The sequence below is a fragment of the Pseudalkalibacillus berkeleyi genome (genome assembly GCF_021608225.1).
GTDB classification, from domain to species: Bacteria; Bacillota; Bacilli; order Bacillales; family Fictibacillaceae; genus Pseudalkalibacillus; species Pseudalkalibacillus berkeleyi.
On record NZ_JAKIJS010000001.1, the window covers coordinates 403,700 to 634,385 of the forward strand.

A 230,686-nucleotide genomic window follows, 5' to 3' on the forward strand; every position below is an offset into this window, starting at 1 on the left:
TCAAACACAGAAAAAGCGCATTTGTATGCAATTAAAGAATTGCTTGAAAAAAACGCATTATTCTCTTTCTGGTACGGTTTGAAAGGAAGGCGTATCAATCGTGGTGTTTCGTTTGAGTTAACAAGCAAACTTGAAAAGATGGGCTATGAATTAAGCTATTATGTAGTCGACATTTTTGCCCCTTTATTAGTCGTCATTTTAATTGGGTATAACCCTCACCATTATACCCAATTGAAATATGTATTCGGCGTCGGTTCGGGCATCAATTTAGAAGAGGCAATAATCAAGGCAACAACTGAAGCGTATATGCTTCGTCTTTATTATAACGTTCTTTATTTCAGGGGAGAGCACCATTCAAATGCAGTTTCTTATGACAACGAAGTCATACAAGAGCCAATCGGAGAAGATGTCGAAACGCACATTGAGCGCTTTCGAAATTTGCCAACCTATAAAGGTACGGGTATATGTGAAACTGGTGAGACTGTCAGACGGATCATTGATGGTTTACCGGAATGGGTAACACAGCTTTACATAACCGTTTTGCCTCAAACGCTTAAGAAAGAGCTAATTGTTGTCAAAGCCTTTTCACCGGACCTCGTTAATCATATCCCTAAGAAAAGTTTCGTAGAGTCCAATACGCCAATCGTTTCAAAATACTTAAGGTTGAGCGAGACAAAATTAAATGGCTTACCTGAATGTCCGATCATTTAAGGAGAGAATAACCATGGAAATTGAATTTCAAAATGAATCGAGCTGCTCGTCCTCTCTTCTTTCCAGGGTTTCCATCAGGAGACCTATATTTTCAAATGAGATCAAAAGCTGTAAACTCACTCCTAATTTACATGAAGGCACGTCGGGACGATCTGTAGGATACAGCATTGATAAGGTGATCAAAGCATCATTCGGAGAGCACTTGGAAAGGTTAAGCCTCTTTAAATCAAAACTGAAGCCCGATGGGTTTGATCAGAAACAGTTCGATGCCTTCAACCTGATTACCGGAGAGACCATTAAGGTTCCAGCAGCTGAAGTTTTATTAGAATATAACCTACCGATCTTTAAAGATTATGAAAAAATCGAGACGCTTTATAGTGATACGTGCGGGGTGGCTGCCCATCTCAACAGTAAGGATGCGATGCTTAACGGATTCATGGAATTCGTAGAACGACAGTCGTTGATTCAAACTTGGCTGACCAAACGAATTGGCGAAAGAGTCACTACTGAGGTCATTACTGATCAGAAGATACATAAGTCACTCCAACATTTAAACAAGTATGTAGACGAGATTCAAATGTTCAACATTTCGATTTCGAAAAACATTTACGTCATACTGACCTTAGGTTTTCATAAGGAATCCTTTTCAATCGGAATTGACGCAGATACGGATCTTGAAAAAGCAGTGAGAGGTTCGATTAATGAATTCGCAATGATTCTAGAGGGAAGTATTCTCATCCGTCAACAATCAGCTGAAGAACAATCGTTTCATGACAGCCAGCTTTATACTGAAATATTCTATCAGCTTTCAGGTGAAGCGTTCCGTAACAAGTTCGATTTTTTGTTCGACTCACCACATCTGGTGAAGCAGTCTGAGACCAAGGAGCAAACCTTCAACTCACTTGTCGAGTGTGTAAGTAAAGAATTTAAGATTCCAATTTACTGTACATTTATTCCTAGTTTTATAGAATCGGGATCGGAAAAAGTCGTTAAAATATTTTCCTCAGATGGATATCCGCATATGAATACAGAGCTATTTGAACCAGAGGATTATAAAATTTCGCAATCATTTCCTCATAATGGTTTTCCGAACAAAGGGATTCATATTCCATTTCCATAAATAAGAAAAGTAGATGAATAGAGGTGACAACATGGTAAAGACATATGAATTTTTTGTTTTCTTCAATCGAGTTGTTTGGAAGGAAAGTAAGCTCGCAATCATCTGGCCGATGATGCTTCCGCTGATTACCTTTTTCCTGATTAACTATCGATGGTTTTATGATAAACCGGATTTTGATACGATGATTTCCTATTTTGCGGGGTTTTGGGCATTCATAATTGTGACCATTTTCTTAAATGGTGTTGGATTGCGTCTGTCAATATTCAGGGAGACCGGATTCCTGAAAAGTTTCACTTATATGGCAGGCTCGAAAAATCCAATCGTTTTCGGATTGTTGATGAACCAAATGGCCTTAGGGTTTGTCTCACTAATTGTTTTCACAGTTGTAAATGGTGCACTTTTCCAACTTCCTATATTTACGTTGCTTTATTTGGTCATATCCATTTATATACTCGTGGCGTTACCGATTTTCCTACTGATGATGTGGCTTCCATCCATTTCTGTCAGATCGATGACGATATACTCGATTAGTAATATGTTGATCTTTCCGGCAACCTTTATTGCGGTTTATCGGGATGTAATCAACTTTCCGATTTTGAACTTCGTGTTCAGTCTGAATCCGGTCGAATACGTGTATAGGATGTCCATTTTGCTCAGCAATACATTCGAATTGACGGACATCGCAACCTATAACAACTGGATTATCGTTGCAATTTCCTCTCTTTATATAGTTATAGGAATCTTATGTTGGAGAAAATTGAAACTCGTATCGACGATCGTCCGAACATAACTGGAGGTATGAAGCATGATTTCAATGAAAGGTATCAATTATCGCTACCCTAAATCGAAAAACAATGTCCTAAAAGATATTTCCATGTCTTTTGACGAAGACAAGGTAAACGTCATTGCTGGTTTAAACGGGGCAGGGAAGACGACATTATTCGATTTGATTACAGGTGTCTATCCAAAACAGGCTGGTGAGTTCCACAACATCCCTACGATGGACGAAATTCTTTATCAAATTCAAGGAGCATTCTTGTCACTGATGATCTTAGGTAAGGATTATGCGAGACTCGTTTATAAGATATCAGGTAAGAAATTTAAGAAAGGGTCCCCATCCTCTTTCATTGACCTAGGAGACCAAAGAGAAAATGAGTTACTTGAAAAATTATGGTGGCGTGAAATCGGACAAATGTCTGTTGGTGAACGGCGTTGGTTGTATGTAACCCTCTTGTCTCAATTGGACCGGAAGATGTACTTGTTTGATGAACCGACGAGTGCCATTGATCCATCTTCCAGGTTGAAGATTTGTAAAAGGTTGGAGAGACTCACGAAAGAACCCGGTAAAACCGTCATCATGTCGAGTCACCATCTACATGAATTGGAATTCATAGCGTGCAAACTATTTGTCATGAATAATGGAAGGATTACATTCCAAGGTTCTTATCATGAATTCTTAGCAACCTATGACACAACCAATCCAGATATCGCATTTGACCATTGTATAAATTTATAAAAAGAGCGCAATTCGATTATGAATTGCGTTTTCTTATTACCAATAAAGTATCACCTTAATTTAAAGGAATTTATAGATTCCAGAAGAAGATTAATAGTAATACGAGGAGGGAACATGATGTCTTCGATTATTTTGGATCAATTCAATAAGGTAAGAGGTTGGACGATTAAGATTGCTGAGAATCTATCAGAAGAAATCGTTAACATTCAACCGGAAGGCTTTAACAATACGATCAAGTGGCACATCGGTCATGTGATTACGGAAACAGAGTACTTTATGTTTGAACTATCCAACGAACGCTCAAATATTCCTGAACAATACAATGACTATTTTGCCCCAGGTACGAAACCTTCCAATTGGAAAGGACAAGCACCATCCTTGTCCGAACTGATTACTGAATTGAAAAATCAGCAAAGGCGAGTAAATGAAATACAAGCTGAAACTTTCAATCGAGCTTTAGATCAACCTGTACATGGCTTTACGACCACTTTGGATGCTGCTTCATTTTCCGCAATACATGAATCGCTTCATCTAGGGCAAATAGAGGCGATGCAGCGAATACGAATGGTTTCTGCAAAGTAATAAACCAAATGAAGAATGTAGAAAGTGTTTTAGGGGGATAAAATGAAGTCGAAGAAATACATAAAGGTGATTGCCATACTTTTGGTCGTCATCGCCTTTCTATTCATTAGTGACCGATTTATGAAAGAAGAAAAAACGTCTTTTAAAGTGGATCCTGAACAATTTGAGATCGCTCAGTCGAAAGAGGAACTAAACCATCTCTTAATTAACCATGTACGATATAACAAAGATCAATTATTTAAGATTACTAGATATGATTTGATGACTGATATTGAAGATGTCGAAATCCCTTTAATAGATGAACAGCGCGATTTAAGGATAGAATCCATATGGAATAATCATCTTGAATTGATTATTACATATAGTTTCAATATGCTGCCGTCAGATCGTAGTCCAGAATCCATTCCGTACCTGAGGGTAAACGGGGGATCTCTCCATCCTGATGGAAAGGATCCAATTACACTGGATTTTCAAAATCATGTTCAACCAGGAGGGAAGTTTTGGCCAAACGATGGCGTCGTACTTGAGAATCGAATGTATCGTAGAGCATTGCTAGTACCAAGTATAGATAATGAGGTATTTGAGAAAATGTCGGAATGGATAGGGGAAAGTAAGTCACATGAAAAAATCTATGAAGCATTGGATCTCATACATCAAGTTGATCTGAAGGGTGTTGAATTAGTAACCAAACAAGAGGGTGGGGAACAATCCAAATCAGTCCAAGATATCCCGATCGAATATAGGTTTATGAGTCATGATGCTATTCTAGAAACAATTGAACTGAACCAAACTGCTCAACTAGATGAACAATCCACGATTACATATACGAAGTTTGAAAAACGTTTGAAAGAAAGCCGGATCTATTTATCAATTGATTCGAATAAACCACTATCTTCTCTCAAATATAAAGTAAATGGACTAAGGGGATTTGATAGGATTTATAAGGATGAAAACGGAGAAAGCTATATAAAAGCACCACAGTTTCGATATCAAAGAGGCAATGACGGTGAATTTAAACTTTCTATTTTATCAGGTTTTTACGCATCAGAGGATGAATTGAATTTTACGATTTCTAAAGGAGATCTAGAACCTATTCAAAATGGACAAAATGAACGTGAGTTCAAACATGACCTTGGTGAAATTAACAATGTACATTTCAAGTTTGACGAAATAAGAAGGGTGAAAGGTAGATTTGGAGATATGGATATCCTTTTCTATTTTAATGTCGAAATCATGGATGGTTTTGACCGTGACTTAAACTTTAGAATCTATCGAGATGGTGAGCAACAAGTAGACCCTTATTACGAGGAACGAGAAATATATCCGTTTATCGAAGTGAAAGACGAAAACAATAATGGAGTGACCTTAGGTCTTCTACCTCCCGGAGAGGGTACTCAATTATTCGGAATGACAGAAGAGGATTTCCAAAAGGTTGAGGAACTGAACTTCAGGTTATTCAACATCCCGCAGCAGGTCGATTTTGAAGAAAATGAAGTCACTTTTACGATTCAATAATTGATTAACAAACTATAAGAGGCTGACTCAAAAGGATGTTCATAGTCCTTTCAGGGTCAGTTTTTTTGTGTAATGATGACCTTTGATCTTATCTTTTGGGTCATTCCCTTAATTTCAACTAATAATTACCACTTCAACCGCTCAGTTCCATCTATTAGAATAATAGTTAGTATTTTAATAGGGAGCTACATTGTTATGGGACGTCTTCGGCACAAGCCATTATTCATTTCACTACTATTTCTAATATTGTTTACAACCTTTACATACTTCACACTCGCATCAGAAGATGATTACAAGACAGTTGAGGAATCGAGTCACAAGCAAACCAACCTTAATTACAAAACGGTTCCACCAGATCAGAAACGTGCAGCTGAAGATCATTATTTTAAAAGAATCGGTTATTATGCGGGTTGGTCAGCTTACTCTGGTTTTAATGTGACCGATATTGATGCAAGTAAGTTGACGCATCTCAACTACGCGTTTGCTAATATTTCAGAGGACGGGAAAATAGCAGTGGGTGATCCAGCCATCGATCTTGCGAATTTCCAACAGTTACAGGAACTGAAAAAACAAAATCTTCATCTAAAAACCTTAATTTCTGTTGGCGGCTGGACATGGTCAGAGCGTTTCTCTGACGTCGCTTTGACCGAACAATCCCGTACTAAGTTTGCAGAAAGCGTGCTGGCATTTGTTCAGAAATATGGCTTCGATGGTGTCGATCTCGATTGGGAGTACCCGGTGAGCGGTGGACAGCCCGATAATATCAATCGTCCTGAAGACAAGCACAATTATACCCTTCTCTTGAAAAAGATCCGCGAAACATTCGATGCCGCTGACAAGGCGTATCTTCTGACGATCGCATCTGGGGCGAGTGCTGTTCATGCAAGTCATCTAGAGTTAGATCAGCTTCATCGATATGTCGATTACATTCAACTGATGACCTATGATATACACGGGGAGTGGGATGAACTGACTGGCATGAATGCACCGTTGTATCAAGATCCGGACAGCAGGTTCTATCATGAGTGGAGTGTACACAACGCCGTTCAAATGTTCATTGAACGAGGGGTCCCAGCTGAGCAAATCGTCATGGGGCTGCCACTTTATGGTCGGATGTTTAAACAACCGGCTGAAGAGAGCAACAGTCTTTACCAGCCTTTCACAGGTGGAGGAAAAGCGATCAGTTATGCGGCTCTAGAAAGAGATTTTATTGGCAAAAATGGATTCACGAAGCATTGGGAAGAGGATTCACAAGTCCCTTGGCTAACCGACAACTCTACCTTCATAAGCTATGATGATCCCAAATCCATTGGACTAAAAACGGACTATATCAAAGCGAAACAACTAGGCGGAGCGATGATGTGGGAGCTCAGTCAGGATCCGGATGAAGTACTGGTGAAGAAAGTGTATAAGGAATTAAAAGAGTAGAATTACGAGATGAACGAGTATGAAGAGTTTTTGACCGTCAACAATGCACTTTAACAAAAATGATAATCTGTTAACCAAGCTTTTAGATAGCCTAAATAGTAGCTTCATAGTCTTTGCTTATCCTTTGTATTGCACTACATAATAGAAGGGATGAAATGAACTATGAAGAAACTTTTAAAAAATAGCCTTATGGCTGCTGCGATTATAGGGATGGGTACGAGTGTTATTGCTCCAGCAGCTGCGGACGCTCAATCAGCTGATCCAGGTTTAAATCCGAATCAAATTTTGAACGTTGCCCATCGAGGAGCTTCAGGATATGCGCCTGAACATACGATTCCTTCATATGAATTAGGAGAAGAGATGAAGGGAGATTATATAGAAATCGATATCCAGATGACAAAAGATGGTGAACTAATTGCGATGCATGATGAAACCTTGGATCGAACAACTGATGGTACAGGATTGGTGAAGGATCATACTCTTGAGGAAATTAAACAACTCGATGCAGGTTCTTGGTTTAATGAGGAATATCCTGAACTAGCGAAAGAGGAATACGAAGGTTTGGAAGTACCGACATTAGATGAAGTACTTGATCAATTCGGTAAAAGCGCAAACTATTACATCGAAACGAAATCACCAGAAGTCTACCCAGGTATGGAAGAAAAGCTTCTGGAAACGCTTAATGAACATGGCCTTCTTGGTAAGAACAGTCCATCAAGCAAAGTGCTCATTCAATCGTTCAGTCCTGAAAGCTTGCAGAAGATCCATAAAATCGATTCGACAATCCCCCTCATCCAACTGCTCTGGTATACAAGTTCTGCTACTCTTACAGATACAGAGTTGGAGCAATATAAGCAATATGCTGTAGGTCTCGGAATGAATCATGATCAAATTGATGAAAAATACGTACAGAAGGTAAGAGATCATGACTTATCGATCCACCCATATACCGTCAATGAAAAGGAAGATATGGAAAAGCTGCTGGACTGGGGAGTGACAGGCATGTTCACCAATTACCCAGACCGCCTGCAAGAAGTATTGAAAAGTAAATAACATAGCATTTATAACATGAACGCAAAAAAACGCTTGGATATATCATTCTCCAAGCGTTTTTCTATGTTGTCTAGATGATTGGCTTGTTTAACACAAGCAACCTTCCTCAAGCTTATACAGATCAACTTTTCACTCTAATGATTCTCAGGTCCGATTGTTCGATAACGATGTCTTTCACTTGGTTGAATTTTGCAAACCGTTCTAACGCATCACGGATTTCTCGCTTCAATTGACTGGTCTTCTTTACACCAGGTTCGAGCTGTAACAGACGAACGTGCAATGTGCTGTTTTTGCGATCAAGGCTCGGATCCATCCGACCAATCAACTGGTCTCCATATAAAATCGGCATTGCATAAGGGCCATATTTCCGTTTCGCTTTAGGTGTGTAGATCTCCCACTTGTAATCGAAATCGAACAAGTCGCTAATACGCTCACGTCGCCAAAGTAAATTATCAAGCGGTGCTAGGAAAGTAATAGGACCTTCAACAGGTGAAGTGTCTTTAAAAGATTCCAATTCATCGAGATCCTCGGCTAACATATAATATGCTCGGTCAACACCTTCCACGTCTAAAGGAATGACAGTACCCTTCTCAACTCGTCTATCGATTTGAGCCCGTCTTTCAGCAGCAGTCATCTTTTGCCAACCGAAACGCGCATCTCTCGGATCGAACACCCGATAGGCACGTAAGTACTTATCAATCATCGCCTCACGAGCATCAGCTTCATCAATTGTTTTCGCTTCCTTCACAAAATTAGCAGGAATACTCCGTTCCGTAATGTCAAAAAATCGTTCAGTTCTTTCTCGGTGAACGACCCGAATCACACCCGCATCCATGAGCAGATTCAATGCGAGTGAGCTCTCTTTCGTTTTCGGCATTTTGTTGTCCCAATAACCATGCACGCGGTTTTCAGACTTAAATGCACGAGAAGGGAGCGGACCTTCCGACGAAAGACGCTCAAGGACTGCACCCACAACAGGACCAAGCTTTTTAAGTGGTTCTTCAACTTGCGTTTGAATCCGCTCGCGAATCGGTTCGAAAATCGGGAAATCCTCAACCGGAATGATACAGGCAGCATTCGCAAAATACTCGAAAACCTTACCATCAGAAAGAAGCTGATCTAGTAGTTTCGGGTCATATCCAGGAATCCGCGCGGCGAGAGCCAAATGCTGATTCCGCTCCACAACTGATACCGGATCTAACTGGACACACTCTAGTGTGCGAAGCATCTCTAACACTGATTCCACTTCGGTCGTACCCTCTACTTTAGTTTTTAATAAACGTTGCTTATGTAAAAGAAACTGCCGAAGTGCTACTCGGTCAACAGGATAAGGGACGGTCATCTCTACAACTACCTCCGTATCATTTTTCCTAATCATATCATTATTTTTGGAAGTATTGACCATCTATACAAACCAGCTTAAGATAAAAAAATAATATCTTCATTTACTTTTGATTCAATTGAATGAGATTCTCAAAAAAAGAAATAGTCTTTCGCAGTGGCACTTAATCAAGTTACCACTGCGTTTCATATGGATTTTACTTGGATTCATCAAGTGGTTAGTAAGAATTACTGTGATTACTGATCTTTACGAGTGAGCCGATAATTTCGTCCCAGTCTTCACTATGAATTTCATGTCCAGTGCCTTCAAGTGACACCAATTCGGCATGAGGGATGGCCTTCGCCAAGGCAAGTCCGTGCTCGAATGGCAAAGCTGGATCATCCGTACCATGGATCACGACAACAGGGACGTTGATCTCTCCCATCCGGTCGTAATATTCTTCTCCGCCTTGCAGCATCGCATGATTAAATCGGCTTGGTAGCTGTTTGGCTCGATCAAACTCTCTTCCTGCCAGTCTATACATTCTTTCTTCCTCAAAGGGTTTGGTACCAGATAACGTTTTCCACCCCTCAGCCAGATAGGCGATGGCGTCTTCCCGATTCGACCAATCGATTGAGGTGCTCTGCGCATGATGGTCGAGAATTTTCTGATCCATTGGAGGGAGTTTTTCCATCTCGGTACCAAACACACTTGATGCAATCAGCGTAAGGGTCGATACACGTTCTGAGTATCTTAGAGCAAGAATCTGACCGACCATACCACCCATCGACAGCCCTACGATATGAGCCTTCTTTACCGAATAAGCATCGAGAACGCCTATAGCATCGTCCGCCAGATCCGTTATTGTATAATGGGAAGTACCTGCCTCATATGTGGTCGACCGTCCCAAGTCCCTATGGTCGTATCGAATGACGAATCTCCCCTGATCAGCAAGCCGGTGACAGAAGTTCTCATCCCACCAGTCCAAGGAAGTCATCGCACCCATGATCAAAAGGACAGCAGGGTTCTTAGAATCTCCAAAGCTCTCCGTACAAATATCCACTTGATTTATGTTCAGCACTTGTTCATTCATGCTCTTTCAAGGCCTCCTTTTTTAAATTTCTATATGTATTTCTATGAAAACAAACCACTTCCTCTTAATTCTAATTGGGTAGACAAAGTGAGGAAGAAAGCCTTACAAAAAGAAGTAGGCAATCGCTGGATTCTTTATCTCCAAAACAAACTTTCGAGCGAAGGCCAAAGAAGGAGTATCATAACAATAGGAAGAATATAGTTATTGACTGTTAACGTTATCAAAATTTGTTTAATTTGGAGGGGAATTATGGGAAGGTTAATTCATTTTGAAATTCACGTGGATGATATGGAACGTGCTAAGAAATTTTACGGAGAAGTGTTTGGATGGACCTTTGAAGACTGGAGCGAGTTTGCTGGGATGCCGTATTTCGGAGCTGTTACTGGCGACGCAAATGAACCTGGGATTAACGGTGCCTTAATGCAACGACAAGGTCCTCCACCTGAAAAGGGCCAACCAGTGAATGGCTATACGTGTACGATGGGCGTGGACGATTATGATTCAATTGAAGCAAAAATTATGGATCATGGCGGACAAGTCGCAATGCCGAAGTATGCACTACCTGGCATGGCGTGGCAAGGGTATTACCATGATACAGAAGGAAATATTATTGGCATCCACCAACCAGATGAAAACGCGAAATAAATTTGAATAAGGAATATCAGTGTCTGTCCCTTATCCATCCATATATAGGGACAGGCATTTTTCGTTTAGGTTGGTCCAATGCATTTTGCTGCTTATATCTTATCAACTGTAAAAAATTTCTTGACTGACGGACTTAAAGACGGTTACATAAAAGTTAATAAGATAACGGTAAGGGGCTGGCTGCATGGAAATAAAACAAATATCTGAGCACATTTGGAGCTTAAAGACGTGGATGATTGTACCGATTCACGTATGGATTGTGAAAGGCGAAGATGGTGTGACACTCGTCGATGCTGGTATTGGGAATATGGGGAAGGGCATTTTGAAGTTTGTTAAGGCGTTGGATGCTGGTCCACTGAATAGAATCGTACTAACACACGGACATCCTGATCACGTCGGTGCAATTAAAAAGATCCTAGCCGAAACTGATGTCTCTGTGTATGCGCATAAAATCGAAATTCCATACATGGAAGGGAAGCTCGCTTATCCTGGACGGAAGAAAGCATCCGCAAGCGTTGAAGAACACCTTGCGCAGCCGTTAGAAGAGGACGAACTCGGCACATTGAAAACGATCGGAGGATTGATTCCATACTTAACTCCAGGTCACGCACCAGGACATGTCGTCTATTATCATCCAAAAGATCAAGTGTTACTCGCCGGTGACCTGTTCACTTCAAAAAGTGACAAACTATACAGGCCAATGCCGATGTTCACCTATGACATGGAAGAAGCGGTCAGAAGTAGCCGAATCGTCGGTAAGCTGAAACCAAAACGCTTAGAAGTCTGCCACGGGAAAGCGGTACTAAACCCTGCAGAGCACTTAGATCAATACATCCAGAACACATCAAAGAAATATGCCATAAAGGAAGAGAACGTATTTAAAGGTTAAGTTGTATAAGACCAGTGATTTTCCTCTGGTCTTTTTTAAATGAAACTTTTTGCCTATCGTTTCCGTAAACTTGTAATGAAAGCAGGTGAATGGTATGAAGCGAATTATTCCAATTGTAATCTTTTTCTTCTTACTCGTGTTGTTATTTCCGAATCAAGCCTTTGCGGTGGAATATTCGATAACGGAGGCTAGGATCGATGCCTATCTTCAGGAAAACGGGGACGTTCTTGTTGAAGAGTCCTTCACCTATGGATTCGAAGGAAAGTTTAACGGCATCACTAGAGAGATAATCCCGAAAAAAGGGACAGAAATCAACAATTTCGAAGCTTCTGAAAAAGGAAAAGCGTTGAAGGTAGAGAGAGACGATTACTTTTATAAGATCCATCGAAAAGGATCGGATGAAGTCGTATTGGTAGATCTTTCCTATACCATCAAGAATGGAGTCGAAGTTTATTCTGATGTTGCTCAGTTCTATTGGGCGTTCTTCGATAGAAGCAACGAATCGACGTATGAAAACCTTATCGTTGCCATCCATCCGCCAAAGGAAACCGAGGATGTAATCGCATTCGGTTACGATCAAGCGTATGGAACAGAAGAAATTATGGAGAATGGCACAGTCTATTTTGCAATGAACCAGGTACCTGATAATACGAACGGAGATATCCGCGTCGCTTATGAGAAGGGACTGTTTCCAGCTGCTAAAGCGTCCAATCAACCTATGAAAGCTGAAATTATACAAGATAAAAAGGATCTTGATGCACAAGTCGCCGCAAAAACAGAACGTACAGCGTTTCTCGATCAAATGGCAAGCATCGTCATTCCAATTGTCGGCCTCATTATGGTTGTGCTCTATGTATCGTTGTGGAAAGGTCACGTCAATCGTAAAAGGGAAGCGGAACGCGACATGGACCTTACCCGAAATGTTCCGAAACAGCGAATGAGCTTACCCGCAACCATCTTTTACACGAATTATAAACACTTACCACCCGAAGCCATTTCCGCTGCGCTACTCGATCTCGTACGAAAGCAATATGTAAAGCGCATTGGTGAGGACCGATTCCAAGTGATTCACCGGGAGGGTGCACTGAAGCACGAACAGATCCTCATTAAATGGCTGTTTGACTTAATTGGTGAGAATAATGAATTCAGTTTTGAAGAACTGAAACAGTTTACGAAGCAAAAGAAGAATCATGGAACCTACAGAAAGTATCAAACAAGCTGGCAAAAAGCTGTAGCAGAAGAAGTAAATGAGAGACAATTATATGAAGATAAGAAGAAATATCGTATATCAATTGTGTTATCCAGCATCATTTTAATTCCATTCATCTTTATCTTTGCGTTCCATGGTCTTATATTTTGGATGGTCATGACAATCCTTCTTATAGGCACAATCACCCTTTATGGTTTCTTATACCATCCAAGGACGAAAGAAGGTACCCTGATCCATTATGAATGGAAAGCATGTAAGAAGCGGTTCAAAATCTTGAGTAAAGAGGATTGGAGAACTTGGGCGGAAGACGACAAGTTACGCGCCTATATTTACGGACTCGGTACGAAAACGCAACCGATTATTAAAAAGAACGAACAGTTCGCTAAATCGTTCTATCCTTCAAATACGAGTAACTCGGAAGTCGGAGCCTATTCCACAATGGATATCAGCACGTTCATTATATTGGGAGCTGCTGTATCAAACAATTTCGATGCAGCCCACCAATCCACTGGAGCATCAATAGGTGCAGGCGGAGCAGGTTCTGGCGCAGGAGCGGGTGGCGGCGGAGGCGGATCTGGAGCCTTTTAACAAGAAAGTTAGACAGAATTCCCATTTCCGGGAACGCCTTTGATAGTGTAAAAGTAAAGGTCGAAGCATGAGTAGTGAACCGGCAGTCTGTAGCTATCGAAAAATAGAGAATGGTATTTAATATTAAGCCCCGTTATATAGCGCAGAACGTTTATTTAAGAACATAGCTTTATAGAGTATCATGTTTAACACTCCACCATAAAACGAAGCTCAAGGCCTAGTGAATACAAAAGACAGAACCTTTGACTCCCACTCCCGAAAGGAAAAGTGAAAGTCTATCAAGAAGATACAAATGACAGCAGTCTAGAATTCAGAAGATCAAATAGATCACAAACTCATGAGAGGATTTATATTTCACATAATTCACAGTTTAAGTTTCTGATTATTTATTATGGTATTAATAATCCAGATTAATAAGGAAGGATAGAGGATATGCCAACTTACAACAAACTCGTTCGTGATCGTATTCCAGAGATTATTCAATACACAGGAAAAAGTTTTAATACTAGTATTTTGGATGTAGATCATTATGAAATGGAATTGAAAGAGAAGTTAAAAGAAGAGCTAAATGAATATCTTGAAGCAAGTGACGATGCATCAGCGATCGAAGAACTTGCAGACCTTCTAGAATTGATACATGCATTAACCTCTGTACATCATTCCTCTGTTGAGGAACTTGAGACTGTTCGAAAAGAAAAAGCTGAAAAGCGTGGAGGATTTCAAGAACGTATTTTCTTGATTGATGTTGAAGATGAGTAAAGTCGTACTAAATAATGCGAATATAGATATGCGTTATTTTGTTTAAGTTGGTGAAGAAATTAATGGACGAAAAAACTTTAAAACATAAAATAGAAAACTTGAGTATTTGGACTAAAGGTGATCAAAGAGCACCTCATAAACCACTGTTATTGTTATATGCTCTTGCAAGATATCAAAGAGATAAAATACATAATTTATCATATTTAGAGGTTAAGGATAAGTTGAAAAAGCTATTAATTGAGTTCGGACCTCAACGACGTTCCTACCATCCTGAGCAGCCTTTTGTAAGATTAACAAATGACGGAATATGGTCATTGAATAAAAGTATTGAACCGAAAAACATCAGAAATAACTACCTTATGAAGAATGACCTTGTTGGTGGCTTTAACCCTGTTGTAATTCAATTGCTAAATAGGAATCCCAAACTTTTAGAAGAATTAGCTGACAAAATACTTCATGAACATTTCCCGCAAAGTATACATGAAGATATTCTAATGGCTGTTGGACTAGAAGTAGGAGTTAAGAAACGTAAAACTAGAGATCCAATGTTCAGAGATAAAATATTAAGAGCTTACGAGTATAGTTGTGCTGTCTGTGGATTTAATGTCAGATTAGGAAATCACTTAGTTGGGATTGAAGCCGCTCATATCAAGTGGTTTCAATTAGGCGGACCAGATATTGAAGAAAACGGAATAGCATTGTGTTCCTTACACCATAAGTTGTTTGATCGTGGAGTTTTCACGCTTACTAATAAAAGACAATTAATCGTTGCAGAAGATGCACATGGTACACATGGGTTTGATGAATGGCTAATGAGGTACCATGGGAACCCCATAAGGGAACCTGTCAACCCTATATACCAACCACAAGAAACGTTTTTAAATTGGCATGTTAGAGAAGTGTTTAAAGGACCAGCAAGGTATCAAACACATTAAGAAAGTAAAATAGGTACATTCGCTATTTTAGGGTCAATGTTTTACATAATAAATTTTTAGAATTACTTAACATGAAAGCACTTGCAATTCCTCTCCACTTGTTTTCATACTTAAAGAGACTAACATAGAATGAGGTGGAGAGATGAAGTTTGGAAGTTTAACAGGAAAAGTGGTTGCTGTTGGTACAGCTGCATTGATGATTTTTGGTCATGAAGTTAGTGCGCATGGTGATGAGGCTTCAGTATATGAAGCTATTCAGGATCAGTTGGTAGGGAAACAGATCTTCTTTGGAGATCTACATAATCACACTGGTTACTCTCCGGATGGTTCGGGGACTCCGAAGATGGCGTATGAGAGTGCGAAGATGAATGGGCTTGATTTTATCGCGATTACAGAGCATTCGGAAGGGTTGAACTTGATCGCGAATGAAGAAGAGGGTGTGAATACGCCACTTCCTTATCGTACAGAGTGGGAGGACATCCAGTATCAAGCGGATCAGATTTCAGATGAGTCGTTTACAGCGATCCGTGGTTTCGAGTGGAGCGATCCGTATCAAGGACACTTCAATGTCTGGTTTTCTAAGCATTATACCGATGTGTTCCGTTCACCTGGAACGCCTTCGATGAAGCCATTCTGGAATTGGTTCCAGACAGATACGAGTCTGCTTGGTGGTAGTGATGGCATTGGTGGCTTTAACCACCCTGGACGTGAGCCGGGTAAGCTTGATGAACTCGCTTATGTCCCTGAAGTCGATAATCGGGTCATTTCTATTGAGGTGTTCAACCGGGAAGATATCTATGACTCTACATATGTGGAAGCACTTGATAACGGCTGGCATGTTGGAGCAATCGGTGTATCCGACCATCACGGGGAAATCTGGGGTGATCCGACATTTGCGCGTACGGGAATCATTGCAACGGAAAACTCTCATGAGGATGTAAGAGCTGCATTGGAAAAGCATCATGTATATGCAACGCAGGATTCCAACTATCAAATGGTTTTCACAGGGAATGGTCAGATGATGGGGGCAGAGTTGACGAATGAACAGCCTGTGGAGTTGAATGTGATGGGGCATGATCCGGATCAAGGAGAGACCATTGTAAAAGCGGAACTGGTTACGAATGGTGGAAAAGTCGTCGAAACCTATGAACCTGCTAATCCACATCAAACGTTTGAGTGGAGTACGACAACACCGGAAACTACTGAAAGTGCTTGGTACTTCGTTAGAGTGACACAAACGGATGGCGAAATGATCTACTCAAGCCCGATTTGGGTTAATAGATAAGTGTCAGAGATGAAGGTTGGATCAGTCCAACCTTCATTTTTTATGGAAGATATTGTCCTATATACACACCAATAGAACGGTCCCCTATGGTATGCTGTTGGAAGGAAATTGTAATAAAGGGGATAAAAGAGGGGGGTAAACATTGGTGAGGGAAAAACAGATCAAGATTTTTGTTGCTTTTGTAGCAGTAGCATTTGTTGTTAGTTTAATTATGAATGTCACATTTCTTTCTAAGTTAAGTGAAATGGACAATCGTCTACGTTCTCTCTCTTCTTCACAACAGAATATGATGAGTAGTGTAAACGGCCAAACGAATCATATCCAAACGGTATTGAATGATATGCAAGAGGAACAGAGATGGATGACTCCTATTGATATTACCGTCGATTCAAAGGATATGGAGGATGGCAAAGCGGAAGCGACATTCGAATGGCAAGTTAAGGAGTTGCAAGAGGATTCTGAGGTTGTATTTTATTATACATATGGCAATAATGAGAGCTACAAAGCGCTTCCTGTGGAGGAAATTCAGCAAGGGTTGTTTAAAGTGAAAGTTCCGATTGAGATGGATATGGAGCCTATGTGGCACATAAACTTAATGAGGGGTAACAAGAATACTCAAGAGTCGTCCAAAAAAAAGATGGAAGAACAAATGAAAAGCGAGACGCTCAAATACTACGTTACAGTATCCTATGGTGACATGGTGAAGAGCGGAAAGGTTCACACTGAGCATTTAGGGGAGTATGGCAATCGTCTATATGGTAGTTTACAAACGGACATCATCATGGAGGACAAAACATTTAGTATGATGCTGATGAATCATCAAACAGATACTTCTGTTTCAATAGTAAAAGCTTATCTCCTGAAATATAAAGATGAAGACTTGTTAGGTAGAGAAAAATTCGATGTAGATAAGCAATACGATCCCGCCGATCCTAGGATGAATGCTTATCATGTGAATCAAATTAAACAATTTGAAAATATGCGCCTTGTGGTACAGGTCGTTTATGACAATGGAGAAGTATTTGAAAAAGAAGTATATAAACTCGATAATTAGGAACGGATCAAACTTTAAAAAATTTATTGTGAAATTCAATTCTTTAACTTATATTTTAAAAAAATAAAGTACACTTGCATGATTTTAATTCTCTTAGTGATTGCTCGAAATGGTTAGAAAATCTTATTGGTGGTTCTTTATATCAGGGTTTAAGAGGTTTGAGAGATGGTTGGAATCCAACCGAACAATCTCAATTGTATGGCTTTGAAATTAAAACTAATGTAATTGAAAAAAACTCTACGACAACGGTCTAAGTAGCTAGACAAACACAAGGAAGATATATGTTAGAAAAAAGCAGGTTGGAATTTCCAACCTGCTTTTTTTAGCATAGCGCAAGGAAGATTTGTGGTGTGTAGAAGAAGCATAGGTTGAATGTAGGATAACAGAATGCGATGGTGATGAAGAAGTTGACGAATGCGACCCAGGCGAGGGCGATGCCAATACCGCCAAATGGTGTCTGATAGAAAATTAACGTCCATCTACCCTGGCAGCCCCAGATGCCGTTGATTCGATCATCGTAGTCTTCGTACTCCATGTCGGAACGGGGCTGACCGCCGAGCAGTGAAGTGATTTGGGTCGTGCTTTGCGGCTGTTGTCCGACTAAAGACTGGAGCTGGGTTTGTGGTAATGCCGATAAGGTCGTGAAAAGGCTGACAAGGTTTTGAGGTGGTCCGCTAGTCGGTTGTGATAATGTCGGTAAAATCTGTTGAACTTGCTGTTGTTGCTGGAGTGTCAATTGACCGGGCAAAGCGGAAGGGCCGTTGCCGGGAATACTTTGGCCTCCAGGAAAACTTGGACCACCGGGGACCCCAGGAAATCCGCCCATTCCACCTGGACCTCCTGGGAAACCAGGTATTCCACCAGGTCCTCCTGGAAATCCTCCCATCCCTGGTCCCCCAGGGAATCCACCGCCTAAGCCGGGTATTCCACCAGGTCCACCTTGGCCACCCATCCCAGGGGGGCCGAAGGGAGGAAGTTGGCGTGGATGATTTTTATTGTGATACATATCGCAATCCCCATTTCAATGGATGATGTCATGATGACACTATATGCGGACTTGGGCATTATGTGTAAGGACATTTTGTTGAAAGGTATCTGTTCATTCTCTATGCCGTTCATGGCAAAGCTGATTGAATGCTTCTGGGTTTATACAATATTTCATAAGTGTGTGAACATTCTCCATTGCAGGATTTTCCCAATTTAAGACGAATGATTATCTTAGGGATTTAATTAGAGAGGGGTTGGGTTTATGAAGGTTATAGAAGCAATTCCAGCTTTACCTGTGAGAGATTTGGATAAGAGTGCTGCTTTTTACCGGGAAACGTTAGGTTTTTCGGTACTTCATCAAGAAGGTGGACTTGTCGTGCTTGGTTTAGAGCAAATCCAGGTTCATTTGTGGCTTGCAAATGATGAACGGTGGCGTACAGAGGAGCACTGGAATCCTGTTGTATCAGGAGCGGAAACATTCATTGCAGGAACAGGGAGCTGCCGTATCGGGTTAGACGGAGTGGACGAAATGCATGAAAAATTGGCTCCAGCGGGTATTATCCATCCCAAAGCCCCAATTGAGGACAAGCCATGGGGAACAAGGGAGTTTTCAGTGGTAGATCCTGATAAGAATCTGATTACGTATTACGAGTGGAAGCGATAGATGCCTACTTATATTGCGTTGCTACGCGGTATAAATGTTGGTGGTCATAAGAAAGTAAAGATGGATCGGTTGAAGGAAATCTTCTCGTCGATCGGCTTTGAACAGGTGAGGACGTACATACAAAGCGGGAATGTCATCTTTGAAACAAGGCCGTTGGAGACGTCTGAGCTCATTCAACAAATTGAAAGTCAGTTGAAAGAAGCGCTAGAATTTGAAGTGCCTGTCATCGTGAAAACGGCTGAAGAATGGAAAACGGCAATTGGAGCGAATCCTTTTGATGTTGACTTGTTAAAAGAGGATGAAAAACTGCACGTTTCTTTTTTAGCTGAAAAGCCAAGTACTGAAGCAGTTGAGAAGCTGTTAAGTGTTGAGAGTGATATTGATGATTTTCAAATTGAAGGAAAGACAGCGTACATCGTCTGCCGGAAAGGCTACAAGAAAACCGTTTTTTCAAACACATTCATTGAGAAAAAGTTGAAGGTGGCAGCTACCACAAGAAACTGGAATTCGGTCATGAAAATTGCTGAAATGAGTAAATAAAATTGGATACAGTGAGAAAATCAGCTAATAACGATTTTCTTACTGTATTTCTTTTTGGTTACATAAACGCTAGTAGGGGAGACCTCCATGAATACACAAAAACGGAACAACTGAGAAGAATGCAATCAAATCGTCTCAGGAATGTAGTTCTTTACACATAGCATTCAAGAAGGAATTGTCCCCATTAAATAACAGGAACATATGTGAGTGGAGAAGATCTACTCCTTCGTGTTTGATTTCAAAGAAATCTAATTATATCAACACCGCTAAACATAAGTGAGTCCTTTTGTGGATTCACTTATGTTTTTTACGTTAAGAAAGCATTACTTTTTCCATGATACAGATTTGCTGCAAGGCGAAAGGGGTACGACATCTGTAAAGAACATCAGGGTTTTTACCAGCTTGTACCATTGATAGTTTTTATTGGTTTTACATTTTGTCCACTTTGTGACTGTTTTCTGATAACTGACAAAGGTTTGTCAAAAATATTTTGCAAATTAGTGACAAAGTTCATAATTTCACAAAGTCCGTCGAAAACCTTGATAGAATGGTGCCAAGAAGTAAAATATTGATGCTTTAATTATAGATCTTTCGAGAGAAAGGGGTACTCGTATGAAACTGAAGTTAGCTTTGTTTGCTGTCATGATGTTCGGTCTCACAGTGCTGACTGGTTGTGAACCATTAACCGTATTAGATCCGAAAGGACCAATGGCGGAAAGGTTAGCCAGTGACATTATGCTGACGATGTTAATGATGGCAGGAATCGTGATTGCCGTTTTCGCAATGCTGTTGTTCATGCTCGTGAAATACCGCGCATCGAACCAGCCTGCTGATTATGAACCACCTCATATTGAAGGGAATCCTTGGGTGGAAGGAATACTAGTTGGTATTCCAATCATTATTGTAGCGATTCTTTCCGTCGTGTCAGTTCAAAGTAACTATATCGTTGAATCTGCTCCGACAGGATATGAAGATAAAGAACCACTCGTCGTATATGCGTCATCCTCTGACTGGAAGTGGCATTTTAGTTATCCAGAAGAGGGAATTGAGACGGTGAACTACTTATACGTACCAACTGATCGTCCACTTGAATTTAGATTGTATTCACATGGACCGATTACGAGTTTCTGGATTCCACAGCTTGGTGGACAGAAATATGCAATGAATGCCCACGTGACGACGCTCCATCTCGCAGCTGATGTAGAAGGCGAGTATATGGGACGTAATGCGAACTTTAGTGGTGAAGGATTTGCTGAAAACAAGTTCGACGTAACAGCCATGTCTCAAGAAGAGTTTGATGAGTGGGTGGATGAGGTAAAAGATACAGCTGACCCGCTTACAGAAAAGAAATTTGAGGAATTGTTAGAGCCAGGACACCTTGGACGCATGACGTTTACGGGTACGCACTTAGAGTTTTCACCTGCTCCTGAACATCATGAAAAAGGTGATAAGTACAAAGATGGTCATGAGGATAAGAAGAAACATGACAATCACTCAGCTTCCAAAAAGGAAAGCTCAGAGAAAGAACACATGAATCATAACGAGTAAACGTACAGGTTTTACCGATTATATATATTCGAAAGGAGTCAAATCGTATGGAATTCTTTGAGCGATTTGCCATACCGCATCCTAGTATAGCAATCTATGCATCCATGGTCGCTGCCGGTCTTACTTTGATCGCTGTTCTCGCTGGACTCACCTATTTTAAAAAGTGGGGCTATCTATGGCGTGAATGGATCACGACGGTAGACCATAAAAGAATCGGGATTATGTACTTGATTTCCGCGTTATTGATGCTTTTCCGCGGTGGTGTCGATGCGATTATGATGCGTGCACAGCTTGCTGTACCGGACAATAAGCTACTCGATTCGCAGCACTATAACGAAATTTTCACAACGCACGGAGTTGTCATGATCTTATTCATGGCGATGCCGTTCATCATATTCTTTATGAACTTCGTGATTCCGTTACAAATCGGAGCACGAGATGTAGCGTTCCCACGCTTGAATGCACTTAGCTTCTGGTTATTCTTTATGGGCGCGATGCTATTTAACATTTCATTTATGGTTGGGGGTTCACCGGACGCTGGTTGGACTTCGTATTTCCCACTCGCAGACACGGATTCTGTTGGGACCAACTATTACATGATTGCGATTCAAATCGCTGGTATCGGTACACTGATGACAGGGATTAACTTTATGACAACAATTCTTAAAATGAGAGCACCAGGCATGACGTTGATGAAAATGCCGATGTTCACATGGTCTGCTTTCATTGCGAACGTCATAATCGTATTCGCGTTCCCAGTACTTACAGTTGCACTTGCGTTCGGAACGATGGACCAATTGTTTGGAACCCAGTTCTTTACGCTCGATAATGGCGGAATGGCGATGCTTTGGGCCAACCTGTTCTGGGTTTGGGGACACCCTGAAGTGTATATCTTAATTTTACCGGCATTCGGAATATACAGTGAGATTATTTCAACCTTTTCAAAACGTAACTTGTATGGCTATAAGTCGATGGTTGCTTCAATGGTGTTGATCTCGGTTCTATCATTCGTCGTTTGGGCTCACCACTTTTTCACAATGGGTCAGGGCGCGATGGCGAACAGCATTTTCTCCATTACAACGATGGCGATTGCGGTTCCGACTGGTGTGAAGATTTTCAACTGGATCCTTACGTTATGGAAAGGTAAAATCGAGTTCACGACACCGATGCTGTATTCAATCCTATTTATTCCGCTCTTTACACTTGGTGGAGTAACAGGTGTCATGCTTGCGATGTCAGCTGCGGACTATCAGTACCACAATACGATGTTCCTAGTCGCTCACTTTCATAATGTCATTATCCCTGGTGTCGTATTCGCGATGCTTGCGGGACTCACGTATTACTGGCCGAAAATGTTTGGTTTCATGTTGAATGAGCGAATCGGAAAGTGGACGGCGTGGTTACTATCGATTGGTTTCCTACTTGCGTTCATGCCGATGTATGTGACTGGACTTGATGGTCAAGCCCGACGTATGTACACGTATTCTGAGTCGACTGGATTCGGTCCGATGAATATGGTTTCCTTTGTCGGAGCTGCGATTATGGCAATTGGATTTGTGTTGATTGTGTATAACATTTACTATAGTGTTCGCTATGCTTCAAGGGACATTAGTGCAGACCCATGGGATGCACGTACGCTTGAGTGGGCGACACACACTCCAGTACCACACTATAACTTTGCGATCACACCTGAAGTCGCATCTAGTGAAGCGTATTGGGATTATAAGAAAAAGAACCATGAGTTGTATAAAGGCGATTATGAAAAAATCCATATGCCGAATAACAGTGGTATACCGTTTGTCATGAGCTGTATATTCTTTGGATGGGGCTTCTCGCTCATATTCAGCCTATGGATTCCAGCCATTATCACGACAATCGGAATCTTTGTTTGTATGACATTGCGTTCATTTGAAAAAGATCACGGTCATTACGTTTCTGTGAAAGAAATTGAAGACACAGAATCAGAATTGCGAGGTGCTTAAATTATGAAGGTTGATCACTCGCTACCATTAGAATATAGTACGGAAGAAAATCAGTTAAAGATCTTAGGATTTTGGATTTTCATTGGTGCGGAAATCATGCTGTTCGCGACGCTTTTCGCAACGTATTTTACTTTAGAAAATCGAACGGGTAATGGTCCAACAGGGGCTGAGATCTTCGAGATTGCACCAGTCATCCTTGAGACGATTTTACTTTTAACGAGTAGTTTCACGATTGGACTCGGTGTCCATGCGATGCGTCTTGGCAGAAAGAAAGCGATGATGGGATTTTTCATTGTCACACTCGTTCTTGGTCTAGGATTTCTCGGCGTAGAGATTTTTGAATTTATGACCTACGCGCATGAAGGAGCAGGCATTCAGACGAGTGCGTTTACGTCGATCTTACTCACAACACTAGGGACGCACGGTGCCCACGTAACAGTTGGACTGTTCTGGGGATTGTTTATCCTCATTCAAGTGAAGAAGCGTGGATTGACACCTGAGACAGGGAATAAGTCCTTTATCTTCTCACTATACTGGCACTTCCTAGACGTTGTTTGGATCTTCATCTTCAGCTTTATCTATTTGAAAGGACTGTTGTAAAATGAGTGAACTATTTCCTCGCAAACAGGTAATGGGATTTATTTTCTCAATGGTGCTTACGGCTGTTGCACTTGGGGTATATTTCTTTGACATGTCGTTTGCAGTAGGGATGACAGTCCTTCTCATTACGGCATTTCTCCAAGCTGGACTTCAGCTCGTCGTATTCATGCACGCAGGAGAAACCGATGACAAAGCAGCAATTTATACAAACGTCTACTACGGCCTCTTTATGGCACTGTTTACCGTATTCGGAACACTGCTGGTGTTAATTTGGGATGTAGGGTAAAAGAAAAAAGGAGTGCCTAAAGGCGCTCCTTTTTTTGTATGTAAAAAAAAAACAAAATTTGCAGCATGTCGAAGCCAGCAAATTTTAACGTTCATATATTTGTGGTATGAATTAAACCTTTCCGAGTGGTGAGGTTTCTTTTGTTCCTTTAATGCTTTTACCAAGCATTTCTTCTGTAGCTGCAAAGAACAAACCGATCAAAAAGATGAAGACTGCTCCAGTTACGGTCCCGATTCCAATAGAAGTCCAAAGTGCGAAATCGCTTACAATACCGATTAGAAACATCATCATACCTAATGCAAGGACAGATCCGCCAGCAAACTTGGTAGCGTTCAATATTTTTGTATTAGCTTTCATGTTCCTCAACTCCTTTCCTCTATTATTGTGTTTATTCACAAAGTTGTCAAATACTTTTCACGATTTGTACACAGTTATCCTTGATTCATTATATGAGGAGATGCTTGAAATGATGTAAACCCACTATGGTGAGTCCTCAAATCAAGCATTTTCAGTTTTCAGTGTTCGCGAAAGCGTCTCGCTGGTCATGAAATTAGAACTTCACAATTTTCAGGGTACACGCTTGCGAAAAGAAAGACACGGATACCTAATTTCAGTGGATTATTGGTATCTTACATCAACAATAGCAAGGCGTTAATTAGTTCTATCCTACTATCTCATTCCATCACATACGACTTTCTTTCTAGTACCTATACACCTTTTGTTGTTCTTCTTTTATACCTTTTGCAGAATAGCGCTGGAAGGCTTTTACTGGAATAATAAAAGTATTCAAACTATTCGTAACATAGGAGGCGGAATGATGAAACGGTTAACAATGTTGATGAGCGTCATGCTCGTACTTTCGACGTGGATGATGGCGCTATCTCCAACATCATCGGTCAGCGCACAGACAAATACAACGACCCTTGATGCAACACTTGTAGAAAAGATGAAAGGGACGACTGGACCACTTGAGGTCATCGTCACATTCAATACGAATGATGCTCCGACGGCTGAACACATGAATCTTTTAAAGGACGTAGGGATTGCGAAAGGGTTAACTTTCAATTCGCTTCCGATGGCAGGGGTACTTGCTACACCTGACCAAATCAATGCGCTTGCAGATCAGCCTGAAGTTCGTTCGGTTTATTTTAACGAAAAATTAGAGTATGAAAACAATACAGGTACTGCAATGACAGGTGTCGATCAGTTACGTGACGATGCTGACATGACAAAACAGAATGGCGGTATGCCAGTTTCCGGTAAAGGCATCGGGGTTGTCGTCAATGACAGTGGAGTTGATGGCACACATAACGACATCAAATTCGGTAACCATCTCGTTCAAAATGTACAAGGTGCGACGAACTTGAACGCACTTGTTGATGTACTTCCGGTTACTTACACTGAGGATGTTGCCAATACGGATACAGATTCTGGACACGGTACACACGTTGCTGGAATTGTTGGCGGTAACGGTTCAATGTCTAAAGGGAAATACGAAGGTGTAGCACCAGGAGCTGACCTTGTCGGTTATGGTTCTGGAGCAGGAATCGCAATCCTTGATACGCTTGGAGCATTCGATTATGCGCTTACAAACCAAGCGCAATACAACATTCGAGTTGTCACAAACTCTTGGGGCTCAACGAGTGACGCAGGTACAGAATTTGACCCAGAAGATCCGATCAACATCGCTACAAAAAAGATGTATGACAGAAACATCGTAGTCGTATTCTCAGCTGGTAACTCAGGACCAGGTGAATCAACGATTTCTGGTAACTATAAAAAAGCGCCATGGGTCATCACGGTAGCTGCTGGTGACAAGCTTGGTGGACTCGCTGATTTCTCTTCTCGCGGAGTGAAAGGAAAAGGCGGAACAGTTACAGTTGATGGTGAAGAATTCGTTTGGGAAGATCGTCCAACGATCACAACACCTGGTAAAGATATCATCTCGACAAAAACGGTTTCTCCTCTTACTGCACTTGGTGCACAACAAGACGCAGAAAACCTTGATCCAGCACACTTACCTTACTACACACATATGAGTGGGACGTCTATGGCAGCTCCTCATGCGGCTGGAATCGTAGCTCTTATGCTTGATGCCGATCCAACACTTACACCTAAAGAAGTGAAGGCGATTATTCAACAAACTGCGACGAACATGCCTGGATATGAATCTTGGGAAGTCGGTGCAGGTTATGCGAACGCATACGCTGCAGTCGATATGATTTTAAATGGTAACGAATACGGTGAAACACTGAACTATACGAATGAATACAATGGAAATGTAGATATGAATGTTGAGCGCGAGCCGGTTGAAGTGAATTACAACCCAGCGACAGCAGATTCTAATAAAATTGAGTTCAACGTCGAAGAAGGTTTGACAGAACTTACGGCAAAAGTGAATGCGAAAGGTTTACTAGGTGAAACAGGTAACCCGTTGAACCTTGTGCTGACAGCTCCTGATGGAACAGAATATTCTTCAGGAATCTATCTCGTGTTCACATTGTACACAGACCGTACGGTTCAAGTAACAAGCCCGATGGCTGGCACATGGACACTTAGTTTAGAAGGCTTGAATAGTGGACCAGGTTTACCGGAAACAGTGAAAGGCGAACTTGCTTATAAAAAAGCGGGCGGATTCACAGGAATCAATGATATCGAGGGACACCCTGCTGCAGACGCAATTAAGTCGGGCATAAGTGAACGCCTACTTGATAGTAATTCAAACGGCAACTACAACCCAGATGGTGCGTTGACACGTGCTGATCTTGCGAAGTATTTGACGATGGGCGCAGCAGTTAGACAAAACTTAACGAACGGCTTACAATTCTCAGATGTAAAAGCTGCTGACTCTGCTTACATCCAAGCGGTAACATCTGGTGGAGCGGCGTTAAAAGATACGGATTTAACTGACGCTGGTGTCATGTTACCGTCAGCGGATGGAAAGTTTGCTCCGAAAAAAGCAGTTACCCGTGCTGAACTTGCATACTCACTTGTTCAAGCTTTGGGACTTGAAGCTGAAGCGAAGGAGTTAAACGATGACGCTTTGACAGTGCAATACAAGGATGAGCGCGTTGCAATTCAAGACGCGGATGCAGTACCAGCTGAGCTTAAAGGTTACGTACAGCTTGCGCTTGACCTGAACATCCTTAATGCAAAGTTTGGTGTAACGCAAGGACCTTATGATACGGAGCCGACTGTTGTTGCTTCATTCAATCCGGACCAAACCGTCACTCGAGGAGATTTTGCGGTAGCAGTATCCCGTTACTACACAACTTACTTTGAGTAAAAAACTAAATCTCGTTTCCCCGAACCCGTATCAGGCCTCCCCCGCCTGGTACGGGTTTTTTTATGGAAACAACTTTCCATGCCCAAGCCGATGAAAGAGTTCGTACATACAGTAATATACAAGCTTAAAAAAGGAGCGTGGATATGATTTTCCCCTCGAGTAATGATTCATGCATTTGTAGTATTTTTAAAAACCTTCAAACAGGTACGCTGATCAATGTTCGTTTTAGCAAATCATCTAAAATAGTCGAAGTAACCTTTCTATGTTTTGATGAAAAAACGGGATGTGTAACGGGGATAAGTGATGGAAGCAGTGTTACTTTCAGTTGTCAAAATGTAACTTCTGTAAACTTTCTACCTCGGCCAGATGTGATTTGTGATGTGCTTGCTTATGTGACGAATGGCGGGGGAAATACGGTTTCAATTATTGATACATCAACAGATATGGTAATCGGCACTATTTTTGTTGGTAATTCTCCTGGTGGCATATCAGTAACACCGAATGGAAGCCGAGTGTACCTTACGAATCGTACAGATGATACTGTTTCAGTCATAGACACATCAACGAATATGGTAATTTCAACGATACCTGTCGGTGATTTCCCACGTGATGTTGAAGTAGCACCAAATGGAAACCGGGCGTATGTGACCAATCGAGATGCAGATACTGTTTCAGTTATTGATACAGCAACGAATTTAGTGATCGCAACTGTTCCTGTTGGAGATAATCCGCGTGGTGTTGCGATTACGCCAGATAGTAGTCGAGGTTATGTGACGAACTTTGTGGATTCCACTGTGTCGGTAATTAATACAGGAACCAATATGGTCATAGCGACGATTACTGTAGGGTTGTCACCTGTAGGAGTAGCGATTACACCAGATGGAAGCCGTGCCTATGTAGCCAATCGAAATGGTAATACAGTGTCAGTCATTAATACAGTAACGAATATGGTGTTGGACACTATTCCAGTGGGGAATTCACCTCGTGAGTTGGCGATTACGCCAGATAGTAGTCTAGTTTATGTTTCTAATTTTGATGATGGCACAGTCTCGGTCATAGATACAGGAACGAATATGGTTACTACAACGATTGCTGTCAGTGGGACTCCTGAAGGTTTGGCGATTACACCAGATGGAAGTCGAGCCTATGTAGCTAATCAAGCGAATGACAATGTAACTGTAATCGATATCGCAACAAACATGATAATAGGTACTGTCTCTGTTGGAGATATGCCGAATGAAATTGCGATCGGTACGATTTGCACATAATCTCATATGAAAAATTAGGCCTAGCTTGACCGTTGATCAGGTATATTAATCTACCTAATCGATTGTTGTCAGCGAGGCTTTTTGTTTGGGTGAGATAGGTTAATATACACAATTATGTATTTTAAAACAAATAAACATACTGATTTCATGTGTTTTAAAATTAAGTATTGAATAAATATTATATAGTATGTATAATAATTCACATCACATTCATGAGATAGGAGAGGTGCAACGTGGTTTACGCAATTGATACGAAACAGATGCATGGGGTAACGACATATAATTTTTCCGGTCAAGATTTCTTGGCTTTATCAGACTTTCATTCCTCGGAGATTATGTATTTACTGGAGCAGGCGGTTAAGCTGAAAAAGAAGCAGAAACAAGGTGTAACTCACAAGCCACTTGAGGGGAAAGTGCTTGCGATGAATTTCGATAAGGCATCGACCCGTACGCGCGTTTCTTTTGAAGTTGGCATCGTTCAGCTTGGAGGTCACCCAATTTTTCTCAGTACGAAAGACATCCAGCTAGGACGAGGAGAAAGCATCGAAGATACAGCAAAAGTTTTATCCAGTTATGTAGATGGAATTCTCATTCGCACATTTGAACATAAGACGGTAGAAAAGTTTGCCGCACATGCTGATGTACCGATTATCAACGGGCTGACAGATTTGCACCATCCGACACAAGTGCTGGCAGATTTACTGACGATACTTGAACATAAAGGGAAGCTCGCCGGCTTGAAGATGTGTTATATCGGTGACGGATACAATAATATGACGCATTCTTTACTAGAAGGAGCGGCAAAAGTGGGGATGGACATCAGTGTCGCGAGTCCGTTCGGCTATGAGCCAGACCATATGATTCGTGACCACGCGAAGATGATCGCCAAACAGAATGGAAGCTCTGTCGTGGTCACAAATGCACCGGACGAAGCAATTGTCGACGCAGACATAGTCGTCACAGATACGTGGACCAGCATGGGGATGGAAGAGGAAGCTGACAAGCGCAAGGAAGTATTTAAACCTTTCCAAGTGAACGCAGAACTATGCGCAAAAGCAAAGGACGATTACATTTTCATGCATTGTTTGCCGGCACATCGAGGCGAAGAGGTGACGGCAGAGATCATTGACGGACCACACTCCGTCGTATTTGATGAAGCGGAAAACCGACTCCACGCCCAAAAAGCAATCATGGAAGCTTTGATGTGGGACTAGGGGACAGGTCCCTTGTCCCACAATTAGAGCGCAACTGCCAAGTGCAGTTGCGTTTTTTGATGTTTGGTAGGTAGTAAGAAAGTGCTGATTTCCACAAGTCAGAGTGAAAGTTCCACAAGCTAGAGCAGACAATTCCCCAATCTCTTATCCGAGAGCTATTTGTAAAAATAATTACGTTTTAACGTAATTTTGTATTGCTTTTTAACGTAACTTCGCATACTATAAAACGTAACAGGAGGTGTAAATTTTGGAAATACTAGAAAATATTCGCTTGAATGTATCATTACTTCGAAAAAGAGTGCCGAATTTGACGAGTGCTGCCCGGTCGGTTGGTTTGCGTCCAGCAACGGTCTCGAATCTTTGCACTGGAAAGATTCCGGTCGGTCGAGCTGAGGTCAAAACGCTCGTCGCACTCGCATCGCTCGCGGAATGTAGTTTAGATGAACTCATTATTAGAGGGGAGAAGATCGATATGATCGAAACTGGAATCAAGGCGTTAGATTTATTTGCACCACTCGCAAAAGGCGGTACGGTAGGACTCGTTGCAAGACCAGGAATGGGACAGCTCGTCATTTTAGTTGAAACATTCGAACGCTTGAAAAAAGAGGGCTACACCACATTGCTATTAAAACCTGAAGGCGACCACAAAGAGCTCAACGACATTTTAGAATACTTCGAGCACACGACGACGAGCATTGACGAAACGTATGAAAAAATGGCTTCGCTTGGAAAAAAGGACATTTTATTCGCGGCAGATCGTTCGCATGTCTTAACGGGTGAACTCCACGACCTTCAAGAACGCCTGCAAAGCATCGGAATCGAAAATGTGACAACGTTCCTTGTGGACTTAAAAGGAGAAGCAGTTGATGAGGACCTCCCATACGGACCACTAGAAACACTCTGGCAGTTTGACATGGATCTTACGACTCGACATAAGTTCCCAGCGATCAACCCGCTTTACTCAACATCATCTGTATTAGAAGGCGCTCATTTGGATCAGCATCACCTTACCATCTCACAGCGTGCGCAGAAACTTTTACGAAGATACCGTGAGCTAAGAGCTTTCGTCAATGTAAAAGGAATTGAGAGTGTGCCAGATGCAGAGATGGCAACATATAAACGCGGAGAAAGACTCGAAGCGTACTTGACGCAGCCGTTCTATGTAGCTGAGGCTTTTACCGGCAAAAAAGGCGAAACAGTCAGCCTCAAAACCACACTCAACGACGTCCAAAAAATCCTCGACGGATCAGTAGACTCCAAGGAAGTCGATCAGCTCGACTATATTGGAAGTTTATAAGAAAGCAAGAGTCCCAATTCTTTTGGGGCTCTTTTTTATAGAAAAAAGGAGATGTTTAATGGGGAGAGAATTTACATATATAAAAGTTCTTAGGGAGGGATATGAATCAAACGAATCGTACTCGGCTTGGTGGCTTTGGCAGCTGTCTTAATGATGTATGAGGAGGGAGAATCTTCAGAAGGTGCTTTGAACATCATGAACGGTAAGTTGATGATTGAAAATACGGCTAATGAAAAGCTAGGTGAAGCAGTTCTTGTGGGGAATGAATTACAGATCAAAATACCGAAGGACCACGAAAGTAAATTGTCGCCCGTTATTCAAAAGGTTGAGATCACTAAGCTTGGCGATACATTCTTTACAGATCCTCAGAGAATCTTTCAGTTTACTCAAGACAATCCGGATAAAAGCGTAGTGAAGAAGCAACTTGAGGAAGGAAAGTACCGGGTAAATATCGTAATGACGTATGTGCCAAGAAACAGTCATGATCAAGCCCAAAGCGAGTCCTTTGGATTTCCAGTTCATATCGAAAATCAATGATCTTATGCCTGAAAGGGAGATGTTAGATGAGAAAGATTTATGACCACATTTCTATTGGTGAGAAAATAGAACTTGTTGAAAAGCTAAAAAAGGATCTTCATAAACTGGAATATGAAGTTACCCAAAACGAAGATTCTATATCTCCTTTCTTACGCGAAACGTTGCGTAGCAAAAGAGATAAATGGAGATTAGAAATTGCAGAGTTAGAAGAGGAGATAAAAGTTAAGAAATAACCTCCCCATTAACTTCTACTAAATCTTATTTTTAGCGTATAACTTAAGCTTTTCTTCATCACCTGGTAGTTTAACAATTTTTTCAAATGTCATGCCGATCTTTTCTAGGAGCTTTGATGAGGCATGGTTATCTGTAGATGTGATGGCCACAATCCTTTTAAGTTCTAATTGCTTAATTCCATATTCGAGTGTAGCTGAGGCTGCCTCGTAAGCATAGCCTTTTGCTTGATACTCAGACAGAAATCCAAATCCAATATCTGTGTCTTCAAGTCCATCTCTTTTAATTAATCCACAAAGGCCTAGCGGGATACGGTCCTCTTTTAGTTCTGTTAAATAGAGACAATAACCATATTTTGAATACATTTGAAGTGGTCCGGACACAATATAATTTTCAGCATCTTCTATCGTTCGAACACCTTTATCTCCAATGAATTTTATCCAAGTAGAATCATTCAATAGATTGAGGATAAAAGCAGCATCGTCTTTTGTTACCAATCGCAGTATTAAATTTTCTGTCTCGATAATTTTCATGGATAGACACCTCATTAATAATTTGTATTAGTAAGCTTATACTCTGAAAGAACACTAAGCAACAACAAGTGGTTTTATAATTCCTTAAAAAAATAATGTTGGAAACCTTTCGAGGTTTCCTTTCGTTTTTTATAGTAAGATCGAATTAAAATGTCCGAATGAGTGGCTGAAATGTCGAGATTATTCTGGGAAATGTCGAGATTATTCTGGGAAATGTCGAGATTATTCTGGGAAATGTCGAGATTATTCTGGGAAATGTCGAGATTACGCAGATAACCGTCCTGATCATCCTCTCAAATGGCGGTCACCCAACTTTCTGACACTTCTTTCTCAATAAAAAACAGGACTGACATATGTCAGTCCTGCATCATCCACCACTTATTCACTTAGTTTGCGCCATTTTCCAACGGCTTTATATAGCACGGGGACAAATATCAATGTTAGTAGGGTGGATGTGGTGAGTCCACCGATGACTGTGATTGCGAGTCCTTTTGAAATTAGTCCTGATGCTGAATCCGTCGATGCTAATGGGATTAGAGCAAAAATCGTTGCGAAAGCAGTCATCAAGATCGGGCGCAATCGAGTTGTCGAAGCTTCAACGATTGCTTCCGTCAATTCCATGCCATTTCGGCGGTTACTCTCTAATCGATCTAACAACACAACTGCGTTCGTTACGACGATTCCAATTAACATGAGCAACCCAATCATTGCGCTCATCGATAAGGTTGAACCGCTAATGAGCAGTCCCGTCAACGATCCGATCGGTACAAAGATCAGAGAGGATAGGATGACGATTGGAGTGAGGATACCTCCGAATGTCATGCTCAACACTAGGAAAACGAGCCCGATTGCGACGCCCATCGCAAGTCCGAGGTCTGCAAATCCTTCAGTGATCATTTCCAGTCCACCGGTAAACTCAACCTCAACGCCATCTGGTAGTGACAGTGCATCTACATCTGCTTGGATGTCTTTCGTCACTTCTGGCGTGTCATTTCCTTTGACGTTTGCGGTTACTAAGTTCGAAATGCGTCCGTCTTGGTGTTTAATCGAACTTGGTACATCAACTTCCTGAATGTCAGCAATTTCACTTAGTTTCTTCTCACCTTGAGCGGTCATAATCGTAAATGATTCGATATCTTCTTTTGTTTCGAACTGTTCATCAAACGTTAGTTGTAAGTCCCATTCTTTTCCGTTCAAATTGATTTTACCGCCATTAACCGAATCCAGGCGCTCGTTCATCGGTTGGATAATTTGATACGGGCTTACGTTCGCTTCTTTACCTTCTTCATTCAGTCCAACACGAAATTTCGTTTGGGTGTCGTCCATGTTGTTCTTAATATTTTTCACTCGGTCCTCATTTAAAAGGAGCTCTTCAACTTGAGTGGACGCTTCTTTTAACTGTTCAAGGTCATTGCTGTATAGGTTCACTTCAACCGTATTACCAGCTGGCGGACCTTCTGTTTGAATTTCCTTGGCAGCTGCTGTTGCATCCGCAGCTTGTTTTTTGGCGATATCAAGAATATCAGCCTCATACTTTTTCATGGCTTTTTCAACTGATACGTCTTCGTTTACGTTAATGAAAAAGCGTGCGACATTCTCGGGGTTGTTCTGAACAACGCCTGGCATTTGTTGCTCAGCTGAAAACCCGATCGATACTTGACTGTAGTCGATGTCATCTTCCTCGGCTAAAGCCTCTTCAACTTCACGAGCCATGTCGCTCGTTTCCTCTAGCGCCGTTTCATCTGGCATCGTCACTTCAACTTCGAATTTTGTACTCGGTTCAGTCGGTAAGAATGAGGTTCCAATGGCCGGAATCATCGCAAGTGAACCGAATAACAGTAGACCAGCTGAGACGAAAACAAGTGCTTTCTTTCTTAAAGTAAATCGTAAAATTTTCTCATATATCGTTGCCAGTCGGCTCGGCTTTGGATCATGATTTACTTTCTTGAAGAAGAATTTACCGAGAACCGGAATGAGCATAATCGCAACGAGCAGTGAGATCGTGATCGAGAAGACGACGGCCAACGCGAACGGTCTGAAGAATTCGCCTAAAATTCCACCAACGATTGCAAGCGGTAGAAAGACGATTAAGGTAGCAACTGTTGAAGACGCAACTGCACCCATTACTTCTTTCGTCGCTTTTAAAACAACCTCACGCTGTGTTAATTCAGGTCTTTCCTGACGCCATCGGTAAATGTTCTCAATGACGACGATACTATCATCCACGATTCGTCCGACAGATACGGCGAGACCTCCGAGTGTCATAATGTTCAAAGTATAACCGAACTGATCGAGTAACGTGATCGTACCGAATATCGAAATCGGTAGTGAGATGATCGCGATGATTGTCGCTCTGAAATTTCTTAAGAATACTAAAATAACTAAGATCGTAAATAATGCGCCAAGTCCTGCTTCTTTTAAAAGGGTCGAGAGGGACTTGTTGACTTCCTCACCTTGGTCGAGAAGAGGGAAGAGCTCGTAATCCTTTTCGTCAGCAGCCTTCTGCAACACGGATTTGATTTCATCTGTTACATCAACTGTGTTTGCATCTTGCCCTTTAGAGACTTCCAAAAGTAAGCTGTCTTCACCATTGAACCTTGAGATTTCGCTGCGTTCTGTGCTTTCTTTAACTTCCGCAATTTCTGATAAGGTTACTGATTGTGGTCTTGGCGTTTGCCCTTGTTGGCCAGATGGTGCACCTTGCTGATCTGGTGCTGAAGGCTTTTGTTGACCAGGGTTAGGCGCAGTTTCTTGCTGACTCAAAGGAATGTCAATTTCCTCAATCGCCTTTGTACCTTTAATGTCTCCGTATATCTCTACTGGAATCGAGTTGCCTTCTTGTTTGAGTGTTCCAGCTGGGAGTTTGTAATCGGCTTGTTTAACCGCGTCTTTAATCGCGGAGAGAGACAACCCGTATTCTGCCGCTTTTTCCTCATCAACGACAATTTCAATTTCTGTTGCTTGATTTCCAACAATATTCACACCAGAAACGCCTTCAATTTTTTCAATCATTGGTGCGATGTTGTCCTCGACGTCTTTCTGAAGCTTTGTTAAGTCTTCTGCCGAAATGGCGACCTGGTAAATCGGACGTGATGTACTGGAGATCGACCGTGTTTGAGCGTCTGCATCTTCAGGTAGTTCAATCTTATTAACTGCACTTTCCACATCCGTTTTCGCTTTGTCGATATCCTCACCGAACGGATACAAGATTGTGATGATCGACATATTTTCACGCGAGGTGCTCGTTATGGCTTCATAGCCTTCCAAGTTAAGGAGGGAGTCTTCAAGAGGTGTCGTTACATTTTCCTCAATTTCCTCTGTCGATGCACCAGGATATACCGTTTGTACGGTCAGTACCGGAAAAGTCACATCCGGGAAGGTTTCGTTTTTTATTTGAAATGAAGAAAGAACACCGCCGCCAATCACTAATGCTGTGAGAATGAGGATCGCGACAGTATTCTTTAAGCTGAGTTTTGTTAACCAGTTCATATGGAATCCCCTTTCGATTATGTTTACAAATCACACTATAAAGGGCTTATATGAACTCAGTATGAACAAAACAGTAGAATTTATTTTGGTATTGAAATCGTAAAAGTTGAGCCATTACTAGGTGAACTTTTCACGTCAATGGCGCCGTTGTGCAGGTCGATGATTTTCTTGACGATCGATAGCCCAAGTCCACTACCGTTTTTCGCCTTCGTCCGGGAGGTGTCTGCTTTATAAAATCGCTCGAAAATCCGGGCTAATTCAACTTCCTCCATACCGATTCCTTGATCCTTAAATATAACCTTCACACTTGATGCGTCTTCGGTAACTTGCACGTGGATCGTTTTATGTTCAGAAGAGTAGTGAATGGCATTACTCATTAGGTTTATCCAAACTTGTTCAAGCATTTCTCGGTCACCATGAATCGTTGTTTCATCCAAGTCGATATCGATAGTCTGTTCTTTTTGTGACCATTGCGGTTCTAGTGTCATGATCACTTCACGTAATTGTTCGGACAGGTTGTAATCCGTTAGATTTACAACTGGTGCATCTGATTCGAGAATCGTTAGCTTGAGTAGGTTTTCACTTAATGAAGAGAGCCTGCGTGCTTCTTTTTCGATAATGTTGATGTACTCTTTTCTTGTCTCGGGATTGTCCGCCATATCATCTTTCAGTGCCTTTGCAAATCCTTGGATAGACGTGAGCGGAGACTGGATCTCATGAGAAACATCGGAAACAAACTGCTGCCGCATTTCATCGAGCTGCCGTAAATCGTGGACCATCTTATTAAATGTCGTCGTTAACTGGCCGACCTCATCTTTTCGTTTTGTCGGAATATGGATGCCGAAATTACCTTTTGACAATTGTTTAGCTGAGTGAATCAATGTTTTGATAGGGTTTGTGATCCAGCGAGTTGTTGCAATGAATAGGAGACTACCGATTACAATTACACTAGAAAACAAAATCATCATCACGCGCCTGAGATCATCGATAAAAATATTGAAATCAGGTTTGATGAATATAGCATGGCGTTCACCCTCAATTTGAAAGGGTAATCCTAAGTGGCTTCTTGGAGGGGGGACGTTATCGCGCACATAAACATCACCGTCCAGCACATTTTCGATGACCTTATCGGAAAGGTCCCACTCTGCACCTTTCGAATTGTAGACTTCATTTTCTCCACGATACAAAATCAGATCATAGCTAAATGATGACATCGCATTGAGGTACCCCTCGACATCGAGGTCTGGATTATTTTTATATAATTGGATGAAGTCCTTCGTGACATTCTCCATTTGGTTATGGATGTTGTCCTCGATCTGCCCTTCAAAAATATTCGTGGATATGAAAAAAGTGACGACAATACTGATGATGAGCGCACCTAGGAAACTGAGGATGATTTGGAAATATAAGCTCTTCATGTTTCAGTAACCTCAAGCCTATAGCCTAGACCGCGGATCGTTTTGATCGCAACACCTGATTGAAGTGGCTTTAACTTCTCGCGAATCCGTTTAATATGTACGTCGACCGTTCGATCATCCCCTGTAAAATCTGCACCCCATACTTTGTCGATCAACTGATTCCTCGTAAAAATTTGATTCGGATAACTCGCGAGCAAGTAGAGGACATCAAATTCTTTAACCGGAAAATAGATCGGTTGCTTGTTGACCGTTACCTCTTTTTGTTGGAATGACAAGTCGATCTGACCGATTTGGATTCGGCTAGACGATTGGATTTGGTAGCGTCTGAGCAGCGCCTTAACTCGCATCACAACTTCCATCGGCTCAAATGGTTTCACGACGTAATCATCTGTTCCACTTTCAAAGCCTTTCAGCTTATCTTTCTTTTCACCTTTAGCCGTCAGCATTAACGTCGGAATATCGTAAAAGTTCCTAATTTCCTCACATACTTCGTATCCATCTTTCTCAGGCATCATCACATCCACTACAGCAAGGTCTACCTTTTCAGTTTCAAGGAGTTTGATCGCTTCATTACCGTTATGTGCTGGAATGACTTTATAGCCTTCTTTTTCTAAATAAACAGTGATGAGCTTCAATATGCTATCGTCATCATCTGCGACTAATATATGTACCATAATAACCCCCAAAAATTAAAACTTTGACTCTTATTATACGTCAAACCCCAAATACATTTCAGGTTGGGAACCTTTTTACATTTAAATACGTACATAGAAATAGGAAGAGGTGTAGGTCAATGGAACAAGAAAGATTACTGATATTGAGGAAAGCGCAATTATTATATTTAAACATTCATTTAATCGTCGCCATAGTGCTTATATCGTTTGTTTTCGAATCGGTAATGACACTTAATCAACTATTTGTATTCGTTGCGGTTATCAACATCGCGCAATCTATTATGATTTTCAAAACGGGTAAACCCATCGGAGCGATGTTATCAGAGAAAATGAAAGAGCTTTACGAATATGAAGCTGAGAAAATGGGGGCCGAGTGGAGAGCGCAAAAGAAACTGAATGCTTTTGCATTATTATTTGTAGGATTACTGTTCATCTTTAACGCTTGGGTCGTTGATAACGATCAACCGATCCACTCATTTGATATGTTTCCGATGATGTTTTTTGTGTTCTTCTTTTTAATTGTCCTGATGAATGTGACTAATCACTTACATAGCCGAAAAGTAGATCGTGGATTTGTGAAAAAGGGATATACGAAGAAAATGTTCTTATACAGTCTAGCAATTGGCGTCGTCACTTTTTCAATCATGAACTTGATATTGATGGTTGGCGTTAACTAGGAAGTTAGCGATATCATTAACAAAGAGCAGCACTTTGCCGCTCTTTCTATTTTTTATTTTGTTACTGGAACTAGAATTGTGAACTCAGGGTCAGTGTCGTAAGGGTCTTGTTTCATCGGGTATTGTTCAAAGTGAGTGAGCCCATCTACGTTATTTTCTTGATACCCCTCGTTTCGAATCCATTCATATAAGTTGTCGTAGGAGTGTTTAACACTTTGTCCTTTATTATGTTCCGTTTGTGCGTATGTAAGTTTAGGGACAGATAGGGAGACCATGTGGTCAGGAATCTTGTTGATGTTCGCAACTTTTACCGCTGCATAGTGGGTAAAACCTTTTCCACCTAGTTTGGCATGATACGATAATCCGAGTAAAATTTCTGGACTTACAACGGAAGGTATATCAGATAATCGTCGATGCATTCCCTCTTAAACTTTACGGATTCCTCCAGCAAATGCTTCTTCAAATGTTCCTTCCCACTTCAAACCAATTGCGTGAAATTCTTCTTTGGAAACGATCTTTACTTCATTTTTCTGTCCAACTGACATTGTCCACGCTCCTCTTCGTTTTTTACGTCTACTTCATTATACAATTTATTACAGTTTGACTCATAATATTTTGTGCTATAATGTGGTTGGCAACAGGTATTAATAGCAGGTAATATAACGGAGGTCATCATGGAAGATTTACTGAAACTAAAAGGCAAGAATATCGTCATCATGGGTGTGGCGAATAAACGCAGTCTCGCTTGGGGAGTCGCGAAATCCTTACATCAAGCTGGGGCAAACTTAATTTTCACGTATCGAAAGGATCGTTCTTACGGAAAATTACAACAACTTCTAGAAGAACACAATTTTGAAGCGAAACTTGCTGTCCAGTGTGACGTGAATGATGATGAAAGCATTCAACAAGCATTCACTCATATCGGGGAGAAGGTTGAAAAGATTCACGGCGTCGTACATTCAATCGCATTCGCAAACGCTGAGGATTTAAAAGGAAAGTTCGTTGATACTTCAAGAGAAGGATTTGCATTTGCGCAAGATACAAGTGCTTATTCCTTGATAAAAGTGGCAAAAGAAGCACGTCAGTTCATGACGGAAGGCGGATCGATTGTCGCAATGAGCTACTTAGGGGCAGAACGTGCTGTCGATGGATACAACGTAATGGGTGTTGCAAAAGCATCCCTTGAAGCAACAGTTCGTTACCTAGCATCCGATCTCGGAAAAGAGAACATTCGCGTAAACGCAATTTCGGCAGGAGCAGTCCGAACGCTCGCTGCAAAAGGTGTGCCATCATTCAATGAGATTCTTCATAAAATTGAAGAGACAGCACCGCTCAGACGAAACGTGACACAAGAAGAAGTCGGAGACATGACACTCGCAATCATCAGTAATCTCTCAAGAGGGGTAACAGGCGAGATTGTTTATGTGGATTCTGGCTACAATATTATGGGTTAAAAAATTTGATATTAACAGTAATTCCGAAACAGGAATTACTGTTTTTTTTATTTCATCCAAAATATGTTACAGGATGATATTTCTGGTATAATGGCTTTTATGATTTAATTATAGTCTGATTTAAAAATAGCTAAATTTACAGTTAGAGGAGAAGTTGTATTGGGGGAAATGGACGCACAATATCATTCTGGCTTAGTCCTATTATCTATAGCAGTTGCAGTGCTAGCATCGTATATTTCATTAGAAATTGCAGCTCGTTTAAATAATTTAAAGGGAAAAAGTCGAATCACTTGGTTACTGATGGGGAGTCTCAGTTTAGGTGGTGGGATTTGGTCCATGCATTTCGTGGCGATGCTTGCTTATGATATGGGTATGAGTGTGACGTATGAGCCAGTTTTACTGACCATCAGCATTTTGTTTTCCATATTCTCAAGTGGAATGGCATTCTACATTATCAAAAAATCAAACACGCATCTAACACAAATTGCTTCATCGATTTTAATCGGGACGGGAATTGTCTTAATGCACTATATTGGAATGGAAGCCATGCAGATGCAGGCGGTCATCCAATATGATAATCGAATTGTTGGGCTTTCTGTTGTGATTGCATTGGTTGCCTCATACGTTGCGATCAGATTGTTTCGTAAGAGTGACAAAGCTTCCAATCGAAAGAGGTGGATTTGGCTCAGTTCCATTGTAATGGGCGCTGCTATTTCAGGCATGCATTATACTGGAATGGCGTCTGCAACTTACATCCATGATTCAAGTGTACAAATGACACAAGATGACCCGACAAGCCAGGTGGGACCAACAATACTTGGATACTTGGTGGCTATAGGGATCTTAATGATTATTGGTTTTACTTTCATTTTGATTAAATACAAGACTCGAATTGAAGACAGCGACCACCGATTGGAAGTCATTGATCGAATGTATCAATCGATAATCGAATCCGCAAATGATGCATTCATCACTACGAATCATAAAGGTGTTATTTTATCTTGGAATCAAGCTGCTCAAAATATTTTTGGCTACACTTCTTCTGAAATTATTGGAAAGTCTCTTCACCAGATTGTCCCTTCAGATTTTCGAAAAGCACATGAAGAAGGTATGGAAAGGTATAATCAAACTAAAGAGAAGAGAGTCATCGGTGAAACGGTTGAATTGACTGGGTTACATAAGTCAGGAACGGTATTCCCAATCGAACTGTCGTTGTCAACGATTGAAGATGGGGAAAAGACTTATTTTACAGGTATTATTCGAAATATTACCGACAGAGTAGAGAGCCAGGAAAGAATCAAGAAACTTGTCTATCGTGATGAGTTGACTGAATTACCCAACCGAAGAATGCTGAAGGAGCATCTATCCTCCTACATAGAACAAGCGAAACTTGATCGTCAATTGATCGCCGTCCTTTTCTTAGATTTGGATAGGTTCAAACAAATCAATGATGTTTATGGCCACAGTATCGGTGATGCACTGTTAAAGGAAATTGCATCACGTATTCTTGGGTGCCTGTCTACAAAAGACTTGTTGGCGAGGCAAAGCGGAGATGAATTTGTAATTGTATTGCCGCAAACGAGCCAGTATCAAGCAGGGAACATTGCGAAAAAGATCATTGAAACAATTTCGGAACCCATCCTAATGGAAGGATTAGAGTTATACACCTCTACTTCGATTGGAATCAGCCTCTATCCAGAGGATGGTGAATCTGCTGATACGCTTATAAAGCATGCAGATACAGCGATGTATGAAGCGAAAAAAGAAGGCGGAAATCAATACTACTATTTTACAAATGAAATCAATGAAATCATCTCAAGGAAAATGCTGTTAGAGACTGGTCTTCGAAAAGCACTGGATCGGGAAGAGTTCGAAGTTTACTATCAACCCCAAGTAGAAGTCAAAACTGAAAAAATTGTAGGGTTTGAGGCTTTAATCCGATGGAACCACCCTGATTTAGGAATGGTTTCACCAGTAGATTTCATTCCATTAGCGGAAGAGACCAATCTAATTATCCCAATGGGTGAATGGATATTACGAGAAGCGTGTAAAGAATTTAAGGAATGGTTGGTTGTTAATTCCGATTTGAGACATGTTTCTGTCAATATTTCCGCACTACAATTCCGTCAACCGAAATTTTCTGAACTCGTATCTGATATATTGAGAGAAACGGGCTTGGAACCACACTATTTAGAACTTGAGTTAACAGAAAGTATAGTTCAAGAACCAGCCCGTGCAATTCCTATTATGTCCGAATTAAAATCAATGGGTGTGAAGCTTTCGTTGGACGATTTTGGAACAGGGTATTCTTCGCTCAGTTATCTGAAAGATTTTCCACTAGATACATTGAAAATTGATAAATCATTCACAAAAGAGATTCATCTGAATATGAAAGATAAAGCGGTAGTGGAAACGATCGTTCACATGGCCAACAAACTTGGGCTTAACGTCATTGCTGAAGGCATAGAAACAACCGAGCAATTGACGAGTATCTCAGAAAGTAATTGCAACGAATTTCAAGGATTCCTATGTAGTCCGCCTTTGCCATATGCTCAAATTTCAGACAAGTTCATAATACCAAAACTGTTGGAACCAAGAGTATAATATAAAGTAGAGAGCGCTCACCACTTGTTGGTGAGCGCTCTTTTTACGGAAACATCGTCTATGTGGCGATGTTATGCGGAAACCGGGGAAATCCCCAGTTTTTCTTTTTAGAGTAAGGTTTTTTGGGTGGGATTTCAGTTTATCGATCAAAACTCGGATTTTATCGTGCAAAACTCAGAATTTATCGTGCATCGGTCATTAATCCCAATTATCCACCAATGATATGCTATGTTTTTCAATCAGATCCTTGAAGGCGGGTCGTTCATTTCCGTCACGTCCTACGACATGATCAGCAGTTGCGAGCACATTCAACACAGCTTCCTCGGTCGCTTCGCCAACAGCACGGAACGCAGTGTCCATATCGTCCTCATGAATGGTCGGGATCGAATGAAGTTCAGTTGATTTTTTATGCGGAATCTTCGTTGCGGTAGAAAAGCCGATGGCGATCTCTCCGCTACCTTCCGTAATGATAGAGCCTGTTCTGGACAAACCGGCGACAGTTCGCTTAATGATCCGGTTCAACTGGCGCTCGGAAACGGGTAGGTTCGTTGCGATGACCATCATAATCGAGCCTTTATCCTTTTCCTCATATTCCTCTAAAATCGCAGCCTTCAACTCTTCGCCGATAGGTTTACCGTTCACCCTTAAATCACTCAACATTCCGAAATTCGCTAAAACCAAGACCCCAATCGTATATGTACCATGGTCTAACTCAACCAATCTTGAAGCTGTACCGATGCCTCCCTTTAAAGAGTAGCAAAGCATGCCTCTCCCAGCACCGACAGCTCCTTCTTCAAATTCATTAGATGCACTTTCTATTGCTTTAAAAATATGATGCTTCCGAATGTTCCGGGCACGTATGTCATTCAAAAACATGTCGTTACATTCACCAATAATCGGATTTACAGTGCCTGTTGTTTTTCCTATTTCAGGGGTTTTCTCGAGCATATATTCAATTAATCCATCTGCAGCTGTTCCAACACTAAGTGTATTCGTCAAGATGATCGGTGTTTCAAGTTTTCCAAGTTCCGCCATTTGGATGGTTCCCATCGTTTTGCCGAAACCGTTAATAACATGACTGGATGCCACTAATTTATCGCGAAAAATATTCCCTTGATGCGGAATAATTGCTGTTACGCCAGTCTGGATTTCTCTATCAGCTAATGTCACATGACCGACTGTCACACCTTCAACATCTGTTATTGAATTGAGCTTCCCAGGCTGTAAGCGACCGACTTGAACACCATAGTCACGGATTCTTTTTTGTTTAAGCATGTATGCCTCCTATGTAAAAAAACTTGATCTCGTTTAGGTATACGCCAATTTAGACCTGTATTCCTGTTTAGTGAAACTATTTCAATGTTCTATCGTAGTACATACATGAGTGAGCATATTAGAGGGGGTTCGTTATGTATTTAGCGATTTTTGATGAAATTGTGGATATCTTACATCATGATTATGCAGGACACATAGATAAACAAGGATGGGACAAACCTTACATATATAGAGAACGGTTAATAGAACTCATAGACCAAGGTGAATGTAACGAACAAACGTTTCTTGAATTGGTGCAGGATTATTTGCTGGATTTCAAAGACTTTCATATGGGCTTTAGGTTCCAGGGTGATCAAGGTAAAACCCAGGATGTTGGTTTTACAGTTCGAAGATACCAAGAACAACTCCATGTGGTTAGCACTTCTTATGAAGAAAAAGTAGCGATAGGAGATATCATCCATTCATTAGACGGTGTTCCCGTTAAGCAATTAGTTGGCCAGCATAAACGGATTCTTATTGAAGAAAACCCAGAGCGTGAAAACTGGGAGTCTGTACTAAAGAAGTATCGAACTGCTCAAATTGTGAAGGGTTCTGGAGAGGTCATTTATCTCGACCTACAGCTTTTTGATAAAAAATCTTTTAAACCCGAGTATTCATTCCGAAATCTTGATAAAGAAACGAATTTACTCACATGCACAGATTTCATGGACCCTGACGCCATCGCAAAGCTTTTACGTGAAAATGAGCACAAAATAACGACAACACCGAACTTGATCATTGATGTACGATTAAATCGTGGTGGCAGCGATCTCGCTTATATGGAAATCTTGCCATACTTATTTAATGGTGGATATATCGATGTTAATTCTCTTGCTCAAGAATCGATCTATACACTTTGTACCGAACGAAATGTCGACCTAAGGGTGCAGTTATTGAATGAAATACTTGAGCAAACAGATGACACCAATTTGAAACATCAAATAAGTCATTTTATAAGTGAATTGAAAAAGCATAGAGGGAAAGGCTTTGTAGAACTTGACTTAGATGAAATTGGAGATAGTCTCTCCTTCTATTGTAAAAATGGACCTCAAAACGTCATTATTCTTACGGATGTGTATTGTGGGAGTTCAGGCGACGCATTCGTGGAAACATGTAAGAAGTCATCTAAAGTTACTGTAATGGGACGATCAACAAAAGGATTGAACGATTATTCTAACATTGCGCTAAAGAGATTCGACAATACGTTCGAATTATATTATCCGACATCAAAATCCTCCAAAGTTGATGATGGAAAAGGTATGAATCTTGTTGGGATCGAACCGCATGTTTATATCCCTTGGACACCAGAACATATTACGAAAGATATTGATTTAGAGGAAGCACTTACGCACTTAAAGAAACCTCAGCCTACCACTTAGGTGTACGAAGTATGGCTCAAAAAAAGGGTCATACTTCTATTTGTTGAATTAGAGGGTTGGGAGTTATTTAAATTATGGAAAAAGGTTGATGTAAATGAACAAAAATAAACGGTACAAAGGCATCTGGAAGTTTTTAATGTGGTTTTCTCTCATTTGGGTGGTAGTTGGTTTCATACTGATTGTCCAACATTTAATAGACGGAAGAGGATTCCATTGGCAAGCAGCCTACTTAACAATTGGAATGTTACTCATGACATTTACAGCTAAACGTGAGTATAGCAAACTAAACAAAAGTTACGGGGAGTGATGACTTATTTTTGATAACGCATGGCGTATGTTGTATTTGTTGATTTTAGCGGCTGTTGCATTTTTTACTGGTGAAATTGTGACGTTAATTATGCTGTCGCTCATCTACATGACGTTGGAAAATATTCACACAACACTAAAAAAGATGTTGGCAAAGCAAAATTCTAATTAGTTCTTTATCATCGCACGAATTCTACGAACGTAATGCATGATGATATAACCGACGGCAAAGAGTAGAAAAAACAACCCACCGTAAAGGAAGAATGGCAGTAAATTTGTGTATCGTCCAGTAAAAAATGCGAGTGCAAATCCGGTCAACATAAATATAGAAATAAATCGCATGAACTTGAGGAACATCGTGAACGCCTCCAAAGGTTTAATAATTTTATTGTACACTTTTTGAAAAAATTTCTACATCAAAAGTTGTAGGTGTAGTTCAACCAGAGGAAGGTTTTACTACTAATGAAACAACGGTATCATACATGTAGAGACATGAATAGTGGGAGAGATGAAGATGAGTAAATTCGTATGTACGACATGTGGCGTCCAATATCCGGAAAGCAATCTACCGCCAGAAAGCTGTCCAATTTGTGTAGAGGAACGTCAATACGTCAACCCGAAAGGACAAGAATGGACGACGTTAGGAGAAATGCGTGAGAGTGGAAATTTTACGAATAAGATTGTAAAAGAGGAAGAGAATCTCTATAGCATTAAGACAAGTCCAGCGTTTGGCATTGCACAAACAGCCTATTTAATTACTGAGAATGGTTTCAATGTACTATGGGATTGTATTACATATTTAGATGCGCAAACGGTTGAACAAATCAATCAATTGGGTGGGATCGATGCGATTGCAATGTCTCATCCGCACTATTATTCTACGATTGCAGACTGGGCAGAAACTTTCGATGCTCCCATTTACATTCATGGCGATGATCGTCAGTGGGTAATGGAGCCAAGTAATCGTATAGAATTTTGGACGGGAGAGCAGCTTGCGTTAGAGGCAAGTATTTCATTACATAGACTGGGTGGACACTTTGCTGGAGGAGCAGTTTTACACTGGCTTGGAGGAAAGGAAGGCTTGGGTATTCTGTTGACTGGCGATATCATTCAAGTCGTTGCCGATCAGGATTGGGTAAGCTTCATGTACAGCTATCCGAATCTGATTCCATTACCTGCGAGCAAAGTAGCTGACATTGCAAGTCGAGTCGAAGGTCTTACATTTGACCGGATCTATAACGCTTTTCATAAAATCGTCTCGCAAAATGCAGGGGAAGCTGTCCAACGATCAGCCAAACGATACATCGACGCACTAGAAGGTCGGTTGTTTACAACATAACTGAACTTTTTGAGAAAGCATGAGAAAAGCGACCGAAGAGGTCGCTTTTTGTTAACTAGGTGCACAACAATAGTATCGGATGTTGATAATATAGAAGATAGATATTTTATAAGTTTTGAAATGATACTGTTTAAAGCTTCAAATAGTGTTTGATTCAACTTTTTTCTCTTCTCCAGCTGTCATTTCGTCGCTATCTCTTTTTGTGTAGAAAAACTCCCACTCGTTCCCATCCGGATCGGTTACCCAGAATTTATCTTGAATAGCGTAGCAACAATTGGTATTCATTTCTTCTCTAGCAAAGAATCCAAGTTCTTTGAGCCTTTCTTTCTGATTCAATACTTCTTCAAGGCTTTCAACTTGAATGCCGAAATGACCGACCTGATTCCCTTCGACCACATCCTTAGTATTCAATGTAAAGTTCAACGCAAGATGTTCGGGTAAAAATTTCGCATAATCCTTTTTCACTTTTACAGGTGCACTATTGAAGATTTTTGAATAAAAATCAATGGAGGCATCTAGATCTGTTACGTTAAGACCCATATGTGTTCTAATCATGAAAACCACTCCTTAATCAATTTTTTTTGATGTATAGATTAAAAAATTAACACGAATCATTCGTTCGAAACATACAACAAAGTTCTTCAGAAAGTAAGTGATTGACCTCTTGTGGATTGAGTTTATAGTAACTCCAAGTTCCCCGCGTTTCTTTCATAAGCAAGTTCGCATCCATTAAAATTTTCAAATGATACGAGAGCTTAGATTGAGGCAAATTAAGTTTGTCGGTGAGATCACAAACACATAACTCTCCAGCTTGTGTAAGTTCATACATAATGTGCAATCTTTTATGATCAGAGAGAGCCTTAAACTTCTTTTCATACGTTTTAAAAGTTTGTTCAAGTTGCTGGTCATACAAAGGAAGATCTAAAGCCAATATAGTCACCTTCTTTCATCAAAGTTTTTTGATTAATTGTAGTTTACGATAAGTTCGGATAAAAGGCAACTTATTTGATCAAATTATTTTGATTAATGATGCACTTGCGTGTACTGAAACCAGCTAATGCAGTTTTTCAGGGTCTGATTGCATATAATCGCTGCTTACCGGTGCATCATAACGAGATGTTCTACAAATAAAAAGGAGGATGCACCTGCATCCTCCTTTCATGTTGTTCCATCCATTATGCTGTTTGTGCCAAGTATTCAGTAAAAGCTTTTTTCCTTGTTGAAATTGTACCTGGGGAAACGCCGTATTTATTGGCGAGCTCTTTTTGAGTCGTTTTCGCCTGAGGGTCTTCACCTTGAAAATGGTGATGTCCAAGGTATTCGAGTGCAGCAGCATACGTTTCAGGTTTCGTGATGACTGGTTTGTGATGCTCGCAATAACCTGACCATAACGCTGTAACTTTCTGGTGAACCTGCTCTGATAAAGTTTGATTCGTAAGTTTCCGATACACTTCTAGTACAGCCTGTTCTTCACTAGTAAGTGGCTTGTCTTCATTGTCATTATTGCCTTCACTGTCTTCATAATCTTCATTATAATCTTCTTCATAAGCATATAGTAACTCATAAATATAGAAGGTTACTTCAGGATAATAGGTCTCTAACGCTTGGTTTGGAGACTGTTCATTTCGAAGGGATTCTATTTTGTTCACGACATCATCCAACAATTCAAACGTGATAAATTGGGGGAGACCACTTAGGAAAGATTGGTGTTCTCCAGGTAATAAACTATTTAATAAATAAGTGCTTCCGTCAGTGATTTCCTCAGGTAAGTCTCCCATCTTCACAATTCTTTCTTCATTTGACCAAAAGTCAGTCAAATGTGTATAACCGTTTGATTGATGTGTAATACGAAAAATAGAAGGCAATTCTGTCTTCCATTTAAGAAGCAATTCTAGCTGGTTTTTAGGTATTCTTCGTTTGGTAATGTACGATTCAAATGGTGTTTCCCCGTTACTTGCCAACGGAAGATTGAAAATGCCCCATTGAAAAATAGGCGGCATGATATATTCTAAGTATTGTTGTTCGGTGTTAATGATTTCAGGCAGACGTTCAGCCATTTTGCTTTCAAAAGAACGCTGGTAATGTTTTGCTGAATACTTAATTAAGTCTGAAAGAATAGGAGCTACAAGTTCCTCTTCTTTTTGCATTCCAATCAGTATGTTATCCTTCTTAAGACAACATTTCTTGTATTTTTTCCCACTTCCACAGTTGCATTGATCATTTCTTCCGAGTTTCATTTCTTTGGTACCTCCAAATCTGTTCTAGTAGTATCCTAGCATACATGTCAAATTTCAAGAAAACTTCACACTTATAGCGTATTGATGCCTTGTTCGTTTATGAGTTTTCTAATAGGGTTATGATAGATACTGTTTTATATTGTAAAAATGAAAAGAGGGATACATATGGCTAAATTAAAAATATTTTTGCCGCTATTTGTGTTAGTTCTCCTATTAGCTGCTTGTGGGGAAGAGAAGGATCAAGACAATCACGATGGTCATAACGAAAATAACGAACCGTCAATGGAAGCTTTAGAAGTGAAGCTTGAAGGACCTGAAGAAGTGAAGCAAGGTGAGTCTGTTACGTTCAGCGCAATGGTGACACAAGGTGAAGAGAAGGTGTCAGATGCAGATGAAGTCATGTTTGAAATCTGGAAAGAAGGCGCGAAGAAGGATAGTATGATGATGAAAGCTGAGAGTGATGGGGAAGGGAAATATTCCGTGAAAACGACTTTTGAAGAAGATGGCAATTATATTGTTCAGTCCCATGTCACAGCCCGAAGCATGCATACAATGCCGAAACAACAAGTGACTGTAACGAAATCCGAATAAACTGTCACTGCATTGTACGATTCTAGACTTGAATCAACCTCATACTCATAGGTACAATAACAATAGTGATGTTAGAGAGGTGCATTTCTTTGAAAAAAATATTTGGGACCCTCAGTCTCATAATGGTGCTCGTGTTACTATCAGCTTGTGGACAAAAGCTTGACAAGCCAGATGATTATGATTTTGAAGTGCAAAACTTTACTTATACAAACCAGGATGGCAAGTCTGTCAGTCTGAAGGATCTTGAAGGGAAGGTTTGGATTGCGGATTTTATTTTTACGAATTGTGAAACCGTTTGTCCGCCTATGACCAATCATATGTCAAGCCTCCAAGACAACATGAAAGAAGCAGGTTTAGAAAATGTTGAGATCGTTTCCTTTAGTGTTGATCCAACGGTGGACAAACCGGCTACACTCAAAAAGTTCGGCCAGAAGTTTGACGCTGATTTTTCAAATTGGCATTTCTTAACGGGATACAAGCAGTCTGAGATTGAAGAGTTTGCAAAAACGAGCTTTAAGACGATTGTTCAGAAGCCTAAGGATGATGACCAAGTCACTCACGGAACAGCCTTTTACCTTGTCGATCAAGAAGGCATTGTACGTACGCGTTATGATGGTGTAAACCGCTCAAACGATGCTGATGAAAAAGTCATCGAAGATATTAAAGCGCTACAACAGTAATTGATGTAGGGCGAAAAAAAGAAGGTGTAATTGTATGTGGGAACAAATCACAACCAACTTCAGCTTTAGCCATTTGTGGAGCCCGTTTTTCTTAGTGGGCACCCTCATTGTCATATTCCTATATATCATGTTTACAGGGCCTTGGCGTAGTAAGATAGCCAATTCTGAGCCAGTCATTTGGAAAAAGAAAGCTTCGTTTATCGCTGGAGCGATTTTCTTTTATGTTGGGTTCGGTGGACCGCTATATCTGATTTCTCACCTCATGTTCAGCATACATATGGTGCAGATGGCAGTCTGTTTCTTATTAGTGCCACCGTTGTTACTTTACGGAACGCCGGGTTGGATGCTGAAGCCACTCTTGGCACGCGGTGGATTTTGGAAGCCAGTAAAAGTACTAACGAAACCACTTGTTGCTCTCGTACTTTTCAACATGTTGTTCTCGTTTTACCATTTTCCGCTCGTATTTGATTATTTAATGACCAACTACGTTGAGCATATCGCATTCCTCGTAATTTTATTTATATCATCGCTTATCATGTGGTGGCCGATGGTTTGTCCGATCCCTGAGTGGGATACGATGTTTGGCTTGAAAAAGGTCGCATATATTTTCGGGAACGGTGTATTGCTGACCCCGGCCTGTGCCTTGATCATTTTTGCGGATTCAATGCTTTATGACACATACAGCAATCCAGCAACTTGGTCTTATGCACTCGGACTTTGCTTACAGCTCGGTGGGCCTGTTTCCCCTGAACTATACAGCCAGTTCGTACCGATGGCGCCACTTGAAGATCAAAAGCTTGGTGGAATTATCATGAAAGTGATGCAGGAAATCATTTATGGTGCTGTATTAGGCTATGTATTCTTCCAATGGGTACGTAAAGAGCGCTTGAAGGATGACGAAGAGGTTAATCGCCTGCTCTCATCAACTCGACCAGCAACACGATTAGAATAGAATCATTAATATTAAGAGGCAGATCACTTCTTCATAGAGGGGTCTGCTCTTGCTTTTGTATAGAAAGGAAGTTCATCATTGTACACAATCCGTGAAGAAATGTCTCAAGATAAACATAAAATTACTGCAGTCAATGACCTCGCTTTCGGTCAGAAGAATGAAGGAGAATTAATTGAAGCGCTGCGCAGCTCTGAGGCGTTCATTCCAGCGCTTTCTCTCGTTGCAGAAACGGAGCACCAAGATATTATCGGGCACATCTTATTTAGTCGAATTCAGATTGCGACGGAAACAGGTGATGTACCGTCACTTGCTCTAGCTCCAATGGCTGTGAGCCCTGCTAGTCAAAACAAAGGGATAGGTGCAGCACTTGTAAAAGAAGGACTACAACGCGCAAAAGGTCTAGGGTTCCAATCTGTCGTCGTACTCGGTCATCCAGAATATTATCCAATGTTCGGATTCACGCCAGCACATGAGAAGAAAATTAGAGCCCCATTTGAAGTACCACCTGAAGCATTTATGGTCCTTGAACTTGAAAATAACGCGCTCGACAACATTGAAGGAACCGTCCGATACCCAAAACCATTCATGAACGTATAAATAAACGGAATAGCACAATGCACTGGATTTCACTCAGAAATTACAGTGCATTTTTTATTGATAAAGGAGACTATTGGATATTTATGTTATTATCAAAGTGATAAAAACTAATAGAAAATGGAGAGAAGGGATTACGTTTATTGAGCTTAAAAATGAAGTGGTAAGGCATCATTTGGATATGATTGAATGGTCCCAGTCTTTAAATCATCTTTCTAGTGATCAGTGGAACCGTCCTATTAAAGAAAACAAGTGGAGTATAGCTGAGATTTTAAGTCATTTTCTGCCTTGGGATGAATTCATTATAAATCAGAGAATACCTTATCTTATCTCTAGCAAATCCTTACCTAAGCCTCCCAATAAAGAAACAATGAATGATAAAGCTGCTAAAGAGGGAAGATGTACAGAAAAATCGGTCACCATAAATAGATTCATTGATTCAAGAAGAAATCTACTAATGTGTATCGAAAGTTTAGATGAAAATTTGTGGGATAAAACATTTAAAATCGGTGAAACAGAACTGACCTTATATCAATATTTCAGTGGGCTTGCAAAGCATGATCTTCATCATAAAAAGCAAATACATGAGTCACTTTATAACACCTCAACATAAAGAGGAACCCCAATGGTTTTGGAGTTCCTTTTATTGTTGAATATCGACTATTGTATGCTTAACAAGTTTAATTGGGCTTTTCCAATGCTAACTTTATTCCAAAACCTATCATGATCAATCCTGTCGTTCCTTCAATCATAGCTTTTGTTTTTGGCTTTTTCATAAATGCTCTTATGTGATTCATAAGGGAGACATAGAGTAAAAACCAAAGAGCTGTCAAAGCGGTAAATGTAATCCCCATTATTAGAAAGGGGCCTAGTGTATCGCTCCCAGCATGAACGAATTGAGGTAAAAAGGTTAAGAAAAACACTGCCACTTTTGGGTTTAAGATATTGGTAAGAAACCCTTGTTTAAAACTAGAACGATTCTTATACTGACTACCTGTGTCTAATGCTTCTGTATTTTCTTCCTTATTCCTCAATGCCAATAATGTCTTTATGCCTAGATAAATTAAGTAGACTGCGCCTACATATTTAAAGACTGAAAACAATAGCGCTGATTTTACAATAATGGCGGACAGTCCTAGTACAGCTGCTGACGTATGGATCAGAATGGCACTACAAATCCCCAAGGCTGTTTGGAATCCTCCACTCCTACCGTTCGATAGCGTATTTTTTGTAGCGATGGCTATATCGGGACCGGGTAAAATAATGAGAAAAATACTCATTAATACAAATAAATAAAAGTTTTCCATGTCATATCCCCCTAATATAATAATGTTAATTTAATCAACTCACCGAAAAACTGAAATCATTTCAAGAAGGAATAACGATTCATTATGTATAATACAGCATTGTAACATATTGCAAAGGGATTATTTAATGAGGTTAATGTGAGGTCTTCTGGATTTATCGATTGTTGAGAGGAGGGGGACGTTGTTAAGTTGCGAATTAGATTTGCTATCGTTATTTTCTTAATCGTTTTGTGTACAGCATCTATTTTGACTAACCCTTCCACTGAATCCTACCTTCAATTTAGCGAGGAGAAATCGGGAGTCATGAAACCTGCTGAAGTTGAGGTGGAGCGGATTAACTTTTTCCTGTTTTCGACTTATGCACCTAAGGGACCGATGGATCATTATGGAATTGTACATCTCGGTTTTATGAATCGCTTTTACCAAATCTCAGAAGGGCAATATGACTATCCAGTTTGGCTGGAATTTTTCCATTAGGCATAAATTTGCGCTTTACCGTTGTGAGAAATCGCCTCTTACTGTCCGCGGTATCATCGTTTTAGCTCTACCGCGGCTAGAAAAGGCCTCTTACTGTCCGCCGTATCTCCGTTTCTGCTCTACCGCGGCTAGAAAAAGCCTCTTACTGTCCGCCGTATGTGCGTTTTTGTTCTACCGCGGCTAGAAAAGCCCCCTTTTATCCGCGCACGTTCACTTTACTTTTCAAGCGTTTAAAGGTACTCAACATAGATCCGTTGAAAAATAAAAGTTTCTTTTTCAAAGTTATGGGGAATCTTTAAGGAAGTGGTTTGAGACGTGAAGGGAGCCTTATCTGATGATGGATATAATAACAGATAAATTAAAGAACAGTAAAAGGGCAAAGGAAGCACAGAATGATGTAACACCTTGGATCAGATGGGCAGCAAGATTCGGTTATTTTTCAAAAGGGTCTGTTTATATATTAATCGGCATTCTTTCCATGATGGCTGCAGCTGGAATCGGAGGGAAGACAACAGATTCTAGTGGCGCTTTCGCATCCGTTGCGAGTAAGCCTTTTGGTGAAGTACTCCTATGGATTGTTGCGATTGGATTGATTGCATATGTGGGCTGGAGGTTGATCCAAACTTTCTGGGATCCTGAGAATAAAGGATTCAGTCCAAAGGGACTCGTCATCCGCATCGGTTATTTAATTAGTGGTGCGATTTATGGAGGGCTTGCTTTCAAAGCTTTCCAGATTGCTTCGCATGCACAAAGCTCAGGGTCTTCAAAGCAAACGTATACCGCAAAATTAATGAGCCAACCGTACGGTACTTGGGTTGTAGGTATCGTTGGAATCATCATCATCGTTTTTGGATTAAAGCAAATGTTCAATGGATATAAGGAAAAATTCGCTAAGAAATTCAAAATGAGTGAAATGAGCTCACATGAGTTTGCAGTTGGTAAAAAAATCGGAAAACTTGGGTTAATTGCACGAGGAATTACGTTTGCAATCATCGGATATTTTTTGACCCAAACAGCGATTACATCAGATTCTGATAAAGTGATTGGGTTAGATGGTGCACTTGCGAAAATTGCTCAACAGCCTTTCGGTCAATTCATGCTCGGTGCCGTTGCTATCGGACTTTTCTTATATGGAGTTTTTCAGCTTTTAAAAGGGAAGAACCGTCACATGGGTGGTTTATAATAGGGCATGTTTTACAAGAAAGCAAGGCGGGAAAAACATGAATATCTTCACTTATAGGAGGTATTTTGAATGGTAGATTTGAAAGAAGAAACCGAACAAACTACTTTACCTAGGTTAGGATCGACTGCACCAGATTTTTCTGCAAAAAGCAGTCAGGGACCGATAAAGCTTTCTGGATATCGAGGGAAGTGGGTTGTCATGTTTTCCCATCCAGCCGACTTTACACCTGTATGCACAACGGAGTTTGTCGCATTCCAAGATATTTATAGTGAACTTAAAGAAATGAATACAGAGCTAATCGGTTTAAGCGTTGATAGTGTGTCTTCACATATCGCTTGGATCCGTAATATTGAAGAGAAATTTGATACGAAGATAGAATTCCCTGTGATTGCGGACCTTGACCGGAATGTCTCGACGAAATATGGGATGATCATGCCTGATGAAAGTCAGACAGAAACAACAAGAGCTGTATTTGTCATTGACACACAACAGAAGGTTCGATCAATCATCTACTATCCACTGACAACAGGGCGAAATATGCAAGAGATTTTACGACTTGTCAAAGCACTTCAAACAACTGAAGATCAAGGCGTTCCTACCCCTGCAAACTGGAAACCGGGTGAAGATGTATTAGTTCCACCACCTAAAACACAGGAAGAAGCAGACGAACGAGAGCATAATGATGATTACGAATGTATAGATTGGTATCTTTGTAAGAAAAAAGCGTAAGTGAAGAACATGCTGCATGTAAAGGTGCAGCATGTTTTTTGATTTGTAGAATTTAGTTTATCGCGTTAATTACGAAACCCCTCAACTTTCATATGTGGGCTTCGCTTCTTTAGTTCCGATATAAAACGGTCTTGTTCTCTTGGTGATACTTTCACACTACCTAGCAATCCAGAATGATAATGGATTTCGATTGCATCCATTGATGTTAGCAAACGATATCCCGAGAGGATTTGTCTTGTCGGTGATACTTTTGTGATGTCTTCATAAGCGATGCGGCTTCTAATTGGACCAGCTTTTACAAAAAGGTGATTTTCTCTGAACACATATTGAATGGATATAAGCGTCCATAATAGCAAGCCGACAGTTAGGATGAATAGAGATAGTACAATCAGTGTGTTATAAGGTTTTCTACCACTTTCAAAAAATAGTGGGAGTAAGAAAGACACTAATATGATGATAAAAGTAATGGAAATGATTACCCTAAATGTTTTATCATATTTTGTTTTAAATTTCATATGAACACCTCCAATGATTAGCTCTTCATTCTATTATAGGGAAGTTTATCCAATAGTGAAAAGAGGAATAGTCATAACGTGAGGCTTTTCGCTTATACATATACTTGAGAAAGGTTATAAAAATTTCTAGATTAAAATTATTATAAAAAGATATTGATTTTTAAATGAGAAGTGATATCATTGGTTTTGTACTAAATAAAAACACGAGGTGATGTGTAAATGGATTCAAAAAAGAAGTTGACGACAAGCTGGGGTGCGCCAGTTGGGGACAACCAGAACTCGATTACAGCAGGTTCTCGCGGTCCGACACTTATTCAAGATGTACACCTCTTAGAGAAGCTCGCACATTTTAACCGTGAACGTGTTCCTGAGCGTGTTGTTCATGCGAAGGGTGCCGGTGCACACGGATACTTTGAAGTAACGAATGATGTTTCGAAATATACGAAAGCAGATTTCCTATCAAAAGTAGGTAAACGTACGCCAATGTTCGCCCGTTTTTCAACGGTCGCTGGTGAAAATGGATCTGCAGATTCTGTACGTGATCCTCGTGGGTTTGCTTTGAAATTTTACACAGAGGAAGGAAACTATGATCTCGTAGGAAATAATACGCCGGTATTCTTTATCCGAGATGCGATCAAGTTCCCAGATTTCATCCATACACAAAAGCGTCATCCGAAAACACACTTGAAGAACCCGAATGCAGTTTGGGATTTCTGGTCACTTTCTCCAGAATCACTTCATCAGGTGACTATCTTGATGTCTGACCGAGGTATTCCAGCTACATTCCGTCATATGCACGGTTTTGGAAGCCACACCTTCAAATGGGTGAACCAAGATGGGGACGGTGTTTGGATCAAGTATCATATCAAGACACAGCAAGGAATCAAAAACCTAACAGAAGAAGTCGGTACGAAAATTGCGGGTGAAAATCCGGATTATCATACAGAAGATCTTTTCAATGCGATTGAAAAAGGTGACTACCCTGAATGGAAGGTTTACGTACAGATTATGCCTTTAGAAGATGCGGATACATATAAGTGGGATCCGTTTGATGTTACGAAGGTCTGGTCTCAGAAGGATTATCCTTTGATTGAAGTTGGTAAAATGGTGCTTGATCGCAACCCTGAGAACTACTTTGCGGAAGTAGAGCAAGCGACGTTCTCACCAGGGGCACTCGTACCTGGTATTGATGTGTCACCAGATAAGATGCTTCAAGGTCGGTTGTTTGCTTATGCGGATGCACACCGTTACCGTGTTGGTGCAAACCATAATGCGTTACCAATCAACCGTCCGAAAAATGAAGTGAACACATATCAGCGCGATGGGCAAATGCGTTTCGACGACAATGGTGGTGGCTCTTCTTACTATGAGCCAAACAGCCTCGGGGGTCCAGAGGAAACGGAAGAAGCAAAGCAAGCTGCCTATCCGGTTTCGGGCGTCGCTGAAAGTGTAGGTTATGATCATAATGATCACTATACACAAGCAGGTGATTTGTACAGATTAATGGATGAGGGCGAGCGTGAACGTACAGTACAAAACATCGTCGGTGCGATGATGCCAGTTGAATCAGACGACATCAAGCTCCGTCAAATCCAACATTTCTATAAAGCAGACCCTGAGTTTGGTGAAAAGGTCGCTAAAGGGCTTGGACTGTCTGTACCACAAGAAGCTCGATAAATATTAGGAAGCTATATACACTCAGCGCTATGAATCCGTAGCGCTGAGTTTTTTGATTGATCGTTATTGTAGACAACGAATGAACGAGCGCTGTTATAATAACTTTAGACATGACAAAGTATGTTGATGAGTTTTCCATATGGGTCCCTTACATAGAAACGTTTGACCCCCCAGGGTTCTACGACTGGTCCATACTCTATTTGAAAACCGGCATTTTTCATTTGTTTAAATGCCTCATCTAAATCATCAACCTCAATGGATAGATCAGGAGTCGGTGTGTCAGACCCACCTTGAATGGCGAAACTGACTTGTATTTGTGATTGACCTTCTGTACCATATGTTGCAATCCACCCATGGTTCATCAGTTGGGTAAGTCCCAGTACGTCCTCATAAAAGGAATCTGCTTTTGTAATATCCTGTGTTTCAATGTTGGGGACAATCCTTAAAACTTTCATTATGACGCACTCCTTTAACTTTAATTTTGTAAAAAGAGCGATCGCTTTACGGCGAACGCCCTTTTGGTTTTACTAATCTTGAATGATTTTCATTTCTTTGAGAATTTCGTATGTGATGTTTGAGGCTGTTGTTCCAGAAGCATTGATGTTCGTGACGAAAACATAAGCTCCTTGTTTGTTTTCCACGAAACCTACAAACCAACCTAAACCAAAATCAGATAACCTAGTGCCTGTTTTCCCATAAACCACATAGTTGTCTTCATCCTTTTGGATCATCATCCGTTTTACAGTTTTCATGTTTTTCTTTGTGAAAGGTAGTTCTTCCTTATATAGCTGTTCCATGAAATCAGCTTGTTGGAACGGCGTCAGTTCAAGTGAACTATTTAACCAGAATTGATCGATTCCACCAGAGATATCCTCATTTCCATAGGAAAGATTACTTATCCAAGTTTGCATATTTTCGTTTCCGATATCTCTTGCCATTGCTTGATAATACCAGATGACTGAATACCGCATTCCTGATCCTAGCGTGTGATCTTCATTCCAAATTTCAAATTGTCTTTCGATGCCATCCCATCTCTTTACATCGTATTCGTCACGAACAGCGCCAACCTCCAGTCCAATTAGTGCATTGGGAACTTTAAAAGTAGATTCAGGAGTAAAAAGGGTATCTGCTCTTTCACTGTTATAAACATACATTTTGTTATTATTGAGCTTCTTTAATATGAAGGTTCCATCGTGATGGCTGAAAAAGTGGCTTAGATCAATCTCTTTCGTTTTTTGATCCCCGTTGGTGCTCGTTTTGGCATTCGTCTGAGGTGTTGTACTTAGAATACTGATTAGGAAAAATGTAACGATAAACCATATCATTTTTTTCATTTTACTCGCCTCCACCTACCATATTAATAAGTGGGAGTGAATATAGAAAAAGGCAAATCTCCTATTTATCTAGCTCGAAGGAAAAACACATAGACATAAAGTCACGATCGCCGATTAACATGGATAAATATTATGAGGAGAGAATAAGCATAATGAGGTGTATTCTTTATCGAAAGGAGATGATGGAGTATGCCTTTTTGGGGTTGGATCATTCTCATTATTGGTTTGTTGCTCCTGTTTGGATTCATCTACGACAAACGGTCAAAGCACAAAAGAAACATAGGCCACTACAGCATGAATGAGGATACTAAGAATAAAGCTCAACTCTATAAGGAAAAAAATCATTTTAATCATTTTTTCTAAGTAATAGAGCGATTACTTGACGAAGTAATCGCTCTTGTTGTTTGTTACACTAGGGTTTTCTGTAAATTCCACTCAAACCATCTGCCGTGTCCGTCTGTTTCCCCAATTGTATTCGTATATTCTTTCCCATCCAAATAGTAATCGAGATGAAGTTGACGATCCCACATATTGTTGTGGAGATGGAAGACGTCTCGTTCCTGTCCAATTGCCTTGATTTTTTCTTCAAGGGCACGCTTTGAATCTTCCGGAATTTGATTGGCAACGTGCGTGTGGAAGATACAGATAGGTGTATCCTTTGGAAGCGAATCAATCACCTCAGGTAGTAGTGCGATACCGTCCCCCTCAATCAGTTTGACTGGATCTTCGTTAAAGCGTTTCGCAGCATTTTCAAAAAGGTCCAAACGCTCTTGGTGCTCAGGCCATATGAGTGATTTCAGCCACAAATAATCGTCTGTATCACCTAAGTCGCTAATATGTAAGTCCAATCCGACCTTTGAGACAACTGGCGGACTTTTTTTAAGGAATGAAGGATTGTGCTCACCTTTAATTTCAGAGGTGATATGGACATCGGATTGTGTATCTCCATAAATTTCATCCGTCCCATAGGAATATTGATATTTGTCCCATAAAAGTTGGAGGCCTGCACTAGATCCTATCTCAATCATTGAAAGTGGTTTCTGGACTTGTTCATAGATATAGCAAAAAATCGGATAAAGGTATGCACAACGGCGAACTTCATTCGTCTGTACCAATCTTTGCTGTAGGATGGTAATCATCTCATCCCTATGTAATTCACAAAAATCCTTCAATTGATCAAAAGATCCTTCAAGTCCTTTCGGTTTATCCGTTACACTTGGATAATAGTCTTTAAGTGGATGATTACTTCCTTTTAACAAGAGGTAATGAACCGCACCTAAGATGAGGTTAGGAACAGGTTGACCTTCTTGAGCGTAAGAGGATAGTTCAAGCATTTCATCATCTTCGGAAATTTTAATTGAAAGATATTCATACAGTGCGCTTGATCCGCTACACTCCATGCTCGCAAAGTTCTTGAATCGTTCTGATAGTTGAGCAGTATTCATGAAAGTCCTCCTTGTAGTACCAGATATGATAAATAAAGACAGCCTCTGTATAGATTACATAGTCACGTGACGAATTCCTGCTCGTTCATTTTATTGCTGTTCATGTACTTTCAAATAAGTTTCGATTTCTTTGTTACGTAATTTTACCATTTCGTCATTTAATGTTTAACTCTAGGCATTTAGGTGAAAACGTAGGTTACGAGCGTGTACAAAAAACTAAGATGAGTGGGGACAAGCTATGTTTGAATTTGTAGTTGAGTTTATAAAAGAATATGGGGTCTGGGGCTTACTTATTAGTGTTGCATTGGAAGCTTCTTCATTACCTTTTCCAGGGGGACTCGTCACGTTGACGTTCGGCTATTTCTTGAACCCTAGTATCAGTGAACTTTTCAGTTACGGACTCTTAGCGAGCGGTGTATATACAATATTTAGTTTCATACCTTATGGGATTGGCTTTAAGCTTGAGCATAAATTAAAAGAAAAGACGAATACACGAAAAATTGAAAAGGCTCAAAACTGGTTTAAGAAATACGGCAGCTGGAGCATTGCGCTCACCCGACCAATAGGATTAGGAAACTATATTTCATACTTAGCTGGTGGTAGTCGCGTGAAGGCATGGAAATTCGGTCTATTAACATTTGTTGGGATCTTTCCATGGACGGTTACGATGCTCTGGTTAGGGAACAGTGGTAACCTTAAGGCTGTCACGAGCTTCTTAGGAGATATTCAAGTTTACTTGTTAATTGGACTTGCGGTGGTTCTAATCGGTTACTTCTTTTATCGATATAAGAAAACGCAACAGGCAAATTAATAAAGAGTGACCAGTGGAGGTCACTCTTTTCGGATTACAGAAAAAATATTTAAATCAAGATGCCGAGAAATCCGTTGAAGTAGTTCTCCACCAGCAGTGCTGTTTCCTTTCTTGTTAATTGCGGGACCAATGATTCCAATGCCAAGTCGACCTGGAACCGATCCTACAATACATCCACTTACGCCACTTTTAATGGGAAAACCGACCTCTACCGCATACTTTCCAGCTTCGTTATACATACCTGAAGTCATCATGATCGCTTCGATCGTGTTAATGTGGTCCATTGGAATGAGCTGTTCTCCAGTTTTCAAAGAACGTCCTCCATTCGCAAAGAAAGCACCAATCTTAGCAAGGTCTGCCGTCGTTACTTCAATAGAATTAATACGAAAATAGAGGTCAAGCGATTCTTCAATATCATGTGCAATGGCACCTGTACTTTTCATAAAATATGCAAGTGATCGATTTCTGTCGCCTTTCAACTTTTCTGATTCATAGACGTCCTCATTTATCTTCAATGAATTGTTATGCGTGATCTGTCTCAAACGTTTTAAAATTCGCTGGAATTTATCATCTAGATTTTTCCCTTTAATCATGGCCGATACTGCAATCGCTCCTGCGTTAACCATTGGATTAAAAGGCTTCTTCACGTCATGCGATTCGAGATGGCTAATCGAGTTATAAAAGTCACCCATCGGTTCCATGCCAACATTTTGAAACACTTCATCCTTCCCAAAATCATCAAGTGCCATCATTAAACTGACAATCTTGGATGCACTCTGAATGGTAAACCGCATGTCCGTATCTCCTGCTGAATACACGTTGTTATTCAAGTCGATCATACAAACGCCTAGCTTATTTTGATCGGCGGGACTTTGCCCTGGTATATCCTTCACAACTTCACCATCTCTAGAGTAAGGTCTGCATTCTGTTACAAGCTCCTCAAGAAATTCGTTTGTCAGTTTTTCCACAAAAACACCCTCAGTCTAATAGAATCCTTAACAAATAGGATTCCACTTTAACTGCAGTTTGAAACTATAGATTCCTATCATTGTTCCAGCGATTTATGGAATAAAAAGTAACTTCTCGATAGGAAATTGCCTTCATCTTACAGAAGTATATGAAGCGTAGAAAAAGAGGTGGAGTATGAAAAAGAACAAGATACCTGTTTGGCTCGCCATGCTAGTTACAGGAGCTGTCTATTTCGGGGATTGGTATGTGAATCGTGAGGTAGTAGATCGCACTGATTTTCAGGAGGTGGTTGAGTACCAGAGTAATAAAGCTGAGATCATTCAAATGAATGCATATGATCAATATGGTTTTGTGATTACCGAGCATAATGGAACAAAGAATCAGTCTATATTTGAGAGAACGAATGACCACTGGAATCTCAAGGCAACTGCTGAATTGAAAGATGGAATGTGGGGCATTTCAAATACAGAAGATGGCTGGCTTTATTTTGGAATGGTTTACGATTCCTCCGTTACTAAGGTGTTCGTTGGAGAAGAGAAAGCTGAACTTTTCAATGCAGCTGGTCCAACGAAATACTGGCTTTACTTAGAACCGAACAAATATAATTATCCGATAAAAGCAGTAAGAGAAATTGGTAAAGACATCATCATTAAAGATAAATAGGTGGGGATTTAAGTGAAAACAGAAACGATACATAGTACAGACGATGTGTTGAAGATGCTCGACTCCATGCTTCGAGATGAAGCAGCGTTTTGGGATTCTTTTTATGAAAACCGCGAGAAGGAAATTCCTTTCTTCGTCAACGTGCCAGATGAAAATCTCGTAGAATATTTTGAGCGAGGATTGATAAAGCCAGGGAAGGTGCTCGAACTTGGTGGTGGACCTGGTCGCAATTCAATTTACTTTGCTGAACAAGGATGCGAAGTTGACGCGGTCGATTTATCGGAAACAGCGATTAATTGGGCAAAGGAACGGGCCATAGAAAAAAAGGTGGATATCCGTTTTACGAAAGGTAGCCTTTACGATTTTGAGTTTGAAGAAGATAGCTATGATATCATTTATGATTCTGGGTGCTTCCATCATATCCCACCCCATAGAAGGATGACATTTTTAAATTTGATCGAAAAAGCGCTGAAACCTGAAGGCAAATTTGTAATTACTTGTTTTGCAGCAGGTGATATGGGTGCTGAAATTTCAGATTGGGAGGTTTACAGACAACGCAGTATGAAGGGGGGTCTCGGGTATACAGATGACCAGCTTAAGCAAATTTTCAGTAATCTAGAATTAATAGAAATGCGTAAAATGAAAGAGGTTAAACAACCAGCAGATACGTTCGGCGTTCCGTTTTTGTGGACAGGTTTGTTTAAGAAGCGTGGAGTAAAATAAATGAAGATCCGTCCTATTAAAGAGCGAGATGCAAAATCTTTTCTCAATTTAGCCAAGCAACTAGATAGCGAAACAGAATTCATGCTTTTCGATAAAGAGGAACGAAAAACGAGTGTGGAAGAACAAAGAATGAAGATAAAAGGCATTATTCATGACCCTTTTTCCACCATCTTTGTCGTTGAAAAGGATGATCGTCTCATCGGCTACCTAGGTGCAATGGGGAATACTGCAAAACGGAAGAGACATTCTGTTTATATTGCTATTGGAATTTTGCAGGATTGGGTCGGTCAAGGGATTGGGATGCAGCTCTTCCAAGAACTTGAGCGATGGGCGAATGAACAACATATGCACCGGCTTGAATTAACCGTGATGACCAGTAATGAAGCAGGTCTTGCTTTGTATAAAAAAGCTGGATTTGAAGTCGAAGGGGTTAAACGAGATTCTATGAGGGTTCGGGATCGATATGTGGATGAGTATTATATGGCAAAATTGATTGACCAGAGGTGAACATAAATGACAATCAACTACAAAATATGGACGGTTTGCATGATACAAGATGGAGATAAAATTCTATTGATGGATAGGCAAAAGGATGATTTTAAAGGATTCATTCCACCAGGCGGAAGTGTGGAATTTCCTGAATCATTCATGCAGTGTGCCATTCGAGAAGTAAAGGAAGAGACAGGACTGACTGTTCGTAATCTCGAGTTTAAAGGCCTCAACGAATATGTGAACCCGACGACAAACGATCGTTACATGATCTTCAATTACTTAACGCAGGACTTTGAAGGGGAGCTGTTAGAAAACCCGCCAGAAGGAAAGCTGTACTGGGTACCGATTAATGAGGCACAACAACTTCCTATGCAAAAGTCTTTTGAACGGAGGTTTCCGCTGTTTTTTGAAGACGGGACGTTTGAGATCCATGTGGAATGGGACCACGAGCGTGATGAGGAAGCAAGGGTGACGATTAATAAAACATAATAGGTGGGAAACAATTTGATTTACATAAACTTAATTTTATTTGTCATAGTTGCTCTTGTATTGAGGAGCTTTTACAAAAAGAGAGAAGAGGTTGAAGCGCATTTAGGGTGGAAAATCGTAGGATATTACATGCTAGGAATCTTTTCTCTTACGCTGAACGAATGGGCAATCCCTGTTGGTTTCATCGGATTCTTAATCTTCTTCAAACCAACGTTAAATAAAAAAATTAAAACGTACTCAGCCTACACTGGACTTGCCATGTTTGCTTTATCGTTCTTCATCCTCCCTTACTTGGAAGAATCCATTTACGAGTTTCCAAGAAAAGTAGAAGCGAATGGAAGCAATATTTACAGTTTTGAGTTTGAAGAAAACTGGCAGCAGATTAGGGATGAATTTGATATTAACTTCGCTGTACTTAATGGCATTAAATTGGAATACACGAGTGCAGGGAAAATCGAGAATATGCGAGTTGAAGCAGTTGATCAGAGTAATGGTGTGGATCGAATCTATTATTGGATTACACGTAGCGGAGATGGTCAATTTAAAGTGAATCGGTCCCGTTCTGAGTATCAAATAGATCCATACTGGCAACAAGGAATTGAACAAATGACTGTGATGAATTTTTTCCGAATGCTTGATGAGGTTGATTTTCGTGATTTAAGACCAAATCCAGACTCAGAACGGTTTGAGTTATCATCGCATGACTTTATGAAGACGTCTTATGCGGTGAAAGGAAATGAAAAGTTTGCGATTAATGGTAGTGAGGTCGTTGAGATTTCAAATGATCAATTACCAGTATACGGATATATGGTAGACATATGTGAAAATGATGGTACCGAAAAAGGATGTACAGAGCACACCCAATACATATTTGATGCAGAGTTGAATTGGCGAGAAGAGAACCATGAGTAAAATTCATATTATCGGTTCAGTTGGGAGTGGGAAAACGACCTTTGCCCGTAAACTATCAAAACGGTTAAACCTACCATTTTACGAGATTGATAATTTTGTTTGGGACAGGTCTGGTAAAAAAGATGTTCGGTATCCAGAAGAGATGAGAAATCACCAATTTTATGAGGTGATAGCAAAGGATGAATGGATCATTGAAGGCGCACAGCATATTTGGACGGGAGAAGGGTTTAAACGTGCTGATCAAATTCTAATGCTGTATCCGCATTTGTGGGTGCGGAACTACCGGATTTTAAGACGCTTTGTCCGTCAAAAAATAGGACTTGAACAGTTGAACTACAAGCAAACCTTTCCTCATCTCATGAAGTTGTACAAGTGGAATTATCAATTTGAAAATCAAACGAAAGATGAGTTGCTTGAGCTATTTGAACCTTATAAAGAGAAACTAGTCATCATAAGGAACAATTGGGAGTTAAATTGTTATTTCTATGCAAAGTGTAAACGATGAATTTTATTCCAGCGGCAATAGTTGCACTCAGATTACCGATTCTCATTGATATTCTCGTGTTCATCGACATGTATAAAAGATTTGTTAAGAAGGTCAACATCACTGCATTCTACACGCCATTTGATGAGATTATGGGCCAAACGGAAGTTAAGTTTCATGAAGAACAACAGTATGTTTATAAAGAAGATGAAGAACAAGGTGACGATAAAGATAAAAATAAAAAGCTTTTTAAATAGGGTTAGGATTAGGTTTGAAAAGGAGTATGGGATGAAGAGAGCGCTCATTATTCTTATGTTAGTGGCTTTGTTAGGCTGTAGTGGTGAGGAAGTGATGCAACCCGACACACCTGTAAAAGCGTCAACTTTAATGAAGCACAGCATGGATATTCAAAACTACGAAGCATTTCAACGATTGTTTTTTGAAGAAGCGAAAGGAACAATTTCTAAAGAGGAATTCGAAAAGCTTGGAGGTCTCACAGCCGAAGCGACAGACTACCGTGAGCATATGCTGCTTACTTTTTCGAATGGCGAAATGGTATTAGTAGAATTCGCTCCCAAGCTTGAAGAAAAAGAAGATTATCAAATCGTGAATGTCATTCCAGTACCTGAAGACGTAAAGGCATTCTTTAATTCGTATCGAAAGTGAGATGTGGTGAAAGCACTTTGGGAGCATTGAGTGCTCGGTAGTGAGGATATTGGTATACGGAGCACCTAAAGAGGTTCAATGAGTGCTCGGTAGTGAGGATATTGGTATACGGAGCACCCATAGAGGTTCAATGAGTGCTCGGTGGCGAGGATATTGATTTACGGAGCACCCATAGAGGTTCAATGAGTGCTCGGTGGCGAGGATATTGATTTACGGAGCACCCATAGAGGTTCAATGAGTGCTCGGTATCGAGGAAATTGATTTGAGGAGCACCTAAAGAGGTTGAATGGGTGCTCGGTATCGAGGAAGTTGATTTACGGAGCACCTAAATAGGTTCAATGTGTGCTGGGGTATTAGAGGAAAACGATTTGACTGAAATAAAAAGGAATTCCCTACCAGTTAGCGAACATAACAGACAGGCTATAAATATCGCGTTTAGGAGATGAAAGAATGAGAGATGAAAGATTAATTCAATTAGCAAAGACACTTGTGAATCACTCGATCGAGTTAAAAGAAAATGAAAGAGTCATGATTACAGGTAGTGTGCAGGCAAAGCCATTAATGAAAGAAATCATAAGAGAAGTACATCGTGTAGGTGCAGAGCCTTTCTTGGATTTAAGAGATGATGAACTAATGGTTGAGGTAGTTAAGAAGTCGACAAAATCTTCTGCCGAAATTCAACGGAACTGGTTAGAACGAAAACTAGAAGACCTTGATGCATTCATTTTCGTTCGGGCTGTTGAAAATGATGCTGAAATGTCCGGCGTACCCTCTGATATTTTACAAGAATACGGAAAAGTTATTCGCAGTGTAAATACGGTCATTATGAACGAGCGCAAATGGGTACTGCTCAACTATCCGACACCTGCCGCTGCTCAAAAAGCGAAGATGGGTACAGAACAATACGAGGATTACTTGCTTGAGGTATGTAGTGTTGATTATAAAAAGTTGGCTGAAAAGCAAAAGCCTCTCGTTGAATTGTTAGAGCGAACAGACAAAGTACGCTTGGTTGCTCCAAATACAGATTTAGCATTTTCAATTAAGGATATTCCAGTTATCGCAAGTCATGGAAAGCGGAATATTCCAGATGGTGAAGTATTCACCTCTCCAGTAATAGATAGTGTAAATGGAATGATCAGCTTCAATACCCCATGCCCTTATAGAGGGATTACGTTCAACAACGTATCACTCACGTTCAAAGACGGAAAGATCATTGATGCGACGAGTGACAACACGGAAAAATTAAATGAAATACTCGATTCTGATGAAGGAGCACGTTATGTAGGTGAGTTTGCAATCGGACTTAATCCACTTATCAATGATCCAGTTGGAGATATTTTGTTTGATGAAAAGATTAATGGAAGCATTCACTTCACACCAGGACAAGCTTATGAAGATGCGGATAACGGCAACCGTTCTATGGTCCATTGGGACATGGTACTGATCATGAAAAAAGCATTCGGTGGTGGAGAAATCTACTTCGACGATCAACTTATCCAGAAAGATGGGATCTTCCAACCAGCAGAGCTCCAAGGACTGAACCCAGAACAACTCTTGAAAAAAGAAGAAGAAGTAAAAGTATAATCATCAGATAAAAATACAATAAAGTTGCCTTAACAGTTTTACTGCAGAGGTCAAAGCGAAACGCACTGAATTTCTCAAATGAAATTCACAGTGCGTTTTTAATTGTTATATCAAAGATTCCTTAGATATTGATGATAAATAGCATATTCGTACCGTGAAAATGGCGAAAACCAATTATGACGGATAGAAAGAAGCTGCTAACAACAACTTTTAGCAATGTTATAACATGCTTGGAAGAAAATAGTGAAATTGAAGATGATGACTTATTTGTAGGATTATCAGCAACATCTTACGTAATAGGGCTGAACCATTTGCTGGTTCAGCCCCTTTTATATTGCATTGATATCGATTAGCGTACAATGTAAAATATGGAAAAATCATTTTCGTGGGTTATATGTAGCACTATTCTAGGATAAAGACCGGCTACTTTATTATTTGTTCCAATAAGAAGTGAAAGTAGGTACATATGAAAAAAATACTTATAATCGGTTTCACTCTTTTTATCGTTACTAGCATTTTATTATTTGGACCTTATCAATTATACCCAGAAATCAATGAGGAAAAAGCTCTTAAGGAGTTTATTTCAAAAGACCACAAGTTTAAGGGGCATAAGGTGATAGATATTGACTACAAGGGAAGCGATACCTATTTTGTTCAAACTAGAGCAGGGGAGCAAATTAAGAGCTTTATTGTGATGAGATACGAATCTTCTGTAATGAATGGTCATTGGAAGGTATTTGAAGAAACATCTAAGGAACAGTATTATTAAACTTACCGTTATAAAGAAAGGAGAAATCTATGAAACTTCTTGCTGCAATTCTATTGCTTGTTAATTCAACCATTTTCGCGCTTTGGTTGATGAATGCACAATATTTATTTTCATTTTGGGGTGTCGTTGTTTGGGTGACATCTATAATTGTAGGGATTTTGGTTTATAAACGCCTAATAGGTTCAACAACTCTTTTAAAAAGAGTCTTAATAGCGTCAAATTATCTTATGATTTTTTTATTCGCTTTAACGATTGCCATTCAATTCATTACAAGTTCTATGCCATAGATGAGGAGGAGACATGTTAATACTCGAATTGATATCTAATCCTGCCTTTATTATCACATTAATCATCGTGACGATTATATCTTCTATTCAAACTTATAGATATAAGAATAGGGAAAAAATAGATGAGGGATTCTCATTAATTTATTATAAGCTCAGTTATCGACGCAAGTTGAAACGTTCGATTTGGACTAATAGTATCATTGCGTTGTTATTTACTATTACTGCGCTAACTTTGGACATGGATTTAACATCATTCTTACTCATCTTGTTTTTGATCTTTCTTCTATCTTCTGTTGAAATAGCTTATAACTATCGGATGTGGAGACGGAAAGAACAATAGAAATATTATAAACGAGTGAGAGGAGCATAGTTTTGATACAAATCGTCTTTTTAATTATTCTAATTATTTCTTTAAGTATGATTATTAAGAATCAGCGAACGATGAAACACCAAAATGAATACATCATTGAACTTTTGGAAGAGTTTAAGTACAAGAGATAGGGAGATAGAGAACATGTATACATATGAATCTTTTGAAATATTAGGGGCTTTTACGTTGCTACGACCGGTATTCATCACATTTTTAGTAATCTCACTCCTGTTATTTGTAACCGTCTTATTACCTAAACCAAAGACAAAATTTCTGAACTTATTTACGGTCATTTCAATTTCAATCATTTCTTTAATTGTTTCTACGCAAGTTCTTTATTATGATGCGATTATTGTGGATGAGATTGGACTTGGTGGAGACGAAGTGACCACTTATATGTACATTATAGTTGCGGTATTTAGTATTATTAACCCGCTCATTTACTTCGTTCGGAAATAATGAAGGAGTTTTTAGATGAAGAAAAGCACGAAGATCAGCTTTACAGTCATTTATATCATTTTAATTGTCGGGATCATTCAATTTAATTTTGATGAAAATTATCTAAACGATTATATTGGATCGTATTTAATGCTCGTCTTGATGTTGGTCACAGCTGTACATACAATTATGAGAGAGCGCTCAGAAGGTAAAAAGAAAAATCTCTATATTTGATGCATTATATTTAGTAGCTGTCGTTGGTCTAATCATTTGGTCAAGTATTAAGTTCTATTCGATGTAGGTGAGAGACTACTTATTTTTATGCATAAGAAAGAGGGGGTTAAAATGAAGCGGGTCGATGTTGTTTATTCGCTTATTTATGATGAGAAAAGGAACAGTGTGTTAATGGTACAAAATAGTAAGCGAAACGATTGGTCATTACCTGGTGGAGCAGTTGAGGAAGGGGAAACACTTACAGAAGCAGCAGTTAGAGAGTGTAAGGAAGAAACAGGTTTAACAATTGAAGTAGGGAATATCGTGAGTGTGAATGAAGCATTCATGAAAAAAGAGAGCCATCATGCGTTATTCATTACATTCGAAGCGAAAATCATTTCTGGTGAAGTCTTGATTCAAGATACAGAAACGATCTCAGATGTACAATGGATGGATGTTGAAAAGGCGAATGAGTTGATGCCTTATCATGAAAATGGCATAAAGGAACTGCTAAGTTCATCCATTCGATATGAATTCGAAGGCTTGAAATAAAGGAAATCGTGCAACGTATTCTCCACACCTAACAGGGATTTATGGAAATGAATCGAATGTAGTATTAAGCTTTAGTATTACATTTCGGATCAACTCAATTGGGGAGGGGAATTCTTTTCATGATAGAATTATTAGCTCTCATATTATTCTTAGGTAGTTGGATCCTGTTTTATCGGAATAAAATGAATAACCGACCAAATTTGAAGCTTGGGCTTACGATGGTTGGTGTTTCGATCTTTTATTATTTCGCCGGCATTGGATGGGCGTTCTTTCAAAAAAGTAATGAAATCGCTACGGGGGCAATTATTTTTTCACTAGGACTCCTCGGTAGTAGCTTCATCATGCTAATTTCTCACTATGTAACTACGACTGTTAGGAAGAGAGGATCGAAGTACTTTTGATCTTTTCACCTATTGGACTAAAGACTACTCTAAACGCACTATTTATATCATTTCTCCAAACACGACATATGTCGTGTTTTTTCGTTATGGAAAGGAGTTCGATTTTTGAAAAAGAATGTAAGAAAAGAGAAATATTACAGGAGGGATATTATGCGAAGCAAGAAGAAAATAGCGATGTTGTGCAGTACCGTTCTATTGTCAGCAGGTTTAATTAGTCCCACCTTTGCTGATTCTCCAAATAAAGGCGCGCAAGCTTCGGAGAACAAAAATTATTCTACCTCTGCTTTTATTAGTCACGATGAGTTAAGCAGGAGTCTCGAACAAATCGAGAAAACGAGTAAAGGGACAGTTGAGGTTGAGGTAGCTGGTCATTCCAATCAAGGAAGGGAAATTTACACGGCCACAGTTGGAACGGGTGACAAAGTGTTATTACTACAAAGTGAAATACACGGGAACGAAAAAACAGGAACAAGAGCATTGTTGAACATTCTTAAGCATTTAGGATCCAACAATTCCCCAGAAGCGGAATATATACGAGAAAATGTAACGATTGTTGCCATGCCAATGATTAATCCCGATGCAACTGAATTGAATCGTAGAGGAAATGATCTGTCATGGAGTGAAGTGGAGGAAGCATTCCCTCAATTAAATGGTGTCACACCATCTTGGAATTACTATACTTATCAAAATGAATACTGGGACTATGCATCGAATCCAGGATTTGATGTAAACCGTGATTTTAACCCTAATCTTGACTACATGCCTCAGCCAGAGGATTTTCCAGGCAAATCTGAAAAACCGGGTTGGTACATAACGCCGGAAGCGCAGACTGTTCGTGATGTGTACAAAGATCTTAAGGAACAGTTTGGAACAGTAGATGTATTCGTTGATCTGCATCACCAAGGTGTTTATCAAATTGAAGGTAGTGGTGAGCCGGTAACACTATCTCTATCAGGACAATTTGTTCCCGACTCGGAAGCGACAGAAGGTGGGAAATACGCTGAATATGCAGATCAATATAACATCGATCTATCTAAACAATTAAGCGTAGCTGCCTATGATGCTTTACAAGAGATGGGAAATTCTCCATTCGCTAATATTTCCTTGTATCCGCAAGAATTAGATCTTCCAGGTACAGCACTCGGTGCATTCGCATTAAATGGGAGCGGAACAGTTTTGTTTGAGGTTACTGGACAAACACAAAGCTACGGGCAAAAAAGAATAGGACAACTCGTGAAAGCGGTAGAAACGGGGCTGTATGGAATTATAAACGGAGTAGCATCTGATGGTGTATATGAAATCAACACGGACAGATACGACGACATCCCACTTACAGACCGCAGCCAACAATACGGACATTAATATGGAAAAAGGAGCTCCCCAAGATGACTTTAATAGTTCACTATTGGGTGCTCTTTTTTTATTAACTCCTGTTATGCACAATAAAATCGATATATGCACGATAATCTTGATATATGCACGATAATCTTGATATATGCAAGATAATCTTGATTTATGCACAATAAATTCGGTATATGCACGATAATAAACAATTTTCAACTAAACAAGTTTATCCTAAGGAAACCAAATCCAGGAAAGCTGTTTAAAAAAAAGAAGGTTTTAGCTGGGAATGTATTGAAGGATTTGGGATGACCTCAATCCTATTTAAAGGAGATAATGACCTTGAATCCTAGAATAGAAGTTTTACCTGAAAAGAAATTGGTTGGTATGAACATGGAGATGTCATTCAATCAGGATCGAACGCCTGAACTTTGGGGATTGTTCATGCCGAAGCGTAGGTACGTTCAAAACCGAGTAGATGATAAGTTTTACTCTATGCAAATATACGATGGTTTATTTCGTTTCAAGCAATCTGATCCAAACCGTGCATTCCAAAAGTGGGCTGCGGTTGAGGTCACTGATTTTACAAGTGTGGAGAATGACTTTGATACATATCTTTTACAAGGCGGAAAGTATGCTGTCTTTATCCATAATGGTCCTGCGCATGCGTTCATGAAGACTTTCTCATATATATTTGAAACATGGTTACCAGCATCGGAATATGAACTCGACAACCGTGAACATTTTGAGTGCATGACGGAAGACTATCATCCTGCTGATCCTAACGCTACAGAGGAAGTTTGGATTCCGATTAAATAATTTTACACGTAAAAAGGAGTTTTGTATGAAGTTAATCAAGCAATCTATTATTGGATCCGTTGTCTTACATATCATTTATTTTGTAGGTATGATGATCATCGGGTATTTTAAAACGGTAAATGTACAACCGAATAGTGAGAGCGCGATTGCACTAGAGAATGAGGTAGCATTTGGAGCTACTATTGCTCCATCATTTTATCTGGTTACATTTATTAGTGCTGCTGTTCTTTGTGGTGTATTATTGTTTTCATATCAACGTTTTTTAAAGCGATAAATGACAATCTAATATAAGGGAGACCAAAGCTCATGCCGTACATTAATGTTCAGATTACTAAAGGTGCAACTCGCGATCAGAAGGAACAGATCGTGAAAGAGTTTACGGATACGATGGTAAATGTCCTTGGTAAAAATCCAGCGCACACTCACATTGTAATCCAAGAAATAGAAGAGGAGAACTGGGGCTTTTCAGGAATGCTAACGGATAATTTTAGAAAGAACGCAAAGTGAATAATGAAATAGAAAATGTTACTCCTATTAGAGGGGTAACATTTTTTACATATTAATGAGCGATATGCGAATTAAGGTTTTTAGGAATACCCGCTTAGGGTATAAAGTGATTAGGGTGCAATTGAATGAATACATAGCGATTGTTTGAGAACTTATATAATTGAGGTGATTATGGTGAGCGACTATAAAGAAAACAGCTTAACCCTGCCTGGAGCGATCGGTTTAGGTACTGGCGTCATGATCAGTGCTGGTATTTTTGCATTACTTGGACAAGTAGCAGAACTTGCTGGGATTTGGTTCCCTCTCATTTTTATCGCAGGTGGAATCGTAACCGGATTCAGTGCTTACTCTTACGTGAAAATGAGTAATGAGTATCCATCTGCCGGTGGTATAGGGATGTTTCTGGCAAAAGCTTACGGAAAAGGTACAATAACAGCATCAGCAGCAATGTTGATGGCGATATCGATGGTGATTAACCAAAGTTTGGTTGCAAGAACCTTTGGGACCTATACATTGCAGATTTTTGATGGTGATCAGCCTGGTTATTTAGTGCCTTTACTTGGAGTAGGTTTATTGACTTTTGCTTTCCTAGTCAATATTTCAGGGAACAGCTTCATTCAGACTTTTACATCTATTGTTTCCTTATTAAAAATAGTAGGGTTAGTGGTATTTGCAATTGGAGGATTGTGGGCTGCAGGTTTCTCCTTTACTCCTGCTGAAGGAAGTGGAAGTACACCAGACACCACTGTTGCAGGAATCATCGCAGCCGTGGCATTGACGATATTATCCTTTAAAGGATTTACCACAATAACGAATAGTGGCTCGGAAATTGTTGAACCAAAAAAGAATGTAGGTCGTGCAATCATTGTTTCAATATTAATCAGTTTAGTTGTTTACTTAATCCTAGCGTGGACCGTCTCAACCAGCCTTCCATTAAGCAGGATTATTGAAGCTAGAGACTATTCTTTAGCTGAAGCAGCTAGACCCGCATTTGGGGATTACGGTGTTTGGTTCACAGTAGCGATAGCAATCATTGCAACTATCTCTGGAATTATAGCAAGTGTGTTTGCGGTATCACGAATGCTTGCGATGCTCACAAATATGAAACTGATTCCACATAGCCACTTCGGTATGCCTGGAAAAATTCAAAAGCATACGCTTGTTTATACGATTGTACTAGCGATGGTGTTGACCGTGGTCTTTGATTTAAGCCGAATCGCATCTGTAGGAGCTATTTTATATTTAGTAATGGACATGATTATACATTGGGGTGTTTTCAAGAAACTAAGAGGAAAAGTGAAAGCCAACAAAGGAATTGTACTGACGGCTCTTATACTTGATGCCATTGTGTTGTCTGCTTTCCTTTGGATAAAAGCCAAAACTGATCTATTAATTGTCGGTGTTTCAATTCTATTCATTATAGTGGTCTTTATCGGTGAGCATTTCTTCTTAAGAAGAACCACCCAAGAATAGCATAGGTATATTAAAAAAGACGCTTTTCTAAATAGAAGGCGTCTTTTGTTCGTTCACTACACCTTACGTACTAGCATGATTTACTACTTTATTTCCCTGAATATATACCATTCTCATGATAGATTCGCTTTACTCCTAGTGCGATAATTTTATTAGGATGAAATCTGAAATTTCAGTAAAAGGAGAGTGGGAAAATATGAAGCGTGATAGAAACTTATTTTCGATAGTGATGGCGATGGTACTTTTGATAGGTTTACTTTTGCCAAACAGTCAAGTTAGTGCGACAACTACGGACGGAACTGCAACAATGGATCAGCACTTACTAGAGGAAATGAAACAAAATACGAGCCTGATCAATGTCATTGTTACATTTCATGGTGAAGGTGCTCCGACAAACGAAAACGTAGCATTGTTAAAAACACTAGGTATTAACACTGGGGTTACAATGCAATCCCTTCCAATAGCGGGCGTGTTAGCAACATCACAACAAATTGAGGCTCTTTCAAAAAGGGAAGATGTGCGTTCTCTCTACTTGAACCGAAAAGTAGAGATGTACAACGGCAACGCAACTGAATTAACGGGCGTCAACAAAGTACGAACTGATCAAGAAATGCAAAAAGCGAACGGTGGCTTGCCGGTTTCAGGTAAAGGAGTTGGCGTTGTCGTCAATGACAGTGGCGTAGATGGCACACACCCTGATATGAAATTAGGTAAAAACCTCGTTCAAAATGTGTTAGGTACGACGAATATGGCGAAAACAACTGGACTCACTCCGATTGTTTATCAAGAAGATGTAGTTAACACGGATACGAACTCTGGTCACGGCACCCATGTCGCGGGTACGGTCGGAGGAACGGGTGCTGCTTCATCTGGTCAATATGAAGGTGTTGCACCTGGTGCAGATTTAATTGGTTACGGATCAGGTGGAGGCGTATTAATTTTAGATTTAGTAGGTGGCTTCGATTATGCCATCACAAACCAAAACGAGTACAACATTCGGATCATTACGAACTCATGGGGATCGAATGATGATTTCTTTGCGGATGATCCAGTAAACGTAGCGACAAAAGACTGCTATGACCGTGGCATTACAGTGCTTTTTGCAGCAGGTAATGCAGGTCCTGATGAAGATACACACAATCCTTATGCAAAAGCACCTTGGGTCATTTCAGTAGCAGCTGGTAAAAAAGACGGAACTTTGGCAGACTTCTCTTCACGTGGAACGAGAGGTGTTGGTGAAACGTTTGAAGTGGATGGCCAAACCTGGACGTGGAAGGATCAACCGACTGTAACAGCTCCAGGTGTTGATATCATTTCTGCGCGAACGTTATCTCCAGTCGGTGTCATCAGTACGCATAAAGACAAAGATAACATCCCAGCAGCTTACCTTCCTTACTATACGATGTTGAATGGAACTTCAATGGCAACGCCTCATATAGCAGGTGTGGTTGCATTACTTTTTGATGCAGAACCGACATTATCACCTAATGAAGTGAAGGAAATTATTAGTCAAACAGCAACAAACATGCCAGGGCGTGAGGCATATGAGGTTGGAGCAGGATATGTCAATGCTTACGGAGCAGTAGACCTTGCGATGAATCCGAGCAAAAAGTACGGAGCAACCGTCAATAAGGAACAAACCTTTAATGCGCAAAGCTCGATGGAAGTGATCCGTGAGAATTACGCAATGGACTACAATCCAACTTCTGAAAATGAAACGACTTTTACCGTACAAGATAATCAAGCTCAGCTTGTCGCAAAAATGTATGCTGATGGAGATACTTTTACTGAAGAGGGTGGGAATCCACTCGTCTTCACGATTACAAATCCAAACGGTGAAGTTTACGAATCTGGATTCAATCCAACATACAGTATTGATCTCGTCAATACAATAACGGTTGAAAACCCGGTTGCAGGAGAGTGGAAGCTGAATGTAAATGCTTATCCAGGTGTTGCTGTACCTGAAAAAGTAGTCGGAACATTGACTCAGAAGACGGCAAGCACGATGAATGGATTGACCGATATTGAGGGACATCCAGCTGCAGACGCAATCAGGCTTGGCATTACAGAGCGGCTTTTTGATGCAAAATCAGGAGGAGACTTTTACGCAGACAATTTGTTAACACGAGGCGATCTTGCAAGCTATTTAATAATGGGTGCAGGTATTCGTCAGGTTGAGCAAATAACGGATGATGCGGCAATGGATGCAGTATTTACGAAAGGTGCTGCGTTAAAAGGTGAGTACAGCAACGATGGAGTCATGAGGTCTGAAGAAAGTAATTCAGATTACGTAACCAGAGCAGAACTAGCTTATTCCCTCGTACAAAGTTTAGGACTTCAAGATGAAGCCCGAAGCTTTGAAGGAGAATTGACAGTAGCGTATAAAGGTGAACGACTGGCGATTGAAGATGCAGGTGAGATTCCATCTGAGCTGATGGGTTACGTCCAACTAGCAATCGATTTAGGCATTTTCAATGTAAAGTACACGTCAACTCAAGAACCATATGACTTAGAGCCAACGATTCATGCAACATTCCAACCAGAAGAAAAAGTCACACGAGGTGATTTTGCGGTCGCGATGACACGTTTTATTAACAACTATTAAAAGGAAACGAAGCTGACTTAAGAGGATATTTATTCTTCTGAGTCAGCTTTTTTAATATAGTAAGATCTATTTACAAAATATGCTAAAATGGACGTATACATATCTTTCTAGAAATTGAGGCGGTGAAAGGAGTTATCTATGAATTCATTAAGGGGCTGGATTTTACCTGTGGTCTTTTTAACGGTTTCAATATTACTAGTAATGAAAGGTCTTGAGTTACGTTCATTGGGATCAGATGTAGATGGCTCAGGAATGGGTGTATATTTTCTATTTATGGAAATCAATGATCGGGTACCTGAGCAAATTGTTCCATCATATGCTATGGGTTTCTTGATTGCTAGTTTCGTAACTTTCCTAATTACAGTGGGGTTGTTTTTACGGACCTATTTAAGACCAAGAAGAGTTCAGGTGTTTAAATGATTGCAACTATATTTGGGATTGTAAATCTATTGATAGTTATATATGTCATATTCAGCCTTTCTACAATCAAACATCAATTAAATTTAATTTCGAAACAAATAAACATTAATGAGGAAATGATACAAACCGTAAGTAACGAAGAAATTGAAAAGGAACTAGAAGAAGATCTGAAAAAGTAAGTGTTTAACTAAAAACTACGTACAGAATGGAGCAATATCTCTTGGTACCAAAACAAAACATGAAAGATACATATTCACCACCTAAACATATTGTTTCTGCAGCAACTATTGTCATTAATGATCAGAATGAACTTCTATTAATAAAGGGTCCACGAAGAGGCTGGGAAATGCCTGGTGGCCAAGTTGAAGAAGGTGAGTCATTAAAAGAAGCTGCTATTAGGGAAACAAAAGAAGAAACGGGTATTGATGTTGAAGTTATTCAATTTTGCGGGGTATTCCAGAATGTGAACAAATCCATATGTAATACGCTATTCTTAGCTAAACCAATTGGAGGTTCCTTTACAACTTCTCCTGAAAGCTTGGAGGTAGGATTTTACCCTGTTGAAGAAGCTTTACAATTGGTAACTTGGAAAAGCTTTAGACAAAGGATCGAGTACTGTTTAAACAAAAACATGCAACCATTTTATGTGGAATTTTAGGAATGATTGTCCGGATAAAAAAGATATAACGATATTGAGTTATTTGGTAGTCGACAAATCGCAAAGGCCTCTTGCGTACCCTCAAATCGAGGATGAGCAAATTTCAGTACCTTCAAAGGCCTCGCCCGTACCCTCAAATCGAGGATGAGCTGATTTCAGTACCCGCAAGAGTGATTTTGGGGTTAAACCCATGGCACTTTACAACCAAAAATAAAACACATGCCTTAAACTCATGAGGTGCGGAATTGTTCTGGTCTGAACTCCAGAAAGGAAACGTGAAGAAATGAGTCAAAATAAACTTGCTATTTACCATGCTATTATCTTTGCCATCATTTTGGTTCTTACACTTTCCATGATCGATCATTCAATCTTAAACAGTCAACCTAAGAAACATACGATAATTTTTGCTGAATTATTTTTTGTTGTTAAGGGTTTTGAAGATTTTGTATTTCATAAGTTAGGGTATACATTTCGGGGGTTTGGTATTAAGAACATGATCATCCTTAATCTAATAGGTTTGCTCATGTTTACCATTTGGCATATATCACTGGTCGTTTGAGTTCTTACAAAATTAAGGGGATCACCTTATTAATTTAGTAGTTTATGGTAAAATAGCGTTAGTTGAATAATATAGGAGGGTTCCCGATGGTGAAAAAAATTTCTTGTACATTTACTTTCTAAATAGCAAAGACGAATACATTTATGGTCTTTGCTGATCTGATTTATAAGGAGAGCAAAGATATGGGATATGTTAAAGCCAATAAGGTACTACCCTCTGAATTATTACATATTATCCAAGAATATGTGGGTGGAGATTATCTCTATATACCGAGAAAGAAAGGTCATGAAAAGTCTTGGGGAGAGAAAAGTGGTACTAAACATTCACTGAAAAAAAGAGATGAAGATATTTACCATCAGTATAGGAATGGCAAAACGATTCAACAACTAGCGGAAGAATATTATCTTTCTACTAAAAGTATTGAACGGATCATATACAAAAAATAAATTGAAAGTCTCCTGTTAAAGGAGGCTTTCTTTCTTACTAAACAATAATACATAACCATTTATGAGGAACTACTTCATAACGAAATGAAGTATGATTGTGTTGAATAGAGAATCAATATTAAAGGAGACAACAATGAATCAATCTACATACAAACTAGACCAGATTACAGACTATATTCAGGATATGTTACAAAAGCATGAGGGAGTTGGAGTGAGCGTAGCAATCGTCAAAGATTTTGATATGATCTATTCCGAAGGTTTTGGACATGCTCAAATTCACCAGGCAAACATCCCAATCAATGCGGATACATTGATGAGCATCCAAAGTGTGTCGAAAAATTTTATGGCTGTTTCTATCATGCAGCTTGTTGAACAAAACGTCATTTCTTTGGATGATCCAGTTGTTCTTCATTTGCCTTACTTCAGAACGAAAAATAAACAACAAAGTGATGCCATTACGGTACGGCATTTGTTATCCCATACGGCAGGTTTCTCTTCTGAAATTGGGATTGCCAATATGACTGCTCCGAATGTAAGAGAAATTTTTTCAGATACGCCTACAGAATTTCAAGAAGCATTAGACCATTATCAATTGACAGAAGAAGAGATTGCGAGCATACAAACCCGAGAAGACATAACGAAGTGGTTTGAAAAAGTAGAGCTAGAGTACTCTGCGGGGAACGATTGGAATTATTGCACGGATGCGTATGTGATCCTCGCTGATTTGTTTGAGAAAGTGACTGGTTCCAACTGGGAAACACACCTGAAAGATAACGTCCTTACCCAATTGAATATGAATCGTACAACGAGTGATCCAAATCAAGTCGAAAATGATGAGAACAGTGCGAGATATTATTTAGGCAAGGAGAAGACGGAAACACCATTTCCTAAAAACACAATTTCAGCTCCCATTGGTTATTTGTATTCAACGGCAAATGACTTAGGAAAATATTTAGCCTTTCACTTAAACAAATCTACAAATGTTTTAAGACCAGATTTGATAGATGAAATGCAAAACCCTGTTCATCTAGTCAGTGAGGAATGGCGGTTCGGTAGTGAAGTCAGAAGCTATGGACTTGCATGGTTTACTGATACGTATAAGGGACATCGCATCGTGGAACACGGCGGTGGTCAAATGGCTGTAAGATCCCTGATGACAATGGTACCCGAACTCAATTTAGGTGTCGTCGTTTTACTGAACTTCGACGGGACTCTACATCATGATATATGTGACAAGATCATTGATACGTTCATTGATTCATAAATAAGAGATTGTGAGAAATGCGTAGCTCTCAATGGGGGTTACGTATTTTTTTATCATTGCTTATTGAAACCGAGACTATCATCCTGCTTATCTGTAGATTGGGATATTCAATTAAAATGGTACATACAATGAATCATTTACAGTTTCCTTTTTTATACAATTGAGAGGGTGACTCGTGATGAGCAATTACCTTCATCCATACTTAACCCCTACATTGTTAAAGTCTATAGTCGATCACGGTTTACGAAAAGTCACTAATCCGAAAAAAGTAATCGTTGTCGGTGCTGGAATGAGTGGATTGGTTTCTGCTTCACTTCTGAAACAAGCAGGACATAATGTGACGGTTATCGAATCAAGAGAACGAGTAGGGGGTCGTGTTTATACAATGCGACATCCGTTTATGAATGGACAATACGTTGAAGCGGGCGCAATGAGAATACCGAATACGCATTATTTAACGCTAAGTTATATAAAGAAATTTGGTCTGAAGGTCAATCCATTTGTAAATGCTACACCAAATGATCTTATTTTCGTCAATGATAGGAAGGCTCGCTTTCATCAATACAATCAAAATCCTGATTTTCTAGGTTACCCTGTCTTAGCTCACGAAAAAGGGAAAACAGCAGCGACTTTAATTCAAGTTGCAATTCAACCGATCGTTGATTTTGTGAATAAAAACCCTTTGAGGAATTGGCCAATTGTCATACGAGAATTTGAGAAATATTCACTTTCAACTTTTCTTAGGCATAATCCTCTTGGGCATTCATTGTCTCCTGGCGCGATTGAAAAAGTGTATGTATTTTCTGGTGTAGAAGGACTTCCAGAGCTATCTCTGCTTGAAATCATAAGGGAATTTATCATATTGCTGAACAATAATATAAAGTTTTATGAAATCATTGGTGGAAATGATCAATTGCCCCAAGCTTTTGTACCTGATTTGAAACAAAATCTCAGGTTTTCTCAAAAAATGACGAAGATTCGTCAGAATGATTCATCTGTAACCATACAAACTGTGCATACAAAAACCTTAGAACATCATAGCTATCAAGCAGATGTTACGATCGTGACTTTGCCTCTAGGGCTCATGCAATTTATTGAAGTAGAGCCTCGTAATAGTTTGTCTCATTATAAGTGGCGGGCGATCAGAGAACTCCATTCCGTTCCGTCCACCAAAATAGGATTACAATTCAAGCATCGGTTTTGGGAGAAGCATGGTCATTTCGGTGGTCAAATGGTAACTGATTTACCGATTCGTAATGCGTACTTCCCGAGTCATGATTTCGGATCTGAAACAGGTGTGTTATTAGGAAGCTATACGTGGGAAGATGATGCGATGGTATGGGTATCGATGTCGAAGGAACGACGTTTGCAATATGCGTTGAAAAATCTCGCTAAAATTTATGGCGAGGAAATTTTACATGAATATGTAGCTGGGGCTGTGCATAGCTGGGGAGCAGATCCTTACGCAGCCGGAGCTTATACGATGTTTAAACCAAACCAAGAAAGTGAACTGTTTCCGCACTTAGCCACCCCTGAAGGGCGATTACATTTTGCAGGAGAGCATACGAGTGTACCGCATGGCTGGATACAGGGGGCTATAGAATCAGGGATCCGAGCAGCCATAGAGGTCAATGAAAGAAAGTAATAGGCGTTTATCTTAAATGAGAGGATAAAAATCATGAGTAGAATCGCAAAAACATTAAGGAAACCTCCTTACTATGCTGTCATATTTTCTTCTCAACGAACAGAAGGGGATCAAGGCTATCAAAATATGGCGGAGAAAATGGTGGAGTTAGCCACTCAGCAGAAAGGATTTCTTGGAATTGAAAGTACGAATGATGATGAATTAGGGATTACAATTTCATATTGGGATTCCTTAGAGGCTATACAGAGTTGGAAGGAACATAGCGCACATCAGATAGCGCAACGGAAAGGGAAAAGTGAATGGTATAAACAATTTGCGCTCACAGTATGTAAGGTGGAAAGAGACAACTTTTTTGAAATGTAATGGTTTGAAAAATATAGATTAAGGTGTGATTGGTTGAGCTACCATATGAGAGTTCGTGCAGGAGCGATTATAATAGAAGATAACAAGATTTTGTTAACGGAGTATGACAATCCGATAAGGGGTAAAGTCTATGATTTTCCTGCAGGTGGGACAGAGCCAAATGAGACGATTTCAGAAGCAGTCATGCGCGAAGCTTTAGAAGAGGCATGTATAGAAGTAAAAGTCGGATCGCTTGCATTTGTGTATGAATATGCCCCGCATCTTAACCAAAATAAATTCGGGGATACTCATACACTAACACTGCTGTTTGATTGTGAAAGAAGAAAGGATACTATTCCTCGTTTGCCGGATACCTTCGATGCGAATCAATCTGGAGTGAAATGGGTGCCATTATCAGAACTAGAGAACATAGAAATGTACGCAAATATACAGGATCAATTGAAGGATTACATATGGACGAACAGAAATATTGTTCTTATAGAAGAGCGCTAATGAATATAATAATTCATCTACGATAGGAGGTCTTGTTTGGACCCTATAAGAAAAGGATATATATTGAACTTTATGTCAGTCATTATTATGGCGATTGGTCCCCTTGTCGCTAAATTTGGTCTTTTACATATATCTGCATCTAAAGCGGCAGTGATTAATACAATGACAGTCATTTTTGTCAGTTACATCTGGGGAAGAATTTCCAAGAATAAAGTGCAACTGTTTCTTGAAAAGAAGATGATTTTGCTTGCGTTGTTTAATGGCTTAGGTGTGATCTTCTTGTTTATTAGTATGGATTTATTGTCTCCTGTTGAGATTGGATTTTTAGGTAGATTTTATACGGTTTTTGCGGTGCTATTATCCGTCATATTGTTAGGGGAAAGATTGACGAAAATAGAAATGACGTTCATTGTAGCTGCAATTTTAGGTGCATTTCTTTTTGTTAATAAAGGTGGAGACTTTCATTCATCGGTATTAGGCAGTGTCTTTGCGTTACTTTATACCTTTTTCTTTGCTCTCACCAATGTGTATATTAAGAAGGCTGTATCAAAGGATAAAAACTCAAACTCTATCATTTTTACAAATAGCTGTGTGAGCCTCATTTTCATCATTTTGTATGCGATAGTTGTTGGAGATTTATTTAATGGTGCGTATACATTTGAGGGGATATCACTCATTGCACTTTCCTCTATGCTATCTGGGTTTATCGGTACAATCTTATTATATGAAGCGCTCAAGTATTTAAGATTCTCGATTGCGAATGTGTCTAGAGCATTAAGTCCACTACTGCTGGCGGCAATATCTTTTCCATTCTTTCCGGTAAAACTAACTGCACTCAACATTACGGGAGCAGTATTACTGATGGTTTCGATCTTATTGTTAACGTTCGGGGATCAGAGGACAAGAAAGCCAAGTGAAAATTAAAAAGAAAAGGTGAGAAAATGGAGACTTCAATTAGGTTGAACAATAAGAAAGTTGATATTGGTAATTTGATGCTGAATTATAACTATTATGGTGTAGATGATACTTCTCCAACGGTAATCTTAGAAGCTGGATATGGCATGGGATCTGAGGTTTGGGGAGATTTAGTTAGTGAACTTTCAACTATCGTAAATGTTCTTGTCTACGACCGTGCTGGAATCGGTAAAAGTGAAGCCGGTACTAAGCCTCATCATAGTAAGCAGGTTGTTGAAAATTTAAAAACGCTTTTACAAATTGAAGAGATCAAGCCACCTTATCTTCTTGTTGGGCATTCTATTGGAGGAATCCATATCCGACAATTTGCTTATACCTATCCCGAGCTAGTTTCCGGGTTGATTTTAGTAGATTCAGCACATGAGGATCAAAACGATCTAATGGTTCCTCATTTCTCGGATGATGTCCAGGAGATGTATTACGGACAATTTGTCGTAGAAGGCGGATTGGCGGATTTTAATAGCAGTTTAAACCAAGTTCGAAGTGCTAGAAGACCATTAAAGGATCTTCCCGTACATGTTTTGTCAGCAGGTGTGAAGGACGACTACCATTCCGAAAAAACATATCAAATTTGGATGCGCCTACAAGACGACTTATTATCTCTTTCTAACAATACGAAGCAAGTAATCGCTAAGAAAAGTAATCATTTCATTCAAAATCATGAGCCGAAGCTGATTGTTAATAGTGTTAGAGATATATTGGACCAAATTAGGGAAGAAGGCGCAAATGAGTAACATAGATAAAAACAATCGATTAGATGAGAATCCGTTTAGTTATCGCTCATCTAAAAATAATACAATCTTCATAGACTACTACGGAAAACAAGTTAAAATCGTAAAAGGAAAAGAAGCTGACAAACTATTGAATAAACTAGCGAGCGCGGGAACTGATAAAGAAGAACAGCTCATCCTAGCTAAAATCACTGGGAATTTTAAAAGAGGAAATGAAAAATCATAAGCGCTTGAAGGAGACAGATAATGTACGACATCACGGTGACCTTTATATTCACACTTTTAGTTGTACTTGTCATCAATATTATTGGACAAGTACTCATTTTAAACAAAGGAATGTTTCTTAAACGGAAGACTGTATTCGTTTTACTAGTCCAGAGTATATTTATTACCATTTTGTTAGGTTTTGTTTTGTAAATTAACTTGTAATTAATGGGATGATTTGTTAATCTTTAACTATGTTGTTTTGCAACATAGTTATTTTTTGTCTTTCTATCTTGTTTAACAAGGTAGTTTTTAGTATAGAAGGAGGAGATCCATTTGTCCTCGAGTCAGATTTTAAAGGGGATATTAGAAGGGTGTTTATTAGCCATCATCTCTAAAGGTGAAACGTATGGATATGAGATGATTGAAAAATTAACGAAATATGGTTTTACGATGGTGAAGGAAGGTAGCATCTATCCTTTATTACTTAGGATGAAAAAAGAAGGTCTTGTAAGAACGACTCAGAAATCACTTCCATCAGGGGGACCTAAACGAAAGTATTACTCGCTAACACATGAAGGGGAAAAAGCATTAGCAGAATTCAACCTGACATGGAAGGTCATTTCATCAAGCGTGAACGATTTATTGAAGGAGGAAAATTACTAATGGGACTGTCAAAGAAAAGCCAAGACTTTCTGGAGAATTTAAGGCTTTACCTCGTGACGGGAGGTAAGAAAGAACACGAGATTGAAGAAATCATAAGTGAACTTGAAGATCATTTAACAGAAGCAGAAATGGCTGGGAAAGACGTTGAAGATATAGTTGAAAAATCACCAAAAGAATATATGCAACAACTTTCTAATGAAATTAGTCTCGATGTACCAACAGTTGCGAAGTATGGTCTGTTAATTTTGCTTGGCGCATTTTCATATATAGTATTTGGAGATGTTCTTCGTGGGGGAATAGAATACTCGTTCATTCAAATAATCGGCTATCCTCTGGTAATTCTGCTGAACCTTGGACTAGTTGTAGCTACATTTAGATATATTGCAAGTTCAGGTGCTAAGAAGACGAAACAATGGATTTTATTTGGAATGCTTGGATCAGTTCCAATCCTTCTGTTTTTAGCTGTGCTCTTCTTAGATCAATATATTAATACAACAACGATTAAGTTTGGGACAGCAGGCAATATTGCTGCGGGTATTTTATCATTAGGTGTGTTTATCGGAATGGCAATTTGGTCGAGAACTTGGGTGATGATCTTATTTCCCATTTTCATGTTTGGGCCTGAGTTAGTATTGAAATATTCAAATTTTGGTGAGGAAGCAAAATTAATAGGTTCTTCCTTCATTATGTTCGTTCTCATTGGCGTCTATTTATTATTCGTTTGGAGAAAAGAGTTAAGAAAAAATAAAGCAGAAACTAGTTAAATCCTCTTGTTATAGAGGTTATTATTTCGAGCAACGAAGAAGGAAAATGATTGGTATTAAAAGAAGTGTACACCTAGTGATTGAAAATTTTGTTGAAAGCTAGGTGAACAAGATGAATAAGAAAGCGGTAGTGGAGAAATGGTTTAATGAGGTTTTTACTAAAGGGGATGTAAATAGTCTTAGAGAGATTACTGCGCCAGATTTCATTGGTCACGTCCCAAACCATGCATTTGAAGGACAAGATGCATTCATCCATGAATTCATGGAGTGGTTTAGAGAGGTATTTGTTGATGATGAGTGGGTAATCAATGACTATTTGGAATCTGAAGATCAAGCAGCCGTTCGTTACACTGGCCATATGACTTACAAAGGTGGCTGGTTCGGCATTCCATCAACAGACCAGAGGGTGACTGAAACGGGCATGATGATGATTAATTTTGAAAATGGACTTATTAAAGAGTTTTGGTGTGAAATGAGCGATCTCCATGTACTTGATCAGCTGAGCCCACTGAACGAGGCATTCAAAGAGAAAGCGCGTCCTTAATAAAGAAAGTGAAAGAGTGAAAAAAATGAACTTACATATGAAAGAAATGAACGAAAGCTTAGCAACTGAAATACTTAGCTGGACGTATGAACCGCCTTATGACTTTTACAATAATGAAATAACAGATGAGAATCTGGCTGAAAAGTTGGATGGTACTTACAATGCGCTTTTGAATGAGCAAGATGAGTTAGTTGGGTTCTACTGTGTTGGTGAAGCTGCCAAGGTTCCGGTAGGCTATAAACAGGGTGTCTATACTGAAGACTTAATTGATATAGGGCTTGGTATGAACCCTCGTATTGTCGGAACCGGGAAAGGATACGATTTTTGTTCTTATATTTTAAGACAGGTTATGAAGAGAAACGATGATATGCCGATCCGTCTATCAGTGGCAACCTTCAATGAACGGGCTGTTCACCTGTATGAAAAGCTCGGTTTTGTCAAAAAGGATGACTTCAAAACAGATGCTGCACAATTTATTACGATGGTAAAAGAAGGAGAAAGTCTAGGTTTTATCGATCACGGTGACCGATTTGGTAAAGAAATGGCTGTCGTTAAATCAATCTAATTATTGAGTAAAGAGTGTATGAGGTGATGCTGTGTAAGTCTGGCGTTACCTTTTTTCTGTAGGGAATTTAAGGGAGGAAAACCACCTTATTCCTCGAAAGAAATATATATCCTCGTTTAAAGGAGATGATATCAATATGGCAGAATCTATTACAAAAAACATTTCAAATGTAAACGGGATTTCTTTAATAGATACATCTGAGGTTGATCTTCCTGTTGTTGTTTTCTTACATGGATTAGGAGAAACGAAAGAATCATTTGAAGAGATGTTTGAACAGTTCGCAGGGAAATACCGTTGTGTCGCTTTGGACTTTAGAGGACATGGCGATACGTTAATGAAAGGTCCTTATACGATTAAACAAGCATCCAACGATTTATTAACGGTTCTTGATGAACTAAACATCAGATATGCTTCCATCGTTGCTGCGTCGTATTCATGCTGGATTGCCCAACATTTTGCAGTGGAATATCAAGAACGAGTTGACCATCTTATCCTACTTGATGGTGGATTTTATGAAGTCGATTCTGTAAGTGAGGATCTGTCCCAGCCTACGTTTAATTCGGAGAAAGCATTGGATCACCATTTGAGTGAACATATTCAGGAGTTAGAGGACAATGGTGTTGACCTAACAGATGATATCATTCCTAAAATTAAAGATGCATTTAAGGTTTGTTATATGAAAAATGAAGAGGGCATCTACGAACATCGAACACCGATAGAAGCATTTAAAGGCTATTTACAAGACATTGCTTCTTTAGACTTTAATAAGGAGATTGCTTCTAAGCTCAATGTACCCGTTATGTTAATATTAGCGGATCATTCGTTGCTCCCCCAAGAATTTCAAGCTACGAACGAAATTGATTTAGTTGAATTTAAAAGAACCGTGAAAAACCTTTACGTAACAAGAATCGATAAGTCCGATCATCTGCTTATGCTGTCGCATCCTATTGAAACAAGCCTACTCGTACGATCGTTTCTTAAATAGAATTTTCTATAAAATTAGGGCATCAAGTATTTGATGTCCTTTTAACATGTAAGTGTTGACAAAAGAAGGAATACATTATACAATATATCTCGAATTCAAGATATTTTTACGTAATCATCATTGCTATTATTTTTTTTGAATAAATATCTCGAAATCAAGATAAATACATCTTAAGGAGGATTTAACAATGATAAATGTTTACCCAGCAACAACACGATATACTGCTGATCATGGTTGGCTTAAGAGTAATTTTAGCTTTTCGTTCGCTGAATATTTCGACCCTATGAATATGAATTTTGGCCCGATGAGAGTTCTCAATGATGATGTTGTCGCTCCAAATAGAGGATTTGGTGCACATCCACATAAAGAGATGGAAATTGTATCAATTGTACTCGATGGATATTTAAAGCATGAAGACAGCGGAGGGCACGATGCTACCACTACCTTTGGTGGTGTTCAACGTATGTCAGCAGGTACAGGGGTTGTACACTCTGAAATGAATCCCTCAACAACTGAACCCGTCAATTTCCTGCAAATGTGGTTTGAGCCTATGAAACCAGGGGTTACGCCATCATATGAACAAACAAAATTTGACGTTGAAAAAATGAAGAATGCTTTACTTCCAGTCGTAAGTAACGACCGTACTTCTGATGAAATAGCGGACATCAATCAAGACATGACAATCTACCTATCTGATCTTGAACAGGGGAAAGATTTGACTTTTGCACAAGGGAAAAATCGTCGTATCTTCCTATTTGTAATTGAAGGAGATCTGTCATTGAATAAGGAAGTACTTTTAAATAAGCGAGATTCTGCTCGTATTACGGATACGACAGAACTTCATATAGCATCTGAATCTGGCTCACGGTACTTGTTGATTGATTTACCATAAAAAATGAGGAGGAATAGCAAATGGTTATGAAAAATGAAATCGGTGCACTCGTATTACGTATCGCATTAGGAATTATTTTCTTCGTGCATGGATTAAGCAAGTTCCAAGGTGGCATTGAAAATGTTGCTGGCTGGTTCAGTAGTATCGGATTACCAGGGTTCTTAGCATACGCAGTTGCGATTGTTGAGTTAGTTGGGGGAATTGCATTAATTCTCGGACTTGGCACGAGAGTCGTTTCCGCTATGCTTGGGATTATCATGTTAGTTGCCATCTTTAAAGTGAAGCTTGCTGCCGGATTCATGGGCAATGGAGAAATGGCTGGTTATGAATTTGATCTAGCACTGTTAGCTATGTCAGTTTATCTTACTGCAGCAGGCAGCAAATTGTTTGCTGTAGATGAAATGCTTTTCAACAAGGAGAAAAGCGAACTGAAGGAAACCGCATAAACCAATAACAACCGAGGCATAAATAGAACAAAACGCACTGGATTTCGCAATGAAATCACAGTGCGTTTTGTTGGTATTCTTATCAAATTTAACCGATGGAAGCTAGGAAATGTTAATATATAGAAACGAAACACTGATGAATGTTATTCGATAAAAGGGAGGATTGTTCATTATTGGTTTTTCAATTGTGTTTTTATTGGTTTTAGGAACTATTGCATTCTTTACGTTAATATTTACTCCAATTATAGCTGTTAGAAAATATGAAAAAGGAAGACCACCACGAAAAATCTCTTTTGTAGTATTAGGGCTGTTGGTTGTGCATTGGATATTTTTCTTATCAAGTGGTTACGCTTTATTACCAATGAGTATTGCAGATGCCATATTTATGCCTGTATGGGTAGTGTTATGTTTTGCAGGATTCTGTATAGCTATATATGAATTTAAAAACAACAAAGGTTTTTCCATCCCAGTTGCTGGTTTAACAACCATCAGTTTATTATTTAGCATCTTTATTCAAGGAATATCGAATATGTAAATATCGCTTACTATTCGATTAACTCGGAACAATAACTAAATACCGTTTGTAGTTATTCAGCTTATATATTCTAATAAATAGTTGATTGAAACTTTCAATTGAGATTGGAGACTTTAGGGTGCAATTAATATTTAATGCTATAAAAAATATGTTTTTAGATTTAATTTCAATGGCTAGAGGTTTTACATATGGGTTTTTAATGGTCGGCTTTTTTATTTTAGTTGTTGGTGCTTTATTCTATGGTATTTTATTTCTTGAAAATATCGTGTTTTGAAAAGGAAACTTAGAAATAACGGTTAATTTTTGCTTAATACTAGGAAATCAGCAGATTGTATGAAAGAAATTTTTATTGGAGGGAGAGGTATTAATGAAAGAACTAAGTTTACAAATTATATTTATTTCTGGAATTTTATATGGTTTCATTACGTTTTTTATTGCAATGAGAAAGAAAGAAAAAAAAGAAGTAAGCCAGTTAGCATTATCGATTTCATTAATAGGTGTGTGTGCTGCATCATTTCTAATGACAATTAATTAGAGGGAATTTGCTACTAAATAGATATTTATCTGAGTGGATGTGAATCTAAATGAGGTGGAATTTATTTTAAGGTCTCTACAAGTATTAAACTTTATTGGCAACTTTATTATTTTTCATAAAATACTTGGATACATATATTTTAATAGTGCACCAGTAGATTACTTTTTAATTAGTTTAGTAGGATACATATTGGTTTTCGTACTTGCATTAACCACTACAATTTTTACGTTTTACTATGCTAAAAAGATATATTCTGCCGCTTAGTCAGACTAAATGATTAGAAAGTGGATGAATGATAGTCGAGGGAGGGGTCAAAATGACACAAAAAGCATTTATTTTTGTAGCATTACGCATTTTTGCTGTTTATATTTTAATACAATCATTTATGGATTTATCTCGAATTGTGAATTATTATTTGATACCTATTTACTATGAGGAGATGCAAGAACTTAGTCAAGTCAATTTGTTAATTCATTTAGGTCCTTTTTTAGTTCAACTAATAATAAGCATAGTCCTCTGGCTATATGCTGAAAAATTATGCCGCTTATTTATTCCTAAATACAATGACGCTGTAAACCAGGTAGAGCCTACAGAAAACCAGATGTCATTATCTGTTTATCAGTTTCAAGTTGCTTCTGTTTCAATTGTAGGTCTGGTTTTAATAGTACATACCTTGCCGTCTTTTTTACCTGTATTACAAGATTGGTTGAATATTAAAGAAATAGGAGTGTATTATGCTGATCCAAGAATGAAAGGAGAAGTATTGTTTGCTTTTTTAGAGAAATTACTTCGATTAATTTTTGGCATAATATTGTTTTTCGGAAGCAAAGGTCTTGTTGGATTACTTAAGAGAATTCGAGAACTATAGTTTAGGTGTGAAGGAGATAATAAAAAAGCATGAATCGTACTATACACCGATTCATGCTTTTACTTATTTATTATCTTGTCGCTGCGTACACATCGATTACGCCGTTACCATAATAGAAAGAATCTCCAAGTGGTATGGCGGTATCATTGAGTTTTTGACGAACATCAACATTAGATAACCCTGGGTTCCCTGCAATGATTAGAGCAGCTGCTCCAGCCACGTGAGGGGAAGCCATAGACGTTCCATTATAGCTGTCGTAGCTATTACCAGGAACGGAGCTTAATATGTTAACACCTGGTGCCATTACTTCAAGCTCAGATCCTACGCTTGAGAACGATGCACGGTTATTGCTTGAATCTACCGCACCAACTGCCATTACAGAATCATACTTTGCTGGATATCCGATTGTGTTCTTTTTGCCTCTTGTTCCAGAATTTCCAGCTGCCGCAACAACTAACACCCCTGCGTTGTAGGCATTGTCATTAGCATCTTTAAGTGCAGTAGAACCGGAGCTACCACCTAAACTCATATTGATTACATCCATGTTGTTGGCAACTGCCCACTCGATTCCTTGTATGATTCCGCTGTATGTTCCGCTACCAGAACTGTCTAATACTTTTACAGCATATAGACTTGCTGAATGCGCAACACCAATCACGCCAACGGAGTTATTTAGTCCGGCAACTGTTCCTGCAACGTGGGTACCATGGCCATTGCCGTCTGAAAAGGCATCAGGCTCACTAGAAACGAAGCTCGCGCCACCACTCACGTTAAGGTCTTCGTGGCTAGCGTCGATTCCTGTATCTAAAACAGCAACTTTAACACCAGAGCCAGTGTTTCCAGTCGCATGAACTTGATCTGCGTTTATGTGGGGAATGCCCCATGGTGTTGTTTGTCCAATCGCATATGCCATTTGGTCTTCTTCTACATAAGACACATTAGGGTTCTTCTTAAGAGCCTCCGCTGCTTTTTCGGGCAAGGAAATAAGCATAGTATCCATGAATTTATACTGATGCTTAACCTGTCCTCCTAATTTTTTTACGTTATTAATCTGAGCTGTTTTGATATTTGATTTAAAACCAACGAGGAAGTCTTTCGGTCCGTTGTCCACCGATGCAGCAGATGCAGACGGTGCAGAGAAATGTAAGTTTCCAACCAATAAGGATAGAACTAAAGCTAAGCTAAACACAGCACTTAATGTTCTTAATATCGCTTTCATTTCTTTTCCTCCATTCGTGATTTTATAACTTATAACAATCAAACTATGTGCTCATGGTGCTCAGGTCCCGGGCCCGAATATGTATGTCAGAAAAGTAAGACTATTATAAATTTAATGGTAACATGAACCTAAAGTTGACAGTATTGGGAAATATGTGGTTACGAATAGAGTCTAAGTAGCTAAAAAAACACATGATTTTCCCAATCAACAAGCTATTAAAATAGTGTTACAATAAAAGTTTTAGATTAAAAAACAGTGTTGATATAACAAACGTAGCAACAAACACACGATAGTATCCTTTAACATCGTCCCAAAGTTGGAGGGAATTGAATTTTCAATCGATAATTTTGCGAAAGTAATAAAAAAAGCTGACCTAGAACAATGATGAAAACCAATGTCTAGGTCAGCCTTTTCAAAAGCAGTTAATTCAAGATCTTTTCTGCTTTCTTCTGAGCGTTTTTAAGTGCTTCTTCTGCGGGTACATTGTCTACGAATACTTGGTCGAAGGCTTTACTGATTGCTTCATTTTCAATTTCGTTCCAACTTGGAAACAAAGGTGTTGGCTTAGCATGCTTCAGTTCTTCCACTGCGACCTTGAAGTTCGGGTTTTTCTCGAAAAAAGATTCCATCTTTTCAATAGCAGAGTGTCGAACAGGTAAGTAACCCGTTTCTTTTGCCCATTGCTCAGTTACATCAGGCTCAGAAAAGTACTTAATGAACTCAAATGCTGCTTGTTGTTGTTCCTCGCTAGCATTCTTTGGAATGACACCGCTCGTTCCTCCTGTTGGTACTGAAAGCTCTTCACCTTTAAAGGTAGGCATTGGTTTGGCGCCAATTTTTTCCCCGTCCATCGATCCCATGTCAGCTGTGGACCCTGTTACCATTGCCGCTTTCCCTTCGGTTACGTCAGCAATCGTATCGTACCAATATGCCCAGCCTTCACCGCCATAGTGGACTTTACTTACTTTATCTTTATGGATCATATCTCCCCAAAGCTGGAGTGCTTCGGCTGCTTCAGGTGAGTCTAGCTTTATTTGTTCTGGATCATTAGAAAGCTCAGCACCATTAGACCGCGCTAGTCCTGTAAAGAACCACGGATATTTAATCGGTTCAAATCCATATTGAACGGCACCTTTATCAACGAGTTCGTTAGATACTTCACGAACACCCTTCCATGAATTGATTTGATCAGGATTAATTCCTGCTTTTTTAAATACATCTTTATTGTAGTAGAGAATGGGAACGCTACGGTTGAGAGGGAGTCCATAGAATTTTCCATCATGTGATGCGGATTTCATAAAACTGTCGACATAATCACCCGTATTAAGATCTTCCTTTTGTATCATTTCATTAAGACTTTGCAAATGACCGGAAGAAGCGAATGTTTGTAACGTGGGATCCTCGAGCTGAACAAGAGCAGGAACGTCCTTTGATTGGAGGGCGAGCTGCAGCTTGTTCGTAATCGTAGGATAGTCTTTCAAGAAAACAAGTTTCACATGAATGTTGTCATGCTTCTTGTTGAAGTCATCTGTAATTTTTTCTAACGATCCACCTAGATTTCCGCTCATCGCATGCCAAAACTCGATTTCTACTTTCTCTCCTGATTCAGAACTGCTATTGGATAATGGACCACATCCTGAAACAAACAATAGTATGACAAGTGATAGGACGATGAATTTTCTAAAATGATTAAACATATTGAATGCCTCCTCTTAATCTTTCATTCCTTGATACATGACTCCACGGATATATAGCTTCTGCAAGACTAAAAATAAGAACATGACCGGTAGAATACTGATTGTGTTGGCAGCCATAATTAATGGCCATTGAATGCCATAAGCACCATCAGTTTGGATCATTTCAGCTAATGCGATGGAAATGGTTTTCGTTTCCTCGCTTGATGTAACGACTAATGGCCAGAAATAATTGTTGTACTGGTAAGTGAACACGATGATGCCAAGTGTCGCCATTGAAGGTAAGGTTAAGGGTGCAACGATTTGGAACAAAATACGCAAATGGGATGCACCGTCCACCTTAGCCGATTCAATCAAAGACTTCGGGATTTGCCGAAGCCCTTGATACATGAGGAAAATATTGAATCCAGTTACGGCACTCGGAATGATCAAACCTTTATATGAATCTAGCCACCCAAGACTGTTTAGCGTTAAATAGGATGGAATTAAAGTCATATGTGCAGGCAGGAACATCGTGAATATGAAAATGATTAATAACAGTCTTCTTCCTTTAAATTGAATAAAGGTCAATGCGTATGCAGCAAATAAAGCGAGAACAACAGACAATATCGCGGTCGTAATAGCATAGAAGAGTGTATTGGATATGTACAAATAGAGGTCACTCTGTCTGAACACTTCTAAATAGTTGGACCATTGCGGGTTTGAAACCCATAAGGACAGTCCATTATTCGAAGCTTCATCTTTTGTTTTCAGGCTTGTGATCATCATCCAAAGTAAAGGGATGCTCATGAATAGACTAAATATGGTCAACAACGTGTATTTCGTCCATTTGACTAAATGAATTTGCATTTCTCGTTCACTCCCGACTTAATGGTGCACCCATTTTCTTGATATAAAGTATTGCACAACCGAAAATACGACTAAGGATAAAAAGAGGACAATCGCAATTGCGGATGCGAAGCCAATATTGAAATACTCGAAAGCGTGTCGGTACAAGTAATAAACGAGTACGAGGGAGGAGTTGGATGGTCCACCCTGGGTCATGACTGCAATCTGATCGAAGGTTTGGAATGCCTCAATGATCGAAACGATAACGACAAAGAACGTAATCGGTGAGATGAACGGTAAGGTGATGTGCCAAAACATTTGCCACCGATTTGCCCCGTCTAGTCTACCTGCTTCGTAGATGTGAAGCGGTACAGATTGTAAAGCAGCTAGAAAGAACATCATGTAATAGCCAACCGCTTTCCATAGTCCCATAATAATAAGAGACATCAATACGGTGTCAGATGACGCTAGCCAAGTTCCTTCTGGTAATCCGACCGATGTAAGTAGCGCATTAAGTAGGCCGTCATCAAGGTCATAGAGAGACATCCATACGATGGAAATCGCAATAATCGGTGTGATGTGAGGTGAAAACAACAGCATCCGGAAGAAACCGATTCCCTTTAATTGTTGATTCACAAGTAATGCGAGCATCATTCCTATGACGACAACTCCGATTACGTAAAAGAAGGTATACAGACCCGTGTTTAGCAAACTTTGTTTGAAATCAGCACTATTCATGAGCGTTTGATAATGCTCAGCACCTACGAAGCTGGGGGGGCTAAGCATGTCCCAATTTAAAAAACTAAGATAGAAAGAGTAGCCGATCGGATAAATCCAAAAGACGATTAATAAAATGAAAGCTGGAAGAATGAATACCCAACCTGACAAATTTTCTTTTGAAAATAATCTACTGATGATTTGTTTTCGATTGCTTGTTCGCGCCTCTCTTTGATTGTGAACCGGGTAGTCTATACTAGATTCATAGTTTTCCAAGTAGAGTACCCCCTTTCCTCCATACATGCCGGATGGAGTAACTGGTTCAACACTTTTCCATCAAATGCTGGTAGTTGTATGTCGAGTAGTTGTGCCATCGTAGGTGCGATGTCAACGATGTGTGCTTCGTCTATTAGTTTACCTTTCTTAAATGATGGACCTGCGCCTACCATAAAGCCTTTTAATAAGGGGTGGTCAGGAGAGTAACCATGAGTAGACTGATAGGTACTTGGACCAATTGTTGCTTTCACTTCAATATCGTCTTTAGAAAGATAGCCATCTTCTAATTCCACAATCAATTCTGGTGTATGCTTCCTATCATTTAACTGATTCGTTGGTAAACCGAGCTTCCCGAATGAATGTTTCGGGATTACATCTTTTACGAGTGAAAGAGACTCGAAAATGGAAGCGACTTTCTCGATATTTGAATGAGTTTCGTTTAAAGCATAGATATATAAACAGCCATCATTACTGACTGCTTTATATTCAGCGTTCAATTCGTGTTCTTTCAGGAACCGATTCGAATAAAAGTTAGAATGAACATCGACGTGTCCATGATCGGAATAAAGTAAGATGTCCACGTCATCGATCTTGTCTTCAACTCGTAAGCACGCTAGGATGTCTCCAATCAACTGATCAATATATTCAATTGCCCAATAAACCTCAGGGGATTTGTTCCCGTGCTTATGAAGTAAGCTGTCAATCAATAGAAAGTGCGCCATGATCAGGTTGGTTTCTTTATGCTGGATCACATATTTCGTAATCTCTTTTGTGAGCCAGTCTTGCATATGTCCTTTTGAAAAATCTGCACTCCACTCGGCATACCGTTCGACAGGAAGGAATGCTTGTAGCTCATTCCAAAAAGATGGAGACGCATACTCCTCGAAAAGAGATTGGTCGTAATGCTCCGGAATATTGAAATGAATATTGGTTGCTCCGCGTGTTACAGGCCAACAGATCGAAGCGATATTACCACCATGAACCGCGACTTGATCGTAAAGGGTTGAAACATGGATGAGGTCCTCCTTAGAACCAAGTTGATCACCCCAGTGATGGGATGTCTTTCCTTTCTCGAAATCAAATACCGAGTTTCCGATTACACCGTGTTTGTTTGGGTGACACCCTGTGACCGCGCTCGTATTTGCTGTCCATGTCACACTAGGAAAGGTTGTTTTTAACCTTGTTACATATGCACCTTTATTCATAAGCGACCGTATATTAGGTATTCTCACTTTTGGATCCTCAAGGTAATGTCCACCTAATCCGTCTACACAAATGAGTATTGCTTGTTTATTCATAAGTCACCTCTCCTTTACAGTTCAGAATAAATCGCGTTCTTCAACTGCAGAAGGTTTTCAAACGCATAGTCGACAACGATATCTGATGTTGTTTGGTCTTGTCCGATTAGAACGGTGGCTAAACCTGCATTCCGGCCACCTTTCATATCAGTTGATGGATTATCGCCAATCATGACGGCTTGATCTGATTGAAGTTTTACACGCTCAAGTGCTTGATCAAAAAGATAGGAAGAAGGCTTACCAATGACGTCTGGGTCAACTGCATAAGCCCTTTGGATAGCAGCAACAATGGAGCCAGTCTCAGGAACTCTTTCACCGTTGTGAATCGGGTGCGTAGCATCCATGTTCGTCGCGATTAATTTTGCCCCTCGCTGTAAATGAATGACCGCATCCTCCATTTTTTGATACGTAAAATGTAGGTCTCGACCAACGAGGACAAGGTCGCAAGCTTCACAAGTATCCTCTTTTATGGTGTGTCCAGCTTTTACAACACTGTCGGTTAAATGGTTCGATCCGATGACGTATACAGATGAGTGCCCGTAATACTCCAAGATATAATCTCCAGCCACGTCAGTCGGACAAACAATCTGATTGGGATGTGTAGGTACACTGAGTGATTGAAGTTTTCTTGCAATATTAGTTCCGTTAAGTGTTGAGTTGTTCGTCATGAATACGATTTTCTTATTATTTTGTCGTAAGGCTTTGAGTAATTCTGATGCACCTTCCATCAGCTTGTTACCTGCATAGACAGTTCCATCTAAATCAAAATAATAACCTTTAAAATGTTTCATACTTCCTCCATTTTCATAAGATTCATATGCCAAAGATCTGGATTGCCAGATACGACTGCAGACGCTCCTGCATTTAGCACTTCTTTAATCTCAGTTTCCGTATTCAATAGACCACCGACAATAAGGGGAAGATCTATTTCTGCCTTTAGGTCTTTAATCACTCTTGGCATTAATCCTGGCATCATTTCAACTGCATCTGGTTGGTTTTGCTTTGTGGAACGGACACTCATGGAGAAGGCTTGTGTATCAATAATGAAATTATGTTGAATGGCTGTTAAATCACATTCTTTCGCTTTTTTGATGAGCCTTCCTTTAGTGGTTACGATTCCAGTCGGTTTAACTTTTTCGGCTAAGAAGTCTACAGCTTCATTGTTGTTAGCAAGACCTTTAATGAGATCAACATGTAGGAATGCTTGTTTCTTTTTTGCATGAATGCGTTCTACAATCTCACTAATGTTTGAAAGGTTACCTGCCATCATGGATATGATTTCTACATTTGAGTTAAGTGCGATATCTAGGTGAGAAATGTCTCGAACAGCAGCAACCATTGGATTATGTTTAGTTAATTGGAACATGCGATAACCTCCTGTATGTGTATAAAAAAAGAAAATCTTTGCATATCAAAAGGAAGGCATACAAAGCGAACCTGAGGACTTTCAGTCAGCTCTGATCGTGCATTCGTTTTGACATGAACAAGATTTTCTCCGTATATTCTCCATCTGTCATGTATGATTCTATTCAATTCATTTGCACCCTTATCGTACGACACGTTTATAAACGGCGTATGAACAAAAGATATAACTTTTGTTAAGAAGATGACAAAATCTGAAAGGTGTTGTAATAAGACAATGTGCGGATTTCTATAAGGGGTCATTTCATTTTGAACTTTTTCATAGGCCAGTACCTCATATGTACGTTCGACTAGTAAAAAGAGAGAACTTTACAGACGTACACCCATTTATAACTACATAAAGATAGGGGAGTGCCCTTCATACCTACATTATCCACCTAAATATTTGACCATTTTTCAATTTTTATGCGAATAACCATACCGTTACCTACCATGGTACATATAATGCAAGGACAAGCGTGGTCAAACAAAAAATTCTTAGGAGGAAATCAATTATGACGATTTCACGTGATAAAGTATTAGGGCTAGAAGGACATTATGTAAATGTGAACTGGGCAGGTCCAGAAGCTGGAACAGGAGTTTTATTAGGGTGTCAGGAGGATTACTTAGCTCTTCATTGTGATGAAGGAGTTGTGTATTACCAACTTGAGCACATTAAAGAACTTTGTATCAATTCTGGCAAGCACCACAAAGGTAAAAAAGAAATGGATCATATTAAAGCAGATTGCTTTGTGGACATGCTTAGACGCTGGAAACATCGTAAGGTGAAAGTTAATCGTGGAGGTCCTCACTGTGTAACTGGGGTACTAAGCGAAGTTTATGATGATCACTTAGAATTAACAGTAAATGACGATATTTTGTTCATTACAATCTGCCACATCAAGAGTGTTTGTCTCATCGATCATAAGAAATCATCAGGTAAGAAATCATCAGGTAAGAAATCTTCAGGGAAAAAGAGTAGTGGAAAATCATCAGGCAAGAGCTCTGGAAAATCTTCAGGAAAATCTTCAGGAAAATCTTCAGGTAAGTGCTCTGGAAAATCATCAGGCAAGAGCTCTGGAAAATCTACTGGACGAAGCACTGGTCGCTCTTCAGGTAAATGTGAGAGAGTTTCGGACGCTTGGAAAAAGGCTCGTAAAAACGGAAGCGACAAGCACATGCATAACGACCCGTATGGTTCTTCAGATAAGAAGTATGTTAAAAGAGTTAGAGATTATAGAGAGTTGTCAAGCTTAGAGCGTAAAGGCTGGGTTAAGCTTTAAAACTTAATTTAATACAACCATTCATGTGGCAGTAATCGACTAAGTCGTTTTGAAGTGGAAGGAGGAGTTATAGTGCTTGAAACCATATTTTTAATTATAAATGGTGTTATTTTATATTGGCTGATTAAACCGACAAAAGGCATGATCCCAAGAGACTTAACTCAAGATGACGTGGACCAACAAGTTGAAGTCGCCTCCTTAAACCAGAATGCCAAAGTATATGATGTCGATACTGCCTCACTAAAAAAATCAACAAAAGATTAAACTGCAAATCAATCCTAAAGCATACATTACAAATTAAAACGTATGACTGAAAAACTAAAGGAGGGATGAGCATATTGAATAATTTCGACAATTATATCGGAGAACATGTGAAAATGACAGCTAGCGGTAAAGTTTTGTTATCTGGCATTCTTGTAGATACGGGTTCAAATATCGTCGTGTTGTATGATGGACAAGACTTCCTATACATTCCCCTTGTACACGTTCACTATTTGGACTTCAACTCCGATGATGGAGAAACAATTAACCCACCCGATCATATGCCAACTTGGATTCAAGAAGATCATTCAATCTCTCTTCGGAAGATTTTAACGAATGCAAAAGGTGTATTCACAGAAATTTTTGTTACGAGCAACCAATCCATTCACGGTTATGTGACAAATGTTATGAATGATTATTTCACATTCTTCTCCCCCGTTCATAAGACGATGTTTATACCTTTGCAGCATTTAAAGTGGCTGATCCCTTATCCGTATAGTCACCGGCCCTATTCATTGAGCAATAAAGATCTTCCATTGACACCTTCAAATGTTCCAGCCTCCCGCACGTTTGAAGAACAGTGCAAGAGACACCTCGGTAAAGTTGCTATATTCGATATGGGGAAACATCCCAACAAAATCGGAAAACTCGTTAAAGTAGAGAATGGATACGTCGAGATCATCATCGCTCGGAATAAAACAATTTTCACGAATCTCCAACATGTCCAAACCGTCCAATTTCCATAAGATGTAAAGGTTGCCCAACAGCTTGAAAAGGGACAACCTTTTTTACATATCGCAATATTCGATTTAGGCAAACTACAATAAATCTGCCAAGTGTCGTTTGAGATAGCGATTACGGTCATTAATATACTCAAATATGACTTCAGGTTCCTCGTAAAACCGTTCGAGGTGCTTTTTCATGAATGGATCCTTCTCGACGTGTGGTGTGATTTTTTCATATAAGGAATCAATGATCGGTTTCTGATATTCAACAGTGAACTGTTTGTTTAATATATCTTTCATCAAATGGTAATAACGTTCTCGGAAGGAAGGGACATCCAGTAGTCGACCTGAAAGGGTGTTGTATCCTTCAATTGGAATATAATCATATTCCATTTCCTTTCCGTGAATATCCCTACCCCAAGTCGCATCATAATCCCACGGAATCATTTCAAATTGGCCTGTGTCGCTTCTACGATACAATGCATAATTGTGTATGAATCCATCGTAGTTCTGCGTACATACAACACCAGCTAACCATCGTAAATATTTATCAACTTCAACATAGTCTTGTATTTCTTCCTCAAACTTCTTCGGTGGAATCGTGTTAATTTGGTAAACCAACTCACGGAGCGCTTCCTTATCTTCACTCGTGCCTTCCTTTCGACTATAACCAGATTCAAACCGACGCTTTAAGTCTTCATCAATTGGGCTAACTAATGAAAAGTTTGCATTATCATTTTCTGCATAGAAAATCGGTCCGTGAGGAAGATTTCTTCTTTTTAAGAAATATCGATCAACCGATTCAAGCTGTAAGTAAACACCTTGGAAGTTATCGTTAATGGTAATAAGTACATGACTTGAGGATGGTGAAAGAACGCCGATTGACGAGAAGAAATCGAGTGATAGCTTGTTTCGGATTAATGATTTATCAATGTATTCTGCATTAAGATGGAGTTCTTTAATACCAGCGGTCACTTGTGGAAAGAGGAATTGATAGGATTTCTTTGTCACTTTCCGTATATGGGAACCACGGTGGACAAAGTCTATGTCGTATTTGTTATTGCCTACGATTAAGTTAGCGACAACAGGGTCTTCAGACCAGACGTCCTTCTGCATTTCTTTCCAGTCGTATGGATCTATTTCAATATGATAATGAGGTAGCTTATGATTACTCATCCAATCTTCCTTTACATTTATTCGCCTTGTAACACTATATGTAATAGGAAGAAGTGTGTATGGTTGTTTGTAACGACGAGTGGATAAGAATTCCTAGTAAATTGCAACTTTCCGAATTACGATGTATTTGGTAGAATCAGGTAGGCTGAACTTTTCACAACAGTCCTCACATACAGTTATGTTATTCTGTAACAGTGTTTATAATTTGCAATGAAGGTGAATGACAAAATGGAGACCATTGTTTGGATTCTTTATACTGGATTCATTATTTTTATTGTCTATGGCATTTTGCCGACCGTAATGTTCCGAACGATGTCCATGGGTTTAATCAAAAAAGGACAAAATCAGAACACACTTGCGTTAACGTTTGATGATGGACCTAATCCTCATTACACACCACAAGTGTTGGATCTCTTAAAACAATATCAATGTAAAGCGACATTCTTTTTGATCGCAGAGAAAGCCTTGGAACACCCAGATCTTGTGAAGCGGATAGTTGCAGAAGGACATATAATCGGCATCCATCATTATGCGCACACAAATAGTTGGCTTTTGTCACCAACAGCTACTAAGCGTGAGATCGGAGAGTCAGCGGCGATCCTTGAAAAAATAACTGGAGAGAAGCCTGGTTTTTATAGACCGCCATACGGTCGAATGAACGTATTCACACTTTGGTTCTCTAAGGATTATAGGATCGTGTTGTGGTCATCCATCTTTCAGGATTGGAAAAAACAAGACGCAGATGTGCTATTTGGTAAGATGCGTAAGCGACTCGGTCATGGAGAAATTTTCTTATTGCATGATGATGGGTCTAATCCAAATGCAGACGAAATTGCTCCGGAAAGCACGATTGAAGCGTTAAGGAACTTTATTCCAGAAGCTTTAGCCCAAGGTTATAAATGTGTGAATTTACACGAACATCTTAAGGGGAAATCAGTAGAGGAACAGAAGAGGATACTATGAGTTTTGATGAAGTAATGGCTGCAATTGAAACATATGGATATTGGATCATACTCGTCACATTATTTTGTGGAATCGTCGGTATTCCAGCACCGGAAGAAACCTTCATGGTGCTGATTGGAATGCTTGCCGCACAATTCCATTTAGACTTAGGCTGGACTTTGATGAGTGCATTTTCTGGCACGGTTCTTGGACTGATTGCCTCTTACGCAATCGGCCGTTATCTTGGGATTCCATTCATCAAGAAATATGGTCGTTTTATTAAAATTACGCCGGAGCTTTGGGGGAAGGTTAGTGAAAAGTTTCATCGTCATGGAAAGGTTACGATTCTCTTTAGTTTATTTTTACCAGGCTTAAGACAGATTGCCCCTTACGTCGCAGGAACAAGTAGCTACCCAGCCGTGCTTTATGTAGTACTTGGATTGATTGGTAGTTTTCTATGGACATTCAGTTATATTCTTGTTGGCTTTTGGGTTGGTGACCGGCTACCGCTAGAAATCCTACCATGGCTAAGCGTGCTAATGGTTGTTTTATTTGTAGGTGCTATTTTTGTAAAAAAAGTGAAATGGAAAGGAGGGAGCGAAGCATGAAGAAAATACTATTTCTGCCTTTGTTTCAGATGCCTTCGGGTCACCATCAAGTGGCCGATGCACTAATTGATTCTATTAATAGTTCAGAAGAAGAAATTGAGTGTAAAAAGGTCGATTTTCTTAGCTACTGGAATGAAAAGCTTGAAAAAACAATCGGAACGGTGTATTTGAAGTGGATCAGTTCGCTCCCGAAGACCTACCATTGGGTATATAAGCGTTTCATGTATGAGTCTCGAGAAAATCAAGTTCCACTGCAGGTCGATTATGTGCAGCTGCTTGGTTTTGAAGCGAAAATGCTTGAACTGATTAAGGAAGAACAACCCGATCTGATTGTATGCACGCATTGCTTTCCGTCTGCAATTCTAAGTCGTCTGAAGCGTCAGCATCAGATTGATATGCCTACTGTGAATGTATATACGGACTTCTTTATCAATGGTGTATGGGGGAAGGAGCACATTGACCTCCACCTTGTGAACGATGAATTGATGAAGAAGGATTTGGTTAAGAACCATGGCGTATCTGAACACCAGGTCTCGATTACTGGTATACCGACGAGTGAAGACATCGTTTCATATACGACAAAGCGTTTAACGGACAAGAAACATATATTAGTTGCAGGTGGAAGTAGTGGTGTAGGTAATATTATAGATTACTTGAAATCAATCCGGCCAGATTCCACCTACCGTTACACCGTCTTATGCGGTAAAAATGAAAAGCTATACAAAGAGTTGAGTTCTTGGGATGTCGATCACATTGAGGCGAAGCCATACATTGAGAGTCGAGCTGAAATGAACCGCCTTTATGAGCAAGCGGATGCGATTATTACGAAGCCAGGTGGTATTACGATTAGTGAAGCATTAAAAAAGAGGCTGCTGATCTTTGTCCACTCAGCCTTACCAGGGCAAGAGCAGTATAACTTGAAGGGATTGAGCGAAAAACAACTCATCATTCCAATTGAAGTAGGAAATTTTGAAGGTACGATAGAGCATGTGCTAGAAAATGAATGGCGGCGCAAGCAGATTTTTCAGAGGATGGACGAGTACCTCGCCTTAACAGAAAGCTGCCCGAAAAACGAAATCGTCAAACTAATCGACGCTCCAACCATGCTCAACATACAACCAGGATAAAATCAGGAAGCATCCGATGAATTCGGATGCTTTTTTCAATATTGTGGGGTGGTGGCGGTTCAGACGGATTAAGCATAGACCTTATAGACCGCGAACTCTGGTGGATAACGGTATGGAGGATGGAAAAGGGTGCTTACTGTCCGCGGTTGAGGAGTGGAGTCGATATGGCGGATAGAAAAGGGTGTTTACTGTCCGTGGTGGAGGAGTGGAGTCGATACGGCGGACAGAAAGAGGTGTTTACTGTCCGTGGTGGAGCGAATAGGTAGATACGGCGGATAGAAAAGGATGCTTACTGTCCGCGGTAGAGAGAGAAAGGCAAAATGGCGGATAGAAAGAACCTGTACAAGTACAATTAATGTTAAAATATAGAAAAACAGAAGGAGGATCAACTTTGTCCATTCAATTTGCGGTATCCGGTAGTACGATCATGTCAGACCCTAAGCTTTTCGACGACCTGTTTTGGGAAGACATTAAGCATATTGAGATCGGAGAGTTTGAGAAAGAAGAGGACTTTCAACTATTTTTACAAGTATGCAAACAGAATAATGCGAGTTTTGGTGTGCATTCCCCGTTGTTCAGACAAGATAGCAAATATGACCTCATCGAAAAAGTCGTTCATGAGCCTGCTTTTGCATGGAAACGATTAGAAGAAGAAGCGCAACGTTTGTCAGGTCTTGGAGCAGAATACATCCTTGTTCATTTCCCCTATTTTAAGAGGGAGATTATGGACGATCCAAACAAGCTTATTGAAGAAGGATTGCAAAAATTAAGTGCCATACAAGACAAGTATGAAATTCCAATTGTTTGTGAACCTAAGCTTGGTCTGCACCGATCACCTGTTGGTATTGAATATTTAAATCAATTTTCAGAAGAGACATGGTCTAAATTCGGACTGAAATTGTGTATCGACATCGGTGACTACAGGATGGCTATGGGAGACAAAACACTAGAGTACATAATGAAATGGGAGGAACACATTACGGTAGCGCATATTCATAATGTGACCTATGAAGGTGACAAATACATTTGGACACCAATTCACCCATCTTACGAAGATAATCTCTATAAGTTCGAACCCATCCTTAAATACTTGGCACAAATAAGAAATCTAAGATTTGTCTTTGAGCACACGCCACATACGAATCCTAGTAAACAATTTGTACGAGAAGGGTACGAGTGGATGCAGTCTACAACGCAATTCGGTAAAGTTTCAGGAAGAGAGGATAAAAAAAGAGCGGATCAATAATATCCAGCTCTTTTCAAATCATTTCAAAACAATGAAATTTTGGTTGTAACCATATCTTTCAAAATCCATTTTATAGATGGTTTTTACTAAATCCATAGCTTCTTGGTCATAAAGGTTTTCATAAGGTGGCAATGGTTGATTAATGGATTCGATCGACATCTTAACATCCGGATAAGTTCGATTGTCACTTTCATTCATTTTTTGAGTAATATGATGGGGTGATTTTATGAGGGAATTTATCGGTGAACTTGATAAATTGTACTGTTTTTCAATAGTCCTTATAGAAGTAACAAAGTTCTCTAATTGAATGTATTTATTTAAAAAGAGTTCTTCTCCATTTACGTATTGTTGTACCATATGTGCATTGACTTTTCCTCTTTCCACTCCATTTTCCTTGAGCCGATATAAGAATTCCTTAAATGAAATGCCGTTTTTTACACCGGGAGCGATAGAGTCCATTATGTTCTTGTTCATTATGGCATGGAAAAATGAACTGACTGCCCTTTTATAAGGATTCCGGACTAGTTTATAAACATCTTTATCACCACTTAGAAGGTGCTCAATGATGTTCTGAGTATGATTGTTTTGTTTTTCGATTACATTCAACCGATAAGAATGAATGATCGGACTATAATCAGTCGCTTTTTGTAATAAGCCTTGTTGAAAGAAAAACCATTTAATCAGTGAAGTACAGCCACATTTCGGATTCCAAAAAAATATGATCGGAAAATTTTTCGCAAAAAGTGGAATCGGTGGCGTAATTAATTTTCTCGCAATGATGTGTCGGTTTGGATTACTTTCTGACATTCTATCTACCTCCAAAGGGTTTGTCCAACTGCTCGTATTTTACATAATATGTCCAACCTAAATTATACGTGTAGACAATATTCAACATTTCAAGTAAAAAAGCTGACATAAACCATGGAGGTTTGCGTCAGCTTTTCTAAGAATGGGGGTATGTTCATCCTCACTCACATAGTGCTTTCTTTTGCTACGATTGTTCCTTTCGTTTCGCGCATTTGGATTGCAAGGCGAGCAAACCCAACGCCTAGCAGAGCGAATACAACATACAAGATTCCCATACCGATTCCACCGATTGCTTCTCCGACGATAATTCCGAGTGCACCGAACATTTTTCCAATCTGAAAAACAAATCCGTTAAATGCCATGTAAGCTCCGCGCCTGGAGTCATCTACAATATCTGCCAAGATCGACTGCCTCGTCGGAACGTACATCAACTCGCCGACTGATAAAACAACGACAGCAAGAGATAGTATTAAGAAGTTATTTGAAAACGCAAGAATGGCATACCCTAATCCGAATAAGATGAATCCAGCATACATAATCGGCTGTTCGGGTTTATTGCGGATCCATTTGGCAACCACTCCAGTGAACAAGACGATGATAATTGTGTTTTCAACCGTCAACAAGCTGAGTAATTTAATGCCATCAATGGATAGATCGAACGCGCCAAAGAAAGTGAATGACTTTGGGATGATCTCGTCTTCCAAGCGGACCGCAATGAAGTTGTTTCGTTGGAATTCAATCGCTAACACTGCAATCCCACCAAGAATAAACAGGACAAAGGGGATGTCTGTTATAACCGTTTTATAACTTTGTAAAATTGGTTTGATTCCATATGGCTTTGTTGTTGATCCTTGTGGTATGTATGTTTCTGTAATCAATGTCGCTGTCATCCATAAGGTAATGAGTGACATGACGAACAACGCGAGCAACAGTTCAAAGAAATGGGTTTTGTAAAACCAACCTCCGACAATCAATCCAATCATGATCGACATGTTCACAGCCCAATAATTGACAGCGTACATGAAGGCGCGTGTTTCTTTCGTGCTGACGTCAATCAACATCGCTTCGGCAGCAGGATTGACGAGTCCAGATGCGACACTGATGATTGTCATCATAGCAAATGTCAGCCAAGGAGATGTGTACCAGGGTGAGTTAGCGAGGATCATTCCGATGAACCCGATCACTTTCATCCATTCACCAAGCACCATCAGCTTTTTCCGACCTAAAATATCAGCAAGGTATCCCCCATAAAGACCAGCAATAAACTGGACGAGCACGTTAAGCATCAGTAAAGTTCCAGCCCAGAAGGCATTTAACGCATTCGTAAAATAGATCGCCATGAATGGGAAAATCATCGAGCCGATCACTCGACTTAAGAAGGATGTATAAATCCGTATTCTAATATTTGGGTGTAATTCTTTCAGCATAGAGGTCACCTTCCTTTGTCATTATTTTGCATTTTATAAAAGGGGATAAAAAGGGTATAATGCATTTGAAAATGTCCCCTTTTTTTGAAAGGAAGTATAGTAGAAAATCTGAACGCATAGATGTAATGTCTAACTCCAGCACCCAGCCATTTGGTTCACTTTAGACCTGCTGTGGCGGTAATAGCCTCCCAGTCGGTCGTCAGTGACCCTAGCAGGGTGCTTGCGCTTTTCTAATACGGGAGGAAGATGATAATGGACTTATCTTATTATGAATTAAGAGCTTTTCTGTATCCTCGGGAAAAGGAGCATACCGCAACTTTCAAGCTCAGTGATATTGAACAAACTTGGTTCTGCACACAGAAAAATGTAAAGAGAAAACTTAAAAAATTTGAAGAAGCAGGCTATTTTCGATACATACCTGGACGAGGTAGAGGCAATCCTTCTCAAATTATCTTTCAAAAATCTTTTCAAGATGAATTGGACGAAACGATTCGTCAATTGGTCAAAGAAGAGCAAATGGATGAATTGATGCAATTACTCCAACTACCTATTCCGCGGTCTTGGATCGCAAACATTTCCAATGAAGTTCAAACCTTGTTCGGACTGCAATCTCAAAATGAGTCCAAGGATGTACTTCGTTCTATTGTTACAAGAGAACTTACAACTTTAGAGCCAACAAAAACATCAATTACGTTTGAAAGTTATTTGATTCAGCAGTTTGGTGACTGTCTTGTGTCTTATGACAAACATGTGGATGAAATCAAACCGCACTTGGCACATCATTGGGTCGTGGATGAAGACTTCATGACTTGGCGCTTCTACTTGAGAAAAGGTGTACGGTTCCATCATCAACAGATCATGACAGCAGAAGATGTGAAGTACACTTTCGAGAGGTTTACGAAAGACTCCCCATTTTATTGGTTGATAAAGGATATTGAGCAGATTGAATGTCTAAGTTCTTTCATCGTGCAGTTTAAGCTGAAAGAATCTAATCCTTTTTTCTTAAGATACTTAAGCGCACATAACCTAGCCGTATTACCTAAAGATGTAGAGTTTGATGAAAATGAGTGGATTGGCACAGGACCATTCAAATTAAAAGAGCGTTCAGATAAAAAAATCGTATTAGAGGCATTTGATCAGTATTTCTTAGAAAGGGCATTACTCGATCATATAGAATTTTGGAAAGTGCCGACGCCAGCTGTGAACCAAGTGAGTTTTCAAGTAGAAGGTGTGGAAGAAGAAAATGGCATCCAAGAAAAAGAAGAAGTAGAGGTTGGCTTCCGTTTCCTTGCTTTTAATTTTAATCGAAGGTCAGTTGTCGATGATGCTAGTTTCAGAGAAGCGATGTATCACATTTTGGATATAAAAAAGATGTATAGAGAGTTAGAGAGAGAAGAACCGATTGAGGCTTCAGGTTATTTTCATTGGAACTCTGAACAACGCGTGAGGAATCTATCAAAAGTGGAATCATTGCTGAAGAGAAGTGGCTATCAAGGAGAGACGTTGACGCTCATATCACTAAATTACCCTAAAGCTATAGAAGAAGGAGAATGGTTCGTTGAACAAGCACGAAAGTTTAATGTACATATTGTCATAAAGCCTTGTCTAATAGATGTACTCTACTCTCGAGAAATTGAGCAACAGGCTGATATGATGTTTATGGGAGAAGTCGCATCTAACGATTATCACTTGTCTTTTCTCGGTGCATTTTACAATGAGGCACTAGCTTTTCGCCGCTTCTTGGCTGTAGAACATCTAGAACAAATTGATCAATGGCTTGAATGCTTCAAAAGGGAAAAACGCGCTGACGACCGCGAAGAATGGATTTGCCAAATTGAAAATTACATACGGGCTCACAACCTATTTCTGTACTTGACTCATCCAGTTAAACGTAGGACATTTCATCCGATGATTCAGGATATCCAGTTTGTTTCATTCGGGAACGTTGATTTGCGTAAGCTATGGATTCAATAATACATCCAAAGTCTTAAATAAGGTTCAATCGTTGGTTGGTCGAGTTCATTCAGTTGGCACCATAAAATAGGAATATGAGGAAGGTGTGATGAGAATGAATACATTACCAGTATGGGCAGACCGTTATCTTGAGCGGCTAGGTCTTGAGCAAGAATTACCAACCAGGTTATTTCTTGAAAAATTCTGTCGAGCGCATTTGAATGCGGTACCCTTTGAAAACATTAGCAAGCTTATGTATTTACGAGATTACAAGATCAATAAATTTCATATTCCACCGATCGATGTGTATGTTGAGAACATGTTCCGTTACGATTTTGGTGGCACGTGTTATACGAATAATTCACATGCCTTGAAGCTACTTAAAACGCTAGGTTATGAGGGGTATCATGTTGAGTTAGGTAAATCTCATATTGGTATCATGATCGAGTTGGATGGTGAGCGGTTGTACCTTGATTTTGGTTCTGCTTCTCCATTTTTTAAGCCTGTCAATTTTGAAAAAGACACGAATAATTTAACTGCGTATGACATTGAAGAAATACGTATTTTACCAGACTCGGACAATAAGGGAACGTACCGATTTATCCGATACCGAGATGGGAAAGTTGTGAAGGATGATTGGGACTTCAATCCCGATCATAAAATGACTTTCGAGGCATTTGAACCGACGATCACAAAGTCCAATCAACCAGGGGCTTTTTTCCTATCTCATTTACGCTGCCATCATTATCAGATATCCCAGAATCGCACGCTCTCTCTCGTTAACAACACGTTCTCGATCCGATATGAAAATGGTGAGGTGGATGAAAGAATTTTACAATCTGAAAAAGAAATTACAGAGGTTCTTCAGGATGAATACCAGTTACCGAAATTACCGGTTGTTGAAGCAATCAGGGTCCTTGAAAGTCTTGGAGTCGATCTTTTTGAAAAGCAGATGAAATAAAAAAATTCTCTAGTGAAGAACGTTACGAAAAACACAATTAAATCAAGGATTGAGATATTTGATGATACCAATTTTGATGAAAATGAAGAAAATTTAAATGTTGACACTTCAAAATCACCGTGCTAAGATTCAAATAATTTAAAAATGAAACATCAATAGCAAGCTCTTATCAAGAGTGGCTGAGGGACTGGCCCTGTGAAGCCCGGCAACCGTCAAACTTAGGTTTGAAATGGTGCCAAATCCTGCAAAGCGTCAATACGCTTTGGAAGATGAGAGAGACAAATGTGTTTATTTTGCCTCTCTGTCTTTACAGAGAGGCTTTTTGCGTTTCTCGATTCTAAGGCAAAAGGGGGACAAAATGATGTCTTATCAAACTGAAACTGTACAAATTCCAAACTTTACACTTGAATCAGGCGAAGTGCTTGAAGAAGTGGAACTGGTCTACGAGCGGTGCGGTCCTCCTGATGCTCCGGCCATACTTGTCTGCCATGCTTTGACGGGTAATCACGTCACAGTAGGATCAGATGAACAACCTGGATGGTGGCGTGGTTTGATTCAGAAAGGAGGATACATCGACACCAATCAATATCAGGTCATTACTTTTAACGTCTTAGGTGGATGCAATGGATCAACAGGGGCAGCAACTATTCATCCAGAAAAAGGTGAGCCGTATGGTGAGGACTTTCCAATTTTAACCGTACGTGACCTTGTGGAAGTCCAGTTTGTTGCATTGAAAATCCTAGGATTCAAACGATTGAAGGCAGTCGTCGGTGGTTCACTTGGTGGTATGCAAGTTTTGGAATGGGGTTTAATGTATCCCACTTTCATGGATTTACTCATACCGATTGCGGTTACGCCGACATTAAGTGACTACGGCATTGCCTTCAACCACATCGCGAAAGAATCGATTCAACATGGTGGCACAAAAGGGTTGAGCATCGCCAGAATGATTGGCATGATCACCTATCGATCAGATCTGCTTTTTAACAATCGGTTTGATCGTCGTAAGAGCGTTAGTGAGGGAGAACCTTACGAAGTCGTGTCGTATTTATCGTATCAAGGTGACAAGTTGACCGATCGTTTTGACGCCAACAGTTACATGACACTGCTTGACGCGATGAACACTCATGATATTGGAAGGGGAAGAGGTGGAATAGAAGAAGCCATTAAAGGTTACGAAGCACCGATGATTGGGATTGGTTTTACGAGGGATCTTATTTATCCACCAGATGCGCTAGGAGGATTCATATCCTCCATTCAACAGCATGGTGGAAATGCTCAATTTTACGAAGTTGAATCAGATTTTGGTCATGACGGATTTTTAGTTGAATTTGAAAAATGGGGTCTAATTGTCAAAAGCAAACTAGCAGAGTTATACACGATCGCACACCAAAAGCAAGCTTAAAAAACGAATCGAGGAGTGAATGAAATGAGTGAACAAAAGAAGTATCGTCTTGAAACCGTAGGTGTACATGGAGGGTTACAACCAGATCCAGTAACAGGAGCGAGAGCATTACCGATCTATCAATCGAACGCTTATAAGTTCGAGAATACGGATCATGCTGCAGATTTATTCGGTTTGAAAGAGGAAGGCTATATTTATTCAAGAATTCACAATCCTACGGTTACCGCGGTTGAAGAGCGGGTAGCTGAGCTCGAAGGAGGCATTGGCGCGCTTGCTCTTGCGAGTGGAATGGCAGCCATTTCTACTGCAATCTTTAATGTTGCGGAGGCTGGAGATGAAGTAGTCTCAGCATCAACTTTATACGGTGGAACGTACAATTTGTTTGCGACGACATTACCAAAGCATGGCGTTAAAACGCATTTCGTAGACCCGACTGACCCTGAAAATTTCAGAAAAGCGATTACACCAAAGACGAAGGCGATTTTTGCCGAGACGATCGGAAATCCAGGCCTCCATGTCCTTGATATTGAAGAGGTTGCCAAAATTGCTCATGAAGCAGGTATTCCACTCATTGTAGATAACACGTTTGCGACACCGTTTCTAACTCGGCCGATTGAGTTCGGTGCAGACATCGTCATTCATTCGGCAACGAAGTGGCTCGGTGGGAATGGTACAACGCTTGGTGGCATTATTGTAGACGCGGGTAAATTTGATTGGAATCAACCGAAGTTCCCTGGTTTTACCGAACCTGATCCAAGCTATAACGGCATTGTTTTTGCTGAAGCGCTCCCTGAAGCCGCGTTCATCGTGAAGGCGAGAGTGCAAGTTCTACGGGATACTGGTGCCGCCATTAGTGCACAAAATGCCTTCCAAATCGCGCTCGGCCTAGAAACGTTACACGTTCGAATTAAAGAGCATGTGGCAAATGCGAGGAAAATTACCGAGTACTTACAGAACCATCCTGCAGTTGAGTGGGTGTTGTATCCAGAGAACAAAGATCACCCGTCTTATGAGCTATCGAAAAAATACCTACCTAATGGCGCTGGCTCTATTGTCGTGTTCGGAATAAAAGGTGGTGGAGAAGCGGGTTCTGCAGTCATTAACAGTGCTACACTTTGGTCTCATGTCGCCAATGTTGGTGATGCAAAGAGCTTGATTATACATCCGGCAAGTACGACGCATCAGCAATTATCACCTCAGCAATTGAAGGAATCCGGTGTGACTGAAGATCTTGTCCGTTTATCAGTTGGCATAGAAAATGTGGAGGATTTAATTGAGGATCTCGAACAAGCGATCGAAGTTGCAACCGGATTGACCTCCTTTAGTACACAAGAGGTAGGCTGAGATTTTATGAATAAAGAAAGAATTCCATTGATCGATGTGCGGAGCTTCATTGTTCTTATGACACTAAGCACAGTTCTTGGATATTTAGCGATTTATTAGAGGAGGGGAAACGTTGGGAAAAGTGAATGTTGCGTTACTCGGGTTCGGAACGGTCGGCAGTGGCGTGTATGAAATCATCGAAAAACAGCAAGAAAGATTTCGGGCTCTACTGGGGCGAGAAGTGGAAGTAGTGGCGATCTTGATTCAGGATAAAACGAAGCCGCGAGTTGTAGAAAATGGCGTACTTGTAACGTCTGATTTTGAAGAGATTATTACGCTTCACGACGTGGATGTTGTAGTAGAAGCGATCGTCGGAGTTGAACCGGGATACACCTATTTAAGAAGAGCGATTGAAAAAGGATGTCATGTTGTTACAGCCAATAAAGAGCTGTTTGCGCATAAAGGGTTCGAGTTGAAAGCACTTGCCGCTGAGCATAATGTCAACGTTTCCTTCGAGGCTGCTGTTGCAGGAGGGATTCCGATCATTGGAACCTTGAAGCAGCTCCTACATGTCAATCAAGTGTTGAAAATTGAGGCGATTTTGAATGGCACTTCTAACTACATTTTAAGCGAAATTCGTGAAAAAGAAAGGTCATTTGTTGATGCACTCAATGGTGCTAAGGAAGCGGGTTATGCTGAGGCGGATCCCACGAATGACGTGGACGGTTTTGATGCATTTTTTAAAATTGTCATTTTGGCAGAATTGCTATATGGCATTCGTCTGGAATGGGGAGAAATTAAGCAAAAAGGCATCCGGGACATCACGCTTGAAGATATTCAACTGACTGAATCGCTTGGATTTCGCTTGAAGCATATCGCTTCCCTTGAGTGGGAGGATGGAAGGTTGAAAATTGGCGTCGAGCCGAAAGTTGTCACACCGGATCACCAATTGTACGCTGTAGATGGTGTAGACAATGCAGTCGTCATTAATGGAGATTTAGTCGGCGAGCTGAAGCTACAAGGTCCGGGAGCAGGTAAGTATCCAACCGCTAGTGCAGTCGTTGAGGATCTCGTCAATGTGTTCAGCTCCATTCAAGACCCGGTATTGCCGAAGGACGTACAGTTGGAGAAAAGTGAACGCACACTTGTTCATCCGTGGCTTCTCATTAGTCAAACGAGTGTGCCAGTAGTAGGTGAAGTTTCTCTAGATCAAAGAATTCAACAAAACGGTCAGCTCTATTCTGTAAAAGTGGTGAGGACTACCCGAACAGAAATTGACCGATTACAGTTAGAGTATAAAGAGCTGAAGGCATACCAGATATCTGGAGGCACCGTTCCAGAACTTACGAAAGCATCGATCACAGCTTAATCATTCTATATAGAGAAAACTCATCATCAGATGAGTTTTTTCTTACTTTAAAAAGGAGATGAGACGTATGTGGTGAAATGAATGGATGTAGTTTTTTAATAGAAGAGGGGATAAAGAGATCATGATCACGATACAAAAAGCAACGGCAACACATGTTGAGGGAATTGTGAAAGTATGTACGGAAGGCAATAGAGCGACCTATAAAGACATTTACACGCAGGAATATTTGGATCGAATTACAGAAGAATTTTACAATCCGGAGCGAGTATTGAGTGAAGTATCAACGTCTACTAGAGATTGGGGCGGATACTTTGTAGCGCTAGAGAGATGATGTCATTGGAGCCGGTGGAGGCGGTATGACTGGTGAGGATGCTGGTGAAGTTTACGTTTTGTACATGGATCCAAACCGTAGAGGCGAGGGAGTTGGAACTAAGCTGCTAGCGGCGATCACTGACCAGCAGGTAAAGTTTGGCGCAAAGTTTCAGTGGGTTTCTGTGCAGAAAGGTAACGCGAAAGGCATTCCTTTCTATGAGGCGAAAGGGTTTCAACCTGACTCGGAGTGCGTTGGATATGGTAACACGGAAGAAGAGCACTATGTATCTGTGCGGTACTGTCGCGAAGTTTAGATGATCGTGCGTTTTCTAGATAAAATCGCGTTTTTCTAGATAATTCCGTCTTTTTCTAGATAATTTCTCATATTTCTAGATAAATTCGTGTTTTTCTAGATAAATCTGAAATTTTCTAGATAACCAAGCTTTCTCAAATAAACGAATTGAAAATCTCCTTACAATGTAACAAACTGACCTATCGATCCGTGTATTTGGATGATTGAGGTCAGTTTTTCATTATTTGTTCATTAAAAGGTAATTCCGAGCAGACTATTTACTTCTCCTTGTTTATGGACCTTACTAGCTCAATAGCCAAATTCGTTGAATGAATTAAGGTTGGATCTTCTTTTTTGAGTCGCAGATTTAAAGCGGCTTCAAAACATTGCTCAGCTTCATTTAATCGGTTTAATTCCATGAGACATTTACCTTTATGTTGAAGGACAAAATCTTTATATTTGTCAATTTGATTCAGTCTACATTTCTTTAGAGCGATATTAAACCTATTGAGAGCGTCCTGATGTTGGTTATTGTACTTCAAAGCTTCCCCAAGCCGGATAAGAGAGACGATTTCTATATGGGGATTTGCTTGATTAACGGACTGATTGAGGCAAGAATTAAATAGTTTGATTGCATGTATTGGTTCACCAATGATTCGATAAAAGTTCCCTAATGTTCCAACGAGCATATCACGTTTATCCTCAGTTACTGAATCACAATTTAAGTGTGCTTCAATTAATGTAATTGTCTTTCTTAGTAAGGTAGGATCATTCGATTTCTCTCGTAAAAAATCATTCTGATCAAAATAAACAGTTTTCGCTGCAACCGATATTTCCTTCTTGAGAAAATCTAAAGTCATTTTCATCACCTCGCATGAGTCACGCACTTGTTATTGTTGATTTTTCAGCGAATACTAGGCTTTTGTATATCGTGTTTCCTTTCAATAATTCATCGTGTGCACCTTGTTCAACAACCCGGCCTTTATCCATAACGAAGATGATGTCTGCGTTTTGTACGGTCGAGAGTCGGTGAGCTATGATGATCGTCGTTTTTCCTGTTCTCACTTGATCAAAGTTTGTTTGAACCTTCCGCTCGGTTTCTAGGTCTAAGGATGATGTTGCTTCATCTAACACTAAAATTTCAGGATTCCCAATAATTGCTCTAGCTAGAGCTAGCCGCTGGCGTTGACCACCAGAGAGTGTAATTCCGCGTTCGCCGACCTCAGTCTCGTATCCTTCAGGGAGAGACTCAATGTAATCGTGAATTTCAGCTAGTTGACATGCATGGTACATCACATCATCAGAAATTCCCTCACGTCCCATCAAGATGTTGTTCCGTACTGTGTCTGGAAAAAGGTAAGGATCTTGAGGCACAATACCGATCCGGTTTCGCCAGTCACTTTGATTCAAATCGCGTAAGGACTTTCCATTAACTAAAATGTCCCCTTGCGTAGGAGTGAAAAAACGAACGATTAACTGTGCAATGGTTGACTTGCCACCACCACTCGTACCAACAAAAGCCACTTTTTTACCAGCAGGGATCGTTAAGGACAAATCATTCAATACATTCTTATTTGCCTCATCTTGATAGGCGAAGGATACTTTTTCAAATGATATCGTTTCAACTTTTTCCGAAAGCGTATGATGGCCTTCATGTTCAACAGGACCTTCCATAACGGAGCGCAATCGGTCAATCAAAGAGTACTTGCCAGAAAGTAGCATGGTGAACTCAAACAATCTTTGGATGGAATCCATTAGCTGGGAAGTAAATTGAAAAACGACAATGAACAAACCAATTGATAAGCTTCCTTGGATGACGCTATATCCTCCGTAAACTAGAACGATTAAACTGGCTCCCCACTTTAAAGGTTGGCTTGTAATCAGTTGTCTGTTACTCATCTTCGTTTCGATCATGACAGAATCGAAATATCGTTTAAAATAGCGGTTATAAATGTTCGTTTCCCATGCTAGACGGTTGTATGCCATAATCTCTCTCGTCGATGCAATTCCTTCTTCAATATGAATGAGGAGGTCCGTTTTTCGATTTTGTGCATCTTTAGCAGCTTTCCGAATTTTAGGTGAAAAATACTTTCCGATTGCTACATAAATGACACTGAAAACAAAGATTGCCACTAATAATAAAGGGCTCGAAATAAAAACAATAACAGAAAGAAAAACGATATTGAAACATAGTTGTATGCTCCTTGGGATGAAACCACCAATCGTATCAGCGACTTGGTCAACATCGTTCGTTAAGTAGTGGACATATTTGGTCACTCGTTCATTGCGATAGGTTTGTGTGGGAATTTTCCTCATATAACCCATGAAGTCACTGATTAGTTGTTTTTTGACGATCGCTTGAATACGGTGGAACGTGTGTGGTGCGATGGTAAAAAGTACAGCATATGCAATAAATGCTCCTGCGAATAGAAATAAAATCGGGATGAGACGGTCAAACCGACCAGCAATAAATACGTCGTCGATTATGTACTTTTGCAATCCCGTTTGAGCGATGAATGCAGTCGTTTCTAAAAAGAGTAAACCAAGTGACAGCGCAAAGAGCCACTTCACTATTTTAATGTAACTAAACAGCCATTTCAAGTTTACCATGTAGTGCCTCCTTACTATACATGCATCGATTCAACAAGCGGTTGTTGACCTTCAGATAATTTGTAAAATAAACATTTCTTCTTCATCAATACTTCATATGTACCTTGTTCAGCAATTTTCCCATTATCTAAAACAACAATTTGATCATAATCTTGTATCGTGGTTAATCTGTGAGCCACTGTAAATGTTGTTTTATCTTTTAATAGTACATTGAGTGCTTGTTGAACTTCATGTTCACTAACATTATCGAGAGCGGACGTTGCCTCATCGAGTAGAATGATCCTAGGGTTTTTCAAGAACATCCGTGCAATTGAAATGCGCTGCTTTTGTCCACCAGATAATTTGATGCCACGCTCTCCAATAAGGGTGTCATATCCGTTTTCTAACTCAGTGATGAATTCATGTGCAAAGGCTGCTTTTGCTGCATTTTCAATTTCATGATCTGTTGCAGTAGGATTTCCGAAGCGAATATTCTCACGAACCGTAGAACCGAAAAGATAAGTCTCTTGAAAAACATATCCGATTGAATCTCGTAATTGATTTTGCTCAAGTTGATCAATAGGGATGCCATCGAGCCGAATTTCTCCACATGTGGGATCATAGAACCGACATAAGAGCTTAAGCATAGTAGATTTCCCGTTCCCGCTTGTTCCAACAATCGCAACACGCTGTCCAGACTTAACCTTTAAATTCAATTCGTTTAAAATAGGTCCTGTAGTCGGATATTTGAAGCTCACATTTGTAAATTCGATATTGCCTTGAATTTCTGGCAGCATAATCGGTTTTTCAATATCCTCGATGTCTGGCTTTTGATTCATAAACTGATAGATTTTATCGACTTGATACATAAGAACTCTTTGTTCAGTAAGAGATGTGACGACTGATGTAAGTCTGTGCATGGCTGTAAAGTAATATAGAAGAAAAGCGGAAAATTCTCCGACAGACAAATCTCCTGATCTGACTAGAATAGATCCATAGATGAGAATCGCGACTGCACCGGCATTATAAGAGAGGCGGCGAACTGTTCCTCGTATGTATGCAAATAAATACGCACGAACCATGCTCTTGTTATAGTTTGTGATTTTGTCATTTAATCGCTTTTCTTCCCAATGTTCAGAGGCGTATGCACGAACCTCCAACAAAGATGACACGGACTCATAAATTTTCTTATTCAATGCAATTCGGTTTATGCTAAGCTCCTGACTCAAGATTGATGCTTTCTTTTCATAACGTGGACCAAATAAATAGTAAAGTAGAAAGGCAGGAAAGATAATGAGTGCTAGCTTCACGTTCATAGAAAACATTAAACCAATTGCTACCGTTGAAAAAATAGCTTCTTGAAGCATATAGGGTAAATAGCGACGATATAGATCTTGGACGGCAGTCACTTCTGTGTTCATTAGTGAAAGGGTCTCGCCGACAGGATGTCTTTCAAAGTAAGAGAATCCTAGTTTTCTAAGATGTCTGAAAATCGAAAAATGAATATCCCTAGCGGCTTTTTCTTGTACATGACGTTGTAAGTTATTCCGAACGGTACTGAGGTAAATCATGAGTAACAATAAACCGATTGCGCAGCTGATTAATATGTAGAAAAGGTTGGTATCTTTTGCAGGAACGATCACATCAATGAAGTATTGTATAAATTTCGGGATCATTAATTCAATTGCTGCAATGACAATACTACTGATAACAACAAGAAAGAAGAGCCAGCGATACGGCTTTAAGAAGGACAAAGACCATAGATAGACTTTCAATAAATAGCGATTATTCAGCTTAGGTTGTTCCATTTTTCATCTCCTAACTAGATAAAAAAGATAGAAAATTCTAACAGGCGGATTTTATATTATAACGGAAGGTGGATATTGTTTCCATAGTTTTTGTGGAAATGTATCTTGTTCCTTATAAATTAGAAAATTATGTTAATATTAAAAGAAGGTAGTTTGAGCTTGGAGGCGAATAGTATGTATGCAGTTGAGTTGTTCTTTGACGACCAAATTGACCAATTTGTGAGGGGGATTTGGGAAGGGCTTAAACAAAAAAATATTACAAGCAGTCTTGCCGATATGGAAGATTTAGTGCCTCATATTACACTCGGGGTATATGATACAGATTTGCCTGTAGACCAACTAATAGAAAGATTAGAACAGATTCCATTTAACTCATTTGATATTCATTACGATGCACTGGCAACATTTCCTTCAACGGGTACATTGTTTTTAGCTCCGACAATGTCGACCAACCTATATAAAGCCCATGAAGAATTTCACAAGGAATTTAACGAGTTTAGACATTTATCCAATGAATACTATCTCCCAAATAAGTGGTACCCTCACACCACGCTTGCGATTAATCTTGATTCGAAAATGATGTTAGAAGCGTACAATTATTGCTTGCATAATTTTACGCCATTAAAAGGGAAAATCACTGAAATTGCTGTTGATAAAATCAATACCTCTGAACAAGAGTGGAATAGTAAAACGATCTATTCAAAAAAGTTAATATAATAAGACTTGGTGTAAGCACTAAATGTCGAGGTCAGAGGTTGACAATAAAGTTTCGGTTAATTGGTATTGCGAAATCATTTGAATAGGGAAGAAGACTAGGAGCTGCGTAATGAAACAGAAAAAACTAAGGAAATCTTATATCGATAAGTCCTTTCACGGAGTTTGTGGTGGTATTGCTGAGTATTTTGGAATTTCTTCTTTTTCAGTAAGATTAATATTTTTCTTTACGATGCCTTCTTCATTATTTGTTTATGTCATACTTGCTAACGCTTTAGACGATACACCTCGGTCATTATAAAATTTTACATAATTTAGTGATTTACTCTTTTTCGGTTTCATCAAATCAATGGTATGATTAAATTATTAAAACGAATAAACTATTTGGGGTGAAAGTATGGAACTAGGCACATTTTCAATAAGTTTAACGGTTAAAGACATCCACAAGTCAAAAGAGTTTTATGAAAACCTAGGATTTCGTGATTTAGGTGGGGACATCAGTCAGAATTGGCTGATTATGAAGAACGAAAAATGTGTCATTGGTCTTTTCCAAGGCATGTTTGATAAGAACATATTGACATTCAATCCTGGATGGAATGAAAACGCTGAAAACCTTGATTCGTTTACAGACATCCGTGATCTCCAAAAGCAACTGAAAGAAAAAGGCGTTAAAATTTTGACTGAAGCTGATGAAACAAGTGAAGGTCCAGCTAGTTTAACAATCGAAGATCCTGACGGAAACCCAATACTTATTGACCAGCACCGATAAAGTGAGATAAGAACAAAACAAGTATATTCACCTAGAAAGAAGCTTTCTTATTAAGGAAAGCTTCTTTTTTAGAGAAAAACATGCTTGAATTAGGAAAAATACATTGGATGAATGGAGGCGATCGTTTTTTGGATTTCATAAATTGGTATGACTGGATTACACCTACAAACCCAATGGCTTCAATATTTTTCGGTATATTATTTACGATTATTATTGGCATTACTGTATGGGTCGAGTCTAAAGAAGTCAAGATGTTAGTCGTAACGACTTTAACAGGGATTGCTGTTACTTTAATTGGTGTATCGGCCTTAACCGCCATAGGTTTCTATACGTAAAATTAAAAAACAAGAAAGATAAAAACGTTTAGGGTATGATCCTAAACGTTTTGTCTACAGATTATGTCTGGTATTGTTCAGAGACGATGCATTCGTTTTCAACTAGAATATATGGATGAGTTTCTAGTAAAATCTTTTTGAGGTATTCTGGCATTTGCTCTGCTTCATACGCACAAATTAATGGAAATGAATATTGATTTACAGCATCATCTACGATCTTTTCAAAGTCTTCAATAATATGAAGCGGTTCTTCTATAGTTGCCCATTCCACATGTGCCCATGATCGAAATGCAATCTTATCTTCTACATAAGGCTGAACAATTTTGTTGAAATAGTCCTGGATCGCTGGAGGATGATAACTACCGCTTGAAAAATAGAAATCGAAGTTGTTTACAAAGTGAACGTATTCCATTTGATCCTTAGATAGTCGTGTAATCAGTTCTTTATGAATTTGATTATACACACGTTCATTTTCGATAAGAATGACGTAATCCCCCGCAAGCACACCCTCTTGGGTAAAACTCACGATCTGATCAATGTAATGCTCCATGTCATGATAAGCATACAGCACATGAGTATTTCTTTGATCTACAAACAATTGACTCATCTTGTTTTTCAAAAAGATCACCTCTTCTACCCTCATTTACCTTCATTTTACTAGATTTAACTAAATAAAGCTAAAGTGATATTTTTCCTAAGAGAGAAACGTGAAACAGATTTCTTTTCTTTCTGAATTTATTCTGTAATAATACCAGTGCAACAATGAATGAGGAGGTATTTAGTTGAGTCATACAAATAAATCTACAGAACCACTATTTCAAACATTTGATCATGAAAAAATAACACTGTCAAATCGTACGGTGATGGCGCCAATGACACGTGGGTTTTCACCTGAAGGTATACCTGGAGAAGATGTAGCTGCCTATTACCGACGCCGAGCGGAAAATGGTGTAGGCCTAATTGTGACGGAAGGTACCGGAATCAATCATCCAGCTTCTGTATCAGGTGCAAGTATCCCTGTTTTTCATGGGGAACAAGCATTGAACGGTTGGGCGAACGTGGTAAAGGAAGTCCATGAAGTTGGCGGGAAAATTGTACCGCAGCTTTGGCATGTTGGGATGACCCGTAAAGAAGGAGACCTTCCAAATGAAGAAGCGCTACCTGTTGGACCATCTGGTCTACGTTTATCAGGCGAAAAAGTGACAGAGCCTCTGACTGAAGAAGAGGTAGTCGCATTAGTAGAAGCTTATGCGCAAGCAGCTGCAGATGCGAAACGTATCGGATTCGATGGCATTGAGCTTCACGGTGCACATGGCTATTTAATTGATCAGTTTTTCTGGGAAAAAACAAACCAACGTACGGATCGCTATGGTGGAGATATTGTTGGTCGAACGCAATTCGCAGTGGAAATCATTGAAGCATGTAGACGTGAAGTTGGACCTGATTTTCCTATAATCTTCAGATTCTCTCAATGGAAGATGAATGACTTTGAAGCGAAAGTTGCGAAAACACCAGAAGAATTAGATCGTTTCTTACAGCCTTTAGTAAACGCTGGTGTGGACATTTTCCACTGTTCTACTCGACGATTTTGGGAGCCAGAATTTGAAGGGTCTGATTTGAACTTGGCAGGTTGGACGAAAAAGCTTACAGGTAAGCCGGTCATCTCTGTCGGATCTGTTGGGCTAGACGGAGAGTTCACAAACTTTTCAGGTGCGAACACGGCAAGCCTGGATGGATTAATTGATAAGCTAGATCGTGAGGAGTTTGATCTCGTAGCAATTGGACGATCTTTATTATTGGACCCTGCATGGGTAAGGAAAGTCCAAGCAGGTAGAATCAATGATTTACTACCATTTAATAAAGAAGCACTACAAAAGCTGTACTAGAATATTTATGAAAAGCAGGTGTCCGCAACGTTACATGGGCACCTGCTTAATTTTTGTTGCGTAATAATGATGGTTTTGAAATAATTGGAAGGTGTGTAATAGAAGAGAGGATTTTTTAAAAATGAAAAGAAAGATATTATTAATTTCTGCGATCATAATATTATTCTTTATGGTAGCTGTGACCTCAAACTATAACTCTATTGATAATGCTAAGAAAGCATGTAAGGGCAACGAAATGACCCCAAGTATTAAGCAGGAATTTTTATCCATTAATTGGTCTGTTTCTTGCTATGAGTAATTGCTTCTTTAGAAGAATTATTCTGTCAAACTACATTTAATAGAGAATGGGCTAACCAACAGGAATAATAGTATTCCAAATGGCTAGCCCCTTTTCACTTTAAATATTTGTATCACATTAGTCTTTATGAACCACAACTAAGATATATGCACGATAATCAAATTATATGCACGATAATTGAGATATATGCACGATAATCAAATTATATGCACGATAATTAAGATATATGCACGATAATCAAATTATATGCACAATAAACAATTATCATCTATACATTTTCAGGCACCTTCTCATTCAAAAATCCTTTGTTGAAAACGGTAAAAATAGCTTAATGCCGCGTTTGTTGACGGGGAGGAATTTCATATCCCCGACCAGGTGACTGACGTAACCGGCAAGGCACGCCCAATAAAGCCCGTTAACGCCAACTGAAGTTTCAAGTTGACTTGCAATCACTCCGAAAAAGATGACACCCAAAATAGAGTGGGTATAACTTCTGTGTGGCACAATGGAAGCTACCGTTATGTAGATGCCAGATAAGAATAGCCAGTTTTCATCAAGGAATAACCCCGCTGCAACTACACCCAATCCTGAAACGAGTAGCATGTGACGCCTCGTTATGAAGGATGCTATCAAAATGATCCCGACACCTGCACCGATCCCATTCCATTTTTCAGAATCTGATCCTGTCATAAAGCTATAAGCCATGATGATTACACCTATGATATAAGCTAATGTCTGTAGAAACTTATGTGAATTCGTAATTTTATTGCTTAAAGTTCCGTCGACATCAATATCAGGAACTAATCCAGCGATGCCTCCACTTATAATTAATATGCCCGTCGTTAACGGGTCGGTCTGTAGGACATTTGATGTAACTAATCCGGCAACCCCTCCAACTAGCAAATGTGATGTTCCTTTCATGTTGTTCACCTAACTCTCAATCTTATTGGAAATAAATGTACCAAACAAAGGGTTGTATTTGATATTGTATATAATAGAAGGAAATAGTGAAATACTTGGAGGTGCAATTATGTATTTGTACTTAACGATCATCGTTGTTGTAGTAGGTATTATTTCACTGGTAGGTACGTTGCTTATAGGGAAAAAGGTAGATAAAACAACTGAAGAATATAAGAAGGAAGCAAATCGGACTGAGGCTCAATTGAAACGTTCGAATGAATATGAGACGCAGTCTTTAAAGTTGAACGTCAAGGTGTTGACGCTCATTTATGTGTTTACCTTTTTATTTTCAATCATCGCACTCGCTGTTTATATTTATTTGAAATAGTCGAAGAGAGGTGAAGCAAATGGAATTAACCTATGAACTTGGTGCAGAAGTTATTCAAAAACTAAGACCTCACTTGGACGTCCCTATTAATTTAATGGATACGGATGGAAAAATTGTTGCGAGTTCTGATGCCGGACGAGTGACACAAATACATAGCGGTGCACTCAAAGTGATTGAAAGTAAGCGCGAGTTGATTCTGTATCCAGATCATGTAGAAGACTTTCCAGGAACAAAGCCAGGTGTCAATCTTCCGATGTACTATTTTGGAAAGTTGGTTGGGGTTGTTGGCATTACTGGGAATCCGGATGAGGTCTTCCAAGCGGCGAACATTACAAAGGCTGCAGTTGAGATTGCGCTTGAACAGATTCATCTTCAAAGACAATCGGCATTCAAAGAAAATGCGCTCAATAATTGGCTACTCCAGCTGTTTCATCCTTATGGGATCGATTCGGACAAACTGACCCAAGAAGCCAATCATATTTTGAATATTGATCTCGTTGAACCGGTTACTGTAGCCGTTTTCCATTCGAAAGCTTCTATTTCAGAACAATTACATCAACGGTATAAAAATCAGCTTATCTTTTTGTTTAGATTAAGTAATGATGAACACGTTGTAGGCTTAAGAGAGACGGATCAACTAGAAAAAAACACAAAAACTTTAACAGAACTTTTTCCTAGTGTCGTAATTGGTGTTGGGAAGCCAGGATATGGTGTTGCCGGAATAAGGGAATCCTACCTTCAAGCAAAGCAAGCGATTAAGTTTGCAAATGGGGTAGGGTGTAGTCACATTAATGAGTGGGAATTAGAGCAACTAATCGATCAAATTCCAGAGCAAACCTTTGAAGAGGTGTTTTCACACTATGGACCTCGATTAGAAGAAATGGAATCGAGTTACACTGAGACGTTGCAAATGTATTTTCTTTCAGACCTCCAGCTTAAGGACACTTCGGAACGATTACATATCCATAGAAATACGCTCATGTATCGATTAGATCAAATCCAAGAAAAGGTCGGTCTGAATCCGAGGTCATTTAAAGATTCGATGCTACTTTACATCCTTTGTTTCAAACATGACTTGTGCAAATGCACAAAAAAGTAAACAGAAAATTTAAAATGTTCATCTATTCGACCAATTGTATACCAATTGGTTTTTTTGTACGTTTAATATAGACCAAATGATAGCGAATACTAGTCACTACTAAAAATTAATCAAAAGGAGTTTGCTATGAATATCGTAATTTCTCCCGATTCTTTTAAAGGGAGCATGGCTTCTGAGCAAGCGGCGAAAGTGATGGCGCGTGCTTGTCAGTTTATTTTTCCAGATGAAAAGCACGAATTGAAGCCGATGGCAGATGGGGGAGAAGGGACCCTTGATACGCTTGTTTTTTCGACAAAAGGAAAGCGCTTACATCATAGGTGTACAGGTCCACTTGGCGAACCAATTAAAGCGAATTATGGTGTGCTAGGGGACGGGAAGACTGCCGTGATTGAAATGGCTCAAGTAGCAGGACTTCCACAAGTACCAGAGGACCTCCGCAATCCGGATTACACGACTTCATATGGATTAGGTGAACTTATTAAACATGTACTCGATGAAGGCTACCAATCAATTTTGATAGGACTCGGTGGTAGTGCAACGAATGATGGTGGATTAGGGATGCTTCAAGCACTGGGGGCAACATTCATCAACCAAGCGGGGGCGGAAGTTGATCGATTCGGTAAAAACCTTTCTGAAGTCTCTCAGGTTGATTTTTCGAATGTAGATCAACGTCTGAGTTCCATTCAATTGCTCGTAGCAAGTGATGTTGAGAATCCTTTGTGTGGTGAAAAAGGTGCGAGTCACGTGTTCGGACCACAAAAGGGAGCTACGTTCGATCAAATCATACAGTTTGATCAAGCGCTGGATATGTATAGTGGCTTGATTGAAAAAGAGACTGGGCATCAGTTGAAAAATAAAGCAGGAGCTGGTGCTGCAGGTGGACTTGGGTTTGCATTGATGGTCGTTGGTGCAGAGCTTGTGTCTGGAGCCAATTTGATTGCTGAGGCAATTGACTTGGAAAAAACTATCGCAACCGCGGATCTCGTACTGACAGGTGAGGGACAAAGTGATGAGCAAACATTGTACGGCAAGGCACCAGGTTTTGTCGCGGAGCTTGCTCAAAAGCATCAAGTGAAAACGGTGCTTATATCAGGAAGTTTGAGTGGTGATTTGGAGGCTTTACATGACCACTTTGCGGGATGTTTTTCAATTGCAAATGGCCCAATGTCACTAGAAAATTGTATTGATTCAGCAGAACAACTGTTATTTGAACAGACGAAAAATGTTCTTCATTTTATGAAGACAATTAAAGGTTAGGGGGATCATCATGGAAGGTTTTGGACTCATTCTTATCATTGCATTAGGGGTACTGTTTGTCATATTTGCGACAGCTAAATTAAAAATCCATCCGTTTCTTTCATTATTAATTGCAGCATTTGCGATGGGCATCTTAGCAGGACTGCCATTAACGGATGTGGTGGAAGCGGTCAATTCAGGATTCGGTGGATTAATGGGCGGTATCGGACTCGTGATCGTGTTTGGAACGATTATCGGCGTTATTTTAGAGCGATCAGGTGCTGCTCTCCGTATGGCGGAGCGAGTTTTACGATTAGTCGGTGAAAAGCGACCACAGCTAGCAATGAGTTTAATCGGAGCGATTGTTAGTGTGCCAGTTTTCTGTGACTCAGGTTATGTCATTTTATCATCGTTGAAAAAGTCGATCGCGAAACGGGCCAAAGTTGGGGTTGCATCGATGGCGGTAGCGCTCTCAACTGGACTATTTGCAACACATACATTAGTACCGCCAACACCAGGACCGATTGCAGCAGCAGGTAACATTGGTGCGGAGAATTATCTCGGAGTTATTATTCTTGTCGGTATCGTTGTTGCTATTCCTACAATCATCGCAGGCTACATTTGGGCAATGAAAGTGGGTACGAAGATCAAGGTCGTCGGAGAAGATGAGCTGGTATATGACCATGAGGAAATGACGAAGCAATTCGGTGAAATGCCTTCAACATTTAAATCATTTGCACCGATCATGGTGCCAATTATTTTGATCGGACTAGGCTCTGTCGTAACATTTGCAGGTTGGGAAGGTAAGTTCTTCGAAGTTCTACTATTCTTAGGTTCTCCTGTTGTCGCTTTATTGATTGGTATTATGTTTGCGTTTACATTGCTTCCGAAGTTGGATGAAGAAACGCTGACACAATGGATTGGCCACGGAATTAAAGACGCTGCACCGATTTTGTTGATCACGGGTGCAGGTGGTGCGTTCGGTTCTGTTATCAAGGCGACACCTGTAGCAGAATTTATCCAAGGATTCGGAGATAGTAGTTTAATAGGGGGCGCATTTTTCCTACTCATTCCGTTCTTTATCGCAGCCGCTTTAAAAACTGCGCAAGGTTCTTCGACGGCAGCCATTGTCATTACGTCGTCATTGATTGCACCTTTACTAGGTCAAGTCGGCATTGAAGGTGCATTACCACTTGCACTAGTCGTCATGGCAGTCGGAGCTGGCGCAATGGTTGTATCGCATGTAAACGACAGCTACTTCTGGGTTGTGAAGGAGTTCAGCGGAATGACCGTTACAGATGCATATAAAGGACAAACAGCAGCGACTCTCGTTCAAGGTATCGTTGCGATCTCAGTTACACTACTCTTATGGCTTATATTTGTATAAAGGTGAAGAAGGTTTCGGCATAGTGTCCGAAACCTTTATTTTGAAAGTGAAAGCATGATGTTAAGTTAAATGTTCAAGTTGCTGTAGTCACTTCCTCTAAATTGTAAACTGAAGAACATCCTCGGAGATTATGTACGTGGAGTTTTGTTAGAAAAGCAAATTGAGAAAGCGGACGCTTATTCGTTTCTTGTTATATTAGACTATTTAGGCTCGCACCTTAATGGGCGCGAAATCTTCTTTTGCTGGTGTCCGTTTTGTTTTAGCTTTTGAATTCTTATTTTGGATTACTAGAGGATGTTCTAAACTCTGTTTGAAACCTTCCAAAATTAAGTTTAAAGATAAAATAGTGATTGAAAACATCAATAATGGTGCCAATGGAATCCAAGGAGCTACCCATAGATATTTATAAGTACTCCCAATCATACCTGACCATTCACTAGTGATTGAGATGTATACGTGTACTCCTTGTGTGAATTCAGATGTGCGTGCACCACCGAATAGTATATTTAATAATCCTAAGTGAACTAAAAGGATTAAAACCTGAATGATTTGCTGGGTAAAATGAATCCAAAACTTAGGTTTTAAAAAGGGCAGAACATGTTTTAAGTAAAGCTCCCATCGATTAGCTCCCATAATTTTAGAAGCATCAATAAAATCATTTTGAAATATTATTTTCATCTCATTACTTAATAATGTAACTAGTGTCGGTATGGCAACCAATGTCAATATGATAACTTCAAAATAAACCCGATCCCAAAAGGAATACTCAAATCCTCCTAATGCTCCTTCTATTAACACAGGACTTAGAATGAAGAATGTAAGCAGTGAAATAGGGACATAATGGAAGGCTTCGGTTACCCTATTTATATACCTATTCAATACCGGTAAGTAACTTTCAAGAATAAAGCTTAAAAAAACACTCAAAAACAATCTGAAGGCAGCAACTAGGATTGCAATACCAATTGTATATTTTGCACCTTTTATTAAAGAATGAAATATTTCTTTCCCTACCATGTCAGTCCCGAATGGTGGAACATTTAATGGGGAGTGGGGAGCTGAACGAATTGCATTTCCATTATCATCATAAATTACAGATGTTTGAGGAATACTTCCATCTCCTAATATACTAAAAGAAAAACTAGCTACAATAAGGAGGAGTATAAAAAGAAACCCCATTAAGAATTTTGGATTTTTAATTAAACGTACTATCATTCAATTTCCTCCAAATTTGGATCCAGTTTATGAAGAACTATCTTTCCAATTGAAAAAAACATCCATATTGGTAAAAAGAATAAGAAAATTCCAATGGTAAAAATATCAGTAGATTTATGATTCATTAGGAATTGTATTAATCCGTTTGTTCCGAATGTAAACTCTACAATTAATAAATTTGAGAGCATGAACCAAAGTATAAATTTTGTATTAAAAAAAATACTGATAAGCGTGTTTCTGCTTATATGTTTAAAAAGAATATAAATCTCAGATAATCCTTTCCCCCTTGCTAGTTCTACATAGGGAAACTGATATTCAGATTCGAATTCATTAATAGTGAATTTATAAATAAATATTGTAGGTAATATAGATAATGCAAGGATAGGCAGTACATATGGGGTGTCCTCTTTGTAAGAAGCAATATCAAAAAATAAAATACCAGTCTGTTTATAAATAGTTATTACCATTAATTGAAAAACTGCGATAAATAATAGGTCTGGAATTGATTCCAATAAGTTAAGTGTTCGTTTGATAATTCTTACAATTTTAGAAGAAAGAAGCATTGTTATAAAACCAATTCCGATAGCTGTAAAAAATGAAAGGATAAAAGAAATGAATAGCACAGTGATTGAGTAAATCCACGGGCTAATGATTCTTGGGAATACTGGACGATCAATCCCGTTTAAATAATAGGTAAATGAATCACGAGTAAATAAGTTCATTAATATTCCTAGCAAACTTTTCAAATAGGCAGCTATGTCTAGAGAAATCCCTTTGAATAAAGCAGGGAGGGACCCTACCAACCAGACACCTATTAATAAGAGCATCAAATTGAATAAATATTTTTCAAGATGTAGTTTCATAGCAATCCCTCCATTACGAAAAAGCAGAAAAATTTTATTAGTTGAACGCTTCCGAAGTTGCTATAAAAGCAAGAATAGTACTGACTTCTTCCCCGTCTTCACTTGTACATGTTTCCAGATATACCATGGGTCCTCTCTGGGAGATATATCCGCAGCTATACGTCCCTTTGGGTGACTGTTTATAGCCACCATAATTATTTTCAAACTTGACCTTTTCCTTCTCATAGCTGATTTTATTTTCATAATGGTTTCCGTTCTTCTCGAAAATGGAAATCGTTACTGAATCTTCTTCTTTTGCCTCTACACTCTTAAGAAGTTCTTTCACCTTTTCAATTCCTTTAACTTCTAAATTTCCTTGTACAATTTCATCAAAGCTTTCACCTTTATGTATAACGACTACATTTCCATTCTTTTCAGCCTTTTCTGGTGTATAATCATTACTCTCCTCTTCGTTTGTTGGTGTATTGGAACAAGCTGCGAGTAAACAAAGAACCATGACCATTAACTTAAACTTTTTCATAATAACCCCCTAGTTTTTGATGACTATCATATTTAATAATTAATTAAAAGATTACGATAGGTTGCGGTTCTAAAACTCATGTTCCTCCTAAATATTAGATTATATTATTTTTTCTTAGCTCATTAGCTTCAGAAAAGTAATAACTAGATTTCTTATATTGTTTTTTTTCTTTATAATAATTAGCAAGTATCTCTGAACACTCACATAAATTTACCCAATCATGATTCTCATAAAAGTAAGGTATAGCTTCCTTTTCGAGATAATCAACCAATATCGGGTTTTCAGTTATTTGGTATTGGAGTATTTTTAGTTTAATAAAGTCTTTGAGATCAAATTCTATACCGAACTCTAGTCCCCTTTTTATCCACTCAATAGCAATAACATGTTTATTCAACTGTTTATACTCATTAGCAATATGATAAATTGTGTTCAAGTAATTCTTTATCTCATATTTTTGTTTAATTGATAAACTCCTCTTATAGTTTACAATTGCAGCATCATGCCTTTTTTGTACACTATTTATGTAACCGATATTGTGAAATATATAAGCTTTTTTCATTTCAAGATTTAATCTATCCGCTAATAAGAGTGCATTTCTAAACTGATGTTCAGCTTCATCAAAATTTGATAAGCGATTGTTATTTATTCCAATAATAATCTGGCAGTCAATACTTCTCTCAACATTCCCAGCTTTACTGAATAATGTTAATGCCTCCTCTGCGTAGGTCTTGGCAAAAGTCACATGAAATAATTGGCTATGTACTAAGGCAAGGTGATAATTAAGAAAATCCTTTTCAATGTTTGATTCTTGATAATCCAATGCTTGGTTAAAATACTTTAAAGACAAACGGTATTTATGTGTTAAATAATAGTAGATTCCTAAACCATATAAATAATAATAATTCATAGTATTAGAAAAGAGGTTTCGAACTGAATCTAACTCATCGAGAATTTCTTCCGCTTTCTTTGTGTTTTGTTGAACAAGCCAATACTTGAGGTTGAAAATTGAATAGTATAATTTTAAATCAATACTATCAAAAGTTTGTATTTTCTGTTTTAAATATTTTTTTTGAATTTTAGAGTCTTCAATATCGCCTGATCTTAATGTGTTGTACCATTCGAATAATTCTCTTCTGAGTTTATCAATTGAAACCTCATCTTCAATCATTAGTACTACTTCTAATCTCTCCATTAGTAAATTTAAAATTTCTTTGCTGGGTTCCAACTTGTTATTTTCCACTTTACTAAGGTAGGAAATTGAACAAATACCATCTGCTAATTCATCCTGGGTAAAATTACGTATACGTCTGTAATATAAAATCTTTTCACCAATCATAAATCAAATCCTCCGTTTTGGGTATTGAGAAAAAAAAGATAAATTCATTGAATTATTGTCAATTTTTTACGACAACTTTCTCAATACAAGCAAATTATAACATACATAAATGTTTAATTATGGAAGGTGATTTTGTGAATTAAAGGGATTCAGTCAAGTGGGGGACCGCAGAGGTGCCAGTTTATGTCTGCTGGAAACATTCAAAATGTTCTAGACAGACCTAAGTTAGAGGAGCAATTGCTATGATTTCTGAAAAAGAATGGTGAGTTAAAGAATGAAAAAAATAATGAAAACTCACACAACAGTATAGACCGAAGTGTGAGCTTTCTATTATTCTAATGAATTATTCACGGCCTCAACGGCATGAATCCGAGCGGTGTCATAGGTGGGGACTTCGACGTCTTCTGGTTTGATGAGTAATCCGATTTCCGTACAGCCGAGTATGATACCTTGAGCGCCATTGTCGATCAGTTTATGGATAATTTGTTTGAAATTTTCCTTTGATGAAGCATTAATGGTTCCTTGGCATAATTCAGCATAGATGACGGAATGGATGATGTTTCGGTCTTCGGCATCTGGTACAACCACTTCGAGACCGTTCTTCTCCAGTCTCGTTTTGTAGAAATCTTGTTCCATCGTATATTTTGTCCCGAGCAGACCAACTTTTTTTACTGAGTCTCTATGGATTTGAGCGGTGGTTGCGTCTGCAATATGTAGAACTGGAATGTCTACGTTATCTTCAATTTGATCGACGACTTTGTGCATCGTATTCGTGCATATCACGATGAAGTCTGCACCACCTTTTTGTAGAGACTGACCAACCTCAGCGAGAGCTTCACCAGCTTTTCCCCATTCTCCTTGCGCTTGATATCGCTGGTTTTCTGCAAAATCTACACTATACAACAAGCATTTTGCGGAGTGGAAGTCACCTAATCGTCGCTTTATCTCTTCGTTTATGATCCGGTAATACTCCGCTGAAGATTCCCAGCTCATGCCACCAATCAAGCCGATCGTTTTCATCTCAATCCCTCCTCAAAGTTATTGCTCATTATAGTTCAAAAGTTCATTTTCAGAAAGGTATTTCCCAGAATTATTATTCTTTTTCAAAAATATGAAATTTTCTATTGTGTAATTTTGGTAATTAGGATAATGTATATAGAAATCTTTAAAAACAGACAAAGAAAGGTGTTGGTTCTTTTGGGACAGCAAACGATTCTAATTGGAGAAGAGAATGGAAGGATCCGTCGTTACTTTTAGCCGGAATTGGGATTTCTAATCTTGGTGATTGGGTTTATCTCATCGCATTAAACCTCATGATATTGAACATGACAGGTTCTGCGGCGGCTGTGGCAGGCTTGTACATGTTGAAACCTCTCGCATCCATGTGCACAAGCTTTTGGTCAGGAAGTGTTATTGATCGTTTCAATAAACGGCGCATCATGATCATACTTGATGTCATACGTGCCATGCTTGTCGCTTCGATTCCATTTTTCTCATCCTTATTCATCATTTATGTCATTGTATTTCTCATCAATATGGCAAGTTCATTTTTTGAACCGACTGCAACGACGTATATTACTAAGTTGATTCCACCTGAACGAAGAAAACGATTCAATTCGTTACACAACTTGATGACGTCTGGTGCGTTTGTCATCGGTCCAGCGATCGCTGGGGCACTCGTCTTTATCGGTTCAGCTGCCCTTGCCATTTACATGAACGCATTATCTTTTATGCTTTCTGCATTCGTTCTTTACTTTTTACCAAGTATGGATATGGAAAACACAACCTCAAAGGATAATCTTTCTTTCAAAATGTTGAAAGAGGATTGGGGCGTTGTCCTTGCATATAGTAAAAAAGCGGTTTATGTCATGGGGGTTTATGCACTATTCGAGTTTGCATTATTGTTTACGGCCGCGCTTGATTCAACCGAGGTTGTATTTACTCGTAGGGTGCTAGGATTGTCTGAGGAAAGCTATGGTGTTCTCGTCAGTATTGCGGGTGTAGGGTTTATTCTAGGTTCAGCTTTTGTCACTATATTCGTTTATAAACTCAAACTCCAACATCTCATTGGGATCGGAACGTCAATGACAGCAATCGGATATTTGATTTATGCCTTATCTAGTGGATTTATAGGCGGTTCTATAGGAGTATTTGTGCTTTCTTTTGCTCTAGCATGCGCACATACAGGTTTCATCACCTTTTACCAAAACAACCTGCCTGTAGAAATCATGGGACGAATCGTAAGTGTAGTTAGTGTATTTAATGCGATATTAACGATGATGTTTATCCTCTTGATCAGTATGCTGGTAGAGATCATTCATGTAAAAGCTGCAGTGATTACAGGTTCAGTCCTCATGCTAGTTGTCTCTTTAGTACTACTTACGATGACACTACTACCAAGAGGTTTTACTTACTTTAAAGAAAAAACGGCAAAAGCTTTGTAAAAAGGGAGCGATTGAAGTGGGACAATTATTTACTGAAATGATGCCGAAGCATATCGAGTTTATCAAAAACCAACACTTGTTCTTTGTAGGTTCAGCACCTTTAGCAGAGGATGGACATGTGAATCTTTCTCCTAAAGGATATGACGCTTTGCGAATTCTTAGTCCAACAGAGGTTGCCTATCTTGATCTAACAGGAAGTGGTAACGAAACGAGTGGACATCTCGTAGAAAATGGTCGAATTACGTTCATGTTTTGTGCTTTTAATGGCGCACCATTGATACTTAGGCTTTATGGGAAGGGGCGTGTTGCGTTAAAGGGGTCTCCAGAATGGGATCAACTGATTGGTCTTTTTGACGAGCTACCTGGTGCACGACAAATTATTATAGCTGAAATCTATCAAGTGCAAACTTCATGTGGCTATGGTGTGCCACTATACACCTATGATGGTGACCGGGAAAAGCTAATGGAGTGGACCGATAAAAAAGGCGACAGACTAGAAGACTATCAGACTCAAAAAAATAGCAAAACCCTAGACGGAATTGAAACACCTATCGGACGAGAGCGGCGAGAGAGTGGCGTGTAAAGAATGTTTCACGAGAGAGATTTAAAGCTGCCTAAGAGTCGTGAAAAGTTAATGAAGCGAATTGAAAAAGATCTTTTAGAGGATGAAAACATAATAGGTGTCTTTTATGGGGGCTCTATCGGGTCTGGTAATACAGATTTGTATTCTGATATCGACTTAAGGGTTGTTGTAACAGACGAAGCTTATTCTCACTATGTTGAAATGAAATTAAATCGAGCTCGTTGTTGGGGAGAGGTGTTGTTTTATGAACAAGCCGCCCAACATTTAAGTTATACGGTTGTTCATTACCGATCCTTTGTTAAAGTAGATTGCTTCTACTATCGGTTGAATGATCTAAAACCATCTGTTTGGTTAAATGACATTTCAATTGTAAAAGATTCTACAGCAAAGTTAACGGAACTTCGGGCTGCATCTCAAACCATTACCTATCAACCTACTGTTGAAGAATTCAATCAATGGAGAGGAAAGCTTTTTGCCTACTTTCATGAAGCTTACAGGAGGATTATGAGAGAAGAATGGTTATATGCCCAAAACATGTTTCTCGGTTTAAAGTGGTTGATTGCATCCGGATGGTATATGCAAAAAGGGATCCAACCAAATTCATTTGGTGATTGGTCGAAGGTAGAAGGGGCAAGAAGCCCATTGGATAAAACGAAACGAGATATGTTGTATAACTGGCATTTTAAAGAGGAACAGGAAGAACTTCTACAGGTCATAAACGATATGGCAGTGGTTGCTAGAGAACTAGATATTGACCTAAGCAAACAGTTTAACAATGAAGCTCAAACGCACTTGTTCGATGACGTGATTGCTCTTATTTTCTAAGGTGCGTGGTTGCAATGATTCGTCAGTTGCTTAGGTATTTTGCTCCTAAGTACGTAACGGTTTACCGAACACGAGATGCAGGAGCATTTCTGAAAGTTAAATAAAATAAGTTGTAACGGATGGCATTCTTGGGAGAGAGACGTACATCCAAAGTTGTAGAAAAGTTGATACTCCGACATGATTCGGAAATGTCGATTACACCTTACAATAAACTTAATACTAGAGAGAGAAGGGATACTATGAGATTCCGAGATTTTCACAAAAACATCAAAATCCGAATCATAGAGTCATTTATTAGTCGCTTTATCGGGAGTATGATCTTCCCGTTCATGTCCATTTACTTAGCCGTACATTTCGGTGCGAAAGTGGCAGGGCTACTCCTTTTAATTAATGTAGCAGTAGGAATTGGAATCACTTTTATTGGTGGTTATTTTGCCGATCAGTTCGGTCGTAAAAGAATTATGTTATTTGCAGAGTCGTTGAGGTTTTTAGCCTTTTTCACGATGATGATCAGTAACTCTCCGTGGTTCGAATCACCAGGGCTCACGTTTGCAATGATGACAGTGAACAGTATTTGTTGGGGGCTAGCAGGACCTGCCAACTCAGCCATGATGATTGATGTCAGTACACCTGAACAGCGAAAGTTGATGTATTCAATCACCTACTGGGCAAGTAATCTATCGATTGCAATTGGTGGTATACTCGGTGCATTTCTGTTTAAGGATTACTTATTTGAATTATTTCTAGGATTGAGTATAGCAGCAGCATCAACAGCTATTCTCGTTGGCTTTTTCATCGACGAAAGTTACGCTGCTGTAGAGTCGGATTTAACAGCCAAAGGTCATGTGTTACAGCTGTTTTCCAATTACAAAAAAGTACTCCATGACCGATTGTTCGTGTTGTTTACCATTGCCGGCGTCCTCATCTTATCAATGGAGTTCCAGTTGACGAATTATATCGGAATCCGGTTAAGTGGGGAAATGGAAACCCAACAATTTCTGTTCTGGGAAATAGATGGTGTTAAGACAATGGGTTTCCTTCGTAGTGAAAATACGATTATGGTTGCAATATTAATGTTATTCATTACAAGGATGACGCACTCATTCAAGGATAAATCCATCCTCGTGTGGAGTTGTTTCTTTTTTACAATTGGATACGGTGTGTTATCGTACTCAAACAATCTAGTCGTTTTATTCGTGATGATGGCAGTTCTCACGGTTGCTGAAGTCATACGAGTGCCGGTCGAACAGTCTTACATGGCTTCGATTCCGCCGGACGACGCACGTAGTTCTTATATGGCATTCAATGGCTTGAAGTTTAATTTATCGATGTTGATTTCATCCGTGACCGTAACCCTTGGAGCAATGCTACCAACACTCGTTATGGCCATTCTCATCACAGTAATCGGGCTAATAGGAACGCTGATTTATCACATCATTTCACCTGAGTTAGACGAACGGAAAGCAAGGGTTGAACTGAAGCAAGCAGGATAAGGTAATAATGGAGCGGTCTAGGAAGTGTGAGTTCAACCTTCTAGGCCGCTTTTTATTGTTGTGGGAAAGTCTTCTTTAAGATTTTCTTCATGAAGTGTTGTTTGGAAAAATAGATTGATACTAGGGTTGATTTTTGGAAAGTGGGGGATGGTAGTTGGCAATTCATACGGTTGCATCTGGAGATACGTTGTGGAAAATCTCGATTGCTTTTGGTGTACCAGTCTCAACTATAAAACTTGTGAACGGGCTTGTTTCAGATGCGATTGTACCCGGACTACATCTCTATATTCCAGATCAGGAACCACCTGAGCGGTATTACCAAATAAAATCTGGGGATACATTTTGGCGTCTCTCCCAACTATTCAACACAACCGTACAGGCGATTATCGCTGCTAACCCTAAACTTAACCCAGACGCGCTCATGATAGGTCAACGAATTCGTATCCCTTCCTGGCAAAAGTATCCGATGCAATCACTGGTTTTTATCGATGCATGGGGGACTTCGAATTATCATGAAATCCTTTCTGATATTGCTGAGAGTGTGTCTTACCTTGCTATTTTCACCTATACCTTTACGTATAGTGGAGAACTAATTGAAGCGAAAGACGAAGAAATTATACAAACTTGTAAATCGATGAGCATTAAGCCTTTATTAGTCATTAGTAATTATGAAAAGGGTACGTTTAGCCCAGAGTTGGCAAGAGATGTGCTTGAAGACACTGAAAAGAGAAGTACGCTTGCTCGCAACCTAGTAAAGAAAGTAAACGAAAAAGGATACGCTGGCGTGAGTATTGATTTCGAATTTGTTCCAGCTGATCGAAGAAATGATTTTACTGCATTTTTGGAGGAGTTAAAGGAAGGTTTAGGGAATCGAATTTTACAAGTAAATGCACATGCGAAAAGTAGTGATATGCCGACTAATCGACTGGTGGGATTTCTAGATTATAGAGCGATCGGCGAAATAGTTGATATTGTCTCTATTATGACGATTGATTACGGGTACGCAATTGGTCCTCCTGATCCGATTGCACCGACGTGGTGGGTTGAGCAAGTGCTCATGTACGCGTCAGGTCAAATTAACAGACGAAAAATGATGATGGGCATGAGTTTATATGGATATGATTGGACACTTCCTCAACAGCCTGGATCTGTAGCTGAAATGCTCTCCGTACAAAATGCGCAAAACCGAGCAATCGGAAATTGGATTCCCATCCAATACGACTGGAATGCAAATGCCCCAGGCTATCAATACCGAAAAAATAATACCGAACACGCTGTTTGGTTTGAAGATATTCAAAGCATTACCGCAAAATACAAGCAAATGGAAGTCTACAACCTGCTAGGAGCAACCTATTGGAGACTTCGCTTCAGATTCCCGCAAAACTGGTCATACGTAAAGAAAAATCTCCTTGTATTGAAGTGAGAAAGGTCATGAAAACAGCATTCGCGGGATTTCAGGGTGCGCGCAAAGCGTTCATTATGAGGTTATCATTTTTGGACGATTTTACAAAAGCAACAGAATGTCCAAAGTGTGGTGGAACTGAACTTATCATTGGTAAGCAAGTGGATTTGAAGTTATGGCACCAATTAAAAAGTGGTTGAGTTATAGAATAAAGAGCTTGGTATTTGACAAGCTCTTTTATTCGTTATTTATGACTGTGGAACTGTCACATAATCAATCTCGAATCCGAGGACTTTGAGCATTTCATGATCTTTTGTACTTTCTTGAGTAGATGTAGTCAAATAATCGCGGACAAAATGGAATTTACAGCGTATAACCCCAAGCGCTGAGGACTTCTAAGATGTACGGATGTCAACTTAATAGGTTTACATTATTTCGTTCAGAAAATTGTTTGAATTTTATAGAGAGATCGGCAATTGTAACCGATATATATAGTGTATCGAATGATTAAATCAAGAAGTGAATTTCAACAAGCGTGGAGTGATGCAGATGTTTCTTGACCTTTTAAATAATTTAGCAGTGACGAGTGCATTTCTATTTATAGCAGGTAAAGTCTTTCAAAATAGACCATTAATGGGGAATACATCTATATATATTAAAATGATCGTAGGACTTGGTGGGGGAGTGCTTGGTACTTTACTCATGTTAAACGCGATTCACCCGAATGATACGGTTATTGTAGATTTAAGACACTTAGCAATGGTCTTGGCAGCTGTTTTCGGTGGACCAATAGGAAGTATCATTGCTAGTATTGTCATCGGAACGATGAGGGTAGCTTTGTATGGCGTTAATACAGCTTCAATTGTCGCTGGTTCTGTAACGATCGTCATTGGAATCGTACTTGGTGCTCTTTCAATCATAAAGGTGAAAAGAATCATTTATCAGTACGTTGCATTAAATTTGATAAGTGTGCTTGCGTTTTCAGTAACTATTTATTACTTATTAAAAGACCCTGACCTTACTCATATGATCCTTATGTTCTTTGTTCCTTTTGCAATCATTGGGAATCTATTCACATATATATTGGCTGAATCTATTCAAAGTGCGAACAAGAATCATCGTTCAATCAAATATTATAAATTATTAGCAGAGAACTCTTCTGATTTAATTTCAACACATGATTTAGATGGTAGGTTTAAGTATGTATCTCCATCAAGCTCTATTATATTAGGATATAAACCTGAGGAACTAATTGGTAAAAATCCTTATGACTTCTATCATACAGAAGATTTGTTGAGGATTTCAGAGTCTCATAATACCGTGGTTGATACAGATCAAGGATTTGTTGTTGAATACCGGTTTAAAAGAAAAGATGGCAGTTATGTCTGGCTTGAAACGACATCTAAAAAACTGACAGGGTTAGGATTAGTTTCTGATGAGCTAATGTGTTCCTCAAGAGATGTCGATATTCGGAAGCAATTAGAAAGTGATTTAATCGAGAAAAATGATCGTTTGAAGCGTTTATCCAACTTGGATGGTTTAACTGAAATCTTCAACCGAAGATATTTTGATGCACAGCTTGAAGAGGAATGGAAGAAAGCGATTCAGAAAGGACAGCCTCTTTCATTAATTATGTTCGATATAGATTATTTTAAATTGTATAACGATACGTATGGTCATCAACAAGGTGATGAATGTATTAAAGCAATTGCCAATGTCGGCAACAAGGTTCTAAATAAACCAAATGATATGATTGCAAGGTATGGAGGAGAAGAGTTCGTTGTCATATTGCCAGGTACATGTGAAAAGGGTGCATTAAAGGTTGCAGAAGCGATTCGGAAGAGTGTCCAAGTATTAGCAATTCCACATGTTAATTCTAAAGTGAAGCCTACTGTGACAGTAAGTGTAGGGGTTGCAACGGTTGAACCAACACGAGAAATGAATCACTTACAACTCATCGTGGATACGGATGACGCTTTATATCAAGCGAAAAATTCAGGCAGAAACACCGTTCGATTTTATGAGGAAACAGAGCAAGTAAGGAGTCTTGTGAAGTAAACGTATAAAAGTGACCCAAAGGATCTTATCCTCTGGGTCACTTGTTTATTTTATTGCGTTATTTAATGATGATGCCATCCTTGTTATATAGAAACGGATTGTGAACCAAAAGATAAAGTAAATCATGATAAAAATAATAAAGCTACTTAATATTGTAATTGCTGAAAGGGTGATCCATCCTAAAAGGATCGCAATTGGATAGAAGAAGATGATGGACGCAGAAAAATGAATCAGAATTTGCATGAGGGGACTAAATGATTCATTCTCAAAGATCAATGATGCCATTCCCCAAAAAATCCCTAATGCGATGCTGCCTAGCATATGAACCCAAATTTCTGATGCTGATACATTAAGCTCATTAACCTTAATAATGGTTAACGCACAGAATGTTATGATACCGCTATAACTAATACCGATAAAACCTCTTCGAATCATTTCTTTAAACATACTGTTCAGCTCCCTTGTAATAATTTTTGTTTGATTTCTTGGACATATTTCCGTGATACATATTCCTTTTGACCAGAATGAAAGTAGACACATAAGTTTCCATTGAAGGCGACCTCAAATCGATTAATCTTCTCAAGGTTTCCAATGACAGATTTAGAGAATCTTGAGAATTGATAGCCTTCTAGCAATTTCTCAATCTCATATAATTTGTATTTCACCTCGAATGTAGAACCATTAATGGTCACAAATACTTTTCTATGTTGAGAATAAATGTAGTCGATTTCTTCAGGCTGTAAAACGATAGTTTGCTCATCTTTTTCTCCGAACAACTTTTGTGCTTGTGGACTTTTAATTTTATTTACAAGTGCGTCAATCTCATTTGACCATTGCTTTGCGTGGACTGTAATTGATAATCCTTGGTACTTTTCACTTATGTCGATATGTACATCCATTCTTCGTCACCTCAGTATTTGGTATCTATTAACAGTATTGCAGATTCCATTTTTTTCTGCTAGACATTATGTATAACATGTATCAATTCGTGTATAAGTGGTTCGTTAGGTAAAAAAAGAGGATGACACAAAGGGTGACATCCTACTGACTTTCTCACTCATTAATTGTATTTGTTGATTTCATTTCATAATCTCGACAATTGGTCGTCTAATCTCGACATTTCATCACATATTCTTGACATTTCCCGAGTCAATCTCGACATTTCCCAGATCAATCTCGACATTTCCCAGATTAATCTAGACATTTTAGTATAATTGTCCTACCAGAATTGTTTAATCAAAAAACTGACACAAGAAGGACCGAGTGTCCTTTGTGTCAGCTTCTTCAATTCCATTTATTCATTTCCGATAATTCTATTGAGTTCAGGCGATTTAGTAACCGTTCTGCATCGTTCTCGAAAATCGTTTGAGTCATATGCTGCTTTTGAACAAAGCCTTCTTCAAGCATATGTTCAAGTAAGTCGTTTAAAGGACCATAATAGTGATCAATGTTGAAGAGTCCCAGCGGTTTCAGGTGGTATCCAATTTGGTTCCATGTCATTACCTCGAACATTTCTTCCATCGTGCCGATCCCGCCGGGCAGCGCAATAAATGCTTCAGCTAATTGATACATCATCGCTTTACGTTCATGCATACTATCCACAATCTTTAGGTCAGTCAATTCTAAATGGTCGACATTATCATAAATTTTCTTCGTTATTATCCCGGTTGCTTTTCCGTTATTTTTCATGACGGAATGAGCTAGAGTACCCATTAACCCTGAATTGCCACCCCCATAGATTAATTCTATATGATGCTTAGCTAGCAACGCTCCAAGCTTTTTCGCTTCTTGTTTATATAAATTGCTTGTCCCGAAACTGGACCCACAAAATACACATATTGATGAAAATTTATACATCAATGCGTCCCCCTTTGCACTATATTCCTAATACTATATGACAATCATGCTGTAGATATGAAGAACAAGTGTAAACATTCCTAGTATGAATAGGTGTAACAAAAAATGTCGGCTTCTACAAAGAATAGCATTTTTATTAATCCCATTTGGTGAAAAATTTTGAGCCTTATCCGTATTTGAGATAGTATAGAGATGTGTAATCAATAGAAGAGAGGGATTAGTAAATGCAACTATTGGATGAAGTATTAAGTTTCAATGAATCATTTGTGCAAGAAAAGCAATACGAACCATACGTTACCTCGAAACTTCCTGACAAAAAGATGGTTATTGTATCGTGTATGGATACTCGACTTGTCGAGCTATTGCCCAAGGCTATGAACTTGAGTAATGGAGATTTTAAATCGGTGAAAAATGCAGGTGCGATTGTGTCAGACCGATTTGACAGTGTTATGCGAAGTATACTCGTTGCAGTGTATGAATTAAATGCGGATGAAGTATTCGTCATCGGTCACCACCAATGTGGTATGTCTAGTGTCGATCCTGAAAAAATGATTAGTAAGTTCAAGGACCGCGGCGTTTCCGAAGACACTGTCGACACACTTGAACATGCTGGTATTGACTTGAAAAACTGGCTCAAAGGATTCGATAGCGTAGAAAGTAGCGTCGAAAATAGCGTTGACGTAGTAAAGAACCATCCATTGTTACCAAAGGACACGCCTGTTCATGGTCTCGTTATTGCGCCAGATACGGGGAAACTTGACCTCATCGTCAACGGATATGAATAATAGTGAAAATGTGATCAATTGTTTACTGGCCAAACCTTATATTAAATGAGGTTTGGCCAGTTTTCTCTTTCATTACTCTACATAATCAAGAGGCATCGTTCACCTCAAACTAGGCTCATCCTTAATCATCGATCGGACAAAATGTAAAGAATCCCATTCTTTTTTTGATATATGTTTTAAAGGGGACTCTTGGGCATACATTTTGGCATCAATTTCTTCTAGTGTTAATCCTTGTTGATATAGACTGTTGATCTGTTCATGTGTGGAAATGAGATAATCTAATTTCTTTTCAAGCATTACCCGTCCATTAGGAACATAACCCGCGTGAGCACAGAACATTTCATCGAAATCGTATGTCAAGACGGTCCTGATCGAGTCCATAACGGTTGGTATTGATTCTTGCCACATAGAGATCTTGGGTTTTGGTGTAACGAACAAATCTCCAGAAAACAGTCTCCCTGTCTCTTTGTTATAAAAGACAAGATGATCTCTTGAATGACCAGGGGTATGGATGGCTTCCCATGAGAAGTTATCTGATTGAACGCTCGTTCGAATAGGCTTAGCATGAAACCCGTCTCTAGATCCCCAGAATTCATGTCGATAATCTGGGTATTGTCCGTCACGTGCACATATGTCCAGTGACATTGGGTGTATGTAGATTTCTGGATGCATATGATCTTGTAGCCATCTAACATTACCCGTATGGTCTTCATGGAAATGAGTCAGGGCAACGGTATTGATCTTCTTTGTTTTAAAATAAGGGATGATGCTTTCTTCGCAGCTCTTTGGTCCTGCATCCACTAACATACCATCAACAAAATAAAGATAATAATGCAAATACATATGCCCAGCAGAGCATTTCACATGTAAACTTTCTACATCTCCAAACTTTGTGATATCCATATTCATTAGACCTACTTTCGTAAAATGGTGCATTCATCAATCTTCCATATAAAATAAAGTTTTCCTGCAACATTTCATTAAACTCTATATTCGTATTGATAAATGCTGTACATTGCACTAATATCATCAATGGATATTGATTTTGAACTGATAGAAAAAAATCTAAGAGCTTTACTTAAAAACCCCTTTACAAGCCTTGTGAGTGAGGGGTAATATTAGGTTCATCTAAAATAATAAATTGATTTACAAACGCTGAATTTGAAAAAGCGGGGGACCCACATATTTTGTGATGTAAGATCACTAGGGGTGAATCCTTATTTAGTAGTGAAAGGTAGGGCGACACTTTACGCCCGAATCCGACAGCTAACCTCGTAAGCGTATAGGGCTGTGATGAATTGTGATCAATTCTACTAATTGACCATGGGATTCTCTCTGTGGTTTTTTGTGTGCTCAAAAATAAATCATAGTAATTGTAAATAGAGCCAAAATATATGGTAACAGCTAGGAAGGGAAATGGATTATGGCCACTAGACTGAAACAAATCGGATTAATAGGACTTGGGAATTTCGGCGGGAGTTTATGCAAGGAGTTTGCGGAATTGAATACTGAAATCCTTGCGATTGATCGGAATGAGGATAGAGTTGATGCCTATTCGTCTTTAGCAACCCATTCTGTCGTAGCCGATTCAACAGATGAAGGTGTATTGAAATCGCTAGGAGTACGTAATTTCGATTTGGTTATCGTTTCATTAGGTGATGATATTCAGTCAAGCATACTCACAACACTCGTATTAAAAGAAATAGGAGTGAAAACAGTATGGGCAAAGGCCCAATCCAAATATCACCGGATGGTGCTTGAGAAAATAGGGGCGGACCGGATCATCCATCCTGAAAGAGATATCGCAAAAAGGCTCGCACATCATGTTGTATCTGAAAAGATTATTGATTACATTGAGTTATCTCCTGACCATAGCATTGTTGAGCTAATTGCAACGCCAAAAGTCAATCAAAAAACACTCGGTCATTTAAATATTCGAGCAAAATATGGTTGCAATATCGTAGGAATCAAAAAAGGCGTTGAGATTATCGTTTCTCCATCAGCCGATGTCATTTTATCCGAAGGGGATACAATGATTATTATCGGGACAAATGATGACTTAAAACGTTTTGAAGATCGTGGGTTGTAAACACAACGCACGATTGCTCTAATCTAAAGTCCGTTGATTGACTTCGTACGCTGTCCGTATGCCTGATTGAATGGCTCCTTCGATCCAGCCGTGGAATGATGATGTGTGCTCACCGGCGTAATGAATCCGTTCTTCAGGCTGTTTAATCACCTCTCCGAATTCAGAGTACTGATAAGGCTTAAATAATGTGAAACAGCCACCAGAGAATGGATTCTGAGACCAGCTGAATGACGCGCCATTCTGAAAGCTGTCATAAACGATTGGTCCATGAACCTCTGCCAATTGCCGTAGTGACTGAAAAATTCTTAACTCTTCAGGTAACGAATCCCACAAAGCTGCGTTATCTTCCCAACTATAGCTACCTAACATGACCCCTGGACCAGGCATTCCGATATTGTGACTCGGATAATAGGCAAACTGTAACGGAAGGTCAGTTGTTAAACTTCCTCCAAAAAGCTTCTCTCGCTCCCAAAACTTCTCGTTAAATTCCAGTCCGATCTTTGTTGAAGGTACATAATGTAAAGATTGAATGGCTGACCGTTTTTGAAAAGATACAGAATTGTATGGTTGAATCTTAATGAATTGAAATACTGAAAATGGTATCGTTGTAATCACATAATCTCCAATGATTTCATGCTTTCTTCCTGTTTCAAGATTCATCGTCGATATACGAGTACAATCCTCTTCCTGATTGATCTCCATTACTTGATGGTTAAAAAGGACATTTGAATTAAGTTCTCTCATAAAGGCCCACGGGAGAAGGTCGTTCCCACCGGTTATTTCGTAATAAATGAGGTCCTCACTAAACAGATTGGTAACAATGTCTGTGATAATATCTACGAACGAAAGCTCCGGAAATCCTTCGATTCCAAGTAATACTTGAATCATTCTAATGGTTGCTGTATCGACTGATTTTCCAAAAGGATTATTTTTCAGAAATGTACCGAACGAATATTGGTCGTATTTCTTCTTAATCTTGATCTTTTCCTCAGGTGTAGCGTTGTTATATAAGTCGATGAATGGCTTTACGGCGTCAAGGAACACATTAAGAGCAGTGATCTCTTCATATTTCTTGGCAACAGGGTATTTTAATATCGCTGGATTTTGATCATATAAATAACGTCGCGTTTTAATGCCATTCACATAGATGATATCGTACGGGGTTGAGTTGATAAATTCGTTTACTGGTAATTTAAATTGTTTAATATATGCAAGAACAAGTTTGTGCGAATTCGGTATACGCATTGCACCTGCATCCAAATAATTTCCTTTGGAAAATGGTTCACGCATTGTATAAACTCTACCACCAACACGATTGTTACCTTCTAAAATCGTTACGTGATGACCTGCCTCTTTCAATAAAGATCCAGCAACAAGACCGGCCATTCCAGCCCCCAAAATGATAACACGCTTTGGTTTGCCACCGACCTGTAAACCTTCATTGATTATCGAAAGCATATCGTCTGGGTATGCTGGAGTATCATACATTGCATCTTTTTGGTCTCTTCTCATCCGATCCAACCCCTTCACCTTTTCATTTTATTAAGGCTGAAAGAGGAATATCCCAAATGAATGGTAAATGGAAAATCTTCAACAGGAAATATTGAAAACATATTTTTTGTGGTTTAGGACAGGCTTGATTTTGCCATCCTAATGTTTAAAGAGACAAAGTTGTGACGAATTTGAAAGGGGAATGGGTATGACTCCAGAGAAGGCGATCGGTTTAATGCTCCAGTTTGGAATGTACACAATTGGGATTATCACTGTCACGATTTTGATTATGAACGCACTTAACTGAATATGGGATTTTTGTTGGCAGTTCTTCTGAGGAGGACTGCTTCTTTTTTTCTCTAATAAATGACACTTCCGATGCAAAAAAGTCGATAAACAGGAAACGCTTGTCGTAAAATAGCAATCATTCGTTAGAGGACATAACTCATGTGAGGCGAAAGTATTAAGTATACATGTACAGCTTGAGGAGGGGATGTATGGGTGTATTCTTGAATTTCAGTTCCTTCTTTTTAATGGTGATTAGCTTAGCCTTGTTTCTTGGAAAAGTTTTTTTTGAACAACGCCTCCCACAGGAATTGAGTTACCCTGTACTTTTTGGCTTGGTCCTACTGACATTTGTGCTTGGTATGATAGGCACGGTTGGGGTGGAAAATTGGAAATCCGCTGCACGAACAATCTCTACAGTACTTGTAACAGGGCTTCTATCGATTATGTTAATATTCATTGTATTTATTGGGACATTGTTTGGCTGAACGAAAACACAAGTAAAGAGTGTATCAAAAGACAAAGCGCTTTTGGAGCACTCTTTTTTCTGAAAAAAATACAACTGACTCTAGAACGTCTTCTAAAGTCAGTTAATCATCCTTTAATTAGATTGTTGATCACAATAGATGTGTATGGCATCTCTTAAGAATTGGGCTAATCCAGGTTTCATTTTATTAATGTTTTTTGTAAATCTTTCATCCTCCACGTAGAGATCACCGAGACCTCTAAATATTTCAATTGTACAATCATAATAATAATTGGTAATATGCTGTCTCCACTCACCAACTGCTTTTTGAACCTCTTGGTCGTTTGGGCTATGATCCATTCGGTCAGCGATTCGCTGATAAATGTCTTTACTTTCATTTTGTATCCTAGCCCAGTCTTCCTTCGTATATTTTGAAGTTCTTTGCTGAGTATATTCTACGATATCTGTTCCATACATTTTCTTCGCCTCTTCAGAATACTTCCTTTCGTGTTCTTCAATTTCTTTCATGTCGAAGCCATTGAACATGTCTTTTTCCTTCATTTTAGTACCTCCTTCGATCGATTGAATGGTCCTATCGACTGTTCGGATCATTTCCTCCATACGCTTCTTCTTCTCGGATAAAAGCTTTTTGTGGGTGTATAAAGCTTGCTTCCGGTCAAAGTCGGGTCTATCCAATATCTCCTGAATTTTGTCTAATTGAAATCCAATTTCTTTGAAGAAAAGTATTTGCTGTAGACGCTCGAGGTTTCGATTTGTATAAAGTCGATACCCGGCCGGGGTTATACTTTCAGGTTTTAATAAGTTGATTTGATCATAATAATGGAGTGTTCTTACACTCACTCCAACCATTTCAGATACTTCCTTTACTTTATACATTCGAATCACCTCGATTTAATCGTAAAGTATTACGTAACGTGAGAGTCAACAACTTTTTTATTATGGATCATGTTTAAGAAAAATAAAGGCATTTTACAATTTATGTAGAAAAAGATTAAAGTCAAACTTTGTCAATTTTTGCATGGAGTGGTTGAATGAAGATGCAAATATGGAATGATCACGTCATCCTGTGGTATCATTCTTGTTCTAGTGTATAACCATTTAATTCAAGCACCAGAAGATAAAGTGAAAGATTTTGCATACAAATTACAGAAAGAAGTCAAAGAGGTGTTAGGTTTTGTATCGTTTTTTCTGCAAATATGGTTTGTGGATCCTTTTTATCGTCGTTGGTTCAGGGGTCATTTCGAACTTTTTCTACTATAGACCCTATTCAAAGACTGATATTGTTGCGTTAATCTTTGGTGTCATTGGTTTAGCTGGATTATTGTATTTGGCTATTCATCAAAATAATAGAAATAAAGCTTGATAGACGGGGTGTTAGGTGTGGAGCAGTTCATTGTCAATGTTGAAGGAGCAGTCCATAAAGATGGGCACTGGTTAATTATTAAAAGAAGTGAAAAGGAAGAGCATGCAGGTGGATTGCTATCCTTAGTTGGTGGAAAGGTTGAACGCGAAGGAAATATGCGTGACATCCTCGAAAGAACGGTTAAAAGAGAAGTACTAGAAGAAGTAGGGATTTACGTAAAGAATCGAATGACTTATGTACATAGTACATCCTTTGTTGTTGATGAGAAATACCATGTGGTGGATATTGTTTTCTTATGTGAACACGAGAGTGGAGTCGTTTATGCAAAGAGTGAGGATGAGGTTGATGGCGTTTGGTGGATGACCTTTGAAGAAGTAGCTATTCATCCAGATGCACCTGATTACTTAATAGAATCCTTGAGGAGAGCAGAAGAAACCCTTCGAGAGGATGTGAAGACTAAGCTATGAATCCAGCCTATAAAGGTGTGAAATTTCGCTACTTAATATTATGGACTTTATTAACAATTGCAGCGTTAGCGTTTGGTGGGTTGATTTACATATTTCAGAATAATGGTGAAGGAATCATGCCGATTGTTATTTTCAGTCAATTTGCATTATACGGTGTTGCGTTCCTTTGGTTAAAACGCGCATACCGGAAAAATCAGATTGATATGAAATCATTGTTTCAACCGATCCGAAAGTCAGATCACCTTGTTAGGAAAACGTTTTTCACACTCTTTCATCTAACGTTTTCATTAGCTGCGGTATCCTATTTGTTTTATCTATTCTCCTTTATTGTGCCGGATTATTTGTTGAATCTCTTAGAAGATAATGATTCAACCAATGCCTTCGTTAATTCAACTAAAGTTTCTTCGTTCTTTTTGATTGTTCTCGTTGCACCTGTAGTCGAGGAACTGTTATTTAGAGCGACGTTACTTCAGAAATTACGCGTTAAGTATGGAAATGTAGCAGGAATCTTGATTTCATCAGCGCTCTTCAGTTTGATTCATATGAATAGCGGAATGATTGGACATTTCACAATTGGTATTTTCCTAAGTATCTTTTACCTCAAAACAAAGAACATCTGGGTACCGATCATCTGTCACGCGTTAAATAATTTGGTTGCCTTTCTTACACTTACAACAAGTCCAAGTGGAAGCGAAAGCACAAATATTACGGAAACGATTACGGAACTACAAATGGTAGGTCCTTATATCGGGATCTATGCATTGGTATGTTTAATCTTTATGGGCTGGATAGCTGTAAAAATGATCAAAGATATAAATCAAACGACTAAGTTGGATGAAGAGCAAAGTATGAATCAATCTTTCTGAAGGAAGTGAGAAAATGAACAATCCAAATGAATTTGCTCAATTTTTAGAAGAATATTTTTCAGGTTGGAAAAGTTGTTCATTAGATTCAATCAAAAGTCACATGACTATGGACTTCCAAGCGCGAGAGGTTAGGGAAGTTAAAGGTGAAGTACTGATTCAAGATTATGGATATGAAGAATCGATTGAAGGTTGGTCTCAAGCATTTCGTTCATTTGAGGGAATGGAAGTTGAATGGAAAATCGTCGAAGGATATCAAATACCTCTTAGAGAAAATGAAATGCTCGTCACCTTTTGGGTCGGACTTTCACTTGATGGAAAGCAACTAGAAACTGCACACTTTTTTACAGATACTATTAAACGGATTGCTGGCAAATGGAAGCTGTGTAGAAGTTATATCGAAGCCGGTATTCCAGTTTCAGCTATACCATCAGAAACAAGTCTTAAATAAGAGATGAGGGATGGCGTTGTTATTTAGAGGAGAGAAAGTTCGCTTAAGAAAAATGACTGGCGATGATGTAAAGGACTTCCATCGATGGCAAAATGACATGGATATTGCTCCATTAATTAATCCATTCATTGATCTTCAATCGATAGAAGATGTGCAAGAAACATTTAAAGGAATGCTATCTGCGGAACATCGCAAGAATTATATCATTGAGCACATTGAAGATAACATAGCGATTGGCTACATGGGATTGTTTAACATTAATCACTATCAAAAAAATGCAGAGTGTTATATTGCACTCTGTGAGAATCAGTATAGGGGTATGGGTCTTGGTTCAGAGTCGATGAAATTGTTGATGGACTATGTCTTTTCTGAATTGAACCTACACCGACTTTCTCTAAGAGTTTTCGCAGATAATAATCACGCAATTCGCATGTATAAAAACCTGGGATTCAGTCAAGAAGGTAGACTGAGAGAGATGAGATACCGTAAGGGGAATTGGCAGGATTCCTTAATTATGAGTATTTTACAAAGAGAATATGAGTAAGAATAGAAGGCCGCTGAAATGAACTCAGTGGTCTTTTATTTTTTGTGAATACTAAACCGTAATGTCAATATATTGAAAAATGCAAATAATTTCAAATTATTAAACATTTTATTACCAGTATATGGTACTATTGTCTTATCTAAGAGAAAGGAGGGGTGATGTAGGCACCTAAGACCTTCAAACAATATCATTTTGGGGGAGATTTTATGGCTAGATTGAAAAAGGCGGAGTATTTGATTAATGGAGAGACGATGGTCATTTTACCACATTACAATGAACATGGGCATTTGTTTTCTTTAGTCATGGAATGGGGTAGGGAATTGCTTGTTTCTGAAAAACCGATGGAGATTATCAAAAATAATTGTTTGTTTCATGGATCGAGTTATCAAGGTCGAGTGGAGGGTGCAGCTCATCTTACGAAATATAATCGTATGGTACCCATTATGATTTGCAATCGTTCCAGTATCTATTTCTTTCCTACTCACTCTCCGAAAACAGAATCGTGTATTTGGATTGCACATGGACATGTGAAAGAAATCGTACCATCGGATGCTGACAGCTGTCAGGTCATTTTAAGTAACCATAGAGCAATACCTATTAAGGTTAGTCGCGCTGCGATGGAGATTAAAGTAAACCGCACTGCACAATTCAGGCATCTCATGAGTGTTCAGGACATGCAATCAGACCGATCAAACCGCACAGAACAATTTTCGCAGCTTGAACAATCAGTCATTATGGAGTCAACAGGTGCTTATTCGTTTTCACAAAACACCTCTCACTTTTAGATTGAATGCATATGGATAGAGTTACATAACTAGAGGTGTAGGGAGAAAAACAACCAAGGACAGCTACAGAAGGGGTAGCTGTCTTTTTTTCTTTACGGTAACACAATTCTCATCCAACCTTTAAATGAGTTTAATATTTATTGATTATGCTTTTAACAAGCCAATTTTTTGAAGAGGAAGGTGTATATTGAAATGCTGAAATATTCTTTACAGGAGTGGGAAATGCACGGTGTTGTTCTTTATGGTAAAGAGAAGCGTAATTGGTATTTCCAATGCCCGAACTGTCAACATAATCAATCAGTACATGACCTCTTGCAAGAGGGATATCCTCCAGATTTGGCCTATTCATTTTGTAAGAGTTGTCACTATGAGGCGAAGAGAGGGACCTTCGGAAAAGGAAAAGTCGTTGAAGTGAACCGAGATAACAATATGGAAATATTTGATTTTGCATAATAAATGTCACTTCAGCAAAAAAAGAGCTGACCCAACAAGTAGGCCAACTCACCTTCAATCAATTCAATTAGTTTACACCTACAGAAGTAAAGGCATCCTTAACAGATTGTACTTCTGCACTTGAAGCGCCGTATAAATCCGTTGCAGCTTGAATAGTACCTGCTCGAGCTTGGCTAAAGTTAGTTGATGCTGTGTAGTAAGTCGTTAACGCACGATAGAAAATATCGCCCATTTTATCTTTACCAACACCTGAAACATTTACTCCGTAATGCGTGCCACCTTCACTTAGTAGATAAGCAGCTTTGTTAATAATCCCTGAATTCGTATGGACTCCACCGTTATCAGCCGTACCTGTATAACGATCTGAATAGTGATCTGGATCTCCACTTGTCGTAGGATCTGCCATAGAGCGTAAAGCATCTCCACTAATACCAGGTGTGTAAATATCTTCACCCATCAACCAATCTGGATCATTGTTTGCATGGAATTCTACAAGTGTACCGAAAACATCAGACATTGCTTCGTTCAATGCACCGGATTCATTTTGATAGATCAAGTCAGCTGTAGAATCTGTAACTGCATGTGTAAGTTCATGTCCAATTACATCAAGTGATCCTGAAAGGTATGTGAACGTAGAGCCATCTCCATCACCATAAACCATTTGAGACCCTGTCCACCCAGCGTTATTGTAGTCCCTTCCGTAATGTACAGTCGATACGAGCTTTGCACCATTATTATCATAACTATCCCTGTTAAATACATCTTTATAGTAGTCGTATGTTACGCCAGCATAGTAATGAGCATCTACTGCTGCCTTATCATATTCTTGATTAAATTGATTGTCGGCATCTGTCCAAAAGCTTCCTGGTATTATTTGACGATTTTTCCCGTCATAGGTTTCAATACCTTGACCTCTTGTTGTGTCATATAAATAATAGTCCCCGCCAGATAGGAAAGTGGTTAAGGATTTAGTATCTCCGAGTACGCCTGTCCCAGTACCAGTTGTTACTTCACCAGAAGTTGGAGGTCCAGAACCCGGCTTTGCATTATGAAACTCATTGATTTTCGAAAGAATTGTGCCATTATGTGCGTCAATGACATAACTCCAATTCCCAGGCTTAGGGTTAATGAAGTTAAGCTTGACTTCATACGCATATGTAGCTTCGCCATTATCTGCGAAAATCACTTCTTTAGAAGATGGAGTCAATTCATATTCAGGGGTAAAACCTAAATCCCCTTGTGCAATTTTCATCGCTTGATTACTTGAGAGTGCCTTTCCTTTTTGCAATCCTTGCTTTTGATCAAGATCAGGAACGACAGACCCTGAAATGGCTGTTAGAATTCCATCTTTGGATATGACGGCAGATTGCGTAGACCCATAGACTGGAATGCCTTTATATTGTTGGTGAAGTCGTAGTACCGTAAATCCTAAATGATCGACTTCTTCAGAAGTAATCTTAAAGTTTTTGTTCGCTTGACTTGAAAACTTGTAAGTCATTTTGTTTTCATTCAAGTAATTCATAAGCGTTTCTTTTGCCTTTTCCTTCGTACCTACTGCTAGTTTCCCAGATATAAAATTCGGTGTACCGAACTCTTTGTTTTTCTTAATGAGTAAGTCTTCGTCTTGTGCAAATCCTAGATTTGAGAAACTACTTCCAACTAATCCTAAAGATAATCCTAAAGCTACAAATCCTTTTTTCAAAATGAAACCTCCCCAATAAATTTAACTAGAGTCGTCAAAACTCAAGTAGACATAGCTTAACTCATTTTTAGAATAGTTTGAATACTAAAACAATTAAACGCCACTCGATACCTAGTTATTCGATAAAAAAGAGTCGTTAAATAGGAAATAAGGCGGGATTAAGAGGGAGGTTAATACGAAGGATGTAGAATAATCTCAGTACAGATCGAATTCAATGTCATAAAAAATAGGAGTGACCTCGATTCGCTCAAGGTCACTCCATATTCAATATGGTAATTAAATTAGATAGCCCAGTTTCCGTCTTTAAAGAGTTGTACTTTTTCCCCTTCTTGCGTTTCTGCAACGATGTCTAGATCGGCAGAACCGATCATGAAGTCCGTGTGTCCTCGACTTTGGTTTACGCCAATTTCCTCAAGCTCTTCTTTCTGAAGGTGGCCAACCTCTTTTACAGACATTGTAATAGATGTTCCGATTGCCAAGTGACAGGCTGCATTTTCATCATATAATGTATTGTTGAAGATAATTCCTGAGTTTGAAATAGGTGAGTCATAAGGTACGAGTGCCACTTCACCTAAATACTTCATTCCATCATCAATATTCAACAATTGCTCAAGTGTTTCGTATCCTTTTTCAGCTGAAAAATCGACAACTTTTCCATCTTTAAACGTTAAACTGAAGTTATCAATTAAATTACCCATTGCTGAGAGTGGCTTTTTACTAGCAACCGTACCATTGACACCATTTTTGAGTGGTGTTGTAAATACCTCTTCTGTTGGAAGATTCGGTATGTAGGATGTGTCGATTGTTGAATTATGTCCGCCACCGATCCATAGGTGATCTGGGTGAAGATCGATACTTAAATCTGTACCTTCAGATTTATAGTGGAGCGTTTTAAATTGCTTTTCGTTTAAGTAATTCACTTTTTCAGTCAATGTATTCGTATGTTCTTCCCAAGCTGCAACGGGATCTTCTTGGTCAATTCGCACGGTTTTGAAGATTGCTTCCCATAGAGCGTCAATGGCTTCTTGTTCACTCAATTCAGGGAACACGCTCTTAGCCCAGCCAGAAGTAGGAACCCCAGCAATCGCCCAGTGCATATCACCGTTTAATTGTGCTTTAGAAAATGCTTGAAGCTTTTCTCCTTTATCCTTTTGGACCCACATTAAACGCTCAGGAGCAACACCGCTAAACGCATTAGGGTCATCTCCCGTGATATTCAGCATCGCATCGTTATGTTCTGCTAAACTATTTAACTTGTCAACGTCCCAAGGTTGAAGATTATCTTTCAACGTTTCCTCAGATGCACCTTCTAAATGTAAACGTGAGGTTGCACTATCATTCCAGTTGACAAACACGTGCTTACATCCGTTATCGTACGCATGCTTAGTCACCTTACGTGTGAAGTCTTTCGCTTCAATTGGAGAAAGGATCAGCAAACGTTGTCCTTCCTGGATATTCAATCCGATTTTTACAACTAGTTCAGCATATTGATCTAACTTTTGTTCAAATGTTTTCATCATAACCCCTCCTAAGGAAAATATTATCATAGATTAGAGTAAGGTGTTAGAATTGCCTCCCTTAAATTTTAGGATTATCCAAAATATAACAACATTTAATGATATAATGTGTTTCGGAATATAAAAAATAAAGTGGGTCAAGGTGTGGTGGAATGCGTGTTCTCTTAAAAATGACGATGATGATTTTGATTCTATTTATAGTTGGTTGTTCTCAGCAAACCAAGACAAAGTCTATGAAGGAGTATATCGTAGTTGAAGAGGTCGAAAGTATGTCTATGGATGTGTTGGATCGCTCTAGTGGGAAGTCAGATGATGACGAAACAATCGATGTATTCTATCAGTTAATAAAGAATGTACAACTGAAAAACGCCACTAAGGAAGAATCGTTAGAAATGCATAAAGCGTCATATGATGCGGATCAACAATCGATCCAAGGTTGGATTAATCCAGGAAAGGATACGAACGTTTCAACATTTAGTATATTTAAAGATGGCAGGCTTAGCTTTATTAAATTTGAAGATGGTATCGGAAAACATCAATTAAAGATCAGTGAACCTTCACCCGAATTATACAATAAGCTCCTATCTTATTACGATCAATACATAGAAGACGACAGTAAGGACATTCAAGTGTTGGATATACTCGAGAATGGTGATGGAGAAGATAGAGAGATTACTATAGAAGGTAATTTTATTAGGTCGTCTGAGGATTTGGTTCCAGTAGACGAAAGGGAAGATGAAAAATGATATACAAATCAGGGCTACCGCTATTTTTTGTGATGTTCATATACCCTTTATTAATGGTTGGGACCAAGGTGTTTAATCTATCCTTCTGGACCTCTGCAGGAATCATCATATTATTCTTTACGATTTTAAAAATCCAATGTCATATTTTCAATGATTCGCTCATGTACGAAGTACTTCTTTGGAAGGTTCCGATTTATCGAAAACGTGTAAGTCCAGCTCAAATCATCGAAATCGTTTTTAAAAGAACGGGATGGGCGAGAAGAAGTGCGGTCGTCCGTGTTAGTAAGGGACTTAATATTCGTTTAGTAGAATTTGAACCGGCACACATTTGTACAGATTTAGAATCATTTGCTATTCAGCACAAGATTAGAATGGAGAAAACGAAAGACTATCAGCTTCTAGAAAAGTATTATTAAAGGGGCTGTCTGATCAGTCCCTAAAATTAAACAATACCAAGCAAAAAACGGTAGCCACATCAAACATTGTTGATGATTTCGAAGAAATCAATTTCTTTATTTAACAACGGGGCTGTCATAAGGTCAGTTTTCACTGACTTTCTGGAGAGCCCCGTTTTTGAAACGATTACTTATTTGATTCGTATGTATTTATAGAAACTGAAAAAACGGGGTGGAAGGATGGCAGGTTATACAATATACAATGAAGAGCAGTTCTTTAAAACATTCCAAACTAGGCGTAACCGAAATGAGAGTCCTAACAATGCAATAGAAGGGCCTGCGCTCTGGATGTTAATAGATGAAGTGAAAAATAAACATATCTTAGATCTGGGATGCGGAGATGGTCAATTTGGACTTGACCTCTTAAGCAAAGGAGCAGCAAGCTATCACGGTTTAGATGGTTCAGAAAGAATGATTAATGAAGCAACAAGCCATTTAAAAGGTAAGCAAGCCAGTTTAGATGTCTGTGATTTAACAGACTTGAAGTTACAAGAACATCAATATGATATTGTCGTATCAAGACTTGTTTTTCATTACTTACCCGATCTAGGGCATCTCTTTAATACCGTGTCCCAATCGTTAAAGAGTGGGGGACAGTTCGTGTTCAGTGTGCAGCATCCCGTCGTTACAGCTTCAATGAAAAGTGCAAAGGGGAGCCAACGAACGGACTGGATCGTGGATGATTATTTCCAACAAGGTAAAAGAGTGGAACCTTGGATGAATCAACAAGTGACAAAATATCACCGGACAACAGAGCAATATGTTCAGGAACTGTTGCAAATTGGATTTAAATTAGAAGGTCTTAAAGAAGGAGAGCCTCATTCAAATCAGTTCAGCACAATGGAGGAATATGAAAGAAGAAAGAGGATCCCTCTAGTATTGATCTTGTCTGCTAGAAAACATTAGAGGGAGGTAGTATGTGTGGTGTATGAGCTCATCTTTTTACTAATTGGAGAAGCCTTTAATGATCACCTTACGAGAACACTTTATCCGGGAGATCGAATTTGCAATCAAGTAACGAGTGCCAGTCATCTTTGAATCGGGGCGCAACAGCTTCTAAAAAGTTTTTCTGACACTGTAGGTCTTTCTTACTTATATTCTTCCGATTTTCCACGTGGTATGCTGAGTGTGTTCCATGCATCGTTTTTGACCATCTTACCTATATAAATCATCTGCCCTATATGTGAAGCGTAATGCATAAGTTGTCGTTGAAGTGCGCTAATGACTGCCATAGGTTTGTTTCTTATGAAAACAGTTTTTCCTAAATCCTTCTCACTTAAGTGAGATAAGGCTTGGAAAAGACACTTCCACCCATCTTCCCAGCAGTCCAAAATTTGATTACGAGTTGACAAATCATCAATAAATTCCTGATCTCTAAACCGATCGGGCTTTTCCCCATCTGTACTGAGGAAGTTTGTCCATCTTGACCTCATATTGCCGCTCATGTGTTTGATTAATATTGTGATACTATTGGATTCGGTATTAGGAACCCAATGTAGCTCCTCAGTACTGAGTTGATTGAATACTTGCTCAGCTTGGTTCTTCAACGTTTGGAAATTTCTTAGAATTTCTTCTAGGTATATTGATGACATCGTTTAGCCTCCATCGTAGAATGGTTAGTATACATATATACATTTCCGAATGATAGAAGTAATTCCTTTAATATTATAATTTAATTGAAACGAAAAATTTAATGAAGGTAATCTGTATTGAATAACGAAGTAGTTAGACGCAATAGTAAGAAAGAAGGGGTAAGGATGTCAAAAAATATAAAAGAGAAAAATAATGTGAATAAGCTAGCAGAGTTATTACTTGGAAACAAAGAAAAAATTGCAAGTGAAATTGTCGAACTTAGAATGAAGGATATAACGACCGATAATGACTTCTTCACTGAAGAGTCATTAAAAGAACGAGCACTGGATATGATCACCTTGATTGGTGATAATCTCAATTGTGATGTTCATTCAGATATTGAAGAAGTCGTCAAATGGGGTTCTGACAAAGGGAAACAAGCAGTTGTAGTAGAAGCACCACTTTCGGAAGCATTGAGGAATACGCCTTATTACCGGAAAGTGTTATGGACTTACATTGCTGAACTTTCAAAAGACGAAGATTTCTCCAAGGATGAAATCATTCAAATCGCTAATCGACTTGACCCGATATTGGATCAGGCTGTTTATGGATACAGTAAAAGTTATGTAGAGTACAATATTGAAATTGCTATGAGATACCAAGATGCACTATTGGAATTATCCGTACCTGTTGTTCCGCTATTTGAGGGAATTGCAGTTCTTCCAATCATCGGAGACATCGATACGAATCGAGCTCAGCATATTACAGACAAAACGATAGAGCGTTGTGAGGAATTGAAGTTAGAACGCATCATCATTGACCTTTCAGGAGTAAACATCGTTGATACGATGGTTGCCCAACATTTATTTCAACTTGTAAAAACATTGCGTCTCCTCGGTGTGAAATCGGCCATTACTGGCATTCGCTCAGCAGTTGCCATTACTGCTGTTAATTTAGGTATTGAACTAAATGATTTAAATATATTTACGACATTACAACAAGCTTTAGAGGCTTTAGGTTATAAAAGAGTGAACGAAGAAACCATTCACTAAAGAAAGTGGGGTCAAATGAGAAAGTACATCAATTGGGAAATTGTTGTATTGCTCTTGGCTTTACAATGGTTAATCAATCCATTTGGTTTTGATTTGAATGACTTGTTTATGGAACGTGTCTTTCTAATTGTTTTCTTTGCTTTACGACTCGTTATTGTAGTTTTTAAAATTACGTTCTCGACGAGGGTTTTCTGGATGTTTACATTAACTTTTGGCTTTATTGGAACAGTTTTTACGTTAAACCTATTTTTCACCGGAAAGGAACAGATTGCTTCAATTTTTGCAAGCCTAGTGATCCCACTACTTATTGATGATTATAAGAAATGGTTTGGCAAATCTTCTGAAGCCGAACAAACTACTAGCTATTGAAGGTAGTCGCCTGTGTAATCTTGACCTAAGGTTACATGGCCGATGCCTTCTTCTGCTAGTTTCTTTTGTAATTGATCAATGATGTATAAAGTGACCATCTCGCATAAATTTTCTTGCGATAACTCATTCAGTTGATCGAAGATATCCTCCTTAGTTTTGGCCTCTAGGACGCCATAAATTATCGGATAAATATCTTCCTCATCTGCTGAAAAATGGTCCTTGTACGTATCGTATAATTCATCCACTAATTTCATCTATCCACTCACCTCAAGTGTAATGTTCCCATGTCATTTAATCCTCATACGTTTTGAAATATGATCTAATATTTTATAAAATATAGGTATAATATCAAGCAAAGCATTCATAATAAAAAATGTGCTGTTGAAGATTGGGCTATAGCCAAGCGGTAAGGCAACGGACTTTGACTCCGTCATGCGTTGGTTCGAATCCAGCTAGCCCAGCCATACATATTAAACACTCTACTCAGAGTGTTTTTTTTATTGGAGGAAGGGAAATTTAAGCATATTGTTGGAACGATCGATAGAGTGCTGATAACATAATAAACACTAATAAAAGGATATAAACTATAAAAAAGGAAGAGGGATATTGAATGACAACACAATTACTTACTAAAGGTTTCCTAGGACATTTATCTCTAAAGAACCGATATATCGTTGCACCAATGACACGTGTAAGTGCGGAGCCGAATGGAGTGCCGAATCAACAAATGAAGGAGTACTATGAGCGTTATGCAAAAGGTGGATTCGGGACCATTATTACAGAAGGTGTTTATTTGGATGAGACCTATAGCCAAGGTTATCTCAAACAACCTGGACTTGCGAACAAAAAACATACAGATGCTTGGAAACCCATTGTTGAAAGCGTGCACGTTCATGACACAAAAATGATTGCTCAATTAATGCATGCTGGTGGGCAAGCACAAGGAAATGCTTATAAAGATGAAACGATTGCACCGTCTGCGGTTGCTCCAAAAGGAGAACAGCTTCCTTTCTATGGTGGTTCTGGACCTTTCGATACGCCAAATGAAATTTCAGCAGACCAAATTAACGAAGTGAAACAGGCGTTTGCCAAAGCAGCAAGAAATGCGAAAGATGCTGGTTTTGATGGTGTTGAGATCCATGGTGCAAATGGATATCTACTAGATCAATTCTTAACAGATTATTTGAACAAACGAGATGATCAATATGGAGGATCACTCGAAAAACGATTGCAATTCACGCTCGAAGTGATTGATGAAGTCCGTCAATCTGTAGGTGACGACTACTTAGTCGGTATTCGCATATCCCAAGGTAAAGTTGCCGACCAAGCGCACAAATGGCCGAACGGAGAAAAAGATGCAGAATATATCTTCAGTCAACTAGGAAATACCTCTTTAGATTACATTCATGTTACTGACAGAGATGCAACGGAAGCAAGTTTTGGTGAAGGAACCAAAACGCTAGCTGGTGCTGCAAAAACGTTTAGTAATCTACCGACAATTGCAAATGGTGGATTAGTGGATCAACAAAAAGCTGAAGCGTTAATTGTAAACGGAGAAGCAGACTTTGTTAGTGTTGGAACCGGAGCATTGGCGAATCCTGACTTACCAAATCGCGTGGAAAAAGGGATTGAGCTAAACGAATTCAACGCAAAAGCCATTCTAATGCCACGAGCAGAAATTAAAGAACATGAGTTAAAAGCAGAAGTAATACAAAATTAAAATAATCAACCCTTTAAAACTGAAAAATAACATTTGACATGTCCTGTGGAAATGCCACAGGACATGTTCTTTTTATGAAGAGGTCCATGCTGACCCTCAAATGAGGTTTTGAGCGATTTCATTATTCGCGCCAGCGTAACTTTCAAGAGTTTTTAGTAAGATTGTACTTATTATGGATGTATTCAAAGGAATCCGACCAAATGAACGAGAATGGATTATAAAATACCATTTATAGGTAATCATGTTAGGAGGATTTGATGGGAAAGTGGACACATGCAGTTGTCATAATGAGTATCGTTGGACTTGTGATGTTCCTAGTTCCAGAAAATAAGCTACCTAATACGTTAGATGTGACTAGTTTGAAGGAAGTGAAGGCAGAGGATAACGAAACTTTGCTGACAAGATACGAGGCAACTTCTACGAAAGCAGCCATAGAAGCACTTCCATTCGATCTTGCGCTACCAAAAACCTTACCCTTTGAAGCTGAACCTTTTAAAGTGAAAAATATTGAAGACCTGAATGCAAAAGATGGACAAGAAATTCATATTGAATTAATGACGGTACCCGTTCAACAAAAAGAAAAAGGTTGGGTCATTCTCATTGCTGACGATCAAAAGCAATTGAAAAATGACTATGGCATTACGGAAGACATTCAAATTTCTGAAGCTGTGGAAGGTGAATTTAAATCGAACACGTCCATGAAAAGTAGCATGATTTATTGGACGTTGAACAGCGTACATTATGCTGTGCACTATAAAAATGAAGAATCACCATTCAGTGTTTCCCAGCATAAAGACACTTTAATTGATCTAGCGAATCAAGTCATTGAGCAATCGAAAGACGATTAGCGCTGTTTCAATACTGTAAGCGGTTTCTGTAAGTGTAGAAACCTTTTGACAAAACGACCTATATTCCGACATAATGGTAATAGAATAGTATACGCGAATGAAGGTCGTGGGAGAGTCGGAAGTAAAAAACCGACACCGAAGGAGCAAGTTCCAAAAAACCATGGAGCAAATCTCTCAGGTAAATGAACTACGATCTGACGCATCTCTGGAGAGAGCGAGAGCCACCAAAGGGGTACCAATGAAAACTCTCAGGTTACAAGGACAGAGCGGGTGAACAACACCTTCTTTGTCCTTTTTGTGTGGATTTATTTTGATGTGAATACCGTTCTCTATTTGAATAGGAGGCGTTTAAATTATGGGATATAACAGTTGTTTTGATATTATTGGACCGATCATGGTTGGACCATCTAGTTCACATACAGCAGGAGCCGTATGGATCGGAAGAGCAGCATTTGAATTGTTAGGTGGAAGCCCAGAACAAGTTGAAATTCAACTCTTTGATTCGTTTGCAGAAACGTATCAAGGACATGGGACAGATAAAGCTTTACTTGGTGGATTATTAGGCTACGATACCGAAGATGAGCGAATAAAACTTGCGTATGATTTAGCTGAAGAGGCGAATCTCACCTATACATTTACTTTCGAAGAAAATTGTCTTGAGTACGAACACCCGAATGTAGCGATCCTTCATGCGAAATTGGGAACAAAGAAAGTTGTCATTGGAGGCGCATCAGTAGGTGGCGGTTTATCGAAAATCTTTCGCATAAATGATGAAAAGGTTGATTTTACATTAAGTACGCATGATGACTTGGACCGGATTATTCAATCTGCGTCTGAGCTTGTTGGTCAATAATTGTGGAGGTGAGCAGTATGGATATTCAATCTACCGTAGATTTACTCGAATATTGTGAGCGTGAAAACAAAACAATTGCTGAAGCGATGATTGATCAGGAACAAGAGAAGTCAGGACGGACGAAAGAGCAAATTTTCGAGATGATGAAAGAGCGTTTACTGAAAATGCAAAATGCAGTGGATCAAGGACTAACGGATTCTTCCACTGCACCAAGTGGAATTTCTGGTGGAGACGCTGTAAAAATGAAAGCTTATATTGAAGCAGGAGATGTATTATCTGGTTCAATTATTAGTGATGCGATGGCTTGTTCAATGGCAACTTCAGAAGGTAATGCAAGAATGGGTGTCATTGTTGCAACGCCAACAGCTGGAGCTGCAGGAATTTTACCAGGTGTATTATTTTCACTTAAGAAAAATACAAATTTAGAAAACGACGATCTTGTGATGGGATTGTTTACAGCTAGTATGCTTGGCTATATTATCGCCAATCGTTCATTCATTTCAGGAGCTGCTGGTGGATGCCAAGCTGAAGTCGGCTCAGCAACTGCAATGGCTGCTGGCACCATTGTTGAGTTAAAAGGCGGGTCTCCAAGAGAAGCGGTCCATGCAACAGCGATGGCGATGAAATCCCTTCTCGGGCTCGTTTGTGATCCAGTCGCTGGACTAGTAGAAGTACCATGTATTAAACGAAACGTTATAGGTACTTCAATTGCATTTTCATCTGCAGACATGGGTCTAGCTGGAATTGAAAGTCGCATACCATGTGACGAAGTGATTGATACGATGTATGATATTGGTAAGAATATGCCACGCGCTCTAAAAGAGACCGCACTTGGAGGACTAGCGATTACGCCGACAGGTCAGAAGGTCAAAGAGCGTTTGTTCTCAAAAACGGGTCTTGTGAATCAGCTTGGAGGAGGAAAGGATCATGCATCTAACAATCACGGACAAAGCGATTCATCAGTTGAACCAATTGAAGCTGGAAGAAAATAAAATCCTTCGCATTGATGCAGAAATGCAAGGTGGATGCGGCACGATGATGAAGTTCAAATTAATTGAAGATGATACCCGGAAAGGCGATATAGTGTTGCATGCTGACGGAATGAACTTTCACGTGGATCTCTTCACAAAGAGAAACTTAGATGATGAATTAACCTTGGATTATGATAAAGAAACAGGATTTCTCTTCGAATCCGAATGGGGTCCAATGGGCCTTGAATGCCACTTAGCGTAAGTAGTAGTGTCTCAAATGTTCATATAGTAAAATAAGCCTAAGTAGAATGATTGCCTCTACTTAGGCTTATTTTTGTTTTATTCTTAGGTATCTTTAATGTCTATTGTAAATATCCTTTTGTTATTTTTGTGAAATATGCTACAAATAATTACTTAATTAAACGTGGGAGTGAGAAGAGCAATGGATAATAAAGTAGAGGATCGATATTTTCTACAACTGGCACTTGAGGAAGGTGAAAAATCGGAGCGGCAAGGTGGTATTCCAATCGGTGCAGTGATTGTTGGTCCGAATGGGAAATTAATACAAAAAGGTAGAAATCGAGTATATAGTGATTTAGATGCGACAGCTCATGCTGAAATAGACGTGATTCGGAAATGTGGAGAACCCCTTATTAAGAAAGGTAAAGCTCGAGACTATACGCTTTATACAACAGTAGAACCATGTGTGATGTGTTCAGGAGCAATCTATCTCTCGAATATTGCTAGAGTCGTATGGGCATTGAATGACGACTTATTTGGAGGTTTTCGTCAATTGAGCAAGCATCATAAATATGAACAGCGATTTGAAATGATTACTACAACAGCAATGCCCTTTAATGATTTAGCGAACATCCAGCGTGATCGGATGGTAAGATGGGATCAATTACGTGGTAAAAATGATCGGTGGCCAGAAATCGACAAAGTCAGATAAAGGACTCTCTAAACGCATGAAGAAACATGTATACAGCTCTTAAAAAATTATTAGGAGGTTTGTGTACAATGGCAGTCCAATCGTTATTAGATGAAATTAACCAGTTAGGTATGGAACTGATGAAAAAGAAGCAGCAATTAGCTGAACTTCGTAAAGAGGTCCCTGAACAAGAAGTAGATAATTATCAATTTCTAGATAGCTACGGAGAGGACATTTCACTTTCTGAGTTGTTTTTGGATAAAAAAGAATTGATCGTCGTGCACAACATGGGTGTTGGTTGTAATTACTGTACATTATGGGCTGATGGATTTAATGGAGTGTATCATCATCTGATACAAAGAGCAGCATTTGTTGTAAGTACACCGGATGATCCTCGTGTACAAGAGGATATAGCAGCTGAACGAGGATGGAATTTCCCGATGGTCTCAACGAAAGGCACGACTTTTAAGGAAGATATGGGTTATGCGAAAGATGGATCCTATCATCCCGGAGTGTCTACCTTTCGGAAGGATGAGAATGGAAAGATCTATCATTATGCGAATACCCCGCTAGGTCCCGGTGACGACTTTTGCTCGGTATGGCACTTATTTGATTTATTACCGAATGGAGTGTCGGACTACAAACCGACTAGAAAAATAAATAAAGAGACGCCTCTCCAACTGACGAATAATATAGCAGTTCAAGTGAAGGATTATCCAAAAGCAATAGAGTTTTACGAGAAAACAATTGGTATGAAACATGAGAAGACGTATGATCATGAAACGAAGCTCTCCTTTAATGGGGTGAATTTTTTCATTGAACAATCTGATGAAAATCATACCTTTTTCGAATTTTCGACGGATGCATTCGATCGAATAAAAGCTAAGTTGCTTAAAGAAGGATGCGAAATCACAAAAGAGTATAGCGAACGAAGTATAATGATGGTAGATCCTTACGGCATGCGATTCCATCTCTTTGAAAGTAGTAACCAATAATTCTATAGCAGTCCTGAAATGAACTGCACCCAAATGTTAGTTATCCACTAATATTTCGGGTGCAGTTTTTAGGTGGAGAATTAGTGCTATTTTACTAAAATGGGCGGATTACAAGGTGAATTGGGCAGATTACAAGGTGAAATGAGCAGATTATGAGACGATGTGGTGAGGTTGTGAACTTAAAATACGCGTCTGAAAAGATAGAAGTAGCCCTTTCCACTTGTGAAAGTACTTTTCTAAACAAAATTCCCCCCAATAGAGGAATGTTTCAGTCGTTTCTCGTATATATCCATAAAGGGTAGTTTGTTCTTGCAAAAAATGCCGTTTGGGGCAGAAAAGGTGGGGTTTCTATGTCAATTTTGGATATGGATGCTTCTGAAATCGCAGGTAGAATTAGAGATGGAAAACTATCTTCACAACAGGCTGTTGAGACGTATATCAAACATCTTGAAGCGATTAACCCATCAATTAATTGCTTAGTTGAGGACCGGTTTGACACCGCAAGAAAAGAAGCGATAGAAGCAGATCGCAAGCTTAAAGAAGGACAATCAAAAGGTCTGCTGTTCGGTGTGCCCATAAGTGTGAAGGAGTGTTTTCATGTCGATGGTATGAAAACCACAGGCGGGTTATTACATCGTAAGGATCAAGTTATTGAAGAAGATGCAGAAGTCGTACAAAGATTAAAAGATGAAGGGGCTATCATACTCGGTAAATCGAATACACCTTCTCTATGTTTCTACCAAGAGACTGTTAACCCGGTCTATGGAGCAACGAATAACCCTTGGGATCCTACGTGTAGCTCAGGTGGTTCGAGTGGTGGTGAAGGAGCACTTATGAGCGTTGGAGGTGCGGCTGTTGGGATTGGAGCTGACATCGGCGGCTCCATTCGTTTTCCAAGTCACTTTAATGGAGTAATTGGTTTTAAGTCAGGTATGAATCAAATCTCTCAAAAAGGTAATTTTCCATACATCGAGTACGAGGAGCAGCAACGAATGCTTGGTATCGGTGCAATGGGAAAAAGTGTCCGAGATGCACGGTTAATCAATCGGATTCTCTCAGAAAAATCTTCCACCATAGATGATTTATCTTCATTTGAGATGGTCGTTCCTCAGTTTTACAATTGTCCGTTAGGCGTAGAAACGGGCAGGCTCATTCGGACAATAAAAGAAGATTTTGAAGATGAATTCTCCATGCTTGTTGATGAACCACCTCTGTTCAGTGAATCAACACTGATTTGGCAGCAACTCATGTCATTGGATGGTGGGAAGGCATTAAGGAAGCACCTTCTTGTGAATGAAAAGCAACTGAGCCCGTATATAGAGTATGTTCGTTCTAAAGTATCGAAATCAGATGTACATGATTATTTATCATGGGCAATGATTGGCATGAGATTGTTCCAGCCATCTAAGCGCAGATTGGATAAAATCAGAGGTATTCTTAAAGCAGGAGATGAACGGCTTCGAACGTATTTGGATAGAAGAATAATCGTCATGCCTGTGTACCACTCGCCTGCCACCACTCACGGTGAACTATATAAAGAACTATTTTCAATTCAGAAAACCTTCTTAAGGTATATGCCTTATATTGCATATGGTAATGTTTGGGGTCTTCCCTCATTAACAATTCCTGTTGGCGAGAGTGCGAAAGGATTACCAATTGCGGTTCAAATTATGAGTCGTTTGGGAAATGAAGAGGCGTTATTTCAGTTTGGAGAAATACTCGAACAACGTTATCGAGGATTTGTTCGATGTGATAAATATGATCAGAAGCAGAAACAAGAAGGTGCAACAGCTCATTTAGCTTAATCGCAAAAAAGCTGGCAGGTCGGATTTCGCCTGCCAGCTTTTTATGTTGTTTAACAACATGTCATTCAAAAAGATTCAAGTTACGCTTTTCTAAGAAATGAACAGCATTGAGTGCCACCACTTCGTCAATACCAAAAATTTGATAGACCTTACTAGCCCATTCATCACGATTCTTAAACCTTAATACTTCTTTCGTATTTTCGTTTTTTCGTGTGATCGTGTCGTTGTTTAAATAATAACAATACCTAGGTTTGAAGATGGTTGCACTGAGGCGGCGCATCACCTTATTTTCTGCAGTATCTAAATAGGATTGGCGTATGTCTTCTATAAAGTGTGATAAAGGTATCGCTTTCCAATCAATCTCCTTTTGGACAAATGACCGACCTTCCGCATGGCGATCAATTTCATAAGTCCAATCAGAGCGTTTACGAATGTAGACTTCTTCTCCCATTTTCCTAAACTTCATCATGCCTTCTAAGGGGAGTTGGATCGGTTGAAATAAAGGACATCCATATCCAACATCTACATAATACAATCGGTTAGAGAAATTTACTTGGATGGCGATATGACCTTTACGAACACGCACAAGAGCGCAATCGTACCCAAGAGATTGCAGTAATCTTGAAAAATGAATGTTTAACGGATAGCACGTTCCTCCCCATCCTTGGTCTTCAAAACGGCTTAGAAACTCTTGTGTGCTAGGTAAATAGAATTTCCGGATGGGAAATTGCTGTACGTAGTGAAATTTGCTGAAATTTTCATAAGGAATCGTATGTAAATGTGCCCGGATCAAGATTTTCAGAAATGATAGGTCAATATTCTGAAGTGGTGTTCGTAGTATTGCTAAATAACGTTCAATGACTTCATTGGGAAGTGGGTGTTGTATTGTCTTCACGACAACCTCCTTATGTATTCATTCATGATGATCCATATCGTATTAAAAAAAACTGTTGATTGGCTCAACAGTTTCCTCACTATGCCGTTACCTTTGACTCTTTTTGAGAGAGTTCATAGAAAGATTTAACTGAAAAACCATCGTTGCCACTTTCGACAGCTGTTAGCGTAGGCTCATGATTAGCAATCACTTCTCCAGTATACGCGATAATCTGTCTGCTATCTTTAATTTTCTGAACAAAGGTAGCTCTAACAAGCAATTTCCTTGTTAGAAAAGTTACTGACAAATCCTCTATTCAGATCTCTATCCGTAATCGATATAATCCATTACTTCTAGAATAACGGTTTTAATCCTCCATTGTCTATGGATTTAGAAATAGATTGCATCAATATAATCATTGTTTGTTAAAGGAAGAGGATGAAAATTTATCCAAAATAAGATTTCATCAGCTATAATAAAAGTAAATAATAATGACTAGTGGGGCGATGACATGTTTGAATACGTTTGTGAAGAATGCGAACGAATTGAATATTCGATTGAACTTGAACCGAAGAAAACATGTCCAGAATGTGAATACTACATGGAAACGAAAGAAAGCGGGATAGAATAGATGTTACAGCCTCATGATGGGCTGTATTTTTTTGAATAAGTTTTGGTGTTTAGTGAACGAAAATGAACATAAATGATTGATTAATGATTTATTTTGATTTATTGTAGAGAACAAAGGTGGTGTGAAAGTGCTTACAACAAACCGACATCAAATCATACTAAACGTATTAAAAAAACAAAAGACAGCATCCATACATGAACTAGTTGACGTTACATCTGCTTCAATATCAACTATTCGTAGAGATTTAGAGCAATTGGAAAAAGATAATCTACTAAAACGTATACACGGTGGTGCTGCACTCATCCAAAACCACCTTTATGAACCTATGCTTGAAGAAAAGCAAGAACTCAATGCATCAGCTAAAGAGCAAATTGGAAGAGCGGCAGCAGACCTCGTCAATGAAGGAGACTGTCTCTTCATAGATGCTGGTACCACAACAAAGCATATTCTTCCGCATTTACAAAATAAGAAGGTAGTCGTTGTTACAAACGCTTATTTATTTGTTGAAATGCTTATTAGACTAGAAATAGAAGTGCATTTAATTGGAGGAAGAGTTAAAGGGAAGACTGGTGCACTAATAGGTGTACAGGCTGAAGATAGCTTACAAAGCTTTCGTTTTGACAAGTGCTTCCTAGGCATGAACGGCATTCATACTAAACATGGTTATACGACACCTGATCCGGAAGAAGCGAGGATTAAGCGGTTAGGACTTGAGTTATCAAAAGAATCCTATGTTTTAAGTGATGAATCAAAGTTCCAGGAAGTTTCTTTTTCAAAAGTAGCAGACATTAACCAAGCTTCTATACTTACTAATTTAAAAGAAGAATCGATTATAGACGATCTAAGTAGAATGACAACCGTAAAAGTGGTGAGTAAATGATATATACAGTGACAATCAACCCATCCTTGGATTATATCGTTAGCCTTGATGAACTCGATTTAGGTAAAGTCAATCGATCGGAGGAAAGCCATTCGTTCCCTGGAGGAAAGGGGATTAATGTCTCACGCGTATTGAAAAGACTTGGGCATAGCTCACGTTCACTAGGGTTTGTGGGAGGATATACGGGTGATTTTATAAAGAATGCACTGGAAAATGAAGAAATAGAAACGGAATTCATCGAATTAAAGGGTGACACCCGAATTAATGTAAAGGTCAGATCAAGTGAAGAGACGGAAATCAATGGACCTTCACCTCTTATTACAAGTGATGACCTCAATGATTTGAAAACAGTACTCAATTCTGTATCTGAAGAAGACATTGTCGTTTTTGCTGGGAGTTTACCACAATCATTAGAGCCATCATTATATAGAGATTTAATAGAACAGTTGCCAGCACAGACGAAGGTTATTGTGGATACGAAAGGTGTCCCATTAAGTCAGGCAATCATGGCAAAACCATTTCTAATCAAACCTAATCATCACGAACTTGGTGAGTTGTTTAATATTGAAATTAAAACTGTTGAGGAAGCCGCAAAATACGCTGGAAAATTAATAGATGCAGGGGCAAAAAATGTCCTCGTTTCAATGGCGGGACAGGGTGCACTATTTGTTAATAACACGGGGAGCTATGCTTGTACCGTTCCTGAAGGAAACGTCGTCAATTCTGTAGGGGCTGGTGATTCAGTGGTAGCAGGCTTTATCTATAAATATATAAAAACCGGAAATGTATTGGAGTCCTTTCAATATGGTGTTGCAGCAGGAAGTGCTTCTGCATTCTCCATAGATTTTTGTACGAAGGATCAGGTGGAACAATTATTACAGTCGATCAATATACGCGAAGTCCATTAAGGGGGAATAAGGATGAATATCTCTGATCTATTGACGAAAGACACCATTATTCTGCATTTAAAGTCGAACATAAAAGATCATGTTATTGATGAACTTACAAATACATTAGACAAGTCTGGAAAAGTTAGTGATGTAAATATCTTTAAAGAGGCAATTCATGAACGTGAAAGCCAAAGCACGACGGGTATAGGTGATGGGATTGCAATACCTCATGCGAAAAACAGCAGTGTAAAAGAACCGACAATCGTGTTTGGTCGTTCACTCTCAGGCGTGGATTATGAAGCATTGGATGGTCAGCCAAGTCATTTGTTTTTCATGATTGCAGTTCCGGAAGGAGCGAACAATGAGCACTTAGATGCATTATCTCGCCTGTCCACCTATTTAATGGATCCAAAATTTAAAGAGAAGTTATTGAACTGTGAAACTGAAGATGAAGTCTTGGAAGCTTTTATATCAAAGGAGCAAGAGGAAGGTGATTTAGAAGCGGATGCTGGAAAGGAAAAAGAGCAGATCAAGCAAACAGCCGAGAGGAAGAAGATTGTAGCTGTAACGGCATGTCCGACAGGGATCGCACATACTTTCATGGCAGCTGATAGTCTGAAAGCAAAAGCAGAGGAATTGGGTTACGATATCAAAGTTCAAACAAACGGATCAGGGGGTGTAAAGAATCAATTAACGAAAGAAGATATCGAACGAGCTGAAGGTGTAATCGTAGCAGCAAGTACAAAAGTTGATCTTGAATCGTTTGTCGGTAAACCCTTACTTGAGGTTCCTGTAACCGATGGTATCCGTAACCCTGAACAGCTGTTGAATAAAGCGGCAAGAGGAGAAGCACCGATTTATGAAGGTAACACTTCTTCAGAACAATATGAACAACAACAGGGCGGTACTTTAGGCTTTTATAAACATTTGATGAACGGTGTATCCCATATGCTACCACTTGTAGTAGGCGGGGGCATTTTGATTGCGCTTTCTTTCTTAATTGATATTGACGGAAAGCATCCTATTGCCGAGCTGTTCATGACGATTGGAGGCAGTAACGCCTTCTTCCTACTCGTCCCGATTCTTTCGGGATTTATCGCCTATAGTATCGCCGATCGACCAGGGCTGGCTCCAGGATTAGTTGGTGGATTAATGGCGGCAAATGGTGAAGCTGGTTTTCTTGGAGGACTCATTTCTGGCTTCTTAGCAGGTTATATTGTCTTAGCATTGAAAAAAGGTTTTCGTAAGCTGCCTCAGTCTATAGACGGATTAAAGCAAGTACTGATTTATCCGCTGTTCGGCATATTAATTACAGGTGTACTTATGTCATTAATTGTAGGTCCAGTGGGAGGTTTCAATGATTGGTTAAAGGATATATTGAGTAACCTTGGATCTGGGAATGCGATGCTACTCGGTCTCATTATTGGTGGTATGATGGCAGTTGATATGGGTGGTCCAGTAAACAAAGCGGCTTATACATTTGGACTAGCTTTAGTCGAAGCGGGAAACTATGAGCCAATGGCAGCGATTATGGCTGCTGGGATGGTTCCTCCTTTAGGGCTTGCAATCGCGACGACACTGTTTAAAAATCGCTTCAACAAGCAAGAGAGAGAAGCGGGTAAAACGGCATATGTGCTAGGGGCATCGTTCATAACAGAAGGAGCAATCCCTTTTGCCGCAGCAGACCCAATTCGTGTCATTTCAGCTTGCGTAGCAGGCGCTTCTTTAACTGGTGGATTGTCGATGTTATTTGGAAATGCTACACCGGCGCCTCATGGAGGGCTTTTCGTTATCATGACAGTTAAGCAGCCATTCTTGTATCTGCTTGCCATTATTGCAGGTGCTCTCCTAACCGCAGTCTTAACAGGCGTGTTAAAAAAGTCCAAAGTAACAATATAATGATCGGCCAGTCTTCGGTATCATTTTTACAGGAGGCTGGCACTTTATTATTTTTATAGAGAATATTCGACAAAATCTCTATATATTTCCTGGGTAATCCGTTGCAAAAAATGACATATACTATTCTTCTTCAGTAGGGAGCTCCAACCAGGAGAGAGCTTCTTTCACTAAGCTATTGAGCTTCTTATCAATGAATTCTTCTCCGTATTTTTCTTTCGCTTCTTCCAATTGAGTGAGAACTTGGTCATCTAACTTAATAATTGGTTTATCCTCTTCCAGTTCATTATAAAGCTCAATAACTGAATCAAGTCCTTCAGATACACGATCGATTGCCCGACTCAATTCATTATATTCTCGTTTATCAGCCTTCAAGTCTAGACACCTCCAAAATGAAACTATGAAAAAGAGGCTGACCATCTGACTACAGGTCAACCTCCATCTTCCCGGGTATACTTACTTATCTTCCGCCCATTTGTTGTTGAGCCATTTGAACAAGACGTTTAGTGATTTCTCCACCGACTGAACCGTTTGCACGTGATGTAGTATCTGGACCAAGTTGAACGCCAAGCTCAGAGCAAATTTCATATTTCATTTGATCGATCGCAGCACTTGCATTTGGAACTACCATTTGATTTTTTTGTTGTGCCATGTAGATTGCCTCCTTTAATACATCTTATTAAAGGGAGATTTCCCTCTTAAACTAAGTATTTTACAGAAGACAGAAATTATTCATAACGACGAAAATTATTGATCTTCGAATCGTTTGACATCAACAAAACAGTTGAAAAATGTTGCGCCTCCACCTAAATCCGATAGTCCATCAGGTGTAAGATGATTGATAGAATATTGGTTATTATCATGGTCGTCCCACCACAGCCCCTGTGTAATAAGGAGGTTTTCTTTCACATCATCTGTAACGGCTGCTTTTATTTTTACACGACCTAAATCATTATATAGTTCAACTAAGTCACCCGTTTTAATCCTTTTCTTTTCAGCGTTGATGGGGTGAATATAAACGACTGCTCGTTCTAAAGCCTGTAAACTCGTTTGATTAGAAAATGTCGAATTTAAGAATTGATGGTTTGGTCCTGAAATAAGTTGAAGAGGATAAACACTCTCTTTTGTCTCATATGGTAGATTCTTCTCTCGACCTAACTGGTTAGCAGCAAAAGTTAATTCTATTTTTCCTGATGGTGATGGAATTTTATTAGGAAATGTATTTTCGGGTTCTAATTTAAGTTTCACCCATCCTTGATTCTTTAAATCCTCAAATGTTAACCCATTTAGATATGGACTTTCGGGATTGTCTAACGCATCCTTGATTAAATCTACTTCTGTATCTTGAAAACAATCTTCACTGAACCCCATGTATGCCGCTAACTCTTTAAATAGTGTGAAGTTGGACTTGCATTCACCAATAGGAGCGAGGGTTGGCTCATTTAATTGTACGTAAAGATGCCAGTAGGATTTATATAAATCTAGGTTTTCAAAATGACTAGTAGCAGGTAGGACAATGTCAGCATAACGACAAGAGTCTGTAAGAAATAGATCATGTACGACTGTAAAAAGGTCTTCACGCATTAATCCTTTGCGAACTAGATTTTGATTCGGTGCCACCTGTGCAGGATTACTATTATAGATAAATAGTGCTTTGATCGGATCATCATTATTAAGTAGAGCTCTTCCGATTTGATTCATATTGGTCGTCGAGACATTTGGAACGTTATGCAACTCTGGTCGTTGTAGTTTAGTTGTGTTCCATTCCGCATATCCTGCGTTTCCTTTTAATGCGCCACCGCCTATTTTACCCCATTGTCCAGTAAGTGCTGGAAGACTTGAAATAGACCTAGTAATAGATGCGCCATTGATTTGATGCTGCAATCCATTCCCTATTCTGATGAAAGAAGGTGAGATTGTTCCGTACATTTCAGCTAATTCTCGTATTTCGGATTCGGTTAAACCGGTTTTTGCTGATACGTATTCAGGTGTGTAATCTTGTACTCGTTTAGAGAGTTCCTCAAATCCTGTAGTGTATTGGTTTATAAAAGTAGAATCTGTCCATTGATGCGCGATGAGCAGGTGCATGATACCATTTGATAAAATATCATCTGTACCAGGTTTGATCTGGTAAAAGTGGTCTGCCCATTTGGCTGTTCTATTCCGATGTACATCTATGACAACAATCTTTGCTCCATTCTTACGAGCCTCATTCGCATAAATCACTTGATGCAGGTTTGTACTAATCAGGTTACAGCCCCAGATGATGATTAACCTGGAGTTAACAGTATCTTCAGGGTCGATTCCTACAGGTTTCCCCATCGTTAATTTATATCCCTCAGCACCTGCAGTGTTACATATCGTACGACCAAGCTTTCTCGCGCCTAGACGATTGAAGAAACGTCGGTCCATGCCTTCGCTGTTAATAATCCCCATGTTCCCAAAGAAGCTATATGGCAAAATTGCATTTGTCGAATAATCTTGGATAATTGATTGAAATTGTTTTGTAATTTCCTTGTATGCTTCATCCCATGAGATGCGTTCGAAAGATAGGTTTCCTTTTTTACCCACACGTTTAAGAGGATAAAGGATGCGATCAGGATGGTGCGTTCTCTCAGGCATTTTTCGAACCTTATGGCATATGACGCCTTTCGTTACAGGGTGATCAGGATTACCTGATACTTTCGTGATTTTTCCATTTTCCTTTTCGACGAGTAGACTGCATGTATCTGGACAATCGAGTGGACAAACGGAGCGATGAATCGTTTTTGTACTCATTGAAAAGGCTCCTTTCAATATGTAAACCTAATTTAGTTCAAGATTAACATTAATTTCGGAAAAAATTAATCCTTTTTCCTGAAGCTAAATAAAAATAAATAACTAAAATCAGCCCGGAGTTAGAACTCTGAGCTACTTTCTTTTTTGGAAGAATAACTCTCTTTTTTACCTGAAGGACCTGTTACTGTCCGCCGTATCGTGATTGAGTACATCCCGCGGATAGAAAGGCCCTCTTACTGTCCGTCGTATCGTGATTGAGCACATCCCGCGGATAGAAAGGCCCTCTTACTGTCCGCCAAAATCGAGTTGAGCACATCCCGCGGATAGAAAGGGCCACTTACTGTCCGTGGTATTGTGAGGAAGTACATCCCGCGGATAGAAAGGCCCTCTTACTGTCCGCCGTATCGTGATGGAGCACTTCCCGCGGATAGAACCCTTTGGAATATAAGGTCACACCTTTACGTTTGGCATTCTCGCAAACATAGGGTAACTGTGAACAATTGCGTAATTTTAAGCAATAAAGGTGCATTCATCCATTTTCCGATTTATAATAAGGAAGGATATATTTAGAGCCCCGAAATAATTATTTTTCGGTTGAGAGGGGATAGAAAAGGTGTGGAGAAACAAGAATTTCATACTTTTGATGTTTGGATTAGCGGTTTCTAGTACGGGACTTTGGGTTGGAATTATCGGTAACCTTGAGTTTCTACAGAAAAATGTTGAATCATCTTTTTTGCAAGCATTAATTATATTATCAGGATTTCTAGTCGGAATTTTTCTAGCACCTCTTGCTGGGAGAGTGATCGATCGAAGTGTTAAGCGAAACATTTTAATATACGCAGGTTTTGCTAGAGTTGTAGCGATCTTATTCATGTATTTAGCGATTGCGACCAACTCAGTATGGTGGATGGTCATTTATACGTTTGTCATTGGGATATCAGGAACGTTCGCAAACCCAGCCATGCAAACGATGCTGCCCTTAATTGTAAAGAAAGACCAATTACTTGGAGCAAATAGTGTCCACGTTAATATATTCACAGGGGCAAGAATTATTGGTACAGCCCTCGGTGGAGTCATGCTTGTCGCGATGTCATTGTATTCCTTATACACAGTCACACTTGTATCCTACGTCATTTTATTAATTGCGACATTCTTTATCAGAGCCGACGAAGACGTGAAGAAAAAGAAGGATGCAAAGGCTAAGAAAGAAAACTTCCTAAGTACAATTCGAGAATTATATCCCGTTATTAAGAAACAACGGATGGTTGTTAATGGAATCTTTCTATTAATACCAGCTTTCTTATTTATTTCTGGTTTTAACTTGATGGTTATAGAAATTAGTGAGCTTCAAAATAACCCTGGTATTAAAGGGATCTTGTACACGACGGAAGGGCTGTGTGTCTTTATCGGAACATTCATAGCCAATAAATTTTTTAAAGACAAACCAAAATTAACTTATATGTTGGCGATTACTTTTGTCATTGCGACAGCACAGTTATCACTATTTTTTGCAGAGCACCAGATCATGTCGATCATATCTTTTGGTATATTTGGATTAGCTGCAGGCACGCTGTTCCCAGTAGTAACAACCATTTTTCAAACGGATGTTCCTTCTGAATATCACGGAAGATTCTTCTCTATTAAAGGGATGATTGACAATATCATTTTCCAAGCTTTAATGCTATTAACAGGGCTATTCTTAGATACAATAGGATTTAAAGTGATGGTAGTCAGTTTTGGGATCAGTTCATTCATATATGTATCCATTATTGTTCTCCGTCATCTTTCTACTAAAGGCAGAATGAACAGGGAATCTGTCGAAATATCAAAATAGTTGTCGAATACGTAAAAAAGACGCAAATCACAATTTGCGTCTTTTTTTTATTTATTTATAAAATGGATTAAAATGCTTGAACCCTTGATACATAAGGTTTTATCGACTGAAGGTAAGTAACTATAATATGTCAATAATTACAATTTGTTTAAATTTTCTTAAAAAACATCTTGAATGTTCGGATTTTAAATTTTATAATGTTGTAAAATAATTCAAAAAATAAACAAAGTTCACACAATTAGGCGAATGGAAACGAAACTTGCTTCAAACGCAACATACACAAGGGGGGTTGTTCGTTTGGAAGAATTATTACGTGTCGAAAATCTTAAGACCTATTTTTTCGACAAAAAAAAGACGATCAAAGCAGTAGATGGAGTCGACTTTAAGATTAATAAAGGTGAAACAGTCGCTCTAGTCGGTGAGTCGGGATGTGGCAAAAGCATGACTTCACTTTCTGTCATGCAGTTAGTACCCGGCCCATATGGAAAAATTGTTGAAGGAGAAATCACTCTAGAAGGGAAGAACCTACTACGTTTATCAGAAAATGAAATGTGTAAGGTTCGAGGAAATGAAATATCAATGATTTTCCAAGAGCCGATGACCTCTTTAAACCCAGTTTTGACCATAGGTGAACAAATTATCGAAGTCATTACATACCACAAACGTCTGTCTCGAAAAAAGGCTACTCAACAAGCAATTGAATTGCTTAAGCTAGTAGGTATTCCTCGGGCAGAGTCCATCATCTCGGATTACCCACATCGATTATCTGGCGGGATGAGGCAACGTGTCATGATCGCCATGGCAATGAGTTGTGATCCCAAACTTCTTATCGCAGACGAACCTACCACAGCATTAGATGTTACGATTCAAGCTCAAATCTTAGACCTCATGAAAGATTTATCTAAAAAAGTGAATACTTCAATTCTACTGATTACACATGATTTAGGTGTCGTATCGGAACTGGCAGAAAGAGTCATTGTTATGTACGCAGGACAAATCGTTGAACAAGCAAGTGTTGACGATTTGTTCGAGGAACCACTCCACCCATATACACAAGGTCTGGTTGAATCGGTTCCTGACATTGATGCAGAAATCGGCAGGTTGAACCCGATTAAAGGGAACGTGCCAACACCAGATCAAATGCCTAACGGGTGTAGATTCGCGCCAAGGTGCTCTAAAGCATTCGATCGATGTTTTTCAGAAGAACCACAGTTATTAGAGAAAAAGTATGGTACAAGAACGGTCCGATGTTTCTTGTATGAAGATGAAAAGGGGGCTGGCCATGCAGGAAAGGACCAATACTCTCACCGTTGATTCGAACAATAAAGCTTCAACCGATACGATCTTAGAAGTGTCTAACTTGAAAATGCATTTCCCTGTAAAAGCAGGGATCATGCAACGGACGGTCGGTCATGTAAAGGCGGTAGATGGGATTACTTTTACTCTCAAAAGAGGAGAAACCTTAGGAATTGTTGGGGAGTCTGGTTGTGGGAAGTCAACACTAGGCCGAGCGATCATCCGCTTGTATACACCTACATCCGGTAAAATTCTCTTTAATAATCAAGATATAACCACCACTCCTGAAGGAGAATTACGAAAGTCCGTTCGGCGACAAATGCAAATGATATTTCAAGATCCATTTGCATCATTAAATCCTAGAAAGTCACTTGGGACAAGCATAATGGAGCCTTTGAAAACGCATCATTATGGAAATTCACCTGAACGTAAGGAGAAAGTCGAGGAACTGCTTGATACAGTAGGCTTAGATCGATCGTATGCGAACCGGTATCCCCACGAATTTTCCGGGGGACAACGCCAACGAATCGGTATCGCTCGCGCACTTGCACTTAATCCAGAGTTAATGATTGCTGATGAACCAGTGTCTGCCTTAGACGTATCGATCCAAGCTCAAATCATTAATCTAATGGAAGACTTACAAGATCGTTACAACCTTACATATTTGTTCATTTCGCATGATTTAGGAGTCGTTAGGCATATTTCAGATCGTGTAGGTGTGATGTATCTTGGGAACATGATGGAGCTTGCTAATAAGCATGACTTGTATAAAGAGCCGATGCACCCTTATACACAAGCACTAATGTCGGCTGTGCCCGTTCCCCGTAAGAAGGGCCAGATAAAGCGGGAAAGAATTATTTTGTCTGGGGATTTGCCAAGTCCATCCAATCCACCTAAAGGCTGTGTTTTCCATACGAGATGCCCAGCAGCGATGGATATTTGCAAGCAACAGATTCCAAAGTTCCAAGAAGTACAGCCAGACCACTATGTTGCATGTCATCTCTACGAATAGAGATGTTACTCATTTTACTAAGCGGAGGGAGGGAATATTGGGTTCGTTGTGCAGATTCATTCAAATTTGTTCTAAAAACTAAGGGGGTTTAGCAATTTGAAGAATAAGAAGTTTACTTTGTTGGTTCTATTAACGTTTGTATTGTCTATTTTCCTGGCGGCGTGTAATGCAAATCCTGCTACAGAGCCGAGTGAAAAAGAAAATGAAAATGAAAACAACACTGAAGAGCAAGCATCCGGTGAGCCTAAAGAAGGTGGAGATCTGATTGTAGGTTCCATTGGTGCTCCAACACTATTCAACGACCTATATTCCACAGATATTTCAAGCTCTGATATCTCGGGTTGGTTATATGACGGGCTCGTGAAATATGATGAGAACCTTGAGCCACAAGGTGACTTGGCTAAGGAATGGCAAACGTCTGATGATGGACTCGTTTGGACGATTACGCTACATGATGGCGTTAAGTTCCATGATGGGGAAGCATTGACTGCTGAAGATGTTAAATTTACTTACAGCATTCCATTGAGTGAGGACTATACAGGTCCACGTGCATCTGATTTCGAAAAGATCGAAAAGATTGATGTGGTAGATGATACAACAGTAAAGATTACTTTGTCTGAGCCGTATGCTCCATTCCTTGGTACGCTCTCTTACGGAATTCTTCCTGAGCATATCCTAAAGGATGTTCCAATTGCTGAACTTGGCGAAAATGAATTCAATACGAAGAATCCAGTAGGATCAGGACCATTTAAATTTGAAGAATGGAAAGAAGGACAATACGTTAAAGTTGTTGCGAACGATGATTATTACAATGGTAGACCATATTTAGATTCTATTACGTACAAAATTGTTCCAGATGCGAATGCATTGATGGCGCAAATTGCAAATGGTGATGTTCACCAAGCTTCTGTACAATCTTCTGATCTTCCAACAGCTGAAAAGCTTGTGGATGATGGGAAAATCAACCTTTCAACAGAGTTATCTTTAGCTTATACGTATCTTGGATACAACCAAAAGAATGAGTTATTCCAAGACGCAAAAGTCCGTCAAGCATTAACACATGCTCTAGATCGTGATTCAATGATTCAAGCAGTACTAGATGGTGACGGAGAAATTGCACATGCTCCTTCAAGTCCATTGAGCTGGGCATACAATGAAAATGTACCAAAGTTCGACTTCGATGTAGATAAAGCGAAACAATTGTTAGAAGAAGCAGGATGGACGCCTGGTGATGATGGCATCCTTCAAAAAGATGGGAAGAAATTCTCATTTGAAGTGAAAACAAACCAAGGAAATAAAGCTCGTGAGCAAATTGCACAAATTGTACAAGAGCAATTAAAGCAAGTTGGAATTGAAGTGACACCGAAAATTATGGAGTGGAGTGCGTTCATTGAAGACGTAACTGCACCAAACTGGAACTATGATGCTGTTATCTTAGGCTGGAGCTTATCTGCTGATCCAGATCCAACTGCATTATGGCACTCTAAAGAACGTGAAGAAGGGTTAAACTTCGTTCACTTCTCAGATCCTGAATTGGATAAGTTAATGGAAGAAAATACGAAGCAAGTTGAACAAAGCGAACGAAAAGAAACAATTGCAAAAATTCAAGAAGGAATTGCAGAGCAACAACCATATACCTTCTTGTATTACCCGAATGACCACTATGCGCTTGACGCTAGTATTAAAGGATTTGTACACCATCCGTCAAGTGAATATTACATGATCGAAAAATGGTGGATGGATAAGTAAACATTTAAAACAGGATGTAGATGGGTAAAGCGTTACTCTTATAGCTTTATCCATCTCCTGTTTATATCAATTAATTTTTCTCGCCTTTACATAACGACTACACATTTAAGTAGATAAAAAAAGGGGGATTTCTGTTGCTTTCATACATCATTCGTCGTGTATTAATGGCTATACCTTTGTTAATCGGTATATCCATATTATCGTTCGGTATTATTCATTTGGCACCTGGTGATCCAACAGCTTTGATGATGGATCCGAATATTAAACCAGAGGATATGGAGGCTTATAAAGAAAAATATGGATTAAACGATCCTACTCATATCCAATATCTTAAGTGGGTCGGAAATATGCTACAAGGTGATTTTGGGCAATCACTTATCAGACAAGGGACTGATGTTTCTTTCCTGATTGCACAGCGCTTACCGAATACGTTATTTCTGATGCTTGTTTCTACAGCCCTGGCGATCATCATCTCGATTCCGTTTGGGATCTTTTCAGCAAGAAAGCCATATTCACTAACAGACTACTCTGTAACATTTACTTCTTTTCTTGGCCTTGCTACACCTAACTTTTGGATAGGTCTTGTATTGATAATGTTTTTCTCAGTCCAACTAGGTTGGTTGCCTACCGGTGGGATCGCGACGTTAAATGAACCGTTTAGTTTAATAGACAGGTTGAACCACTTGATCTTACCTGCATTCGTACTAGCTACTGCGGATATGGCAGCTTTAACAAGGTATACGAGGACGAGTATGCTTGAAGTGTTGAAGCAAGATTATATTCGAACAGCACGTGCAAAAGGATTTAAAGAAAACAAAGTTGTATATAAACATGGTCTTAGGAATGGACTCATTCCTGTCATAACGATTTTCGGTTTGTTATTACCTTCGTTCTTTGCAGGAACGGTGATTGTTGAGAAGATCTTTAACTGGCCTGGAATTGGATTGTTGTTTATAGATGCAGCCTTTCAACGAGATTACCCGGTCATCATGGCAGTAACCGTTATTACAGCTGCCCTGACTGTTATAGGGAACTTGATTGCTGACATACTATATGCCGTATTTGATCCAAGAATTGAGTATTAAGGGGGATTAAAATGTCACAGCCTGAAAATCAATTACAACCCAACGTACCGGTTCATCCAGAGCCTATGGCACCAATGCCACAAAAGCCAGAAACACTGTCACGTATTGCAGTTGATAAATTTATGAAAAATAAGTTAGCGGTTGTCGGGTTAGTCATGTTAATCCTAATCGTACTAGCTGCAATCTTTGCACCCTATTTAACGCCGTACGAACCGAGTACTCAAGAATTATTGAAAAAGCTTACACCACCGAACAGTGAACACTGGCTAGGCGTAGATACATTAGGAAGAGACATGTATACACGTATGCTATACGGTGCGAGAATTTCGTTGCTTGTAGGGTTTGCTTCAGTTACCGCATCCATCATTATCGGAACGATTATAGGTGCTATTGCGGGATACTATGGTGGTTTGGTAGATGCATTCCTTATGCGCGTTGTTGATGTATTCCTCTCGTTCCCAAGTCTATTCTTCTTAATTACGATTGTAACGATCTTCAGCCCGAGCATTAACATGTTGATTTTGGCTTTTGCATTATTCGGATGGACAGGTACTGCAAGATTGGTAAGAGGAGAATTCTTAAGCCTTCGAACGAGGGAGTTCGTGCTAGCAGCGAAGACAATGGGTGTAAGAAGCTCGAAAATCATTTTCTCTCACATTTTGCCGAATGCAATGGGTCCCATTATTGTTTCGGCGACATTAAATATTGGCATCATCATTTTAGCAGAATCAGCACTTAGCTATTTAGGATTAGGCGTTCAACCACCAACACCGAGCTGGGGGAATATGTTACAAGATGCACAGAACATTACCATCATGTATCAAAGTCCTTGGTACCCAATCTTTCCAGGACTCGCGATTTTTATCACTGTATTAGCATTTAACTTTGTTGGTGATGGATTGCGTGATGCATTGGATCCGAAAATGAAGTCTTAGGAACCTTAAAGGAGGAAGATAGATGGATCAACAAAATGGCGTTCAAATCGAAGACCTTTTAAAGCTGAAATTCGTAAGTGATCCTCAATTATCTCCTGATGGAAAACGTTTAGTTTATGTAGTAAAAGAAATTAATGAAGACAAGAAATATCAATCAAACCTCTATATGATGGATGTTGCGACAAAGAAAGTGGCCCGCTGGACGAGCGGCAAATCAATGGACATCAATCCAAGGTGGTCGCCAGACGGGTCAGAGCTCCTGTTTCTTTCTAATCGGACTGAAAAAATGCAAGTTTGGACCATATCAGCAAGCGGAGGAGAGCCGGAAATCGTGACTGATATGGATCATGGCGTCTCAAATCCTAGCTGGCATCCAGAGGGGCATTCTATTCTTTATCAATTTACAAACAAAAAAGATGAAGAAAATGGACCGATTATCGTCGATCAACTTAGGTACAAGGCGGATGGGAAACCGTCACTCACCAGTCAATCTTATGAACAAGTTGCTCAAATCACTCTCGATACGAAGGAAATAAAGGTGTTATTAGAGGGAGATGCAGATTATGTATATTCTAGTTATACAAATGACGGGTCTGGAATCGTTTATGTGAAGTTTGAAGAAGATGAGCCTGAATCTTATATTCAATCAAAAGTTTATGTTTATGAGTTTGATCAAAAGCCTAAGGCTATTTCTGAAATAAAAGGGACTTTATCACACCCAGTCTGTTCACCAGACGGAAGATACATTGCGTATGTTGGCCATGATCAAAAGTATAGTCATGCAACCTATAACGAGCTGTTTGTTTATGATCGAGAGAGTGATTCTACTCAATGCTTAACTGGAAAACTAGATATTCAAATTGGAGATGTCATGATTAGTGACCTTCATTCCATTGACATGTCTCCAAGTCTTACATGGAGCAATAATAGTGAACAACTCTACTTTCTCGCTAGTGAATTTGGGAATACAGAGCTTTATGCGATCGACCTATTCGGTAACGTAGATAAAATGGTTGAAGGAGATCGTCACATCTACCAATATGCAATGGATGATGATGCGAAAGATGTATATTTAGCAATCAGTACACCTGCGCATCCGGGGGATCTAGTACGGCATGATATTAATAGTCTAATGGAAGAACCACTCACTTATCATAACGAAAAGCTGTTATGCAACATAACACTTTCCATACCAGAGCCCGTCCAATATCCAAGTCAGGATGGAACAGTCATTCACGGTTGGATGCTGAAACCAAATGATTTTAAAGCTGGTGAGAAATATCCAATGATTCTCTACATTCATGGTGGTCCTCACATGATGTATGGGAACACATTCTTTCATGAATTTCAATGTTTGACTGCTAAGGGCTATGCGGTGTTGTATTTAAACCCTCGAGGCAGTCATGGTTATGGTCAAACCTTCGTGAATGGTTGTAGAGGGGATTATGGTGGTGGTGATTATCATGACTTAATGTCTGGTGTTGATCACGCAATTGAATCCTTTAATTGGATTGATTCAGAGGAATTATACGTAACGGGCGGTAGCTACGGTGGATTTATGACCAATTGGATTGTAGGGAATACCAACCGATTTAAAGCGGCTGTTACGCAACGATCGATATGCAATTGGCAAAGTTTCTATGGCGTTAGTGATATCGGATACTTTTTTACAAAGGGCGAGATTGGGGTTCATATGGAAGAGGATCCTGAAAAGCTTTGGTACCATTCACCGATACGTTTTGTTAAGCATATAGAAACACCCTTGTTAATTATTCATGGTGAAAAAGATTATCGATGTCCAATTGAACAGGCTGAACAGCTATATATAGCATTAAAGCAGCAAAAGAAGCCGACAAGATTAGTTCGTTTCCCTGATGCAGATCATAATTTATCGCGCAATGGTGACCCTGCTATGAGGATGGCAAGACTTGAGCAGATTAGTGGATGGTTCGATCACTACAGATTAATTCCGAAAACATCAAGAGTAGCGAACATTTAAATGAAAATGGAGTCACTGAAATCAAACTGAACATCATCATACATTGTTGTTGATTTCAACGAAATTCACGACACTCCTGCGGGAATAGCGAGCCAGGCGAGACCCCGCAGCAAACTTAACCTACTGGTATCTACGGCGTGTGAGGGGGCTCACGGTTCGCCCGCGGAAAGGGAGTGAATTTCGAAGAAATCAATTTCTTTATTTAACAAAGGGCTGTAAGAAGATCAGTTTTCACTGATTTTCTTACAGCCTCTTTTTTGTCCCGTTACCGTTGATATTCCTTTTGGACGAATCCAATCGATTCCAATGCTTTCTGTAAATTGCTGAAGGTAATTATGTCTTTGAAATCAATCCCTAATGAGACGACAGTTTGTGTCAATTCTGCACGCATTCCGGTAATGATGGACTCAACACCTAGAAGCTTCAATGCATTGACGACTCTGAACAAGTTGTGTGCAACCATTGTGTCGATGACAACGATACCTGATAAGTCAATGATCAGGTGTCGCAGCTTAAGTCGGCTACTTTGTTCTAACGCCTTTTCTAAAATATAGTGAGATCGTTCTTCATCTAGTTCACCCACAATTGGTAGCACTGCGGCTCCATTTGTGACGGGTACGATCGGCATTAATAGCTCTTGGACATTAGCATGTGCTTTTCGAACAAACTCTTTGTGATCATCTAGGTAAACAAGACTGAAACAATAAATACATCTATCGAGAAGTGGATCAATAATTGAACATGTATCAATCACGTCATCAATGGTTAATGACAACTGATTCGCTTCTTGTTTCAGGATTGAAAGAATGGCTTTTCGGAAAAAACGTAGACCATCTAGTGATTCTTCAAGAGGTATTCCTTCCTTTACGGCGATTTCTCCAGCCTTTTTGCTCCACTCTGTTACAAGGTCAAAATAAAGCTTTTCATCCCCATACACCGCTTCTCCTAAATAACGGACAAAGGTTCCAGTGAATTCTTCTGCTTCTTCGGGTGTCATTGAGGAAATTTGTCTTGATTGGATTTTTTCAACAATTACAGGATCTTCCTCCATACGAAACTCTAAGGATAATTTCGAAATTTCATATCGGTTTTCTACGATTTTTTCACCTATTAATCTCATACTCTGTGACATTAGATTTCCTCCAGCTATTTTCATTTTGTTAATTTTCATTATACATGAATATCCATTTGAAAATAAAATATAAGACAGCCTGTGTGTTTCATAGAATAGAGTAGGACACATTGAGAGGTGTGGTGCAGATGAAAGGGATTGATTGGCAAATAGTTGCGTTTGTAACGGTATCCCTGTTTCATGACCACTGGGTTTACACAAAGCTTCCAAGATTATATTTCTATGAATACAAGGGACAGAGCCCTAAGAATGAGAAATAGAACAAGGACTTTCTCTATAGTTTGGAGAAAGTCCTATATGGAAAAGTAATCAAAGAAAAGGGGATTATTCAATGAAATTTAGTGAATATCAATATGATAGACCTGACCTGAAAAAATTTGAACAAGCTTTCTTGTCATTATTAGAAAAGTTCGAGCAAGCTGAAAGCTATGATCAACAAAGTGATGCCTTAAAAGGAATTGTGGAAGAACGGAATCATTTTGAGACGATGATGACGATCTGTTCCATCCGCCATTCAATTGATACGAATGATCAGTTTTATAAAGAGGAGAATGATTTCTTTGATGAGCACTCTCCCTTATATGAAGGGTTCGTTTCGAAGTTCTACAAACGACTTGTTGACTCGAAATATAGAAATCAACTTGAAGAAGAATGGGGACCTCAACTATTTAGGATTGCCGAGCTATCCTTGAAAACATTCTCTGATGAAATTGTTGAAGATTTGAAAAAAGAAAATAAATTATCTACGGAGTACACGAAATTGATCGCTAGCGCGAAAATTCAATTCGATGGTAAGGAAAGGACTCTACCTCAACTCGCTCCGTTTGTTCAATCGAAGGATCGAAAAACTCGGAAGGAAGCTACAGAAGCAAGGTATGGTTTTTTAGAAGACAATGAAGAAAAATTCGATGCAATATATGACAATCTAGTTAAAGTTCGGACAGACATTGCCAAAAAGTTAGGTTACCGAAATTTTGTTGAACTAGGTTATGACCGGATGGTCCGCTCTGACTATACAGCTAAAGAAGTACGTGGATTTCGAGACCAAGTAAAAGAATATATTGTACCGATTTCACAAAAGCTTTACGAACGACAAAGAGAGCGTATTGGCGTTGAGACCTTGACTTATTACGATATTCCGTATAGTTTTAAATCGGGTAATCCGACACCAAAAGGCGATCCTGAATGGATTATTAACCATGGGAAGCGTATGTATAAGGAGTTATCTCCAGAGACGAATGAGTTCTTCCAATATATGTTTGACAATGAACTAATGGATCTTGTGAGTAAGCAAGGCAAGCAATCGGGCGGGTATTGTACATATATCAGCAATTATCAATCTCCGTTTATATTCTCGAATTTCGTAGGAACTTCACATGATATTGATGTTCTAACGCATGAAGCGGGACATGCTTTCCAAGTATACTCTAGTCGCCATCTATCCGTACCAGAATACACAATACCTACTTATGAAGCAGCAGAGATTCACTCCATGAGTATGGAATTCTTCACATGGCCTTGGATGGAGTACTTCTTTGAAGAAGATACGGAAAAATATAAGTTCAGTCATTTAAGCTCTGCGCTTAACTTTATACCATACGGTGTAGCTGTTGATGAGTTTCAGCACTATGTCTATGAAACACCTGAAGCAACACCGGCAGAGAGAAAGCAGGCTTGGAGAAGGATTGAGAAAAAGTACTTACCTCATCGCACATATGAGGAGAATGCTTACTTAGAACGCGGTGGTTTCTGGCATCAACAAAGCCACATCTTCCGCTCACCTTTTTATTACATTGATTATACTTTAGCTCAAATCTGTGCATTCCAGTTCTGGGAAAAGGCGAACCAAGACCGGTCACAAGCATGGGAAGACTATTTACAGCTATGTAAACAAGGTGGTAGCAAATCCTTTACCGAGCTCGTACAATTTGCCAATTTACAATCACCATTCACTGAAAACTGTGTTCAATCTGTAATAGCAGATATTGAAGGTTGGTTGAATCAGGTGGATGATCAAAAGCTTTGATCCCAAATGTTAAGATTACAACAACGCCAAACAGGGTACCTTATTTAACAGAGTTTACACCATGGATTTATAACACTTAGGAGGAATGAATGTATGAGTATTCATATAGGTGCAAAAGAAGGAGAAATAGCAGAAACGATTTTATTACCAGGAGATCCATTACGAGCACAATATATTGCAGAAACGTTTCTAGAAGACGTTACATGTTATAACGAAGTGCGAGGTATGCTTGGATTCACTGGTACTTATAAGGGGCAACGCATTTCTGTGCAAGGGACAGGTATGGGGATTCCCTCCATTTCCATTTATGCTCAGGAATTGATTGAGCAATATGGCGTGAAGAATCTAATTCGTGTAGGTACATGTGGTGCTTTCCAAAAGGATGTTAAAGTGCGTGACGTAATCATTGCAATGTCAGCATCTACAGATTCTTCATCTAATCGTCATCGTTTCGGTGGCATCGACTTTGCTCCGACAGCGAACTTCAATTTACTCCACCGTGCATATGGTAAAGCGGTAGAACGCGGTCTTGAAGTGAAGGTAGGTAACGTCTTCACAAGTGATACGTTCTATAACGATACGATGGATCTTGCGAAGCAATTGGCAGATTATCAAGTGCTCGCTGTGGAAATGGAAACGTCAGCACTATACACATTAGCGAACAAATTCGGTGTTAATGCACTATCTGTTTTAACAGTAAGTGACCATGTATTTACTGGTGAAACGACATCATCTGAAGAAAGACAAATTACTTTTAATGAGATGATTGAAGTCGCCCTCGATACAGCAGTAGAACAAACTCAATAAGCGAATTAGAGTGAAAAGCATCCGGGTGGGAATCCGGGTGCTTTTTTTGCGTTTGTAATACGGGTATATTTTACTAAAATGATCAGATAATCGAATGAAATGATCAGATTATCATGTGAAATGGTCAGATTAACCAGAGAATGACGAGAAAACGCAGTGAATAGATGATTAAAAGCACTCAAATCAGTGAAGTAAGAAGGAATATGAAAAGGAAATGAAGAATATTATAAAAGTGAGTGATTACTCACTTTATTTTAATCTTACCGTAGAGAGGTGAGCGCATATGAAAATGGTTATTCAGATTACGGATTTAACGAAAGCTTTTGGAAAAACGACAGTCATTCAAAAGACTTCTCTCTCCATAGAAAAAGGGGAGATTTTTGGGATGCTCGGTCCTTCAGGGGCTGGCAAAACGACTCTTGTCAAAATGATCGCTGGTATTGAAAAGCCTTCAAGTGGTGAAATGGTCATTTTTGATCAAAAAATGCCTTCAGCTGAACCGATTCAGAAGATTGGATACATGGCACAGACAGATGGTTTGTATCATGATCTGACAGGGGAAGAAAATCTCAGCTTTTTCTCTGCAATGTATCATTTGAAAGGGAAAAAGAGGCAAGAGCGGATTAGTCATGTTCTTAGCCTAGTTAATTTAACCGAACACAAAAGAAAGCTTGTGCGCAATTATTCTGGTGGTATGATGCGGAGGTTATCACTTGCCGTAGCGTTACTTCATGAACCCGATTTAATCGTTTTAGATGAGCCGACAGTTGGCATTGATCCAGTACTTAGACAATCTATTTGGGAAGAGCTATATAAGTTAAAGGAGATGGGTATGACCATACTCGTAACAACACATGTAATGGATGAGGCGGAAAAGTGTGACCGTTTAGCGATGATGCGTGAAGGCTCAATTATTGCTGTAGGGAGTCCAGCCGAATTGAAAAAAGAAACTGAAACAGAAACGATCGAGCAGGCATTTTTACATTATGGAGGAGGTGTGCAGCATGCGCATTAAAGCATTGACCATTCGGATCATTAAGCAGTTCTTTCATGATAAACGAACGTTAGCGATGATGCTTGTTGCCCCTTTACTCATTTTGACGATTATTTCGCTCGTATTTAATGGTGAAGATGTGGTACCTGCTATTGGTGGTGAAAATCTGCCAAGTCCGGTTATCGAAAAATTAAAAGAAGCGGATATTGATTATAAAGAGGTAAGTGAGATTAAAGCTGAATCGGAGTTTCGATCTGGTGAACTGGATGGTTGGGTGACGTTAAAAGATCAGCAACTTCGGATCATTCTTGAAGGTAGTGATCCTGGAATGAACCAGCGAATTCTTGCAACCGTAAAGAACGTACTACAACCATCAGGTCAAGGGAAGGTTGAACCTGAGATTGAGTATTATTATGGTGATGAGGATATGACGAGCTTTGATAACTTCGGTCCCGTGTTAATAGGATTCTTTGCATTTTTCTTCGTCTTCTTAATTGCTGGCGTATCATTCTTGAGAGAGCGGACCGGTGGGACGCTTGAACGATTAATGGCAAGTCCAGTGAAAAAGTCAGAAGTCGTCATTGGATATTTGCTTGGCTTTGGATTCTTTACGGTTATACAATCAATACTCATCGTATTTTATTCCATTTATGTATTGGATCTTCTCATGATTGGTGATTTCCTATGGGTTGTAGTGATCACCTTGCTATGTGCATTTACCGCATTATCACTTGGGACTCTCTTATCTGCATACGCACAGAACGAACTACAAATGATTCAATTCATTCCAATTGTTGTCGTTCCTCAAGTCTTCTTTTCTGGACTTTTCGATTTAGATTCTATATCAAATTGGGTTAGTTGGATCGGTCCGATCACCCCATTGTATTATGCTGCCGAGGCTTTAAGAGATGTTATGATTAGAGGGTTAGGTTTTGAGGATATTGCGTTTGAATTAATGGTCTTACTTGGATTCTCACTTTTCTTTTCAATCGCAAATATTTTCGCATTAAGAAAATATAGAAGCTTCTAAAACATCGTAACCTAAAGGAGTCAACACAATGGAATTCAATGAGTGGGCAAATGAGTTTTTTCAGATAATGGATGATGAGAAAATGACAGAAAAACAAAAGAAGATTTTGCTTTCTTCTATTGAAGTCTTTGCAGAAAAAGGATATTCAGGCTCATCTACATCTGAAATTGCAAAAAAAGCAGGAGTTGCGGAAGGAACAATATTCAGACACTATAAAACGAAAAAGGATCTATTATTATCAATTGTAGCTCCTGTTATGGCAAAGTTCATGGCGCCATTTATTATTAAAGACTTACACAAGATCTTTGACCAAGAGTTTGACACTTATGAGGGATTTCTTCGTGAACTATTTCTGAATCGAATTGAGTTTATTCAAAAACATATTGCAGTTGTAAAAATAATGCTTCAAGAAATTCCATTTCACCCAGAGTTAAAGCAACAGTTTTCTGAAACCGTACTTCAACATGTAAAAGAAAAACTGACCGGTATCATTGTTCATTTTCAAGAAAAAGGGGAATTAGTGGAATTACCACCAATCTCAATCATACGATTTACTGCCTCCTCAGTGTTTGGGTTTCTAGTTGGACGGTTCATTCTATTTCCGGAAAATGAGTGGGATGATGAACAAGTTATTGAAGAAACGATCCAGATGATTTTGTATGGTGTCCATCGTTCTGAGAAAATAGAAGAATAAAATGCTGTATATTGAGGTATGTATGAGATAGAGGTGAAAGTAATGAATAAAAAAGTGATCGTACTCTACATGCTTTCTGTCCTATCGTACATTTTGATGGTAGGCATCAACGCATATGCTAATATCTTACCTTTAAATGGACAGACAACCGGAGAAATTTCTGATCGGTTCAACGTATTGTTTACCCCTGCAGGGTATGTGTTTTCAATCTGGTCTGTCATTTATGTTTTGTTGGCTGTATGGCTAATCTATCTACTTTTTCCCAAAAGCGTTAATCACAATGTCTTTCAAAAAACAGGAATATGGTTTGTAGTCAGTTCATTGTTAAATGCAGCTTGGATTGTCCTTTGGCATTATGAATATTTCAATTGGACGCTGGTCGTCATGGTGGGATTGTTATTATCTCTTATTATTCTTTACTCGTTCATACAACGGTCATCTGGCAAGAGATTGTTGGATCGACTGCCGTTTTCTATCTATCTGGGATGGGTCTCGGTTGCAACCATCGTCAATACAGGAGTCGTTCTAGAACACAATCAGTGGAAGGGGTGGGGGTTATCTGATGTCTCATGGACTTTGGTACTTCTTTTTGCTGGAACGATGTTGGCCATTGTTTTCTCGTGGAAAAATGATGATCTCGCATTCCCGCTCGTATTTATCTGGGCATATATTGGGATTGCAGTAAAGCAGCAAGAGTATCCTTCCATTCAATACACTGCCATTGGAATGGCGGTCGTTATAGGGGCGTTGTTCATTTATACCTTAAATGTCCGAAGACGAAACAAACTGTTATAGTCTGAAAATTCGAAAAACCATTTGACGATATACTCCGTCTATGCAATAGTTGATTTAATACGCTAAATGGACGGAGGAAAGCTCATGAGTATTGAAATGATGCATAAGCCTGAGAAAGCCCCATTTGATGAGAGTAACTTTGAATTTACAAATCTTCTACCAAGCTACCGAATTGATTTAAGGAATCCGAGAAATGAAATGCCTGACAAATTTTTCAATGCTAATTTGGTTAGTGATTGGTCCCAATTGTCTTGGAAAGATGTCGGAAAACCATATGAAGTGAAAACCATGTCAGTTGACCTTCGCAATTGGGAAAGAGAGCATGAGCAGAAGATGCCCGTCAAAACGTCTTGGGAATATTTCAATCGATCCTTTCATGAGTGGTTTATAAAAGATGTACCAAAAGAACGCTCAGCAGCGAAAGAGCAGCTTTTTCTAAACATGAAACAATTTAACATGAACGAAGTAAAGACGAGCATTGGAGAATTGATGCGACTTTCTTTATGGAATTATGCCCATCGAGTAGAGGATGGTATTTGGGACCCGAGAGGCAAAAGGGCACTGTTTGAAGGTCTTGATGTAAAGAAGCCGAATATCTTGTTCCTCGGGGCTGCTGAAGGGTATGAGGCAATGCAGTTACATGCCATGTATCCGGGCGGCCAAGTTGTAATGGTAGACTACGATGAGTTCTGTAAAACGAACCGTTTTGCAGAATTTCCTGACACCTATCCATTCTTAGGTACGAACGAACAAACCGGCAGTCCGCGTGTTTGGTATAAAAAACAAATGAATATCGATTACGTCGTTGATGATATTCGGAACCTCAAATACGGTAAAGAGTTCGACATCGTCATGAGTGTCGGCTTACTAGAACATGTGCCAGATGCTTATAAAGAGGAGATATTAGATTTTCATAGGCGATTTTTGAAACCTGGAGGATATGTCATTATGACAACGCCTAGGAACCAGTGGAAATCTCGCATGTATTACCGAGTTATGTCAGATGTAATGAACCATACGTACCGGGAATTGATGGACATACGCCAAATGGGGCTATACGTCTATCAATCAGGATTTGATATTATGAGACACGGATATATGAAAGTACATAACGGCATAGTGGCAAAACAACGATAATAAGTAAAAATAGCCAAGTCCATCAATAATATTGAAGGACTTGGCTTCTTTATGGTTGTGGTTGCTAATTAATAATTCCAGTATTCGTTATTTTGACATTCACATTGTTTACTCGAATTGGAATATTAGGATACTCTTTTCGCCAATCTAATTTCTTCCACGTTTCAGGATGATAAGCGATTAATTCCCGACCAACTCCTACAACATCACTGTTTGCAGCCTGCATCTTTTTTATCATTTTGTTCATATCCTTTTCCAAGGTTTTTGATAGTCTAGTCTCTAACATTTTGATTTCTTTACTACTTGTTAAGTTGTCGGAAGGATATTCAACCACACTTATCTTTAAATTGATATCAAAAGAAACTTCTACAGATCCAGTTTTATCTGTGATGACCTTCATTTTACTTTTACTCTTTCCTACGTTCACAGTTACAAAGTTTTCGAGATCATGTTCTTTATCTTCATGTATTTTCCTGACTAACCGAGTAACCTTGTTCGTTTTATTCATTAAAATCAACAATAGGGTAGATTCTTTTGAGTTGAGGGTTCCAGTCATTTTATCATCTTGAAAGAGAGCCAGACCCCTTATTTTCACTTCTTCATTTTCTTCGTTCAATTGCAGATAAGGGATTACAGGATCCTTTCCAGGATCAAAAAACAATGGACAGATGGACTGAATATCGATCTTTGGGACGATTGTATTTTGCTCAGCACTAGTGATTAATTCTTCAAGATATTCTGCAATTAATGTATTACCCTTTCTCATTAATTGCAAGTAATCTTCTGCATCCCCGATAGTGATTGCAATCCGAGAGTTCAAGGAACTTGAAGGTTCCCGATAAAAAATGTCGAGTAGGGGATATAACCCAGACTGTCCGAGCTCTTCACTATATAAAAAAAGTCTATTCTTCGCTGCAGTAAAGTTACCAGAAAGCTTACGATCAATATTCATCCGTATGTTCCGAATGGTGCGACCATCTGCTGAAACGAATTCGTTTCGTGGCGTACCACCACCTGATTCTCCTCCAGCAACAAAGCCCCGTATAATGGCTGATCCACGTACTTTACCGTTTTCACCTTTGTCAAAAGCTGCAGCATAAACAATACGAGAATCTTTAATAAGTTGCTGATCCCAACAACCTGTTAAGAGAAACAAGGGTAAAATGAGCCCTAAAAGGATACGTTTCATTTCGACGCCCTCCAAGCTGAGAATCTTGATTTCAATGTTGAGATTGCAAGTAAAATAATCGGGATTCCTGCAATAAATATATAACTTATATAACCGACATAGGTGCCAATTTTATCAATTTCAAATTTTGTTTGTGGAATTAATGCTGCAAAAAATGCAAACGCCGAAATGATGTAAACTGAATTTTTATGTTCTTTCTGTTTTAATAAATAAGCTAATCCTTTCGAGGCGAACAACAAATAACTAATGAGTGAGGTAGCAACAATGACAATCCAAATTGAGATGAAAAGTAAGTCGATTCGTTCAACGATCCTAAATGTTATTGCCTTTAACATATAAAGGACTGGTTGAGGGACTAATTCTATCTCTTTCGGCGAGAAAACTACATAACTGACCAACGTCAAAATGACATAAATAAGTGTAGTGACACCATTTGCTAGGCTGACGGACTTTAATATTGTAATGTCTTCTGCTTCAACATACTTAGAAAGAAATAGCAACATTTCAAAACCGAGCATAGAGATTAATACAGAATGAGCACCTAATAGAATATTATACAAACCAGCCTGTCCAATCGGGAATAAATAGCGAGTTTCAGCAACATCAGGAAATGAGATGAACGTCAAGATGATGAGCACTGGAATCATAACAGATACGAAGAGGTAGAAGCGAGCTATGATCCTGACTCTTTCTTTTGCTAAGTAAATACTAGCAATTACCATCATCAACATGACTGCCCATCTTGGAGTATTCGGAAGTACCCAGAGCTTAAGAATACCTTGATATAAAAGATAAATCAGCGTGCAGACAATGGTTCCATAAATAACATATAGAATGTTGATTAATTTACCGAAATAGGGTCCTACTACTTTTTCAGCAATGCTAAAAATCGTCTCCCCTGGATATTTACGAATTAATAACCATAGAGTAAGGATTAAAATTTGAACCACCAGACCAGCAACGATTACAGAAATCCATCCATCACTCTTGGAAGTCTGATGGACCGCGAAAGGAAGACCGAGAACTCCAACACCAATTTGTGTTTGAAGAATCATATAAAACAATTGATATTTTGTTATGGATTCTGCCTTATTTTTCATCCTTTTTCCATCCTCTTGATGGCCATACCTGCTGATAATGTTGAGGTTTTGGATCCATCGGTCGAGTATTCATCATCCAACGGGGCAACCGGAATATTGTATCTTTTAAGTCATTCATGTGGAAAGGTGCAAACGGAGCAAAATATGGATGACCAAATGGCTCGATTTTGCACATATGAATAAGCAGAATCATAAGTCCAAAAACAATACCTACAAACCCAAACAAAGCTGCCATGATCATAAGTGGAAAACCTAATATACGTACGGTTGTCGTCATTTCATTAGAAGGGACCACAAATGAAGCGATACCGGTAATGGCAACGACAATCAGCATGACATTGGAAATTAAGTTAGCTTGAACAACAGCAGTTCCAATTACGAGTCCTCCAACGATACCGATTGTTTGGGAAATAGGACTCGGAAGCCGGACAGAAGCTTCTTTCAATAACTCCAGTGTCAGTTGCATGATAAACGCTTCTAATAATGGAGGGAACGGTATGAATTCCAAAGAGTTTTTCACTGAAAATACAAGCTCAATCGGTATGACTTCAAAATTGAACGAGACTAATGCGATATACACTGCAGGTAAACCAATGGCAATCAAAAAACTGAACAAACGAATGGCTCTTAAGAATGTACCTACAATCCAACGGCTATTGTAATCGTCTGGGGATTGATAAAAAGAGAAAAAGGTGACAGGTAAAATGATCGCGGTCGGACTGCCTTCCATTAATAAAACGATTCTCCCTTCCATAAGGTTGGCCGTGGCTCTATCAGGTCGCTCGGTATTCAACACTTGTGGAAATGGAGATAGTGGGTAATCCTCAATGAATTCTTCAATATATCCAGGCGTTTGAATGGCATCTGTGTCAATGTAATTCAATCTTTCTTCTATGGTTTTCACTAATTCAGGATCCGCCAAATCTTTCATATACATAAGAGCTAATTTCGAATTTGTCGCCTTACCTAAAGTTATGTACTTCAAATATAGGTTTGGGTTTTCAATTCGTTTACGAAGTAAATAAATATTCGTCTGTAAACTTTCTATAAATCCTTCATGAGAGCCACGAATCACATACTCATTAGTTGGTTCAGATATGTTTCTGAAGTGAATGGCAAAAACATTACCTAAGTAGGCATGATCTTGCCCTTCCCCGATGATAGCGCACTGTCCTTCAATTAACCCTCGTACGACTTTTGTTAAATCCGTTGTGTAATTGACCTGTGTTACATTTATGACCTCAGGAATTTCTCCAGATTTATTTTCATGTAAAGGTCTAATGACAAACTCATCCATTTTCTTCTTATCAACTAAGGATGCAATAAATACAATCAAGTGTTTCTTATCGTTGAATGTGATGGTCCTTGTTTCAAAATCCCCAGAATGAAAGAGAGCATTCTTAATATAGTCTAGGTTTTCTTCTAGACTTGGAAAAAAAGTTTGTGTAGTTGTGTGGAATTCAGTTTGATAAGAATTCATTTTCTTCTTTTTAATCGGTTTAGGAGACCTTCTTCCCCTCATATGAATCCACTCCGCTCAAAAGTATACTCAACATTAAACTTCCCACTATTGCTAAAAGTATCCAAGAGTATGTATGCAAAATAATTGCAATAAATACTATAGGGGGGTATAGTAATACTATCAAAAGAATTCAAGAGGTGATAGGTATGCCAGAACATGATTCACCGATCATACCTAGGTCGGAAGATGAAAAGATAAAAGTATTGAACAGATTGAAACGAATCGAAGGTCAAGTAAGAGGAATAGAAAAAATGGTAGAGGACGACCGGTATTGTATGGATGTACTCGTACAAATATCAGCAGTCAACTCTGCTTTAAAGCAGGTAGGCTTCTCTTTAATGGAGCGTCACACAAATACGTGTGTAAAGCATGCAATCGAATCAGGGAACGGTGACGATCACATCGATGAGCTCATGAAAATCATGAGACAGTTTTCAAAGTCATAATCGAAAGAAGGGTGTAAAAAATGAGTCAAGCACAACCTTTAACGAATGAGACGAGAGAAGAGACACTTCCGATTTCAGGAATGACGTGCGCGGCTTGCTCAACTCGAATTGAGAAAGTACTGAACAAAATGGATGGCGTTGAAGCTGCGGTTAACTTGACTACTGAAAAAGCGAAAGTCAGGTTTGATGAAACGAAAGTCTCAACAGGTGACCTTATCGATAAGATTCAAAAGCTGGGATATGATGTTCCTTCTGAAACGATAAAAGTTGATATTGAAGGAATGACATGTGCAGCGTGTTCCAATCGAATTGAAAAAGTTGTCGGTAAAATGAATGGCGTTACGAGAGCCACCGTTAACTTGACGACTGAAGTAGGAACTGTTGAGTATAAACCTGGCCTTGTTTCAATCGATCACATACTTGAGAAGATTGATAAGTTAGGATACTCGGCTAAGGTAAAAGAGGATGGAGGCTCAAAGCAGGTCTCTAAGGATCGAGAATTAAAGCAAAAGCAACGCACATTACTGTTTTCAATTCTGTTATCCTTACCATTGTTGTATACAATGCTAGGGCACATGCCATTTGAAACAGGCATTACGGTTCCACACTTTTTGATGAATCCTTGGATACAATTGCTTCTAGCGACACCTGTCCAATTTTACATCGGGGGTCCATTTTATGTCGGAGCATACAGAGCTTTAGCTAACAAAAGCGCAAATATGGATGTCCTTGTCGCACTAGGTACTTCCGCAGCGTACTTTTACAGTTTAGTTGAATCCCTACGGACGCTCTGGCAGCCGGGATATGAACCTCAATTGTATTTTGAAACAAGTGCAATACTCATTACGTTGATCTTACTTGGTAAGTACTTTGAATTTTTGGCAAAGGGAAGAACGACCCTCGCATTGAAATCTTTGTTGAATTTACAAGCAAAGGAAGCGACGATCTTAGTTGAAGGTCAAGAGAAGAAGATTCCTGTTGATCAAGTGGAAGTTGGAAATCACATCATTGTTAAGCCGGGTGAAAAAATCCCAGTTGATGGGCTTGTGGTCAAAGGGCAGTCGTCTGTTGATGAGTCCATGATTACAGGTGAATCAATTCCAATCGAAAAAGCAGTAGATGATCAAGTCATCGGATCTACGATTAATAAAAATGGCTCATTAACAGTCGAAGCAACTAAGGTCGGCAAGGATACCGCACTGGCAGGTATTATTAAGATTGTTGAAGAAGCTCAAGGTTCGAAAGCGCCAATTCAACGAATGGCTGACATCATTTCAGGAATTTTCGTTCCAATCGTAGTTGGAATCAGCGTTTTGGTGTTCCTCATATGGTTCTTTATTGCTGCACCAGGAGAACTGCCGACAGCCCTTGAAGCATCGATTGCAGTTCTTGTCATAGCTTGTCCTTGTGCATTAGGTCTTGCAACACCAACTTCCATAATGGTCGGGACTGGGAAGGGAGCAGAACGTGGCATTCTCTTTAAAGGAGGAGAATTTCTCGAAGGTACGCACAAAATTGATACGGTATTACTTGATAAGACGGGTACAATCACAAAAGGAAAGCCTGAAGTAACCGATTGGATTCCGCTCGTGGAAGAGGATCAATTATTAAGCTATTTGATCTCAGCTGAGCGTGGATCTGAACACCCGTTAGCAAATGCGATCGTCGCATACGGTGAAGAAAAGGAAATCGAATATAAAGAAACAGATCATTTTGAAGCTGTCCCTGGTCACGGGGTTAAAGCGACGATAAATAATGAGAACATATTAGTAGGAACTCGTAAATTAATGGAGCAGCATTCAATTTCTACTTCTGAAAAAGAAACGCAAATTTCGGCATTAGAGTCAGAAGGGAAAACCGTTATGCTAGTTGGAATGAACGGTACTTTAGCTGGACTTATAGCCGTTGCGGACACCGTTAAAGAGACCTCTAAAGAAGCGATTCACCAACTGAAGCAAATGGGAATCGATGTGTACATGGTAACAGGTGATAACATACGTACGGCACAAGCTATTGCTGATCAGATTGAATTGGAAGGCGTTTTTGCTGAAGTTCTACCAGAGGATAAGTCAGATAAAGTGAAGCAACTACAAGATGAAGGTAAGCGTGTGATGATGGTTGGGGATGGCATAAACGATGCGCCAGCCTTAGCACTGGCTGATATTGGAGTTGCAATTGGGACTGGTACAGATGTTGCTATTGAGACGGCTGATGTCACCTTAGTGGGAGGAGATTTGCAGCTACTCAGTAAAGCGATTTTGTTAAGTCAAAAAACTATGAAGAACATTCGTCAGAATCTGTTCTGGGCATTGTTTTATAACTCTGCGGGAATCCCGATTGCTGCACTCGGCCTCCTTGCACCTTGGGTCGCTGGAGCGGCAATGGCATTCAGCTCCGTATCTGTCGTTAGTAACTCCCTTCGATTGAAGAGAGTGAAATTATAAACAATCATATGAGGAGGAATTATCATGGAAAAAACACTACAAGTTGAAGGAATGACATGTAATCACTGCAAATCAGCGGTTACAAACGCTTTGAAGGAGTTAGATGGTGTGAAAGAGGTTACTGTAAACCTTGAAAAAGGGGAAGCATCAGTTGTATATGAAGAAGGTACAGTGAATGAATCAGACATGAAAAATGCAGTTGAAGATCAAGGATACGACGTTAAATAGTAGTGTGAGGGGATACCCGGGGCCAAAGTGCTCCGGGTATTTTTTATGCTCGGATATGTATGATAGGTCCATCTGTGAGTGGTACCATCTTACTAAAATGGCGAGAATAATGTTGGAAATGTCGAGATTGATACGGGAAATGTCGAGATTAAACTGGGAAATGTCAAGATTAGGTTAAAGATTGGCAAGGCGAGATGAATAACAATTTTGCGCTCGCACCAGTCAAAATGCAATTGAAACGTGTACAACCTTTTCAGAATAGAGTGTTGTAGAAGAGAAGGTAGGGATTGAAATGAATTATTCAAAATGGAAGGGATACTCAGGCTGGGGGGAGTGGTATCCTAGATGGCCATCACCTATGGAGACAGATCCAGATGATGTGACCCAAATGATGTTTTCCGCGAAAAGCTTCATCACTCCAACTGAAGAGCTACTCTCATTACTGAAAACGATTACAACGGATCAAAACTTTGCTCATAGATTGAAAAAAGCAGCAGAATTAAATCAAAATGAGCAAGTCAAATTGTTAATCAAAGAAAAAGGCGTATTCACAGACTTCAATGTTGCAGTAAACCCAAGTGGCATCCGGATTGAATTCAAACCTGATCATGTCGAAGCGTGTTTTTATATTACATTTTCCCTTTGTTGGTAAAATCGAACTTTCTACCTTGGCAACCTTTCATAATTGGGAAAATCCACGAAAATATACACGGTTATTGTGCATGAAAATCGCATAACTTTCCCAATACAAAGGACTCCTGAGCTGTGATAGGATAAAAGTACCTTAAATAAACGAAAAGGATGTGGGAATATGTCTAGAATGATTGTTACCGTAAAAAGAGGGAAGAAATGGGCCAATATTTTAGACGGTAATTACCGATCCTCGAGTACTCATCTTACCCAGCAGGATGCCATTGAGGTGGCGAAGAATCGTGCACAACAAAAGGGTTACGAGCATGTCATTTATCGTAAAGATGGGACCATTCGTGAAGTCAACAAGTACTTACCGCTAACGATTCAAAAGTAGCAACATAGGTCTTATTAACTGCACATAATCATAGTAAAAAGGGATTGGCGACTGCCAATCCCTTTTTGTGTGTTGTCAATCTAGAGCAATGGAAAAAGAACGAATAATAGTAAGTCGAAAATGAGATGAGAAACTAAAGGAACGATCATGTTCTTCGTGTATTCATATAGAATAGCCCATACGAAGCCAGCAAGTAGAGCTGCAAGGACAAGTAATAGACTGCCTGATGCAAGATGTGCTAATGCGTAAAGCCCGACAGATATCCATATGCGCTTCATAACAGATCCAGAAATCTTCTTCTGAACATATCCTCTCCAAAACCATTCTTCTGCTGGGATAATTAATATAAACACTAGGACAGTCTGCCACGTCGTTTCAGGTTTAATCAAACCATATAATTGAGTCAGTTCCTCAAACATTGAGGGCATAAGGTTCACAACCATGATCTTACCTATCGCAAATAGTAGATAGATTGCAACACCACTTACCACCGCAATCACTAGCAATTTATTAGAAGGCTTAAAAACCTTGGGTTTCCCTTTCAAGCTTGCAACTATTAATAAACTACCTTGAACAAGAGGAAATAGAACCCAAAAATATGCATCAGACTGAAATGCAAATGCTAATAGAATAATCGCGATAACCGTGTGTGTAATCCATTTATTCATGGTGGTGTAAACCTTTGGCGGGATTCGCTATAACTTGTTGACTTTGTTTATTTCTTGGTCTTTTTAAGAATAGATAAATACCTATTAAAATTATCAAACCACCTACCAATTGCTCCGCTCGAATGAACTCATCTAACAGGAAATAAGCGAGAATAGATGCGCCAATTGGTTCACCTAAAATGCTCATTGAAATGACGGTCGTGCTAACATGCTTCAAAGCCCAATTAAAAATTGTGTGCCCTAGGAGGGTAGGGAACAATGCAAGTAAAATAAAATACACCCAGTCTTGACCAGGGTAAGGTCCAAGCTTATATCCTAAACTTAAGCTATAGATCAAGAGGGTACAAGTAGCCATCCCATAAACAATAAATGTATAGGTCATGAGATGAAGTCGTTTCCTTACATTTTGTCCAAATAAATAGTACACGGTAACGGCAATTGCGCCGAGTAAGGCTAATAAATCCCCAAACAAAGCCATTCCACTAATTTGAAAATCTCCCCAACTAATGAGAATGCTACCGCCTATTGCTAATGAACCTCCTAAAATAGCTTTTAGGGTCAGCTTCTCACTAAAAAAGATATAAGTCCCAATAAAAGCAAAGATCGGTTGCAAAGCCACTAGTACGACAGAGCTGGCGACAGAGGTGTAATTCAAAGACTCAAACCAAAGGATAAAATGAAAGGCCAAGAAAACTCCAGCAAATAGGCAAAATACTAGATCTCTTCGTTCAATCTTTATAAAGTCACGCCTGAAATAGATTAGGATGAAAGGCGTCATTAGGAGTGTAGTAAATAATAATCGGTACCCTGCGATAATAGGTGCAGGTGCAGAAGAAAGCTTTACGAGAACAGCAGATGTAGAGACTGATAAAACACCTATACAAATTGCTAGGTATGGATTAATGATTGGATCTTTTTTCAATGAGTACCTCCTAGTTCAGCCAAAATGATAATTGTAGTTTATCACGGTCAGATACGAAGCGGAATACAAATTTAAATGTGATTAATCGAGATAACTAAACTTCTAGTCGATATATGTCGATATAACTAGATATAAGCTCAGAGCTGGGGGCAACGATTTATGAAATTGACTTGGATGAATCGATTAATATATTTATTATTTATTTCACTATTTATTACATTATCAATAAATCCAAATGGTGTGGCATCCTTCGGATATTTCATCATAATCATATTTGGAGTAATAATCCTATTCAGTATAGGTTTGTTATACAAAGGATGGAAAGAAAGTACTAATTTGAAACGGACGCTATCCATTTATACAGCTGCTAGTATTATGACAGTGGCGATAGCAGAATTCATACGATACTTTGCACACGTTGATGGAGGATTTTTTAAAGTTTTTCCGGATGCATTGTGGATTGTTCATATTTTACTATTGTCAGTAGGATTGGCGATTGTCATCAAGAGGGTGCGATCGAATTTCCAAATAAGCTATCTATTACTTGATCTACATATTTCAATTACCGTCTTTGGATCGATCTGGTTTGTCACGTATCAAAATTTCGATAAAAACCATTTACTTTCATTTGAGATGGTCTATCCACTTGGCGCTTTATATGTGCTTTTCATAATGGCAACGCTGTTACTCATCAATGACAAACCGATTAAGAGAAACGTATTAAACAGTCTTTTGTTAGGTTTATCTATTTGCATGTTTTCAAGTGTCCTACTCATGATTGATTCGTTAGACGGTGTTCTATATCGTGGTAAATACTTAATCCTAGATGGACTAGGGTTATATACGATTGCTGCGGCATTTGTTAGGAAACAATCTAACATTCAAAAGCGCTGGAAGAGATCTATGACAATCAGTTATTCACATTGGGAGATCATCCGGCCAATCATTCAATATACGGGCGTTTTGGTGCTCTTATACGAATACATATTTTATTTTCGAGACAGCAACATTTTATTCATAGGTCTAGTCATTACTGTTGTACTTGTCATCTGTCGTGATTTAATCACCATTGTCCAAAATCAATCGTTGGTTAGGAGATTGAAGATTTTCAATCAACAGTTGGAAAAGAAGATCGGTGAAAGGACAAAAGAGTTGACTAACTCACACCGAGATTTAGAGCATGCATTTGAACAAATTGAGTATGTTTCAAGGCATGATACATTCAGCCAATTGCCGAATAGAAGGTTTCTTGAACAGATGATCGAACGAAAGATACAACAAAACCAATCGATTGTGTCACTCATTATTATCGATGTCAATCGATTAAAGCATATCAATGATACTGTAGGTCATGCAGTAGGAGACTTGCTTTTACTAGAACTCATTAAACGAATACAACTAAAAATTCCTCGAAATGCTTTTCTTGCACGGCATGGTGGAGATGAGTTCGCAATTGTTATTGATGGACTCAAACAAAGCTATGAAGTGGAACAATTAACCGAACAATTATTAGAAACGGTCGAATCCCCATTCCACATTCAAGGGAAAGAATTGTCCATTACGATTAGCATTGGTGTTTCAATTTATCCAAATCATTCTAAGTCCGTGGAAGACATGATGAAACATGCAGACTTAGCCATGTACAAAGCGAAGGAAGAACAGCAAAACAAAGTTGTTTTCTACTCGCCTGATATGAATGAAGAACTTGTTGGACGAATGGAATTATTAAATGAGCTACATAATGCGGTAAAAAGAAATGAATTTGTCGTCAATTATCAACCACAGTTTCATATCGGTCATAGCCAACTATCCGGAGTAGAAGCACTCGTACGTTGGAATCATCCTACTCGTGGTTATGTTTCGCCTGGTGAGTTTATTCCACTAGCAGAAGAGTTTGACTTAATTGTTCAAATTGATGGCATTGTTTTAGAGACAGCGATAGCACAATTTATGGAATGGAAGAAAAGAGGCATTGCACCACCACGACTCAGTGTAAACTTATGTCCACAGCAATTTGAAAAAGGAGATCTAAGCAGCAAACTTAAGCGTCTTTTCGAACAATATCAGTTCCCACCGCACCGGTTAATACTTGAAATTACAGAAAGTGTTGCGATGAAAGACGAGAAGTTTCTCACTTCTCAATTACAAGAAGTTTCCTCTATGGGTGTACAAATTTCAATTGATGATTTTGGAACCGGGTATTCTTCACTTAGCTATGTTAAGAACTACCCATTAAACCAATTGAAAATTGCAAGACCATTTATAACAGATGTTCCGAGGAGTAACAAAGATATAGCTATGGTAAAAGCCATTATTGATTTGTCACATCACTTTAATTTGAACGTGGTAGTTGAAGGTGTGGAAACAGTTGAGCAACTCAATTTTCTTAAATCTGTTCAATGCGAAGAAGTACAAGGATTTTATTACTCAAAACCACTTCATTCAACCGAATTAGAAAAGAAATATTTGTTGCAACACCAGCAAGAAAGATTAAATGCCTAACTGAAATAGGAGGATCGACTAAGATATGTCAATCCTTCTATTTTCATTTAACGTTAATGGTATACTTAAGCTATTAGAGGGAGGGACCACTAATGGAATGGTTGAATCTAATTTTCACATTTATTATATCGTTATTTATTTTGTTCTCACTCTTATTTATTGGTAGGACGTATCAGCTAAACCGTAAATTGAACGGAATATTTCGATTAACCAATTGTGGTGATTCAGGTCAAATATTTATAATTCGTACATTACAAATGGTACTCATTATATTTTTCCCTTTATTCGTTTTATTTGATGAATTACCAAATTTACCGAGTGTGCTTTATCTAGTCATGCACTTAGCTTTGTTTATTACTCAAATTTATTCTACGATCCATATTACAATAGGTACGGAAGGGTTCCGAGTTGGTGTAATTGCATATGAATGGAAAGATGTTGATCGATGTGATATTTTATCTGGCTTACATGAAGATAATCACCTCTATCCATCTGGAGGCGTTGCACGTATTATTATAGGCGAAAAGATTTACCGAGCAGAATTGAAAAAGACACAAATTGATGAAGTAGCTTCTTTTATGGGAAAATATGTCGAAACAGAGAGTCATTGACAAATATATTTCAATTGCATGAAAATTTCAAAATATCTAAAAATACCCTTCCATATTGAGTGTAATCTGATACAATAGAGTCAATCCAAAATAGGAGGGAAGCAAGTTTGGAAAAAATAAAACTAGGTCAACCTCCCAACTGTCACAAGGTTTCTTTCGATGGAAAGTCATTTAAGATCAAAGGATTAAATGATGTTGTCGTCCCAGTATCTCAAACAGAAACTGCACAGATTGATATTCTCAACGATGAGACAGGTAATTTAAAACTTGTCGGAAAAGACACTATTTTGGCTCAACTGGAATTACCCCTCCGATACTGTGAAGTAGGTCAAGGTTGGGTCTTAGACAAATTGTCTAAGAAGAAAAGAAAGTCAGGTTAATATCAGAACGGAATCAAGCGCGGCTGGCCCATTGGGTCAGCCTTTTATTGTGGAACAATACATTCAACCAGCTGCAGAATTAATAAATTGTATGGATTTGCCCTTTTACGTAAAGGATAAGGATATGTGCGTGAAAATATGAAACCTTTAGCGTTTTAGTATGGGAGTAAATAAAGGAGTGAGTGAAATGGGATTCAATACTGATAAAAAGGGTAAAAAACAAGAGCTTATGTCCGATTCGGCTCTCAATCCTGGTTATGAATCTAGTTCATTGTTAAATACGATTGCGACGTCAGGAAACTCAGTTGTTTCTTCACATGAAGATGATAGAGGCTTATCAGACAAAGATGAAATAATTGAAAAAGAATTGAACCAACATAATGTAAATGAATAAGGAGTTGAACCTTTAATGATGAACGAAGAATTTCATGTTGCCAACTTATCAGATGAAACGTTGGATAAGATTAAGGACCTTGAGAGGGATTTAATGAAGGATAAAGACGACAGTATTATATTGATCGCTTACGAAAAAGACCAAGTTTAGTGCCTGATAACCACAATGAACGTATCCACCAAGTGGACATGCACATTGTGGTCATAATCGTTCAATTATGCTTAAGAGGTATTTTCAATTCGGTGTTTGTATTATAAGAGATATCCATGCAATACTGACATGTTGTGTAGGACTTACCGATTAACGTTTGAATGTAGTCATCGTCAGTCGAATCTTCTCTGTGTGAATTATCAAAGCAAGGGAGTAGGCAATCATCACCGACAAATGAAGAATAATGAATGGTTTTCGTTTCATGATGAATAATATATTTTGACAAAATATCCCTCCTAAGGGAACTTTCTCATATATATAATTTTCGTATCATTTTGAAATTTTCAGGGGCACTTTATAAATTGTCTATAAAAATGAATTAGGCGTTCGCCTAGCACTCCTATGATTTATCTTTCATATGATAGTCTGAAACCCATATGGAAGGGGGAGTGTGTCTTTGAACAATCGGCAAAATAATCCACTTTCTTCAATGTTGCAAAATATTTTAGGAGGTGGGGGGCAACAGAAGGGACCACCAACAGGTCCGCCGTTTCCGAATGGAGGGGGAGGACCTCCAGGACCACCACCCAAGTTTACACCTAATCAATCACCTTCATCACTACAGGCAAGTCCAAATGCGGGTACCTACGCAGTAGATCCAGGAGCTCTTAGACCCTGTGTGGGGAAGTATGTATACATTTGGCTCAAAGGCGGTTATTCATTCTGGGCATGGCTTACATTTGTAGGTAGAAGATCGGTAGCTGGATATCGCTGGACAGGATATAGATGGGTGTATTTCGGAATTGATCGAAGGCAAATCGTATCATTTGTCTGTTATTAAGAAAAATACTGACCAAAATAGGATGAGAAAGTGTATTTTCTCCTTTGAGAAATACCGCTACCCCTTCACTTGGTCAGTTTTTTCTTATGGTCAATCATAAGATTCGTACCATCTTCATTGACAAAGAATGATTGTGACTCACATAACAGTTATTGAACAGTAAAAGGAGCTGACTTAGAGTCGGCTCCTTTAAAGCATTAATTATTCTGGTATTTCTTAAACTGTTCGGACAGTTCTACAAAGGACTTATAATCATTACGTTCCAAGGCAATGTCAATTTTCGCTGACAGCTTCTCTCTTTGGTGTTCAAACAGTGACTCGTCGAGGATCAGTTGGGCGGCAAGGGCGACAAAAAACTGTTCGGCTCTCTTTTGTCTTTGTTGAGCCTGCTCTTTCATCTTTGCTTGAAATGATGATGTATGTTTGTTCATGAGGATTCCTCCCAAACCCTTTTATTTATTATCTAAGATATGCAAGACGTTGTCAATTAGTTTTCAGAATATTACATAAATTTATTTTTTTGATAGATTGGTTCTAAGCTAAGTATTGCTGAAGAGAATAATTCCCTACAACATGTTCACAATATAAGTAAAATTAGGTGATCGGAGGTTGTAATTTGATGGAACAACATCACTATTATGTGACTTTGCAAGCTGGGATTAGTAATGCGGAAGTACGTAGTAATAAAGGGGAGTCTAGTTATGATTTTGAGATCATGGCGAATGAGAATGAAGCAGCGTTACTAAGAGACTTGCTGGAAGAAGCAAATAATGCTGACAGAATTGGATATGTCCATTCACATTTCTTCTCGAATGTAATAGATGCTGCGGATCGAGATAACATGATTTATGATCGACTTTTAAATGAAATTTATTTGACGATATACGATTTAGGAACATCAAGAACGAAGAAAGACATAGAGGAAATGGGAATCTTAGAAAAATTGAAAGAAGTAAAACCAAGTCATAATCCTACAGACCCGAACTTACACTAAAATACAATACAAACCGGAATCCTGCCAACTGTGTGGCAGGATTCTTTCCGATTGCCTCAAAATTTATGTTCTTTTCATGTATACTAAGGACTAAGTAGAGAGGGGTATACGTTTGATTAAAGCTGTATTATTTGATTTAGATGGCACACTCTTTAATCGTACAGAATCATTAAGACATTTCATTAAAGAACAGTATCGTAGATGGGATCATCAAATCACAAACGTAAATATGGATCAGTATATGTCTGATTTTCTTAAGTTTGATGAGAACGGTTACGTCCATAAAGAAAGTGTTTATCTCCAGTTGATTCAAAAATATAATCTGACCGATGAACTTAAGCTTACATTATATAATGATTATCAAGAAAAGTTTCATGATCATTGTGTAGCTATGGATGGCATGGATGAGATGTTTGCCTACTTGAAAAATAAGGACATCCAATTGGGAATCATCACGAATGGTGAAACTGTATTTCAGACAAAGACAATCCAAGCATTAAGCTTGGAGGACCACTTTCAAACTATTTTAATATCCGAAAACGAAGGCATTCGCAAGCCATCAGAAGCCATCTTTACAAAATGCTTACATCAGTTAAAGGTGAGCCCTAAGGAAGCGATTTATGTAGGCGATCATCCAGAAAATGATATTCAAGCTGCAGCAAGGATTGGCTTTACCACGATATGGATTGAAAATGGTTGCTATGATGAGCCTTCGATTGCAGATTTTAAAGTGAAAGATTTGTCACATGTACCAATGATACTAGAACAGATTAATAGGAGGAATACCGTTGAGAATGAGTAATAAATGGCTTGCCATCATCTTGATTTTATCAGGATTCATATTTGGATTTGGATATTGGATTTCAAAAGGCTTGCTTGGATGATTCAGGAAAGATGTAAGGAGTACATAAAATGGATGTTTCACTAATAAACCGACGAGAGCGCTTCATGAACATAACCATAATGGCGCTCATTTGTATAGGGTGGGGTGTAATTATTTATAGTACACTTCACCTAGAGGATTTTACTGGAGACATTTGGACGCTTGTCCTTTTAAGTGCTTTTCTACTATGGACCGAGCTGTATCCAATTCCGGTTTGGAAAGGCATTACGTCCTTCAGCTTTCCATTGATCTATACAATCGTTCTTCTTTATGGAATATGGTACGGTCTAATAATTTTGACAAGTATCAGCTTAGTCGTAAACCTTATCAAGAAAAGGAAACAACAGATTGTTTGGTTTAACCCGGCACAGCTTGCAATTGCACTTATCGCAGCATATTTAAGTACAAATCAACTACTAATTGTTACAGGATGGACTGATTCAACCGTAGTTGGATTTTATTATGTTCATTTATGTCTATTTACTTTCGTCTTTTATTTAATGAATAATCTCTTAATTGATTTTGTATTGTGGCTACGTCCTCAAAAATATGCTTGGAAAGATTGGAAACAGAAAACGATTCAAGAAACGATTATCGTACTAATATCGATATGCTACTTGGCTGTTATGTTCGCGCTAGGGAATCAGAATCGCGGAGTTGTGGATGTCTTTTCATATCTATTTTTCTTTTCACCACTAGTTGCAGCATCTGTTTTAAGTGCTGTGATCAGCAAGCAACATAGGGAAAAGCAAAGGTTGAAAGCATTAGTGCAATTGACGAAGGAACTAAATCGAACACTCCCCTCTGCTAAATGGGCAGTTTCTCTCGACGAACGACTCGATGAATTTATTCAAACGGATGCTACTCTTTTTATTATGAAAGACGTAGAGGAGAACTGGAACGTCATTCTACAAAACGGCGGAGTTATTAAAGGGATTGAGAAGGTATTTACAGGTGAATGGATCCAATTAGCAGATGAGTCTATTCGATATGCCTCACGTAAACAAATTCCTGATGATTTAGCAACTTATTTATACAAATCCATTCGGTCAGTCATCATTACACCGTTACGAGTAGAAGAAGATACGGTAGGAATTTTACTTGTGGGCAGTGAGCAGAATCAAATTTATCAAACAACTGATATTCAGTTTCTATCTACCCTTGCTAACCAACTTGCAGTGATAATAAAAACGAAAATGCTATTCTCAGAAAGAGAAAAACGCATATTACTTGAAGAAAGAAATCGTATTGCTCGGGAGATCCATGATGGTATAGCACAGACACTTGCAGGTGCTGTCATGAACTTAGAATCATCTAAACGAGTTTCAGAACAGCATGAAAAAACATCACTTGTTAATGAAAGTATAGATAAATTACGAGGCAGTCTTAGTGAGGTTCGTGAATCGATCTATGCACTAAGACCTTCACCTACCGAAAAGTTTGGTGTAGAAGAAGCAGTCAAGGCGAAGTGTGAAGACATACTTAAAGCGTACAGTATTCCGGTTATGGTAAAAATTGTTGGCGCTCGGAAAGATTTGTCTCCTCATATAGAACAAAATGTTTACGAAATAGTATCTGAAGCGTTACAAAATGCAGCCAAGCATTCTAATGCTTCAAATGTCTTTGTCACATTCAGATATTGTAAGGGAAACCTTGTCGTACGAGTTAAAGATAATGGACGTGGTTTCCGTCTTTATGAAGCACTTCTGAAAGCGAACATCGATGCGCATTATGGTATCCTTAATATGAACGAACTCGCCGAACAAATTGATGCTTCATTTAAGATCAATAGTTCAGAACGATATGGCACTGTAATACTAATGATTGTGCCATTATCAAAGTAGGGTAGGGGAGAATCATTATGATAAAAGTATTGCTAATAGATGATCACGCAATTCTAAGAGACGGTCTAAAAAATATTATCGCTGTTGAAGAAGATATAGCAGTCGTAGGTGAACTGATCTCTGGAAGTGATGTGTTAGAAACGATTGAAACGACGGATCCGAATGTGATTTTGATGGACATTAATTTGCCTGATGAAAATGGGATTGAACTTACGGCGCAAGTGAAAAGTCATTATCCAGATTGTAAAGTACTCATCCTAACGATGTATAAACACGATGAATACTTTATGTCTGCATTGAAAGCAGGTGCAGATGGATATATTTTAAAGGATGCACCTGCTGAAGAGGTAATCGAAGCGATTCATGAAGTTGCTGAAGGTAATTCCATCCTACATCCTAGTATGGCAAAGAAATTAGTCGATTATCATCAAAAGAAGAATCAAGTGAATCAAAATGCAAAGGATCTGACAGATCGCGAAAAGGATGTACTAATTTGCCTCGTAGAAGGGTTAAGTAATAAACAAATCGCTGAAAGACTTTTTATTAGTGACAAAACTGTAAAAATTCACGTGAGTAATATCTTTAAAAAATTGGGTGTGAAAAGTCGCTCTCAAGCCATTATCTTCGCAGTCCAAAACCAAATCGTACCACTTCCTTAAAGGGGAATGACCCGGATAAAAGCTTAATTTAGCTTTTATCCGGGTTATTTTTTTAATCCATCTCAACTATCCGCCCATTTCATCGACTAATTCGATCATTTCATCGACTTATCTGATCATTTCATGGAATAATCTGCCCATTTCATCGATTTATCTGATCATTTCATTGGAAAATCCGCCCATTTCATGAAATTATCTGCCCATTTTAGTAAGATAGTCATGCTATACATGTTCATACAACATAATGGTGAAGCCATCAACAAAATAACAGAGCAATCGTATAAGATACATCGATAATTGTGACTATTGTTATAATTCTGAATTTTGTGTTGAAATCATATATGATTTTATATATTATAAATTTATGAAAGCGCTTAACTCGAAATCTATGAATAAACAACAATACGCGTATAAGTTGTTGCGTGCTCGCATTCTTGATGGCTCGTATGGCCCTGGGTTTCGGATTGTCATTGATCAGATTGCTAGAGAAATTGAAACGAGTGCGATTCCAATTCGTGAAGCATTACGTCAATTGGAATCCGATGGACTCATTCAATTCAAACCTTATAGCGGTGCTGTCGTAACACCGATTAACGAAAATGAGTATTTAGAAACGTTATCGGTACTCGCTGTGATTGAAGGTTATGCAACTGCGATCAGTGGTCAGCATTTTCCAAAAGAAAGAATTCCAGATTTAGAGGAAATCAACGGTAAGATGAAACAGGCTTTGGAGGATCTGGATTTCACAACATTTGGTTCTCAAAATCGGGCATTTCATGCGTTGACCTATGAATATTGTGACAATCAATATCTTGTAGAAAACATCAGGTCTACATGGAAACGACTTGACTCTATTAGGAGATCTGGTTCAGCTTTTATGCCAGTCAGAGCGAAGGAATCGGTTCGCGAGCATGAAGAAATCATACGACTATTATCCACGCGTGCAGAAGCTCATGTCATTGAAGAATATGTTAGAGATCACAAATTGAATACGGTCAAATCTTTCTACCATCAAAGACATTAAGGAGGTTAAAGATTACTTTGTACTTCTTAGAAAACAACTTTTAGTAAAAAATAACAGTTTTAAAGGAGAGGAAAGAATGTCTAGATTTGATGATTTGAAACAACGTATGAGGGGCTCTATTGCGCCCATTATTACCCCTTTTAAAGAGGATGATTCAGTTGACCTCGATGCATTAGAAGAACTGATTCATTGGCATATTGAGAGTGGGACCCATGGAATTTCCGTAACTGGAACGACAGGAGAGCCAAGTTCACTGACCCTTGAAGAACGAGTCCAAGTGATGGAAAGGGCAGCTAAAGCAGTTAACGGAAGAGTACCTTTTGTGCCAGGAACAGGATCAACCAACCATCAAGAAACGTTATACCTCACCCAGAAAGCAAAAGACATTGGAGCAGATGCCGCTATGGTCATCGTTCCTTACTACAACAAGCCTTCACAACACGCCTTATACAAACACTTCAAAACCATCGCCGACACCGTAGATATACCTATTATCATTTACAACATACCGGGTAGAACAGCCGTCAATATGGACGTGAAAACAATTGCTCGCCTTAATGAAGACTGTGAAAATATCATTGGCATAAAGGAATCGAATAAAGATTTCGAACATGTAAACCGAGTTTTGCTGCATTGTGGAAGAGATTTTCTATTGTATTCAGGAATCGAATTGCTTTGTTATCCAATGCTTGCAATTGGTGGGGCAGGATACATTAGTGCAACTGCGAATGTCATGCCTGGTCGCGTTGCGGACGTTTATAATTACTGGGTTAATGGCAATATCAAAAAAGCACAAGAGCTTCATTATGACCTCATGCCACTGAATGACGTCTTATTTAAAGATACAAACCCAGCACCGTTAAAAGCTGCGCTAGGTATGATGGATCGAATTAACCCACAACTTCGCCTGCCGATGGATCTTCCAAATGAGGAGCTCCAAAAGGAAATACGTTCGGTATTAGATCAATATGGATTACTATCTAAAAATGTTGGGAGTCATGCGTAATGAAACATGCACGTTTTATTCTAGAAGGTAGAGAACAATTCGGGATTGTGGAAGATGGGAAAATCGTAGCTTCATCAGGAAAAGTTTATGAAGAAAGTGATATCGATGTCTGGTTGGCTCCGTTTAAGCCAAACAAAATGATTGGACTAGCTTTAAACTACGCAGATCATGCAGATGAATTAGGCCTTGAAAAACCTAAGGAGCCAGTGCTTTTTATCAAGCCTAACTCTTCGATTGTCGGTCACAAAGCACCTGTCTATTACCCTGACGGTGCCACATATATGCACTATGAAAATGAGTTAGCCGTCGTCATCGGTAAAGAAGGTCGAAACATTAAAGCTGCTGATGCAATGGATTACGTAAAAGGTTATACGATCGCGAATGACGTGACGGTTAGAGACTTCGTCAATAACATGTATCGTCCACCAGTAAGAGCAAAGGGACATGACACATTCGGACCGATGGGACCATATTTCGTTGATAAGGAAGACATTCCGGATGTAAATAATATTGAATTACGTACGTATGTGAATGGTGAATTACGCCAACAAGGGAATACGAAAGATCTCATTTATAACATTGAAGAATTAATCGAATTTATCAGTTCATTCATGACGCTTGAGCCGAATGATGTCATATGGACAGGTACACCAAAAGGTATTTCACATGTCTATCCAGGGGACCAAGTGCGACTCGAAATTGATTACTTAGGGGCATTAGAAAATCACATTTTAGATGGAAGAACGGAAGAGGTCGAGGCAGGAGGTGCCGATCATGCAGAAACCAAACGTTAAAGATCCTATTCAACTGTATATCAACGGTAACTTTCAGGCTGCTCATCAAGGTCATGTATTCGAGAATCTCAGTCCTTACTCTGCAGATGTCATCAATCAAGTGGCAGAAGGTCAGAAAGAAGATATCGAATTTGCAGTTGATGCGGCAAAGAATGCATTTCGAAATGGTCCATGGCGCTCAATGAAAGTAAGTGAGCGACTTGAATACATTAACAAGATCGCGGATCTGATTGATGAACATATTGAAGAAATTGCTTATCTCGAGTCGTTGGATACAGGTCTTCCGATCAAGCAGACTAAAAAAATGACTTCTCGTGCAGCAACGAACTTCCGATTTTATGCTGAGATGGTCAAAAACCGGATTGTAGGAGAAGCGTATCAAGTTGATGATGAGTTCTTGAATTATACGGTCCAAAAACCAGTAGGTGTTGCAGGGTTGATTACACCTTGGAACGCACCATTTATGCTCGAAACGTGGAAAGTAGCCCCAGCACTTGCTACTGGTAACACCGTTGTTCTAAAACCAGCGGAATGGTCACCGTTAACAGCGAATAAGCTTGCAGAAATTATTGACGAGGCGGGACTTCCAAATGGTGTGTTTAATGTCGTACATGGGTTTGGAGAAACGGCAGGTGCGGCACTTGTTGCTCACCCTGACGTCGAGCTTATCTCCTTTACTGGGGAAACGACGACCGGATCAGAAATTATGCGAAACGGCGCAGCTAGTTTGAAACGTTTTTCTATGGAACTTGGTGGAAAATCACCAATCATTGTATTTGACGATGCTGATATTGAACGAGCTTTGGATGCATGTGTATGGGGGATCTTCTCGTTTAATGGAGAGCGTTGTACAGCAAACTCAAGACTATTCGTTCAAGACTCGATTAAGGATATGTTCATCGAACGCCTGAAAGAAAGAGTGTCCAATATCGTCGTAGGTGATCCGATGGATATGGATACGGAAGTAGGACCTCTCATCCATAAAGAACATTATAACCGGGTGAAAAATTACTTAGCGATTGCAACACAAGAAGGTGCAGAGATCTATCAAGGCAAAATTCCAGCTGGGCTAGAAAGTGGGAACTATGTTGCACCAACTTTACTTCTAGATGTGAAAAATGACATGAGAGTTGCCCAAGAAGAAATTTTCGGGCCTGTACTCACTGTCATGACTTTTACTTCTGAAAAAGAGGTAATCCAACTTGCTAACGATATTCGGTATGGATTAGCAGGATATGTATGGACGAACGACATGAAGAAAGGACACCGTGTAGCACAGGCTGTCGAAGCTGGTATGCTTTGGGTGAATTCTCAAAATGTCCGTGATCTCCGCATTCCATTTGGTGGTTCTAAATCTTCAGGAATTGGACGAGAAGGTGGGCATTACGCTTTCGAATTTTACACAGAAATGAAAGTGATTCATGTGGCGATGGGAGACCACCACATACCACAATTCGGAAAGAAACAGTTGACTTCAACATCAACGCATAAACAATAAATCTCCGACGAATTCAAACGATCATGATGTAGCAACGAGACGGATATGTCGGCACTAGCTTGAGATCAATTATTCAGGAGGGATCTATTTGGGTGCACGTACGGGTAAAGAATATATTGAAGGTCTGAAAGCTGCGAAGAACAATGTTTGGATCCACGGGGAAAGGGTGGAAGATGTAACGACACACCCTGCTTTGAAAAATGTCGTTCAGTCGATGTCGAAACTAATGGATATGCAACATGAGAAGCCTGATAAAATGCTTTATACTTCTCCAACATCAGGGGATCAGGTAGGTCTTTCATTTATCGCTCCAAAAACGAAGGAAGACCTCGTCAAAAGAAGTGGGATGTTCACCGAGTGGGCACGTCACACAGGCGGTATGATGGGGCGAACACCGGACTATTTAAATACAAGTGTCATGGCATTTGGGACCGCAGAGAAATTCTTTGCAGAAGCCGATCCGATGTTCGGTGAGAACGTACGGAATTATTATGATTACTGCCGTGAAAATGATGTGACGTTGACTCATACTTTGATTCACCCACAAGTGAATCGTTCAAAAATGCAACACGAACAAAAAGACCCTGGCATTTCTGCTCATATCGTTGAGAAAAATAAAGACGGAATCGTAGTCAATGGTGCAAGATTACTTGCAACACAAGGCGGCATTACAGACGAGATTGTTGTTTTTCCATCAACATTGAACAAAGCATCTACTAACGATGATCCTTATGCAATGGCATTTGCGATTCCAAACAATACGAAAGGTTTAAAGTTTGTCAGTCGTGAATCGTTTGATGTTGGTCGTAATCAATGGGATCACCCGTTAAGCTCAAGATTTGAAGAGAGCGATGCGATTGTCATTTTCGACAATGTACTCGTACCTTGGGATCGGGTATTTGTTGCCGGAAGTTCAGATATTTGTAATCGCACCTATGTGGAAACGAATGCTATGGTGCACATGACGCATCAAGTCATCGCAAAGAATACAGCGAAAACAGAATTCGTCTTAGGCGTCATTCTTAGTATGATCGATGCGATTGGAATTGAACGATTCCAACACGTGAAAGAAAAGGCATCTGAAGTCATGGTGATACTTGAAACGATGCGCTCGCACTTGTTCCGAGCAGAACAAAATGCATCCACTGATAAGTATGGAAATATGACACCTGATTTCGCACCATTGAATGCAGCACGTAACTGGTATCCGAAGGTATATCAACGAATGGTTGAAATTGTACGTATTCTCGGTGCTTCAGGGCTAATGGGAACACCAACGCAAGATGACTTCACGAGTGAAGAAATTGGGGAGTTCGTACACCGTTACACTCAAGGTGGACAGATCGACGGTTATGAAAAAGTACAACTATTCCGCTTGGCTTGGGATCTCTCCCTTAGCTCATTCGGTGGACGACAAGCTCTGTATGAATATTATTTCTTCGGAGATCCAATTCGAATGTCCAATGTGTATTATGATGTCTACAACAAAGATCCGTATAAGGAAATGGTTAAATCCTTCCTTGACCGGGTGAAACCGACTACCGCTCAGAACGTGAATGTATAAGGGGGCTTCAGAGAATGGACTTTAACATCATTCGTATTGCGAGAGTCGTCATGAATGTGACAGATCTCGACCGCTCAAGAGCTTTTTACGTAGATGCACTTGGCTTTGTTGAAACAGAGCGAGATGAAGACCATCTTTATCTAAGAGGACTTGAGGAACACGTTCATCATAGTCTTGTACTTAAGAAATCCGAAAAGCCAGGTATTCAAGCGATGGCCTACAAGGTGATGGAAGAGCAACACCTCGATCAATTGTATACGTTTTTCAAGGATAAAGGCATGAGACCGAAATGGATGGACCAGGGGTGTCAAAGAGGGATAGGAAGGACTCTTCGCGTACAGGACCCGTCCGGACTACCGCTCGAATTCTTCGCAGAAATGGAAGGCGTTGAGCGTATGCTCCAACGGTATGATCTGTACCGTGGCGCTCGTATTCAAAGGATCGACCACGTTAACTGTATGGTTCAGGACGTGGAAGCGGCTCAATCTTTTTATATGAATGAACTTGGATTCCGTTGTTCAGAATATACGGCAACGGAGGATGACCGTGTTTGGGCAGCTTGGTTACACAGAAAACCTACCGTTCACGATCATGCTTTTATGAATGGTGTAGGTCCAAGACTTCACCATGTTGGGTTTTCCTTGAGTGATCCAATGAGCGTCATCCACTGTTGTGATGTGCTTGCGGCAAAAGGTTATGCTCATGCTATAGAACGAGGGCCAGGTAGACACGGATTATCGAATGCGTTCTTCCTTTACTTAAGAGATCCTGACGGCAATCGGATTGAATTATATACAGGGGACTATTTAACGAGTGATCCTGACTTCAAACCGATTCGATGGGACTTGAATGACCCACGGAGAGCAACGTTCTGGGGACATGCCGCGCCAGATAGTTGGTTCAATGAAGCGAGTGTCGTTTTGGATGTCCATACAGGTGAGGAATTGCCTACCTCTGAGCCGGTTTTACAACAGCGAAAGCCAGATTTCGTTACTTAAATATTTGTTTCAAGGCTAGGGGAGTTAAAAAAATTCCCTTAGCCTTAATTTATTAGTTTGCAAGCTACTGAATAAGGGCATTTTGATATTAAGGGAAAAAGTTAGCTGAGCGTGAGCTCATACTTGCGCCTCACTATGTGCGTGATATGATTATACAAGGTGAATAATCAATTTTTGAAAGGGGATTTTTGACTTGGCTAAACAAGAAATACCTACAGAACTTACACCAGAACTTGTAGAATTCTTTCAAGGTGAAAAGTTAGTAAACATTGCGACAGTAGATGCAGAAACAGGTGCCCCAAATGTAAATGCGATTTCATGGGTTAAAAGTGTGGATGAGAAGCGCATTCGCTTTTCGGTTACGAACAATTCTCGTATTGTCGATAATATTAAAGCAAATCCTGGTGTTGTCTTAAACATCATCGGATTAGAAACGGTTTATTCGATTCAAGGGAAAGCTGAAATTCTTGAGGATACCATGGAAGGTGTCAACCTGAAGCTTGCAAAAATCGAGATTACGGTTGAGTCTGTATTTGAAAGCATGTTCTGGGGAGCGAAAATTACTCAAGAGCCAGAATATGAAAAGACATACAATCTTGAAAAGGCGAAGGAATTAGACAATTCCGTTTATGCGGCTCTAATGAAGTAAACGAAGGTGGTGCTCTCTATTTACAGGGCACCTTTTTCAAAACTTAAGCTGAAGAAGATTACATACGTGTATGTAAAATATGATGATAGGATTAAAGAAGGAGAACGTCCATGGGTGTCTACTGGGAAAAATTCAAATACTTCTTAACGGATTTGTCACAAGAAGATATTTTGCGATGGCTAGAAGAATATAAAGATCTTGGACCTTTCCCAGGCATCTTATTACCGATGCTTGAAGCGTTTATACCTATTCTGCCACTCGTACTATTTGTGGCAGGTAACGCTGCTGCTTATGGATTTTTCTGGGGTGTGCTTTTTTCATGGATTGGCACCGTATTCGGTTCGATATTCGTTTATTTATTAGTGCGTAAATTCGCCCAACAAAAGTTCATGAAATTCGTAGCCAATCATAAAAAATCAAAATCTTTACTTGATTGGGTTGAAAAGAAAGGATTTGGTCTTCTTTTCGTGCTATATTGCTTCCCCTTTACGCCATCCGCACTCATCAATGTCGTTTGTGGACTATCAAGAATCAATACACTTACGTTTGTACTCGCTGTTAGTCTCGGAAAATTAGTCATGGTGTTTTTCATTTCTTATATAGGTCATGATTTCTTCTCGATCATTAAAGAACCTGTAAAAATGATCATTATTAGTGCAGTGATCTTCATATTATGGTTGTTCGGGAAGTTATTGGAACGAAAGCTGCATACACCTTTAAAAACAAAAATAAACGAGTAACTTAGATGTATACTATGCAATATGATGGAAGAGATGATTCGATGGTGAATGATCTCTTTTTAATTGAAAACATGTCAGAAAAGCAATGTCATGATTAAGAGAGGGTGAGTGAACTGGTACCACGAAGAACGAGTGCGGAAATTAAAGCGATGCATGAAGCGGGGAAGTTGTTAAGTCAATGTCATAAAGAGATTAGGAAAAGAATCAAACCAGGGATTTTAACTAAGGACATCGATGACTTTGTTGATCAATACTTAAGTAGGCACGGAGCAACACCTGAGCAAAAAGGATACAACGGTTATCCTTATGCAACATGTGCATCTGTGAATGATGTTGTTTGCCATGGATTTCCTTCGAAATCCCCCTTAAAAGATGGAGATATTGTTACGATTGATATGGTCGTAAATTTAAATGGTTGGCTTGCGGATTCAGCTTGGTCATACCGAGTAGGAAATGTTAGTGATGAAGCTGAAACATTGTTAAATACAACGAAAGAAGCACTTTATATTGGTATTGAACAAGCAAAGGTCGGGAACCGCATCGGTCATATTGCGAATGCGATCCAAAGCTTTGCTGAACAAAAGGGATATTCAGTTGTGAAGGATTTTATCGGTCATGGAATTGGGCGTAAAATCCATGAGTCACCCATTGTTCCTCACTTCGGTCCTATTGAACAAGGTCCAGTTCTCGAAGAAGGTATGGTCATAACAATCGAACCGATGTTAAATTGTGGTGCGCATTTTGTATATGTTGAAGAAGACGGTTGGACGGCAAGAACGGTAGATGGCAGTCTCTCAGCACAGTACGAACATACTGTTGCGATTACTTCTGATGGACCGATGATACTGACGGAACAAAACAAATAACTTATTGATTTACAGAGCGGCCACTAAATTTGGCGGCTCTTTTTATTTGCATTCTAAAGGTCGATGTCAATGAATAAGGTGAATATGACATTGATTATAGGGAGGTTTATTTGCATGCACACGAATAGAAAGTCATATCGTCCCTATATCGGGCCATGTGATCCTTGTCGACCGATCCGTGTAAAGTACTATGAAACGCCGCCCAATTTATATCTTGGCTATCAGCCATATGGATTACAGCAATATGACCCGTGCACCGCTTTGAAAAAAGGAACACTTTGGCCAGCGTTATTTGCGCCTTATAGTAACCCATATAAAAAGAGAGAGGGGGAGCAGGAAAATGACGGAGCGAATGCCTGATGAATTTTATGCTTTAATGGAAAGTTTACAGGAGGTTGATTTTGTACTTGTAGAGCTGACCTTATATCTTGATACTCACCCTGAAGACTATCAAGCGATTAAACAATTCAATGATTATTCTCAAAAGAGCATGGAACTCCGTCAACAAATTGAACAGAAATATGGACCTCTCACGCAATACGGGCATAGTTACTCTGGCTATCCGTGGAATTGGAATAAGCCTCCATGGCCATGGCAAATGTGACGAACAGCATAATAGGGGGTAGATGGACATGTGGGTATACGAAAAAAAACTACAATATCCTGTGAAAGTGAGCAAATGTGATCCGAGATTAGCAAAATACTTAATTGAACAATATGGAGGGGCGGATGGTGAGCTTGCTGCCGCATTAAGATATTTAAACCAACGGTATACGATTCCTGATAAAGTCGTTGGTTTATTAACAGATATCGGAACTGAAGAATTTGCGCATCTAGAAATGATTGCAACGATGATATATAAGCTAACGAAAGATGCTACACCAGAAGAGATGAAGGAAGCAGGGCTAGGGGACCATTACGCTAACCATGATGGAGCACTTTTCTATCAAAATGCTGCAGGGGTTCCCTTTACAACAAGTTATATTGCAGCAAAGGGCGATCCAATCGCGGATTTATATGAAGATATTGCCGCCGAAGAAAAAGCGAGAGCTACATATCAATGGATCATCAATATGAGTGATGACCCTGATTTGAATGATAGCTTAAGCTTTCTTAGGGAAAGGGAAATTATCCATTCGCAACGGTTTAGGGAAGCGGTAGAAATTTTAAAAGAAGAAAGAGATCGGAAGAAGATTTTTTAAGAAAGTGAGGGGCTGACTCCCAATTAAGTTTGTCAGCCCCTATTATATATTGAATTATGCATTTTCCGGCTCTTGCTTTGTACGATCGGATTGGTTCCTTTGTCCTGAAAGAAACCATCCACCCACAGCAAGGGCAACTAGTATGCCGTAAAATGTTGCTTTCCATATTAAGCTATGTGTAAAATCTTCTGGAATAATCCCTACGTTCGGATGAGCAATAGTATGAACGATCAGCTTTACACCTACCCAAGTGACGATTAGATATGCTGCAGTTTCAAGTCCGGGACGTTGTTTAAGAATTTTAGATATATACGTTGCAGCTGTACGAATTAACATAAGACCAATTAGCCCCCCAAGGAATATGACAGCGAACTTACCTCCGTCCATTCCTCCTATTGAAGGTAAAGGTGTTTTAGGCAATGCGAGGGCTAGTGCAACTGCGGCGAGTATAGAATCAACAGCAAATGCGATATCCGCAAGCTCTACTTGAATAACTGTTTTCCAAAAGCTCTTGTTACTCACTTTCACTTCTGTTTTTTCCTCATCATGCCCACTTTTAATTCGTTTTTGTTTATAAATATGTTTCACACCAATGTATATTAAATAAGCGGCACCGATTGCCTGGACTTGCCATACGTTTACAAGGTATGAGATAGCGAATAAAGCTGCAAAACGGAAGATGAACGCACCTAATATACCGTAGAAGAGTGCTTTCTTTCGTTGTTCAGGCGGTAAATGTTTGACCATTACAGCCATGACTAAAGCGTTGTCAGCAGAGAGTAGACCTTCAAGACCGATTAAGATTAGCAAGGTCCAAGCATACTCTAACCATAATGATTCCATAAATCAGAACTCCTTTCAAAATGGAAAAAGACTCGAATCCCAATAATGGCTCAAGTCTTTTTTGAAAGAACGCAAAAAGACCTTTACCATTAGAGGCAAAGGTCTTGCTAACAACGTCGAGTTGCCGAAAACGCCGAGAGGTAATCCTCTGAAATGACGACGAAATCGCTAAAGCTACTCCCCTTTGAAATTCTATGGTAATTATACAATGAATTGAGCCGAATATCAATGTACATTTACTTATACTGATACCCAATAAATTGTATTTTAAACAGTGGGAAGAAACCTATACATTAAGTAAAAAGTATTTTTATTTCACTCGGGCGAGTGTTAGTCCATCACCGATTGGAAGGAGGATGCTCTCTAGTTTTGAATGATTAGCCACTTTTTCATTATACCTTCGCAGGGATATCGTACTTTCATCCGTCGAGTTTTCATTAAGCACTTCAAAATTCCACAACGTGTTGTCAGCTGCGATGATCGCGCCTGGATTGGCAAGCTCTATACAACAGTCCAAGTAGTTTATGTAGTTTCCTTTATCTGCATCTATGAAGAAAAAGTCATACTTTTCTTTCTCGTTAGATAGATTTTCTAATGAGGATAGAGCAGGTCCGATTTTGTATGTTACTTGACCTTTGAAACCAGCTTCTTCTACATTTTTCTTCGCTACATTCGCATAAGATTCTTCTAATTCCAATGAAACGAGATGAGCAGATGGATTTCCACGTAAGAGACAGATTCCACTGTAACCTCCAAGTGCACCAACTTCTAGAATGTTCTTTGCCCCTGAGATCGTTACAAGCATGGAAAGGAGTTTACCCGTTTCCGGTGATACAGATATCGTTGGCATTCCGATTTCTGTCATACCTTCATTGATTTTTTGATATTCCACATCTTCAGGCGTAAATAACGTTTGAATATATTGTTCTAATTTCATCATGTCCTCCTCATTTTTGATGGATTTTTATTCCTCTTTATATTCTATACTGTAAATGATCGTAAAGCCTAGAATGATACCTGAGAAAAAGTGAAGTCTTTCGTTTCCAAAAAGGATGTTCGCAAAACCGATAAAATCTCCCCAAGATAGTAAGGTGAAATAATAAGCAGGAAAAAGTAAAACTAATAGAGAAGGAATCCCAAATATACTAAACTTGCGCCAATTATATTTCAGATTCTTACGATCCTTAGATAATCGTGGGATGAATGGAATCGCCAAGAGTGCCCCGTAAATGACAGGGAAGAAGATTGAATAGTAAAAAACAGGTGTAAGTAAGAAATTTTCTTCAGCTTGCACTTTTAAATTCGATTCTATTTTGAAACCACCTAACAAAAGTGCGCCGAAAAACAATAAATATATAAAATAACGGAGCGTGGAACGATTTTTCATATGTAAGACCTCCATTCTAAACTAATCATATTGTTCGAATAGGACAATCAGCTTTTGGACTAGAAGATAGAACAGGTGAAGCAAAATCAGTTAAGTCAATACTACCCTTTAATGGAAAAAGAAAAAAGCCTTAATCATTGGTTGGGAGATGTTTTACGTTGAGAGAATGGAAGAAGTCTTTTGAAAATGCTTTAAATTTCAATGGGAAAGAGGAAGTTGTTGACCTTTTGGAGGAACAAAAAACGCTACATGCAGGAACTGCCCCTGCAAAAGTAAAGAGATTAGCGATTAAATTAATTGAGCAAAAATGTATGGGGAACGAAATTATGATGAATGAATGGGCTTATTTTCTTGCTAAACACCAGAGTCCTACAGCAAAAGAAATTGCCGCTCATTTACTCGTTAATGTGTATGAAAATGATAAGGAACCATGTCATTTCTATCTTTATTATTTAGCAGATGATCATCATTGGGAGGTCAGAGAATGGGCAGCTGGCGCATGTGGCAGTTTATTAGCTGCACATTATGCGTCTTTTTATCCTGTATTAAATGAATGGATACAAGATAATTCGGAAAATGTGAGACGTGTAGTCGTACTAGCAGTCATGTACGCAAGTAAATCGCTAACAAGTAGGTATGTACGGGAGCTTCTTCATTTATTTGAACCGCTCATGTGTGACAATTCTGCATATGTAAAGAAGAATTTAGGTCCATTCGCAATAGGAGATGCACTACTTAGTCGTTTTCCCGATGAGGTACTCGCGTGGTTGGAACATCTTAGTGAGAGTGAAAATGAGCATGTTCGATGGAACATTGCAATGGTATTTACGTCAGCAGCATCCAGAAAATTTAAACAACCGGGGTTTAGATTGTTGTCATCATTTGCGAACGACGAAAGAAAACCTATACAAAGAGCAGTGAAGAAGGCGAAAGAGAATCTCGAGAATGGACAACAGGTAGCAAGCAAATAAATGACTAGAAAATCGTTGCATCCTTATCCTAAATATGTAAAATAGTTCTTAATACCATAGGAGAGGGGATGGGGAATTGATTCGAAAATTAACAGACAAGGATCATGAACAAGTGATGGACTTTTTAAGTGTTGAACCTGCTCTGAATTTATTCATAATCGGAGATATTGAAAACTTTGGTTATGAAACAGACTTCCAACAATTATGGGGAGAATGGCAAAATGATCGTTTAATCGCAGTATTATTAAGGTATAAAGAGAATTTTATTCCTTATGCGAAAGGTGACTTTGACGTAAAAGGATTCGCGGAGATAGTTTTAGCGGCAGAGCAATTTCAAATTTTATCAGGGAAAGAAGAAATCATTGATCAGTTTGATCCATACATACCTTCAAAGCAAAAACGGAGCATGTATTTTGCAGAGATAACTAATCGCTCAAA

Annotated in this window: 253 protein-coding genes, 1 tRNA gene and 3 riboswitches (2 of these 257 cut by a window edge); of the genes, 188 read left to right on the top strand and 66 right to left on the bottom strand. The window is 39.2% G+C overall.

All coding sequences use genetic code 11. From position 1 onward, the window contains the following. The 8 genes from L2716_RS02155 to L2716_RS02190 form a co-directional block, all read left to right on the top strand. Positions 1 to 711, top strand: partial view of a YcaO-like family protein gene (locus L2716_RS02155; RefSeq protein ID WP_236331335.1) — the 3' portion only. The gene continues 411 nt to the left of window position 1, outside the view; the window shows 711 of its 1,122 coding nt (coding positions 412-1,122); its start codon lies beyond the left edge, outside the window; its stop codon occupies positions 709 to 711. A gap of 13 nt (positions 712 to 724) precedes the next feature. Continuing rightward, positions 725 to 1,831: a YcaO-like family protein gene (locus tag L2716_RS02160; RefSeq protein ID WP_236331338.1), complete on the top strand. Its 1,107-nt coding sequence runs from the start codon at positions 725 to 727 to the stop codon at positions 1,829 to 1,831. Between the two features lie 31 nt (positions 1,832 to 1,862). After that, entirely contained in the window at positions 1,863 to 2,621 is a 759-nt protein-coding gene (locus tag L2716_RS02165) for an ABC transporter (protein ID WP_236331340.1), read from the top strand. Between the two features lie 15 nt (positions 2,622 to 2,636). After that, a complete protein-coding gene (locus tag L2716_RS02170) occupies positions 2,637 to 3,347 on the top strand; it encodes an ATP-binding cassette domain-containing protein (RefSeq protein ID WP_236331342.1) in 711 nt (236 codons plus the stop codon). Positions 3,348 to 3,464: 117 nt separating this feature from the next. Next, positions 3,465 to 3,929, top strand: a complete 465-nt coding sequence (locus L2716_RS02175; protein ID WP_236331344.1) for a DinB family protein — start codon at positions 3,465 to 3,467, stop codon at positions 3,927 to 3,929. A 42-nt stretch (positions 3,930 to 3,971) separates the two neighbouring features. Further along, positions 3,972 to 5,444: a hypothetical protein gene (locus L2716_RS02180; protein WP_236331346.1), complete on the top strand. Its 1,473-nt coding sequence runs from the start codon at positions 3,972 to 3,974 to the stop codon at positions 5,442 to 5,444. Positions 5,445 to 5,639: 195 nt separating this feature from the next. Continuing rightward, positions 5,640 to 6,872, top strand: coding sequence for a glycoside hydrolase family 18 protein (locus L2716_RS02185; protein WP_236331348.1), 1,233 nt, complete (start codon positions 5,640 to 5,642; stop codon positions 6,870 to 6,872). 162 nt (positions 6,873 to 7,034) lie between these two features. Further along, positions 7,035 to 7,925 (top strand): glycerophosphodiester phosphodiesterase, encoded by an 891-nt coding sequence (locus tag L2716_RS02190; protein ID WP_408005284.1) that lies wholly within the window; start codon positions 7,035 to 7,037, stop codon positions 7,923 to 7,925. 121 nt (positions 7,926 to 8,046) lie between these two features. On the opposite strand, the gene L2716_RS02195 is transcribed toward L2716_RS02190, so the two are convergent. Then, the gene (locus L2716_RS02195; protein WP_236331349.1) at positions 8,047 to 9,303 is read right to left on the bottom strand and encodes a winged helix-turn-helix domain-containing protein; all 1,257 of its coding nucleotides are present in this window, start codon (positions 9,301 to 9,303) and stop codon (positions 8,047 to 8,049) included. Positions 9,304 to 9,484: 181 nt separating this feature from the next. Beyond that, positions 9,485 to 10,339, bottom strand: coding sequence for an alpha/beta fold macrolide esterase (gene mle / locus L2716_RS02200; protein WP_236331351.1), 855 nt, complete (start codon positions 10,337 to 10,339; stop codon positions 9,485 to 9,487). Positions 10,340 to 10,588: 249 nt separating this feature from the next. Here mle and L2716_RS02205 point away from each other — a divergent pair, with 249 nt between their 5' ends. The 7 genes from L2716_RS02205 to L2716_RS02235 all read left to right on the top strand — a co-directional run bounded on the left by L2716_RS02205 (position 10,589) and on the right by L2716_RS02235 (position 17,704). Next, positions 10,589 to 10,984 (top strand): VOC family protein, encoded by a 396-nt coding sequence (locus L2716_RS02205; protein ID WP_236331353.1) that lies wholly within the window; start codon positions 10,589 to 10,591, stop codon positions 10,982 to 10,984. A gap of 184 nt (positions 10,985 to 11,168) precedes the next feature. Continuing rightward, a complete protein-coding gene (locus L2716_RS02210; protein ID WP_236331355.1) occupies positions 11,169 to 11,873 on the top strand; it encodes an MBL fold metallo-hydrolase in 705 nt (234 codons plus the stop codon). A gap of 94 nt (positions 11,874 to 11,967) precedes the next feature. Beyond that, on the top strand, positions 11,968 to 13,671 hold the full coding sequence (locus L2716_RS02215) for a DUF2207 domain-containing protein (protein WP_236331356.1): 1,704 nt from the start codon (positions 11,968 to 11,970) through the stop codon (positions 13,669 to 13,671). 432 nt (positions 13,672 to 14,103) lie between these two features. Beyond that, positions 14,104 to 14,430, top strand: coding sequence for a nucleoside triphosphate pyrophosphohydrolase (locus L2716_RS02220; RefSeq protein WP_236331358.1), 327 nt, complete (start codon positions 14,104 to 14,106; stop codon positions 14,428 to 14,430). A gap of 62 nt (positions 14,431 to 14,492) precedes the next feature. After that, positions 14,493 to 15,365, top strand: a complete 873-nt coding sequence (locus tag L2716_RS02225; RefSeq protein ID WP_236331360.1) for a phosphorothioated DNA-binding restriction endonuclease — start codon at positions 14,493 to 14,495, stop codon at positions 15,363 to 15,365. 142 nt (positions 15,366 to 15,507) lie between these two features. After that, a complete protein-coding gene (locus tag L2716_RS02230; RefSeq protein WP_236331363.1) occupies positions 15,508 to 16,650 on the top strand; it encodes a CehA/McbA family metallohydrolase in 1,143 nt (380 codons plus the stop codon). 145 nt (positions 16,651 to 16,795) lie between these two features. Further along, positions 16,796 to 17,704: a hypothetical protein gene (locus L2716_RS02235; protein WP_236331365.1), complete on the top strand. Its 909-nt coding sequence runs from the start codon at positions 16,796 to 16,798 to the stop codon at positions 17,702 to 17,704. A gap of 322 nt (positions 17,705 to 18,026) precedes the next feature. On the opposite strand, the gene L2716_RS02240 is transcribed toward L2716_RS02235, so the two are convergent. Beyond that, positions 18,027 to 18,656 carry a hypothetical protein gene (locus tag L2716_RS02240; RefSeq protein ID WP_236331367.1) on the bottom strand — a complete coding sequence of 210 codons (630 nt, stop codon included), beginning with the start codon at positions 18,654 to 18,656 and terminating at the stop codon, positions 18,027 to 18,029. 297 nt (positions 18,657 to 18,953) lie between these two features. On the opposite strand from L2716_RS02240, the gene L2716_RS02245 reads away from it, so the two are divergent. From L2716_RS02245 to qoxD, 6 genes are all read left to right on the top strand, one after another. Further along, positions 18,954 to 19,355 (top strand): bleomycin resistance protein, encoded by a 402-nt coding sequence (locus tag L2716_RS02245; RefSeq protein ID WP_236331369.1) that lies wholly within the window; start codon positions 18,954 to 18,956, stop codon positions 19,353 to 19,355. Continuing rightward, on the top strand, positions 19,356 to 19,895 hold the full coding sequence (locus L2716_RS02250; RefSeq protein WP_236331371.1) for a DUF1697 domain-containing protein: 540 nt from the start codon (positions 19,356 to 19,358) through the stop codon (positions 19,893 to 19,895). A 612-nt stretch (positions 19,896 to 20,507) separates the two neighbouring features. Then, positions 20,508 to 21,443 (top strand): cytochrome aa3 quinol oxidase subunit II, encoded by a 936-nt coding sequence (gene qoxA, locus L2716_RS02255; protein WP_236331373.1) that lies wholly within the window; start codon positions 20,508 to 20,510, stop codon positions 21,441 to 21,443. A 47-nt stretch (positions 21,444 to 21,490) separates the two neighbouring features. Continuing rightward, positions 21,491 to 23,425: a cytochrome aa3 quinol oxidase subunit I gene (gene qoxB, locus L2716_RS02260; protein ID WP_236331376.1), complete on the top strand. Its 1,935-nt coding sequence runs from the start codon at positions 21,491 to 21,493 to the stop codon at positions 23,423 to 23,425. A gap of 3 nt (positions 23,426 to 23,428) precedes the next feature. Then, positions 23,429 to 24,025, top strand: coding sequence for a cytochrome aa3 quinol oxidase subunit III (gene qoxC, locus L2716_RS02265; RefSeq protein WP_236331377.1), 597 nt, complete (start codon positions 23,429 to 23,431; stop codon positions 24,023 to 24,025). A 1-nt stretch (position 24,026) separates the two neighbouring features. Further along, complete coding sequence (qoxD, locus tag L2716_RS02270) at positions 24,027 to 24,311, top strand: cytochrome aa3 quinol oxidase subunit IV (protein ID WP_236331379.1); 285 nt, start codon at positions 24,027 to 24,029, stop codon at positions 24,309 to 24,311. Positions 24,312 to 24,422: 111 nt separating this feature from the next. On the opposite strand, the gene L2716_RS02275 is transcribed toward qoxD, so the two are convergent. Then, positions 24,423 to 24,668 (bottom strand): hypothetical protein, encoded by a 246-nt coding sequence (locus tag L2716_RS02275; protein WP_236331381.1) that lies wholly within the window; start codon positions 24,666 to 24,668, stop codon positions 24,423 to 24,425. A 460-nt stretch (positions 24,669 to 25,128) separates the two neighbouring features. Here L2716_RS02275 and L2716_RS02280 point away from each other — a divergent pair, with 460 nt between their 5' ends. From L2716_RS02280 to L2716_RS02305, 6 genes are all read left to right on the top strand, one after another. Next, positions 25,129 to 27,597 carry a S8 family serine peptidase gene (locus L2716_RS02280; protein ID WP_236331383.1) on the top strand — a complete coding sequence of 823 codons (2,469 nt, stop codon included), beginning with the start codon at positions 25,129 to 25,131 and terminating at the stop codon, positions 27,595 to 27,597. Positions 27,598 to 27,740: 143 nt separating this feature from the next. Further along, complete coding sequence (locus tag L2716_RS02285; protein WP_236331385.1) at positions 27,741 to 28,865, top strand: beta-propeller fold lactonase family protein; 1,125 nt, start codon at positions 27,741 to 27,743, stop codon at positions 28,863 to 28,865. Positions 28,866 to 29,125: 260 nt separating this feature from the next. Further along, positions 29,126 to 30,079, top strand: coding sequence for an ornithine carbamoyltransferase (gene argF / locus L2716_RS02290; RefSeq protein WP_236337770.1), 954 nt, complete (start codon positions 29,126 to 29,128; stop codon positions 30,077 to 30,079). A 247-nt stretch (positions 30,080 to 30,326) separates the two neighbouring features. After that, positions 30,327 to 31,376: an ATP synthase beta subunit C-terminal domain-containing protein gene (locus tag L2716_RS02295; RefSeq protein WP_236331388.1), complete on the top strand. Its 1,050-nt coding sequence runs from the start codon at positions 30,327 to 30,329 to the stop codon at positions 31,374 to 31,376. Positions 31,377 to 31,511: 135 nt separating this feature from the next. Then, entirely contained in the window at positions 31,512 to 31,913 is a 402-nt protein-coding gene (locus L2716_RS02300) for a hypothetical protein (protein ID WP_236331390.1), read from the top strand. 26 nt (positions 31,914 to 31,939) lie between these two features. Continuing rightward, positions 31,940 to 32,146: a hypothetical protein gene (locus L2716_RS02305; protein ID WP_236331392.1), complete on the top strand. Its 207-nt coding sequence runs from the start codon at positions 31,940 to 31,942 to the stop codon at positions 32,144 to 32,146. A gap of 18 nt (positions 32,147 to 32,164) precedes the next feature. Here L2716_RS02305 and L2716_RS02310 read toward each other — a convergent pair whose 3' ends face one another. From L2716_RS02310 to L2716_RS02325, 4 genes are all read right to left on the bottom strand, one after another. Further along, on the bottom strand, positions 32,165 to 32,677 hold the full coding sequence (locus L2716_RS02310) for a GNAT family N-acetyltransferase (protein ID WP_236331394.1): 513 nt from the start codon (positions 32,675 to 32,677) through the stop codon (positions 32,165 to 32,167). Between the two features lie 378 nt (positions 32,678 to 33,055). Next, positions 33,056 to 36,166 (bottom strand): efflux RND transporter permease subunit, encoded by a 3,111-nt coding sequence (locus tag L2716_RS02315; RefSeq protein ID WP_236331396.1) that lies wholly within the window; start codon positions 36,164 to 36,166, stop codon positions 33,056 to 33,058. An 80-nt stretch (positions 36,167 to 36,246) separates the two neighbouring features. Continuing rightward, positions 36,247 to 37,584: a sensor histidine kinase gene (locus tag L2716_RS02320; protein WP_236331398.1), complete on the bottom strand. Its 1,338-nt coding sequence runs from the start codon at positions 37,582 to 37,584 to the stop codon at positions 36,247 to 36,249. Then, positions 37,581 to 38,258, bottom strand: coding sequence for a response regulator transcription factor (locus L2716_RS02325; RefSeq protein ID WP_268963925.1), 678 nt, complete (start codon positions 38,256 to 38,258; stop codon positions 37,581 to 37,583). Before L2716_RS02325 ends, L2716_RS02320 begins: the two co-directional genes overlap by 4 nt. A 119-nt stretch (positions 38,259 to 38,377) precedes the next feature. Between L2716_RS02325 and L2716_RS02330 the strand changes: the two genes are divergently transcribed. Continuing rightward, on the top strand, positions 38,378 to 38,935 hold the full coding sequence (locus L2716_RS02330) for a hypothetical protein (RefSeq protein ID WP_236331400.1): 558 nt from the start codon (positions 38,378 to 38,380) through the stop codon (positions 38,933 to 38,935). A gap of 53 nt (positions 38,936 to 38,988) precedes the next feature. On the opposite strand, the gene L2716_RS02335 is transcribed toward L2716_RS02330, so the two are convergent. After that, positions 38,989 to 39,354 carry a GyrI-like domain-containing protein gene (locus tag L2716_RS02335; RefSeq protein WP_236331402.1) on the bottom strand — a complete coding sequence of 122 codons (366 nt, stop codon included), beginning with the start codon at positions 39,352 to 39,354 and terminating at the stop codon, positions 38,989 to 38,991. A 255-nt stretch (positions 39,355 to 39,609) separates the two neighbouring features. Between L2716_RS02335 and fabI the strand changes: the two genes are divergently transcribed. Continuing rightward, positions 39,610 to 40,389, top strand: a complete 780-nt coding sequence (gene fabI / locus L2716_RS02340; RefSeq protein ID WP_236331404.1) for an enoyl-ACP reductase FabI — start codon at positions 39,610 to 39,612, stop codon at positions 40,387 to 40,389. A gap of 168 nt (positions 40,390 to 40,557) precedes the next feature. After that, entirely contained in the window at positions 40,558 to 42,993 is a 2,436-nt protein-coding gene (locus L2716_RS02345; protein WP_236337772.1) for a bifunctional diguanylate cyclase/phosphodiesterase, read from the top strand. Between the two features lie 198 nt (positions 42,994 to 43,191). Here L2716_RS02345 and L2716_RS02350 read toward each other — a convergent pair whose 3' ends face one another. Further along, a complete protein-coding gene (locus L2716_RS02350) occupies positions 43,192 to 44,268 on the bottom strand; it encodes a DmpA family aminopeptidase (RefSeq protein ID WP_236331406.1) in 1,077 nt (358 codons plus the stop codon). Positions 44,269 to 44,402: 134 nt separating this feature from the next. On the opposite strand from L2716_RS02350, the gene L2716_RS02355 reads away from it, so the two are divergent. Then, positions 44,403 to 45,686 carry a S41 family peptidase gene (locus L2716_RS02355; protein WP_236331408.1) on the top strand — a complete coding sequence of 428 codons (1,284 nt, stop codon included), beginning with the start codon at positions 44,403 to 44,405 and terminating at the stop codon, positions 45,684 to 45,686. 94 nt (positions 45,687 to 45,780) lie between these two features. After that, positions 45,781 to 45,993, top strand: coding sequence for a hypothetical protein (locus L2716_RS02360; protein ID WP_236331410.1), 213 nt, complete (start codon positions 45,781 to 45,783; stop codon positions 45,991 to 45,993). A gap of 167 nt (positions 45,994 to 46,160) precedes the next feature. Here the strand turns inward: L2716_RS02360 and L2716_RS02365 are convergent, their stop codons facing one another. After that, positions 46,161 to 46,349, bottom strand: coding sequence for a hypothetical protein (locus L2716_RS02365; protein WP_236331411.1), 189 nt, complete (start codon positions 46,347 to 46,349; stop codon positions 46,161 to 46,163). A 157-nt stretch (positions 46,350 to 46,506) separates the two neighbouring features. Here L2716_RS02365 and L2716_RS02370 point away from each other — a divergent pair, with 157 nt between their 5' ends. Next, entirely contained in the window at positions 46,507 to 47,331 is an 825-nt protein-coding gene (locus L2716_RS02370; RefSeq protein WP_236331413.1) for a hypothetical protein, read from the top strand. A gap of 138 nt (positions 47,332 to 47,469) precedes the next feature. On the opposite strand, the gene L2716_RS02375 is transcribed toward L2716_RS02370, so the two are convergent. From L2716_RS02375 to L2716_RS02385, 3 genes are all read right to left on the bottom strand, one after another. Further along, the gene (locus L2716_RS02375) at positions 47,470 to 47,886 is read right to left on the bottom strand and encodes an ArsI/CadI family heavy metal resistance metalloenzyme (RefSeq protein ID WP_236331415.1); all 417 of its coding nucleotides are present in this window, start codon (positions 47,884 to 47,886) and stop codon (positions 47,470 to 47,472) included. Positions 47,887 to 47,932: 46 nt separating this feature from the next. After that, entirely contained in the window at positions 47,933 to 48,262 is a 330-nt protein-coding gene (locus L2716_RS02380) for an ArsR/SmtB family transcription factor (RefSeq protein WP_329610092.1), read from the bottom strand. A 244-nt stretch (positions 48,263 to 48,506) separates the two neighbouring features. Next, a complete protein-coding gene (locus L2716_RS02385) occupies positions 48,507 to 49,568 on the bottom strand; it encodes an SEC-C metal-binding domain-containing protein (protein WP_236331417.1) in 1,062 nt (353 codons plus the stop codon). Between the two features lie 165 nt (positions 49,569 to 49,733). Here L2716_RS02385 and L2716_RS02390 point away from each other — a divergent pair, with 165 nt between their 5' ends. The 5 genes from L2716_RS02390 (at position 49,734) to L2716_RS02410 (ending at position 52,998) form a co-directional block, all read left to right on the top strand. Further along, positions 49,734 to 50,159: a FixH family protein gene (locus tag L2716_RS02390; protein ID WP_236331419.1), complete on the top strand. Its 426-nt coding sequence runs from the start codon at positions 49,734 to 49,736 to the stop codon at positions 50,157 to 50,159. A gap of 68 nt (positions 50,160 to 50,227) precedes the next feature. Next, complete coding sequence (locus L2716_RS02395) at positions 50,228 to 50,839, top strand: SCO family protein (protein WP_408005285.1); 612 nt, start codon at positions 50,228 to 50,230, stop codon at positions 50,837 to 50,839. A 34-nt stretch (positions 50,840 to 50,873) separates the two neighbouring features. Continuing rightward, entirely contained in the window at positions 50,874 to 51,791 is a 918-nt protein-coding gene (gene ctaG / locus L2716_RS02400; RefSeq protein WP_236331421.1) for a cytochrome c oxidase assembly factor CtaG, read from the top strand. A gap of 78 nt (positions 51,792 to 51,869) precedes the next feature. Further along, positions 51,870 to 52,388: a GNAT family N-acetyltransferase gene (locus tag L2716_RS02405; protein WP_236331423.1), complete on the top strand. Its 519-nt coding sequence runs from the start codon at positions 51,870 to 51,872 to the stop codon at positions 52,386 to 52,388. A gap of 73 nt (positions 52,389 to 52,461) precedes the next feature. Beyond that, positions 52,462 to 52,998 (top strand): DinB family protein, encoded by a 537-nt coding sequence (locus L2716_RS02410; protein ID WP_236331425.1) that lies wholly within the window; start codon positions 52,462 to 52,464, stop codon positions 52,996 to 52,998. Positions 52,999 to 53,065: 67 nt separating this feature from the next. Here the strand turns inward: L2716_RS02410 and L2716_RS02415 are convergent, their stop codons facing one another. Beyond that, a complete protein-coding gene (locus L2716_RS02415) occupies positions 53,066 to 53,692 on the bottom strand; it encodes a LysE family translocator (protein WP_236331427.1) in 627 nt (208 codons plus the stop codon). A gap of 189 nt (positions 53,693 to 53,881) precedes the next feature. Between L2716_RS02415 and L2716_RS02420 the strand changes: the two genes are divergently transcribed. The 3 genes from L2716_RS02420 (at position 53,882) to L2716_RS02430 (ending at position 56,081) form a co-directional block, all read left to right on the top strand. Next, positions 53,882 to 54,169, top strand: coding sequence for a hypothetical protein (locus L2716_RS02420; protein ID WP_236331429.1), 288 nt, complete (start codon positions 53,882 to 53,884; stop codon positions 54,167 to 54,169). Positions 54,170 to 54,503: 334 nt separating this feature from the next. Further along, a complete protein-coding gene (locus L2716_RS02425; protein WP_236331431.1) occupies positions 54,504 to 55,352 on the top strand; it encodes a DUF1206 domain-containing protein in 849 nt (282 codons plus the stop codon). Between the two features lie 69 nt (positions 55,353 to 55,421). Continuing rightward, positions 55,422 to 56,081, top strand: a complete 660-nt coding sequence (locus L2716_RS02430) for a peroxiredoxin (protein WP_236331433.1) — start codon at positions 55,422 to 55,424, stop codon at positions 56,079 to 56,081. A 65-nt stretch (positions 56,082 to 56,146) separates the two neighbouring features. On the opposite strand, the gene L2716_RS02435 is transcribed toward L2716_RS02430, so the two are convergent. Next, the gene (locus tag L2716_RS02435; protein ID WP_236331435.1) at positions 56,147 to 56,596 is read right to left on the bottom strand and encodes a PH domain-containing protein; all 450 of its coding nucleotides are present in this window, start codon (positions 56,594 to 56,596) and stop codon (positions 56,147 to 56,149) included. Between the two features lie 219 nt (positions 56,597 to 56,815). Between L2716_RS02435 and katA the strand changes: the two genes are divergently transcribed. Then, positions 56,816 to 58,273, top strand: a complete 1,458-nt coding sequence (gene katA, locus L2716_RS02440) for a catalase KatA (RefSeq protein ID WP_236331437.1) — start codon at positions 56,816 to 56,818, stop codon at positions 58,271 to 58,273. Between the two features lie 104 nt (positions 58,274 to 58,377). Here katA and L2716_RS02445 read toward each other — a convergent pair whose 3' ends face one another. From L2716_RS02445 to L2716_RS02455, 3 genes are all read right to left on the bottom strand, one after another. After that, positions 58,378 to 58,728, bottom strand: a complete 351-nt coding sequence (locus L2716_RS02445; protein ID WP_236331439.1) for a VOC family protein — start codon at positions 58,726 to 58,728, stop codon at positions 58,378 to 58,380. Positions 58,729 to 58,800: 72 nt separating this feature from the next. Next, positions 58,801 to 59,607 carry a class D beta-lactamase gene (gene blaOXA / locus L2716_RS02450; protein WP_236331441.1) on the bottom strand — a complete coding sequence of 269 codons (807 nt, stop codon included), beginning with the start codon at positions 59,605 to 59,607 and terminating at the stop codon, positions 58,801 to 58,803. Positions 59,608 to 60,014: 407 nt separating this feature from the next. Further along, on the bottom strand, positions 60,015 to 61,052 hold the full coding sequence (locus L2716_RS02455) for a DUF2332 domain-containing protein (RefSeq protein ID WP_236331443.1): 1,038 nt from the start codon (positions 61,050 to 61,052) through the stop codon (positions 60,015 to 60,017). Positions 61,053 to 61,290: 238 nt separating this feature from the next. Here L2716_RS02455 and L2716_RS02460 point away from each other — a divergent pair, with 238 nt between their 5' ends. Then, on the top strand, positions 61,291 to 61,863 hold the full coding sequence (locus L2716_RS02460) for a DedA family protein (RefSeq protein ID WP_236331445.1): 573 nt from the start codon (positions 61,291 to 61,293) through the stop codon (positions 61,861 to 61,863). Positions 61,864 to 61,883: 20 nt separating this feature from the next. Here the strand turns inward: L2716_RS02460 and glsA are convergent, their stop codons facing one another. Then, positions 61,884 to 62,831: a glutaminase A gene (gene glsA, locus L2716_RS02465; protein WP_236331446.1), complete on the bottom strand. Its 948-nt coding sequence runs from the start codon at positions 62,829 to 62,831 to the stop codon at positions 61,884 to 61,886. Positions 62,832 to 63,006: 175 nt separating this feature from the next. Here glsA and L2716_RS02470 point away from each other — a divergent pair, with 175 nt between their 5' ends. From L2716_RS02470 to L2716_RS02685, 44 genes are all read left to right on the top strand, one after another. After that, entirely contained in the window at positions 63,007 to 63,495 is a 489-nt protein-coding gene (locus L2716_RS02470; RefSeq protein ID WP_236331448.1) for a hypothetical protein, read from the top strand. A gap of 54 nt (positions 63,496 to 63,549) precedes the next feature. Continuing rightward, positions 63,550 to 64,218 (top strand): class I SAM-dependent methyltransferase, encoded by a 669-nt coding sequence (locus L2716_RS02475; protein ID WP_236337775.1) that lies wholly within the window; start codon positions 63,550 to 63,552, stop codon positions 64,216 to 64,218. After that, positions 64,219 to 64,725: a GNAT family N-acetyltransferase gene (locus tag L2716_RS02480; RefSeq protein ID WP_236331451.1), complete on the top strand. Its 507-nt coding sequence runs from the start codon at positions 64,219 to 64,221 to the stop codon at positions 64,723 to 64,725. A gap of 6 nt (positions 64,726 to 64,731) precedes the next feature. Beyond that, positions 64,732 to 65,199 carry an 8-oxo-dGTP diphosphatase gene (locus L2716_RS02485; RefSeq protein WP_236331453.1) on the top strand — a complete coding sequence of 156 codons (468 nt, stop codon included), beginning with the start codon at positions 64,732 to 64,734 and terminating at the stop codon, positions 65,197 to 65,199. 15 nt (positions 65,200 to 65,214) lie between these two features. Next, a complete protein-coding gene (locus tag L2716_RS02490) occupies positions 65,215 to 66,111 on the top strand; it encodes a hypothetical protein (protein WP_236331455.1) in 897 nt (298 codons plus the stop codon). Beyond that, entirely contained in the window at positions 66,104 to 66,616 is a 513-nt protein-coding gene (locus tag L2716_RS02495; protein WP_236331457.1) for a shikimate kinase, read from the top strand. The genes L2716_RS02490 and L2716_RS02495 overlap by 8 nt, the downstream gene beginning before the upstream one ends. Next, entirely contained in the window at positions 66,613 to 66,852 is a 240-nt protein-coding gene (locus tag L2716_RS02500) for a DUF3951 domain-containing protein (protein WP_236331459.1), read from the top strand. Before L2716_RS02495 ends, L2716_RS02500 begins: the two co-directional genes overlap by 4 nt. Positions 66,853 to 66,883: 31 nt before the next feature. Next, complete coding sequence (locus L2716_RS02505; RefSeq protein WP_236331462.1) at positions 66,884 to 67,261, top strand: hypothetical protein; 378 nt, start codon at positions 66,884 to 66,886, stop codon at positions 67,259 to 67,261. Positions 67,262 to 67,711: 450 nt separating this feature from the next. Then, positions 67,712 to 68,845, top strand: a complete 1,134-nt coding sequence (locus L2716_RS02510) for an aminopeptidase (protein WP_236331464.1) — start codon at positions 67,712 to 67,714, stop codon at positions 68,843 to 68,845. Between the two features lie 466 nt (positions 68,846 to 69,311). Next, complete coding sequence (locus L2716_RS02515) at positions 69,312 to 69,614, top strand: hypothetical protein (protein ID WP_236331466.1); 303 nt, start codon at positions 69,312 to 69,314, stop codon at positions 69,612 to 69,614. A gap of 29 nt (positions 69,615 to 69,643) precedes the next feature. Further along, entirely contained in the window at positions 69,644 to 69,901 is a 258-nt protein-coding gene (locus L2716_RS02520; RefSeq protein WP_236331468.1) for a hypothetical protein, read from the top strand. 13 nt (positions 69,902 to 69,914) lie between these two features. Beyond that, positions 69,915 to 70,241: a hypothetical protein gene (locus L2716_RS02525; protein ID WP_236331470.1), complete on the top strand. Its 327-nt coding sequence runs from the start codon at positions 69,915 to 69,917 to the stop codon at positions 70,239 to 70,241. A gap of 174 nt (positions 70,242 to 70,415) precedes the next feature. Beyond that, positions 70,416 to 70,730 carry a hypothetical protein gene (locus L2716_RS02530; RefSeq protein ID WP_236331472.1) on the top strand — a complete coding sequence of 105 codons (315 nt, stop codon included), beginning with the start codon at positions 70,416 to 70,418 and terminating at the stop codon, positions 70,728 to 70,730. A 15-nt stretch (positions 70,731 to 70,745) separates the two neighbouring features. After that, on the top strand, positions 70,746 to 70,943 hold the full coding sequence (locus L2716_RS02535; RefSeq protein WP_236331475.1) for a hypothetical protein: 198 nt from the start codon (positions 70,746 to 70,748) through the stop codon (positions 70,941 to 70,943). A gap of 111 nt (positions 70,944 to 71,054) precedes the next feature. Beyond that, on the top strand, positions 71,055 to 71,474 hold the full coding sequence (locus L2716_RS02540) for an NUDIX hydrolase (RefSeq protein ID WP_236331477.1): 420 nt from the start codon (positions 71,055 to 71,057) through the stop codon (positions 71,472 to 71,474). A 119-nt stretch (positions 71,475 to 71,593) separates the two neighbouring features. Beyond that, entirely contained in the window at positions 71,594 to 71,875 is a 282-nt protein-coding gene (locus tag L2716_RS02545; RefSeq protein ID WP_236331480.1) for a hypothetical protein, read from the top strand. Between the two features lie 150 nt (positions 71,876 to 72,025). Then, a complete protein-coding gene (locus L2716_RS02550) occupies positions 72,026 to 73,237 on the top strand; it encodes a M14 family zinc carboxypeptidase (RefSeq protein ID WP_236331481.1) in 1,212 nt (403 codons plus the stop codon). A gap of 321 nt (positions 73,238 to 73,558) precedes the next feature. Continuing rightward, entirely contained in the window at positions 73,559 to 74,035 is a 477-nt protein-coding gene (locus L2716_RS02555; protein ID WP_236331483.1) for a GyrI-like domain-containing protein, read from the top strand. Positions 74,036 to 74,060: 25 nt separating this feature from the next. Next, positions 74,061 to 74,309 (top strand): hypothetical protein, encoded by a 249-nt coding sequence (locus tag L2716_RS02560; RefSeq protein WP_236331485.1) that lies wholly within the window; start codon positions 74,061 to 74,063, stop codon positions 74,307 to 74,309. Between the two features lie 32 nt (positions 74,310 to 74,341). Next, positions 74,342 to 74,542 (top strand): tautomerase family protein, encoded by a 201-nt coding sequence (locus L2716_RS02565; protein WP_236331487.1) that lies wholly within the window; start codon positions 74,342 to 74,344, stop codon positions 74,540 to 74,542. Between the two features lie 174 nt (positions 74,543 to 74,716). After that, positions 74,717 to 76,015, top strand: a complete 1,299-nt coding sequence (locus tag L2716_RS02570; RefSeq protein ID WP_329610125.1) for an APC family permease — start codon at positions 74,717 to 74,719, stop codon at positions 76,013 to 76,015. Positions 76,016 to 76,211: 196 nt separating this feature from the next. Then, complete coding sequence (locus tag L2716_RS02575; protein ID WP_236331491.1) at positions 76,212 to 78,620, top strand: S8 family serine peptidase; 2,409 nt, start codon at positions 76,212 to 76,214, stop codon at positions 78,618 to 78,620. 138 nt (positions 78,621 to 78,758) lie between these two features. Then, positions 78,759 to 79,040 carry a hypothetical protein gene (locus tag L2716_RS02580; protein WP_236331493.1) on the top strand — a complete coding sequence of 94 codons (282 nt, stop codon included), beginning with the start codon at positions 78,759 to 78,761 and terminating at the stop codon, positions 79,038 to 79,040. Next, the gene (locus tag L2716_RS02585; RefSeq protein ID WP_236331495.1) at positions 79,037 to 79,219 is read left to right on the top strand and encodes a hypothetical protein; all 183 of its coding nucleotides are present in this window, start codon (positions 79,037 to 79,039) and stop codon (positions 79,217 to 79,219) included. The genes L2716_RS02580 and L2716_RS02585 overlap by 4 nt, the downstream gene beginning before the upstream one ends. Positions 79,220 to 79,278: 59 nt before the next feature. Continuing rightward, positions 79,279 to 79,698, top strand: coding sequence for an NUDIX hydrolase (locus L2716_RS02590; RefSeq protein WP_236331497.1), 420 nt, complete (start codon positions 79,279 to 79,281; stop codon positions 79,696 to 79,698). A 702-nt stretch (positions 79,699 to 80,400) separates the two neighbouring features. Continuing rightward, the gene (locus tag L2716_RS02595) at positions 80,401 to 80,703 is read left to right on the top strand and encodes a CD3324 family protein (protein WP_329610093.1); all 303 of its coding nucleotides are present in this window, start codon (positions 80,401 to 80,403) and stop codon (positions 80,701 to 80,703) included. Between the two features lie 133 nt (positions 80,704 to 80,836). Beyond that, positions 80,837 to 81,967: a serine hydrolase domain-containing protein gene (locus tag L2716_RS02600; protein WP_236331501.1), complete on the top strand. Its 1,131-nt coding sequence runs from the start codon at positions 80,837 to 80,839 to the stop codon at positions 81,965 to 81,967. A gap of 178 nt (positions 81,968 to 82,145) precedes the next feature. Further along, entirely contained in the window at positions 82,146 to 83,612 is a 1,467-nt protein-coding gene (locus L2716_RS02605; RefSeq protein ID WP_236331503.1) for a flavin monoamine oxidase family protein, read from the top strand. Positions 83,613 to 83,645: 33 nt separating this feature from the next. After that, positions 83,646 to 83,975, top strand: coding sequence for an antibiotic biosynthesis monooxygenase family protein (locus tag L2716_RS02610; RefSeq protein ID WP_236331505.1), 330 nt, complete (start codon positions 83,646 to 83,648; stop codon positions 83,973 to 83,975). A 33-nt stretch (positions 83,976 to 84,008) separates the two neighbouring features. Further along, a complete protein-coding gene (locus L2716_RS02615; protein WP_236331507.1) occupies positions 84,009 to 84,467 on the top strand; it encodes an NUDIX domain-containing protein in 459 nt (152 codons plus the stop codon). Positions 84,468 to 84,503: 36 nt separating this feature from the next. After that, the gene (locus tag L2716_RS02620; RefSeq protein ID WP_236331509.1) at positions 84,504 to 85,391 is read left to right on the top strand and encodes a DMT family transporter; all 888 of its coding nucleotides are present in this window, start codon (positions 84,504 to 84,506) and stop codon (positions 85,389 to 85,391) included. A 17-nt stretch (positions 85,392 to 85,408) separates the two neighbouring features. Continuing rightward, positions 85,409 to 86,176 carry an alpha/beta fold hydrolase gene (locus L2716_RS02625; RefSeq protein WP_236331511.1) on the top strand — a complete coding sequence of 256 codons (768 nt, stop codon included), beginning with the start codon at positions 85,409 to 85,411 and terminating at the stop codon, positions 86,174 to 86,176. After that, positions 86,169 to 86,399 carry a hypothetical protein gene (locus tag L2716_RS02630; protein ID WP_236331514.1) on the top strand — a complete coding sequence of 77 codons (231 nt, stop codon included), beginning with the start codon at positions 86,169 to 86,171 and terminating at the stop codon, positions 86,397 to 86,399. Before L2716_RS02625 ends, L2716_RS02630 begins: the two co-directional genes overlap by 8 nt. Before the next feature lie 20 nt (positions 86,400 to 86,419). Beyond that, positions 86,420 to 86,590, top strand: a complete 171-nt coding sequence (locus tag L2716_RS02635; protein WP_236331516.1) for a hypothetical protein — start codon at positions 86,420 to 86,422, stop codon at positions 86,588 to 86,590. Between the two features lie 123 nt (positions 86,591 to 86,713). Continuing rightward, the gene (locus tag L2716_RS02640; protein ID WP_236331518.1) at positions 86,714 to 87,043 is read left to right on the top strand and encodes a PadR family transcriptional regulator; all 330 of its coding nucleotides are present in this window, start codon (positions 86,714 to 86,716) and stop codon (positions 87,041 to 87,043) included. Next, positions 87,043 to 87,807: an HAAS domain-containing protein gene (locus tag L2716_RS02645; RefSeq protein WP_236331520.1), complete on the top strand. Its 765-nt coding sequence runs from the start codon at positions 87,043 to 87,045 to the stop codon at positions 87,805 to 87,807. Before L2716_RS02640 ends, L2716_RS02645 begins: the two co-directional genes overlap by 1 nt. A 112-nt stretch (positions 87,808 to 87,919) precedes the next feature. After that, positions 87,920 to 88,351: an ester cyclase gene (locus L2716_RS02650; RefSeq protein ID WP_236331522.1), complete on the top strand. Its 432-nt coding sequence runs from the start codon at positions 87,920 to 87,922 to the stop codon at positions 88,349 to 88,351. 25 nt (positions 88,352 to 88,376) lie between these two features. Further along, positions 88,377 to 88,916 (top strand): GNAT family N-acetyltransferase, encoded by a 540-nt coding sequence (locus tag L2716_RS02655; protein ID WP_236331525.1) that lies wholly within the window; start codon positions 88,377 to 88,379, stop codon positions 88,914 to 88,916. A gap of 136 nt (positions 88,917 to 89,052) precedes the next feature. Further along, positions 89,053 to 89,901 carry an alpha/beta fold hydrolase gene (locus tag L2716_RS02660; RefSeq protein WP_236331527.1) on the top strand — a complete coding sequence of 283 codons (849 nt, stop codon included), beginning with the start codon at positions 89,053 to 89,055 and terminating at the stop codon, positions 89,899 to 89,901. A gap of 187 nt (positions 89,902 to 90,088) precedes the next feature. After that, positions 90,089 to 90,793, top strand: a complete 705-nt coding sequence (locus L2716_RS02665; RefSeq protein WP_236331528.1) for a pirin family protein — start codon at positions 90,089 to 90,091, stop codon at positions 90,791 to 90,793. 20 nt (positions 90,794 to 90,813) lie between these two features. Continuing rightward, positions 90,814 to 91,239 carry a DoxX family protein gene (locus tag L2716_RS02670; RefSeq protein WP_236331530.1) on the top strand — a complete coding sequence of 142 codons (426 nt, stop codon included), beginning with the start codon at positions 90,814 to 90,816 and terminating at the stop codon, positions 91,237 to 91,239. A gap of 196 nt (positions 91,240 to 91,435) precedes the next feature. Then, entirely contained in the window at positions 91,436 to 91,774 is a 339-nt protein-coding gene (locus L2716_RS02675) for a hypothetical protein (protein WP_236331532.1), read from the top strand. A gap of 367 nt (positions 91,775 to 92,141) precedes the next feature. Further along, positions 92,142 to 92,309 (top strand): hypothetical protein, encoded by a 168-nt coding sequence (locus tag L2716_RS02680; RefSeq protein WP_236331534.1) that lies wholly within the window; start codon positions 92,142 to 92,144, stop codon positions 92,307 to 92,309. 316 nt (positions 92,310 to 92,625) lie between these two features. After that, a complete protein-coding gene (locus tag L2716_RS02685; RefSeq protein WP_236331535.1) occupies positions 92,626 to 93,177 on the top strand; it encodes a hypothetical protein in 552 nt (183 codons plus the stop codon). A 70-nt stretch (positions 93,178 to 93,247) separates the two neighbouring features. Here L2716_RS02685 and L2716_RS02690 read toward each other — a convergent pair whose 3' ends face one another. The 7 genes from L2716_RS02690 to L2716_RS02720 all read right to left on the bottom strand — a co-directional run bounded on the left by L2716_RS02690 (position 93,248) and on the right by L2716_RS02720 (position 100,575). Then, complete coding sequence (locus L2716_RS02690; protein ID WP_236331538.1) at positions 93,248 to 94,396, bottom strand: S8 family peptidase; 1,149 nt, start codon at positions 94,394 to 94,396, stop codon at positions 93,248 to 93,250. A 422-nt stretch (positions 94,397 to 94,818) separates the two neighbouring features. Beyond that, positions 94,819 to 96,093, bottom strand: a complete 1,275-nt coding sequence (locus L2716_RS02695) for an ABC transporter substrate-binding protein (RefSeq protein ID WP_236331540.1) — start codon at positions 96,091 to 96,093, stop codon at positions 94,819 to 94,821. A 15-nt stretch (positions 96,094 to 96,108) separates the two neighbouring features. Beyond that, positions 96,109 to 96,939 (bottom strand): carbohydrate ABC transporter permease, encoded by an 831-nt coding sequence (locus L2716_RS02700; RefSeq protein ID WP_236331542.1) that lies wholly within the window; start codon positions 96,937 to 96,939, stop codon positions 96,109 to 96,111. A gap of 18 nt (positions 96,940 to 96,957) precedes the next feature. After that, on the bottom strand, positions 96,958 to 97,911 hold the full coding sequence (locus L2716_RS02705) for a carbohydrate ABC transporter permease (protein WP_236331543.1): 954 nt from the start codon (positions 97,909 to 97,911) through the stop codon (positions 96,958 to 96,960). Beyond that, positions 97,887 to 99,209 (bottom strand): alkaline phosphatase family protein, encoded by a 1,323-nt coding sequence (locus tag L2716_RS02710; RefSeq protein ID WP_236331545.1) that lies wholly within the window; start codon positions 99,207 to 99,209, stop codon positions 97,887 to 97,889. The genes L2716_RS02705 and L2716_RS02710 overlap by 25 nt, the downstream gene beginning before the upstream one ends. A 14-nt stretch (positions 99,210 to 99,223) precedes the next feature. Beyond that, positions 99,224 to 100,000: an HAD-IIA family hydrolase gene (locus L2716_RS02715; RefSeq protein WP_236331547.1), complete on the bottom strand. Its 777-nt coding sequence runs from the start codon at positions 99,998 to 100,000 to the stop codon at positions 99,224 to 99,226. Then, positions 99,997 to 100,575 (bottom strand): glycerol-3-phosphate responsive antiterminator, encoded by a 579-nt coding sequence (locus L2716_RS02720; protein WP_236331549.1) that lies wholly within the window; start codon positions 100,573 to 100,575, stop codon positions 99,997 to 99,999. The genes L2716_RS02715 and L2716_RS02720 overlap by 4 nt, the downstream gene beginning before the upstream one ends. 550 nt (positions 100,576 to 101,125) lie before the next feature. On the opposite strand from L2716_RS02720, the gene L2716_RS02725 reads away from it, so the two are divergent. The 3 genes from L2716_RS02725 to L2716_RS02735 all read left to right on the top strand — a co-directional run bounded on the left by L2716_RS02725 (position 101,126) and on the right by L2716_RS02735 (position 102,900). Next, complete coding sequence (locus tag L2716_RS02725) at positions 101,126 to 101,893, top strand: hypothetical protein (RefSeq protein ID WP_236331551.1); 768 nt, start codon at positions 101,126 to 101,128, stop codon at positions 101,891 to 101,893. Positions 101,894 to 101,965: 72 nt separating this feature from the next. Next, positions 101,966 to 102,157, top strand: coding sequence for a hypothetical protein (locus tag L2716_RS02730; protein ID WP_236331553.1), 192 nt, complete (start codon positions 101,966 to 101,968; stop codon positions 102,155 to 102,157). Between the two features lie 65 nt (positions 102,158 to 102,222). After that, positions 102,223 to 102,900: a DUF2642 domain-containing protein gene (locus tag L2716_RS02735; RefSeq protein WP_236331555.1), complete on the top strand. Its 678-nt coding sequence runs from the start codon at positions 102,223 to 102,225 to the stop codon at positions 102,898 to 102,900. Between the two features lie 72 nt (positions 102,901 to 102,972). On the opposite strand, the gene L2716_RS02740 is transcribed toward L2716_RS02735, so the two are convergent. Further along, a complete protein-coding gene (locus L2716_RS02740) occupies positions 102,973 to 104,055 on the bottom strand; it encodes a CotH kinase family protein (RefSeq protein ID WP_236331557.1) in 1,083 nt (360 codons plus the stop codon). A 228-nt stretch (positions 104,056 to 104,283) separates the two neighbouring features. On the opposite strand from L2716_RS02740, the gene L2716_RS02745 reads away from it, so the two are divergent. The 4 genes from L2716_RS02745 (at position 104,284) to L2716_RS02760 (ending at position 107,978) form a co-directional block, all read left to right on the top strand. Next, positions 104,284 to 105,018 carry a polysaccharide deacetylase family protein gene (locus L2716_RS02745; RefSeq protein WP_236331559.1) on the top strand — a complete coding sequence of 245 codons (735 nt, stop codon included), beginning with the start codon at positions 104,284 to 104,286 and terminating at the stop codon, positions 105,016 to 105,018. Continuing rightward, positions 105,015 to 105,605: a DedA family protein gene (locus tag L2716_RS02750; RefSeq protein ID WP_236331561.1), complete on the top strand. Its 591-nt coding sequence runs from the start codon at positions 105,015 to 105,017 to the stop codon at positions 105,603 to 105,605. Before L2716_RS02745 ends, L2716_RS02750 begins: the two co-directional genes overlap by 4 nt. Beyond that, positions 105,602 to 106,732 carry an MGDG synthase family glycosyltransferase gene (locus L2716_RS02755; protein WP_236331562.1) on the top strand — a complete coding sequence of 377 codons (1,131 nt, stop codon included), beginning with the start codon at positions 105,602 to 105,604 and terminating at the stop codon, positions 106,730 to 106,732. Before L2716_RS02750 ends, L2716_RS02755 begins: the two co-directional genes overlap by 4 nt. Before the next feature lie 391 nt (positions 106,733 to 107,123). Further along, a complete protein-coding gene (locus tag L2716_RS02760) occupies positions 107,124 to 107,978 on the top strand; it encodes a TIM barrel protein (RefSeq protein ID WP_236331564.1) in 855 nt (284 codons plus the stop codon). A gap of 18 nt (positions 107,979 to 107,996) precedes the next feature. Here L2716_RS02760 and L2716_RS02765 read toward each other — a convergent pair whose 3' ends face one another. Both L2716_RS02765 and L2716_RS02770 read right to left on the bottom strand, forming a co-directional pair. Beyond that, the gene (locus L2716_RS02765) at positions 107,997 to 108,785 is read right to left on the bottom strand and encodes a sulfotransferase family 2 domain-containing protein (protein WP_236331566.1); all 789 of its coding nucleotides are present in this window, start codon (positions 108,783 to 108,785) and stop codon (positions 107,997 to 107,999) included. Between the two features lie 164 nt (positions 108,786 to 108,949). Continuing rightward, positions 108,950 to 110,212 (bottom strand): MDR family MFS transporter, encoded by a 1,263-nt coding sequence (locus tag L2716_RS02770; RefSeq protein ID WP_236331568.1) that lies wholly within the window; start codon positions 110,210 to 110,212, stop codon positions 108,950 to 108,952. A 252-nt stretch (positions 110,213 to 110,464) separates the two neighbouring features. On the opposite strand from L2716_RS02770, the gene L2716_RS02775 reads away from it, so the two are divergent. The 7 genes from L2716_RS02775 (at position 110,465) to L2716_RS18380 (ending at position 117,849) form a co-directional block, all read left to right on the top strand. Next, the gene (locus L2716_RS02775; protein ID WP_236331570.1) at positions 110,465 to 112,186 is read left to right on the top strand and encodes an SgrR family transcriptional regulator; all 1,722 of its coding nucleotides are present in this window, start codon (positions 110,465 to 110,467) and stop codon (positions 112,184 to 112,186) included. A gap of 94 nt (positions 112,187 to 112,280) precedes the next feature. Beyond that, on the top strand, positions 112,281 to 113,126 hold the full coding sequence (locus L2716_RS02780) for an arylamine N-acetyltransferase (RefSeq protein WP_236331571.1): 846 nt from the start codon (positions 112,281 to 112,283) through the stop codon (positions 113,124 to 113,126). Positions 113,127 to 113,289: 163 nt separating this feature from the next. Next, positions 113,290 to 113,402, top strand: a riboswitch (SAM riboswitch). Positions 113,403 to 113,487: 85 nt separating this feature from the next. Further along, the gene (gene metX, locus L2716_RS02785) at positions 113,488 to 114,531 is read left to right on the top strand and encodes a homoserine O-acetyltransferase MetX (protein WP_236331573.1); all 1,044 of its coding nucleotides are present in this window, start codon (positions 113,488 to 113,490) and stop codon (positions 114,529 to 114,531) included. 24 nt (positions 114,532 to 114,555) lie between these two features. Further along, positions 114,556 to 115,875, top strand: a complete 1,320-nt coding sequence (locus L2716_RS02790; protein ID WP_236331575.1) for an O-acetylhomoserine aminocarboxypropyltransferase/cysteine synthase family protein — start codon at positions 114,556 to 114,558, stop codon at positions 115,873 to 115,875. A gap of 121 nt (positions 115,876 to 115,996) precedes the next feature. Continuing rightward, complete coding sequence (locus tag L2716_RS02795; RefSeq protein ID WP_236337776.1) at positions 115,997 to 117,223, top strand: homoserine dehydrogenase; 1,227 nt, start codon at positions 115,997 to 115,999, stop codon at positions 117,221 to 117,223. Between the two features lie 121 nt (positions 117,224 to 117,344). Continuing rightward, positions 117,345 to 117,554, top strand: coding sequence for a hypothetical protein (locus L2716_RS18375; protein ID WP_329610094.1), 210 nt, complete (start codon positions 117,345 to 117,347; stop codon positions 117,552 to 117,554). A 25-nt stretch (positions 117,555 to 117,579) separates the two neighbouring features. Beyond that, complete coding sequence (locus L2716_RS18380) at positions 117,580 to 117,849, top strand: GNAT family N-acetyltransferase (protein ID WP_329610095.1); 270 nt, start codon at positions 117,580 to 117,582, stop codon at positions 117,847 to 117,849. Between the two features lie 256 nt (positions 117,850 to 118,105). Here L2716_RS18380 and L2716_RS02805 read toward each other — a convergent pair whose 3' ends face one another. The 3 genes from L2716_RS02805 to L2716_RS02815 are packed head-to-tail and all read right to left on the bottom strand — an operon-like array spanning position 118,106 to position 122,224. Then, on the bottom strand, positions 118,106 to 118,687 hold the full coding sequence (locus L2716_RS02805; protein ID WP_236331578.1) for a hypothetical protein: 582 nt from the start codon (positions 118,685 to 118,687) through the stop codon (positions 118,106 to 118,108). Positions 118,688 to 118,706: 19 nt separating this feature from the next. Beyond that, entirely contained in the window at positions 118,707 to 120,437 is a 1,731-nt protein-coding gene (locus L2716_RS02810; protein ID WP_236331580.1) for an ABC transporter ATP-binding protein, read from the bottom strand. A gap of 14 nt (positions 120,438 to 120,451) precedes the next feature. Beyond that, complete coding sequence (locus L2716_RS02815) at positions 120,452 to 122,224, bottom strand: ABC transporter ATP-binding protein (RefSeq protein ID WP_236331582.1); 1,773 nt, start codon at positions 122,222 to 122,224, stop codon at positions 120,452 to 120,454. 129 nt (positions 122,225 to 122,353) lie between these two features. On the opposite strand from L2716_RS02815, the gene L2716_RS02820 reads away from it, so the two are divergent. The 4 genes from L2716_RS02820 to L2716_RS02835 all read left to right on the top strand — a co-directional run bounded on the left by L2716_RS02820 (position 122,354) and on the right by L2716_RS02835 (position 124,042). Then, on the top strand, positions 122,354 to 122,941 hold the full coding sequence (locus L2716_RS02820) for a 2'-5' RNA ligase family protein (RefSeq protein ID WP_236331584.1): 588 nt from the start codon (positions 122,354 to 122,356) through the stop codon (positions 122,939 to 122,941). 109 nt (positions 122,942 to 123,050) lie between these two features. After that, on the top strand, positions 123,051 to 123,239 hold the full coding sequence (locus L2716_RS02825) for a PspC domain-containing protein (RefSeq protein ID WP_236331586.1): 189 nt from the start codon (positions 123,051 to 123,053) through the stop codon (positions 123,237 to 123,239). Positions 123,240 to 123,335: 96 nt separating this feature from the next. Continuing rightward, entirely contained in the window at positions 123,336 to 123,707 is a 372-nt protein-coding gene (locus L2716_RS02830; protein ID WP_236331589.1) for a VOC family protein, read from the top strand. Between the two features lie 128 nt (positions 123,708 to 123,835). After that, a complete protein-coding gene (locus L2716_RS02835; protein ID WP_236331590.1) occupies positions 123,836 to 124,042 on the top strand; it encodes a hypothetical protein in 207 nt (68 codons plus the stop codon). A 61-nt stretch (positions 124,043 to 124,103) separates the two neighbouring features. Here the strand turns inward: L2716_RS02835 and L2716_RS02840 are convergent, their stop codons facing one another. Continuing rightward, positions 124,104 to 124,661, bottom strand: coding sequence for an MEDS domain-containing protein (locus L2716_RS02840; protein ID WP_236331592.1), 558 nt, complete (start codon positions 124,659 to 124,661; stop codon positions 124,104 to 124,106). Positions 124,662 to 124,824: 163 nt separating this feature from the next. Here L2716_RS02840 and L2716_RS02845 point away from each other — a divergent pair, with 163 nt between their 5' ends. Further along, a complete protein-coding gene (locus tag L2716_RS02845; protein WP_236331594.1) occupies positions 124,825 to 125,928 on the top strand; it encodes an NADH:flavin oxidoreductase in 1,104 nt (367 codons plus the stop codon). A gap of 592 nt (positions 125,929 to 126,520) precedes the next feature. Here the strand turns inward: L2716_RS02845 and L2716_RS02850 are convergent. Next, positions 126,521 to 127,147, bottom strand: coding sequence for a metal-dependent hydrolase (locus tag L2716_RS02850; RefSeq protein ID WP_236331596.1), 627 nt, complete (start codon positions 127,145 to 127,147; stop codon positions 126,521 to 126,523). A 109-nt stretch (positions 127,148 to 127,256) separates the two neighbouring features. Here L2716_RS02850 and L2716_RS02855 point away from each other — a divergent pair, with 109 nt between their 5' ends. The 4 genes from L2716_RS02855 to L2716_RS02870 all read left to right on the top strand — a co-directional run bounded on the left by L2716_RS02855 (position 127,257) and on the right by L2716_RS02870 (position 131,236). Then, positions 127,257 to 127,514 (top strand): hypothetical protein, encoded by a 258-nt coding sequence (locus L2716_RS02855; protein ID WP_236331598.1) that lies wholly within the window; start codon positions 127,257 to 127,259, stop codon positions 127,512 to 127,514. A 19-nt stretch (positions 127,515 to 127,533) separates the two neighbouring features. Further along, the gene (locus L2716_RS02860; RefSeq protein WP_236331600.1) at positions 127,534 to 128,613 is read left to right on the top strand and encodes a CdaR family transcriptional regulator; all 1,080 of its coding nucleotides are present in this window, start codon (positions 127,534 to 127,536) and stop codon (positions 128,611 to 128,613) included. Positions 128,614 to 128,739: 126 nt separating this feature from the next. Next, on the top strand, positions 128,740 to 129,870 hold the full coding sequence (locus L2716_RS02865; RefSeq protein WP_236331602.1) for a glycerate kinase: 1,131 nt from the start codon (positions 128,740 to 128,742) through the stop codon (positions 129,868 to 129,870). A gap of 10 nt (positions 129,871 to 129,880) precedes the next feature. Continuing rightward, positions 129,881 to 131,236 carry a GntP family permease gene (locus tag L2716_RS02870; protein WP_236331604.1) on the top strand — a complete coding sequence of 452 codons (1,356 nt, stop codon included), beginning with the start codon at positions 129,881 to 129,883 and terminating at the stop codon, positions 131,234 to 131,236. Positions 131,237 to 131,440: 204 nt separating this feature from the next. Here the strand turns inward: L2716_RS02870 and L2716_RS02875 are convergent, their stop codons facing one another. From L2716_RS02875 to L2716_RS02895, 5 genes are all read right to left on the bottom strand, one after another. Continuing rightward, positions 131,441 to 132,448, bottom strand: a complete 1,008-nt coding sequence (locus L2716_RS02875) for an ABC transporter permease subunit (protein WP_236331606.1) — start codon at positions 132,446 to 132,448, stop codon at positions 131,441 to 131,443. After that, the gene (locus L2716_RS02880) at positions 132,445 to 133,311 is read right to left on the bottom strand and encodes an ABC transporter permease subunit (RefSeq protein ID WP_236331608.1); all 867 of its coding nucleotides are present in this window, start codon (positions 133,309 to 133,311) and stop codon (positions 132,445 to 132,447) included. The genes L2716_RS02875 and L2716_RS02880 overlap by 4 nt, the downstream gene beginning before the upstream one ends. 37 nt (positions 133,312 to 133,348) lie before the next feature. After that, positions 133,349 to 133,831, bottom strand: coding sequence for a hypothetical protein (locus tag L2716_RS02885; RefSeq protein ID WP_236331610.1), 483 nt, complete (start codon positions 133,829 to 133,831; stop codon positions 133,349 to 133,351). 94 nt (positions 133,832 to 133,925) lie between these two features. Next, entirely contained in the window at positions 133,926 to 135,167 is a 1,242-nt protein-coding gene (locus L2716_RS02890; protein ID WP_236331612.1) for a helix-turn-helix domain-containing protein, read from the bottom strand. A gap of 330 nt (positions 135,168 to 135,497) precedes the next feature. Then, on the bottom strand, positions 135,498 to 136,187 hold the full coding sequence (locus L2716_RS02895; protein WP_236331614.1) for an aspartate/glutamate racemase family protein: 690 nt from the start codon (positions 136,185 to 136,187) through the stop codon (positions 135,498 to 135,500). A 248-nt stretch (positions 136,188 to 136,435) separates the two neighbouring features. Between L2716_RS02895 and L2716_RS02900 the strand changes: the two genes are divergently transcribed. The 7 genes from L2716_RS02900 to L2716_RS02935 all read left to right on the top strand — a co-directional run bounded on the left by L2716_RS02900 (position 136,436) and on the right by L2716_RS02935 (position 143,972). Then, complete coding sequence (locus L2716_RS02900) at positions 136,436 to 137,611, top strand: MFS transporter (RefSeq protein ID WP_425589739.1); 1,176 nt, start codon at positions 136,436 to 136,438, stop codon at positions 137,609 to 137,611. A 16-nt stretch (positions 137,612 to 137,627) separates the two neighbouring features. Next, positions 137,628 to 138,194, top strand: a complete 567-nt coding sequence (locus L2716_RS02905) for a pyridoxamine 5'-phosphate oxidase family protein (protein ID WP_236331616.1) — start codon at positions 137,628 to 137,630, stop codon at positions 138,192 to 138,194. A 3-nt stretch (positions 138,195 to 138,197) separates the two neighbouring features. After that, on the top strand, positions 138,198 to 139,019 hold the full coding sequence (locus L2716_RS02910; RefSeq protein WP_236331618.1) for an aminoglycoside 6-adenylyltransferase: 822 nt from the start codon (positions 138,198 to 138,200) through the stop codon (positions 139,017 to 139,019). 239 nt (positions 139,020 to 139,258) lie between these two features. Beyond that, positions 139,259 to 140,512, top strand: a complete 1,254-nt coding sequence (locus L2716_RS02915) for an MDR family MFS transporter (RefSeq protein ID WP_236331620.1) — start codon at positions 139,259 to 139,261, stop codon at positions 140,510 to 140,512. A 154-nt stretch (positions 140,513 to 140,666) separates the two neighbouring features. Continuing rightward, positions 140,667 to 141,935: a LysM peptidoglycan-binding domain-containing protein gene (locus L2716_RS02920; protein WP_236331622.1), complete on the top strand. Its 1,269-nt coding sequence runs from the start codon at positions 140,667 to 140,669 to the stop codon at positions 141,933 to 141,935. A gap of 8 nt (positions 141,936 to 141,943) precedes the next feature. Continuing rightward, entirely contained in the window at positions 141,944 to 142,114 is a 171-nt protein-coding gene (locus L2716_RS02925) for a hypothetical protein (RefSeq protein WP_236331625.1), read from the top strand. 349 nt (positions 142,115 to 142,463) lie between these two features. Then, positions 142,464 to 143,972, top strand: coding sequence for a sensor domain-containing diguanylate cyclase (locus L2716_RS02935; protein WP_236331626.1), 1,509 nt, complete (start codon positions 142,464 to 142,466; stop codon positions 143,970 to 143,972). Between the two features lie 45 nt (positions 143,973 to 144,017). Here L2716_RS02935 and L2716_RS02940 read toward each other — a convergent pair whose 3' ends face one another. The 3 genes from L2716_RS02940 to L2716_RS02950 form a co-directional block, all read right to left on the bottom strand. Further along, a complete protein-coding gene (locus tag L2716_RS02940; RefSeq protein ID WP_236331628.1) occupies positions 144,018 to 144,419 on the bottom strand; it encodes a DUF3021 family protein in 402 nt (133 codons plus the stop codon). Between the two features lie 5 nt (positions 144,420 to 144,424). After that, positions 144,425 to 144,871 carry a LytTR family DNA-binding domain-containing protein gene (locus L2716_RS02945; RefSeq protein ID WP_236331630.1) on the bottom strand — a complete coding sequence of 149 codons (447 nt, stop codon included), beginning with the start codon at positions 144,869 to 144,871 and terminating at the stop codon, positions 144,425 to 144,427. A 385-nt stretch (positions 144,872 to 145,256) separates the two neighbouring features. Next, positions 145,257 to 145,829 (bottom strand): LOG family protein, encoded by a 573-nt coding sequence (locus tag L2716_RS02950; RefSeq protein ID WP_236331632.1) that lies wholly within the window; start codon positions 145,827 to 145,829, stop codon positions 145,257 to 145,259. 224 nt (positions 145,830 to 146,053) lie between these two features. On the opposite strand from L2716_RS02950, the gene L2716_RS02955 reads away from it, so the two are divergent. Then, entirely contained in the window at positions 146,054 to 146,614 is a 561-nt protein-coding gene (locus L2716_RS02955; RefSeq protein ID WP_236331634.1) for a beta-class carbonic anhydrase, read from the top strand. Positions 146,615 to 146,713: 99 nt separating this feature from the next. On the opposite strand, the gene L2716_RS02960 is transcribed toward L2716_RS02955, so the two are convergent. Next, complete coding sequence (locus tag L2716_RS02960; protein WP_236331635.1) at positions 146,714 to 147,517, bottom strand: MBL fold metallo-hydrolase; 804 nt, start codon at positions 147,515 to 147,517, stop codon at positions 146,714 to 146,716. A 240-nt stretch (positions 147,518 to 147,757) separates the two neighbouring features. Beyond that, a riboswitch (cyclic di-AMP (ydaO/yuaA leader) is annotated at positions 147,758 to 147,910 on the top strand. Positions 147,911 to 148,037: 127 nt separating this feature from the next. Here L2716_RS02960 and L2716_RS02965 point away from each other — a divergent pair. Continuing rightward, positions 148,038 to 148,703, top strand: a complete 666-nt coding sequence (locus tag L2716_RS02965; protein ID WP_236331637.1) for a potassium channel family protein — start codon at positions 148,038 to 148,040, stop codon at positions 148,701 to 148,703. 18 nt (positions 148,704 to 148,721) lie between these two features. Here the strand turns inward: L2716_RS02965 and L2716_RS02970 are convergent, their stop codons facing one another. Beyond that, complete coding sequence (locus tag L2716_RS02970; RefSeq protein ID WP_236331638.1) at positions 148,722 to 150,215, bottom strand: flavin monoamine oxidase family protein; 1,494 nt, start codon at positions 150,213 to 150,215, stop codon at positions 148,722 to 148,724. A gap of 187 nt (positions 150,216 to 150,402) precedes the next feature. On the opposite strand from L2716_RS02970, the gene L2716_RS02975 reads away from it, so the two are divergent. Beyond that, positions 150,403 to 150,501 (top strand): putative holin-like toxin, encoded by a 99-nt coding sequence (locus L2716_RS02975; RefSeq protein ID WP_236331640.1) that lies wholly within the window; start codon positions 150,403 to 150,405, stop codon positions 150,499 to 150,501. Between the two features lie 190 nt (positions 150,502 to 150,691). Beyond that, positions 150,692 to 150,967, top strand: coding sequence for a hypothetical protein (locus L2716_RS02980; protein WP_236331642.1), 276 nt, complete (start codon positions 150,692 to 150,694; stop codon positions 150,965 to 150,967). 113 nt (positions 150,968 to 151,080) lie between these two features. On the opposite strand, the gene L2716_RS02985 is transcribed toward L2716_RS02980, so the two are convergent. After that, positions 151,081 to 151,842, bottom strand: coding sequence for a MerR family transcriptional regulator (locus tag L2716_RS02985; protein WP_236331644.1), 762 nt, complete (start codon positions 151,840 to 151,842; stop codon positions 151,081 to 151,083). Positions 151,843 to 152,140: 298 nt separating this feature from the next. Between L2716_RS02985 and L2716_RS02990 the strand changes: the two genes are divergently transcribed. The 7 genes from L2716_RS02990 (at position 152,141) to L2716_RS03020 (ending at position 155,892) form a co-directional block, all read left to right on the top strand. Then, entirely contained in the window at positions 152,141 to 152,329 is a 189-nt protein-coding gene (locus L2716_RS02990; protein WP_236331646.1) for a hypothetical protein, read from the top strand. 17 nt (positions 152,330 to 152,346) lie between these two features. Further along, positions 152,347 to 152,796: an NUDIX domain-containing protein gene (locus L2716_RS02995; protein WP_236331648.1), complete on the top strand. Its 450-nt coding sequence runs from the start codon at positions 152,347 to 152,349 to the stop codon at positions 152,794 to 152,796. After that, on the top strand, positions 152,793 to 153,662 hold the full coding sequence (locus tag L2716_RS03000) for a CPBP family intramembrane glutamic endopeptidase (RefSeq protein ID WP_236331650.1): 870 nt from the start codon (positions 152,793 to 152,795) through the stop codon (positions 153,660 to 153,662). Before L2716_RS02995 ends, L2716_RS03000 begins: the two co-directional genes overlap by 4 nt. 13 nt (positions 153,663 to 153,675) lie before the next feature. Beyond that, a complete protein-coding gene (locus L2716_RS03005; RefSeq protein WP_236331652.1) occupies positions 153,676 to 154,110 on the top strand; it encodes a flavoprotein in 435 nt (144 codons plus the stop codon). Between the two features lie 10 nt (positions 154,111 to 154,120). Further along, positions 154,121 to 154,654 carry a GNAT family N-acetyltransferase gene (locus L2716_RS03010; protein ID WP_236331653.1) on the top strand — a complete coding sequence of 178 codons (534 nt, stop codon included), beginning with the start codon at positions 154,121 to 154,123 and terminating at the stop codon, positions 154,652 to 154,654. Between the two features lie 206 nt (positions 154,655 to 154,860). Beyond that, positions 154,861 to 155,439, top strand: a complete 579-nt coding sequence (locus L2716_RS03015; protein WP_236331654.1) for a competence protein ComK — start codon at positions 154,861 to 154,863, stop codon at positions 155,437 to 155,439. Between the two features lie 192 nt (positions 155,440 to 155,631). After that, entirely contained in the window at positions 155,632 to 155,892 is a 261-nt protein-coding gene (locus tag L2716_RS03020) for a VVA0879 family protein (protein ID WP_236331655.1), read from the top strand. Positions 155,893 to 155,959: 67 nt separating this feature from the next. On the opposite strand, the gene L2716_RS03025 is transcribed toward L2716_RS03020, so the two are convergent. Then, complete coding sequence (locus L2716_RS03025; protein ID WP_236331656.1) at positions 155,960 to 157,594, bottom strand: M4 family metallopeptidase; 1,635 nt, start codon at positions 157,592 to 157,594, stop codon at positions 155,960 to 155,962. Positions 157,595 to 157,875: 281 nt separating this feature from the next. Further along, a complete protein-coding gene (locus L2716_RS03030) occupies positions 157,876 to 159,111 on the bottom strand; it encodes an aminopeptidase (protein WP_236331657.1) in 1,236 nt (411 codons plus the stop codon). A 152-nt stretch (positions 159,112 to 159,263) separates the two neighbouring features. Here L2716_RS03030 and L2716_RS03035 point away from each other — a divergent pair, with 152 nt between their 5' ends. The 3 genes from L2716_RS03035 (at position 159,264) to L2716_RS03045 (ending at position 161,218) form a co-directional block, all read left to right on the top strand. Then, positions 159,264 to 159,857 (top strand): hypothetical protein, encoded by a 594-nt coding sequence (locus L2716_RS03035; protein ID WP_236331658.1) that lies wholly within the window; start codon positions 159,264 to 159,266, stop codon positions 159,855 to 159,857. Further along, positions 159,854 to 160,273 carry a hypothetical protein gene (locus L2716_RS03040; RefSeq protein WP_236331659.1) on the top strand — a complete coding sequence of 140 codons (420 nt, stop codon included), beginning with the start codon at positions 159,854 to 159,856 and terminating at the stop codon, positions 160,271 to 160,273. Before L2716_RS03035 ends, L2716_RS03040 begins: the two co-directional genes overlap by 4 nt. 219 nt (positions 160,274 to 160,492) lie before the next feature. Further along, positions 160,493 to 161,218: a class I SAM-dependent methyltransferase gene (locus L2716_RS03045; RefSeq protein ID WP_236331660.1), complete on the top strand. Its 726-nt coding sequence runs from the start codon at positions 160,493 to 160,495 to the stop codon at positions 161,216 to 161,218. A gap of 182 nt (positions 161,219 to 161,400) precedes the next feature. Here the strand turns inward: L2716_RS03045 and L2716_RS03050 are convergent, their stop codons facing one another. Then, entirely contained in the window at positions 161,401 to 161,904 is a 504-nt protein-coding gene (locus L2716_RS03050; RefSeq protein ID WP_236331661.1) for a DUF1572 family protein, read from the bottom strand. A 195-nt stretch (positions 161,905 to 162,099) separates the two neighbouring features. Between L2716_RS03050 and L2716_RS18385 the strand changes: the two genes are divergently transcribed. Both L2716_RS18385 and L2716_RS03060 read left to right on the top strand, forming a co-directional pair. Beyond that, positions 162,100 to 162,936: an STAS domain-containing protein gene (locus tag L2716_RS18385; RefSeq protein WP_236331662.1), complete on the top strand. Its 837-nt coding sequence runs from the start codon at positions 162,100 to 162,102 to the stop codon at positions 162,934 to 162,936. 15 nt (positions 162,937 to 162,951) lie between these two features. Next, positions 162,952 to 163,305, top strand: a complete 354-nt coding sequence (locus L2716_RS03060) for a hypothetical protein (protein WP_236331663.1) — start codon at positions 162,952 to 162,954, stop codon at positions 163,303 to 163,305. Here the strand turns inward: L2716_RS03060 and L2716_RS03065 are convergent. Further along, positions 163,299 to 163,559, bottom strand: a complete 261-nt coding sequence (locus tag L2716_RS03065) for a DUF6154 family protein (RefSeq protein WP_236331665.1) — start codon at positions 163,557 to 163,559, stop codon at positions 163,299 to 163,301. The two genes, L2716_RS03060 and L2716_RS03065, sit on opposite strands and share 7 nt — an antisense overlap. Before the next feature lie 135 nt (positions 163,560 to 163,694). Here L2716_RS03065 and L2716_RS03070 point away from each other — a divergent pair. The 9 genes from L2716_RS03070 to L2716_RS03110 all read left to right on the top strand — a co-directional run bounded on the left by L2716_RS03070 (position 163,695) and on the right by L2716_RS03110 (position 171,428). Continuing rightward, a tRNA-Gln gene (locus tag L2716_RS03070) sits at positions 163,695 to 163,769 on the top strand. Between the two features lie 146 nt (positions 163,770 to 163,915). Continuing rightward, complete coding sequence (locus L2716_RS03075; protein ID WP_236331666.1) at positions 163,916 to 165,025, top strand: NADH:flavin oxidoreductase; 1,110 nt, start codon at positions 163,916 to 163,918, stop codon at positions 165,023 to 165,025. Between the two features lie 257 nt (positions 165,026 to 165,282). Beyond that, on the top strand, positions 165,283 to 165,873 hold the full coding sequence (locus tag L2716_RS03080; RefSeq protein ID WP_236331669.1) for a hypothetical protein: 591 nt from the start codon (positions 165,283 to 165,285) through the stop codon (positions 165,871 to 165,873). 97 nt (positions 165,874 to 165,970) lie between these two features. Then, positions 165,971 to 166,073: riboswitch (glycine riboswitch) on the top strand. A 155-nt stretch (positions 166,074 to 166,228) separates the two neighbouring features. Then, positions 166,229 to 166,726 carry a serine dehydratase beta chain gene (locus tag L2716_RS03085; protein WP_236331672.1) on the top strand — a complete coding sequence of 166 codons (498 nt, stop codon included), beginning with the start codon at positions 166,229 to 166,231 and terminating at the stop codon, positions 166,724 to 166,726. A gap of 17 nt (positions 166,727 to 166,743) precedes the next feature. Beyond that, a complete protein-coding gene (sdaAA, locus tag L2716_RS03090) occupies positions 166,744 to 167,718 on the top strand; it encodes an L-serine ammonia-lyase, iron-sulfur-dependent, subunit alpha (RefSeq protein ID WP_236331674.1) in 975 nt (324 codons plus the stop codon). Beyond that, positions 167,654 to 167,959 carry an iron-sulfur cluster biosynthesis family protein gene (locus L2716_RS03095; protein WP_236331676.1) on the top strand — a complete coding sequence of 102 codons (306 nt, stop codon included), beginning with the start codon at positions 167,654 to 167,656 and terminating at the stop codon, positions 167,957 to 167,959. The genes sdaAA and L2716_RS03095 overlap by 65 nt, the downstream gene beginning before the upstream one ends. A gap of 180 nt (positions 167,960 to 168,139) precedes the next feature. After that, entirely contained in the window at positions 168,140 to 168,649 is a 510-nt protein-coding gene (locus L2716_RS03100) for a nucleoside deaminase (protein WP_236331678.1), read from the top strand. Between the two features lie 68 nt (positions 168,650 to 168,717). Continuing rightward, complete coding sequence (locus tag L2716_RS03105) at positions 168,718 to 169,623, top strand: DUF899 family protein (RefSeq protein ID WP_236331680.1); 906 nt, start codon at positions 168,718 to 168,720, stop codon at positions 169,621 to 169,623. Positions 169,624 to 169,973: 350 nt separating this feature from the next. Beyond that, complete coding sequence (locus L2716_RS03110) at positions 169,974 to 171,428, top strand: amidase (protein WP_236331682.1); 1,455 nt, start codon at positions 169,974 to 169,976, stop codon at positions 171,426 to 171,428. A 61-nt stretch (positions 171,429 to 171,489) separates the two neighbouring features. Here the strand turns inward: L2716_RS03110 and L2716_RS03115 are convergent, their stop codons facing one another. Both L2716_RS03115 and L2716_RS03120 read right to left on the bottom strand, forming a co-directional pair. Beyond that, on the bottom strand, positions 171,490 to 172,323 hold the full coding sequence (locus L2716_RS03115) for an arylamine N-acetyltransferase (protein ID WP_236331684.1): 834 nt from the start codon (positions 172,321 to 172,323) through the stop codon (positions 171,490 to 171,492). A 79-nt stretch (positions 172,324 to 172,402) separates the two neighbouring features. Then, the gene (locus tag L2716_RS03120) at positions 172,403 to 172,582 is read right to left on the bottom strand and encodes a hypothetical protein (protein WP_236331686.1); all 180 of its coding nucleotides are present in this window, start codon (positions 172,580 to 172,582) and stop codon (positions 172,403 to 172,405) included. Between the two features lie 478 nt (positions 172,583 to 173,060). On the opposite strand from L2716_RS03120, the gene L2716_RS03125 reads away from it, so the two are divergent. The 3 genes from L2716_RS03125 to L2716_RS03135 are packed head-to-tail and all read left to right on the top strand — an operon-like array spanning position 173,061 to position 176,602. Then, a complete protein-coding gene (locus L2716_RS03125) occupies positions 173,061 to 173,813 on the top strand; it encodes a DeoR/GlpR family DNA-binding transcription regulator (protein ID WP_236331687.1) in 753 nt (250 codons plus the stop codon). After that, positions 173,810 to 174,721 (top strand): 1-phosphofructokinase, encoded by a 912-nt coding sequence (gene pfkB, locus L2716_RS03130; RefSeq protein ID WP_236331689.1) that lies wholly within the window; start codon positions 173,810 to 173,812, stop codon positions 174,719 to 174,721. The genes L2716_RS03125 and pfkB overlap by 4 nt, the downstream gene beginning before the upstream one ends. Before the next feature lie 12 nt (positions 174,722 to 174,733). Further along, on the top strand, positions 174,734 to 176,602 hold the full coding sequence (locus tag L2716_RS03135; RefSeq protein ID WP_236331691.1) for a PTS fructose transporter subunit IIABC: 1,869 nt from the start codon (positions 174,734 to 174,736) through the stop codon (positions 176,600 to 176,602). Positions 176,603 to 176,722: 120 nt separating this feature from the next. Here L2716_RS03135 and L2716_RS03140 read toward each other — a convergent pair whose 3' ends face one another. From L2716_RS03140 to L2716_RS03150, 3 genes are all read right to left on the bottom strand, one after another. After that, on the bottom strand, positions 176,723 to 176,974 hold the full coding sequence (locus L2716_RS03140) for an atypical membrane-integrating protein (Mistic protein) (protein ID WP_236331692.1): 252 nt from the start codon (positions 176,972 to 176,974) through the stop codon (positions 176,723 to 176,725). Between the two features lie 85 nt (positions 176,975 to 177,059). Next, positions 177,060 to 177,251, bottom strand: coding sequence for an alpha/beta-type small acid-soluble spore protein (locus L2716_RS03145; protein WP_236331694.1), 192 nt, complete (start codon positions 177,249 to 177,251; stop codon positions 177,060 to 177,062). Between the two features lie 95 nt (positions 177,252 to 177,346). Continuing rightward, positions 177,347 to 179,377: a molybdopterin-dependent oxidoreductase gene (locus L2716_RS03150; protein WP_236331696.1), complete on the bottom strand. Its 2,031-nt coding sequence runs from the start codon at positions 179,375 to 179,377 to the stop codon at positions 177,347 to 177,349. A gap of 613 nt (positions 179,378 to 179,990) precedes the next feature. Here L2716_RS03150 and L2716_RS03155 point away from each other — a divergent pair. The 7 genes from L2716_RS03155 (at position 179,991) to L2716_RS03185 (ending at position 189,287) form a co-directional block, all read left to right on the top strand. Next, on the top strand, positions 179,991 to 181,211 hold the full coding sequence (locus tag L2716_RS03155) for an MFS transporter (protein ID WP_329610096.1): 1,221 nt from the start codon (positions 179,991 to 179,993) through the stop codon (positions 181,209 to 181,211). Positions 181,212 to 181,508: 297 nt separating this feature from the next. Next, positions 181,509 to 182,525: an ABC transporter ATP-binding protein gene (locus L2716_RS03160; protein WP_236331698.1), complete on the top strand. Its 1,017-nt coding sequence runs from the start codon at positions 181,509 to 181,511 to the stop codon at positions 182,523 to 182,525. Continuing rightward, positions 182,494 to 183,519: an ABC transporter ATP-binding protein gene (locus L2716_RS03165; RefSeq protein WP_236331700.1), complete on the top strand. Its 1,026-nt coding sequence runs from the start codon at positions 182,494 to 182,496 to the stop codon at positions 183,517 to 183,519. Before L2716_RS03160 ends, L2716_RS03165 begins: the two co-directional genes overlap by 32 nt. A gap of 96 nt (positions 183,520 to 183,615) precedes the next feature. Then, the gene (locus tag L2716_RS03170) at positions 183,616 to 185,268 is read left to right on the top strand and encodes a peptide-binding protein (RefSeq protein WP_236331702.1); all 1,653 of its coding nucleotides are present in this window, start codon (positions 183,616 to 183,618) and stop codon (positions 185,266 to 185,268) included. 134 nt (positions 185,269 to 185,402) lie between these two features. Further along, positions 185,403 to 186,353, top strand: coding sequence for an ABC transporter permease (locus tag L2716_RS03175; RefSeq protein WP_236331704.1), 951 nt, complete (start codon positions 185,403 to 185,405; stop codon positions 186,351 to 186,353). An 11-nt stretch (positions 186,354 to 186,364) separates the two neighbouring features. Continuing rightward, the gene (gene opp4C / locus L2716_RS03180) at positions 186,365 to 187,288 is read left to right on the top strand and encodes an oligopeptide ABC transporter permease (protein ID WP_408005286.1); all 924 of its coding nucleotides are present in this window, start codon (positions 186,365 to 186,367) and stop codon (positions 187,286 to 187,288) included. 22 nt (positions 187,289 to 187,310) lie between these two features. After that, entirely contained in the window at positions 187,311 to 189,287 is a 1,977-nt protein-coding gene (locus tag L2716_RS03185) for a S9 family peptidase (protein ID WP_236331706.1), read from the top strand. Positions 189,288 to 189,552: 265 nt separating this feature from the next. Here the strand turns inward: L2716_RS03185 and L2716_RS03190 are convergent, their stop codons facing one another. Continuing rightward, on the bottom strand, positions 189,553 to 190,419 hold the full coding sequence (locus L2716_RS03190) for an STAS domain-containing protein (protein ID WP_236331708.1): 867 nt from the start codon (positions 190,417 to 190,419) through the stop codon (positions 189,553 to 189,555). Positions 190,420 to 190,750: 331 nt separating this feature from the next. Here L2716_RS03190 and L2716_RS03195 point away from each other — a divergent pair, with 331 nt between their 5' ends. From L2716_RS03195 to L2716_RS03225, 7 genes are all read left to right on the top strand, one after another. After that, complete coding sequence (locus tag L2716_RS03195; protein ID WP_236331710.1) at positions 190,751 to 192,445, top strand: M3 family oligoendopeptidase; 1,695 nt, start codon at positions 190,751 to 190,753, stop codon at positions 192,443 to 192,445. Positions 192,446 to 192,538: 93 nt separating this feature from the next. Then, positions 192,539 to 193,252 carry a purine-nucleoside phosphorylase gene (deoD, locus tag L2716_RS03200; protein WP_236331712.1) on the top strand — a complete coding sequence of 238 codons (714 nt, stop codon included), beginning with the start codon at positions 192,539 to 192,541 and terminating at the stop codon, positions 193,250 to 193,252. Between the two features lie 289 nt (positions 193,253 to 193,541). Further along, positions 193,542 to 194,267: an ABC transporter ATP-binding protein gene (locus L2716_RS03205; protein ID WP_236337780.1), complete on the top strand. Its 726-nt coding sequence runs from the start codon at positions 193,542 to 193,544 to the stop codon at positions 194,265 to 194,267. After that, complete coding sequence (locus tag L2716_RS03210) at positions 194,257 to 195,276, top strand: ABC transporter permease (RefSeq protein WP_236331714.1); 1,020 nt, start codon at positions 194,257 to 194,259, stop codon at positions 195,274 to 195,276. The genes L2716_RS03205 and L2716_RS03210 overlap by 11 nt, the downstream gene beginning before the upstream one ends. Positions 195,277 to 195,304: 28 nt before the next feature. Next, a complete protein-coding gene (locus tag L2716_RS03215) occupies positions 195,305 to 195,970 on the top strand; it encodes a TetR/AcrR family transcriptional regulator (protein ID WP_236331716.1) in 666 nt (221 codons plus the stop codon). Between the two features lie 42 nt (positions 195,971 to 196,012). Beyond that, positions 196,013 to 196,765: a TspO/MBR family protein gene (locus L2716_RS03220; protein ID WP_236331718.1), complete on the top strand. Its 753-nt coding sequence runs from the start codon at positions 196,013 to 196,015 to the stop codon at positions 196,763 to 196,765. An 84-nt stretch (positions 196,766 to 196,849) separates the two neighbouring features. Next, positions 196,850 to 197,902, top strand: coding sequence for a class I SAM-dependent methyltransferase (locus L2716_RS03225; RefSeq protein ID WP_236331720.1), 1,053 nt, complete (start codon positions 196,850 to 196,852; stop codon positions 197,900 to 197,902). 64 nt (positions 197,903 to 197,966) lie between these two features. Here the strand turns inward: L2716_RS03225 and L2716_RS03230 are convergent, their stop codons facing one another. Genes L2716_RS03230 through L2716_RS03240 form a run of 3 tightly spaced genes read right to left on the bottom strand, consistent with a single transcriptional unit; the run spans position 197,967 to position 201,671 of the window. Beyond that, on the bottom strand, positions 197,967 to 199,091 hold the full coding sequence (locus L2716_RS03230; RefSeq protein WP_236331722.1) for a Ger(x)C family spore germination protein: 1,125 nt from the start codon (positions 199,089 to 199,091) through the stop codon (positions 197,967 to 197,969). Then, positions 199,088 to 200,191, bottom strand: a complete 1,104-nt coding sequence (locus L2716_RS03235) for a GerAB/ArcD/ProY family transporter (RefSeq protein WP_236331724.1) — start codon at positions 200,189 to 200,191, stop codon at positions 199,088 to 199,090. The genes L2716_RS03230 and L2716_RS03235 overlap by 4 nt, the downstream gene beginning before the upstream one ends. Next, complete coding sequence (locus L2716_RS03240; RefSeq protein ID WP_236331726.1) at positions 200,181 to 201,671, bottom strand: spore germination protein; 1,491 nt, start codon at positions 201,669 to 201,671, stop codon at positions 200,181 to 200,183. Before L2716_RS03240 ends, L2716_RS03235 begins: the two co-directional genes overlap by 11 nt. A 188-nt stretch (positions 201,672 to 201,859) precedes the next feature. Here L2716_RS03240 and L2716_RS03245 point away from each other — a divergent pair, with 188 nt between their 5' ends. The 5 genes from L2716_RS03245 to L2716_RS03265 all read left to right on the top strand — a co-directional run bounded on the left by L2716_RS03245 (position 201,860) and on the right by L2716_RS03265 (position 205,858). Then, positions 201,860 to 202,159, top strand: coding sequence for a metal-sensing transcriptional repressor (locus tag L2716_RS03245; RefSeq protein WP_236331728.1), 300 nt, complete (start codon positions 201,860 to 201,862; stop codon positions 202,157 to 202,159). Between the two features lie 20 nt (positions 202,160 to 202,179). Further along, complete coding sequence (locus tag L2716_RS03250; RefSeq protein WP_236331731.1) at positions 202,180 to 204,603, top strand: heavy metal translocating P-type ATPase; 2,424 nt, start codon at positions 202,180 to 202,182, stop codon at positions 204,601 to 204,603. A 24-nt stretch (positions 204,604 to 204,627) separates the two neighbouring features. Beyond that, complete coding sequence (copZ, locus tag L2716_RS03255; protein WP_236331733.1) at positions 204,628 to 204,831, top strand: copper chaperone CopZ; 204 nt, start codon at positions 204,628 to 204,630, stop codon at positions 204,829 to 204,831. A 292-nt stretch (positions 204,832 to 205,123) separates the two neighbouring features. Next, positions 205,124 to 205,483 (top strand): YuzC family spore coat inner layer protein, encoded by a 360-nt coding sequence (locus L2716_RS03260; RefSeq protein WP_236331735.1) that lies wholly within the window; start codon positions 205,124 to 205,126, stop codon positions 205,481 to 205,483. 159 nt (positions 205,484 to 205,642) lie between these two features. Continuing rightward, the gene (locus L2716_RS03265; protein WP_236331737.1) at positions 205,643 to 205,858 is read left to right on the top strand and encodes a DUF2188 domain-containing protein; all 216 of its coding nucleotides are present in this window, start codon (positions 205,643 to 205,645) and stop codon (positions 205,856 to 205,858) included. An 80-nt stretch (positions 205,859 to 205,938) separates the two neighbouring features. On the opposite strand, the gene L2716_RS03270 is transcribed toward L2716_RS03265, so the two are convergent. Then, on the bottom strand, positions 205,939 to 206,526 hold the full coding sequence (locus L2716_RS03270; protein WP_236331739.1) for a CPBP family intramembrane glutamic endopeptidase: 588 nt from the start codon (positions 206,524 to 206,526) through the stop codon (positions 205,939 to 205,941). After that, positions 206,519 to 207,448: a DMT family transporter gene (locus tag L2716_RS03275; protein WP_236331741.1), complete on the bottom strand. Its 930-nt coding sequence runs from the start codon at positions 207,446 to 207,448 to the stop codon at positions 206,519 to 206,521. The genes L2716_RS03270 and L2716_RS03275 overlap by 8 nt, the downstream gene beginning before the upstream one ends. A 159-nt stretch (positions 207,449 to 207,607) precedes the next feature. Here L2716_RS03275 and L2716_RS03280 point away from each other — a divergent pair, with 159 nt between their 5' ends. From L2716_RS03280 to L2716_RS18275, 5 genes are all read left to right on the top strand, one after another. Further along, positions 207,608 to 209,950, top strand: coding sequence for a putative bifunctional diguanylate cyclase/phosphodiesterase (locus L2716_RS03280; protein WP_236331743.1), 2,343 nt, complete (start codon positions 207,608 to 207,610; stop codon positions 209,948 to 209,950). 92 nt (positions 209,951 to 210,042) lie between these two features. After that, the gene (locus L2716_RS03285) at positions 210,043 to 210,561 is read left to right on the top strand and encodes a hypothetical protein (RefSeq protein ID WP_236331745.1); all 519 of its coding nucleotides are present in this window, start codon (positions 210,043 to 210,045) and stop codon (positions 210,559 to 210,561) included. Positions 210,562 to 210,668: 107 nt separating this feature from the next. After that, the gene (locus L2716_RS03290) at positions 210,669 to 210,941 is read left to right on the top strand and encodes a hypothetical protein (RefSeq protein WP_236331747.1); all 273 of its coding nucleotides are present in this window, start codon (positions 210,669 to 210,671) and stop codon (positions 210,939 to 210,941) included. A gap of 187 nt (positions 210,942 to 211,128) precedes the next feature. Then, entirely contained in the window at positions 211,129 to 211,335 is a 207-nt protein-coding gene (locus L2716_RS03295; RefSeq protein WP_236331749.1) for a hypothetical protein, read from the top strand. Positions 211,336 to 211,350: 15 nt separating this feature from the next. Beyond that, positions 211,351 to 211,485: a hypothetical protein gene (locus L2716_RS18275; RefSeq protein ID WP_268963930.1), complete on the top strand. Its 135-nt coding sequence runs from the start codon at positions 211,351 to 211,353 to the stop codon at positions 211,483 to 211,485. Positions 211,486 to 211,546: 61 nt separating this feature from the next. Here the strand turns inward: L2716_RS18275 and L2716_RS03300 are convergent, their stop codons facing one another. Continuing rightward, entirely contained in the window at positions 211,547 to 211,771 is a 225-nt protein-coding gene (locus L2716_RS03300; RefSeq protein WP_236331751.1) for a hypothetical protein, read from the bottom strand. Between the two features lie 165 nt (positions 211,772 to 211,936). On the opposite strand from L2716_RS03300, the gene L2716_RS03305 reads away from it, so the two are divergent. Then, positions 211,937 to 212,326 (top strand): hypothetical protein, encoded by a 390-nt coding sequence (locus L2716_RS03305; protein ID WP_408005287.1) that lies wholly within the window; start codon positions 211,937 to 211,939, stop codon positions 212,324 to 212,326. 197 nt (positions 212,327 to 212,523) lie between these two features. Here L2716_RS03305 and L2716_RS03310 read toward each other — a convergent pair whose 3' ends face one another. Next, the gene (locus L2716_RS03310) at positions 212,524 to 212,757 is read right to left on the bottom strand and encodes an IDEAL domain-containing protein (protein WP_236331756.1); all 234 of its coding nucleotides are present in this window, start codon (positions 212,755 to 212,757) and stop codon (positions 212,524 to 212,526) included. 188 nt (positions 212,758 to 212,945) lie between these two features. Between L2716_RS03310 and L2716_RS03315 the strand changes: the two genes are divergently transcribed. The 16 genes from L2716_RS03315 (at position 212,946) to L2716_RS03390 (ending at position 227,047) form a co-directional block, all read left to right on the top strand. Further along, complete coding sequence (locus L2716_RS03315) at positions 212,946 to 213,320, top strand: hypothetical protein (protein ID WP_236331758.1); 375 nt, start codon at positions 212,946 to 212,948, stop codon at positions 213,318 to 213,320. Between the two features lie 112 nt (positions 213,321 to 213,432). Next, complete coding sequence (locus tag L2716_RS03320) at positions 213,433 to 214,122, top strand: HAD family hydrolase (RefSeq protein WP_236331760.1); 690 nt, start codon at positions 213,433 to 213,435, stop codon at positions 214,120 to 214,122. A 110-nt stretch (positions 214,123 to 214,232) separates the two neighbouring features. Beyond that, entirely contained in the window at positions 214,233 to 216,047 is a 1,815-nt protein-coding gene (locus L2716_RS03325; RefSeq protein WP_236331761.1) for a GAF domain-containing sensor histidine kinase, read from the top strand. A 17-nt stretch (positions 216,048 to 216,064) separates the two neighbouring features. Beyond that, complete coding sequence (locus tag L2716_RS03330; RefSeq protein WP_236331763.1) at positions 216,065 to 216,706, top strand: response regulator; 642 nt, start codon at positions 216,065 to 216,067, stop codon at positions 216,704 to 216,706. 388 nt (positions 216,707 to 217,094) lie between these two features. Further along, complete coding sequence (locus L2716_RS03335) at positions 217,095 to 217,730, top strand: GntR family transcriptional regulator (protein WP_236331766.1); 636 nt, start codon at positions 217,095 to 217,097, stop codon at positions 217,728 to 217,730. 76 nt (positions 217,731 to 217,806) lie between these two features. Next, entirely contained in the window at positions 217,807 to 218,736 is a 930-nt protein-coding gene (gene hpaI, locus L2716_RS03340; protein ID WP_236331768.1) for a 2,4-dihydroxyhept-2-ene-1,7-dioic acid aldolase, read from the top strand. Beyond that, a complete protein-coding gene (locus tag L2716_RS03345; protein ID WP_236331770.1) occupies positions 218,736 to 219,530 on the top strand; it encodes a fumarylacetoacetate hydrolase family protein in 795 nt (264 codons plus the stop codon). Before hpaI ends, L2716_RS03345 begins: the two co-directional genes overlap by 1 nt. Further along, positions 219,511 to 221,028, top strand: coding sequence for a 5-carboxymethyl-2-hydroxymuconate semialdehyde dehydrogenase (hpaE, locus tag L2716_RS03350; RefSeq protein WP_236331772.1), 1,518 nt, complete (start codon positions 219,511 to 219,513; stop codon positions 221,026 to 221,028). Before L2716_RS03345 ends, hpaE begins: the two co-directional genes overlap by 20 nt. Positions 221,029 to 221,116: 88 nt before the next feature. Continuing rightward, on the top strand, positions 221,117 to 222,592 hold the full coding sequence (gene hpaB / locus L2716_RS03355; RefSeq protein WP_236331774.1) for a 4-hydroxyphenylacetate 3-monooxygenase, oxygenase component: 1,476 nt from the start codon (positions 221,117 to 221,119) through the stop codon (positions 222,590 to 222,592). A gap of 14 nt (positions 222,593 to 222,606) precedes the next feature. After that, positions 222,607 to 223,590, top strand: a complete 984-nt coding sequence (hpaD, locus tag L2716_RS03360; protein WP_236331776.1) for a 3,4-dihydroxyphenylacetate 2,3-dioxygenase — start codon at positions 222,607 to 222,609, stop codon at positions 223,588 to 223,590. Positions 223,591 to 223,783: 193 nt separating this feature from the next. Continuing rightward, positions 223,784 to 224,239, top strand: coding sequence for a pyridoxamine 5'-phosphate oxidase family protein (locus tag L2716_RS03365; RefSeq protein ID WP_236331778.1), 456 nt, complete (start codon positions 223,784 to 223,786; stop codon positions 224,237 to 224,239). Positions 224,240 to 224,349: 110 nt separating this feature from the next. Next, complete coding sequence (locus L2716_RS03370) at positions 224,350 to 224,979, top strand: TVP38/TMEM64 family protein (protein WP_236331780.1); 630 nt, start codon at positions 224,350 to 224,352, stop codon at positions 224,977 to 224,979. A 113-nt stretch (positions 224,980 to 225,092) separates the two neighbouring features. Continuing rightward, a complete protein-coding gene (map, locus tag L2716_RS03375; protein WP_236337781.1) occupies positions 225,093 to 225,845 on the top strand; it encodes a type I methionyl aminopeptidase in 753 nt (250 codons plus the stop codon). 114 nt (positions 225,846 to 225,959) lie between these two features. After that, positions 225,960 to 226,205 carry a spore coat associated protein CotJA gene (locus tag L2716_RS03380; RefSeq protein ID WP_236331782.1) on the top strand — a complete coding sequence of 82 codons (246 nt, stop codon included), beginning with the start codon at positions 225,960 to 225,962 and terminating at the stop codon, positions 226,203 to 226,205. Next, positions 226,186 to 226,449, top strand: coding sequence for a spore coat protein CotJB (locus L2716_RS03385; protein ID WP_236331784.1), 264 nt, complete (start codon positions 226,186 to 226,188; stop codon positions 226,447 to 226,449). Before L2716_RS03380 ends, L2716_RS03385 begins: the two co-directional genes overlap by 20 nt. A gap of 28 nt (positions 226,450 to 226,477) precedes the next feature. Continuing rightward, the gene (locus L2716_RS03390) at positions 226,478 to 227,047 is read left to right on the top strand and encodes a manganese catalase family protein (RefSeq protein ID WP_236331786.1); all 570 of its coding nucleotides are present in this window, start codon (positions 226,478 to 226,480) and stop codon (positions 227,045 to 227,047) included. 54 nt (positions 227,048 to 227,101) lie between these two features. Here the strand turns inward: L2716_RS03390 and L2716_RS03395 are convergent, their stop codons facing one another. The 3 genes from L2716_RS03395 to L2716_RS03405 all read right to left on the bottom strand — a co-directional run bounded on the left by L2716_RS03395 (position 227,102) and on the right by L2716_RS03405 (position 229,277). After that, entirely contained in the window at positions 227,102 to 227,890 is a 789-nt protein-coding gene (locus L2716_RS03395; RefSeq protein ID WP_236331788.1) for a TerC family protein, read from the bottom strand. A gap of 310 nt (positions 227,891 to 228,200) precedes the next feature. Then, on the bottom strand, positions 228,201 to 228,830 hold the full coding sequence (locus tag L2716_RS03400; RefSeq protein WP_236331789.1) for an O-methyltransferase: 630 nt from the start codon (positions 228,828 to 228,830) through the stop codon (positions 228,201 to 228,203). Positions 228,831 to 228,854: 24 nt separating this feature from the next. Then, positions 228,855 to 229,277: a hypothetical protein gene (locus L2716_RS03405; protein WP_236331791.1), complete on the bottom strand. Its 423-nt coding sequence runs from the start codon at positions 229,275 to 229,277 to the stop codon at positions 228,855 to 228,857. 158 nt (positions 229,278 to 229,435) lie between these two features. Between L2716_RS03405 and L2716_RS03410 the strand changes: the two genes are divergently transcribed. Together L2716_RS03410 and L2716_RS03415 are read left to right on the top strand one after the other, a co-directional pair. Beyond that, positions 229,436 to 230,248 carry a DNA alkylation repair protein gene (locus L2716_RS03410; protein ID WP_236331792.1) on the top strand — a complete coding sequence of 271 codons (813 nt, stop codon included), beginning with the start codon at positions 229,436 to 229,438 and terminating at the stop codon, positions 230,246 to 230,248. A 76-nt stretch (positions 230,249 to 230,324) separates the two neighbouring features. Further along, positions 230,325 to 230,686 carry the 5' end (the start) of a GNAT family N-acetyltransferase gene (locus L2716_RS03415; protein WP_236331794.1) on the top strand. The gene runs 427 nt beyond the window's last position, so only the first 362 of its 789 coding nucleotides appear in the window; it begins with the start codon at positions 230,325 to 230,327; the stop codon falls past the right edge of the window.

Excerpts from the sequence above, each read along its gene's own strand:
- L2716_RS02160 (WP_236331338.1), top strand. The coding sequence starts at position 725 with ATGGAAATTGAATTTCAAAATGAATCGAGCTGCTCGTCCTCTCTTCTT.
- L2716_RS02165 (WP_236331340.1), top strand. The coding sequence starts at position 1,863 with ATGGTAAAGACATATGAATTTTTTGTTTTCTTCAATCGAGTTGTTTGG.
- L2716_RS02170 (WP_236331342.1), top strand. The coding sequence starts at position 2,637 with ATGATTTCAATGAAAGGTATCAATTATCGCTACCCTAAATCGAAAAAC.
- L2716_RS02175 (WP_236331344.1), top strand. The coding sequence starts at position 3,465 with ATGTCTTCGATTATTTTGGATCAATTCAATAAGGTAAGAGGTTGGACG.
- L2716_RS02180 (WP_236331346.1), top strand. The coding sequence starts at position 3,972 with ATGAAGTCGAAGAAATACATAAAGGTGATTGCCATACTTTTGGTCGTC.
- L2716_RS02185 (WP_236331348.1), top strand. The coding sequence starts at position 5,640 with ATGGGACGTCTTCGGCACAAGCCATTATTCATTTCACTACTATTTCTA.
- L2716_RS02190 (WP_408005284.1), top strand. The coding sequence starts at position 7,035 with ATGAAGAAACTTTTAAAAAATAGCCTTATGGCTGCTGCGATTATAGGG.
- L2716_RS02195 (WP_236331349.1), bottom strand. The coding sequence starts at position 9,303 with ATGATTAGGAAAAATGATACGGAGGTAGTTGTAGAGATGACCGTCCCT.
- mle (WP_236331351.1), bottom strand. The coding sequence starts at position 10,339 with ATGAATGAACAAGTGCTGAACATAAATCAAGTGGATATTTGTACGGAG.
- L2716_RS02205 (WP_236331353.1), top strand. The coding sequence starts at position 10,589 with ATGGGAAGGTTAATTCATTTTGAAATTCACGTGGATGATATGGAACGT.
- L2716_RS02210 (WP_236331355.1), top strand. The coding sequence starts at position 11,169 with ATGGAAATAAAACAAATATCTGAGCACATTTGGAGCTTAAAGACGTGG.
- L2716_RS02215 (WP_236331356.1), top strand. The coding sequence starts at position 11,968 with ATGAAGCGAATTATTCCAATTGTAATCTTTTTCTTCTTACTCGTGTTG.
- L2716_RS02220 (WP_236331358.1), top strand. The coding sequence starts at position 14,104 with ATGCCAACTTACAACAAACTCGTTCGTGATCGTATTCCAGAGATTATT.
- L2716_RS02225 (WP_236331360.1), top strand. The coding sequence starts at position 14,493 with ATGGACGAAAAAACTTTAAAACATAAAATAGAAAACTTGAGTATTTGG.
- L2716_RS02230 (WP_236331363.1), top strand. The coding sequence starts at position 15,508 with ATGAAGTTTGGAAGTTTAACAGGAAAAGTGGTTGCTGTTGGTACAGCT.
- L2716_RS02240 (WP_236331367.1), bottom strand. The coding sequence starts at position 18,656 with ATGGGTGGCCAAGGTGGACCTGGTGGAATACCCGGCTTAGGCGGTGGA.
- L2716_RS02245 (WP_236331369.1), top strand. The coding sequence starts at position 18,954 with ATGAAGGTTATAGAAGCAATTCCAGCTTTACCTGTGAGAGATTTGGAT.
- L2716_RS02250 (WP_236331371.1), top strand. The coding sequence starts at position 19,356 with ATGCCTACTTATATTGCGTTGCTACGCGGTATAAATGTTGGTGGTCAT.
- qoxA (WP_236331373.1), top strand. The coding sequence starts at position 20,508 with ATGAAACTGAAGTTAGCTTTGTTTGCTGTCATGATGTTCGGTCTCACA.
- qoxB (WP_236331376.1), top strand. The coding sequence starts at position 21,491 with ATGGAATTCTTTGAGCGATTTGCCATACCGCATCCTAGTATAGCAATC.
- qoxC (WP_236331377.1), top strand. The coding sequence starts at position 23,429 with ATGAAGGTTGATCACTCGCTACCATTAGAATATAGTACGGAAGAAAAT.
- qoxD (WP_236331379.1), top strand. The coding sequence starts at position 24,027 with ATGAGTGAACTATTTCCTCGCAAACAGGTAATGGGATTTATTTTCTCA.
- L2716_RS02275 (WP_236331381.1), bottom strand. The coding sequence starts at position 24,668 with ATGAAAGCTAATACAAAAATATTGAACGCTACCAAGTTTGCTGGCGGA.
- L2716_RS02280 (WP_236331383.1), top strand. The coding sequence starts at position 25,129 with ATGAAACGGTTAACAATGTTGATGAGCGTCATGCTCGTACTTTCGACG.
- L2716_RS02285 (WP_236331385.1), top strand. The coding sequence starts at position 27,741 with ATGATTTTCCCCTCGAGTAATGATTCATGCATTTGTAGTATTTTTAAA.
- argF (WP_236337770.1), top strand. The coding sequence starts at position 29,126 with ATGCATGGGGTAACGACATATAATTTTTCCGGTCAAGATTTCTTGGCT.
- L2716_RS02305 (WP_236331392.1), top strand. The coding sequence starts at position 31,940 with ATGAGAAAGATTTATGACCACATTTCTATTGGTGAGAAAATAGAACTT.
- L2716_RS02310 (WP_236331394.1), bottom strand. The coding sequence starts at position 32,677 with ATGAAAATTATCGAGACAGAAAATTTAATACTGCGATTGGTAACAAAA.
- L2716_RS02315 (WP_236331396.1), bottom strand. The coding sequence starts at position 36,166 with ATGAACTGGTTAACAAAACTCAGCTTAAAGAATACTGTCGCGATCCTC.
- L2716_RS02320 (WP_236331398.1), bottom strand. The coding sequence starts at position 37,584 with ATGAAGAGCTTATATTTCCAAATCATCCTCAGTTTCCTAGGTGCGCTC.
- L2716_RS02325 (WP_268963925.1), bottom strand. The coding sequence starts at position 38,258 with ATGGTACATATATTAGTCGCAGATGATGACGATAGCATATTGAAGCTC.
- L2716_RS02330 (WP_236331400.1), top strand. The coding sequence starts at position 38,378 with ATGGAACAAGAAAGATTACTGATATTGAGGAAAGCGCAATTATTATAT.
- L2716_RS02335 (WP_236331402.1), bottom strand. The coding sequence starts at position 39,354 with ATGCATCGACGATTATCTGATATACCTTCCGTTGTAAGTCCAGAAATT.
- fabI (WP_236331404.1), top strand. The coding sequence starts at position 39,610 with ATGGAAGATTTACTGAAACTAAAAGGCAAGAATATCGTCATCATGGGT.
- L2716_RS02345 (WP_236337772.1), top strand. The coding sequence starts at position 40,558 with ATGGACGCACAATATCATTCTGGCTTAGTCCTATTATCTATAGCAGTT.
- L2716_RS02350 (WP_236331406.1), bottom strand. The coding sequence starts at position 44,268 with ATGCTTAAACAAAAAAGAATCCGTGACTATGGTGTTCAAGTCGGTCGC.
- L2716_RS02355 (WP_236331408.1), top strand. The coding sequence starts at position 44,403 with ATGTATTTAGCGATTTTTGATGAAATTGTGGATATCTTACATCATGAT.
- L2716_RS02360 (WP_236331410.1), top strand. The coding sequence starts at position 45,781 with ATGAACAAAAATAAACGGTACAAAGGCATCTGGAAGTTTTTAATGTGG.
- L2716_RS02365 (WP_236331411.1), bottom strand. The coding sequence starts at position 46,349 with ATGTTCCTCAAGTTCATGCGATTTATTTCTATATTTATGTTGACCGGA.
- L2716_RS02370 (WP_236331413.1), top strand. The coding sequence starts at position 46,507 with ATGAGTAAATTCGTATGTACGACATGTGGCGTCCAATATCCGGAAAGC.
- L2716_RS02375 (WP_236331415.1), bottom strand. The coding sequence starts at position 47,886 with ATGATTAGAACACATATGGGTCTTAACGTAACAGATCTAGATGCCTCC.
- L2716_RS02385 (WP_236331417.1), bottom strand. The coding sequence starts at position 49,568 with ATGAAACTCGGAAGAAATGATCAATGCAACTGTGGAAGTGGGAAAAAA.
- L2716_RS02390 (WP_236331419.1), top strand. The coding sequence starts at position 49,734 with ATGGCTAAATTAAAAATATTTTTGCCGCTATTTGTGTTAGTTCTCCTA.
- L2716_RS02395 (WP_408005285.1), top strand. The coding sequence starts at position 50,228 with ATGTTAGAGAGGTGCATTTCTTTGAAAAAAATATTTGGGACCCTCAGT.
- ctaG (WP_236331421.1), top strand. The coding sequence starts at position 50,874 with ATGTGGGAACAAATCACAACCAACTTCAGCTTTAGCCATTTGTGGAGC.
- L2716_RS02415 (WP_236331427.1), bottom strand. The coding sequence starts at position 53,692 with ATGGAAAACTTTTATTTATTTGTATTAATGAGTATTTTTCTCATTATT.
- L2716_RS02425 (WP_236331431.1), top strand. The coding sequence starts at position 54,504 with ATGATGGATATAATAACAGATAAATTAAAGAACAGTAAAAGGGCAAAG.
- L2716_RS02430 (WP_236331433.1), top strand. The coding sequence starts at position 55,422 with ATGGTAGATTTGAAAGAAGAAACCGAACAAACTACTTTACCTAGGTTA.
- L2716_RS02435 (WP_236331435.1), bottom strand. The coding sequence starts at position 56,596 with ATGAAATTTAAAACAAAATATGATAAAACATTTAGGGTAATCATTTCC.
- katA (WP_236331437.1), top strand. The coding sequence starts at position 56,816 with ATGGATTCAAAAAAGAAGTTGACGACAAGCTGGGGTGCGCCAGTTGGG.
- L2716_RS02445 (WP_236331439.1), bottom strand. The coding sequence starts at position 58,728 with ATGAAAGTTTTAAGGATTGTCCCCAACATTGAAACACAGGATATTACA.
- blaOXA (WP_236331441.1), bottom strand. The coding sequence starts at position 59,607 with ATGAAAAAAATGATATGGTTTATCGTTACATTTTTCCTAATCAGTATT.
- L2716_RS02455 (WP_236331443.1), bottom strand. The coding sequence starts at position 61,052 with ATGAATACTGCTCAACTATCAGAACGATTCAAGAACTTTGCGAGCATG.
- L2716_RS02460 (WP_236331445.1), top strand. The coding sequence starts at position 61,291 with ATGTTTGAATTTGTAGTTGAGTTTATAAAAGAATATGGGGTCTGGGGC.
- L2716_RS02470 (WP_236331448.1), top strand. The coding sequence starts at position 63,007 with ATGAAAAAGAACAAGATACCTGTTTGGCTCGCCATGCTAGTTACAGGA.
- L2716_RS02475 (WP_236337775.1), top strand. The coding sequence starts at position 63,550 with ATGCTCGACTCCATGCTTCGAGATGAAGCAGCGTTTTGGGATTCTTTT.
- L2716_RS02480 (WP_236331451.1), top strand. The coding sequence starts at position 64,219 with ATGAAGATCCGTCCTATTAAAGAGCGAGATGCAAAATCTTTTCTCAAT.
- L2716_RS02485 (WP_236331453.1), top strand. The coding sequence starts at position 64,732 with ATGACAATCAACTACAAAATATGGACGGTTTGCATGATACAAGATGGA.
- L2716_RS02495 (WP_236331457.1), top strand. The coding sequence starts at position 66,104 with ATGAGTAAAATTCATATTATCGGTTCAGTTGGGAGTGGGAAAACGACC.
- L2716_RS02500 (WP_236331459.1), top strand. The coding sequence starts at position 66,613 with ATGAATTTTATTCCAGCGGCAATAGTTGCACTCAGATTACCGATTCTC.
- L2716_RS02505 (WP_236331462.1), top strand. The coding sequence starts at position 66,884 with ATGAAGAGAGCGCTCATTATTCTTATGTTAGTGGCTTTGTTAGGCTGT.
- L2716_RS02510 (WP_236331464.1), top strand. The coding sequence starts at position 67,712 with ATGAGAGATGAAAGATTAATTCAATTAGCAAAGACACTTGTGAATCAC.
- L2716_RS02515 (WP_236331466.1), top strand. The coding sequence starts at position 69,312 with ATGAAAAAAATACTTATAATCGGTTTCACTCTTTTTATCGTTACTAGC.
- L2716_RS02520 (WP_236331468.1), top strand. The coding sequence starts at position 69,644 with ATGAAACTTCTTGCTGCAATTCTATTGCTTGTTAATTCAACCATTTTC.
- L2716_RS02525 (WP_236331470.1), top strand. The coding sequence starts at position 69,915 with ATGTTAATACTCGAATTGATATCTAATCCTGCCTTTATTATCACATTA.
- L2716_RS02530 (WP_236331472.1), top strand. The coding sequence starts at position 70,416 with ATGTATACATATGAATCTTTTGAAATATTAGGGGCTTTTACGTTGCTA.
- L2716_RS02535 (WP_236331475.1), top strand. The coding sequence starts at position 70,746 with ATGAAGAAAAGCACGAAGATCAGCTTTACAGTCATTTATATCATTTTA.
- L2716_RS02540 (WP_236331477.1), top strand. The coding sequence starts at position 71,055 with ATGAAGCGGGTCGATGTTGTTTATTCGCTTATTTATGATGAGAAAAGG.
- L2716_RS02545 (WP_236331480.1), top strand. The coding sequence starts at position 71,594 with ATGATAGAATTATTAGCTCTCATATTATTCTTAGGTAGTTGGATCCTG.
- L2716_RS02550 (WP_236331481.1), top strand. The coding sequence starts at position 72,026 with ATGCGAAGCAAGAAGAAAATAGCGATGTTGTGCAGTACCGTTCTATTG.
- L2716_RS02560 (WP_236331485.1), top strand. The coding sequence starts at position 74,061 with ATGAAGTTAATCAAGCAATCTATTATTGGATCCGTTGTCTTACATATC.
- L2716_RS02565 (WP_236331487.1), top strand. The coding sequence starts at position 74,342 with ATGCCGTACATTAATGTTCAGATTACTAAAGGTGCAACTCGCGATCAG.
- L2716_RS02575 (WP_236331491.1), top strand. The coding sequence starts at position 76,212 with ATGAAGCGTGATAGAAACTTATTTTCGATAGTGATGGCGATGGTACTT.
- L2716_RS02580 (WP_236331493.1), top strand. The coding sequence starts at position 78,759 with ATGAATTCATTAAGGGGCTGGATTTTACCTGTGGTCTTTTTAACGGTT.
- L2716_RS02585 (WP_236331495.1), top strand. The coding sequence starts at position 79,037 with ATGATTGCAACTATATTTGGGATTGTAAATCTATTGATAGTTATATAT.
- L2716_RS02590 (WP_236331497.1), top strand. The coding sequence starts at position 79,279 with ATGAAAGATACATATTCACCACCTAAACATATTGTTTCTGCAGCAACT.
- L2716_RS02595 (WP_329610093.1), top strand. The coding sequence starts at position 80,401 with ATGGTCTTTGCTGATCTGATTTATAAGGAGAGCAAAGATATGGGATAT.
- L2716_RS02600 (WP_236331501.1), top strand. The coding sequence starts at position 80,837 with ATGAATCAATCTACATACAAACTAGACCAGATTACAGACTATATTCAG.
- L2716_RS02605 (WP_236331503.1), top strand. The coding sequence starts at position 82,146 with ATGAGCAATTACCTTCATCCATACTTAACCCCTACATTGTTAAAGTCT.
- L2716_RS02610 (WP_236331505.1), top strand. The coding sequence starts at position 83,646 with ATGAGTAGAATCGCAAAAACATTAAGGAAACCTCCTTACTATGCTGTC.
- L2716_RS02625 (WP_236331511.1), top strand. The coding sequence starts at position 85,409 with ATGGAGACTTCAATTAGGTTGAACAATAAGAAAGTTGATATTGGTAAT.
- L2716_RS02630 (WP_236331514.1), top strand. The coding sequence starts at position 86,169 with ATGAGTAACATAGATAAAAACAATCGATTAGATGAGAATCCGTTTAGT.
- L2716_RS02635 (WP_236331516.1), top strand. The coding sequence starts at position 86,420 with ATGTACGACATCACGGTGACCTTTATATTCACACTTTTAGTTGTACTT.
- L2716_RS02645 (WP_236331520.1), top strand. The coding sequence starts at position 87,043 with ATGGGACTGTCAAAGAAAAGCCAAGACTTTCTGGAGAATTTAAGGCTT.
- L2716_RS02650 (WP_236331522.1), top strand. The coding sequence starts at position 87,920 with ATGAATAAGAAAGCGGTAGTGGAGAAATGGTTTAATGAGGTTTTTACT.
- L2716_RS02655 (WP_236331525.1), top strand. The coding sequence starts at position 88,377 with ATGAACTTACATATGAAAGAAATGAACGAAAGCTTAGCAACTGAAATA.
- L2716_RS02660 (WP_236331527.1), top strand. The coding sequence starts at position 89,053 with ATGGCAGAATCTATTACAAAAAACATTTCAAATGTAAACGGGATTTCT.
- L2716_RS02665 (WP_236331528.1), top strand. The coding sequence starts at position 90,089 with ATGATAAATGTTTACCCAGCAACAACACGATATACTGCTGATCATGGT.
- L2716_RS02670 (WP_236331530.1), top strand. The coding sequence starts at position 90,814 with ATGGTTATGAAAAATGAAATCGGTGCACTCGTATTACGTATCGCATTA.
- L2716_RS02680 (WP_236331534.1), top strand. The coding sequence starts at position 92,142 with ATGAAAGAACTAAGTTTACAAATTATATTTATTTCTGGAATTTTATAT.
- L2716_RS02685 (WP_236331535.1), top strand. The coding sequence starts at position 92,626 with ATGACACAAAAAGCATTTATTTTTGTAGCATTACGCATTTTTGCTGTT.
- L2716_RS02690 (WP_236331538.1), bottom strand. The coding sequence starts at position 94,396 with ATGAAAGCGATATTAAGAACATTAAGTGCTGTGTTTAGCTTAGCTTTA.
- L2716_RS02695 (WP_236331540.1), bottom strand. The coding sequence starts at position 96,093 with ATGTTTAATCATTTTAGAAAATTCATCGTCCTATCACTTGTCATACTA.
- L2716_RS02700 (WP_236331542.1), bottom strand. The coding sequence starts at position 96,939 with ATGCAAATTCATTTAGTCAAATGGACGAAATACACGTTGTTGACCATA.
- L2716_RS02710 (WP_236331545.1), bottom strand. The coding sequence starts at position 99,209 with ATGAATAAACAAGCAATACTCATTTGTGTAGACGGATTAGGTGGACAT.
- L2716_RS02715 (WP_236331547.1), bottom strand. The coding sequence starts at position 100,000 with ATGAAACATTTTAAAGGTTATTATTTTGATTTAGATGGAACTGTCTAT.
- L2716_RS02720 (WP_236331549.1), bottom strand. The coding sequence starts at position 100,575 with ATGTTCCAATTAACTAAACATAATCCAATGGTTGCTGCTGTTCGAGAC.
- L2716_RS02725 (WP_236331551.1), top strand. The coding sequence starts at position 101,126 with ATGACGATTTCACGTGATAAAGTATTAGGGCTAGAAGGACATTATGTA.
- L2716_RS02735 (WP_236331555.1), top strand. The coding sequence starts at position 102,223 with ATGAGCATATTGAATAATTTCGACAATTATATCGGAGAACATGTGAAA.
- L2716_RS02740 (WP_236331557.1), bottom strand. The coding sequence starts at position 104,055 with ATGAGTAATCATAAGCTACCTCATTATCATATTGAAATAGATCCATAC.
- L2716_RS02745 (WP_236331559.1), top strand. The coding sequence starts at position 104,284 with ATGGAGACCATTGTTTGGATTCTTTATACTGGATTCATTATTTTTATT.
- L2716_RS02750 (WP_236331561.1), top strand. The coding sequence starts at position 105,015 with ATGAGTTTTGATGAAGTAATGGCTGCAATTGAAACATATGGATATTGG.
- L2716_RS02755 (WP_236331562.1), top strand. The coding sequence starts at position 105,602 with ATGAAGAAAATACTATTTCTGCCTTTGTTTCAGATGCCTTCGGGTCAC.
- L2716_RS02765 (WP_236331566.1), bottom strand. The coding sequence starts at position 108,785 with ATGTCAGAAAGTAATCCAAACCGACACATCATTGCGAGAAAATTAATT.
- L2716_RS02770 (WP_236331568.1), bottom strand. The coding sequence starts at position 110,212 with ATGCTGAAAGAATTACACCCAAATATTAGAATACGGATTTATACATCC.
- L2716_RS02775 (WP_236331570.1), top strand. The coding sequence starts at position 110,465 with ATGGACTTATCTTATTATGAATTAAGAGCTTTTCTGTATCCTCGGGAA.
- L2716_RS02780 (WP_236331571.1), top strand. The coding sequence starts at position 112,281 with ATGAATACATTACCAGTATGGGCAGACCGTTATCTTGAGCGGCTAGGT.
- metX (WP_236331573.1), top strand. The coding sequence starts at position 113,488 with ATGTCTTATCAAACTGAAACTGTACAAATTCCAAACTTTACACTTGAA.
- L2716_RS02790 (WP_236331575.1), top strand. The coding sequence starts at position 114,556 with ATGAGTGAACAAAAGAAGTATCGTCTTGAAACCGTAGGTGTACATGGA.
- L2716_RS18375 (WP_329610094.1), top strand. The coding sequence starts at position 117,345 with ATGATCACGATACAAAAAGCAACGGCAACACATGTTGAGGGAATTGTG.
- L2716_RS18380 (WP_329610095.1), top strand. The coding sequence starts at position 117,580 with ATGACTGGTGAGGATGCTGGTGAAGTTTACGTTTTGTACATGGATCCA.
- L2716_RS02805 (WP_236331578.1), bottom strand. The coding sequence starts at position 118,687 with ATGACTTTAGATTTTCTCAAGAAGGAAATATCGGTTGCAGCGAAAACT.
- L2716_RS02810 (WP_236331580.1), bottom strand. The coding sequence starts at position 120,437 with ATGGTAAACTTGAAATGGCTGTTTAGTTACATTAAAATAGTGAAGTGG.
- L2716_RS02815 (WP_236331582.1), bottom strand. The coding sequence starts at position 122,224 with ATGGAACAACCTAAGCTGAATAATCGCTATTTATTGAAAGTCTATCTA.
- L2716_RS02820 (WP_236331584.1), top strand. The coding sequence starts at position 122,354 with ATGTTAATATTAAAAGAAGGTAGTTTGAGCTTGGAGGCGAATAGTATG.
- L2716_RS02825 (WP_236331586.1), top strand. The coding sequence starts at position 123,051 with ATGAAACAGAAAAAACTAAGGAAATCTTATATCGATAAGTCCTTTCAC.
- L2716_RS02830 (WP_236331589.1), top strand. The coding sequence starts at position 123,336 with ATGGAACTAGGCACATTTTCAATAAGTTTAACGGTTAAAGACATCCAC.
- L2716_RS02850 (WP_236331596.1), bottom strand. The coding sequence starts at position 127,147 with ATGAAAGGAACATCACATTTGCTAGTTGGAGGGGTTGCCGGATTAGTT.
- L2716_RS02855 (WP_236331598.1), top strand. The coding sequence starts at position 127,257 with ATGTATTTGTACTTAACGATCATCGTTGTTGTAGTAGGTATTATTTCA.
- L2716_RS02860 (WP_236331600.1), top strand. The coding sequence starts at position 127,534 with ATGGAATTAACCTATGAACTTGGTGCAGAAGTTATTCAAAAACTAAGA.
- L2716_RS02865 (WP_236331602.1), top strand. The coding sequence starts at position 128,740 with ATGAATATCGTAATTTCTCCCGATTCTTTTAAAGGGAGCATGGCTTCT.
- L2716_RS02870 (WP_236331604.1), top strand. The coding sequence starts at position 129,881 with ATGGAAGGTTTTGGACTCATTCTTATCATTGCATTAGGGGTACTGTTT.
- L2716_RS02875 (WP_236331606.1), bottom strand. The coding sequence starts at position 132,448 with ATGATAGTACGTTTAATTAAAAATCCAAAATTCTTAATGGGGTTTCTT.
- L2716_RS02880 (WP_236331608.1), bottom strand. The coding sequence starts at position 133,311 with ATGAAACTACATCTTGAAAAATATTTATTCAATTTGATGCTCTTATTA.
- L2716_RS02885 (WP_236331610.1), bottom strand. The coding sequence starts at position 133,831 with ATGAAAAAGTTTAAGTTAATGGTCATGGTTCTTTGTTTACTCGCAGCT.
- L2716_RS02890 (WP_236331612.1), bottom strand. The coding sequence starts at position 135,167 with ATGATTGGTGAAAAGATTTTATATTACAGACGTATACGTAATTTTACC.
- L2716_RS02895 (WP_236331614.1), bottom strand. The coding sequence starts at position 136,187 with ATGAAAACGATCGGCTTGATTGGTGGCATGAGCTGGGAATCTTCAGCG.
- L2716_RS02910 (WP_236331618.1), top strand. The coding sequence starts at position 138,198 with ATGTTTCACGAGAGAGATTTAAAGCTGCCTAAGAGTCGTGAAAAGTTA.
- L2716_RS02915 (WP_236331620.1), top strand. The coding sequence starts at position 139,259 with ATGAGATTCCGAGATTTTCACAAAAACATCAAAATCCGAATCATAGAG.
- L2716_RS02925 (WP_236331625.1), top strand. The coding sequence starts at position 141,944 with ATGAAAACAGCATTCGCGGGATTTCAGGGTGCGCGCAAAGCGTTCATT.
- L2716_RS02935 (WP_236331626.1), top strand. The coding sequence starts at position 142,464 with ATGTTTCTTGACCTTTTAAATAATTTAGCAGTGACGAGTGCATTTCTA.
- L2716_RS02940 (WP_236331628.1), bottom strand. The coding sequence starts at position 144,419 with ATGTTTAAAGAAATGATTCGAAGAGGTTTTATCGGTATTAGTTATAGC.
- L2716_RS02945 (WP_236331630.1), bottom strand. The coding sequence starts at position 144,871 with ATGGATGTACATATCGACATAAGTGAAAAGTACCAAGGATTATCAATT.
- L2716_RS02950 (WP_236331632.1), bottom strand. The coding sequence starts at position 145,829 with ATGTATAAATTTTCATCAATATGTGTATTTTGTGGGTCCAGTTTCGGG.
- L2716_RS02955 (WP_236331634.1), top strand. The coding sequence starts at position 146,054 with ATGCAACTATTGGATGAAGTATTAAGTTTCAATGAATCATTTGTGCAA.
- L2716_RS02960 (WP_236331635.1), bottom strand. The coding sequence starts at position 147,517 with ATGGATATCACAAAGTTTGGAGATGTAGAAAGTTTACATGTGAAATGC.
- L2716_RS02965 (WP_236331637.1), top strand. The coding sequence starts at position 148,038 with ATGGCCACTAGACTGAAACAAATCGGATTAATAGGACTTGGGAATTTC.
- L2716_RS02970 (WP_236331638.1), bottom strand. The coding sequence starts at position 150,215 with ATGAGAAGAGACCAAAAAGATGCAATGTATGATACTCCAGCATACCCA.
- L2716_RS02975 (WP_236331640.1), top strand. The coding sequence starts at position 150,403 with ATGACTCCAGAGAAGGCGATCGGTTTAATGCTCCAGTTTGGAATGTAC.
- L2716_RS02980 (WP_236331642.1), top strand. The coding sequence starts at position 150,692 with ATGGGTGTATTCTTGAATTTCAGTTCCTTCTTTTTAATGGTGATTAGC.
- L2716_RS02985 (WP_236331644.1), bottom strand. The coding sequence starts at position 151,842 with ATGTATAAAGTAAAGGAAGTATCTGAAATGGTTGGAGTGAGTGTAAGA.
- L2716_RS03000 (WP_236331650.1), top strand. The coding sequence starts at position 152,793 with ATGAATCCAGCCTATAAAGGTGTGAAATTTCGCTACTTAATATTATGG.
- L2716_RS03005 (WP_236331652.1), top strand. The coding sequence starts at position 153,676 with ATGAACAATCCAAATGAATTTGCTCAATTTTTAGAAGAATATTTTTCA.
- L2716_RS03010 (WP_236331653.1), top strand. The coding sequence starts at position 154,121 with ATGGCGTTGTTATTTAGAGGAGAGAAAGTTCGCTTAAGAAAAATGACT.
- L2716_RS03015 (WP_236331654.1), top strand. The coding sequence starts at position 154,861 with ATGGCTAGATTGAAAAAGGCGGAGTATTTGATTAATGGAGAGACGATG.
- L2716_RS03020 (WP_236331655.1), top strand. The coding sequence starts at position 155,632 with ATGCTGAAATATTCTTTACAGGAGTGGGAAATGCACGGTGTTGTTCTT.
- L2716_RS03030 (WP_236331657.1), bottom strand. The coding sequence starts at position 159,111 with ATGAAAACATTTGAACAAAAGTTAGATCAATATGCTGAACTAGTTGTA.
- L2716_RS03035 (WP_236331658.1), top strand. The coding sequence starts at position 159,264 with ATGCGTGTTCTCTTAAAAATGACGATGATGATTTTGATTCTATTTATA.
- L2716_RS03040 (WP_236331659.1), top strand. The coding sequence starts at position 159,854 with ATGATATACAAATCAGGGCTACCGCTATTTTTTGTGATGTTCATATAC.
- L2716_RS03045 (WP_236331660.1), top strand. The coding sequence starts at position 160,493 with ATGGCAGGTTATACAATATACAATGAAGAGCAGTTCTTTAAAACATTC.
- L2716_RS03050 (WP_236331661.1), bottom strand. The coding sequence starts at position 161,904 with ATGTCATCAATATACCTAGAAGAAATTCTAAGAAATTTCCAAACGTTG.
- L2716_RS03060 (WP_236331663.1), top strand. The coding sequence starts at position 162,952 with ATGAGAAAGTACATCAATTGGGAAATTGTTGTATTGCTCTTGGCTTTA.
- L2716_RS03065 (WP_236331665.1), bottom strand. The coding sequence starts at position 163,559 with ATGAAATTAGTGGATGAATTATACGATACGTACAAGGACCATTTTTCA.
- L2716_RS03075 (WP_236331666.1), top strand. The coding sequence starts at position 163,916 with ATGACAACACAATTACTTACTAAAGGTTTCCTAGGACATTTATCTCTA.
- L2716_RS03080 (WP_236331669.1), top strand. The coding sequence starts at position 165,283 with ATGGGAAAGTGGACACATGCAGTTGTCATAATGAGTATCGTTGGACTT.
- L2716_RS03085 (WP_236331672.1), top strand. The coding sequence starts at position 166,229 with ATGGGATATAACAGTTGTTTTGATATTATTGGACCGATCATGGTTGGA.
- sdaAA (WP_236331674.1), top strand. The coding sequence starts at position 166,744 with ATGGATATTCAATCTACCGTAGATTTACTCGAATATTGTGAGCGTGAA.
- L2716_RS03095 (WP_236331676.1), top strand. The coding sequence starts at position 167,654 with ATGCATCTAACAATCACGGACAAAGCGATTCATCAGTTGAACCAATTG.
- L2716_RS03100 (WP_236331678.1), top strand. The coding sequence starts at position 168,140 with ATGGATAATAAAGTAGAGGATCGATATTTTCTACAACTGGCACTTGAG.
- L2716_RS03105 (WP_236331680.1), top strand. The coding sequence starts at position 168,718 with ATGGCAGTCCAATCGTTATTAGATGAAATTAACCAGTTAGGTATGGAA.
- L2716_RS03110 (WP_236331682.1), top strand. The coding sequence starts at position 169,974 with ATGTCAATTTTGGATATGGATGCTTCTGAAATCGCAGGTAGAATTAGA.
- pfkB (WP_236331689.1), top strand. The coding sequence starts at position 173,810 with ATGATATATACAGTGACAATCAACCCATCCTTGGATTATATCGTTAGC.
- L2716_RS03135 (WP_236331691.1), top strand. The coding sequence starts at position 174,734 with ATGAATATCTCTGATCTATTGACGAAAGACACCATTATTCTGCATTTA.
- L2716_RS03145 (WP_236331694.1), bottom strand. The coding sequence starts at position 177,251 with ATGGCACAACAAAAAAATCAAATGGTAGTTCCAAATGCAAGTGCTGCG.
- L2716_RS03150 (WP_236331696.1), bottom strand. The coding sequence starts at position 179,377 with ATGAGTACAAAAACGATTCATCGCTCCGTTTGTCCACTCGATTGTCCA.
- L2716_RS03165 (WP_236331700.1), top strand. The coding sequence starts at position 182,494 with ATGCAGGAAAGGACCAATACTCTCACCGTTGATTCGAACAATAAAGCT.
- opp4C (WP_408005286.1), top strand. The coding sequence starts at position 186,365 with ATGTCACAGCCTGAAAATCAATTACAACCCAACGTACCGGTTCATCCA.
- L2716_RS03185 (WP_236331706.1), top strand. The coding sequence starts at position 187,311 with ATGGATCAACAAAATGGCGTTCAAATCGAAGACCTTTTAAAGCTGAAA.
- L2716_RS03190 (WP_236331708.1), bottom strand. The coding sequence starts at position 190,419 with ATGTCACAGAGTATGAGATTAATAGGTGAAAAAATCGTAGAAAACCGA.
- L2716_RS03195 (WP_236331710.1), top strand. The coding sequence starts at position 190,751 with ATGAAATTTAGTGAATATCAATATGATAGACCTGACCTGAAAAAATTT.
- deoD (WP_236331712.1), top strand. The coding sequence starts at position 192,539 with ATGAGTATTCATATAGGTGCAAAAGAAGGAGAAATAGCAGAAACGATT.
- L2716_RS03205 (WP_236337780.1), top strand. The coding sequence starts at position 193,542 with ATGGTTATTCAGATTACGGATTTAACGAAAGCTTTTGGAAAAACGACA.
- L2716_RS03210 (WP_236331714.1), top strand. The coding sequence starts at position 194,257 with ATGCGCATTAAAGCATTGACCATTCGGATCATTAAGCAGTTCTTTCAT.
- L2716_RS03215 (WP_236331716.1), top strand. The coding sequence starts at position 195,305 with ATGGAATTCAATGAGTGGGCAAATGAGTTTTTTCAGATAATGGATGAT.
- L2716_RS03220 (WP_236331718.1), top strand. The coding sequence starts at position 196,013 with ATGAATAAAAAAGTGATCGTACTCTACATGCTTTCTGTCCTATCGTAC.
- L2716_RS03225 (WP_236331720.1), top strand. The coding sequence starts at position 196,850 with ATGAGTATTGAAATGATGCATAAGCCTGAGAAAGCCCCATTTGATGAG.
- L2716_RS03230 (WP_236331722.1), bottom strand. The coding sequence starts at position 199,091 with ATGAAACGTATCCTTTTAGGGCTCATTTTACCCTTGTTTCTCTTAACA.
- L2716_RS03235 (WP_236331724.1), bottom strand. The coding sequence starts at position 200,191 with ATGAAAAATAAGGCAGAATCCATAACAAAATATCAATTGTTTTATATG.
- L2716_RS03240 (WP_236331726.1), bottom strand. The coding sequence starts at position 201,671 with ATGAATTCTTATCAAACTGAATTCCACACAACTACACAAACTTTTTTT.
- L2716_RS03245 (WP_236331728.1), top strand. The coding sequence starts at position 201,860 with ATGCCAGAACATGATTCACCGATCATACCTAGGTCGGAAGATGAAAAG.
- L2716_RS03250 (WP_236331731.1), top strand. The coding sequence starts at position 202,180 with ATGAGTCAAGCACAACCTTTAACGAATGAGACGAGAGAAGAGACACTT.
- copZ (WP_236331733.1), top strand. The coding sequence starts at position 204,628 with ATGGAAAAAACACTACAAGTTGAAGGAATGACATGTAATCACTGCAAA.
- L2716_RS03260 (WP_236331735.1), top strand. The coding sequence starts at position 205,124 with ATGAATTATTCAAAATGGAAGGGATACTCAGGCTGGGGGGAGTGGTAT.
- L2716_RS03265 (WP_236331737.1), top strand. The coding sequence starts at position 205,643 with ATGTCTAGAATGATTGTTACCGTAAAAAGAGGGAAGAAATGGGCCAAT.
- L2716_RS03270 (WP_236331739.1), bottom strand. The coding sequence starts at position 206,526 with ATGAATAAATGGATTACACACACGGTTATCGCGATTATTCTATTAGCA.
- L2716_RS03280 (WP_236331743.1), top strand. The coding sequence starts at position 207,608 with ATGAAATTGACTTGGATGAATCGATTAATATATTTATTATTTATTTCA.
- L2716_RS03285 (WP_236331745.1), top strand. The coding sequence starts at position 210,043 with ATGGAATGGTTGAATCTAATTTTCACATTTATTATATCGTTATTTATT.
- L2716_RS03295 (WP_236331749.1), top strand. The coding sequence starts at position 211,129 with ATGGGATTCAATACTGATAAAAAGGGTAAAAAACAAGAGCTTATGTCC.
- L2716_RS18275 (WP_268963930.1), top strand. The coding sequence starts at position 211,351 with ATGATGAACGAAGAATTTCATGTTGCCAACTTATCAGATGAAACGTTG.
- L2716_RS03310 (WP_236331756.1), bottom strand. The coding sequence starts at position 212,757 with ATGAACAAACATACATCATCATTTCAAGCAAAGATGAAAGAGCAGGCT.
- L2716_RS03315 (WP_236331758.1), top strand. The coding sequence starts at position 212,946 with ATGGAACAACATCACTATTATGTGACTTTGCAAGCTGGGATTAGTAAT.
- L2716_RS03325 (WP_236331761.1), top strand. The coding sequence starts at position 214,233 with ATGGATGTTTCACTAATAAACCGACGAGAGCGCTTCATGAACATAACC.
- L2716_RS03330 (WP_236331763.1), top strand. The coding sequence starts at position 216,065 with ATGATAAAAGTATTGCTAATAGATGATCACGCAATTCTAAGAGACGGT.
- L2716_RS03335 (WP_236331766.1), top strand. The coding sequence starts at position 217,095 with ATGAATAAACAACAATACGCGTATAAGTTGTTGCGTGCTCGCATTCTT.
- hpaI (WP_236331768.1), top strand. The coding sequence starts at position 217,807 with ATGTCTAGATTTGATGATTTGAAACAACGTATGAGGGGCTCTATTGCG.
- L2716_RS03345 (WP_236331770.1), top strand. The coding sequence starts at position 218,736 with ATGAAACATGCACGTTTTATTCTAGAAGGTAGAGAACAATTCGGGATT.
- hpaE (WP_236331772.1), top strand. The coding sequence starts at position 219,511 with ATGCAGAAACCAAACGTTAAAGATCCTATTCAACTGTATATCAACGGT.
- hpaD (WP_236331776.1), top strand. The coding sequence starts at position 222,607 with ATGGACTTTAACATCATTCGTATTGCGAGAGTCGTCATGAATGTGACA.
- L2716_RS03370 (WP_236331780.1), top strand. The coding sequence starts at position 224,350 with ATGGGTGTCTACTGGGAAAAATTCAAATACTTCTTAACGGATTTGTCA.
- L2716_RS03380 (WP_236331782.1), top strand. The coding sequence starts at position 225,960 with ATGCACACGAATAGAAAGTCATATCGTCCCTATATCGGGCCATGTGAT.
- L2716_RS03385 (WP_236331784.1), top strand. The coding sequence starts at position 226,186 with ATGACGGAGCGAATGCCTGATGAATTTTATGCTTTAATGGAAAGTTTA.
- L2716_RS03390 (WP_236331786.1), top strand. The coding sequence starts at position 226,478 with ATGTGGGTATACGAAAAAAAACTACAATATCCTGTGAAAGTGAGCAAA.
- L2716_RS03395 (WP_236331788.1), bottom strand. The coding sequence starts at position 227,890 with ATGGAATCATTATGGTTAGAGTATGCTTGGACCTTGCTAATCTTAATC.
- L2716_RS03400 (WP_236331789.1), bottom strand. The coding sequence starts at position 228,830 with ATGATGAAATTAGAACAATATATTCAAACGTTATTTACGCCTGAAGAT.
- L2716_RS03405 (WP_236331791.1), bottom strand. The coding sequence starts at position 229,277 with ATGAAAAATCGTTCCACGCTCCGTTATTTTATATATTTATTGTTTTTC.